This window comes from Mycolicibacterium hodleri (assembly GCF_025822245.1).
Classification (GTDB): Bacteria; Actinomycetota; Actinomycetes; order Mycobacteriales; family Mycobacteriaceae; genus Mycobacterium; species Mycobacterium hodleri.
On record NZ_JACKTL010000026.1, the window covers coordinates 114839 to 305042 of the forward strand.

Consider the following 190204-nt stretch of genomic DNA (forward strand, 5'->3'; position numbering starts at 1 on the left):
TGAGTTGCTGCTGTCCAAGGGCTACGAGGTCTACGGGTTGCTGCGGGGACAGAACAATCCCAAGGCGGCAATGCTGGAGGAAGTCCTGCCGAAGGTGCACGTCATCGCCGGGGACCTCTTGGACATGTCGAGCCTGATGCGGGCGATGACCATCGCGCAGCCCGACGAGGTCTACAACCTCGGCGCGGTCTCGTTCGTCGCCTACTCTTGGCAAAACGCGCGCCTGACCACCGACGTCACGGCTGGCGGCGTGCTGAGCATGCTGGAATCGGTGCGGCTATATCAGGAAGTGTCAGGCAAGCGCGTCCGGTTCTATCAGGCGTCGAGTTCAGAGATGTTCGGCAAGGTCCAACACGTTCCGCAGACCGAGTCGACGCTGTTGTGGCCGCGGTCGCCGTACGGCGTCGCCAAGGTGTACGGGCACTACCTGACGATCAACTATCGCGAGTCCTACGACATGCACGCCAGTTCCGGGATTCTCTTCAACCACGAATCACCGCGCCGCGGTGTCGAATTCGTCACTCGCAAGGTGTCCCGCGCGGTGGCGCGGATATCACTGGGGTTGCAGGACACCCTTACCCTGGGCAATCTCGACGCGGAGCGCGACTGGGGTTTCGCCGGCGACTACGTGGAAGCCATGTACCTGATGCTGCAGCAGGACGTCGCCGACGACTACGTGATCGCCACCGGTGAGACGCATTCCATCTCCGAGCTTCTCGACGTCGCGTTCGCGACGGTCGGGATCGACGATTGGAAGCCGTACGTGCTGACCGACGCGGCGCTGTTGCGCCCAGCCGAAGTCGATCGGTTGATTGGCGATGCGACGAAGGCGCGCAACGCCTTTGGGTGGGAACCCAAGGTGACGTTCCAGAACCTCGTCGAGATGATGGTGCACAACGACCTCGCCCTGCAGTCCCGCGACGCAGGCCTCGCCGCGCCGTGATGCGTTGATGCACCCGGACCAGCCCATGAAGGTCGCACTCGTCACCGGCGTCACCGGCCAGGATGGCTACTACCTGTCGCGGCTGTTGGGCGACTCCGGGGTGGCCGTTCACGGAGTCGTCGGACCCAACGAGGGGCCACAGTCGGTCGCGATACCGGAGGTCACGGCGCACGCCGCCAACCTGACCGACGGCGACGCCGTGCTCGACCTGGTCACGAAGGTCTCGCCCGACTACGTCTTCCACTTGGCTGGAGTCTCGTCGGTGGCGCTGTCGTGGGACCGGCCGGTCTACACGGCCGACGTGAACGCCGTCTCCACGACCGCATTGCTGGACGCCTGCCTCAAGGTGCAGGACGCGACGGGCCGCAGCATCGCCGTGGTGAACGCCTCGAGCGCGGAGATCTTCGCCGGGTCGGCGGGCTCGCGTCAGACCGAGGACACGCCCGTGCGACCGACGTCCCCGTACGGGGTGTCCAAGGCGATGGGCCACATGATGTGCCACGTCTACCGCGACAGGGGATTGCAAGCGTCCAACGCCATCCTCTTCAATCACGAATCTCCGCGGCGGCCAACGTCTTTCGTGACACGAAAGATAACCGCCGCCGTGGCAGCGATTTCCCGGGGCGAGCAGAGCTCGGTCAGGTTGGGCAACATCGCGGTGCGGCGAGACTGGGGCTGGGCGCCGGACTACGTCGATGCGATGTTCCGCATGGCCACGCACGAAACGGGCGACGACTTCGTCGTCGCGACCGGTGTCGACCATTCCATCGCCGACTTCGCCGCCGCCGCGTTTGCCTCCGTGGGCATCACGGATTGGCAGACGAAGGTGGACGTGGACGCCGACCTGATCCGGCCCGCGGACGTCGACGTCATGGTCGGAGATGCGACCAAGGCCGCAACCGTGCTGGGCTGGCGCACGACGAAGTCATTCGACCAAATCGTGGCAGCCATGGTCGAGTCCGACTTGGGACGGGAGCAGCCATCGTGAGTACGGACCTTTCTCAGACTCGGCTGGTCTACATCGCGCCGAGGGTTGGCATCGGCGGCGTCGGAGATTTCGCGGAGGCGTTCGTCGACGCCGTTCGGCCGCACTTCGCCGACGTCGTCGAGTACCGCCACGGCGGCCCCGGCGACGACAGCGTGTCGGACCTGCGTCGGCATGGCGCCGCGATCCGCAAGCTGGTGGCTGAGGCGCCGGGTGGGCGAGTGCTGGTGCACGCCGAACTGAGTGGAGGGGCCGTCGTCCCGTTCTGGGCGACGGCGAAACTGCCCGATCACGTCCCGGTGACGGCCACGATTCACGACCCGCCGCATCCGATCTGGTGGCCTGCCCGGACGCGGTTCATGGCCCAGCACTGGCTGGTCAACCATGCCGTTCACTTCCCCTTCCGCAGGGTGTCCTACGCCGTCCAGCGAAAGTGGCTTCGAGCGACCACGCTGTTCGTCCTCACCGAGAGCGGCGCACAGTCCATCAGACCCGCCTATCCGCACGTTCGAGTGGTTCGGGTCCCACACCAGGTTGCCGATCGGCCCGACATCCGGCCGCCGGAGCAGCGACCACTCGCGATCGGTCTCTTCGGGCTGGTCTACCGCGGCAAGGGATTCGAGCAGATTGGCGCCCTCAGAAAACTGCTACCACCGGAGATCGCCATTCGCGTCGCCGGGCGCGGTACCGAGGACCTCCCTCGAGTCGAGGGGATCGACGTCGTCGGAGGCATCGAAGGTGACGCCGAGGACGCGTTCTTCGAGTCGGTTCGCGCCATCGTCATGCCGTACGGCAAGCGCTCGCCCTATGGCATGGGCTACCCCTCCTCGGCGGTGATGGCCCATGCCGTCGCCTACGGGACGCCGGTGATCTGCACCGACCACGGCGCGCTCGGTGATCTGGGGGAGGATGAAGGCGTCGTGGTGTTGCGCGGGCTGTCTCACGCACCGGACGACGTCGCTGCGGCGTTCGCGGACGCAGTGACGGCCCTCGTCGATGACGAAGCCAAGCTGGCGACCTTGGGTGAACAGGTGCTCGTCCAGCGAAAGGCGCGTTCGGCCGTGGAGATCGCCAAGGCGTTCACCACCGTGTGGTCGGAGTTGCTCGAGAGCTCGGGATGATCGGTCGACCGACACCTCTGGAGGGACACGACAGTCCTTGGTCTGGGTGATCCGGGCGGCAGGTGTGACGACGCGAACCAAGGGAGCGTCGCCGGACGCTACGGTGTCAGCAAACAGAGACGGGAGCAATCAGTGTTCGTCGAACCCCAGCAATCCGATCCCGAGGTCATCGCCAAGAAGCACGCCGTCAATCCGAAGGTTCGATCGCCAGGTCGGATGGAGTGGATCACCGACGACGACGGGCGCATCGTCAACTTCCGGATCGCCGGCGAAACGGTGTGGTCAAGGGCTCGCGACCTCTATGCGGCCTGGTTCTTCAACAACGTCGTGACCTACATCCCGCTCCACTTCGTCCGGCAGGCCTATCTGCGCCTGTTCGGTGCGACGATCGGGAAGGACACCGCCATCAACCGGGGGACCCACGTCTGGTCCATCCCCTACATCGTCATCGGGGACCGGGTGTCCATCGGCTTCAGATGCTTGCTGGACGCCAGGGCGGGGATTGCCATCGGCGACGACGTGATCATCGCCAGCGACACCCACATCATCGCGGGCGGCCATGATTTCAACCATCCCGACTTTCCGCCCGCGCCAAATCCGCCCGATCCGATAGTCATCGACGACCACGTGTGGATCGCGAGTCGCGCGATGATCCTGCCGTGCCTCATCGGCCGTGGTGCGGTGATCGCAGCGCATGCGGTCGTGTCCAAGGAAGTGCCCCCGCTCGGCATCGCCGGCGGTGTCCCCGCCAAGGTCATCGGCAAACGAAATCCGGACGCTCTGCAGTACAGCGGAAAGTTCAAAGTGCCGCTGTTCTGATACCTAAAGTGACAGCAGAAGACATGTTTCGAACATTTTGCTGACGATCAGGTCTCGAGTTGCGGACGTTTTTCTGGCAACCGGTGAAAACGCGACAGCCGGTGTACAGTTGTCGGCGGCGTACCCCACCTGCGGAGGTGCGCATACCTCCTGTCCCGCCCAGCACGCATGTTCAAGTGCCAAACATCGTGAGGATTACTGACGGTGCCCCGAGAACTCTTAGCGCACGCGTCGACTCGCCCTCGAGTGGCCATCGCGCATGACTACCTCACCCAGCTCGGGGGGGCTGAGAAGACCGTGTTGGCCATGAGCAGGGCGTTTCCGGACGCTCCGATCTACACCATGCTCTACGACCCCGACGCGACGTTTCCCGAGTTCAGGGATCTCGACGTTCGGGTTGCGCCCGTCAACCGGGTGGCGGCGATCCGCAAGCATCACCGCGCCGCGCTTCCGCTCTTCCCATTCGTCGCCAGTGGTGTCCACATCGACGCCGACGTCGTCCTTGCCAGCAGCAGCGGCTGGGCGCACGGATTCCACACCACCGGCCGCAAACTCGTCTACTGCCATTCGCCCGCTCGCTGGCTGTACCAAGGCGACAGCTACCTGGGGGACCACGGCAACTTGGTGGCGAAGCTGGGCCTTCGCGCCATGTCTAGCTACCTCACCAAATGGGATCGGCGCGCCGCCGAGTCCAGCGACCGGTACCTCGCCAACTCTGCGGTGATCCGCGAGCGCATCCACGCTGCCTACGGAGTCGAGGCCGAGGTCGTCTTCCCGCCGGTCACGATGGCCCAGGCGGACACCGTGCAAGCGATCCCCGGAGTCGTCGACTGGCTGGGCGTCGACGCGGCCAACGTCGGTTCCGTCGACGGCGCCTTTTACCTGGTCGTCTCGCGGCTACTGCCCTACAAGAACGTCGACGCGATCGTCAGCGCGTTCGCCGGCTCGACCCGACGACTGGTCGTCGTGGGCCGCGGCCCACAGGCCGATCGTCTGCGCGCCATGAAGACGCCCAACGTCACGATGGTCTCCGACATCTCCGACGGCGAGTTGGCGTGGCTCTACCGGAACTGCCGCGCCATCCTGGCGGCCAGTTACGAGGACTACGGCCTCACTCCGCTCGAAGCGGGGATCTGGGGCCGGCCGGCGATTGCGCTGCGATACGGCGGATTCCTCGACACCATCAACGAGGGTGTCAGCGGCATGTACTTCGACGAACCGACCCCCGGCGACATCGCCGAGGCCGTCGACCGGTTCGAGATGACCAAGTTCGACTCGGACAAGATTCGCGACCACGTCAAGCAGTTCAGTGAGACGTCGTTCTCGGAGAAGCTTCACGGCGCCGTCAACGGCCTCGTCGCGCTGTCCCGGTGACCGCTGTCACCGCTGTACCCTGACACCCCAAGTTGCCGAGGCGGCGTCACAGCGCCGCCGTCCAAACCCATGGCAGGAGCCACACCGGTGAGCACCGAACCCGCAAAGGCGGACCCGGAAGACGTAGCCAGGAAGGTCGGCGCCGCACCCGGATTGAAGTTGCCACCCCCACCGTCGTACGAACTACAACCCGACGGAAGGGTCGCGAACTACCGGATGCAGAGCATGGGCTTGCAGCGCAAGCTCCGCAACCGCGTCGGCCAGGTGCTCTACAACCTGGTGATCACCCACATCCCCTTCCACTTCATCCGCCAGGGATTCCTGCGACTCTTCGGCGCCACCATCGGTGGAAACTCGTGCATCATGCTCGGCACGACGATCCTCGACATCGAGTTCCTCACCGTGGGCGACAACACGTCGATTGGCTCGCGCTGCCTGCTCGACGCCCGTGCCGGTCTCTCCATCGGCGACAACGTCACCATTGCCAGCGACGTTCAGATCATCGGCGGCGGGCATGACGTCAACCATCCAGACTTCCTCCCGGTGCCGATCCCCACCGTGGTGGACGACTACGCGTGGATCGCCAGTCGCGCCATGGTGCTGCCGTCGTTGATCGGACGCGGTGGGGTCGTCGCCGCCCAGGCGGTGGTGACCAAGGACGTCGCCGAATGCGAAATCGTCGGCGGAGTCCCGGCCAAGGTAATCGGCAAGCGCGATCCGGAGGCGCTGAAGTACACGGGTGGCTACCGGCCCCTGTTCTGCTGATGACGACGCTCGAGACGAAGGGCTCGTGACCTGACGCTCCCCGAATCAGCGCCTGAATCAGCCCCGGACGGCGCGTCGCGCAACCTCTTCAAGACGCTCGTTGGCGTCTTCTTCATGTACGGCAGCCGAGGACTCGGCCTGCTTCTGACCCTCGCGATCATCGCCCGCCTCGGAATCTCCGACTACGGTCTGTATGCCCTGGCGTTCTCATTCGCAACGATTCTCGGTCCGCCACTGGACAATCCGTGGGCCGTCCGCGCCATCCGGGAGTCCGACGACGACTTCAACCGGGATCGCTCCAGTCGTTACCTGGTGGGCGTCGCGCTCGTGGTCGCCGGACTCGTTCTTCTGCCGTTCGACAGGCTGTACCTCCTGTGGTTCGGCCTCGTGATGGCCGGCGGCGAACTCGTCTTCAACAGCCTGAAGAGTCGCTCCGTGCGGGACGGACATCCCGACCTCGTCTGGCGCTACGACGCCATTAGGCAAACCACCAGTGTCGTGCTGGTGTGTGCCTATCTCTTCGCGGTGGACGATCCCACACTGAAGGTGACCAGCCTCCTCTACTGTGCGCCCTACGCCGTCATCCTCATCGTGGCCGGCGCGATCGTGCGGGGCCACCGACCGGGGCTGCCGGGATCGCCACGACAAATGGCCTACCTCAGTGCCGAGATGGGTTTGGGCACAGCCGCTTACCTGCAGGGCGACGTCCTGCTGCTGGGCTTCCTGACCAACAGCACGGTCGTCGGTTACTACAACATCACGCTGATGCTGGCCACCGCGCTGGCCGGCATCGGGCAGTCGTTCGCGATGACCTATCACGAACCGCTACGCAAGAGCGGTGGCGACCTGAGGACCGGTCCGAAGCTGCGGCTGACGCTGACCATCGCGTCCGCCGTCGGCGCCATCGTTCTCGTCACCGGCGTGGTCATGCTGTTCACGCCTGCCCCCGCGCCCATGGCCGAGGCCATGGTGATCATGGCTGGATTCTGTTTTCTGCGGACCGTCATCTGTGTCTTCCAGGTCATCCTGTACGCCCAACGGCGGGACCGGTTTCGGCTTGCGTCGTCGATCGCCCTGCTGCCGGTGAAGTTCGCGCTGCTGACCGTGCTGGTGAAGCTGGGCCTCGGCGCGGTGGCTGCGGCGCTCGCCACGACCGCGTCGGACGCGATCCTGTTGGCGATCTTCGCGACGGCGCTGTACCGAAAGGGGCGACGATGACCTCCGTCGTCTTCCTGCTCTCCAAGGACCCCGTCGTCGAACACGGTGGCGACGTGGCCTTGTCGCGCCTGTTCGTCGAGCTGGCCGCGGAGAACTTCCAGGTCTCCGTCATCTGCCTGGCGGCCGAGAGTGGTTCTGTCACGGCCGACTTCGTGCCCGGCGGCGTGCAGGTGACGCGGGTGCGCAAACCTGCCGTCCGGCCGCTGAACCTGCTTGCCGCGGCGGCCAAGTCGCGCCGCAGCCTCGTCCACGTTCGGTTCGACGGCGACGAACTGGTCGCGGCGATCGAACGTGCCGACGCCGACGTCTACGTCGCCGAGCACAGCTACATGGCCGAGTCGTTCCTGCGCAGCTCGTTGTTCGGCACACGCAGCCTGGTGGTCGACACCCATGTCAGCGAGGCCCTCGTCTGGGGCGCCAGCCGTGGGCTGCTGGGACGGGTGCAGGCCAAGCAGCTGGTCCGGGACGAGCTTCGGGTCGCCATGGCCGCCGACGCCGTGGGCACCTTCGACGCCGAAGAGGCAGAGCAATACCGCCGCAACGGCGTGCGCGCAGCCCGCTGGTTCGAGCTGACGTTGCCCCCGGCCGAACCGGTCGACGTCTCGGCGACGCCTCCTCGGCTGGTGCTGATGGGGACCAGGGATTGGCCACCGAACCAGGAGGCCTTCCTGCATGCCCTGAAACTGTGGCCACGCATCTCGGCGGGCGTGCCGGACGCCGAGCTGTGCGTCATCGGCGCAAAGAAGCCGAATGCGCCGGAGCCGGCCCACCCTCCCGGAGTGCGAGACCTCGGCTTCGTCGACGACCTGCATGCGTTCCTCGCCACGTGCCGGGCGATGGTGGCGCCGATCAAGACTGGGGGAGGGGTCCGGGTCAAGATCCTCGACGCGGCTCGCATCGGACTGCCGGTGGTGGGGACGAAAGCCGCGGTGGGGTCGCTGGGGGAGGTCTTCGGCCTGGACGTCTACGACGACGACGACGCCTTCGTCGGTGAGTGTCGGCGCATGCTCACCGATCCAGCGGCCGCCGTCTCTGCCGGCCGGGCCGTCTACCGGGCGAACGAGGAGCATTGGCGAAGCGGGAGGGTGCGTGACGCCGTCGACGCATTGATCCTCGGCGGCCAGCGATCGTCCTGACGGTCGCGGTGAATTCGTTCGGGAGGGTTCAGGCCGGTCGCCGTCGGCGTCGTGGCGCCGACCGGCCCTCGCCGCGGCGGCCCGAATGCGGGTGGGCTCGTCTCGGTTCCGAAACGGCTGCGGCACGTGCCATCCGGCCAGTCGAGATGGTTGGCTAGGATGAGTCGTCGTGCGCCGACACGTCACCGTCGACCGGCGCGGTTCGGGATTTGCGGAATGCGGATGAGCTGTACCAGGGCGCGTTGCCAGCAATCCGCCGGCAACGTTGATCGACGGGGGTGGATTGGAGAACGCCACGGTGGACGTCGACCGACAGACGAAGACCGGCGTGGACGGATGAGTCGGCGCCGCGCCGCCATCGCCGCGATGATCGCGGTGGCCATCACGTCGACCGCGTGCGACAGACCGTCCACCCAGTCGGCCGCGCCGCCGCCAGACGCCGGAATCTCGCTGCCCGCCGATCTCAGCGGTTCGGGACCGGGCACCGTCGTCGCCGCCAACAGCATGCCAACGCTAGACCGACGGCTGACCGGCACCACGTCGGTTGCCGCGAAGGTCACGTACGTGTCCACCTCCGGGGTGACAAACCAGCCCACCCGGGTAACCGGAACGGTCTTCGCGCCGAAGGGCAAGCCGCCAGAAGGCGGGTGGCCGATCATCGCGTACGGCCACCCCACTACCGGTGTCGTCTCGGGATGCGCCCCGTCGTCGTCGACGACGCTGTCGAATCTGTCCTCCACGGTTCTTCAGCTGGTCGAGGCCGGCTACGTCGTCGCGATGTCGGATTACCAAGGCCTGGGCGACGACTCGACCTATCATCCGTACCTCGACGCCACCACGGCTGGCTACAACCTCGTCGACTCGGTGCGCGCTGCGCGCAAGGTGGTCGCCGACACGTCGAACCGGTGGGCGGCGTTTGGCCTGTCGCAAGGAGCGCAGGCGGCATGGGCGGCCAACGAACTCAATGCGGCGTACGGAGCCGGACTCGATCTGGTCGGCACCGCGAGTGTGTCTCCGCCGCTCAACGTTTCGAGTTTCGTAGACGACGCCGCGAATCGGGCGCTGTCGAAGGAGCAGGAGCCGGCGTACCAGGCACTGCTGGCCTCGCTGAAGAACGAGGATCCGACGCTGAACCTTGACGACTATCGCCGTGGCGTCGTCGCGGAGAAGTGGGACGTGTTGTTGCAGTGCGACTTCCGCGACATCGACGAGCGAACCAGGGCTGTCGGCGAGATTACCTCTGACGACCTCGTACCGTCGTCTCCCGCGGCCGCGGACGCGCTGCGGGACCTCCTGCGGGCGGACGACCTGCCCCGTCGACCCCTGACGGCTCCGGCGTTCGTCGTCTACGGAGGGCAGGACGTCCTCATCCCGCCCAGCTGGACCGACGCGGCGCTGCAAAACGCATGCGACATGGGTGACGTCGTCCGCGTCGACATGCAACCCGACCGCGGGCACTCCGACGTCGACGTCAGCCCGGTGCTGCCGTGGATCGCCGACCGGTTCGCGGGCGATCCCGCGCCGAACAGCTGCGGATCCTTCATCACGTCGCCTCCGCGAACCGGGCCGGACGAGACGTCCGCTCAGGTGCGGGACGGCGGCTGACATGAGGCACCGAGCGCGGACCGCGGCGGTCGCCGTGGTAGCGCTGATCGCCCTGGTGGTCGTCGCCCTCACCCTGCCCGTCGGCTTCCGTCTCGCGACCAAGGTGGTCGACGCGCTTCGCGGCGACGTGCCTGCGGCGCAACCGGTTCCGATCGAAACCGCCGACCTGGGCGGCACCGGCCCTGGCACCGTCGTCAGCGCGACGACCATGCCCGCCCTGCAAGGGGAGCTCACCGGACACCAGCTCCAGGCGGCGCGCGTGGTGTACCGCTCGACCAACGGGGACACCGGTGCTCAGACGGTCGTCTCCGGATCGGTGTTCACACCCGTCGGTGACCCGCCGCAGGGCGGATGGCCGATCCTCTCCTTCGGTCACGGCACCACTGGCATCGACGAGGACTGCGCTCCGTCGGTCTCCGGTTCGCTGCTGGGGCTCTCGGATCTGGTCGTCGGGTTGGTCGAGACGGGTCACGCGGTCGCGCTGGCCGACTATGAGGGGCTGGGCGAGAAGGGCGTCCACCCCTACACCGACGCCAAGACCGCCGGGCTCAACATGATCGACGCCGTCCGGGCGCTGCGGCACACCTTTGCCAACACCTCCACGCGCTGGCTCGCGTTGGGCGGATCGCAGGGCGGGGGAGCGGCGTGGGCCGCCGACGAACAGGCGTCGACCTATGCCCCCGAGCTGGATCTCGTTGGGGCCGTGGCAGAGTCGCCCGCCGCCGACGTGACCCGCGTGGTCGACGGCGCGGAGGCGCGAACCCTGACTGCCGACCAGCGGCCGGCCTTCCTGGCCATCGTGGAATCCCTGGCCCGCCTGCATCCTCAGGTGAACCGCGACGACTTCCGGCGCGGCGCGGCGGCGCGCTACTGGGACGTGACGGTGTCCTGCGCGGGCGCCACCGCCCAAGCCAGGAACGACGCGCTGGCGCAGGTGACCGCCGACGACATCCGGCCGGCCTCACCCGCCGCCGCGAACCAACTGCGGACGATGTTGTCGGCGTGGGCACTTCCGGAACGACGCCTGTCGGCCCCCCTCTCCGTGGTCTACGGGGGCGCGGACACGCTCGTCGACGCGCAGTGGACCACCGACGCCATCGCGCGGGCATGTGCTCTCGGCGGGAACGTGGAGTGGGACCTGCAGCCCTCCAAGGGGCACGGTGACGTCGACGTGTCCCGTCAAATCGCTTGGATCGCCGATCGATTCGCAGGAAGGCCCGCAGCCAATGAGTGCCACTAGGAACCCTGACGGCGACGTCGCCACGTGGCGTCGCCTCCTGTACGAGGCCAAGTCGGTGGTCAAGCGCAAGCTGGCGTCACCGGGGACGCCGGTAGACCCGCCGGCGTCGCCCTATCTGGTGGTACCGATTCTGGGCCAGTCGAACGCGTTCGGGATGGGTATCGGGCTCGACCCCGGCGGGCTGGACCGCGCCCACCCCCGGGTTCACCAATACGCCATGAGCGGGCCGTCGAGGGGCACCGTCGTGCTCGCCGAAGAACCGCTGATGCACGAGATCCCTGGATACGGCGTCGGATTCGGCATGACCTTCGCCAAGTCGCTCGCCGAGGAGACCGGTCGGCACGTCCTCCTGGTCCCCGGCGCCCGCGGGGACACGTCGTTCGCGCCGAAGAACGGATACACGTGGGATCCGGCCGACACCCGCACCAGGGTCAACCTCTACGTCAACGGCGTGCGCGCGATCGACGCGGTGCTCCGGCTGCACCCGGGAAGTACGGTTGCCGCGGTGTTGTGGCACCAGGGTGAAAGTGACGTGCCCCTGATGTCCGGTCCGACGTATCGGGACAAACTCGATTCGGTGATAGACGATTTACGCGCGCGCCATGGAAACGATCTTCCGTTCATCCTCGGTCAAATGGTGCCCGAGGAGATGGAACTGAGTCGCAAGGACTATTCGGTGATCGACGCCGTACACGCCGACACACCGCAACGCAAGCACCGCACCGCCTTCGTGACGGGCACGCGGGGATGCGTCAACGGTGAACACGACAGGCACTACAACGCCGACGGACAGCGTGCGATGGGACGGGGCATGTGGGCCGCCTATCGCCAGATGTGCCCCGACGATCTGGCGGAGTATGCCCGCGAGTAGACGACTCCTGGCGGCGCTCGAGGCCTTCGTGCTCGTGGTGACGATCATCCTGGTCGACATGGGCATCAGCGGACACTTCGTGTTCGCCAACGCCAGGGTGGACCAACTCGAGCGGGCCGACGCGATCATCGTCCTTGGCGGCGAGCACGACGGTCGCGAGGACTATGGACTGCAGTTGGCCCGGGAGGGCTGGGCCCCGACCGTGGTGTTGTCCAATCCCTACTGGGACGGGGACCCCGTGATGCGTCGGGTGTGTCGGGAACCGGACGACGTCGAGGTGATTTGCTTCAAGCCCGATCCGGGGACCACTCGCGGTGAAGCCCAGGAGATGAGACGCCTGGCCGACCAGCGATCGTGGAGCAAGATCATCGTCGTCAGCTGGCGCTATCACCTGCCCCGAGCGCGGCTGGTGTTTCAGCAATGTTTCTCAGACCATGCCGACGCCGCCGTCATGGTCGACGTCCCCCGCCGCTATCGCTATTCGCTGCTCGGGTGGGAGTTCGTCTTCGCTTATCAGTGGGGTGGTCTCGCCAAAGCGGCAATACAAGGCGCATGTAGGTGAGCTGCGCATATGCTGTACGCGTGGCGTTGGCTGGCTAACGATGACATAGTAGGCGCGAGGCGGGGGCCTTGTTAACGCGCTTAACTGCCAGCAAACAGAAGGGGTGGGGAACGTTGTCTTTGACCGAAGAAACCGTGGCGCTCACTGGAGCACCCGTGACGGCTTCGCGCCGGAACGGTGGCCCCCGCTGGCAGCGGCGGTACGTCAAGGTCCTGGTCGTCTCAGACATCCTCGTCGTCGCTCTTGCGCTGGTAGGGGCCCAAACCGTCAGGCTCGGCCGACCCATCACGGCCACTGATCCGGCGTCGATCTACTTCTCCATTCTGTCGGTGCTCATCGCCGGTATCTGGCTGAGCTTGCTCGCCGCCTACCGCACCCGCTCGCCCCGCATCGTGGGGGCCGGCGTCGAGGAGTATCGGCGGGTCGTCTCGGCCACCCTGGCAACGATTGGCGTCGTAGCCGTCGCCCTCATGATCTTCCGGCCGGAGTTCGCCCGCGGGTACCTCGCGGTGGCCTTTCCGCTCGGCCTCGCCGGTCTCGTGGTCGGCCGGAACGTGTGCCGCCTGTTCCTGTCCCGGCAGCGCAAGCGTGGCCGCTGCGTCGTGACCGTGTTGGCCGTCGGCGACGCCAGGGCCGTTCGCAGCCTCGTGCAGTCCCTCAACCGCGGCTGGGGATACGGATACTCCGTCGTCGGCGTGTGCCTCACCGGGCGGAGCTCGGGCGGCACCATCGAGATCCCCGGGGTCGGCGCACTGCCCGTCTTCGGCGACGAGAACAACGTCCACGACGCGATCCTCAAGACCAACAGCGACACGGTCGCGCTCACCACCACCGACCACCTCGGCCCCGAAGGCGTTCGGGAGCTGTCCTGGGACCTTCACAAGTTGGGCGTCGACCTGGTGGTCACCCCCGGCGTCGTCGACGTCGCGGGCCCCCGGTTGACGATGCGACCCGTTGCAGGCCTGCCCCTGATCCACGTGGAGAAGCCGCAGTACAGCGGCACCAAGAAGATCCAGAAGCTCGCATTCGACTACTTCATGGCGATCTTCGCGCTCGTCGCGGCGCTACCGGTGATGATCGCCGCGGCCATCGCGATCAAGCTGACCAGCAAGGGTCCCGTCTTCTACAAGTCCGAACGCATCGGCTTGGACGGCGAGCCGTTCCAGATGATCAAGTTCCGTACGATGGTCGACGGAGCAGATCAGCAGGTCGTCAACCTGATGGACGTCAACGAGAGCGTCGGCGGCGTGCTCTTCAAGATGAAGGAAGACCCGCGGATCACCCAGGTCGGCAGCCTCCTGCGCAAGTACAGCATCGACGAGCTGCCCCAGTTCTTCAACGTGCTGCGCCGCGACATGAGCGTCGTCGGGCCCCGGCCGCCGCTGCGCCGCGAGGTCGACACCTACAACGACCAGGTCCGTCGCCGGTTGCTCGTCCTGCCGGGCATCACCGGCCTGTGGCAGGTCAGCGGCCGCTCCGACCTGTCGTGGGAGGACTCGGTTCGCCTGGACCTGTCCTACGTCGAGAACTGGTCGATCACCAACGACGTGCTGATCGCGGTCAAGACCGTCCGCACGATTGCCACCGGCTCCGGCGCGTACTGAGCTCTCAACCGCCGTCGGGATAGCCGCCAGCAAACCAAGGTCGACCACCTTCAGGGCCCGTTCGTCGTTGCGAACCGGTCCATCGACGCGTGCCACGAGCGAATCTCCGACGGCCGGCCGTGCCGCAACCGCCCCGTCGCTATCGGGGGAGTAACTCTGACGTGGAGGGAGCGGCAAGTCCGTCATGCTCGGTAACCGCCGCATTCTTTCGGGCGTCGTCGGCGTACAGGACGAATGCCAACAAAATGGACCACAAAAGCACGTTTTGCGGAACGTCGGAGACGTTGTGGTCCAAATTAAACTGTACGACGGTCAAGCCAATCGCGATGCCGCCGTACGTGGCCAGCGGCAGTGAATTGGAACGGAGCGCCCGGTAGGACATCGCAATACTGATCACCATCACGGCGACAAAGGCGATGAAGGGTAGAAACCCGCCGCGGTAAAGCGTGATCAACGGAGCGTTGGACGGGAGGTTGAAGACATATGAATACGCGGGGTCCAAGAATTCCGGGCGACCCCAGCCCCAGCCAAATTGCCAATGATGCGCCATTTGGCCGGGAAACACCTTCAGGGCGTCCGCGCGCGCGATCGAACCGACGTCGCGGCCGGCGAATGCCGACGTCAGGCGGTCACGCACGGCGGGCGTGAGCAGTGCGCCCGCGGCGACCACCAGTCCCAGGCCAATCGTCGCCCCACGATCACGCGCCCGCATCGCGCCGAACAGCAGGACGAGGATGACACCGGCGACGATGCTGAAGATGGAGGCGCGGCTCAGGGTCAGGAGCAGCGAGGTGGTCAAGATGAGGACCAGGACGGTGCGTCGCCAGCCCGCGAAGAGCAGCACGCTCAGGCCGACGGCCAGCGCCAGGTTGAGGGCGGCGCCGTTGGCGTTGACCCACGTGCCGCCGAGTCGGATGGTGCCGGTCACCCCGTCGCCCCCTTGAGCGAAGATCGGCCCGATCGCCTCCGGCAGATACCCGAACGGCTGAAAGATGCGCAGCGCGGTGTTGTTCTGGTCGAAGGCCACCATGTACATGCCGAAGACGCCGTTCGCCGCCGCGACGACGGCGAATATCTGACCGAAGCGCTTGAGGTTCTCCCGCGGCAGTTGAATGAGGGCGAACAACATCATCGAGGGAATCAGCCAACGAATGTACAGCGAATAGTCGGCGAACCCATGGGCGTTGACGACCATGGTCACGCCGCTGGTGATGATCAATGCGATCCATGCGAATTCGAGCGGATGCTTGGACCGGGCCAGTCGAGGGTGGAAATAGGATGCGACGACGGCGCCGAATGCCAACGGCAAGTAGATGGGGAGACTGACACCCGGAATGCGCCCGAATTGCAGACCGGCCATAATCGCCGCCAGCGCATAGTAGAGCCAGAGTGGATGACGAACACCGACATAGGCCGCGACCAATAATGCGAGTGCGCCGATGACGCCGATGAACGCGAGCTTTCCGAACGAAATTGCCACCCACACCGCCGCCAGGGTCACCGCAACGATCACGACGGACCCCAAGATGTTGCGAATCGTTTCCCTGTTGGGGTTCACGATGACCATGGTCGCAGGTCGACCAGCTAAGCTCAACACGCGGGTGCGGCCGCGTCCCACGGCTCTGCGGGGACCGCGGCGACTAACCTCTTGACACGTTGCACGGCAATCACCGAGGAGTCCGACGTTGGAGATCAAGGAATACCTGCGAATCTTGAGCAGGTACTGGTGGGTGATCGTGGTCCTCGCCGTGATCGGTGGCGCCATCGGCTGGGCCACGTGGCAGTTCGGCACCCGCGAATACCAGTCCACCTCGACCTTGTTCGTGGCGACCCAGAACGGCACCACGGTCACCGAGGCCTATCAGAACAACCTGTTCTCCACCGACCGGGCCAACTCCTACGCGAGCCTGGCAACCAGTGAGCAGGTGGCAGCCAGGGCGGCCGATCAACTGAAGGGGTCCATCACCCCGGACGAGCTCCGCGGCAAGATCACCGCGGTCGCCGCCCCCAAGACCGTACTGTTCACCGTCAGCGTGACCGATTCCGATCCCGCGATGGCGCAGACGTACGCCAACGCCGTCACCGATCAGCTGGTCGGCCTCATCGGCGAACTCGAGACCTCACGTCGAGGCGGCACACCCGCCGCTGGTGCCGTGGTCGTGGACGAGGCGAACTATCCGATCAAGCCGGTCGGCTTGGGCATGCCCATCCGGGTCGCCGTCGGCGCCGCGGGCGGGGTGCTTCTCGGCATCCTCGCGGCGATCCTGGTCGGGGTTCTCGACCGGCGCGTCCGCGGGCGCGAACCGGTGGCCGACAGCACCGACGCCGCGGTGATCGGCGGCCTGCCCGCCGACCCGTCACGGTCGAAGGTCGGGGTGGTCGACCTCGACAGGGACGGTCTCTACGCCGAGCGGCTGCGCGAATTGCGCACCAATCTGCGGTTCGCCAGGCTGTCCGACGACCCCGAGCCGCCCAAGGTGATAGCCGTCACCAGTCCGTCGTCGGGGGAGGGGCGCACCACCTTGGCGATCGACCTCGCCGCCGCGCTCGCCGAGGCCGGCCGCTCGGTCATCCTCGTCGACGGCGACTTCCGGGGTTCCGCGCTCGCCGAACGACTTCCGCTCGACGCCTCGATGAAGGAATCCGCCGCGGCACGCGGCCTCAGCACCACGATCGCCGGAGAGTCCAACATCGTCGAGGCCATCATCCCCGACGTACCGCTGGGTCACCACCGCGTGGCGTTGCTCCCCACCGGGCCGATCCCGGCCCGGCCCGGTGAGCTCTGGGCGAACGACCGGGCGACGGAGCTGCTCGACGAACTGGGCGACACCTACGACTACGTCGTCGTCGACACGCCCCCGCTGGGGCAGTACAACGACGGGGCGCTCGTCGCGGCCCTGTCCGACGGCGCCTTGCTGCTCGCCAGGATTCGCCGCACGACCAGTGCGAAGTTGCGACGCGGCGTCCAGACGTTGCATGCGGCGAACGCCATCCTGATCGGGACCGTCGCGACGTTCGAACCCGGGCATCGCCGGCAGCTGAACGCGCCGAAGTCCGCCACGTCGAACGCGGCGCCGCCGAAGTCGGCCGACGACGAGGACGACGCACCCACCGAGGGGCTCGTCGAATCGTCTCAGCAGTCAGCCTCCAGGCACGGGTCAGACTGACCGTGCGGTCGCGACTCCTGGCCGCGGTGGTCGTGTCGGCGGCCGTTCTCGCGGGCTGCGCGCCGTCGCCATCGGGACCGTCGGTCGCACGCGACCTTCCGCCGCGGGCCGACCTGTCGCCGGACTTCGCGGGCGCGCCGGTTCTGCCGCCGCCGGATCTGACCGACACCGGCCCCGGTTCGCTCGTCGACTCCAAGCCGGTGACCGGCATGGTGGCCTTCGAGGACGCCAGCGCCAGCGCCGTCAAGGTGACCTACCGCTCGACGGCGCACGATGGCACGCCGAGTCAGGCCACCGGCGTCGTCGTCGTGCCTGCGGGGAAGCCGCCCAAGGACGGGTGGCCGATCGTCGCGCTCGGCCATGCCATGACCGGCACCCAGCCGAAGTGCGGTCCCACCCTGGCCGACAACTACTACGGCTATACCTCACCCATCGTGACGCTTCTGAGTCGCGGGTTCGTCGTCGTCTTCCCCGACTACCAGGGCCTCGGGCTCGACGGCCAGGCTCCGCACTCCGTCGTCGACGCGACGACGTTGGGCAACACCATGATCGACGCCGCCCGAGCGGCTCATCGGGTGCTGCCGACGAGCAGTACCCAGTGGGCGGCCTACGGGCTTGGCGAGGGCGGACTAGCCGCCTGGGCGGCAGCCGAACGGGCCGGCGTCTACGGCGGCGGAATGACGTTGGTCGGCGCCGTCGCCATGTCGCCGTTCGCCGACATGTCACCGTTGGTGGACACCGCCGAGCGCGGCGACCTGACCGGGCTCGCCGACCTCCGGACCTACATCTGGACACTGCAGAGTCTGGCCAACCTGGATCCCAGCCTCGACCTGGATCTCTATCGGTCTGGGCTGGCCCGCGAACAATGGGACGTGCTGGCCGACTGCGTTCCGCCCGACCCGGACGCGGCCCGACGAATCTACGAGGAGCTCAAGCCGAACGACCTGCGACCACGCGACCAAGCAGCGGCAGACGATCTGCGCCAACGCCTTTCGGCCGCGGGTGTGCCCGTCCGGTATCCCACGCCGGGGGCGGCGCCGGTCCTGGTGGCCTTTGGCAGCTTGGACACCAACGCCCCGCCGGCGGGCATCCGGCTCGCCGTCGACGCCGCGTGCGCCAAGGGCGACCAGATCGAGGTGCTCGAGCGGGTGGGGGCCAGCGAGGCCTCCAACGACCAGGTGGTCGAGAGCGCCCTCGGGTGGCTGTACGCCCGATTCGCCGGCCAGCGGCTAGGCAACGTCTGCGTGGGCGTCTCGTGATTCCCCCCGCGGACGCGCCACGGCTCGGGGACTACGCCCGGATCGTCGGCCGTGGGTGGCTGGTGATCGTGTGCGCCACCGTGCTGTCCATTGGGATGGGCTGGCTCGCCTGGCAGACCACCACGCCGGTGTACGACTCGAGTTCGAGGGTCGTCGTCAAGGCGATCGGCGACGCCACTCCGCTCGACGCCTTCTATGGGCAGGCCACCGCGGAGTCCCGCGTGCTCACCTACCAGTACCTCGCGCGCAGTGCGCGGGTGACGGGGCCCACCGTCGACCAGTTGCGACTCCCTCAGACCATCGACGAGCTGGCCGGTCGCATCAGCATCACCCCGTCGTTGACACCAGTTCTCGACATCGTGGTCAAGGGCACCGACCCCGACGAGACGCGGGAGGTCGCCAACGCGGTCACCGCCAACCTGATCGCCGTGTCGAGCGAGCTGGCCAAGGTCGACGGCGGCGGCACGGAATTGGTGTTGGTCGACGAGGCGGGGACCCCGAAGCGGGAGGGCTCGCTCGTGCGCAACCTCGTCGAAGCCGGCGTCGTCGGCCTGTTGATCTCGGTGGTCCTCGTGCTGGCCTGGGGTCTGGTGCAGGACCAACTCCTGGGACGCCGCCAGCTGGGGCGCGTCGTGCACGGCGGCGGACGACCTGAATGACCGACGTCCGCGGCCGCACGACGTCGACGTGGCTGGTCGCCCTGCTGGTCCTGGTCGTCGCGATGTCGTCGGCCTGCGGTGCCACGGGCGACACCGGCGCGCTCGCCGACCAGCCGACTCCCATCCCGAACGCCGACGTCTCCGGATCTGGACCGGGGTCGCTGATCAGCGCGTCGTCGATGCCCGTGTTCAGTCGCTCGCCGGGGGGCCGCTCGGTCGACGCGGCCCGGGTCGTCTACCGCTCGACCAACGGTGACACCGGCCAGCAGACCGTGGTCTCGGGGTCGGTGTTCGTCCCGAAGGGCGACGCGCCCACTGGCGGCTGGCCCGTGATCTCCTTCGGCCACGGCACCACCGGTCTCGACGAGCCTTGTGGGCCTTCGCTTTCCGACAATCTCCTGGGGTTCTCCACGATCGTCGACGCCTACGTGAGCAAGGGATACGCGGTCGCCTTGGCCGATTACCAAGGCCTTGGTTCGCCTGGCGTGCACCCCTACACCGACTCGAAGACCGCCGGCCTCAACATGATCGACGCCGTCCGCGCGTTGCGGCACACGTTCGACCACGTGTCGACTCGTTGGGCCGCCGTCGGCGGGTCGCAAGGCGGGGGTGCGGCATGGGCCGCCGACGAGCAGGCCGCAACGTACGCCCCGGAATTGGACCTCGTCGGCGCCGTCGCCTACGTGCCCGCGGCCGACGTCACCGGACTGGTCGACAAGGCCGTCGCCGGCACGATGACCAACGATCAGTCCCTGGCGTTCGAGGCGATCGTCGAGTCGTTGGCACGTTTGCACCCCGACGTCGACCGAGACGACTACCGACGAGGCGCGGCCGTCACGTACTGGGACGTGCTGTCGGCATGTTCTGGGCCCAAGGCGGCGAGTCGGGCAACTGCCGCCGCCGCGGTCGGGTCCCGCGACTTCACTCCCGCCACGCCGGCGGCGGCGGAGCACCTGCGGGCGTTGCTGCGCGCGTGGGCGCTACCCCAGCAACGGCTCGCGGCGCCGCTGTCCGTCACCTACGGTGGCCGCGACGAATTCATCGACGCGCAGTGGACCACCGACGCGATCGCTCGGGCATGTGCGCTCGGCGGCAACGTCGTGTGGGAATTGCAACCGGACAAGGGGCACGGCGACGTCGACGTGGCGTCTCGATTCGATTGGATCGCAGACAGATTCGCGGGTAAGCCAGCGGTCAACCAGTGTCCTCCGAGCGGTGGCGGCTAGGGTGGCTCGACATGACTGCGACCACGCGGACGTCCGCGTCGAGCCCGAAGGGATAGCGTGACCGGCGTGCTGAAGCGAGTGGTCCTGCCGGTGGTGATCGTGGTGCTCGTCTTCGGAACGGCGTACGCGGCCTACCCCTTTGCCCCGGTCGTCGCGGCGTGGGCGTACGACCAGCTTGCGCCGTCGGCTGGGCCGCCCGAGAAGGTGCCGACGGCGCAACTGAACGGATCCGGGCCGGGCGCGGTGCTCCAGGCGTCGACCTTGCCGTTGGTGATGCGCAAGTGGGAGGGCCGCGGCGTGCAGGCCGCACGGGTCGTCTACCGGTCGACCTCGGGAGACGACATGTCACCGACGATCGTGTCGGGTTCGGTCTTCGTGCCGAAGGGGAACGCCCCCGACGGGGGGTGGCCGGTGGTGTCGCTCGGGCACGCAACCCTCGGCATCGACGTTCCCTGTGCACCGTCACTCGATTCCAGCCTGCTCGGATTCCTCGGCTACGTCGGCGTTTTCACCGGCATGGGATATGCGGTGGCGCTCGCCGACTTCCAGGGTCTCGGCGCCAAGGGCATTCATCCCTACTCCGATTCCCGCACGGCTGGGCTGAACATGATCGACGCCGTGCGCGCGCTGCGACACACCTTCCCCAACGTGTCCGACAGGTGGGTGGCCTTCGGGGACTCGCAAGGCGCCGGTGCGTCCTGGGCGGCCGACGAACAGGCCAAGGACTACGCGCCGGAACTGAAGCTGCTCGGAGCGCTGGCCGCGTCACCCCCGGCCGACATGACGGGAATCGTCCAGAAGGCTCAGGACGGCACCCTCACCAAGGAACAGCGCGGCGTCATTCAGGCAATCATCGAGTCGCTGGCACGCTTGCATCCCGACCTGGACCGTGACGACTTCCGCTCCGCCGGGGCAAAGACCTATTGGAAGGTGCTCACCGACTGCACCCCGGCCAACGCCTACGCTCGGGGCCAGGCCGCCGAAGGCATCGGGCCCCGCGACTTCACGCCGAAGACACCGGCGGCCGCCGATCGGCTGCGGGGGCTGCTGAAGGACTGGGCGCTGCCGCAGAAGCCCCTGTCGGAACCGCTGTACGTCTACTACGGCGGCAAGGATCCGTTCATCGACGCCGCGTGGACGACGGCGGCGATCAAGCGGGCCTGCGCCCTCGGTGGGACCGTCACCATCGCCTATGACCCCCAGGGTGGGCACAATCCGAGCGACGCCCTGGATGCGATCCAGTGGATGACCGAACGGTTCGAGGGAAAGCCCGCCAAGAATGACTGCTGACGTCCGCCGCCCCCCGCTCGACGCGGCCGCCCTGCGTGCCGCCGCCGTCGGTCCGACCGGCTGGCGCTCGCTCGACGTCGTCGCCGAAACCGGTTCGACCAACGCCGATCTGGTCGCGAGGGTCGCCGCCGGCCAGGACATCGCCTGGAACGTGCTCGTCGCGGAGGACCAGATCGCGGGACGCGGTCGCAACGGCCGCATCTGGTCGGCGGTGCCTCGGGCGCAGATCAGCATGTCGGTCGGCGTGCCCACGCAGGGACTGCCCGCCGCCGCGTGGGGCTGGGTGCCGCTGATCACCGGCCTGGCCGTCGTGGATGCCGTGGCCGAGGTCACCGGGATCGACGTGGGCCTGAAGTGGCCCAACGACGTGCTCGCGGTGCGCGACGGTCGCAAGCTCGCCGGCATCCTCGCCGAGGTGGCGTCCCCGGCTGCGGCCATCGTCGTCGGAGTGGGAGTCAACGTTTCCCTGGGCGCCGACGAGCTCCCCGAGCCCAGGGCCACCTCGTTGCGGGTGCTCGGTGCCGACGAACCCGATCGCGGCGCGCTGGTGCTCGCCCTGTTGCGGCAGCTGCGGCGCCGGTTCGACGCCCTGACCGCGGCAGGCGGGGCGGATGCCGGCCTCCTCGCCGACTACGTCGCCAACAGCCTGACCATCTCCTCGCGGGTGCGGGCGACGCTGCCCGGTGACCGGGAGGTGGTCGGGGACGCCGTGTCGATTGACGACCAGGGTCGGCTCCGCATCGACACCGGAGGCGACGTCACCGTGGTCTCCGCGGGCGACATCGTGCATCTTCGACCCGTCTAGCTGGGTAGAGTCGCGCCGTGGGATATCCCGACAACGTGCTGGCCGGTGACGAACGCATCGTCCTACACCGTCATCCGCACTGGAAGCGGCTGATCGGTCCGGTGTTCGTGCTCCTGCTGGCGACTGCGGTGGCGGGTTTCGGTCTGGGCGTGGTGAACCACATGACCTGGGATCAGACGGCGAAGAACATCGTGATGATCGTGATCGGCGTGATCTGGCTGATCCTGGTCGGGTGGCTGGTGGCGTGGCCGTTGTTCAACTGGCGCTCGACGCACTTCGTCATCACCGACCGCCGGGTGATGTTCCGGCACGGGGTCATGACGCGCTCGGGCATCGACATCCCGCTGGCGCGGATCAACAGCGTCGAATTCCGGCACGGCCTCGCCGACCGCGTGCTGCGCACCGGAACCCTGATCATCGAGTCGGCGTCGCAAGATCCCCTGGAATTCCACGACATTCCGCGCGTGGAACAGGTTCACTCACTGCTGTATCACGAAGTCTTCGACACCCTCGGTTCGGAGGAATCGCCGAGCTGATCGTCCCGGCGTGCGCGTCGGTCGCGAAGCGGGGTGACCGCACCCCCGTCGTGAGCCTTCTCGGCTTCGTCCTCGAGGGCTTCGGCGATGCCGCCCGCGGTGATGGCCGCCTCGACGGCCTTGTCCGGGTTGCGGCCGAACTCGTCGGGGAAGACCCAGCGGCGGAACGCCCAGAACCGGAACGCCATCTGCAGCAGGTTGCCGATGACGTAGGCGGAGACGAAGTCGGCGACGTTCTCCATGGTGAGGCTCACCATGGGCACGCGAAGCTCAAGGACGTAGCTCGACACCCACAGCGGCGCCATGCTCAGCAGCACGCCGACGGCGCTGACGCCGAAGAACAGCAGGGCCTCGTGGTGCCGTTCGCGGCCACCGCGGTCGCGAAAGCTCCACTCCCGGTTCAGGATGTACGACGCGATCACCGCCACGACGCCGGAGATGATCTTCGCGGTGACGGGCTTCGGCTCGAGGATCGTCAGCTTGAGCGTGAAGAAGATCGCGGAGTCGATGATGAACGTGGTGCCGCCCACGATCGCGAACTTGATGAGCTCGTGATGCTGCTCGGCAAAGGGCCGAATCGCGCGCGGTAGGCGCGCAATGGTGGCATCGGTGAAGGACACGATGGGCCATTCTACGGAAACCGGACATGCTACGTGTAGTCGCGCAGGTCGCGACGGGTGCGGCCGGCGGTTTGGGCCGTGACAACATAGGGGACGTGAGTGCACCTCCCGTCGTAGCCATGATCGGTGGCGGACAGCTGGCCAGGATGACCCACCAAGCCGCGATCGCCCTCGGCCAGACGCTGCGAGTGCTGGCCGCGTCACCCGGTGATCCCGCGGCCCTGGTGGCCCCCGACGTGGTCATCGGTTCGCACACCGACGCCGAGGCGCTGGCCCGTGTCGCCGAGGGCGTCTCGGCCCTGACGTTCGACCACGAACACGTCCCCACCGAGCTGCTGCAGGCCCTCGTCGACGCCGGCGTGAACGTCGCGCCGCCGCCGCAGGCGCTGATCCACGCGCAGGACAAGCTGGTGATGCGTCGCCGCCTCGAGGCGCTCGGGGCACCCATTCCTCGATACGCCGAAGCCACCGAACTCTCCGACGTCGACGCCTTCGCGGCGCGCGTCGGTGGGCCGATCGTCGTCAAGACCGCGCGGGGCGGGTACGACGGCCGCGGCGTGACCCTGGCCAAGGACCTCGCCGAGGCGCGCGCGGTGACCGAGCGCTACCTGGGCGACGGCGTCGAGGTTCTGCTCGAGGAGCGGGTCGACATGCGCCGCGAGCTGTCCGCGCTGGTCGCGCGGTCGCCCTTCGGTCAGGGTGCGGCGTGGCCCGTCGTGCAGTCGGTGCAGCGCGACGGCATCTGCGTCGAGGTGATCGCCCCGGCGCCCGACCTCGACCGCGAGGTGGGTGCCGCGGCCGAGCAGTTGGGTCTGCGGCTGGCGGGTGAGCTGGGAGTGGTCGGCGTGCTTGCGGTGGAGTTGTTCGAGACCGCCGACGGCACGCTTCTGGTCAACGAGCTGGCGATGCGACCGCACAACACCGGGCACTGGACCATGAACGGCGCCGTCACCAGCCAGTTCGAACAGCATCTGCGGGCCGTCCTGGACTATCCGCTCGGGGCCACCGGACCGATCGCCCCGGTCACGGTGATGGCCAACGTGCTCGGAGCGCCCGATGCGCCCGCGATGACCATGGACGAGCGCCTGCACCACCTGTTCGCGCGACTGCCCGAGGCCCGCGTGCACCTGTACGGAAAGTCGGAGCGCCCGGGACGCAAGCTAGGCCACGTGAACGTGCTCGGCGCCGCCGGCGGTTCGGTCGACGACGCGGCGTACGTCGCGGAGGTCAGGGAGCGCGCGGTGCGCGCCGCGCATTGGTTGTCACACGGCGAATGGACGGACGGATGGGATGAGCATGGCACCTGAGAGTGGACCGCGCGTCGGCGTCATCATGGGCAGCGACAGCGACTGGACCGTGATGGAGGACGCCGTCACCGCGCTGGTGGAGTTCGAGGTGCCCTTCGAGGTCGGCGTCGTGTCGGCGCATCGCACGCCCGGCCGGATGCTCGACTACGCCCGCGGCGCCGCCGGCCGGGGGATCGAGGTCGTCATCGCCGGCGCCGGCGGTGCCGCCCACCTCCCTGGCATGGTCGCCGCGGCCACTCCGCTTCCGGTGATCGGCGTCCCGGTGCCGCTGGCGCGGCTCGACGGCTTGGACTCGCTGTTGTCGATAGTGCAAATGCCCGCCGGAGTCCCCGTCGCGACCGTGTCGATCGGTGGCGCCCGCAACGCCGGTCTGTTGGCGGTGCGCATCCTCGGCGCCTCCGACCCAGGTTTGCGCGGGCGGATGGAAGCCTTCCAGGCGAGCCTGGAAGAGATGGTGCTGCAGAAGGATGCAGCGCTGCGGGATCGGCTCCTGGGAACGTAGGATCAGCGTCGATGAAGCGCACATTCGAGCGGTACAGCAACGTCGGCTATCGGTTCGTCAGCGGCTTTCTCGAGCCGGGCAACCTGCCGGTCCTGAAGGTTCTCGACGACGCGCAGCGGGCGCGCAACGTCGCCGGCGCCGTCGCCGAGATCGGGGTGCACCACGGCAGGCTCTTCATCCCGTTGCACCTGCTGCAGCGGGGGACGGGCAAGTCGGTGGCGATCGACCTGTTCGGCGACCAGGAGCTCAACGTCGACAAGTCCGGCAACGGCAACCTCGACAAGTTCACCGACAACGTGGCGCTCTGGTCGACGACCGACGGCGTGGTGCTGCACCAGGGTGACTCGACCAAGCTCGAGCCGACCGTGCTGACGGAGAAGGCCGGCGGCCCGATCCGCTTCTTCAGCGTCGACGGCGGACACACCGCCGAAATCGTCTACAGCGACATGCGTTTGGCCGAGGAGACCCTCGCCGAGGGTGGCATCGTGATCGCCGACGACATCTTCAACCAGCAGTGGCCGGGCGTCGCGGTCGGCACGCTGAGATACCTCGACGACGGCGCCAAGCTGGCCCCGTTCGCCATTGGCTTCAACAAGGTGTACTTCACCCAGCCCGAGTTCTGCGACGTCTACCGCGCCACGCTCGAGGCGGCCTTCGCCGGCAGCCTGCGCATTCAGTCGGACTCGACGGTGTTCGCCGCCCACCCCGTGCTGTACCTGGCGCCGGTGACTGCCGTCGATCTGCTGCGTCGCAGCGAGACGGCACGCTCGGTCTACCACGCCTCGTACAAGCAGTTGGTGCGTGGCATGCAGCTCGTCTCGGGCAAGAGCACACCGGGCCGATAGCGGCTTCCGCGGGCGCCGCGGGTAAAGTTACCGGCGAGTAGCGAGGAGTCGTACATGTCCATCGGTAACCCGTCCTTCGACGTCTTTCAGCTGTCCGACGAGCACGTCGAGATGCGCAAGGTCCTCCGTGACCTGTGCGACAAGGAGATCGCACCGTACGCGGCCGACGTCGACGAGAAGGCCCGTTACACCGACGAGGCGCTCAAGGCGCTGAACTCGTCGGGCTTCTCGGCGATCCACATCCCCGAGGAGTACGGCGGCCAGGGTGGTGACTCCGTCGCGGCGTGCATCGTCATCGAAGAGGTCGCCCGGGTGTGTGCCTCGTCCTCGCTGATCCCGATCTGCAACAAGCTCGGCACCATGGGCATGTTGCTCCGGGGTTCGGAGGAACTGAAGAAGCAGGTGCTGCCGTCGATCGGGTCGGGCGAGGCGACTGCGTCCTACGCACTGTCCGAGCGCGAGGCGGGCAGCGACGCGGCGGCGATGCGTACGCGCGCCAAGGCCGACGGCGACGACTGGGTGCTCAACGGGTCGAAGTGTTGGATCTCCAACGGCGGCAAGTCGACCTGGTACACGGTGATGGCCGTGACCGATCCCGACAAGGGCGCCAACGGGATTTCGGCGTTCGTCGTGCACGCCGACGACCCCGGCTTCACCGTCGGCGCCAAGGAACGCAAGATGGGCATCAAGGGGTCTCCGACCACGGACCTGTACTTCGAGGACTGCCGCATCCCCGGTGACCGCATCATCGGCGAGCCGGGAACCGGTTTCAAGACCGCACTGGCCACGTTGGACCACACCCGTCCGACGATCGGCGCGCAGGCGGTCGGCATCGCCCAGGGCGCGCTCGAGGCGTCCATCGCCTACACCAAGGAACGCAAGCAGTTCGGCAAGTCCATCAGCGACTTCCAGAACACCCAGTTCATGCTTGCCGACATGGCGATGAAGATCGAGGCCGCCCGGCTGATGGTGTACACCGCAGCAGCCCGCGCCGAGCGCGGAGAACCGAACCTCGGCTTCATCTCCTCGGCCGCCAAGTGCTACGCCTCCGACGTGGCGATGGAGGTCACCACCAACGCCGTCCAGCTGTTTGGTGGGTACGGCTACACCGTCGACTTCCCCGTCGAGCGGTACATGCGCGACGCCAAGATCACCCAGATCTACGAGGGCACCAACCAGATTCAGCGCGTGGTGATGTCACGCGCCCTGCTGCGCTGAGGAGTTCGGAGCCGGTAGCCCGGCGTCACGTTCTAGTAGTGTGATGCCGGTTACCCCGACTCCCGAACACTGGAGACCTCGATGCTCCGAGCGCCACTGCCGGGCCTTCGACGGTTGGGCGTGGTGATCGCGGCGGCCGCGGTGTTGGTGTCCGGCTGCGGTCACCCCACGGACGCGCCGCGTCCGGCGGCCGAACCCACGACGTCGGGCGCCTCCTCGGCGGTCGACCAGCGCTCCACCACGGTGGGCATCGCGGACTCGGACCTGCTTGGACTGCCGCAGCCCCAAGTGGTCGACGCCGTCGGGCGGATGAAGCAGTTGGGCGTCACGACCGTGAGGTTGTTGGTCCCGTGGGCGGCGATCCAGCCCAGTCCGGACGTGTACGACTGGAGCATGGTCGACAAGACGGTCAATGCCGTTTCCTCCCAACACATGTCGATTCTGGCTACGTTGAATTCCCCGCCGGGATGGGCCGTGGCGCCGGGCCAGCCCGCGATCGCGGGGCGGCCCGCGTCCCCGGCGGCGTTCGGTCTGTTCGCAGGCAAGGTGGCCGAGCACTTTCGCGGCAAGATCTCCGCCTACGAGATATGGAACGAGCCGAATTGGTCGGCGTTCTACGCACCCGCCCCGGATCCGGCGGGTTACGCCGACCTCCTCAAGGCTGCGTACCCGGCGATCAAGGCCGCCGCTCCCTCGGCACTGGTGGTCGCCGCCGGATTGGGCTCCGTCGTGGACCATGCGATGATCACCATGGATCCGGTGAAGTTCGTCTCGGGGATGTACACCGCTGGTGCGCGGAACTTCTTCGACGCGTTGGCCTTTCACCCCTACCAGTACTCGATGAAGTTCTCCGAGAGCTGGCATCCCGACGCCCCGCTGAATCAGCTGAGCGAAATTCGCCGGGTGATGCTCGCCAACGGTGACGGGGAGAAGAAGATCTGGGCCACGGAGTACGGCGAACCGTCCTCCGAGGTCGGCGAGAAGGCACAGGCGGAGTATCTCGACGACATGCTCGGCACGTGGCGCAGCCTGTCCTACGCCGGTCCGGTGTACGTCTACACCATGCGCGACCGCAATTCCGACAGTCGCGAGCCCGACGACACCCTCGGGATCTTCCGTTCCGACGGCACCCCGAAGGCTGCGCAGAGCGTGGTGACGTCCTACCTGGGCATGCCGGACGTCGGCGAGGGGCCTATCCCAGCTCCGCGGTGACCTTCTCGGCCTCGCGGCGGCGTACCTGCGCGGCGGGATCCGGATGGGCGACCTGGACCAGGGATCCGCCCGCCACCAAGACCGCGAGTACGCGGTCGACGACGGCGTCGGCCGTGTCCCAGGGCGCCGACGAGAGCACCCTGCTCCCCGAGTTCAGCCCACGCGCGGTGGCGGACGCGGTTGCGGCCGCGAGGACGTCGCCGGTGGAGACCCCGTCGAGCGCGGGGCCGGGCTGGCGCTCGGGGACGATCTGGTCTCCGTGCGCACGGACCGAGGTGGCGTAGTCGGTGATGCCGAACGGGAGGTCGGCGACCGGCTTGCCAAACGCGTCGAGGGAGAACGCCACGACGGCGCCCATCTGCCCGACGGCGGCGTCCGCCTCGTCCAGGCGGTCGACCGTACAACAGGCGACGTCGCAGTCACCTTGTCCGAGAACGACTTCCGCGCCGATGAACCAGACTCCGAGCAGTACGCCAAGGGTCTGCCAATGGGCGGGCAGTTGGACGGCCACCCGGCTGCCGGGCCCGGCGCCAAGCTCGTCGCGCAACAGGTTGCCCGTCTTGGCCGCCCAGTTGGCCAGGGTCACCGTCGACAGCTCGATGCGCTCGCCCGTGGCGTCGTCGTAATGGGTGATGCGGGGTGCGGAGGGGAGGGCCAGTAGCGGATCAAGTACCGCCGAGCCAAGATTCGTCAGGCCACACACTCCGGTCCGTCGGCGCCCGCGGTGATGATGGGCGGCGCGGGCAGGGGTGCGTCGGTCGACGAGGCGGCCGCCGGGTCGACGGTGGAACCGGTCGCGTCCCCGCTGGCGACCTCGTTGCCCAGTCCCGATCCGGGACCGGTGTAATCGCTGGCGAGCACGACCTTGACCGACCCTGGCGCCATCGACGGATCTTCGACGACGGGCAGGTTGCCCAGCTCCTTCGACACCGCCTGCGCACCCAGGTCGTCGGTCTTGGCGGCGCGGATCTGGCTACTCGCCACGCGTTCGGCCTCGTTGTTGCCGACGTTGCCCGCGACGAACCCCTTGCCGGTCAGCACCTCCGACACCGAGGCGGCCAGACCGTTGATGTCGGAGTCGTTGACCACGTCCGCGGTCGTCTTGCTCGGCGAGTACGCGAGCACCTCGGTCTTGCCCTCGTCCTGGTCGTGGAGCAGTCCCGTCACGAAGTCCTGCACCTGGGTGGGGTCGACCCGCACGACGCTCTGCATGCCGTCGTCGCTCCAGCCGTCCTCCTGCAGCACCGGGATGGTGGCGAAGGCGACCTTGCCGCCGGCCAGCTTCTGCATCTGGGTGACGAAGTCCATGATGTCCCAGCCGTCGGACAGCACGACCGAACGTTGCACGGCGTCCTGCAGCCGGTTGAGCGTGGCCGGGCTCGACAACGTCTTCCCTGAAATCACCTCGTGGGCAAGGGCTGCCATCACGGCCTGCTGGCGCGTCACCCGATCGAGGTCACCCCGTGGCAGGTCGTGGCGCTGGCGGACGAAGCTCAGCGCCTGCGGGCCGTTCAGCTTCTGCGGGCCTGCGGGAAAGTCGGCGCCGGAGAGCGGCTCGTAGACGGGATCCTTGAGGCAGACGTCGACGCCACCGAGGGCGTCGGTGATGAGGGCGAAACCGAGCAGTCCGATCTCGGCGTAGTGGTCGACCGTCACGCCGGTCAGGGTCGCCACCGTCTTGATCAGAGCCTCGCGACCCGCTTCGGTGGCCTTCGGCTCGGCGACGGCGGGGTCTTCGCCCTGCTGTTCGACGAGCTCCTTCATCTTCTCCAGTTTGACCTGGCCGAAGACGCCGTTGATCTTCGTCTTGCCGAGGTCGCCGGGCGCCTCCACGTAGGAGTCGCGGGGGATGGAGATCGCCGTGGCGGACTCTCCGTTGTTCGGGATGCGCACCAGGATGATGGTGTCGGTGTTCGTCGAGACGTCGTCGCCGGCGCGCAGTGTGGCCAGCTCCTCGGCGGACAACGGGTTGCCGTGCGCGTCGGTTCTGCTGTCCATGCCGACGAGCAGGATGTCGATCGCACCGTCCTCGCCGCCGCCCCCGAGCGACGCCGACGACACGTGGTTGATGCCGTTCTCGAAGGACCGAATCTTGCCCCAGGCGACACCGGTGCCGATGACGATCACCGCTGCTGCGACCACGGCAACGATGCGGGAGAGGCGACCTGGCATCAGCCCAGGCTACTGGCGAGTCGCCCGAAGACGGGGTAACGCACCGCGGCGTGCCAGACTCTCCAGACATGTCTGAGCGTTTGGTGATCACTGGGGCCGGCGGTCTCGTCGGGCGAACGCTGGCTGCCGAGGGGCGCCGGCGCGGGTTCGAGGTGCTGGCCTTGAGCTCCGCGGAGTGCGACATCACCGACCCTGCGGCACCGGAACGGCACTTCGGCCCGGGTGACGTGGTGGTCAACTGTGCCGCGTACACCAAGGTCGACGACGCCGAGGCGGACGAGGCGGGTGCCCGGGCAGTGAACGCCGCCGGTGCCGAGAACGTCGCACACGCCTGCGCGAGGGCGGGCGCCGAACTGGTCCACGTCTCCACCGACTACGTGTTCAGCGGTGACTTCGGGGGAGCGCCGCCGCGTCCCTACGAGATCGGTGACGAGACCGGCCCGAGGAGTGTCTACGGACGCACGAAGCTCGAGGGCGAGTTCGAGGTGCTCTCGGCGATGCCCAATGCGCACGTCGTGCGCACCGCGTGGATCTACGCGGGTACCGAGGGCGGCAGCGACTTCGTCTCCGGCATGCGGAAGTTGGCCGCCGGAGAGGGGACCGTCGACGTCGTGGCCGACCAGATCGGCTCGCCGACCTACGTCGGCGACCTCGTCGGTGCGCTGCTTCAGGTGGTGGGCGGGTCGATCGAGGAATCGGTGCTGCATGCCGCCAACCAGGGCGCGGTCAGCCGGTTCGACCAGGCGCGCGCGGTGTTCGAATTGGTTGGCGCCGACCCGGAGCGGGTCAGGCCCGTCGGGACGGATCGGCATCCCCGCCCCGCACCGCGGCCGACGTACTCGGCGTTGGGATCCGAGCAGTCCGCCGCCGCCGGGCTGAGCCCGCTCCGCCCCTGGCGCGACGCGCTCGCCGCCGCCTTGTCGGACGGCGCACTACCCTCTACGCCGTGACTCCGGGTCTGATCGTGGTGACGGTGACGTATTCGCCGGGTCCTCACCTCGACCGGTTCCTGGCCTCGCTGGGTCATGCCACGGAGCGCTCGGTCACGGTCGTGATGGCCGACAACGGGTCCACCGACGGGGTCCCCGAGGAGGCGCTCGAGAAGTACCCGAACGCCCGGCTGCTGCACACCGGCGCCAACTTGGGCTACGGGTCGGCGGTCAACCTGGCGGTGCGGAAGTACGTCGCGGACGGCGCGGAAGACGGCTCGGCGGACGGCGATCCCGAGTTCTTCATCGTCGCCAACCCCGACGTGGTGTGGGGCCCCGGCAGCATCGACGTCCTTCTCGAGGCGGCCCGGCGGTGGCCGCGGGCGGGTTCGCTGGGTCCGCTCATCCGCGATCCCGACGGGTCGGTCTACCCGTCGGCACGGCATCAGCCGAGTCTGGTCCGAGGTGGCATGCACGCCGTGGTCGGTCCGGTGTGGAAGTCGAACCCGTGGACGGCCGCCTACCGCCAGGAGCGATTGGAGCCCAGCGAACGTCCCGTCGGCTGGCTGTCCGGGTCGTGTCTGCTACTGCGCCGAGAGGCCTTCGACGCGATCGCGGGGTTCGACGAGCGGTACTTCATGTACATGGAGGACGTTGACCTGGGTGATCGTCTCGCCGCGGCGGGTTGGCAGAACGTCTACGTGCCGTCGGCGGAGGTGCTTCACGACAAGGGGCATTCGACGGGCCGCGACCCCGCCCGCAACTTGGCCGCCCACCACACCAGCACCTACACTTTCCTGGCCGACCGGCACCCTCGCTGGTGGCAGGCTCCGCTTCGGTGGGCCATCCGGTCGGCGCTCGCCGCTCGGGCCGCACTGGTGGTCGGCAGTTCTCGGCGCAAGACCAGAAGACGATGAAGAGATGGGGCTGGCGATGGGGAGTTCGGTCAATCCGGCACAGGTCGACGCCGTGGTGCTCGTCGGTGGGCAGGGCACGCGCCTTCGCCCGCTGACGCTGTCCGCGCCGAAGCCGATGCTGCCGACGGCAGGGCTTCCGTTCCTGACCCACCTGCTGTCGCGCATCGCGGCAGCGGGCATCCAGCACGTCGTGCTGGGGACGTCCTACAAGGCCGAGGTGTTCGAAGCCGAGTTCGGCGACGGGTCCAAGCTTGGGCTGCAGATCGACTACGTGGTGGAGGACGAACCCCGCGGCACCGGCGGCGGCATCGCCAACGTGGCGTCGAAGCTGCGGTATGACACCGCCCTAGTGTTCAACGGCGACGTGCTCTCCGGTGCCGACCTCAACGCCCTGCTGAACAGCCACCACGACCGCGACGCGGATTTGACGCTGCACCTGGTCCGGGTCGGCGATCCGCGCGCCTTCGGCTGTGTGCCCACCGATTCCAATGGTGTCGTCACCGCGTTCCTCGAGAAGACGCAGGACCCGCCGACCGATCAGATCAACGCGGGTTGCTACGTGTTCAAGCGGGAGGTCATCGACCGCATCCCCACGGGGCGGGCGGTGTCTGTGGAGCGAGAGGTGTTCCCGGCGCTGCTGTCCGACGGGCTCAAGGTGTGCGGTTACGTCGACGCCACCTACTGGCGCGACATGGGTACGCCCGACGACTTCGTGCGCGGCTCGGCCGACCTCGTCCGGGGCATCGCGCCGTCACCGGCCCTGAACGGTCACCGGGGTGAGGAATTGGTGCACCACGGCGCCGCCGTGGCCCCGGGCGCGCTGCTCATCGGCGGAACGGTCGTCGGTCGGGGCGCCGAGATCGGTCCCGGCGCGCGGCTCGACGGCGCGGTGATCTTCGACGGTGCCCGAATCGAGGCCGGGTCGGTCATCGAGCGGTCGATCATCGGCTTCGGCGCGCGGATCGGCCCGCGGGCGCTGATCCGCGACGGCGTGATCGGCGACGGTGCGGACATCGGTGCGCGGTGCGAGCTGCTTCGCGGTGCCCGGGTGTGGCCGGGGGTGCGCATCCCCGACGGCGGAATCCGCTACTCGACGGACGTCTGAGCCGCTCGCACCAATTGCCGCAGGCCGAAGTCGGACCCCTCGGGCAGGGCGTCGAGCGGCCACCAGCGAAGGTCCAGCGACTCGTCACTGATGGCGACGTGGGCGTCCGGCGACGCGCGGGCCACGAACTGTAGGTCTAGATGATGCGTCGGTGCGCCCAGCGAACAGGTGAGCGCGTGCACGTGCAGGGCGACCGGTAATTCGCCGACGGTCAGTCCGTCGATCCCGGATTCCTCGCGCGCCTCCCGTGCCGCCGCCGCCATGACGTCGACGTCGGACTCCTCGCAGTGGCCACCGAGCTGAACCCAGCGGCCGATCCGCGGGTGCAGGGTCAGCAGCGTACGGGTGCCGGTGTGGTCGAGCACCAGCGTCGAAGCCGTGACATGGCCTGGGGCGCATGATCTCCTGCAGGCGTCGTCCCTGGCGAGGACGAAGGCGAGTACCGCGTACCGCAACGAATCCTGTGCGGGATCGCTGGGTTGCCAACGGGTCAACGCGTCGACGACCGAGGCGTGCAGGGTCATCGGATGGTCAGCAGCCCGTCGGTCGGCACGGGGTCCCGTGGCGCCAGGGGTTCGGCGGGATGGCCGACGGCGATGGCGCCCAACGGCTGCCAGTCCGCGGGCAGCGCCAGCACGTCGCGCGCCACGTCGGCGGCGAAGATGGTCGACCCGATCCAGCAGCTGCCGACCTCGCGGACGGCGAGCGCGACCAGCAGCGCCTGCACCGCCGCGCCGGCGGCGACGGTGAACATCGTGGTCTCGGCGGCCGTCCTGGCGGCATCCGGGTATTCGTGGGCCCCGTCGGGCACCATGAACGGGATCACCAGCTCCGGTGCGTCGTAGAGGATCTGGCCGCGGCCGACGCGTCGGTCGACGGCGTCCGCTGGCCTGCCGTCGGCCAGCAGGTCGGTGCGCCACCGTTGCTTCATCGCGTCGAGCAAGCGTTGGCGAACGTCGCCGTCGCGGACCCACACGAACCGCACCGGCCGCGTGTGGTGTGGGGCCGGTGCGGTAAGCGCCTCGGCGACAGCGGCTTCCACCACGGCCGGGTCGACCGGTTCGGCGCTGAAGGCGCGGACGGAGCGGCGGAGCAGCTGGGCTTGTCCACGGCCCACGGCGATCGCCTCTTCGGTCCCCAGCCAGAAGAGGTCCTCCTCGCCGGCTCGGACGAGGCTGCGGCCGTTGGAGCCGTCGTCGCGCAGCGTCAGTCCGCGCACGACGGCCACCGGTATGCCGGTCAGCTTGCCCTTCACCAGATCCGCTGCCGCGGCGATCTCGTCGGCGACGGCGACCTCGGTCACCACCAGTTCGTTGCCGAACTCGTCGTGCGCTCCGCCGTATCCGTGCAGCACGGCCAGACCCGCGGCCCCGATGGCGGTGTCGGTCTGGCCGTTGCGCCAGGCCCGCCCCATCGTGTCGGTGACGACGACGCCGACGGTGACGCCGAGCATCGTGGCGAGTCGGTCGCGGAGCAGCGCGGCACTTCCGTCGGGATCGACTGGCAGCAGCGCCAGTTCGGCGGAGTCGACGTTGGAGCCGTCGACGCCCGCCGCGGCCTGGATCAGGCCGATCGCGTTCTCGGTGATCAGTGTCCTGCCCTTGCGGGCCAGCACCCGGACGGCTTCGGCGTCGACGAGCCTGCGCCGCAGGGCGTCTCGTTCCTCGGGGTCCGACGGTGCGGCGACGATGCGGCCCTCGCTCTTGGAGAGCACCTTGCTCGTCACGACGACGACGTCGTCGTCGCGCAGCCAGGGAGCGGCCGCGGCGATCGCGGCGGCGACGTCGTCACCGGGCCGGAATTGGGGCAACCCGGGTACGGGCAGGATCTCCAGGGCGGCCGCAGCCCCGTGGTCGGCCATGTGATCGGAGTCGGTCACGCGCCGCCCACTCCCGCGAGTTCGATTCCGTGGCGCACCATCTCGGCGGTCGCCTGCGGGTCGGTCATCAACAACGGCACGGAGCGCACGGCGATGCCGTCGACGGCGGCGGTGTCACCCTCGTCGACGAGCCACCCGTCGAGCAGGCCCGTGCCCGAACGCGGCCCGAAGTGGGCACCGACGGCCTGCGACGAGGTCTCGACTCCGATGACGGTGAGGCATTCGTCGGCCATCCCCCGCAGTGCTCGCCCGGCGACGATGGGGGAGTAGCCGATGACCGGGGCGGCGGTCGACCGAAGGGCGCCACGGATTCCCGGCACGGCGAGGATCGCACCGACGCTCACGACCGGATTGGACGGGGCGAGGAACACGACGTCGGCCTCGGCGATCGCGTCCAGGACACCCGGTGCCGCCGTTGCCTTGTCGGCGCCGACGAAGGCGAAGTCGTGGGTGGGGACTTGGGCGCGATAGCGAACCCACCACTCCTGAAAGTGGATGGCCCGTCGACTGCCGTCGTCTGCGTCGGGATCGGTGACGACCACGTGGGTTTCGCTGCGGTCGTCGGTGACCGGCACCAGTCGGGCACCCGGCTGCCACCGCGCGCACAGCGCCTCGGTGACTTGCGACAGCGGGTAGCCCGCTCTGAGCATCTGACTGCGGACCAGGTGCGTGGCGAGGTCCCGGTCGCCGAGTCCGAACCAGTCGGGTTGCACGCCGTAGGCGGCGAGTTCCTCCTTGGCATGCCAAGTTTCGTCGGCGTGGCCCCAGCCCCGGTCGGGATCTATACCTCCACCTAACGTGTACATGCAGGTGTCGAGATCCGGGCAAATGCGGACGCCGTGCATCCATGCGTCGTCGCCCACGTTGACGATTGCGGTGAGATCGTGCTCACCCGCAGGCCCCGTTGCGGTGCCTGCGAATTGACCTAGACCCAGGTACTGCTGGACGCCGAGCAGAAAGCGCGCGCCGCCGACGCCGCCCACCAGAACTGTGACCTTCACATCGATCGACACTAGGCGCTTCGGTGCGGACGTGGTCCACTGGACTTTCATTTGAGCGCCGACTTGGTCACTTTCGCGACACGCCAGGTATCCGACGCGCCGACGTTTGGTCACGGGATGGTATGAAATCGCGTCCCTGCGCTTGACCCCTGCAGCTAACGCGTGTCTAATCACATCAGTGTCATTTCCCGGTTGGCTTCCGGTTCCAGTGTCGCAGACCGAGATTCGATCACTTGTTCGAATTACTGGGGCCACTAGGGTGCGTGGTGGGGATGAAGCAGGGAATTTCCAAGACAGGTGAGGAGGCGGAAGATGTCTTATGAGCACGTAGATTTCGATCGTGTCATCCGATTCGACAGTCGGATGCTCGGCTCAGTAGGCAACGAACCGCATACCAATACCGGGCCGGCGCAGGGTGGGGTGATCGGCCGTCCGCAGTTGAGCGTGGTCCCCGATCAGGCTGGTGCCTTCGGCGATCCGGAACTCGACGACGAGCAATGGCAGGAGCGCGCGCTGTGCGCGCAGACTGACCCCGAGGCATTCTTCCCGGAGAAGGGTGGCTCGACCCGCGAGGCGAAGCGCATTTGCCTCGGGTGCGAGGTGAAGGACCGGTGCCTCGACTACGCCCTCGCCCACGACGAACGCTTCGGAATCTGGGGCGGTCTGTCGGAGCGGGAGCGGCGTCGCCTCAAGCGCGGCATCATCTGATCCTGCGCTGACCCCGCGCCGGGGTCAGTCGTCGTCGTCGACCGTCGGGTCGATGACGGAGGGTTCCACGCCGAGATACGTGGCCACCTGTGCCACCAGCACGTCATGAAGCAAGTCCGACAGGTCGACGGTGTCCTTGGCTCGTCGCTCGATGGGCTTGCGGAACAACACGATTCGCGCGCGAGTGCTGTTTCCTCGCACGTCGACGCCGGCCGGTATCAGCCTGGCGAGGGCGATGGGCCCGTCGGCGATCACCTCGGGTGGCCATTGGATGTTGTCTGGATCCTTCGGCGAGATCCGGGGGATCTCGTCGACCGCCACGTCGAGCCCGGCGAGTCTCTCCTGCCATTGGCGCTCGATCGGTTCGTAGGCCTCCAGCACGGCCATGTCGAAGCGTTCGGCCCGACTGCGCCACCCCGGCACGGTGGGAGGAAGAAGTGGGCCGCGCATCTCCCGGCGTCCGCGATGTGCACGTGACGGCTGCCGGTCGACCATGCGGCGATCGTAACGGTTGGAGATCGGCGCGTTGCGTGCTGCGCGTGTCGCGGACCCGAGGGGTTTCTGCGCGATAGCCTCGTGTCCGTGAACGTTCCCCGTCGCTGCTGCAGGCCCGGGTGCCCGCACTACGCCGTGGCGACGCTGACCTTCGTCTACAAGGACTCGACCGCCGTCGTAGGACCGCTGGCCACCGCATCCGAGCCCCACTCGTGGGACTTGTGCGTGATCCATGCCGGACGAATCACCGCGCCGCGCGGATGGGAACTCGTCAGGCACGCGGGTCCGCTGCCGTCACATTCCGACGACGACGACCTCGTGGCACTCGCCGACGCGGTGCGCGAAGGTCGTGACGCTGGCGTGGCAGCCGCGCCCGTCGGGTTCTCCGATCCGGTCACCGGTGTGCGCGGAGGCGCGCTGATGGCACCCCCGGTTCAACGCGCCGAGCAGAACGGCCGTCGACGTGGCCACCTGCGCGTGTTGCCGGACCCCCTGGACTAAATGGAAGCCGGCCCGATGCTCGTCGCCGGAGCTCGTGCGAGAGCGCGAGTGATCCTCGGGCATGACCCACCGGCGCGTCGGTTGCCGAGCCGATAGGCTTGCGCCAAGAGTCCCCTGTGCGAGGAGATCAATGTCGAGGCCTGCTGCGGCTGTCAACCGTGTCATCAAGGCGTATGACGTCCGTGGACTCGTCGGCGAACAGATCGACGAACAGTTCGTCGCCGAGGTCGGTGGCGCGTTCGCCAGGTTGGTTCGCGGCGAGGGAGCCGACCGGGTCGCGATCGGCTACGACATGCGCGACAGTTCCCCGTCGCTGGCCGCGGCGTTCGCCGAGGGCGTGGTCGCCCAGGGCCTGGACGTCACCAGGATCGGGTTGGCCTCGACCGACCAGCTGTACTTCGCCTCCGGGCTTCTCGACTGCCCGGGCGCGATGTTCACCGCGAGCCACAACCCGGCCGCGTACAACGGCATCAAACTGTGCCGCGCCGGTGCCAAGCCCGTCGGCAAGGACAGCGGACTGACCACCATCAGCGACGAGGTGATCACCGGCGTGCCCACCTACGACGGCGCGGCCGGAACCGTCGAGGACCGCGACGTGCTCGCCGACTACGGACACTTCCTGAGGTCACTGGTCGACATCTCCGCGCTGCGCCCGCTGCGCGTTGCCGTCGACGCGGGCAACGGCATGGGCGGCCACACCACGCCCGCGGTGCTGGGGCCGCTGACGCCGATCACGCTGCTGCCGTTGTTCTTCGAACTCGACGGCACGTTCCCCAACCACGAGGCCAACCCGCTGGACCCGGCCAACCTCGTCGACCTGCAGCGCCACGTCGTGGAGTCCGGAGCCGACATCGGACTCGCCTTCGACGGTGACGCGGACCGCTGCTTCGTCGTCGACGAGCGCGGTCGGCCGGTGTCGCCGTCGGCGGTGACCGCCCTGGTGGCCGGCCGGGAGCTCGGTCGTGAGATCGGCGCCACCGTCATCCACAACTTGATCACGTCGCGCGCCGTACCCGAACTCATCGTCGAGCGGGGCGGCACCGCCCTGCGCTCGCGCGTCGGGCACTCCTACATCAAGGCGCTGATGGCCGAATCGGGTGCCATCTTCGGAGGAGAGCACTCGGCGCACTACTACTTCCGCGACTTTTGGGGCGCCGACTCCGGGATGCTCGCCGCGCTTCACGTGCTCGCCGCCCTCGGTGAGCAGGACCGACCGCTCTCGGAGATGATGGCCGACTACCAGCGGTACGAGGAGTCAGGCGAAGTCAACTTCACCGTGGCCGACGCCCCGGCATGCGTAGACGCGGTGCTGAAGTCGTTCGGCGGTCGCATCCAGTCGATCGACCACCTCGACGGCGTCACCGTCGACCTCGGCGAAGGCACCTGGTTCAATCTGCGCACCTCCAACACCGAGCCGTTGCTGCGGCTCAACGTCGAGGCCAGAAGCGCCGACGACGTCGCGACGCTGGTCGACGACATCGGTGCCCAGATCGCCGCCAAGACGAGCGAAGGCGGGACCGCGACGTGAGCGCTCCGCACGCGACCGTCGACCTCGACGACGTCGAGGGTCTGCTCGCCGCCGACCGAGAAGGTTTGCTGCGTGCGGCGTCGATGGCGGGTGCGCAGATGCGGGCCACCGCCGCCGCCCTGGACGAGGGCGCCCTGGCCGCCCTTGCCGGGGACCACGCCCCGCGCACCGTCATCTGGGTGGCCACCCGGGGTGCTGCCGAGGCGGCGGGCGCGATGCTCACCGCCGCGTTCGGCGGCTCGACGGGCGCTCCGATCGTCGTCGCCTCGGAGGTGCCACCGTGGATCGGCGCCCTCGACGTGATGATCGTCGCCGGTGACGACGCCGCCGATCCCGTGCTGGTGGCGACCGCCGCGAGTGGGATCCGCCGCGGCGCAAGGGTTGTCGTGGCCGCCCCCGACGAAGGTCCCCTTCGCGAGGTCGCCGCTGGCAAGGCCGTGGTGCTGGCGCCACGGCTGCTGGTGTCCGACGAGTTCGCTCTCGTCCGGTACCTCGCCGTCGGCCTTGCCGTCCTGCACGTCGTCCTTCCGGGGATGAGCGTCGACCTCGCCGAGCTGGCCGACGCGCTGGACGCCGCGACCTTGCGCAACAGCGCCGGGCGCGATCTGTTCACCAACCCGGCCAAGTCGCTCGCCGAACGGATGTCGGACCGCGACGTCGTCCTGGCCGGTGGCACCGCGGCCAGTGTCGCGCTCGCCCGGCACGCGGGCTCGACCCTGCTGCGCGTCGCTCAACAGCCGGCGGCCGCGGTGGGCCTGTCCGATGCCATGACGGCCCTGCGTCGGGGGTTGACCAGTGCTGCAACGAGTTACGAGTCGTCCATCTTCCACGACGACGAGATCGACGGTCCGCTCGGCAAGAGGGTGCGGGCCATCGTGTTCGCCACCGACGAAGAGCGGCCTGCCATGGTGGCGGCGCTCAACGGCTACGACGACGTGGACGTGGTGAGCGCCGACGACGTCGGAGAGGACGTGGTCTCTCGTCCGGCTGGTCGCCGTGAGCAGCAACTCCTCGTCCTGGCCGTCCGCCTCGAGATGGCCGCGGTCTACCTTCGATTGGTCCGAGGTTAGCCAGTGGACGTGTTACGTGGTGCGCTGCGCACCTACGCGTGGGGATCCCACACCGCCATCGCCGAACTCACCGGAAGGCACAGTCCCACACCACATCCGGAAGCCGAACTGTGGTTGGGCGCCCACCCTGGAGACCCTGCGCGGCTCGAGGGCGACGGTGGCGAGCGATCGCTGCTGGACACCATCACCGAAGATCCCGACGGCCAACTGGGCGCGGCCACGCGTCAGCGATTCGGCGACGCACTACCGTTCCTGGCCAAGGTGCTCGCGGCCGAGGAACCGTTGTCACTACAGGCGCACCCGAGTGCCGAACAGGCCATTGAGGGGTTTGCCCGCGAGGACCGTCTGCACATCCCCGTCTCGGCGCCCACCCGAAACTATCGCGACCGAAGCCACAAGCCCGAGCTGCTGGTCGCGCTGGGCCCCTTCGAGGCCCTGGCGGGGTTCCGACCGGTCGCCCGCACCGTCGAGCTGCTGCGGGCATTGACGGTCGCGGACCTGGATCCGTACATAAACCTGTTGTCGGGTCAGGCGGACGCCGACGGGTTGCGTGCCCTGTTCACGACGTGGATCACCGCACCGCAGGCCAACCTCGACACGCTGGTGCCCCTGGTGCTCGACGGTGCCGTCAACTACTTGCGTTCCGGTGCAACGGAATTCGTGAGCGAGGCCAAGACCGCGTTGCAGCTCGGCGAGCTGTACCCCGGGGACGCCGGCGTGCTGGCCGCGCTGTTGCTCAACCGCATCAGCCTGAAGCCGGGGGAGGGCATCTACCTGCCCGCCGGCAATCTTCACGCATACCTGCACGGCATGGGGTTCGAGGTGATGGCCAACTCCGACAACGTGTTGCGCGGTGGTCTGACGCCCAAGCACGTCGACGTGCCAGAGCTGCTGCGGGTCCTCGACTTCACCCCCACCGACGAGTCCGAACTTCGGCCACGGTCCACGCGCGAGGGAGTCGAGATCGTGTACGACACGCCGGCGCCCGAGTTCGCGGTGTCGATGCTGCGCCTCGACGGCGACGACCTCGGCCACGAGATCGACGCACCCGCGCGCCACGACGGTCCCCAGGTGTTGTTCTGCACAGAGGGGTCGGTTCAGATCCACGCGAAGTCGACTGTCTTGACCCTCGATCGGGGGGCCGCTGCGTGGGTGGCCGCCGACGACGGGCCCATCCGCCTGGTGGCCGAGCAGCCCGCGGCGTTGTTTCGCGCCACCGTCGGAATCTGACGGGGCAGGCGATGTCGGCATCGGGAAGCAAGCGCGCGATCGTCGCCGCCCTGCTTGCAAACGCGGGCATCGCAGCGGCCAAGTTCATCGGCTTCTTCATCACGGGCAGTTCGTCGATGCTCGCGGAGGCCGTGCACTCCGTGGCCGACACGTCCAATCAGGGTCTTCTGCTGTTTGGTCAGCGGGAGGCGTCCAAGAAGCCCGACGCGCTGCATCAGTTCGGGTACGGCCGTAGCCGCTACTTCTATTCGTTCGTCGTGGCGCTGGTGCTGTTCTCCCTCGGCAGCGCCTTCGCCTTGTACGAGGGCTACGAGAAGATCGTCCATCCCCACGAGCTGACCTCACCGGTAATCGCCGTGGCCATCCTGGGTGTGGCAATCTGCTTGGAGTCGTACAGCTTTCGCACGGCGATGGTCGAATCGCGGCCGATCAAGGGCACCGGTAGTTGGTGGCGGTTCATCCGCAGCTCGCGCAACCCCGAGCTGCCGGTCGTCCTGCTGGAGGACACCGGCGCACTCATCGGTCTCGCGTTCGCCCTGGCCGGTGTCGGTCTGACGATCCTCACGGGCAACCCGGTCTGGGACGGCGTCGGCACGGTGTGCATTGGTGCATTGTTGGGGGTGATCGCCGTCATCCTCATGATCGAGATGCACAGCGCGCTCATCGGGGAGGGAGCGACCCCGCAGGAGGACCAGGCGATCCGGGCCGCGCTGGAGCAGACCGCCCACGTCGACCGCGTGATCCATCTCAGGACGCAGTACATGGGTCCCGACGACATGCTGGTCGGGGCGAAGATCGCCCTCGCTGCGGAGACCGACCTCGCCACGATGGCCGTCGCGATCGACGCCGCGGAGGCGGCGATTCGTGCCGCGGTGCCCGCGGCCACGGTCATCTACTTGGAGCCGGATCTCGACCGTGCAGTGACGTCCTGAACCGATTGGTCCGGATGAACGTCCTGGCCCGGCCGTACTTCTCGGACACCAGCAGACCCATGTTGTGCCGGACGGTCCGACCCAGCGTCTTGGCGTCCGGCACCATGTAGAGACTGTCCAGCAGGCTGAACCGGCGTAGGAACCACTCGGCGAGATCGGCGTCGGTCTCCGCCGCGCTGAGGAACTGTTCGAATAGGTTGCCGACGGTCAGGTACCACCACGGCGCGTCCTCGGCGGTGGCGTTGTGCAGCGCCACGTCGCCGATGGCGTTCATCGTCCACACCGGCCAGGTCGTCTTCTTCGTCGCGCGTGCCAGCGCACCGGCGATGTCGTGTTCCCCCGACCGCAACACGGAGTGGAGGTTGCCCGCCTGGATGGAGGTCATGGTCATGCCCTGGCCGTAGGTCGGGTTGAAGCTCACCACCGCGTCGCCGAACGGGATGACGCCGGCGGGGAATCGTTCCATCAGGTCGTAGCGGCGCCATCGGCTCGCGGGATACTTGTGAAATGCCATGTCGCCCACGGGTTCACCGGCCCGCAGTGCGCCGCTGAGGTGCGGCGGCAGCAGGTCGTCGGCCGCGTCGCAGATCTCGGCGAAGCTCTGCGGCGGCGCCACCTTTCCGGTGCCGTACGACGTGGCGCTCCACAGTCCGTCCTCGTACAGCAGCATGCCGAGCCCGACGGGATGCCCGTGCGAGGCGCCGGCGACCACGACCTTCTCCACCAGCGCCTCCTCCGGGATGCGCACCCGCTGCGTCGCGTAGTCGATGCCGACGTCGACGGTGTCCTCCGTCGGCCGGCCGAAGCCCCACTGCTCGAGCCACACCGGCAGCCGGGTGCCGCGTCCGGTGGCGTCGACCACCAGGTCGGCTGGCACGGCGGTCGACTGGTCGCCGGCGTCGAGGAGGACGCCCGTGACGCGTTCCTCCGTTGAGGCGTACAGCAATTCGGCGACCCTGCCGCGCACCAGCTCGACGTTGTCGATGGCGAGCGCGCGTTGGCGGATCTGCCATTCCAGATGCGGTCGGCTTGGCACGTAGGCGGTGAACTCCCGCTTGAGCGTCGTGTTGGTCCCCAGCACGTGTCCCGCGGCGCCGAAGTGGATGCAGTCGGGTCGGTTCTCCAGTTTCGGCACCCCGGCCGCCACCATGTCGTCGAGCAGACCGGGAAACAGCCGTTCGAACTCCGCCGCGCCGCGCGCCATCAGCAGGTGCACGTGCCGGCCCTGCGGCACCGCGGTTCGGTTGCCGGGTTCTTCGGGGAGCTCGTCGCGTTCGTAGAGCGTCACCCGGTCGTAGAAGTCCGACAACACCCTGGCGGCGCAGAGCCCGGCGAGGCTGCCGCCGACGACAATCGCATGTTCGCCCATGGCTTGGACGGTAGTGGGTAAGTTCCCGGGGATACGACCGGAAGGGGCGAAGAAACAATGACGGATCGGTGGCGTGTCAAGTCCGTCGAGCAGTCGATTGCCGACACCGACGAGCCCGACACCCGGCTCCGAAAGGACCTGACCTGGCGTGATCTCACCGTCTTCGGCGTCTCGGTCGTCATCGGCGCAGGCATCTTCACCATCACCGCGTCCACGGCGGGCGACCTGACCGGTCCGGCCATCTCGGTGTCGTTCGTCATCGCCGCGATCACCTGCGGTCTGGCGGCGCTGTGCTACGCCGAGTTCGCGTCGACGGTCCCCGTGGCGGGCAGCGCATACACCTTCTCCTACGCCACCTTTGGCGAGTTCACGGCGTGGATCATCGGCTGGGACTTGATCTTGGAGTTCGCGGTGGCGGGGGCGGTGGTGGCCAAGGGGTGGTCGTCCTACCTGGGCACCGTCTTCGGCTTCTCGGGCGGCACCGTCGACCTCGGTCCCGTCACGCTGGATTGGGGCGCACTGCTGGTCGTCACGGTGATCTGCCTGCTGCTGGCGCGGGGGACGAAGTTGTCGTCCAACGTCAGCGCCGTCATCACCGCGGTGAAGGTGGCCGTCGTGCTGTTGGTCGTCTGCGTCGGTGCCTTCTACGTCAAGGCGGCCAATTACACGCCGTACCTTCCGCCCGCCGAATCCGGTGGCGACACGGGTACCGGCATCGACCAGTCGGTGTTCTCGCTGCTCACCGGTGCCGAGGGCAGTACCTATGGCTGGTACGGGCTGCTCGCCGGCGCGTCGATCGTGTTCTTCGCGTTCATCGGCTTCGACATCGTCGCCACCACCGCCGAGGAGACCAAGAACCCGCAGCGTGACGTGCCGCGGGGCATCCTGTACTCCCTGGGGATCGTGACGTTGCTCTACGTCGCGGTGACGGTGGTGCTGTCGGGCATGGTGCCCTACACCGACCTCAAGACCGGCCCCGACGGACAGGCCAACCTCGCGTCGGCGTTCTCCGCCAACGGCGTCGACTGGGCCGCCACGGTGATCTCGATCGGCGCCTTGGCCGGGCTGACGACGGTGGTGATGGTGCTGCTGCTCGGGCAGATCAGGGTGTTGTTCGCCATGTCGCGCGACGGACTGCTGCCCCGTCAGCTGGCGAAGACGGGTGCCCGCGGCACGCCGGTGCGCATCACGGTCCTCGTCGGGGTCGTCGTCGCGCTGGCCGCGTCGGTGTTCCCGATCGACCGTCTCGAGGAGATGGTCAACGTCGGCACGCTGTTCGCCTTCGTGCTGGTGTCCGCGGGAGTGATCGTGCTGCGCAGGACGAGGCCCGACCTGCAGCGCGGGTTCCGGGCGCCGTGGGTTCCGGTGCTGCCGATCGTGTCGATCGTCGCCTGCGTGTGGCTGATGTTGAACCTGACCGGGTTGACGTGGATCCGCTTCGGCATCTGGATGGTCGTCGGCGTGGTGCTGTACCTGCTGTACGGCCGCCGCAAGTCGGTGCTTGGTCAACGCGAAGGCGCCGACGCAGCGGTCTGACCCGCCGTCGCCCACTTCTGCGGGATCGCCGTGCCTCCCGCCATGTCACGACCCATGGGTAGATTTCGGCGCTCGCCTACGTTCGGCTGCTTTACAAAACCCGCCCTTGTGTCTAGACATCGGACAAATGCCTGTCTATAGTCAAGCGCAGTTGGTGATGACACTCACATGGAGGTGAAGCGGTGACGATTCACGTGGAATCCGCGGACGGCACGACGCCCGTCGACCGGTGGCGGGACAAGAAGCGATACCTGTGGCTGATGGGACTGATCGTGCCCACGGCGGTGCTGGTGATGCTGCCGGTGGTGTGGGCGCTCAACCAGCTCGGCTGGCATGCCGCGGCGCAGGTGCCGTTCTGGATCGGCCCGATTCTGGTGTACCTCGTGCTGCCCCTGCTCGACCGGCGCTTCGGGCCCGACGGGGAGAACCCGCCCGACGCCGTGATGGAGCGGCTGGAGAACGACAAGTACTACCGCTACTGCACGTACAGCTTCATTCCCTTCCAGTACCTCACCGTCGTCCTCGGTGCCTACCTCTTCACGGCGTCGGACCTGGGCTGGCTCGGGTTCGACGGCTCGTTGGGCTGGCCCGCGAAGATCGGCCTGGCGCTGTCGGTCGGCATGATGGGCGGCGTCGGCATCAACACCGCGCACGAGCTGGGCCACAAGAAGGACACCCTCGAACGCTGGCTGAGCAAGATCACCCTGGCGCAGACGTGCTACGGCCACTTCTTCATCGAGCACAACCGAGGCCACCACGTGCGGGTCGCGACGCCGGAGGACCCCGCGTCGGCGCGCTTCGGTGAGACGTTCTGGGAGTTCCTGCCGCGCAGCGTCTGGGGCAGCCTGACGTCGTCGTGGAAGCTCGAAGCGCAACGCCTGCGACGGCTCGACAAGAGCCCATGGCATCCGACCAACGACGTCCTGAACTCCTGGGCGATGTCAGTGGTGCTCTACGGCGCGCTGATCGCGTTCTTCGGCGTCGCGCTCATTCCGTACGTGGTGATCTCGGCGGTGTTCGGCTTCGCGTTGTTGGAGACGGTCAACTACCTCGAGCACTACGGTCTGCTCCGGCAGAAGACCGCCAGCGGACGCTACGAGCGGTGCGCGCCCCAACACAGTTGGAACTCAGACCATTTGGTGACCAACCTGTTCCTGTACCACCTGCAGCGGCACAGCGATCACCACGCCAACCCGACGCGTCGCTACCAGACCCTGCGCAGCATGGACGGCGCACCGAACCTGCCGAGCGGTTACGCCTCGATGATCGGCCTGACCTACTTTCCGCCCTTGTGGCGCAAGGTCATGGACCACCGCGTGCTGGCGCACTACGACGGCGACATCTCCCGCGTGAACGTGCATCCGCGGATGCGCGACAAGGTGCTCGCCAAGTACGGGAAGCCCCAATGAGCGCCTACCGCTGCCCCGGTTGTGACTACGTCTACGACGAGGCCAAAGGTGCACCGCGCGAAGGCTTTCCGGCGGGGACGCCCTGGGATCGAGTGCCCGACGACTGGTGCTGCCCGGACTGTGCGGTCCGGGAGAAGGTTGACTTCGAGGAAACGGAGGTATCGGCATGAGTGACTACAAGTTGTTCGTCTGCGTGCAATGCGGATTCGAGTACGACGAGGAGAAGGGGTGGCCCGAGGACGGCATCGCCCCGGGCACCCGCTGGGACGACATCCCGGAGGACTGGAGTTGCCCGGATTGTGGTGCGGCGAAATCGGACTTCGAGATGGTCGAGGTTGCGCGAGGCTGACCGCCCTTGCACCCGATAGTCTCGCGCGTATGAACAGTCCGAGCGACCGGCGTACGGCCACGCGCGTGCCGTACGCCGAGGCGTCTCGAGTGCTGCTTCGCGGGTCGATCCTCGACGGCATGCGGGACATGCTGCTGGCGCGGGACTGGTCGTCCATCACGCTCTCGGACGTCGCGAAGGCGGCCGGCATCAGCCGCCAGACCATCTACAACGAGTTCGGGTCGCGACAGGGCCTGGCCGAGGGCTACGCGTTGCGGTTGGCCGACCGGCTGGTGGACGCGGTGGACGACGCGATCAAGGGCAACGTCGGAAACGTCTACGCTGCCTTCCTCGAGGGTTTCCGGGCCTTCTTCGCGGAGTCGGCGTCCGACCCCTTGGTCATCTCGCTCTTGACCGGCGCGGCGAAGCCCGACCTGCTGCAGATCATCACCACCGACAGCGCGCCGATCATCACGAGGTGTTCGCAGCGACTGACCTCGACCTTCATGGACAGCTGGGTCCGGGCCAGTGAGGAAGACGCCGGGGTGCTGGCCAGAGCCATCGTCCGGCTCGCGATGAGCTACGTGTCGATGCCGCCGGAAGCAGATCACGACGTTGCCCGTGACCTGGCCCGTTTGATGACACCGTTCGCCGAGCGATACGGTGTCATAGACACCTCCTAGCCGGCAGTGCGCCGTCGCGCCTGTCCCGCGAGTCCGCAGGCTTCGGGTGTCGCCGGCGCACCATGCGTGCGCACATGGCATTTGACGACCCGAGAACCAACGAAGTAAGGGCTCTACATGACTGCACCAACATTGACCGCCGACGTCCGCAACGGCATCGACTACAAGGTCGCCGACTTGGAACTGGCCGAATTCGGCCGCAAGGAGATCCGCCTCGCCGAGCACGAGATGCCCGGCCTGATGGCGCTGCGTCGCGAATACGCCGACGTGGCACCGCTGAAGGGTGCCCGGGTCTCCGGCTCGCTGCACATGACCATCCAGACTGCCGTGCTGATCGAGACCCTGGTGTCTCTCGGGGCCGAGGTCCGCTGGGCATCGTGCAACATCTTCTCCACGCAGGACCACGCCGCCGCGGCCGTCGTCGTCGGCCCGCACGGCACCGTCGAGGAGCCCAAGGGCGTTCCCGTCTTCGCCTGGAAGGGCGAGAGCCTCGAGGACTACTGGTGGTGCGCCGAGCAGATGCTGACGTGGCCGGGTGAGCCCGCGAACATGATCCTCGACGACGGCGGCGACGCCACGATGCTGGTGCTGCGCGGCGCGCAGTTCGAGAAGGCCGGCGTCGTGCCGCCCGAGGACGACGAGCACTCCGACGAGTACAAGGTGTTCCTGAACCTGCTGCGTCGTTCGATCGAGGCCGACAAGACCAAGTGGACCACGGTCGCGGAGTCCGTCAAGGGCGTCACCGAGGAGACCACGACCGGTGTGCTGCGGCTCTACCAGTTCGCCGCCTCCGGCGAGCTGACGTTCCCCGCCATCAACGTCAACGACTCGGTCACCAAGAGCAAGTTCGACAACAAGTACGGCACCCGTCACTCGCTGATCGACGGCATCAACCGCGGCACCGACGTCCTCATCGGCGGCAAGGCCGCGCTGGTGTGTGGCTACGGCGACGTCGGCAAGGGCTGCGCCGAGGCGCTCAAGGCGCAGGGCGCCCGCGTCGCGGTCACCGAGATCGACCCGATCAACGCCCTGCAGGCGCTGATGGACGGCTTCGAGGTCAAGACCGTCGAAGAGGCCATCGGCTGGGCCGACATCGTCATCACCGCCACGGGCAACCAAGGCATCATCACCCTCGACCACATGCGGTCGATGAAGCACCAGGCCATCCTGGGCAACATCGGTCACTTCGACGACGAGATCGAGATGGCTCGCCTGGAGCGGGACAAGGACATTCGTCGGATCAACATCAAGCCGCAGGTCGACGAGTTCATCTTCCCCGACGGTCATTCGATCATCGTGCTGTCCGAAGGTCGTCTGCTGAACCTGGGCAACGCGACCGGGCACCCCTCGTTCGTGATGAGCAACAGCTTCTCCAACCAGGTCATCGCGCAGATCGAGCTGTGGACCAAGAACGACGAGTACGACAACGAGGTCTACCGCCTCGCCAAGCACCTCGACGAGAAGGTCGCCAAGATCCACGTCGAGGCCCTCGGCGGTTCGCTGACCAAGCTCACCAAGGAGCAGGCCGAGTACATCGGCGTCGACGTCGACGGCCCGTACAAGCCGGAGCACTACCGCTACTAGCGGCACTCGCCGAGTGGCCAGTTACCGCGCGCCTCACCGTGTTTGGCGTGTGGTGGCTGGCCACTCGCGTGTGGGGATAGATTGACGGCCGTGCTCATCGCGATCGAGGGAGTCGACGGCGCCGGCAAACGCACGTTGACCAACGGCCTGCAGGCGTCCTTCGAGTCGACGGGCAGGACGGTCGCCCGCCTGGCCTTTCCGCGGTACCACGAATCGGTGCACGCCGACATCGCCGCCGAGGCGTTGCACGGCCAGCACGGCGACCTGTCGTCCTCGGTGTACGCGATGGCTACGTTGTTCGCCCTCGACCGGGCGGACGCCAAACCCGAGATCGAACGGCTCTGCACCGAGCACGACGTCGTCATCCTGGACCGCTACGTCGCCTCCAACGCCGCCTACAGCGCGGCCCGGTTGCACCAGGACGTCGAGGGCGGCGTCGTGGCCTGGGTCGGCAGACTCGAGTTCGGTCGCTTCGCCCTCCCACGCCCGGACTGGCAGGTGCTGCTCGACGTGCCCACCGAGTTGGCCGCCGAGCGGGCGTTGCGGAGGGAGGCGGCCGACGCCGACCGCACGCGCGACGCCTATGAGCGCGACGACGGTCTTCAGCGTCGCACCGGGGCGGCCTACGCCGCGCTGGCCGACGTGAATTGGCAGGGGCGCTGGGTCGTTGCCGGACCCGACGTGGTGCCGCAGAACCTGGCGCAGGCTCTGACGTCCTGATCTGCGGGCAAAACGCCCGGTGTGGTAACCCAGGTTTATCGCGTTTCGGTGACACGATGGGCACCATGAGGCAAAGGATTCTGGTCGTCGACGACGATCCGTCGCTCGCCGAGATGCTCACGATCGTCCTGAGGGGCGAGGGCTTCGACACCGCGGTCATCGGTGACGGTAGCCAGGCGCTCACCGCGGTCCGCGAACTGCGACCGGATCTGGTGCTGCTGGACCTCATGTTGCCCGGCATGAACGGCATCGACGTCTGCCGCGTGCTGCGCGCCGACTCGGGTGTCCCGATCGTCATGCTGACGGCCAAGACCGACACCGTCGACGTGGTGCTCGGCCTGGAGTCCGGCGCCGACGACTACGTCATGAAGCCGTTCAAGCAGAAGGAACTCGTCGCGCGCGTGCGGGCCCGGCTGCGCCGCAACGACGACGGCCCGGCCGAGATGCTGTCGATCGCCGACGTCGAGATCGACGTGCCCGCCCACAAGGTCACCCGCGGCGGAGAGCAGATCTCCCTGACGCCGTTGGAGTTCGACCTGTTGGTCGCGCTGGCACGTAAACCGCGGCAGGTGTTTACTCGGGATGTGCTGCTCGAACAGGTGTGGGGTTATCGGCATCCCGCCGACACCCGTCTGGTGAACGTGCACGTCCAGCGGTTGCGCGCCAAGGTCGAGACAGATCCGGAGAACCCGCAGGTGGTGCTCACCGTTCGAGGAGTGGGGTACAAGGCCGGACCCCCGTGATCTGGGGTTCCCGCCGACGCATTCGAAGCCGCTCGGCTCCGATGCTGCGGGGCCTCGGCACCTTGGGCCGAGCGCTCGGCTTCGCGTGGCGTCGTTCGCTGCAACTGCGGGTGGTGACGCTCACCATCGGGTTGTCCCTGGCCGTTATCATGGTGCTCGGCTTCGTGCTGACCAGCCAGATCACCGACCGCATCCTCGAGATCAAGGTGCGCGCGGCCACCGAGGAGATCGAGCGCGCCAGCACGACGGTCAGCGGGATCGTCGGCGGCGAGGAAACGCGCTCGCTGGACAGCAGTCTTCAGTTGGCGCGCAACACCCTCGTCGACCGCAAGGTCGACTCGGGGGCGGGACTTGCCGGTGCCTTCGACGCGGTGTTGGTGGTGCCGGGCGACGGACCGCGGGCGGCGACCGCAGCGGGTCCGGTGCAACAGATCCCCACCGCGCTGCGCGACTTCGTCAAGGCCGGACAGGTCAGCTACCAGTACGCCGTGGTGAACACCGACGGCTTCTCCGGCCCGGCGCTGATCGTCGGCAGTCCGACGTCGTCACCGGTCACCAATCTCGAGCTCTACCTGATCTTTCCGTTGAACAACGAGGAGAGCACCATCGCGCTGGTGCGGGGGACGATGGCCACCGGTGGCATCGTGCTGCTAGGCCTCCTGGCCGCCATCGCGCTGTTGGTGGCACGCCAGATCGTGCTGCCGGTTCGCTCGGCGTCGCGCATCGCCGAGCGGTTCGCCGAGGGCCACCTGACCGAGCGGATGCCGGTCCGTGGCGAGGACGACATGGCCCGCCTGGCAGTGTCCTTCAACGACATGGCCGAGAGCCTGTCACGGCAGATCACCCAGCTCGAGGAATTCGGAAACCTGCAGCGCCGCTTCACCTCCGACGTCAGCCACGAACTGCGGACGCCGTTGACCACCGTGCGCATGGCGGCGGACCTCATCTACGACCACAGCGACGACCTCGAACCCGCGCTGCGACGCGCGACGGAGTTGATGGTCAGCGAGCTGGACAGGTTCGAGACGTTGCTCAGCGACCTCCTGGAGATCTCGCGCCACGACGCGGGTGTCGCGGAGCTGTCGGTGGAGTCCGAGGATCTGCGCCTGACGGTGGGAAGTGCCCTGGAGAACGTCGGTCACCTCGCCAAGGACGCCTCGGTCGACCTGGTGGTGGACATGCCCTCGGAGGCCGTGATCGCCGAGGTCGACGCGCGGCGGGTGGAGCGCATCCTGCGCAATCTGATCGCCAACGCCATCGACCACGCCGAGCGCAAGCCGGTGCGAATTCGGATGGCCGCCGACGAGGACACCGTCGCGGTCACGGTGCGCGACTACGGCGTCGGGCTGCGCCCCGGCGAGGAGAAGCTGGTGTTCAGCCGGTTCTGGCGGTCCGACCCGTCGCGGGTGCGCCGCTCCGGTGGCACCGGACTGGGGTTGGCGATCTCCATCGAGGACGCGCGGCTGCATCAGGGCCGGCTCGAGGCGTGGGGCGAGCCGGGCAAGGGTGCCTGCTTCCGACTGACGTTGCCGTTGGTCCGTGGTCACAAGGTGACGGCGAGTCCGTTGCCGCTCAAGCCCATTGGTCCGGACAAGCCGTCGGCCACACCGGCCCGCGACCGCGAACCCGCGGGGGAGCGGGCGTGAGACGCGCGCTGGTCGCCGTCACCCTGCTGCTCACCATCGCCTTGACCCTGGCCGGGTGTGCGGGCGTACCGAGTTCGTCGGCGCCTCAAGCGCTCGGCACCATGGACCGGCCTGCGCCGCCGAGTCTGCCGACGCCGACCCCCGGCATGGATCCCGACGTCCTGCTGCGCGAGTTCCTCAAGGCGACGGCCGATCCCGCGAATCGGCATCTGGCCGCCCGTCAGTTCCTCACCGAGTCGGCGTCCAACTCCTGGGACGACGCCGGCAGCGCCCTGCTGATCGACCGGGTGGTGTTCGTCGAAACACGCCAGCCCGAACGTGTTTCGGTGACCATGAAGGCCGACATCCTCGGATCGCTGTCCGACATGGGGGTGTTCGAAACCGGTGACGGCGCCCTGCCGGACCCCGGCCCGATCGAACTGGTGAAGACCCCGGGTGGCTGGCGCATCGACAAGCTGCCCAACGGCGTCTTCCTGGACTGGCAGCAATTCCTGGCGACCTACAAGCGCAGCACGCTGTACTTCGTCGACCCGACCGGCAAGACCGTCGTCCCCGATCCGCGCTACGTCGCGGTGTCCGATCCCGATCAACTGCCCACCGAACTGGTCAGCAAGTTGGTGGCCGGCCCGCGGCCCGAGATGATCAACACCGTGCGCAACCTGCTCGGTGCGCCGCTGCGGTTGCGGGGTCCGGTCACCCGGGCCGACGGCGGCAAGACCGGTGTCGGACGGGGCTACGGCGGCGCGCGCGTCGACCTGGAGAGCCTGTCGACCACCGATCCCCATTCGCGGCAATTGCTTGCCGCGCAGATCATCTGGACTCTGAACCGGGCGGGGGTCAACGGGCCGTACGTGATCAACGCCGACGGTGCGGCCCTCGACGACCGATTTGCCGCGGGGTGGAACTCCTCCGACGTCGCCGCCACCGACCCTGGTGCCGATCCCGGAGCCGCGGCGGGATTGCACGCCCTGATCGGTGGGTCGCTGGTGTCGCTGGACGGGCAGAAGGCGCCGCGGGTGGCGGGTTCGTTCGGGAACTTGCCGGGGCAGACGGCGGCCACCCTGTCGCGCAGCGGGCAAGAGGTGGCGTCGGTGGTGACGCTGCGCCCGGGTGCGCCCGACATGGCGTCGTCCCTGTGGATCGGCCAACTCGGCGGGGACTCTTCGCAAGCCATCGACGGCCGCACGCTGTCGCGTCCGAGTTGGTCACTCGACGACGCGATTTGGGTGGTGGTCGACGGCAACAACGTCGTCCGCGTCATCCAGGAAGCGGCATCCGGTCAGCCCGCGCGCATCCCCGTCGACGCGACGGCGGTGTTCACCAAGTTCCCTGGACCGGTGACGGAGTTGCAGCTGTCGCGGGACGGCACCCGCGCCGCGATGGTCGTCAACGGGCAGGTCATCCTCGCCGGGGTCGAGCAGACGCAGGGCGGGCTCTACGCGCTCACCTATCCACGACGGCTCGGTTTTGGGCTGGGTGACACGGCGGTGTCGCTGTCCTGGCGCACCGGCGACGACATCGTCGTCAGCCGCACCGATCCGCAGCATCCGGTGTCCTACGTCAACCTCGACGGCGTCAACTCCGACGGTCCGAGTCGTAACCTGCTGGCCCCGGTCTCAACCGTCGCGGCGAACCCGTCGACGCTGTACGTCGCCGATCAGCGTGGGGTGCTGCAGCTTTCGGGGTCAGCCGCCGAGAACGATCTGATGTGGGCCGAGGTGCGCCCGCTCATGGTCGCCGGGGCCATTCCGGTGCTCCCCGGCTGACCGTTACCCATGAACATCCTGTGAGTTCGCTGTCAAAAGTGTTCTGAATCAGTGCATTTGGGCCTCCGCGCCCCGCGTTACGCTGAATTGGTCGGCGATCTAGCGGGGGGTGAAATTCGATGTCGGATTTGCGCGTGACCGCGTCCGTGCTTGCCACGGTGGCGGGTGAGTTGGAGTCGGTGGCCACGGGCTTGCGCACGGGTCTTGGCTCGCTGGACGGTGAGGTGTCCGGATTGCTGGGGCCGGGATGGTCCGGCGAGGCGGCGTCGGCCTACGACGCGGTGTGGCGGGAATGGCACGACGGCGCCCAGCAGGTCGTCGACGGGCTGGCAAGGATGTCGGCACTGCTGGACGACGCGGCCCAGCGATACGACGCCACCGACGCGTCGGGTGCGGCTCGCGTGTCGGAGGCCGGTCTGTGAGCGGCTTTCAGGTCGACCCCGCGGCCCTGCTCGCCGTCGTCGACCGGATGTCGGAGTTCGACTCCCAACTGGAGGCACACCTGGCCCACGCCAGGAGTTCGGTCGCCGCGCTGGGCACGTCCTGGTACGGCGACGGCGGGGAGGCCGAACGCTCGGCGCAACGCCGTTGGGAGCAGGGCGCCCAGGAGATGCGAGATGCCCTGGCGCGCTTGCGTCAGATCGCCGAGGGCGCACACGAGAACTACTCCGGGGCCGCGCAGACCAACGTGCGCAACTGGGGCTAGGGCGTGGCACCACCCATCTCGGTGGACCCGGCCGCGTTGGCGGCGATCGGTACCTCCGTTGCCGGCGAGGGAGACGCGATCGCCGCGGCCGTCGGCTCACTCGACTCGTCCCTGTCGGGTGCCGGCGCGCTGTTCGGACACGACGCGGCGGGTCTGATGTTCTCGCAGGGATACACCTCGTCGGGCAAGGCGCTGCTCGACGCCGCGGCATCGGCCGTCAACGCGGGACGTCGGGTGGGATTCGGCATTCAGACCTCCGCCGCGAACTACGGGCACGCGAACGCCTCCTCCACGGTCGGCGGAGGCACGTCGGCGGTCCCCGTGCCGGCGGCTCCGGCGGGGTTCAGCGCACCCGGCATGCCGCCGCCGCTGGGGTCCGGCGTTGCCGCACCGTTGGGCTGGTCGTTGGTGGAGGCCTTCGTCGGCGACGTATGGCCCGACGGCAACCCCGGTGAGATGCGCGCCGCGGCAGGCGCTTGGCGAAGCTTCGCCACGACCATCGGCGGCCTCGCCGGTCAGGTCGAGGCGGCCGGTCCCGGCCTGGGCGCCCAGCAGATCCCGGAGTCGGGCCAGATGACCGACGCCCTGGGAAAGATCAGTGGCGGCCTGACGCAGATCGCCGCCGAGGCGCAGAAGCTGGCCACGTCCGTCGACGGATTTGCCGGCACGGTGGAGGCCACCCAAAACGCCGTGCGCAACCTCCTGCATCAGCTCAGCCCGTCGGGGGTGCTGGAGACCATCGGCGGCATCTTCACCGGACACAACCCGATGGACGAGATCCGCAAGATCGCCGACGAGATCAAGACGGTCCTGAACAACATGAAGCGCGAAGCCGACGCGATGACCCAGCTCTTCAACCAGGGCATCAACGAGTTGGATTCCGCGACAAACTCCCTCGAGGCGTGGGCGACCAAGGAGTTCACCAGCGTCCTGGGTCAGGACGTCGGGGGCGCGCTGGCCTTCGAGTTCAACGCGCTCGTGGACGGGTCGGAGGGTGCGTTCAAGTTCGTCGCCGAGACGGCGCAGGGCATCGGTCAGCTGGATCCGACTCGGTTCCTCTACGACCCGTCCGGTGCGGCGAAGACGTGGGAGGGACTGGGCGAGACCGCCGCCGTCTTGACGAACCCGGCCCTGCTGGCGCAGAAGATCGCCAGCGATCCGCAGGGCGCCCTCGACACGGTCAAGGGCGTCGTCGACTGGAAGGACGTCGAAGCCGGGCATCCCTTCCGCGCCTTGGGGTACGACGTCGCCCAGGTGGGGTCCTTCTTGATCCCCGGGGCCGGCGAGGCCGACGCGGCAGCGGACGGTGCGGGGATCGCCGGACGGGCGGCCTCGGCCGAGGAGCGAGCGGCGGCCGGTGCGGTGCGCGAGGGCGTCGCGGGGGCGGCGTCGGAGAGTGTCGCCACCCAGGCTGGTCGCGTCGCCAAGGACCTCGACGGCATCAAGGTGCCCGAGAGTTCTGCGCCCGGGGCGGCGCCGGGGGAATCGGCGCCAGTCGGCCGGCCGCCGGTGGACCCCCCGGCCGCTCCACGTCCGGATGCGCCCGGCGGGCGGGCGCCGGTCGACACCGCGCCACCTCGGGCTCCCGAACCCGAACCGCGCGTGGCAGAGCCGGTTTCACCGTCGTCGGCGGACCCCGCGCCGCCGCATTCGGGGGATTCCGTCGCGCCGCACGCCTCGGAAGCGCCCGCGCCGCACGCAGATGCGCCGGCCGCGCCTCCGCATTCCGCGGATCCGCCGCCCCCGTCGCACGGATCTGAGCCGGCGCAGGTCGCCGAGAGCAATCCGCGCTCATCGGGCGGACCCTTCGAGACCGGTTCCGCTGCAAGCGAACCCGCGGCGGCGGCCGGCGACGGCGGTGGGCTGTCGTCTGCTGCGGGGGCCGACGACAAGGTCCCTGTCAGCGTCGGCGCGCACAGCGGGGAGGTCGGAGACGGTGCCGGGGGTTCGGGACACGCGTCTGGCGACCACGGGTCCGGTGGATCTGGCCATGATTCGAGCGGGTCCGGGCATGGATCGGATGGTGGGTCCGGGCATGGGAGCCATGACTCTTCGGGGTCGTCGGGAGGCGATCAAACCCACGAGGATCTGGGTCACCACGATCACCACGATCATGCGCATCCGCACGAGAACTACGAGTTGCCGCCGCTGGACGCGGACGGCATGTACCCGCAGGGAAGCTTGCCGTCACTCGAAGACCTCCGTCATCTCACGACTACCGATCCGAACTCGGCCTATTACTGGTCGGGGCGTGATGCCGACGGTATTGGTGTTGGACCAGACTGCTCAGGTATCGCTGAACGGATTGCGGAGGGCACCCACGGCACGACGTTGGAGATGACGCTCACCGAAAACGGAATGAACGAGCTGCCGATCTGGAATCGTCACGATCCGGAGTCGGTGAGATTCTGGGAGGATGCGTCGACCGCGTACGCGGACAATGCACGCGGCGACGTCACAGCGATCGTTGGAAGTGATCTGCGGCCGGGCAACATATGGCAAAATGTCGAAATACCGCGCCTCATGGAGAACCCTTATGTCACCCGTATCGTGCAGATTGACCCGGATACGGGCGAAATAACCATAATTTTCGAGCGAGGAGGCTAATGGGTGGCTGACAAACAATTTGATGTGAGTGAAGCAATTGTGCTTTATCTGAAGAAGTACCCGGGTAAGAACACCGACGAGTTCGAATCAAAGTACGGGTTTGAGGCCGGGGTTGCGAAAGAGTCGGTTCGGGCATTGCTCGACGAAGCAATGCGGGTGAACCCCGATTGGTCGACGATGGATTTGAACGGTGCTGGAGATTTCGTGGAGTCGGTCATGTCCGAGCGCCATTCGGATTTGACCGCTAAGGCCTTGACTGCAATAGGAAACTACTACACTTATCAAATGCGCTAATTGTGGATTGCGGGTTGGGCGGTCGACGATCGGATTCCGTCACCCGCTACGTGGTTCCGCTGACGCCATCGCGTCGGACGAACTACTGGTCGGCCTGAGCAGGCGCAAGACTGCGTGCAATAGCTTGTTGGGCGGTGTGCGTTAGGGCAATGGAATTCATTATCGGGCGCCCGACACCCTGAGGCGCCGGGCGAAATCAAGTGGCGTCCCGAGGTGGATAGTGTGCAGATCTTCAATGGGCTCACCGAATGGGCGGCACTGGCAGGTTACGGTTTCACACCTGTAGGATCGCCAGACTCCGCGATATCCTGGACCGATCCGGGCGGTGAAATCCGGTTTTATATCCGGGGCGACGGGGCGGAGTCGTTCACGCTCTCCGTGGCGGAACGATTGCTTCCAAAGCAATTCGAGCTGTGTGGCATGTCATTGCGGACCATTGAGCGGTATCTTTTCGGTGTCTTCGGAACGAGTCTGCGTGCGAAGCGCGGGCGTCTTCGTCTGAAGGTTCGCTTCACGCGAGGATCAGCTAGCGCCCGGGTATTCAATCGGCGAAATGGACACAGACGGTTATCTGTCCCTTCTGAACCCGAAAGGTTTGGTGGCCAGAGCGAGGGGACGGGTAGGCCTCGCGGTGCTGGTGAAGCTTTCGCATCTGTTGTCGGCATCGGTCGAGGATTTGGAGGCGACTTTCAAAGCTCCTGCGGGGCATCCACCTTTTGATGACTCGTTCCGCTGCTGATTCGCCTTCTCGCCTCAACGACAGCACACGTGCCGACTTCGCTGTCTCGTTCTACGACGCCGATGGTTGCCGGGTGTTCGGGATGCGTGTGAACTCAGTCCGGTGGTCGATGAAGTTTCGTTCGAAAACCTAGCGTTGTAAGGACCCGCCGCAGGACGTAACTTGAGCAAGAATCAAGGACGATGGCCGAGACTTTCTCGAAGGCAGTAGAACGCATCATAGGACCTTCACTGCGCAGTAAAGGCTTCGTCCTCGACGCAATTGACGACGCCGCCGACGAAGGGGGACGCATGGCGTCCCTCGTCTATTACCGCGCGGCAGACTGCCGGCTCCAGGAACTGACAGCGACTTCGAGGTCGCCCACTTGGCCGTGGTGACGAGGTACGGCTAGGCCCAACGAGCCCCCGCGAGCGTGGAGTTGTTGGCGCGAGATCGCCGAGAAGTAGTGGAAAACTCCACGTTCGGGGAGAAAGAAATGAGTGTCGGACCCCGTCGCGACACTTGACCCATGCTGCTCGACCTCGTCCTTCCGCTGGAGTGTGGTGGCTGCGGGGCGCCGGGGACGCGATGGTGCCCGACGTGCGCCCAATCCCTCGCGGTGCACACCGACGAGCCACTCGTCATCACGCCCCGCCTCGATCCGGGCGTGCCGGTGTTCTCGCTCGGCCGGTATGCGGGGTCGCGCCGCGCGGCGATCATCGCGATGAAGGAACACGGCCGCACCGACCTCGTCGAGCCGCTCGCGGTCGCGGTGGCCGCGGGGCTGACCCGGCTCCTGACGTGGGGCGTCGTCGAGGCCCCGCTGACGGTGGTTCCCGCGCCCACCCGGCGGTCGGCGGCGCGGCGACGGGGTGGCGACCCGGTCACGGCCGTCGCGGAGGCCGCCGCCGTGCCCGGCACCGTCGTCGTCGCCGCCCTTCGGATGCGGGCCTTCACACGGGACTCGGTCGGGCTGTCGCCCGGGCAGCGGCAGCGCAACGTCGCGGGGCGAGTACGGGTCCGCGAGCGGGTGGGCGGCGAGGTGATCGTCGTCGACGACGTCGTGACGACGGGTGCCACGGCATGTGAGTCGGTCCGCGTCCTGCAAACCGCCGGTGTGCACGTTGCCGCGATCCTTGCCGTCGCGCACGCCTGATCCGCAATCCGCGGCGCCGTCAGATTTCCACGAGATCAAACCGGAATGAAGAACTGAGAACACGTGTGCCGAATATGTGGCACAGGCGGGTGAACACGGACTACCGTCGGGGCCAACCACCCGTGAACGACTCACGGCGGCGTCTAGAACCAATGGCGCCACATCGCCCGAAAAGCGAGGAGGTGAGCACTCGACACCTTGCGCCGCGGGCGGACTTCTATCGGGCTTCCCCCGGCGCGCTCCCGTTTTATGCCGGCACGCCGTTGCGCGTGCGACGCCGAGAGGAAGCGAGTTGCCAAGTATGTCAATACAATCCATGGACACCAACCAGTCAGCGATGGTGGGCGCCGAGGAGGAGTCGCACGACGGCCCCCGCGCCGAGGTCGTCGTCAAGGGCCGCAACGTCGAGATTCCCGACCACTTCCGCACCTACGTCTCCGAGAAGCTGGCGCGCCTCGAGCGCTTCGACCGCACCATCTACCTGTTCGACGTCGAACTCGACCACGAACGCAACCGCCGCCAGCGCAAGAACTGCCAACACGTCGAGATCACGGCCAGGGGCCGAGGGCCAGTTGCGCGCGGCGAAGCCTGCGCCGACAGCTTCTACGCTGCGCTGGAGTCGGCGGTAAGCAAACTCGAGAACCGCCTCCGGCGCAGCAAGGACCGCCGCAAGATCCACTACGGGGACAAGACGCCCGTGTCTCTCGCCGAGGCAACCGCACTCAACCACCTCCTCGAGCCGCTGTCCGCACCCGCCGAGGAGGAGACCCCGGCCCTCGACGATCACGAACCCGGCCGGATCGTGCGCACCAAGGAACACACCGCCACGCCGATGACCTGTGACGACGCGCTCTACGAGATGGAGCTCGTCGGCCACGACTTCTTCCTCTTCCACGACAAGGAAAGCGACAAGCCGACCGTCGTCTACCGCCGTCACGCCTACGACTACGGACTCATCCGCCTGTCGTAGCCGCGAGGCGCCGCGCAGCCGGCGCGACCGCCCCGTGCGGCGCGTCGGCTGTTCGGCCCGGCCAGTCACCTACGATGGACCTCGTTTGAAGTATTACGAGTTCCATCGAGCCCACAGGGGAAATTAGCGTGCTGTCGAAGTTGCTCCGTCTCGGTGAAGGCCGCATGGTCAAGCGCCTCAAGAGGGTCGCTGACTATGTCAACTCCCTGTCCGACGACGTGGAGAAGCTCTCCGACGACGAACTGCGCGCCAAGACCGACGAGTTCAAGAAGCGCGTCGCCGGTGGTGAGACGCTCGACGACATCATGCCGGAGGCGTTCGCCGTCGCCCGCGAGGCCGCCTGGCGGGTGCTGAACCAGCGGCCGTTCGACGTTCAGATCATGGGTGGCGCCGCGTTGCACTTCGGCAACGTCGCGGAGATGAAGACCGGTGAGGGCAAGACCCTGACCTGCGTGCTGCCCGCCTACCTGAACGCCCTGTCCGGCAACGGCGTGCACGTGGTGACGGTCAACGACTACCTGGCCAAGCGCGACAGCGAGTGGATGGGCCGGGTGCACCGCTTCCTAGGCCTCGAGGTCGGCGTGATCCTCGGGCAGATGACGCCCGACGAGCGCCGCGTGGCGTACGCGGCCGACATCACCTACGGCACCAACAACGAGTTCGGGTTCGACTACCTGCGCGACAACATGGCGCACACGGTCGAGGACATGGTGCAGCGCGGCCACAACTTCGCCGTGGTCGACGAGGTCGACTCGATCCTCATCGACGAGGCCCGGACGCCGTTGATCATCTCCGGCCCCGCCGACGGCGCGTCCAACTGGTACGTCGAGTTCGCCAGGCTCGCTCCGCTCATGGAGAAGGACGTCCACTACGAGGTCGACATCCGCAAGCGCACGGTCGGCGTCCACGAGATCGGCGTCGAGTTCGTCGAGGATCAGCTCGGCATCGAGAACCTCTACGAAGCCGCCAACTCGCCACTGGTCAGCTACCTGAACAACTGCCTGAAGGCCAAGGAGCTGTTCTCCCGCGACAAGGACTACATCGTCCGCGACGGCGAGGTCATCATCGTCGACGAGTTCACCGGCCGCGTGCTGGTCGGGCGCCGCTACAACGAGGGCATGCACCAGGCGATCGAGGCCAAGGAGCACGTCGAGATCAAGGCCGAGAACCAGACACTGGCCACGATCACCCTGCAGAACTACTTCCGCCTCTACGACAAGCTCTCCGGCATGACCGGTACCGCCCAGACCGAGGCGGCCGAGCTGCACGAGATCTACGGCCTCGGCGTGGTGCCCATCCCCACCAACCGCGAGATGATTCGCACCGACCAGTCCGACCTGATCTACAAGACCGAAGAGGCCAAGTACATCGCCGTCGTCGACGACGTCGCCGAGCGCTTCGAGAAGGGTCAGCCGGTTCTCATCGGCACGACCAGCGTCGAGCGCTCCGAGTACCTGTCCAAGCAGTTCACCAAGCGCCGGATCCCGCACAACGTGTTGAACGCGAAGTTCCACGAGCAAGAGGCCAACATCATCGCCGAGGCGGGTCGGCGCAACGCCATCACCGTCGCCACCAACATGGCCGGCCGCGGCACCGACATCGTGCTCGGCGGCAACGTGGACTTCCTCGCTGACAAGCGACTCCGGGAACGCGGTCTGGACCCGGTGGAGACGCCCGAGGACTACGAAGCCGCCTGGGACGACGTGCTGGCTCAGGTGAAGGCCGAGGCCGAGGCGGAGGCCAAGGAGGTCCGCGACGTCGGCGGGCTGTACGTGCTTGGCACGGAGCGCCACGAGTCCCGCCGCATCGACAACCAGCTGCGCGGCCGGTCCGGCCGTCAGGGCGACCCCGGTGAGTCGCGCTTCTACCTCTCGCTCGGCGACGAGTTGATGCGCCGCTTCAACGGCGCGACGCTCGAATCGCTGCTGACCCGCCTCAACCTGCCCGAGGACGTGCCGATCGAGGCCAAGATGGTCTCGCGGGCCATCAAGAGCGCGCAGACGCAGGTCGAGCAGCAGAACTTCGAGGTCCGCAAGAACGTCCTGAAGTACGACGAGGTGATGAACCAGCAGCGCAAGGTCATCTACGCCGAGCGGCGGCTCATCCTCGAGGGCGAGGAAGTGCAGCAGCAGGCCAAGCAGATGGTCGAAGACGTGGTCAACGCCTACGTGGACGGTGCGACGTCGGAGGGCTACTCGGAGGATTGGGACCTCGGCGCACTGTGGGACGCGCTCAAGCTGCTGTACCCGGTGGGCATCGACTACCACGACCTGGTCGACTCGGATGCCGTCGGCGAGCCCGGTGAGCTGACCAGTGACGAGTTGCGCGAAGCCCTCATCGAGGACGCCCGGCGCGCCTACGCGGCGCGGGAGGCCGAATTGACCGCCATCGGTGGCGAAGGTGCCATGCGTCAGCTCGAGCGCAGCGTGTTGCTTACCACGATCGACCGCAAGTGGCGCGAACACCTCTACGAGATGGACTACCTCAAGGAGGGCATCGGCCTGCGTGCCATGGCCCAGCGCGATCCGCTCGTCGAGTACCAGCGCGAGGGTTACGACATGTTCATGGGCATGCTCGACGGGCTCAAGGAGGAGTCGGTCGGGCTGCTGTTCAACGCGCAGGTGCAGGCGGCCCAGCCGCCCGCCGCGCAGGTGGGTGCCACCTCGGCGCCCCCGAACCTGGCTCAATTCGCCGCCGATGCCGCCGCCGCCGCGAAGGCGCGCCAGGTCGACACGGTGACCGACGTCGACGCCGACGAGGACGAGGTGGCTCCCGAGCCGGTTCGACAGGCGCCAGCTGCGTTGCGCGTCAAGGGAATCGACGAAGAGCAGTCACGTCCGATGACGTACTCCGGTCCGGCCGAGGACGGCTCGGCCGAGGTACAGCGCGAGGGTGGTGGCGGCCGGCACGCGGCGCCCGCCGGTGGCTCTCGCCGCGAGCGGCGGGAAGCCGCGCGTCGCCAGACCCGTGGTGGGCCGCCCAAGGCGCGCCGCGGCTGAACCGGGTCGGCGGAATCAGCCGACCTGGAGGGCGACCATCACCCACCGGCCCTTGACCAATTCGACGCGGCCGGCGATGGCGCGGACGCGGCGTCCCCGCGAGTAGGTGGCGAAGACCTCTGCGGCCGCAGCTTCGCCGTCGAGCACGTGCACGGGCCGCAGCCGGACCCGTCGGAGCACGGCCGCGCCGTCGCGCGACCCCGCCGTGGTGAACGCCGCCACCGCGTCGAACAGTGCCGGTGCGACCAGTGGGCGGAGTTGGGCGACCGGGCGCCGCCGGTCCGACACCTCCAGGACGCGGCGCAGCGTGGTCTCGGCGAAGACGGCGGCGGCCCGTGGCGGCGGCTCCACGGCGTGGTCTGCGCCGGGCGGGGCCGTGGGCACCGATCGCAGTGGTCGCGACGTGTGGCGGTGCATGGCCGCGGACGAGGGCGGCGGGCAGGTGCCGAGCGGTGGCGGTTCGTAGTCCACGACCGGCGAGGTGAACGAGGTACGACGAGTCGGTATGCGTGATGCGGTCACGGCTGCTCTCCAGCGGTCGAGGCGAATGGACGACATCTGCTGGAGAGGCGCAGACGATTCATGATCCCACGGCGTGGGGACACCTCCGCGCACCCGTAATGCGGCGCTCGGGTTTCGCCGGTTACCGTGGCTGGGATCGGGCGTGGAACGAAGGGAGGTGGGCGGGTCATGGTGACGAGGTTGTCGGCCGCCGACGCGTCGTTCTATCGCCTGGAGAACACGGCCACGCCGATGTACGTGGGGTCGCTGTCGATCCTGCGAAAGCCGCGCACCGGGCTCAGCTACGAGACTCTGCTCGAGACGGTCGAACGGCGGCTGCCGCAGATTCCGCGGTACCGGCAGAAGGTGCGCGAGGTCGCCCGCGGACTGGCTCGCCCGGTGTGGATCGACGACCGTGACTTCGACATCACCTACCACATCCGCCGGTCCGCGCTGCCGTCTCCAGGCAGCGACGCCCAACTGCACGACCTCGTCGCACGGCTCGGCTCGCGGCCGCTCGACAAGTCCCGTCCGCTGTGGGAGATGTACCTCGTCGAGGGTCTGGCCAAGAATCGCATCGCGATCTACACGAAGTCTCATCAGGCGCTGATCAACGGCATGACGGCGTTGGAGATCGGCCACGTGATCGCCGACCGCACCCAGAAGCCGCCGGAGTTCGGCGAGGACATCTGGATTCCGGCCCGAGAACCAAGTGACGCCCGGTTGGCCCTCGGCGCCGTGGGCGAGTTCGTCGCCCGGCCCGGGACGCAGTTGGAGGCGGTGCGCTCTGCGGTCGTGGAGACCGTCACCAGCACCGGGCAGCTGGCCGAGGCGGGGCGCAGGTTCGCCGTCGTCGCCCGCACGCTGGCGCGCGGCACCGCCCCGAGCAGTCCGCTCAACACGACGGTCTCGCGCAACCGGCGCTTCACGGTCGCCGGGCATCAGCTCGACGACTACCGGAAGCTGCGGGCGCGCTACGACTGCGACGTCAACGACGTCATCCTCGCGGTTATCGCCGGCGCGTTGCGCAACTGGCTGCTGTCCCGCGGGGAGCCGGTCACCACGTCGTCGACGATTCGGGCGATGGTGCCCATGTCGGTCTACCCCGAGGCGGAGTTCGACGTGGCGGGGCCGGGTCAGGCGATCAGGGAGGTCTCGCCGTTCCTCGTCGACCTGCCGACGGGCGAGGGCAACGCCGTGGTCAGGTTGTCGCAGATCGCCCATGCGACCGAGTCGCACTCGACGGCGGCCAGCCTGGTCGACGCCAGGACCATCGTCACCTTGTCGGGGTTTGCCCCACCGACCTTGCACGCCATGGGAACTCGGGTTGCCACCAGCTTCTCGGCGCGGCAGTTCAACCTGTTGATCACCAACGTGCCCGGCGCGCAGAAGCAGATGTACCTCGCGGGGACCAAGCTGTTGGAGACCTACTCGGTGCCGCCGCTGCTCAACAAGCAGGTCCTCGCCATCGGGGTGACGTCCTACAACGGCATGCTCTACTTCGGCGTCAACGCCGACCGTGACGCGATGAGCGACGTCGACATGTTGCCCGCCCTGCTGCGGGAGTCGCTCGACGAATTGCTCGAATCGGCGCAGTAGGTGCCGATCGAACTACGATCTGGCGATGGGCAAGAGCAAGGCCGCGAAGAAGTCGAAGAACCCGAAGATTCCCACTGCCGTCTACGAGGCCGAACTGTTCCGCCTCCAAACGGAATTCGTGAAGCTGCAGGAGTGGACCCGCCACACCGGGGCGCGCATCGCCGTCGTCTTCGAGGGGCGCGACGCGGCGGGCAAGGGCGGCACCATCAAACGCATCACCGAGTACCTGAGTCCTCGGGTCGCGAGGATCGCCGCCCTGCCTGCGCCCAACGACACCGAACGTGGGCAGTGGTACTACCAGCGTTACGTTGCAGAGCTGCCCGCCAAGGGTGAGATCGTGCTGTTCGACCGCTCCTGGTACAACCGGGCCGGCGTCGAGAAGGTCATGGGTTTCTGTACGCCGGAACAGCATTCGCTGTTTCTGCGTCAGACGCCGGTCTTCGAGCAGATGCTTCTCGAGGACGGCATCCTCCTGCGCAAGTACTGGTTCTCCGTCTCCGACGACGAGCAACTGCGCCGGTTCACATCCCGGATGGACGATCCGCTCAGGCGGTGGAAGTTGAGCCCGATGGACTTGGAGTCGGTGTACCGCTGGGAGGACTACTCGCGGGCGAAGGACGAGATGATGGCGCACACCGACGTCCCGCAGAGCCCCTGGTACGTGGTGGAGTCCGACGTCAAGAAGCACGCTCGGCTGAACATGATGAGCCATCTGCTCTCCACCGTCGACTACCACGAGGTGGACCTTCCGAGGGTGACGTTGCCGAAGCGGCCCATTGTCAGCACGTCCTACGAGCGACCGCCGCGTTCGGCGGCGACCTACGTCGACGACCACGTCGCGACCTTGATCGGGGACCGGGAGTAGACCGCTAGTCTGCCCTGGTGCGTGTCTACATTCCCGCGACCCTGGCGATGCTCCAGCGGCTCGTCGCCGATCAGTCCATGCACGCCTTGAGCGGGACGGCCTTCGCGGTCACCCCGACACTGCGCGAGTCCTATGCCGAGGGCGACGACGACGAGCTCGCCGAAGTCGCGTTGCGTGAGGCGGCGTTGGCGTCGCTGCGGCTGTTGGCCGCCGAGGAGGCTGACGACGGGCAGGAGCGGAGCGACCGGGGAAGTGACGACGGGCTCCCGTTGCGGCGCGCCGTGTTGGTCGCCGACGTCGAGGGGGCGACGATTCGTCCGGATCTCGACGACGCCGTGGTGCGGTTGGCGGGGCCGATCGGCGTGGGCGACGTCGTCGCCGCGTACCTCGACAACGCTGCGGCGGAGCCGGCCGTGCGGGCCGCGATCGCGGTGGTCGACCTGGCCGACTTCGGGGACGAGGACGCGGAGTTGACCGTCGGTGACGCCCAGGACCACGACCTCGCCTGGTACGCCACGCAGGAGCTGCCGTTTCTGCTCGAACTGCTCTGACGCCTGGCTGCCAGAGCGCAGGTTACGGTACCGTAGGTTGCTGGCCGTGAGCCGTTTCGCGGACATTCGGGCATAGGTGAAGCAGGAGCCGTCATGGCCAAGAACGAGATCAAGGTCGCGGCCAACGTGGCCGACACGATTCGCCCAACTCTCAAGGGCGCCAGCAAGCATCCGGGTCTGCAGGCCCTGCGTTCGGTGGTCGGGCGCATCACCACGCCCCTTCTGCCCGACGACTACCTCAAGCTGGCCAACCCGCTGTGGTCGGCGCGCGAACTCCGCGGCCGCGTGGTCGAGGTGCGGCGCGAGACGGTCGACTCCGCGACGCTGGTGATCAAGCCGGGCTGGGGTTTTCACTTCGACTACCAGCCCGGTCAGTACGTCGGCATCGGGGTGCTGATGGACGGTCGGTGGCGTTGGCGGTCGTACTCCCTGACCTCGACCCCGGTCACCCGGGATCGGACCATCACCATCACGGTCAAGGCGATGCCCGAGGGCTTTCTGTCCAGTCATCTGGTCGCCGGGGTCACTCCGGGGACCATCGTGCGGCTGGCGGCACCGCAGGGCAACTTCGTCATGCCGGATCCGGCGCCGGCCTCGGTGTTGTTCTTGACCGCTGGGTCGGGCATCACGCCGGTGATGTCGATGCTGCGCACGCTCGCGCGGCGCGACCAGATCACCGACGTCGTCCACGTGCACTCCGCGCCGACGCGGTCCGACGTGATGTTCGCCGACGAACTGGATCGGCTGCACGACGCGCACGACGGGTACCGGCTGACGGTGCGACCGACGCGCACGGAGGGCCGACTCGACCTGTCCAAGCTGTCCGACGTGGTGCCCGACTGGCGCGAGCGCCAGACGTGGGCGTGCGGTCCCGAGGGCATGCTTGACGACGCCCATCAGATCTGGTCGGCGGAGCGCATCGGGGACAGGCTGCACCTGGAGCGGTTCGCCGCCACGCGCGCCGCGGCGCACGGCACCGGCGGCACCGTCACGTTCGAGCGCAGCGGCAAGACCGTCGACGTCGACGCCGCCACGTCGTTGATGGACGCCGGGGAGGACGCGGGCATCCGGATGCCGTTCGGATGCCGGATGGGCATCTGCCAGTCGTGCGTCGTCGGGCTGGTCCAGGGGCACGTGAGGGACCTGCGCACGGGTGTCGAACACGAACCCGGGAGCCGCGTGCAAACGTGTATTTCCGCAGCGTCCGGCGATTGCGTCCTGGACGTCTGAGCTTTACTGGCTAGTAACCTACGGGATCGTAGGTTACGCTAGCGTAGGCAGTAGACAGGAGGCTGACGATGGCAATAACCGACGTACCGGCGTTCACGCATCTCACCGAAGCGGACATCGAAAATCTGGGCAACGAGCTGGACGCGATCCGGCTGGACGTCGAAGACTCCCGCGGTGAACGCGACTCCCGCTACATCCGTCGCACCATCGCCGCGCAGCGCGCCCTCGAGGTCGCCGGCCGGCTGATGCTGGCCGCGGGTTCGAAGCGCTCGGCGTGGTGGGCAGGCACCGTGACCCTCGGCGTGGCGAAGATCGTCGAGAACATGGAGATCGGCCACAACGTCATGCACGGCCAGTGGGACTGGATGAACGATCCCGAGATTCACTCCTCGACGTGGGAGTGGGACATGAGCGGGGCGTCCAAGCACTGGCGGTTCACCCACAACTTCATGCACCACAAGTACACCAACATCCTCGGGATGGACGACGACGTCGGCTACGGCGTCATCCGCGTGACCCGCGACGCAAAGTGGACGCCGTTCAACCTGTACGGCAACCTGCTGTTCAACACGCTGCTGGCCATCGGGTTCGAGTGGGGCGTCGGGCTGCAGCACCTCGAGCTCGGAAAGATCTCCAAGGGGCGTGACGACCGCGCCGCCACGATGCAGCGCATTCGCGAGTTCGGCGTCAAGGCCGGTCACCAACTGCTCAAGGACTACGTCGCGTACCCGGCGCTGACCTCCGTGTCGCCCGGAGCCACGTACAAGTCGACGCTGACGGCCAATGCGGTGGCCAACGTCATCCGCAACGTCTGGGCCAACGCCGTGATCTTCTGCGGTCACTTTCCCGACGGCGCAGAGAAGTTCACCAAGACCGACATGGTGGGCGAGAGCAGGGGCCAGTGGTACCTGCGACAGATGTTGGGCAGCGCCAACTTCGAGGCGGGTCCCGCGCTGCGGTTCATGAGCGGCAACCTGTGCCACCAGATCGAGCACCACCTGTTCCCGGATCTGCCGAGCAACCGGTACGCCGAGATCGCCGTCCGCGTGAGGCAGATCTGCGACAAGTACGACCTGCCGTACACGACGGGCAATTTCGCGGTGCAATACGGAAAGACGTGGCGCACCATCGCCAAGCTGTCGCTGCCGGACAAGTTCCTCCGCGACACCGCTGACGACGCCCCGGAGACCCGAAGCGAGCGGATGTTCGCCGAACTCGAGCCCGGCGAGCGTCGCGGACTCAAGTCGGCGATCGCCGCCGTGCGTGCCCGGCGCCGCGCCAAGGTGACGGCCTAGGCTTCGAACGGACAACGGCGGGGAGATTGCGATGAGCAATCTCCCCGCCGTTTGGCGTTCTCGGTGATCAGTCCGGGATGTAGTCGAACGTGTCCGGGTTGGGCCCGGTCCGGCCGTCCTCACCCTTGTCGAGCGCGGTCAACGCCTCGACGTCGTGGTCGCTCAGCTCGAAGTCGAACAACGCGAAGTTCTCTTCGATCCTCTTGGGCGTCACCGACTTCGGGAACACGATGTCACCGCGCTGAATGTGCCAGCGCAGCACCACCTGCGCCGGCGACTTGCCCGACGCCTCGGCGATCTGCGTGACGACCGGGTCGTCGAGCACCTTGCCCTGGGCGATCGGGGACCAGGCCTCCACGGCGATGCCGTGTTCGATGCAGTACTGGCGCACCTCGTCGTTGACGAAGTAGGGATGCACTTCGATCTGGTTCACCGAGGGCACGGTGTCGGTCTCGTTGGCCAGTCGCTCGAGATGCGCGACCTGGAAGTTCGACACCCCGATGCTGCGGGCCCGGCCGTCACGCCGGAACTCCTCCAACGTCTGCCACGTCGAGACGAAGTCGTTGTTGTAGCGCGTCGGCAGTGGCCAGTGGATGAGGAACAGGTCCACGTAGTCGAAACCAAGCTTGCTCAGCGTCTCGTCGAACGCCTTGCGCGCCGCGTCGGGTTCGTGAAATCCGTTGTTGAGCTTGCTGGTAACGAACACGTCCGCGCGGTCCAGCCCGGAATCGCGAACACCCTGGCCGACACCGGCCTCGTTCTGGTACATCTCGGCGGTGTCGATGTGCCGGTAGCCGATGTCGAGTGCCGTCTTGACCGCACCCGCGGTCTCGTCGGGATCGATCTGGTAGACGCCGAAACCGAGCTGCGGAATGTGTGCGCCGGTACTGAGTTCGATCGTTGGAACGTTCGTCATGTATGTGCCTCCTTTGGCAATTTGCCCTTGGGTGCGTGCCCGTTTCGGCCGGGCCGCAAACCGCCTCCGACGCCGTGCGGGACCTCACCGCGAGATGACGTCGAACGTGTCGGGATTCGATCCAACCCGCCCGGCCGGGCCCCGGTCCAGGCCGTCGACCGCCGCCACGTCGGCGTCACTCAACTCGAAGTCGAACACCGAGAAGTTCTGGGCGATGCGGTCCGGCGACACCGACTTCGGGAAGACGATGTCACCGCGCTGAATGTGCCAGCGCAGCACCACCTGAGCGGGCGACCTGTTCACCGCCTCGGCAATCCGGGTGACGACCGGGTCGTCGAGCAGCGTGCCGCGCGCGAGTGGCGACCAGGCCTGGAACGCGATGCCGTGCCGAGTGCAGTAGTCCCGGACCGCGGCGTTGGTGAAGTAGGGGTGCGCCTCGACCTGGTTGACGGCGGGCACGGTGTCGGTCTCGGACGCGAGCCGCCGGAGGTGCGGAACGTGGAAGTTCGACACCCCGATGCTGCGCGCGCGACCGTCGGCCGCGAACTCCTCGAGGGTCCGCCAGGTGGAGACGAAGTCGCCGCCGTAGCGGGTAGGCAGGGGCCAATGGATCAAGTAGAGGTCGACGTAGTCCGAGCCGATCGCGGTCAGGGTGTCCTCGAATGCCCTTCGCGCCGCGTCGGGTTCGTGAAATCCGTTGTCGAGCTTGCTCGTGACGAAGACGTCGGCACGGTCGACGCCCGCCTCGCGAATGCCGCGGCCGACGCCTTCCTCGTTGTGGTACATCGCCGCGGTGTCCAGGTGTCGGTAGCCGACCGCCAGCGCCGTCCGGACCGCGGCGGCGGTCTCGTCGGGTGCGACCTTGTAGACGCCGAACCCGAGCTGGGGTATCTGCGCGCCGTCGTTGAGCGTGATCTCGGGTACCGGAGTCATGACCGTTCCAGGCTAACGAGCACGGCGCTTGCGCGCGACGAGGAAGGCCTGCGGGGTGGCGTGCACGCCGTGGTCGTCCGGTTCGCGCACGGTCGTCGAGTAGACCGGTAGCCCGGCTGATTCGAGCTCGGCGGCGACGACGTCGGGGGTGCGCCGGACGAACTCCAGGTCGAGCGCCACCCCGAACGCCTCGGTCAACCGGCGGGGCCGGTCGCCGACCTGGAAGGCCACCAGCGCCACTCCGTCGTCGACGAGCACGCGGTGGAACTCCGAAAATGCTTGCGGCAGATACGCATCGGGCAGGTGAATGACCGAGTACCACGCACAGACCCCGCCGACCGTCCCATCGGGGAGGTCGAGTGACGTCATCGAGCCTACCTCGAACCGGATTCCCGGAGCCCGCGCACGGGCCTCGTCGATCATGTTGGGGGACAGGTCGATTCCCGTCGGGGTCACACCGAGCTCGGCCAGGATCCTGGTGGTCACGCCGGTGCCGCAACCGACGTCGGCGATCGCCGGGTTTCCGGTGGCGCGGACCAGCTCGGCGAACGCCCCCAGGAGGGCCCTCTCGACCGGCTTGTCGTCGAGGTGGTGTTCGAACATCGCCGCGAACTCGGCGGCGGCCGCGTCGTATCCGGCGCGGGTGCGGTCGAGGAAGTCCATCCCGCTAGTCGGCGGCCATCGCTGCCAGCAGTCGCCGGGTGGCGGCGACGCGGTCGGCGGCGTGGCCGGTCAGTTCGTCGAGCGCGCAGTCCGGATCCGACGGCGGGCCGAGGTGACCGCAGCCGCGGGGGCACTTCTCGATGGCCTCGGCGAGGTCGGAGAACGCCATCATGACGTCGGACGGGGCGATGTGGGCCAGTCCGAACGACCGGATCCCCGGGGTGTCGACCACCCACCCGGAATCGTGCAGGGGGAGGGCCACCGACTGCGTCGAGGTGTGCCTGCCCTTGCCGACGCCGGACACCACCCCGACGGCCCGCTTGGCCTCGGGCACCAGGCGGTTGACCATCGTCGACTTGCCGACGCCGGAATGACCCACCAGGACGGTCAGCTTGCCGACGAGGAGGTCGTCGACCACCGCGAGGTCGTCGTCGCGGCCGGCGGTGACGACGGTCAGGTCCAGCCCGGCGAACTGCGCCGCGAAGGGTTCCGGTGCCGCCAGGTCGGTCTTGGTCAGGCACAGGATGGGCTCGAGTCCGCCGACGTAGGCGGCGATCAGGGACCGCTCGACGAAGCCGGTGCGCGGCGGAGGGTCGGCCAGGGCGACCACCATCAGCAGCTGGTCGGCGTTGGCGACCAGGACGCGTTCGGTCGGGTCGGTGTCGTCGGCGGTGCGCCGCAACACGGTTCGTCGTTCCCCGCGTCGGACGATCCTGGCCAACGTGTCGGGTTGGGCGGAGAGGTCGCCGACGACGTCGACCTCGTCGCCGACCACGATCGGGGTTCGGCCGAGCTCCCGGGCCCGCATGGCGGTGACGACGTGATTCGGATCGCCGCCGAGCGCGCACCCCCACCGCCCGCGGTCGACGGTGACGACCATCGCCGGCCGGGCGTCGAGGTGTTCGGGCCGGGTCTTGGTGCGCGGCCGTGATCCCCGGCCCGGGCGTACCCGGACGTCGGATTCGTCGTAATCGTCCGCCCTCAACGTATTTCGGGTGCCTGCCCGGCCAACATGTCCGACCACATGCCCGGGAAGTCGGGCAGGGTCTTGGCAGTGGTGCCGATGTCCTCGACCTCGACTCCGGGCACCCGTAGCCCGATGACGGCGCCCGCGGTCGCCATCCGGTGGTCGGCGTAGGAGTGCCACAGCCCGCCGTGCAGGGGCACGGCGGTGATGGTCAGCCCGTCCTCGGTCTCCTCGCAGTGGCCGCCGAGGCCGTTGATCTCGGCGGTCAACGCCGCTAGTCGGTCGGTCTCGTGACCACGCAGATGCGCGATGCCGGTGAGGTGTGACACCGAACCCGGCTCGGCCAGGGCCGCGAGCGCCGCGAACGCCGGTGCCAGCTCGCCGACGTCGTGCAGGTCGGCGTCGAAGCCCGGGTACCCGTCGACCGGGCCCTTCACCTCGAGGTGCGAATTGCCGTGCAGCACGGACGATCCCGTCTTGGAAAGCAGCTCGAGGATGCTCCCCGAGGGCTGCACGCTGACCTCCGGCCAGCCGACGATCCGCACCGTGCCCGCGGTGACGGCCGCGGCGGCCAGGAAGGGCACCGCGTTCGACAGGTCGGGTTCGACGTCCCAGTGGCGGGCGGCGACGGGTCCTGGTTCGACCACCCAGCGGTTGGGCGTCGCGTCGTCCACCGACACACCCGCCTCGCGCAGCATCGTCACCGACATCGCCACGTGCGGTGCCGACGGCACGGACTCGCCGGTGTGCACGACGGTCAGCCCGTCCCGGAACGTCGCACCCGAGAGCAGTAGACCCGAGACGAACTGGGACGACGACGAGGCGTCGATGTGCACGGTGCCCCCGGCCACGCCACCTTCGCCGCGGACCTGGAACGGCATGGCGTCGCCGTCGACGCGCACACCGAGGCCGCGCAGCCCGTCGAGGAGGGGAGCGATCGGCCGCGAGCGGGCCTGCTCGTCGCCGTCGAAGGTGACGACCTCGGTCCCCAGCGCCGCGGCCGGCGGCACGAACCGCAGGACGGTGCCCGCGAGGCCGCAGTCGATCCTGGCGTCGGGCGCCGGCGAGATCGATCCGCCGACCGTCAACTCGGTCCCCGCACCGTCGAGGGTGAGCCCCAGCGTCCGCAGCGCGCCGATCATCAGCTCGGTGTCCCGACTGCGCAGGGCCCCGCTGATCGTCGACGTCCCCTGCGGACTGGCCAGCGCGGCGAGGATCAGCGCGCGGTTGGTCTGGGACTTGGAACCCGGCACCTCGACGGTTGCGTGGATGGGCAACGTCACCGACGGCGCCTGCCATCCGCCTCCGTTCTCGGTCATGCCGTCCATCCTGCCTTGTCGCATGTTTCTGCCACCATGGGACGTATGTGTGGGCGATTCGCGGTGACGACCGATCCGGCACTCCTGGCCGAGAAGATCAAGGCGATCGACGAGACCATTGCGGCGACTGAGGCCGCGGGGCCGCCGCAGCCCAACTTCAACGTCGCGCCGACGACCACCGTCAGCTCGGTGGTCAAGCGGCACACCGACCCCGACGACGAGTCGACCCGACGGGTGCGTTCGATGCGGTGGGGACTGGTGCCGCCGTGGGTGAAGGCCAAGGCCGACGGCACCCCCGAGACCAAGGGGCCGCTGCTGATCAACGCCCGCGCCGAGACGGTCACCACGTCGGCGGCGTTCCGCGCCTCCGCCAAGACCAAGCGGTGCCTGGTTCCGATGGACGGCTGGTACGAGTGGCGTCCCGGCGCGGAGGGCGCCGGCGGCAAGAAGGGCGCCAAGACGCCGTTCTTCATGCACGGCGCCGACGGCGAGCCGCTGTTCATGGGCGGTCTGTGGTCGACGTGGCGGCCCGCGAAGGACGCCCCGCCGCTGCTGACGTGCACCATCATCACCACCGAGTCGGCGGGCCAGCTGGCCGAGATTCACGACCGCATGCCGCTGAGCATCAGTGAGGCCGACTGGGATCGGTGGCTGGATCCCGACGCGCCGATGGACGAGGGCCTGCTGCGCGGTCACGGGGATCTGGACCGCATTGCGGTCCGCGAGGTGTCGCGGCTGGTCAACAGCGTCCGCAACAACGGACCCGAGCTCGTCGAACCCGTCGAACCGCGGGCCGAGCAGGGCACGCTGTTGTGACCCATCCGCTTCACGCGACCAGCGTCGTCGACGCACTGGCCGCCGATCTGCGCAGCGCGGCCTACACCACCGACGGTGTCGCCGCCCTGCTCGGCGCCGACGCCAACGCGGCCTTCAGCCGCGGGCTGTGGTGGTCGGCGATGCGCGTCACCGACCGGCCTGGTCCCGGTGACGAACGCCTCGCGGTGCTGGTGCGGCTCTTCTTGCTGGGCGCCGGGGAGACGCCGGAACGGGTCGCGCTCGCCATGCCGACGGCCGGCGTCGACGCCCTGGTCGCCAACGGTGTCGTCGAATGCACCGACGACGGCTCACTGCGGGCGGTTCTGGACATCCGTCCGCACGGTGACGGCGTGCACGACTTCCTGGTGGTCTCCGATCAGGACGCCGCGATGCATCCCGCTCCCGTGCGCCACGACCACGTCCTGGGCATCGGCGGGGCCTCCGTGACGCTGGCCAACGCGGTGGTGCGCTCGCCGGTCGGGCGCGCCCTGGACGTTGGCACCGGCAGTGGCATCCAGGCTCTGCACCTGTCGGCGCACTGCGAGCAGATCGTCGCCACCGACACGAACGAACGGGCGCTGGCGCTGGCCGCCGCGTCCGCGCGGCTCAACGGCATGCGATGGGACCTGCGGCATGGAAGCCTCTTCGAGCCGGTCGCGGGGGAGCGCTTCGACCTCATCGTGTCCAACCCGCCGTTCGTCGTGGGCACCGGTGCGCTGGACTACCTCTACCGTGACTCCGGAATGGCCGGAGATGCGTTGTCGCAGAAGTTGATCGAAGAGGTCGGCGACCATCTTGAACCGGGTGGCACCGCGCAGATCATGGCCAATTGGATGGTGCGCGACGGCGAGGACTGGCGCGAGCGGGTCGAAGGCTGGCTGGCGGGCACGGGTCTGCACGCGTGGGTGGTACAGCGAGAGTTCGCCGATCCGATCAGCTATGTGTCGTTGTGGACGTCGGACGCCGGCGAACGGCCGGAGGACGCCGCCCGTCGGGGTGGGTCGTGGCTGGACTGGTTCGCCGACGAGGGGGTGGCCGGGGTCGGCATGGGAATGATCACGGTGCGGGCACCCCGCCGTGGGGAGCATCGCCCACCGGATCGAATACTGGAGGAGATCACCGAGGCCGACGAGGGCCTCACCGGACCCGAGGTCGAGGCCTTCTTCGCGCGACGGCAGTACCTGTACGACACCGATGACACCGCGCTGCTGGCTGCCAAGCTGTCCACCGCTCCGGTGGTGCTGGAGGAGCACTCGCTGCCGGGGGCAGACGGCTGGCAGGTGGTCGGCGCCGCCGTGCGTCGTTCCGGGGGTCCCGGCGCGACGCTGGGCGTCGACGAAGTGTCGCGGGCGTTGTTCGCCGGGTGTCGGGGAGAGGTGCCGTTGGGCAGTCTCGTCGAGCTGCTGGCCGCCCACCACGGGGTCGACGCCGGCGCGCTCGCCGAGGCTGCCATGCCCGTGGTGCGCGAGGCGATCGGCCGCGGAATCCTGTACCAGGCAACGTGATCACGGAGCCCCGGCGCGCAGTCGTGGACCGGCCGGCCGCGCCGAGCTAGCGGCGGTTGGCGGTGATCACCGCGTAGGGCGCGTCGAAGCGCACGCCGCCGTCGTCGCCGACGTGGGGTGTGAGCGCCTCGGTGAACGCGGCCAGGAGGCGATCGTGCTGGTCCCCGCCGAGGCGACCGAACAGGTCGACGTGCATCGGTGACTCGTGCCGCACGAAGTGCCGGGCGGCATCCAGCGAGTCGAACGCCCACACCAGCATTCCGTCGTCGACCTCGACATCTGTGAAGTCGGCGGCCAGCCGGTCGCGTGCGACCGCGGGATCGCCCCACTGGTCGGGGGTGAACCCCCGGTCGGGCGGGGGCCCGAGCACCTCGACGATCGGATCGAAGAACGGGTTGCCGTCGTTGCGCACCCAGGCTGAGAATGCAAGCACGCCAGCCGGTTTCAGCACGCGGGCAATCTCGGCGACCTGTCGCCGCGGCTCCACGAAGATGACGCCCATGTTTGACACCGCGGCGTCGAACGACTGCGCGGGCAGCGTCGTCTCCGTCGCGTCGGCGACCACCCAGGTGACGTCGTGCCCCGCGCTGCGCGCCTTGCGCTCGGCGATGGCGACCAGTTCCGGCGTCAGGTCGACGCCGGTGACCACCGCGCCGCGCCCGGCCGCGGCCAGGGCGGCGCTGCCGGTGCCGCAGGCCAGGTCGACGAGCGTCGCCCCGTGAAGCGACCGGCGGCGCTCCGCGGCCGCGACGGTCTCACCGGCGATGACGGCGATGCGGTCGGCCACCGCCTCGTAGCGGCCCCCGGCCCACATCAGGCGCCGTACCCGGGCGGGTTGGGCGTCTCGACCCACAGGTCGACGCCGAGCTCGGAGCCGGGCACGCAGTCGTAGACCGACAGGTCGGTGACGCCGGACTCGACCAGGACGTCCTCGCACAGCACGCTGTTGCCGGTGTACTCGCGGGCCGGCTTGTTGAAGATCACGTAGGCCGCGTCGGCGTACACGTCGGGCTTGCGGGCGCGACTCATCGCCTCCGCGCCGCCGAGGAGGTTCTGGACCGCCGCGGTGGCCACCAGGGTGCGCGGCCACAACGTGTTGGAGGCGATGCCGTCGGCTCGCGTCTCCTCGGCGATGCCGAGCGCGCACAGCGTCATGCCGTACTTGGCCATCATGTACGCGGTCGGCTTGAGCCACTTGGACTCCAGAAGGATCGGTGGCGACAGCGTGAGGATGTGCGGGTTGTCCCGACCCACCATGTGCGGAATGCAGGCCTGCGACACGGCGTAGGTACCACGGACGTTGATGCCGTTCATCAGGTCGAAGCGCTTGAGGGGCACCTCGGTGATCGAGCCCAGGTTGATCGCCGACGCGTTGTTCACGCAGAGGTCGATGCCGCCGAACTGCGAAACCGCCTGCGCCACGGCGGATTCCACCGATTCGCCGTCGCGGACGTCGCCCAGGATCGGCAGGGCGTGGCCGCCGGCGTCCTCGATCTCCTTGGCGGCGGTGTAGATCGTGCCCTCGAGCTTGGGATGGGGTTCTGCGGTCTTGGCGACCAAGGCGACGTTGGCACCGTCGGCGGCGGCCCGCTTGGCGATGGCCAGGCCGATACCGCGGCTGGCGCCGGAGATGAACATGGTCTTTCCCGAGAGCGACATGGGATCACCCTAGAACCGTCACGACGCGAGCACGTCGACGGTCACCGCGTTGGTGAGACGCACCAGATCCGCGGGAGCCAGGGCGACCTGCAGCCCGCGCCTGCCCGCACTGCACAGCACGCGGTCCCAGGCGTACACCGAGTCGTCGACGACCGTCGGCAGCGTTCTGCGTTGACCGAGGGGCGAGATGCCGCCGACGACGTAACCCGACGACCGTTCGGCGGCGGCGCGGTCGGCCATCTCGGCGCGCGGCGCGCCCAGAGCGGCGGCGGCGGCCTTCAACGACAGCTTGTAGGGCACGGGCAGTACCGCGACGGCCAGGCCCGACGGCAGTGCGATCACCAGCGTCTTGAACACCTGCTCGGCGGACACCTCGACGCCGGCGGCGCTCAGGGCGGCGACGGCCTCGTCGCCGAAGGCGTCGTTGCGGGGATCGTGGTGGTAACTCAGCACCTCGTGCGGGACGTCCGCCGCGACGAGGGCGGCGATCGCGGGAGTTGCAGCGCGGACCACGGGCCTCACGATAGTGGGGGATTCCCCGGGAACATTCGTGGCCGTCCACGCTGTTGTTCTGCATCGATGGGCCTCGTGGGGCGACTCCGTCGGTACGAGCCACTAGGATCGGAAGTTAGGAGACACCTCGGTGCCAACGCTTTGCCTGGAACGGCCGGTCGACGAGCCGGTTCTGTTCGCTGGTGCCGCGAGAGAAGGGACGGTGTCGATCCAGATGACCGACCTCGACGGAGCAGCGCCCGCGACGGCCGAAGAGCCGGCAATCGAGACTGACGCCGAGCTCACGGCTCGTTTCGAACGGGATGCCATACCGCTGCTGGACCAGCTGTACGGCGGCGCGTTGCGCATGACTCGCAATCCGGCGGATGCCGAGGATCTCCTGCAGGAGACCATGGTGAAGGCGTACGCGGGTTTTCGCTCGTTTCGCGCTGGAACGAACCTCAAGGCGTGGCTGTACCGCATCCTGACCAACACCTACATCAACAGTTACCGCAAGAAGCAGCGGCAGCCGGCGGAGTATCCGACCGACGAGATCACCGACTGGCAGCTCGCGGCCAACGCGCAGCACACGTCCACCGGACTGCGGTCTGCCGAGGTCGAGGCGATGGAAGCCCTGCCGGACACCGAGATCAAGGCGGCGCTGCAGGCGTTGCCCGAGGAGTTCCGGATGGCGGTGTACTACGCCGACGTCGAGGGATTCCCGTACAAGGAGATTGCCCAGATCATGGACACGCCCATCGGAACGGTGATGTCCCGGTTGCACCGTGGCCGCAAGCAACTCCGTGAATTGTTGGCCGACGTCGCGAGGGATCGCGGCTTCATCAGAGGTCAGATCGACGAGCCAGAGGAGGTGTCTTCGTGAGCGACTTCGACCGCCCCGAAGAGCACACGTTCCGTCCGCCGGTAGGTCCCGTAGACCCCGATCACCCAGAGTGCGCGTCGGTGATCGCGGAGGTGTGGACGCTGCTCGACGGCGAATGCACGACCGAGACGCGGGACAAGCTGCGTCATCACCTCGAGGAATGCCCCACGTGCCTTCGGCAGTACGGCATCGAGGAACGCGTGAAGCGCCTCATCGCCACCAGGTGCAGTGGCGACAAGGCGCCTGATTCACTTCGCGCGCGGCTGCGAGTGGAGATCAGCCGCACCACCATCATCCGTGGTTAGGTAACTGCCTTCGAACCGCAGTTGGGGCGCTTGCCGTGATTGGCCTTGGTGTGCTTACGGTCACGCTTCTTACGACCACGCTTGGCCATGGGTCCTCCAATGAGTCAATTGCTTGCCCGTCAGTGTCTCACGCTCGCGCCACTGCATTCCAATCCCGTGCGTGTGGTTCGATAGACAGCGCAGGGGCGGCTCTAGAGACGAGTGGGTGAAGATGGCCGAGGACGTTCGCGCTGAGATCGTGGCCAGTGTGCTCGAGGTCGTGGTCAGCGAAGGCGACGACATCAACGAGGGTGACACCGTCGTCCTCCTGGAATCCATGAAGATGGAGATCCCCGTGCTCGCCGAAGCGTCCGGCAAGGTGACCGCGGTCAACGTCGCCGTCGGCGACGTCATCCAGGCCGGCGATCTCATCGCCGTCATCAGCTAGGTCAACGACACCGAGAGGCAACGCCCGTGTCGACCCTCGGTGACCTCCTCGCCGAGCACACCATGCTGCCCGGCAACGCCGTCGACCACCTGCACGCCGTGGTCGGGGAATGGCAGATGCTGGCGGACCTCTCCTTCGCCGACTACCTGATGTGGGTGGGGCACGACGACGGCTCGCTGGTGTGCGTGGCGCAGGTCCGGCCCAACACCGCACCCACCGTCCTACTGGCCGACGCGGTGGGCACCGTCAACACCGCCGACGACATGCCCGTCGTGGTCGCCGCCTTTGCCTCCGGCGCGATCGGCCGCGAAACCGATGCGGCAAGCCGAGATTCGCCCGAAGGCCGGTGGCTCAACGTCGAGGCGGTGCCCGTCCGGCACGGCGACCGGGTGGTGGCCGTCCTCACCCACCAGACGGCACTGGCCGACCGGCGCAAGGTCAGCCCGCTGGAGCGGGCCTATCTGGACTGCGCCGCCGACATCCTGCACATGCTCTCCGAGGGCACCTTCCCCAACGTGGGCGACCTCGCGATGTCGCGGTCGAGCCCTCGCGTCGGCGACGGCTTCATCCGTCTGGACGAGGTCGGCCAGGTCCGCTTCGCCAGTCCCAACGCCATCTCGGCGTATCACCGCATGGGGCTCAACGCCGAGCTCGAGGGACACAACCTCGTCACCGTGACCCGACCGCTGATCTCCGACCCGTTCGAGGCCCAGGAACTGGCGAACCACGTCCGCGACTCGCTCTCGGGCGGATCCAGCATGCGCATGGAGGTCGACGCCGGGGGAGCGGCGGTGCTGCTGCGCACGATCCCGATGGTGGTCGACGGCAAGGCGGCGGGTGCGGCGGTGTTGATCCGCGACGTGACGGAGGTCAAGCGGCGCGATCGAGCTCTGCTGTCCAAGGACGCGACCATCCGCGAGATCCACCACCGCGTGAAGAACAACCTTCAGACAGTCGCCGCGCTGCTGCGCCTACAGGCCCGCCGAACCACCAACGCCGAGGGGCGAGATGCGCTCATCGAGTCGGTGCGGCGGGTCTCGTCGATCGCTCTGGTTCACGACGCGTTGTCGATGTCGGTGGACGAGGAAGTCAACCTCGACGAAGTGGTCGACCGCATCGTGCCGATCATGAACGACGTCGCCTCGGTGGGCAGGCCGGTCCGGATCAACCGGGTCGGCGATCTCGGCGTCCTCGACGCCGACCGGGCCACTGCCCTGGTCATGGTCATCACCGAACTCGTCCAGAACGCCATCGAGCATGCCTATGACTCGACGTCGGACAACGGCAGCGTGACCATCCGGGCGGAGCGCTCCGCGCGGTGGCTCGACGTCGTGGTCCACGACGACGGCCGCGGCCTGCCCGAGGGGTTCAGCCTGGAGAAGTCCGACAGCCTGGGCCTGCAGATCGTGCGGACGTTGGTGGCCGCGGAACTGGACGGATCGCTGGGCATGCACGCCGTTCCGACCGGCGGAACCGACGTCGTCTTGCGGGTCCCCGTGGGTCGACGCGGCCGGCTGGCGCAGTAACACGCTCGAAATATCCCGGAAATAATCCTGGAAAATCCCATCAGGACAAAAATTTACGGCCCCGGTAAAAGCCGGGGCCGTAAATCTGAAGAAAACGAGGGGGCTATACGCCCGTACGAGCCTTGGTCCGTGCGTTGCGGCGCTTGAGCGCGCGACGCTCGTCCTCGCTCATGCCGCCCCAGACGCCGGCGTCCTGTCCGGACTCCAAAGCCCAGCTCAGGCACTCGGTCGTCACCGGGCACCGGTTGCAGACGATCTTTGCATCGGCGATCTGGGCGAGTGCCGGGCCGCTGTTTCCCACCGGGAAGAACAGTTCCGGATCCTCGTCACGACAGACCGCCTTATGCCGCCAATCCATTTTAATTACTCCTATTCCGGTGCGCAGCAAGGCGCACGAGCTTTTCTTCGGCTGTTAACGCGTGCACACCAAATGTTTCTGCACTGTTGCAAACGATGCTTCCACAGGCTGAACAGATGTCAATAGAGGCGCGTTCACACGTGGGCAATCTCACTGGCATCGCTAGAGGGGACCGGGTGGCCGGACCCCCCTCACGTTTGTACTACACTCACATCACTTGCGCCCTGATTCGCGCGAGTTCACAAGGCTTTCGCAGGTCAGACGTTTTTCGGCGGTGGCGCAACCACGCCGAGCGCATCCCGAACCGACGTGAACGTCATCCTTTCGCGCTGGCCGACGTAATCTCCGTCAATCTGGCAGGCGACGGGCGTGTCGGCCGTCACCCGCACCCATGACACGTCGTCGTCGCGCACCAGATGCTTGGCGTCCAGGCGCGGCTTCTTCGACAGCATCTGGCGTACCAGCCCCAAGTTGGCGCGAATGTTCATGCTCGTCGTGGCGAAGACGCCCAGGCCCGTCTCGAAGCTGGTGTCGGGGTTGGTCCACACCGGTCGGGTGTTGGCGTAGGTCCACGGGCTCGAGTTCGACACGAACGCGAAGTGCACCCCGGTGACGGGGGCGCGTCCGGCGAGCTCCAGCGTCATCGACGGATCGCGGCGGGCGCTGGCCAGGACTTCGCGGGTGGCGACCTTGATGTAGCGCGACGCGGTGACCTTGCGGCCCTTCTCCCGCTGCGCCTCCACGGCGGCCACCACGTCGCCGTCGACGCCCATGCCCGCGGTGAAGACGCCCCATCGATCGCCGCAGTCCATCAGTCCGATGCGGCGCCACTTGACGCCGCGACGGTAGGCGCCGAGGAGGTCGACGAGTTGGTTGGTCGCCTCGACGGGATCGGGGCTGATGCCCAGGGCGCGGGCGAACACGTTGGCCGAACCGCCGGGCACCACGGAGATTGCGGGGCCCTTCTTGGCCGGGGTCTGGCCACAGTCTCCGAGGATGCCGTTGACCACCTCGTTGACGGTTCCGTCGCCACCGTGGACGATCACCACGTCGGTCCCGTCTCGCGCTGCGTCCCTTGCGATTTCAATCGCATGGCCGCGGTGGTCGGTGTGCGCGACGGTCAGTTTGACGCGGCTTTCGAGGGCATGCGCCAGAAGATCACGTCCCGCCGGAGTGGTCGACGTGGCGTTGGGGTTCACGATCAGGACGGCACGCACGGGGCTCAACCCTATCGGCATGCCGCATCGTCGCGCTCTACGCTCGTCGATGTGATCGTGCCCTCGCCCTCAGCCATTCGTCAGGCGGCCGCCATCGTGGCGTTGGAGGGCCTCGCACTCGTGGTCGTGGCGGTGGTGTTCGTCGTCCGCGCCCTCGAGGGCGCCCACGAGGTGTCGATCAGCGGCTACGGCACCGCGCTCTGGTACGTGGTGATGGGCGCCGCGGTGCTCACCGCGGCATGGGCGCTGTGGACGGGGCGGCGGTGGGGCCGCGGGATCGCGGTGTTCGTGCAACTCCTGCTGCTGCCCGTGGCGTGGTACGTCGCGGTGGGCTCGCAGCAGTGGTCCTACGGCGTTCCGGTCGCGCTGGTGGCGGTCGTGGCGCTGGCGTTGCTGTTCAGCCCGTCGGCGGTGCAGTGGCTGGCTCAGAGCCCCGACGACGAGGTCTGAGGGGCCGAATCGCCGGGTCCCGCGGCCAGCGCCGACAGCTCCTCACCGGAGACCCGGTAGGTGATCCACTCGGTTTGCGGGTGGCCTCCGACGGCGTCGTAGAGGGCGATGGCGTTGGAGTTCCAGTCGAGGACCGCCCACGTCAGCCGCGAGTAGCCCTTGTCGACGCATTCGCGGGCCAACGTCGACAGCAGGGCCCGGGCCAGGCCGTGGCGGCGAAACGCCGGCCTGACGAAGAGATCCTCCAGGTAGATGCCTGCCACGCCGTCCCAGGTGGAGAAGTTGTAGAACCACAACGCCATCGCGGCCGGCTGGCCGTCGACCTCGGCCACGTGGGCCTGCACCGTGGCCGGGTCGCCGAACAGCGCCACGTGCAGTTGTTCCTCGGTCACGGTGCACTCGTCGGCGGCGTGCTCGAACTCGGCCAACTCGCGCACCATGGCGACCAGTTCGGCCTCGTCCCCGGGTCGGGCCCGACGGATGTCCACGCTCATGTGCTCACTCCCAACGCGCTCAGAATGGTGCGGAACTTCGTATTCGTCTCGGCCACTTCGTCGTCCGGATCGGACTCGGCGACGATGCCACCGCCGGATCTGGCGTGGGCGACGCGGCGGTCGGCGGACAACTCGGCGCAACGGATGGACACCACCCAGGTGCCGTCGCCCCGTTCGTCGCACCATCCGACGGCCCCGGCATAGAACCCACGGTCACCTTCGAGTGCGGAGATCAGGCTGACGGCTTCGGCGGTGGGCACGCCGCCGACGGCGGCCGTGGGATGCAGGGCGATCGCGAGATCCAGTGCGGTCGTGGACGAGTCGCGCAGCCGCCCGGTGATCGGGGTGTTCAGGTGCCACACGGCCGAGGTGCGGCTCAGCTCCGGGGTGGCGGCGATGTCCAACTCGACGCACAACGGCTGCAACGCCGTCCGCATCTGGTCGACGACGAGTCGATGCTCGTGGAGGTCCTTCGCGGACTCGGCCAGCGCGGCACCGTTGGCCCGGTCCGTGGCGGGATCGGCCGAGCGTGGTGCCGACCCCGCGAACGGTTGGCAGGTCACCACGTCTCCGCGGCGGGCCACCAACAGCTCGGGGCTGGCGCCGATCAGTGCGGTGCCGACGTGGCTGCCGCCCGCCGCGCTCAGGTCGACGAAGTAGGTTGTCGCCGAGGCGTCTTCGGCAAGTCGGCGGAGGAGGGTGCCCACGTCGAGCGGGGCGTCGGCGACGAGGTGCAGCGCGCGTGCGAGCACCACCTTGTGCAGCGCGGAACCCGGATCCCTCAGATGTTCGAGCGCGGTGGCGATCCGGGCGCGGTGTTCGGCGGGGGCGGGCACCGTCTCGGTGGTGCGTACGGCGGGCATCGTCCGGGTCGGCCAGTCGGGCAACGCGCCCGTGCGACGAACGTGCGTCGGGCTCGTCAGGGCCACCGGCTGGGTGACGTCGAATGGCAACGCGCCCACGATCATTGGGCATTCTCGCGCGGCCAGGGCGGCGCGCGCGTCGTCGAGCGCGGGGTACGCGACCTCCACGCCCTCGGCGACGAGGGTGCCGTCGCGACCGGCGAGGACGAAGGTCGGTTCCGTCACGTGGGTAGGCAGGGGTTGGGGTGCCCGGTCAGGCCGAGTGCGCCGATCTGCCGGACACCGTGTTCGAAGCCGAGGACCGCGATCGACGCCGCGGCCATGGACACCCTGATGCCCTCGGAGATCGGCAGCTCGATCCACCGGGTCATCACCGAACGCGAGAAGTGGCCGTGCCCCACCAGGACCACGTCGCGCGACTCCATGTGCGACAGCGCGAGGGCGACGGCCCGGTCGGCGCGTTCGCTGACCGCGGCGGTGCTCTCCCCGCCCGGGCAGCCGTACTTCCACACCGTCCAGTCCGGTGTGGTCTCGCGGATCTGCGCGGTGGTCAGGCCCTCGTAGTCGCCGTAGTCCCACTCGGCCAGCAGGGGGGTGACCTCGTCGACCCCGAGTCCGGCCAACTCGGCGGTGACCAGTGCCCGGTGTCGAGGGCTGCTCACCACGATCGGGTCGTCCAATTGCAGGTCGGCCAGCGCCTCCCTGGCCAGCGTGGCCTGGTGGCGCCCCTCGTCGGTGAGTTCGAGATCGGTGCGCCCGGTGTGCCTGCCGCTCTTGGACCACTCGGTCTCACCATGTCGTAGCAACAGAAGGCGATGCCCTTGGACGCTCACACCCGCGATTGTGCCGCACGCGCCTTTCGGGGTTGCGCGTGCCAGGATGAAGCCCATGACGCGAGTACTGGCAGTCGCCAATCAAAAGGGCGGGGTTGCCAAGACGACGACGGTGGCGTCGTTGGGTGCGGCGATGGCCGAGCAGGGCCGACGCGTGCTGCTCGTCGACCTAGACCCGCAGGGGTCGCTGACGTTCTCGCTGGGCCACGACCCCGACAAGTTGACGGTGTCCATCCACGAGGTGCTGCTCGGGGACGTGGAGCCGGACACGGCGCTGCTCGAGACGCCCGAGGGCATGACGCTGATGCCCGCGAACATCGACCTGGCGGGTGCCGAGGCGATGCTGTTGATGCGGGCGGGCCGCGAGTACGCGCTGAAGAGGGCACTGGCCAAGATCGGCGACCGGTTCGACGTCGTCATCGTCGACTGCCCGCCGTCGCTCGGCGTTCTGACGCTCAACGGGCTGACCGCCGCCGACGACGTCATCGTGCCCCTGCAGTGCGAGACGCTCGCGCACCGCGGCGTCGGGCAGTTCCTGCGCACCGTCGACGACGTGCAACAGATCACCAACGCCGACCTGGTTCTGCTGGGCGCACTGCCCACCCTCTACGACTCACGGACCACGCACAGTCGCGACGTGATCCTCGACGTCGTCGACCGCTACCAGCTGCCGGTGCTGGCTCCGCCGATCCCCAGAACGGTGCGCTTCGCCGAGGCGAGCGCCTCGGGGGCGTCGGTGCTGGCAGGACGAAAGAACAAGGGCGCCATGGCATATCGTGAGCTGGCCGCCGCGCTGCTGAAGCACTGGAAGTCGGGGAAGGCGCTGCCGACGTACACCCCGGAGGTGTAGTCAGGCCAACGCGACGAGGGTGTCGCCGCGTTGCTCGAGCACGGTCGTGCCGGCCACGTTGGGTATCACGGCGTCACGGCTCGGCGGGCGCGGCACCGCGATGTGGAATTCGCCCGCGCCGGAGTCGGGGTTGAACACGTCGTAGCCCGTCGTGACGGGGACGAGCAGCCGTCCCGCCATGAGCGTCGTCGGACCCACCGGAGCCTGCCCGTTGACGGGTGACACCGTGTACTTGTACCGCAGCCCGTTGGCCTCGAAGACCATCACGGAGTCACCGGTCCACCAGGTGATGAGATCACCGGCGCGCGACGCCACCGCCTGGGGCGACACCGGTCCGGGCAGCGCGGTGCTGGCGATCGTCGTCCCGGTGTCGTCGATGACGTTGACGACCGGCGTCGGCTTCGACAGGTAGACGGCGGTCGTGGTGTCGGAGACCGCGATGACCCGCGCGTCGGCGTCGGCGGACACGCCGGGCAGCTGGACGATCTTGGTGGTGGGTTCGTCCTCCTGGTCGGCGGGCACCAGGAGGGTGAGGCGCAGATCGGCCTGGCCGGGGCACTTCTGGAGCACCGACACCGCGTTCGAGCTCGCCGCCGCGGACACCATGGCGCACAGCGGCTGGGCGGGAACGCCGGGCTTGATCCGGGCGTCCAGCGCGCCGTAGCCGATCATCCGGACCATGTCGGAGCGCCACAGTTCCAGCCGGGTGGCACCCGTCGACAACACGGTCGACCCGTCCGACGACAGGGACACCTCCGGGTCGGCATAGGCAGTGCGGGAGTAGTGGCGACGTCCGGTCTGCCCGTCGACGGTCGTCACCTGGCCGCAGCCGCGGTCGTCGGGGTAGACCGCGACGGCGTCGTTGTAGACGTAGGTGACGCCGCACAGCGGCACGCCCCGGGCATAGCTCCAGAGCACTCGTCCGCTGGCCGGGTCCCGGCCGTCGACCTGGTTTCCGTCGCCCGTGACGACGGCGCCGCCGGCGACGACGGGTCTGCGCGTCTTCGGGCTGGCGGCGGTCCACACCTCCCGCAGCGAGGTCGGAACGTCCCGCGCCGCCTTCAGCGCGGGAACCGGCTCGGCGGCCGGCTTGCTGATCGTCGCCCTGGCGTCACTGCTCCACCAGATCAGTCCCGCGGCGACGGCGAGGACCATGACGATCGCAGCAGCCGCCAGCAAGTCGCCCCTGGTACGGCGTTCCGGTTGAACCATCGGGAGGTGCGTGCTCCGGTCAGCCGGCGGTCGGCGCGGATGCGCTGCTGGGGCGACGACGCCGGCGACGGCGCTTGGCCGGGCCGGTGGAGTCGCCGGAGGGAGAGGTCTCACCGTCGTCGGACGTCGTCGTGACCTGTGCGTTCTCGGTGACGTGGACGGACTCGGTGGTCGACTTCGTGGCGCCACGGGTGCGCTGACGGGTCCGGTCCCGGTTGCGCGACGGCCGGTCGCTGCTCTCGCGCTTCTCGCCGTCGCGCGACTCCCGCTTGGGCCGCGACTCGGTGGAACGCGACGCGCGGCCCACCGAACCGCCCGCCTCGGCGGGGATGCTCAGTTCCTCGTAGAGGTGCGCCGAACTGGAGTACGTCTCCACCGGATCGGGCGTGTCGAGCCCGAGGGCCTTGTCGATCATCGTCCAGCGCGGCAGCTCGTCCCAGTCGACGAGGGTGACCGCGATGCCCGTCTTGCCCGCGCGGCCGGTGCGGCCGATGCGGTGCACGTAGGCCTGCTCGTCTTCGGGGATCTGGTAGTTGATGACGTGGGTGATGTCGTCGATGTCGATGCCGCGGGCCGCGACGTCGGTGGCGACCAGCACGTCGACGTCTCCTTTGCGGAAGCCCTTGAGTGCCTTCTCGCGGGCCGCCTGGCCCAGGTCGCCGTGCACGGCGCCGACCTTGAAGCCGCGCTCGGCAAGTTCGTCGGCGACCTTCTGTGCGGTGCGCTTGGTACGGGTGAAGATCATCGTCGCGCCGCGGCCCTCGGCCTGCAGGATGCGGGCCACCATCTCGACCTTGTCCAGCGCGTGCGCGCGGTAGGCGTGCTGCTTGGTGTTCTCGTGGGTGGCGGCCGAATGCGGGGCCTCGGCGCGGATGTGCGTCGGCTGGTTCATGAACGTGCGGGCCAGCGTGATGATCGGGTCGGGCATCGTCGCCGAGAACAGCATCGCCTGCCGGTCGGTCGGCGTCTGCTTGAGGATGCGCTCGATGTCGGGCAGGAAGCCCAGGTCGAGCATTTCGTCGGCCTCGTCGAGCACCAGCACCGACAGGCCGCCGAGCTGCAGGTGGCCCTGCTGGGCGAGGTCAAGCAGGCGTCCCGGGGTGCCGACGACGACGTCGACGCCCTTCTGCAGGGCTTCGATCTGGGGCTCGTAGGGGCGGCCGCCGTAGATGGAGGTGACCACCATCTTGCGGTCGCCGACCCTGAGGTACTTCGCGGCGTTGGCGAGGTCGTCGTAGACCTGCAGGCACAGCTCGCGGGTGGGCACGACGATCAGGGCGCGGGGGATGCCGGTGAGCGGCCGCGTCTCGTCGGTGACGATGCGGTGCAGCAGCGGCACGCCGAAGGCGAAGGTCTTGCCCATGCCGGTCCTGGCCTGACCGATCAGGTCGTCGCCGGAGAGTGCCAGCGGCAGCGTCAGTTCCTGGATCGCGAAGGTGTGCTCGATGCCGCCCTCGGCCAGTGCGCGCACGATCTCCTCGCGCACGCCGAGCTCGGCGAAGGTGGTGGTCTTCGGCGCGGCCTCGGGTGCGTCGACGACGACGTCGATGTCCGGGGTGAAGGATTCGGTGGTGGTGTTTGAAGTCGTGGTGATTTCAGTCATGCGTTTGCCGACGTAACCTTTCGTTTGTCAATCTCGCGGCGTCCACACGCGCACACGGGTTCGACGAAGGAACGTTGGGGGCCTCGGCTTCTGACGAAGCGGACCGACACGTGCACGCACATTTCTTGGTAGCGGCGGGTACGAGATGTGCCGCTTCCGCCCACCATGATAGCTGGCCGGGATTTCGGTGCCCTTGCCGCGCCGATCGGCGCGCCGGGCCCGTCTAGAGTCGAGCCATGACTCCGACGCAGCCCGGGGCCTCGCCCGAGCAGACGGTGGCCCCCACGCTGGCAAGGCATGCAGGCGTCGACCAGCTGTTCGCGCTCCTGGCCTACGGCGAGGTGGCCGCCTTCTACCGACTCACCGACGAGGCGCGGATGGCCCCGAATCTGGCGGGCCGGATCAACATGGCCAGCATGGCGGCGGCCGAGATGAACCATTACGAGCTTCTTCGTGAAGCGCTGGCCAAGCGTGGCGTCGACATCGTTCCCGCGATGACCAAATATGCCTCCGCACTGGAGAACTACCACCGCCTGACCACGCCGAGCACGTGGCTCGAGGCGTTGGTGAAGACCTACATCGGCGACGCCCTCGCGGCCGACTTCTACCTCGAGATCGCCGACGCGCTCCCCGAGGACGCGGCCGACGTCGTCCGGGCGGTGCTCTCGGAGACGGGGCACTCGCAGTTCGTCGTGGCCGAGGTCAAGGCGGCGGTCACCGCCAGCGACAAGCAGCGCCACCGGCTGGCGCTGTGGTCCCGCCGGCTGCTCGGCGAGGCCATCACACAAGCGCAATACGTGCTCGCCGAGCACGACGAGCTGGTCGACTTCGTCGTCTCCAGCGGCGAGGGCCTCGGCCGGCTGACCGAGTTCTTCGGCCGGCTACAGGACACCCACAACGCCCGGGTTCGCGAGCTCGGTCTCGGCTGAGCCGGGCGGGTCCCTACTTGGTGCAGGTCGCGATCATCGAGTTGGTGTTCTGGGAGACCAGGGTCACGCCGTTCGCGTCGGTCACCGAGCAGTTCAGATGACCGGTCAGGCTGGTGGCCGTGACCGACGTCAACGAGACTCCCGGATCCAGGGTCACCGAGCGCACCCACGGCAGCGCGACGTTGAACTGCGTCTGCAGGGCGCCCTGGCCGTCGGTGTAGACCACGGTGACCAGGTCAAGCAGTGGCCGGTCGCCCGTCACCTGGTAGGTGACGGTGCGCGGCGAGACGGCCGGAACCGGGGCGGCCGCGGCGGGTGCCGGAGCGACGGCGACGGTCGAACTCGGCGGGATGGTGGTCACCGTCTCCGGTGAGAGCGCGGCGGCCGGCGGCGGGGGAGGAGCCACCGACGTCACCGCCGGTGGTGCCGTCGTGGCCGGGGTGGTGACGGCGTCCTGGGCGGCCGTCGTCGGGGTGGTCGCGGCAATCGTCTTGGACACCGAGCCGCTGTCGCCGCCGCCGAGGATCACCACGGTGCAGATGATCGCGACGAGCAGGATAGCGGCGGCGACGCCGGCGACCCAGACCCATCGGCGGTCGATGGATTCTTCGTATTCGTAGACGTCGTCGTCCAGATAGTCGTCGGACTGCGCGTCGTAGGCGTCGTAGTCGTGGACTGCAGCTCCGGACCGGTCGTCGTACCCGTATCGGGATCCGGACCGGTACTCCGAGCCGTACGACGTGCCGCGGTCGGAGCCGTACGACGTGCCGTAGTCGGGGCCCGACGACGTGCCGTAGTCGGAGTCGTAGTCGGACCGACGCCGGTAGGTCGCGCCGCCGTCGACGACGTCGGTCTCGACGGCGGTGTAGCCGCTCGAGCGTGCGCCGCGCGTCCCGGCTGCGCCAGCGTTGCGCGCCGTCGTCGACGTCCTCGAATACGTTGCGTAAGGCCTGTCCATGCTCACTATCCCGTGCGTTGTCTTCTGGTGTGTCAGCGATGCTAACGAGGCTGAAGTGACGCACGAGGTTGACGCGCCTGGGGTCAGATCACGGTCCGGACTCGGTTGGCTCACGGGCCGTGACGTGCGAACCGAGCCGGTCAGCGCTGCGCTGTCCGCGAAGTGGCGCCACCGCGGGCGCGGGTGATGCGGCCCGTCCACTAGCCTTCTCAGGGGAAAGACCATCGAAGGAAAGGGTTCACGTGGAGGTCAAGATCGGCGTCACCGACAGTCCGCGCGAGCTGGTGCTCCAGAGCGCGTCCACCCCGGCCGAGGTGGAGGAGCTGGTGACCGCGGCGCTCGGCAAGGACTCGGGCGTGCTCGCACTGACCGACGAAAAGGGTCGTCGCTACCTGATCCAGAACACCAGGATCGCCTATGTCGAGATCGGCGCCGCCGACTCGAGGCGGGTCGGTTTCGGCATCGGAGCCACGGCCGCGGCCGTGGCCGACAAGCTCAGCTAGAAGCGGGTCAGCGGCACGTGTGACAGTCCGCCCCAGGCGAACTGCACCGTGCCGTCGACCGCGGCCTCCTTGGAGATCGGCCGGTCGGAATTCAGCCAGTACCGCGCGCAGTCGACGCTCGTCGACACCAGGCCGACCGCGATCATCCTGGCCCGATGCGCTTCGAGCCCGGAATCGCTGCTGATCAATTCGAACACTGCATCGGTGCACGCCTCGGTGGCGACCTTCACCTGAGCCGACACCTGAGGCTCGGTCACGTAGTCGTTCTCGAAGATCAGCCGGTAGCCCTGGCCGTCGTGCTCGATGAAGTCGAAGAAGGCCCCCACGGCGGCACGAAGTCGCTGGCGGTTGTCGGTGGTGGTGCGCAACGCCTGCTGCACGCCGGTCACCAGGTTGTCGACGTGGCGCTCCAGGACCGCGAGGTACAACTCGAGCTTCGACGAGAAGTGTTGGTACAACACTGGTTTGCTGACGCCGGCCCGGTCCGCGATCTCGTCCATGCCGGCGGCGTGGTAGCCGCGGTCGACGAAGACGTCGCTGGCGGCGACGAGCAGTTGCCCGCGCCGCTCGTCGCGGGGCAGGCGGTTGCCACGCCGATTCCCGCCGGTGGTTCCGGTCGAACCGTCACCACCGCCCGACTGGGCACCCTTCCGCTCGGCGATGTCGCTCATCACTCCTCTATCCGGATGTGGAACTGCGGCCCGGTGCAGGCCGCCCCGATGGGAGCCGTTGATCCGGCTGGTCATCGAACCGACACTACTACCGCCGATCGGGGCCGTGCGTCATGTCACGCCGTGTACGGGTGGCGCGCCACGGCCTCTCCGCGGCGGGCCTGTGCCATTCTGGTGCGGTGACCTACGACCCGGGGCGTCGCGGGGGCGGTCGTCAGCCCGTGCTGCGCAACGAGTTCAGGGAACCCTTGCGCGCACAGCGCGACCCGTTGGCCGAGGCCGGCGGCCGGACGCGCTCCAACCGAGACGACCGTCAGCGCTGGCGAAAGCAGTCGTGGCTCGGACGGTTCGTCTCCACCTACGGGTGGCGCGCCTACGCGCTGCCGATCTTGGCCGTCATCACCGTGCTGGTGGTCTACCAGGCCGTCACCGGAACCACCGCCCCGACGCCGGTCAACGCGGAAGGGCCCGTCCAGGGGCCGCCCACCATCGGTGCCACGGGTACGGGCATCATCGGCGCCCCACCAAAGGGCATGACCCAGTTCGACGCGAACCTGCCGACCGGGATCCTTCCGGACGGCGGACCGTTCACCGAGTCCGGTGCCAAGACCTGGCACCTCGTTCCCGGTACGACACCCAAGGTCGGCACCGGCACCACCAAGTCCTTCACCTACACCGTCGAGGTGGAGGACGGCGTCGACACCGCTTCCATCGGTGGCGACGAGGCCTTCGCCCGGATGGTCACCGAGACGCTGGACAACCCCAAGAGTTGGACGCACAACCCGCAGATCGCGTTCACCCGCATCGACGACCCGGCGCAGACACCGGACTTCCGGGTCTCGCTGACCTCGCCGATGACGGTGCGTGAAGGGTGCGGCTACGACATTCCGCTCGAGGCGTCCTGCTACAACCCCGCCTACCTCGGCGACCAGGCCAGGGTGTTCGTCAACGAGGCCCGCTGGGTGCGCGGCGCCGTGCCGTTTCAGGGCGACATCGGCTCGTATCGTCAGTACCTGGTCAACCACGAGGTGGGGCACGCGATCGGGTACCAGAAGCACGAGCCGTGCGCCGACAACGGCGCGTTGGCCCCGGTGATGATGCAGCAGACGTTCTCGACCAGCAACGACGACGACGCGCGATTCGATCCGGAGTCCGTGCAGGCCGACGGAAAGACCTGCCGCTTCAACCCGTGGCCCTATCCGATCGCCTGACCCGTCGGGGAACGGAGCCGGCGCGATCGCCGTTGAACGAGCCAGGTGTCACGTCGATTCGAGGGGCGGCAAGGTGTCCACTTCGCTACCACCGCTGGTCGAGCCGGCCGCGGAACTCACCCGTGACGAGGTCGCCCGCTACAGCCGCCACCTGATCATCCCCGACGTCGGCGTCGACGGGCAGAAGCGCCTCAAGAACGCCCGCGTGCTGGTGATCGGCGCCGGCGGCCTCGGCTCGCCGACCCTGTTGTATCTGGCCGCCGCGGGTGTGGGCACCATCGGCATCGTGGACTTCGACGTCGTCGACGAATCCAACCTGCAGCGCCAGATCATCCACGGCCAGTCCGACGTCGGCCGGCCGAAGGCCCAGAGCGCCCGTGACTCGATCATCGCGATCAACCCGCTGGTCGAAGTGCGGCTGCACGAGGTTCGACTGTCCGGCGACAACGCCGTCGACCTGTTCGAGCAGTACGACCTGATCGTGGACGGCACCGACAACTTCGCCACCCGCTATCTGGTCAACGACGCGGCGGTGCTGGCGGGCAAGCCGTACGTCTGGGGGTCGATCTACCGCTTCGAGGGGCAGGTGTCGGTGTTCTGGGAGGACGCGCCCAACGGACGTGGTCTCAACTACCGAGACCTGTACCCGGAACCGCCGCCCCCCGGGATGGTGCCGTCGTGCGCCGAGGGCGGCGTGCTCGGCATCCTGTGCGGCTCGATCGCGTCGGTGATGGGCACCGAGGCGATCAAGCTGCTCGTCGGCATCGGTGACCCCCTGCTGGGCCGGCTGCTGATGTACGACGCACTGGAGATGACCTACCGCACCATCACGATCCGCAAGGATCCCGAGACACCGAAGATCACCGAGCTGATCGACTACGACGCGTTCTGCGGCGTGGTGTCCGACGCCGCGGCCGAGGCGGCCGCCGACTCGACCGTCACGCCCCGGGAATTGCGCGCCATGCTGGACTCCGGCCGGAGGATCGCGTTGGTCGACGTCCGTGAGCCCGCGGAGTGGGCCATCAACCACATCGGCGGGGCCGAGCTGATCCCGAAGTCGGCGATCGACGCCGGCGACGGCCTGGCCAAGCTGCCGCACGACCGAACGCCGGTGCTGTATTGCAAGACGGGAATCCGGTCGGCGGAGGTGCTGGCCGCGGTGAAGGGGGCGGGTTTCGCCGACGCGGTGCACCTGCAGGGCGGAATCGTGGCGTGGGCGCGGGAACTCGAACCCGACATGGTCATGTACTGACGGCTCGTTGGCCAGCCCACGCCTTAGGCTAAGTCTGTGAGTGCCGACATGCCGCCCGATCACGTCCTGGCGGCGTTTGGTCTCTCGGGTGTCCGGCCCGTCCCGCTCGGCTCGAGCTGGGAGGGTGGTTGGCGCTGCGGCGAAGTGGTGTTGTCGATGGTCGCCGAGCACGCCAGGGCGGGCTGGTCTGCGAAGGTCCGAGAGACGTTGTTCGTCGACGGCGTGCGCCTCGCCCGCCCCGTGCGCTCGACCGACGGCCGCTACGTCGTGGCCGGGTGGCGCGCCGACACGTTCGTCACCGGAACGCCGGAGCCGCGCCACGACGAAGTGGTGTCCGCCGCAGTCCGACTGCACGAGGCCACCGCGAAGCTGGAACGCCCGCGGTTCCTGACCCAGCCGCCGTCGGCGCCGTGGTCCGACGTCGACGTGTTCATCGCCGCCGACCGCGCCGCGTGGGAGGACCGTCCGATGCACAGCCTGCCGCCCGGTGCGCGGGTCGCGCCTGGTGGCGCCGACGGGCAACGCTCGGTCGACCTCATCGCCCAGCTGGCCACGTTGCGCCGGCCGACGCGCAGCCCGAGCCAGCTCGTGCACGGCGACCTCTACGGCACCGTGCTCTTCGCCGGCACCGCGGCTCCCGGCATCACCGACATCACGCCGTATTGGCGGCCGGCGTCCTGGGCGGCCGGTGTCGTCGTCGTCGACGCCCTGGCCTGGGGTGAGGCCGACGACGGACTCGTCGAGCGGTGGGCCCCCCTGCCGGAGTGGCCGCAGATGCTGTTGCGCGCGTTGATGTTCCGGTTGGCGGTCCACGCGCTGCATCCGCGCTCGACCGCGGCGGCGTTCCCCGGGCTGGCCCGCACCGCGGCACTGGTGCGCCTGATCCTGTAGGCGTCCGTCGTCAGAACGCGTGCCGCGCCTCGCGCAACGCGATGCGGCCGTCCTTGGCGAGCACGCCCTCGGCCCGCAGCAGCTCGAGCTGGCGCGCCTGGAGGTGCGGCGCCGGCCGGCCCGACGCCCTGATCACCCGGTGCCACGGCAGATCCGACGAATCGGTCCGCATGATCCACGCGACGATCCGCGGGCTGGGAAGCCCTGCGGCGTCGGCGATGTCGCCGTACGTCGAGACCTTGCCCGTCGGGATGGACGCGACCAGCGCGCGGACGGTCTCCACCTGCTCGTCGGTGATGGCGGCGATCGCTCAGCCCACCAAGTCCCGGATCAGCTGCGCCGTCTCGGCCGGTCTGGAGAGCGGCACCATGTGGTCGCAGTCGAACTCGAGGAGCGTGAAGTGCGAACCCAGCGCGGCGCGCAACGTCGCGACCAGTTCCTCGGTGACGTACGGGGGTTCGGTTCTCCTCGCCCGCACCACCGTCGTCGGCGTGCCCTCGCTCGGCACGGCGACCGGTCGCGCCAGCTCGCTCCAGTACGACATCACCGCAGGAATGCCGATGCGCCAGCCCACCCGACCGTTCGGCAGGGTGATGAGGTGTTCGTCGAGTTCGCGCTCCAAGTCGGCCTCGTCGACCTCACCCCAGGACCCCGAGGACTTGTCGGCTCGCGCCTCGTCCCGGTCGGCGAAGTCCGGGGATTGCAGCATGGCGTCGGCGATCTCGCGCATCCAGCCGCCGTCGAGGCCCACGGCGGGGTCGAGGAGGATCAGTCCCTCGACCAGGTCGGGCCGGGACTCCGCGAGGCTCAGCGCGACGGCGCCGCCGAAGGAGTGGGCCACCACCCAGACCGGCCCGTCCGCCTCTGCGTCGAGGAGGTTGGCGAGCGCCTCGACGTTGGCGTCGACGGTCCAGGGTGCCGCCCACGACGATCGGCCGTGGCCCAGCAGGTCGGGTGCCAAGATCGGGTACTCCGCGAGGTGCCGTTCCGCCAGGGTCTCCCACCGCTGGCCGTGCCCGGTCAACCCGTGCAGGGCCAGGATCCGGGGCGGTGTGCGCGGGCCGAAGCGGCGCACGCTCAAGACGTCGGTCATGGTGTCGATGCTGCCAGCAGCGCGGCGGCCGGTCTTGTCGTACCCCCGTGGTGACATGTCTTCATGCCCGCCCCACGCACCGCACCGACGTCCACCGTGCTGACCGATCTCGGTCTCCGCGGCACCGTGCGCATGGTCGGCGGGCCCGGGACGGGGAAGACGTCGCTTCTCGTCGACGCCGCCGCGGCGCGCATCGCGGCGGGCGTCGCGCCGGAATCCGTTCTGTTGCTCACGAGTTCGGCACGGCTCAGCGCCACGGCCCGTGCCCTGGTCACGGCCGCGCTGCTCGAGAACGGCCCGGCGGCGGTGCGCGAGCCCATGGTGCGCACCATTCACTCCTACGCCTTCGCGGTCCTGCGGATGGGGGCCCAGCGTAACGGTGACCCGCCACCGCGGCTGGTCACCAGTGCCGAGCAGGACGGCATCATCCGTGAGCTGCTCGCAGGTGACCTCGAGGACGGTCCCGACGCCTCGGTGAGGTGGCCACGCCACCTCGTGCCCGCCCTGGGCACCGTGGGTTTCGCCAACGAGCTGCGGGACCTGCTGGCGCGATGCACCGAACGGGGCGTGGAACCGGCTGCGCTACAACGCATCGGTCGGCGCGCGGGCCGCCCGGAGTGGGTGGCGGCCGGCCAGTTCGCGCAGGTCTACGAGCAGGTGATGCTGTTGCGGTCCGCGGTCGGCATGGCGGCCCCGCAGGCCACGGTGCCGGCGTTGGGGGCAGCCGAGCTGGTCGGCGCCGCCCTCGACGCCTTCGCCGCCGACCCCGCGTTGTTGGCGGCCGAGCGCACCAGGATTCGGCTGCTCCTGGTCGACGACGCGCAGAACCTCGACCCGCAGGCCGCTTTGCTGGTGCGGGTATTGGCGGGCGGCGCCGAACTCGCCGTCATCGCAGGCGATCCGAACGAGTCGGTCTTCGGCTACCGCGGCGCCGACCCGGCCCTGCTCGGTGCCGCCGGGGACCATCCGACGATCGTGCTCGGCGAGTCGCACCGATGCGCCGCCGCCGTGGCCCGCGCCGTGACGGGCATCGCGAGTCGGTTGCCCGGGGTCGACGCCGCCCGGCAGCTGATCTCGGCCGACGACCGGGTGGGGTCGGTGGCGGTGCGGATCGCCGCCTCGGAGCGCGCCGAGGCCGCGGTGATCGCCGACGCGCTGCGCCGGGCCCATCTCGTCGACGGCGTGCCGTGGTCGCAGATGGCGGTCGTGGTCAGGTCAGTACCCCGCGCGGGTGCGGGGCTGGCGCGTGCCTTGACCGTGGCGGGCGTACCCGTCGCGCAGCAGGCGTCGACGGGCCCGCTGGCCGAGATGCCAGCCGTCGCAGCGCTGCTCGCGGTGCTCGACGTGGTCTCTGACGGCCTGGACGGCGAGCGCGCGCTGGCGCTGCTGACCGGCCCGATCGGCCGGGTGGACCCGGTGTCGCTGCGCCAACTCCGCCGCACGCTGCGTCGCCTGGACCCGGGTGACGTCTCGCGGGACTTCGCCGACCTGCTCGTCGACGCCCTCGACCCGCGCCGCCCCGTCCCGGGCGACGTGCCCGACCAGTTGGCCAGGGCGCTGAAGCTGGTGCGCAAGGTGTTGGCCGCCGCCAGCCGCAGCCAGGCCGACGGGCTCGACCCCCGGTTCACGCTGTGGCAGGCATGGCATCAGACCGGTCTGCAGCGACGGTGGCTGGCGGCCGCCGAGCGGTCCGGCACCGCGGGGATCCAGGCCGGCCGGGACCTCGACGCCGTGACCGCGCTGTTCGACGTGGCGGAACGGTACGTCACCCACACGACCGGGGCCTCGCTGACGGGATTCGTCGACCACGTGCGGTCGATGGTGCTGCCCGTCGGCGGTGGCGAATCGGTCGCCGGCGACGCGGTGGCGGTGCTGTCGGCACACGCCTCACTGGGCCGGGAGTGGGAGTTCGTGGTCATCGCGGGTCTGCAGGAAGGCTTGTGGCCCAACGTGGTTCCACGTGGGGGAGTGCTGGGTACCCAGCAGCTCGTCGACGTCCTCGACGGGATCGTCGACGGCACGTCCACCAGAGCGCCGCTGCTCGCCGAGGAGCGCAGGCTGCTGGTCGCCGCGCTCGGCCGGGCGCGTGCACGGGTCTTGGTCACCGCGGTCGACGGCGACGAGGGCGACGACGCCCTGATGCCGTCGCCGTTCTGTGACGAGCTCGCGGCGCTGGCGACCGAGCCGCCCGATCGAGACGCCGAGCCGGTTCGCGCCCCTCGCGTCCTGGCGCCCGCCGCGGTCGTCGGCAGGCTGCGCGCCGTGGTGTGCGCACCGCACGGGGTCGTGACCGACGACGTCCGTGACTGTGCGGCACGGCAATTGGCCCGATTGGCCGCGGCGGGCGTCCCGGGTGCGGACCCGGTCCACTGGTACGCCAGTACGGCCGTGTCGACCGATGGGCCCCTGTGGGACGGCGACGAGCACGTCGTGACGCTGTCCCCGTCGACGCTGCAGACGCTGTCGGACTGCCCGCTGCGGTGGTTGCTCGAGCGCCACGGCGGCAACGACGGACGCGACGTCCGCTCGGCTCTCGGCACGCTGGTGCACGCATTGGTGTCCGACGGTGAGAAGACGGAGGGCCAGATGCTGGCGCAGCTCGAATCGGTGTGGGAAGAGCTTCCCTTCGACGCCGCGTGGTTCGCGGCCAACGAGTTGGACCGCCACCGGACGATGCTGACGGCATTCCTCGAGTGGCGGGCCCAGACCCGGCACGAACTCACCGAGGTGGGCACCGAGGTGGAGGTTGAGGGAGTCGTCGCGTCGGCCGGGGGTGACCAGCCCGGCGTGCGGGTCCGCGGGCGGGTCGACAGGCTTGAGCGCGACGCCGAGGGCAGACTCGTCGTCGTCGACGTCAAGACCGGCAAGAGTCCGGTCAGCAAGGACGACGCGCAGCAGCATGCCCAGCTCGCCATGTATCAGCTGGCGATCGCGGAAGGTGTTCTGCCGCAGGGTGACCAGGCCGGCGGTGGGCGACTGGTCTACCTCGGCAAGATCGGCGTGGCCGGCGCCACCGAACGCGACCAGAATCCGATGACCGCCGACGGGCGTGACGAGTGGCGCGAGCGCGTCCAGCAGGCCGCCGGTGCGACGAAGGGACCGGAGTTCGTGGCGCGCGTCAACGACGGCTGTGCACACTGCCCGGTGCGGGCGACGTGTCCCGCGCAAGCGGCGCTGGGTGGGCGACAGTGACCGCTCGGTACAGCCCGGCCGAATTGGCCGACGCCCTCGGCATCTTCGCGCCCACCGAGGAACAGGCCGCCGTGATCGCGGCGCCCCCCGGCCCTCTGGTGGTGATTGCCGGTGCGGGGGCGGGCAAGACCGAGACGATGGCCGCCCGCGTCGTCTGGCTCGTCGCCAACGGGTACGCGCGTCCCGGCGAGGTCCTCGGGTTGACGTTCACCCGAAAGGCGGCCGGGCAGCTGCTGCGCCGGGTCCGCACCCGACTGGCGCGGCTCGCGGGCGCGGGTCTGGTACCCGGCGAACGGGCCGAGGTCGACGAGCATCCGGCCATCGGCACGTACCACGCCTTCGCGGGGACGTTGCTGCGCGAGCACGGGCTGCTGCTGCCGGTGGAGCCGTCGACCCGTCTGATCGGTGCAACCGAGCTGTGGCAGTTGGCCTTTCGCGTCGTCTGCGACCACCCCGCACTCGACACCGAGAAGTCCCCGGCCACCGTCACCGGGATGGTGCTGCGGCTGGCCGGCCAGCTGGCCGAACACCTCGTCGACACCGACCAGCTGCGTGACACCCACGTCGAGCTGGAGCGGTTGGTGCACACCCTGCCGGCCGGGCCACGCCAGCGCGACACGGGTCCCAACCAATCGCTGTTGAAGCTTCTGACCGTGCAGGCCGAACGCACCGAGCTGGTGCCCATGATCGACGCGCTGCACGAACGGATGCGCGCGGAGAACGTGATGGACTTTGGCATGCAGATGGCCGCGGCGGCCCGCCTGGCCGCGACGTTTCCCCGAGTCGGCGAGCAGCTGCGTCAGCGCTACCGAGTGGTGCTGCTCGACGAGTATCAAGACACCGGTCACGCTCAGCGGGTGGCCCTGTCGGCGTTGTTCGGGGGCGGCGTCGACGACGAGCTTGCCCTCACGGCGGTGGGGGACCCGATCCAGTCGATCTACGGCTGGCGTGGCGCGTCGGCGACCAACCTGCCACGGTTCACCACCGACTTCTGCCTCTCCGACGGCACGCCCGCGCCGACGCTGGAGCTGCGCACCAGCTGGCGCAATCCGCCGAGCGCGTTGCACCTGGCCAACGCTGTCTCGATGGAGGCGCGGCGCCGATCGGTGGCCGTCCGCGAGCTGCTGCCCCGCCCGGGCGCGCAGGCCGGCACCGTGCGGTGCGCGCTGCTGAGTGACGTGAGCGTCGAACGGGACTGGCTGGCAGACCAATTGGCCGAGGTCTACCACGGCGCCGTCGACTCCGGTGCCGACGTTCCGACCACGGCGGTGCTGGTGCGCCGCAACGCCGACGCCGCCCCCGTCGCCGACGCACTCACCGCGCGCGGCGTGCCGGTCGAGGTCGTCGGAGTGTCGGGTCTGCTGTCGGTGCCCGAGGTGGCGGACGTGGTCGCGATGCTGCGGCTGGCCGCGGATCCCACCGCCGGTTCGGCGGCGATCCGCGTGGTCACGGGTCCGCGCTGGCGGTTGGGCGCCGCCGACGTCACCGCGCTGTGGCGTCGGGCGGTGGAACTCGACTCCGCGAGCAAGGGCACCGTCGACCGGTCCTCGACGACGCACATCGTCGCCTCCGCGAGTCCGGACGCGGACACCGCGTGTCTGGCCGACGCGATCTGCGATCCAGGCCATCAGGACCGCTATTCGCCGGTGGGCTACGGCCGGATCGTCGCGCTGTGCCGTGAGCTGACCGCGTTGCGGGCGCAACTGCACCACCCGCTGCCCGATCTGATCGCCGAGATCCGGTGGATGCTGGGCGTCGACGCCGAAGTTCGTGCGGCGCAAACCGTCTCGGCGGGGTGGTCCGGCACCGAACACCTCGACGCGTTCTCCGACGTCGTCGCCGAGTTCGCCGCGCGCCCCTCGGCGTCGGTGGCCGGGCTGCTCGCGTTCCTCGACGCCGCGATGGAGGTGGAGAACGGGCTGGCCCCCGCGGAGCTCACGGTGTCGAAGGACCGGGTCCAGATCTTGACCGTGCACGCCGCCAAGGGCCTGGAGTGGCAGGTCGTCGCGGTGCCGCACCTGAGCGCCCGGGTGTTCCCGTCGTCGGGATCCGCCCGCACCTGGCTCAGCGACGCCGGCGACCTTCCGCCGCTGCTGCGCGGCGACCGCGCCGAGGTCTCCGAACACGGCGTACCCGTGCTCGACACCTCGGACGTCAACGATCGAAAGGCGTTGTCCGACAAGGTCACCGCTCACCGCAAGACGCTCGACCAGCGCCGGATCGACGAGGAGCGCCGACTGCTGTACGTGGCGCTGACCCGCGCCGAGGACACCCTGCTGCTGTCCGGTCATCACTGGGGGGCGACGGAGTCGAAGCCGCGCGGTCCGTCGGACTTCCTGCTCGAGATCAAGGACGTGATCGACCGGGCCTCAGCGGCAGGGGACCCCTGCGGAGTCGTCGAACAGTGGGCGCCGGCTCCCGCCGACGGTGAGTCGAACCCGTTGCGGGACAACGTTCTGGAACGCATCTGGCCCGTCGATCCGGCCGGCGCCGAGCGCGGCGTCGTAGACCGTGGCGTCGAACTCGTCCGGCGGGCCATGGCCGTGGCGCCGTCGGACGACCCCGAGCCGGCCGACCCCGACGGGTGGGTCGCCGACGTCGACGCCCTGATCGCCGAGCGCGAGTTGGCACTGGTACGGCCCGCACCGGTGCTGCCGGTGCAGCTCTCGGTGAGCGCACTGGTGGACCTCGGACGCGATCCCGACGGGGCGCTGAGCCGGCTGCAGCGTCGGGTGCCGGTACGCCCGGATCCGCACGCGTTGCTCGGCACGGCGTTCCACGACTGGGTGCAGCGGTTCTTCCACGCCGAGCGGCTGTTCGACCTCGAGGACCTGCCGGGTGCGGTCGACGGCGAGTTGGGTCTGTCGGAGGCGGAGCAACTTGCCGAACTTCAGGAGGCCTTCGCGGTGTCGCCGTGGGCGTCGAGGACGCCGGTCGACGTCGAGGTGCCGTTCGACATGGTCATCGGTGGCACGGTAATCCGCGGCCGGATCGACGCGGTGTTCGCCGACGACGACGGTGGGGTGACGGTGGTGGACTGGAAGACCGGCGATCCGCCGGCGAGCGAGGAGGCGTTGCAGCAGAACGCCGTTCAACTCGCCGTGTACCGGCTGGCGTGGGCGGCGACGGCCGGGGTGTCACCCGAGTCGGTGCGGACGGCATTCCACTACGTGCGGAGCGGGCGCACGGTGACGCCCGACGCCCTGCCCGACGCCGACGAGTTGGCCGGGCTGCTCGGGGCCGCTAGCGAGGCGCGGTGCGGTACACCTTGAGCGCCTGGGTGATCATGGGGATCTGCAGCGGCAGGCGGGCGATGGTGCCGATCCGGGCGGGCCAGCCCTTGTTCCACAGCACGCGCACGGAGTTGACGTTCGCGGGGAACACTCCGACGTAGAGCGCCACGGCGGCGACCGCGCCGAGGCGACGCGTGCGCGGGGCGATCAGCAGGGCGCCCGTGGTGGCCTCGGCGACACCGGAGGCCAACGTGTAGAACCGTGCGCTGCCCGGTAATTCCGCCGGCACGATCATGTCGAACGGCTTGGGCGCGACGAAGTGCAGCACGCCCATGCCGATCAGCATCGCCCCCATTCGCTGGGCCGTGACCTGGCTTGGTGCGTTCTCGGATGCTGCGGTGAGGGAGCTCATGGTTACATTGTGCTGTGCGGCGAGTTGGGCGGATGACGGGCCCTCGTGGCCAAGGGTAGGTTGCGGCGCCGGATGGAGGCGCTCGATCAGACGTTGACCACTCAGCCCGACCACGCGTTGGTCGGGACGCTGCGCATCCCCGAGCAGCCGGTGAGCCCGGCCCGCAAGATCGCGATGCGGGTGCTCTACGCGCTGCTGGCACTGTTCGCAGCGGTGCTGATCGTCTATCTGGACCGCGACGGCTACCGCGACGTGCAGGACAACCAGCTCTCGTTCCTGGATTGTCTGTACTACGCGACGGTGTCGCTGTCGACCACCGGCTACGGCGACATCACCCCGTTCACGCCGTCGGCCCGCCTCATCAACGTGCTGGTCATCACGCCGTTGCGCGTCGCCTTCCTGATCGTGTTGATCGGTACCACCGTGGAAACCCTGACGGAGGCTTCGCGTCAGACCCTCAAGATTCAGCAATGGAGGAGAAGAGTGCGCGACCACATCGTCGTCGTCGGCTACGGCACCAAGGGCAAGACGGCCGTCTCGGCCATGATCGGCGACGGCGCCAAGAGCGGTGAGATCGTGGTCGTCGACACCGACCGCGCCGCACTCGACCGTGCGGACAAGGCCGGGCTGGTGACCATGCACGGCGACGCCAACCGCGCCGACGTGCTCCGCCTCGCCGGAGCCCAGCACGCCAAGGCCATCGTCGTCGCCACCAACAGCGACCCCACCGCCGTACTCGTCACGCTGACCGCCCGCGAGCTCGCGCCCAAGGCCAAGATCATCGCCTCGATCCGGGAGTCGGAGAACCAGCATCTGCTCCTCCAGTCGGGGGCGGATTCGGTGGTGGTGTCCTCCGAGACTGCCGGTCGACTGCTCGGCATGGCGGCCAACACCCCGACGGTGGTGGAGCTCATCGAGGATCTGCTGACCCCCGACGCCGGGTTTGCCATCGCCGAACGCGACGTGACCGCCAAGGAGGTCGGCGGTTCCGCGCGGCACCTGTCCGACATCGTGCTCGGGGTGGTGCGCGAGGGCAATCTGGTGCGCGTCGACGCACCGGGAGCCGACGCGATGGAGCTCGGCGACCGCTTGCTCTACATCCGCAACGCGGACTCGGACCGATGACCGGTCCCGGCGCGTTCACCCTGCGCAACGTCCCCCTGCTGTCACGTGTCGGTGCCGACCGCGCCGACGAACTCCGGACCGACGTCGACGCCGCGCTGGCCGGGTGGAGCGACGCGCTGTTGTTGAAGGTCGACCGACGCAATCAGGTGCTGATCTCCGGCGGTCGGGTGGTTCTGGGCAGCGCTGCGAAGTACTCGCCGACGCCGGACGAGCACGCGGTGTTCCTGGGCCGGATGCCGGACGGCAGACACGTGTGGGCGGTGCGCGGCGCGCTCGACGGGCCGGAGGATCCACACGCCGAATCGGAGGTCCTCGACCTGCGCCGCGCGGGTGCCGTCTTCGACGACGTCAGCGCACAGCTGGTCGCCACCGCCACCGCGCTTCTCAACTGGCACGACAGTGCGCGCTTCAGCGCGGCCGACGGCTCGCCCACGAAGAGCCACAAGGCGGGGTGGGCGAGGGTCGACCCGGTCACGGGCCGCGAGGAGTTCCCGCGGATGGACCCCGCGGTCATCTGCCTGATCCACGACGGTCACGACCGTGCAGTGCTGGCGCGCCAGACCGTGTGGCCGGAGCGGCTCTTCTCGCTCATCGCCGGGTTCGTGGAAGCGGGCGAGTCGTTCGAACAGTGCGTGGTGCGCGAGGTGGCCGAGGAGATCGGCCTGACCGTCACCGACGTGACCTACCTGGGCAGTCAGCCGTGGCCGTTCCCGCGCTCGCTGATGGTCGGCTTCCACGCGATCGGCGATCCGGAGCAGGAGTTCGTGTTCAGCGACGGAGAAATCGCCGAGGCGGGGTGGTTCACCCGCTCGGAGGTCCAAGCCGCCCTGGCCGACGGCGACTGGAGCAGCGACTCACCGTCGCGGCTGCTGCTGCCGGGCTCGATCTCGATTGCCCGGGAGATCATCGAATCCTGGGCGTTCAGCCCTTAGACACAGGCGCTCGCGGCGCAACTCAGCTGGCGAGCTTGGCCTGGACCTGCTTGAGGCTGGGGTTGGTCAGCGTGGAGCCGTCGGCGAACTTCACCGTCGGGACGACGTGGTTGCCCCCGTTGACCGAGCCGACGAACTCGGCGGCGCTGGGATCGGCCTCGATGTCGACTTCCGCGTACCCGATGCCGGCCGACTTCAGGGCGGTCTTGAGCCGGGCGCAGTAGCCGCACCAGGTCGTCGAGTACATGGTCAGCTGCGCGTCTTTACCTGTCATAGCGGTCTCAACGTTACGGAAGCCCCGCCTATTGCACCAACCTGGGCGGTGGCGCCCGGGGATGTCGGAGCAGCGCGTGTCACCGGTGCCTGACAGGATGGAGGCCATGCCGTCCCAGGCTCCCGAGGCCTCCTCCACACTGCTCGATCGTCTGATCGAGGACCTCGACGACGAGCAGCGCGAGGCGGTCCAGGCGCCGCGCGGGCCGGTGTGCGTGCTGGCGGGCGCGGGCACCGGAAAGACGCGCACCATCACCCGGCGCATCGCCTACCTGGTGGCGGCCGGTCACGTGGCGCCTAGCCAGGTGCTGGCGGTGACGTTCACCTCGCGGGCGGCCGGCGAGATGCGGGGCCGGCTACGGTCGCTCGACGAGCAGGGCGCCGACGGCGTCGGCACGGGTGCCGTGCAGGCCATGACGTTTCACGCGGCGGCCCGGCGGCAGCTGCAGTACTTCTGGCCGCGGGTGGTCGGCGACACCGGGTGGGAGCTGCTCGACAGCAAGTTCGGCGTGGTCGCCCAGGCGGCCAATCGCGCGTCGATTCAGGCCAGCACCGACGACGTGCGCGATCTCGCCGGGGAGATCGAGTGGGCCAAGTCGTCGTTGATCAGCCCCGAGGCCTATCCGGCGGCGGTGGCCAAGGTCAGCCGGGACATTCCCCTCGACGCGGCAAAGGTCGCGAAGGTCTACGCCGGGTACGAGGCCATGAAGGCCCGCCGCGACGGCACCGCGCTGCTGGACTTCGACGACCTGTTGTTGCACACCGCGGCCGCCATCGAGAGCGATGCCGCCGTGGCGCAGGAGTTTCGCGACCGGTATCGCTGCTTCGTCGTCGACGAGTATCAGGACGTGACGCCGCTGCAGCAGCGGGTGCTCAACGCCTGGCTCGGCGACCGGGACGACCTCACCGTCGTCGGTGACGCCAACCAGACCATCTACTCGTTCACCGGTGCCACCCCCGGCTATCTGCTCGACTTCTCCCGCCGCTTTCCCGAGGCCGCGGTGGTCCGCCTCGAGCGTGACTACCGGTCGACGCCGCAGGTGGTGTCGCTGGCCAACCGAGTGATCTCGATGGCGCGCGGCCGCATGGCGGGTAGCAAGCTGCACCTCATCGGTCAGCGCGATCCGGGGCCGACGCCGACGTTCAACGAGCATCCCGACGAGGTCGCCGAGGCCACCGCCGTCGCGAAGGCCGTCAAGAAGCTGGTCCGCGAGGGCACCGCCCCCGCCGAGATCGCGGTGTTGTACCGCATCAACGCGCAGTCGGAGGTGTACGAGGAGGCGCTGACCGCGGCCGGGGTGGCGTTCCAGGTGCGCGGCGGTGAGGGCTTCTTCAGCCGCCAGGAGATCCGGCAGGCGCTGGCCGCACTGCAGCGCGCGGCGGAACGCATCGACGCGGTCGGGGCGGATCTCCCGCCGGTGATCCGCGAACTGCTGGAACCGCTGGGCCTCACCGCCGAGGAGCCGCAGGGTGTCCGGGCCCGTGAGCGGTGGGAAGCCTTGGCCGCCTTGGTCGAACTGGTCGAGGAGGAGGTGGCCCTGCGGCCGTCGCTCGACACGCGGTCGCTGCTGGCCGAGCTGCGTCAGCGGGCCGACGCTCGGCACCCGCCGGTGGTGCAGGGCGTCACGCTGGCGTCGCTGCACGCGGCGAAGGGCTTGGAGTGGGACGCGGTGTTCCTGGTCGGGTTGGCCGACGGCACGCTGCCCATCTCGCATGCCTTGGCGCGTGGCGCCGACAGTGAGCAGGTCGAAGAGGAGCGTCGCCTCCTCTATGTCGGAATCACCAGGGCGCGTGTGCATTTGGCGCTGAGCTGGGCATTGGCGCGGACACCGGGCGGTAGGCAGGGCCGTCGCCCGTCGCGCTTCCTCAACGGCGTGGCCCCCCAGGCCACCTCCGAGGACGGGCCCAGCAAGCCTCGGCGACAACGCGGCGTCAGCCCTCGCTGCCGGGTCTGCAACACCGCGTTGACCAGTTCTGCGTCGATCATGTTGCGCCGCTGCGAGACGTGTCCGTCCGATCTCGACGAGGAGCTGCTGGCCCAGCTCAAGGAGTGGCGGCTCGAGACGTCCAAGGAGATGAAGGTGCCCGCGTACGTGGTGTTCACCGACAACACCCTGATCGCGATCGCCGAGACGCTGCCGGTCGACGAGGCCGCGCTGGTCGCGATTCCCGGCATCGGCGCCCGCAAGCTCGAGCAGTTCGGGCCCGACGTGCTCGCGTTGGTGAAGGGACGCCGGTGACGGGCAAAGTCGCAGGTCAGAAAATTGCTTGTCCAATTACGCTGTGAGCGTTTAGTCTCATAACCGTCTAATCCGGTCGAATCGAAGGGAGGGGAGTCACGTGATCATTACTCAGAACTCCGGCGTAGCCGTCGCCAACGCCGTCGTCACGTCGTCGCCCCTCAATGTCGCCGGGCCCGCCGCGCCGGCAGGGCATCCGATGGCCGCGATGCGTGGCGCCATTCCGGCGTACAAGCGACGCGCCGCCGCCGCGACTGTCGCGTCCGTGAATCGGGGCACCACCTAGGTACCCACAAAAGCCACATGGCCACGGACCCGACATTCACCGGATCCGTGGCCAGATTGCTTTCGGGGGACACCCGAACTTCTGGTCTCAGATCCATCAGACGTCACTCTGATCGACTTTGGACTAGGAAGAAGGTGATTCGGACATGTCCCCGCAGACATGCCGCGAGAGAACGTTGGCAGTACCTTGCCATCTGAACGACCCGGACCTGTGGTTCGCCGAGAACCCGATGGAGCTCGAACGGGCCAAGGTGCTGTGCGCCGAGTGCCCGATCCGCCGTCAGTGCCTCGCCGAGGCACTGGAACGTCAAGAGCCCTGGGGAGTTTGGGGTGGCGAGATCATCGACCGCGGCACGGTGGTGGCGCGCAAGCGGCCGAGGGGCCGCCCGCGCAAGGACGCGAAGGACCCCGTTGCGAACCCCGCCGCCGCGTAGTCGGCGCGAGGTGTCCTAGCCCCACGTATTGCTGAGGCTAGGACACCTCGTCGGCGAAGCCCGGAATGAGTTTCAGCGCAAGCGCTTTGGTCGGAACGTGGGCGTCGAGCTGACACGAGATCGCCACCACCGACGCGATGACCCGCATCGGGATGGCCAAGTTGGCCGGCAGGTCCATCGCTCGGGCGGTCCTGATCGCGTCAGCAGAGATGTCCATGTTGGCCGCCGCCATCTTCTGGAGCCACTTACGGGTGTAGTGGAATTCGTCGACCTCGACGGGTTCGACGTACTGGCGCAGCATTTCGTCGATCTCGCGGGGTGAGACCTGCTCGCCCTTCTGGCCCTTTTGGATGAAGCCGATCTTCTCCATGGTGGGCAGCAGGTTGTCGTAGTCCTTGGCCAATGCGTAGCGGACCATGAGGCCGAGTTCGACCGGCAGGCCGTCGGGCATCGGTGCGACGGCGCCGAAGTCGAGGATTCCCATCTTGTCCCCTGGCAGCAGCATGAAGTTGCCGGGGTGCGCGTCGCCGTGCATCAACTTGATGCGACTCGGTGCGTCGTAGGTCAGCTCGAACAGCCGTGTGCCCATGACGTCGCGCTGATCGGGGGTGCCGTTGCGGATGATCTGGGCCATCGGGATGCCCTCGATCCACTCCGCGACGACGACCTTCGGGGCGCTCGCGACCACCTGTGGCACCACGAAGTGCGGGTGGTCGCGGTATCCCTTGGCGAAGGCGCGTTGGTTGGCCGCCTCCAGCCGGTAGTCGAGTTCCATCTCGGTGCGTTCGATCAGCTCGTCGACGACGCCTTGGACGTCGGCTCCCGGGGACAGTTGCCGGAAGACCGACACCATCCGACGCATGGTCTTCAGGTCGGCCCGCAAGGCCTCGTCGGCGCCCGGGTACTGAATCTTGACGGCGACCTCGCGGCCGTCCGACCACACCGCCTTGTGCACCTGGCCGATGCTCGCCGACGCGATGGGGGAGTCGTCGAAGGAGGTGAACCGCTCCCGCCACTTGGTGCCGAGCTGGGCGTCGAGCACGCGGTGCACCTTGGCCGCGGGCAGCGGCGGGGCGTCCTTCTGCAGTTTGGTCAGCGCCTCGCGGTAGGGCTCGCCGAACTGCTCGGGGACGGCGGCCTCCATGACGGACAGGGCCTGGCCGACCTTCATCGCGCCGCCCTTGAGTTCGCCGAGGACGGTGAAGAGCTGGTTGGCGGCCTTCTCCATCATCTCGGCGTTAACCTCGTCCTTGGACGAGCCCGTCAGTCGCTTGCCGATTCCCAGTGCCGCTCGGCCTGCGATGCCGACCGGCAAGCTGGCGAGCTTGGCGTTGCGAGCTGCTCGTCCGCGCTTGATGTCTGCCACCCCACCATCATCCATCACGACGCTGCGGCCGGCCCATCGCGCCTGGCTACGGAACTATGACTCGGTCGTCCGGCGGTTGCCAAGAGCGTCGTCGGTTGCGGACTCGGTCAGGTCGTCGCACGGGTCCCGATGCCATTCGCCGAACGGATCGGGGTAGCCGCTCCACTCCTGCGGGGCGGCCATCTCGGCGTCGGACAGCAGCGCCCCGTGCAGTGCGCCGCGGATCTCGTCGGCCCTGGCTCCGCACACCAGGACCGTCATGGAGGTGTGCCGGTCGCCGTGGTCGCCGGACCAGATGAGGTTGGCCAGGGCGCGGCGTTCCGGCTCGACGTAGGCCAGCTCGGACGGAGTCATCGCGGCGAGCCACGTGCCGGCGGCGTCGACGCGCAACCCGCCGCCTGCGGATTGCAGCCACATCGCCTGCCGTGGCTGGGTGGCCAGCCAGAGCCTGCCTCTGGTGCGGATCACCCCGTCGAGCAGCACGTCGACGGCGGCGTGCAGCCGCTGCGGGTGGAAGGGCCGCCGGGCAGAGAACTCGACGAGCTGCACGGCTCCGTCGACTGCGAGCGGTGGCTGGCCGGCGAGCAGGGGGCCGTGCGGTCCGTCGCTGCGACCGCGACGGGCGTCGGGTTCCAGGTGGGCGAGGGCCATCTCGAGGCGGTCGGTGCCGACGGTGATGCGGGCGCGGGGGGTCAAGCGCCGCAGCACGGCCAGCGTCGTCGCCTCGGGGTGGGACGGGACGAGGACGTCGGCGAACTCGGCTTGCCCGACGACGACCTGGGCGACGGTGCGGCCGTCGTCGAGTTCGTCGTCCCCGAGGGCGTCGGTGAGCCAGCGGTCGGCGTCCAGGCAGGTGATCACGGCGTGGACCTCGACGTCGCGGGCGGCGGGTCCGTCCACGTAGCCGGGGCCGACCCTGACCCTGACGTGGTTGACCGCCCAGCAGATGGGCTCGGGTTCCAGCCAGGGCGCCAGGTGCACCACGATGCGGTCGACGTCGTCGCGTCGGTGCAGCCTGCGCAGCAGCACCAGCAGGTCGTTGCGGACGGTGCAGGCGACACAGCCGTGGGCGAGTTCGAGGACGGTCTCCGACGTGTCGAGGACGCCGTTCCTGAGCATCGTCAGGTGGCGTCGCACCACTGGGCCGTCGACGCGGTGTGCGACGACGAGGGTTCCCGGCTGGCGCATCAGCGTGCCGGTCACCGCCTCGGTGTCGCCCTGACCGGCCGTCAGCAGCACCGGGGTCCGAAGCATGCTCCTCCTTATTGGTAATCATTGTCATTAATGTCGTTTGGACAGTACAGTCCACGGCGGGGGTTGTCGAAAATGATTGTCGATAAGGAGTAGAACGTGTCCGCACATTGTCAGGTCACCGGCCGCACACCTCACTTTGGCAACGCGGTGTCCCACTCGGGGCGTCGCACTCGCAGGCGCTGGTCGCCCAACGTGCAACGCAAGACCTATTACCTGCCGTCGGAGGGCCGCCGCATCACGATTCGGGTCAGTGCCAAGGGCATCAAGGTGATCGACCGCGACGGCATCGAAGCGGTGGTCGCCCGACTGCGGGCGAAACGATGAAGCCCTACACGGTCGTCGTATGCGGGGCCTGCGCGTCGGACGGAGGCTCGGCCGCCCTCGACGCCCTGCGGGCCGCGGTCCGCCGCAGCCGGCACGGAATGCTGATCACCACCGGCTGCCCGTGGGAGCGCCACGCCTGCGCCGGGTCGGCCCCGGGCCGTGTCACCGTCGTGGTGCAACCCTGCGACGTCGACCGCAGGCCCGACGGGCCGGCTCGACGGCTCGGGCCGGTCGGCTCCGGTGACGTTCTCGCGGTGTGCCGATGGCTCGAACGCGGCGACTGGGACGCCCCGCTGCACGTGTGGTGGGACGCGAGACGCCATGTCGGCAGCCACAACTGAGGCGTTCCGTTCCGAACGACTCGACGAGATGGCCTGTGGGACAGTTGAACTCAGTGTGCCGCTACGCGACGGCGTCATCCAGATCGGTGCCGGCGGCCAGGCCGACGTGGGGCGGATCCGGGTGTCGAAGAAGCGACGGGCGATCACGGTGTTTCGCGTCGACGGCCGGCCGATGCAGGTCGACATCGTCGCCGACGCGCAGTCGAGCACCCGCGTGTTCGCCGTGCCGGTGCGCGTACTGAGGCTGGCGCGGTCGGAATCGCGGTGGTCGGTCGTGGGCAAACTCGTTGGCGCCCATCGGCTCTCGGACGTCAAGAGGTTTGCCGACGTGGTGGGCACCTTCGCCGTCGCCAAACAGGCCAGGGCTCAGCAGGCGCACCGCGGGTGACGCGTCCACCGTCGGCTGGTCGTCGACCCGGTGCGCACGTCGAACTCCAGGGTGGTGTCGAGGGTGGGCGGTGGATCGCCTGCCCGGCTCGGGTCCCCGGATTCGCGCACGGCCGCCATCACGCGGTCCACCTGGCTCAGGGCCAACGCCGCGGTGCCCAGCATCGTGGCGCGGTCGGCGCTGCCGACGGCGTCGCGCAACTGCGCGGCCACCGCCGGCCACGCCGCGTCGCGGTCACTGCGATAGAGGTCGGCGCATCCGAGACAACTGGTCACCCCGGGGATCACCAGGGGACCGACAAGCCCGGTGCCGTCCCGCACGTAGACGGGCAGGTGCGGTATCCGGTCCCGATGCAGCTCACGTAGCAGATGCGGGTCGGCGGCCAGGAAGTCCGACAGCACCACCAGGTCGGTGGTCCCCGGCGTGCCACCCGCGTGGTTGAGCCTGCTCTGCGTCACGCGGGCCCCCGAACAGCGCAGCGCGCCCGCCAGCAGGTCCGACAGGGGACCGCGGCCGTGGATGCGAATGAACGCCGATCGGGTGCGCGGCGGCGTCGCCGTCGCGAGTCCCTGCTCGACGAGCGAGCTGACCAGGTCGGTCACCGCGGTGACGTCGGCGATGCCCCGGTCGACCGCCAGCGCGCACAATTCCCGGGCGCTCACCCCGCATTGCATGGCGCGCAGAAGATCGGCCAGGGCGGTGGCGGACAAGCCGTCGGGTGGCTCTACGAGCATGGCGCGCCGCGGATCCCAGCCCACCTGCACCGCACCGTCTGGTCTGACGAGCACCGGCATGGCCGGATTGAGCGTGTGGCTCGACATGCGCCGACTCTGCCACGGGACCGCCCAGCGGCGCTTTAGTTATCCACAGGCCCGGTGTCGGGGCCCAGCTCGCCGTCGAAGTCCTTCTCGAGGTCGGCGATCGCCTGGTCGATGCCGCTGGTGTCGCCACCCACCACGCGGTCGATGAAACCGGCGGGTTCGTCGAGGTCGTCGGAGCCCGGCAGCAGGTCGGGGTGCTGCCACACCGCGTCACGGGCGTCCGCGCCGACGGCTTGGGTCAGCCGCTCCCACAACACCGCGGCCTCCCGCAGTTTGCGGGGTCGCAGTTCCAGACCGACCAGCGTCGCGAACGTCTGCTCGGCGGGTCCGCCGGTCGCGCGGCGGCGGCGGAGCGTCTCGCTCAGCGCGACGGTCCCGGGGATGCGGTCGCCGAGGGCGTCGGTCACCACCGTCTGCACCCACCCCTCGATGAGGGCCAGGAGCGTCTCGAGGCGTTCGAGGGCGACGACCTGTTCGGGGGTGGACTTCGGCTCGAAGATGCCCTGGTTGAGCAGCTGCTCCATCGCCGTCGGGTCGGACAGCGACGCGGGGTTGAAGCCCTGCGCGAAGTCCTCGATGCCGCTCATGTCGACCTTCATCCCGCGGGCGAAGGCCTCGACGGCGCTGAGGAGCTGTGTCGCCAGCCACGGCACGTGACTGAACAGTCGATGGTGTGCCGCCTCCCGGGCCGCGAGGAACATCATGATCTCGCTGCGCGGCTGCTCGAGCCCCTCGGCGAGCGACTCGATGGCCTCCGGCATCAGGGCGGCCACGCCCTTGGGGCCCAGCGGCAAGCCAATGTCGGTGGAGGTCAACACCTCTCGCGACAACGTGCCGAGTGCCTGGCCGAGCTGCGACCCGAAGGCCATGCCGCCCATCTGCGTCATCATCGCCATCAGCGGGCCGGCCATCGCCCGGGCCTCCTCGGGCAGGGCCTGCGCCCACACCGTCGACATCTGCTCGGCGACCGGGTCGCACAACCTCTTCCAGGTGGCGAGGGTGTTGTCGACCCAGTCGCTGGGCGTCCACGCGACCGAGCTGGTGGTGCCCGCGGGCAGGGGAGTGACGCCGTCGAGCCACGTGTCGGCCAGCCGTACCGCGTCGGCGATCGCCGCGCTGGTCTGCTCGGGCACGGGCTTGACGAACCCGATCGAACTGGACGCGAGCTGACGCGCCAGGTCGTAGTTGACGGGGCCGGACTGCGCGCCGCCGGCCATCGAGGTGCCTGCGCCGCTGAACATCTCGCCGAGCTTGGAGAAGATCTGTCCGAGGTTGTTCATGTCGAAGTCGCCGCCGCCGAATCCGAACGGATCCGGTGACGACCCCGCGTTGGGATCCTTCTTGCGGTCGTCTCGGTCGGGGTCGTCTCCCTTACCGTCTGAGGAAGAGAAGCCGAAAGGCTGGTCAGGCATGGCGTCCACGGTACTCACCGGACGCGCTCGGCGTGGGCTCGCGGTCACGCCGAGAGTGAACGGGTCCGAACGGACCCCTACTGTGGGCACCGTGATGGGTGGATTGAACCGGCGCATGATGACGCTGGTGGTGGCGTTGGTCCCGATCGTCGCCTTCGGTCTGCTGCTCTCGGCGGTGCGGGTGCCGTTCGTGGGGCTCGGTCCGGGTCCGACGTTCAACACCCTCGGCGAGGTCGAGGGGAAAGAGGTCGTCGATGTCAAGGGCACGGACGTGAGACCGACGTCGGGCAACCTGAACATGACGACGGTCAGCCAGAGCGACGGCCTCACGCTCGGGCAGGCGCTGCGACTCTGGATGTCGGGCACCGAGCAGCTGGTGCCCCGCGATCTGGTCTACCCGCCGGACAAGAGCAAGGACGACATCGACAAGGAGAACACCAGCGACTTCAAGCGGTCCGAGGACAGCGCGGAGTACGCGGCGCTCGGCTACCTGAAGTACCCCAGGGCGGTCACCGTCCAGACCGTTTCCGACCCGGGCCCCTCTGCGGGCAAGTTGGAGGAGGGCGACGCCATCGACCTGGTCGACGACAAGCCGGTGGCCAACCTCGAGGAGTTCACCGCCGTCCTCAAGGCCACCAAGCCCGGTGACCAGCTGGTGGTCGACTACCGCCGCAAGGGCGGTTCCATCGGCACCGCGACCATCACGTTGGGCAAGAACCAGGATCGCGACTACGGGTTTCTCGGCGTCGGTGTGGTCGACGCGCCATGGGCGCCGTTCACCGTCGACTTCAACCTGGCCAACATCGGCGGCCCGTCGGCCGGGCTGATGTTCAGCCTCGCGGTCGTGGACAAGCTGACCACCGGTGACCTCAACGGCGGCAAGTTCGTCGCGGGTACCGGCACCATCAGCGTCGACGGGAAGGTCGGGCCGATCGGCGGCATCACCCACAAGATCTACGCCGCGAAGGAAGCCGGGGCGACGGTGTTCCTGGTGCCCGCCGAGAATTGCGACGAGGCCAACACCGCCCACGAGGACGATCTGAAGTTGATCAAAGTGGAGAACCTGACCGGCGCCGTCGACGCATTGAAGACCTATTCGGCTGGTGGCGAACCACCCCATTGCTGAGAAACCGCTTTGGTGCGGATGCGTAGAGTTATGGCACGCCGAACCGCGGCGTGACGACCGACTGGAGTTGACGAGTGGGGATGCGGCCTGCGGCGCGAATGCCGAAGCTGACTCGACGTAGCCGGATTCTGATCGGGTTCGCCCTTGCGGTGGTGCTCCTGCTGCTGATCGGCCCGCGCCTGATCGACACCTACGTGGACTGGCTGTGGTTCGGCGAACTCGGATACCGGTCGGTGTTCACCACGACCCTGATGACCCGGGTGATCGTGTTCCTGGTGACGGCGCTCCTCATCGGCGGCGTGGTGTTCGCCGGGATGGCGCTCGCCTATCGCAATCGCCCGGTGTTCGTCCCCACCGTGGGACCCAACGACCCGGTCGCCCGGTACCGCACCTCGGTGATGGCCCGGCTGCGGCTGTTCGGCGTCGGCGTGCCCATCTTCATCGGTCTGCTCGCCGGACTGGTGGGGCAGACCTATTGGGTGCAGGTGCAGTTGTTCCTGCACGGCGGCGACTTCGGGGTGGCCGATCCGCAGTTCGGCATGGACCTCGGCTTCTACGCCTTCGACCTGCCGTTCTACCGGCTGGTGCTGAACTTCCTGTTCGTCGCGACGTTCCTCGCCCTGGTGGCGAATCTGCTGGGGCACTACCTCTTCGGTGGCATCCGGCTGGCCGGTCGCACCGGCGCGCTGAGCCGCTCGGCGCGCATTCAGCTCGTCACCCTGGTCGGCACGCTGGTGCTGCTCAAGGCGTTCGCGTACTGGCTGGACCGCTACGAACTGCTCAGCCACACGCGCGGCGGCAAGCCGTTCACCGGCGCCGGCTACACCGACATCAACGCCGTGCTGCCCGCCAAGTTGATCCTGTTGGCCATCGCTCTGATCTGTGCGGTGGCGGTGTTCTCCGCCGTCGTACTCCGCGACTTGCGAATTCCCGCCATCGGGGTGGTGCTCTTGCTGCTGAGCTCGTTGATCGTCGGTGCGGGCTGGCCGTTGATCGTCGAGCAGTTCAGCGTCAAACCCAATGCCGCGCAGAAGGAAAGCGAATACATCAGTCGCAGCATCACCGCGACTCGGCAGGCCTACGGGCTCACCGACCAGAACGTCACCTACCGCGACTACACCGGCGACGCGGCCACCACCGCGCAACAGGTGGCCTCGGACCGGGCGACGACGTCGAACATCCGACTGCTCGACCCCACCATCGTCGGCCCTGCGTTCACGCAGTTCCAGCAGGGCAAGAACTTCTACTCGTTCCCCGATCAGCTGTCGATCGACCGCTACGACTCCAACGGGAACCTGCGTGACTACGTGGTCGCGGCGCGGGAACTCAACCCCGACCGGTTGATCGAGAACCAGCGCGACTGGATCAACCGCCACACCGTCTACACCCACGGCAACGGCTTCATCGCCTCCCCAGCCAACACGGTCCGCGGCGTCGCGAACGATCCCAACCAGAACGGCGGCTATCCCGAGTTCCTGGCGAGCGTCGTCGGCGCCAACGGCAGTGTCGTGTCGCCGGGGCCGGCACCGCTGGACCAGCCGCGCATCTACTACGGCCCCGTCATCGCCGACACGGCCGAGGACTACGCGATCGTCGGCAAGAACGGCGCCGACCGCGAGTACGACTACGAGACCAACACCGACACGAAGAACTACACCTACAGCGGCAGCGGTGGCGTGCCGGTCGGCAACTGGCTTGCGCGCAGCGTGTTCGCGGCCAAGTACGCCGAGCGGAACTTCCTGTTCTCCAACGTGATCGGCGAGAACAGCAAGATCCTCTTCAACCGCGACCCGGCGAAGCGCGTCGAGGCGGTCGCCCCGTGGCTGACCACCGACACCAGCGTGTACCCGGCCATCGTCAACAAGAGGATGGTCTGGATCGTCGACGGGTACACCACCCTGGACAACATCCCGTACTCGGAGTTGACGTCGCTGTCCTCGGCGACGGCCGACTCCAACGAGGTGGCGCTAAACCGCCTGGCGCTGGACAAGCAGGTGTCCTACATCCGCAACTCGGTCAAGGCCACCGTCGACGCCTACGACGGCACCGTCACGCTGTACGCCCAGGACGAGACCGACCCCGTGCTCAAGGCGTGGGAGGCGGTCTTCCCCGGCACGGTGAAGCCGAAGTCGGACATCTCGCCGGAGCTGCAGCAGCACCTGCGCTATCCCGAGGACCTGTTCAAGGTGCAACGGGCGCTGTTGGCGAAGTATCACGTCAACGACCCGGTGACGTTCTTCTCGACGTCGGACTTCTGGGACGTGCCGCTGGACCCCAACCCGACGGCCAGCAGTTTCCAGCCGCCGTACTACATCGTCGCCAAGGACATTGCGTCCAACGACAATTCGGCCTCGTTCCAGCTGACGAGCGCGATGAACAGATTCCGCCGAGACTTCCTGGCGGCCTACATCAGCGCGAGTTCGGATCCGGCCACCTACGGCAAGATCACGGTGCTGACCATCCCGGGTCAGGTGAACGGTCCGAAGCTGGCCTTCAACGCGATCAGCACCGACACCGCGGTCAGCCAGGACCTCGGCGTCATCGGCCGCGACAACCAGAACCGCATCCGCTGGGGCAATCTGCTGACGTTGCCGGTGGCGCAGGGCGGTCTGCTCTACGTCGCGCCGGTCTACGCCTCGCCGGGTGCCAGTGACGCGGCGTCGTCGTACCCACGCCTGATTCGCGTGGCGATGATGTACAACGACAAGGTCGGCTACGGCCCGACGGTCAGCGACGCGCTGGACGAATTGTTCGGTGCGGGTGCGGGAGCCACGGCGACCGGTCCCGCCCCGACGCTGCTGCCGAACGGTCAACCGCCGGCCGCCGCGGCGGCGAACCCGCAGCCCGGCCAGCCGCCGGCCCCACCGCCTGCCAACCAGCAGGGTCAGGCCCCCGAGGTGCCCACTCCGGTGGCCGTCCCGGGCGGACCGACCCAGCTGTCGGCGGCGAAGGCTGCGGCGCTGCAGGGCGTTCAGACGGCACTGGACGCCATGCAGACGGCTCAGCAGAGTGGCAACTTCGCCGAGTACGGTCAGGCGTTGCAGAACTTGGACGACGCCATGGCCAAGTACCGCGAGGCGAAGTAGTCCCCTAGGGTCGTTCGGTGCGTTATCGGGTGCTCGGGCCACTGAGGGTGGTGCGCGGGGACTCCGAGGCGCCGGTCGACGTCGGCCCGCTCAAGCAGCGCGCCGTGCTCGCGGTGCTGCTGCTGGCCCAGGGGCGGGTCGTCTCCGTCGACCGGCTGGTCGACGCGGTGTGGGGCGACGAGGTCCCGGGGAGCGCGACGGCCAGTCTGCAGGCCTACGTGTCGAATCTGCGTCGGGCGCTTCGCGGCGGCTCGGGAACCGCGGAGGCGGCGTCCGCCTCGCCGATCGTTCGGCAGTCGCCGGGGTACTACTTGGCCGCCGACCCGGACGACGTCGACCTGAGCGTCTTCGCTTCGGCGGTCGGACGCGCGGCGTCGGCGGTGGAAGCGCACGACTGGCACGTGGCGCTCGAGCGGACCGACGCCGCAATGTCGTTGTGGCGCGGGAACTTTCTGGAGGATCTCCGGGACCAGCCGTGGGTCGGCCCGGAGGCGTCGGCGGCCGAGGCGATGCGGCAGGACTGCCTCGACTACCGCATCACCGCGCTGTTGGCTACGGGTCGGGTGCCCCTTGCGCTGGCGGCGGCCACTCGGCTGAACGCGGCGGATCCGTTGTCCGACCGCGCCTGCTGGTTGCACGTCTTGGCGCTCTACCGGGCCGGCCGGACCTCCGACGCGCTGGAGGCCTACACCCGCCACGCCCGCACGCTGGACGACGAGCTGGGGCTGCAGCCGGGTTCGGAGCTGCGAGAGCTGCAGACCGCCATCCTGCGGCAGGCGCCGGAACTCGCCGCGTGGCCGCGACCTCCGGAATGGACGGGGGCCGCCGAGGTGGCCACCCCGACGGTCACGACGCCGGTGGCGGCCGAACCGGTCGAGTCGCCGCGGCACGGCACTCTGGTCGGACGGCAACGCGAGTTGGCCACGGTCGCCGGACTTCTCGCCGACGTGTCCGGCGGTGCGACGCGGTGGCTGGTGCTGTCGGGTCCGCCGGGGATCGGTAAGACCCGGCTGGCCGAGGAGGTGGCCGGGCGGGTCGCCGAGGTCGACGGCCGGGTGGTGTGGATCAGCTGTCCCGACGAGTCGGCGACCCCGCCGTGGTGGCCGATGCGCCAGCTGGTGCGGGCGCTGGGCGCCGACGCCGACGAGTTTCTGCAGGTGCCGGATGACGCGGACCCCGACACGGCGAGATTCCGTGTCTACGAACGGGTTCAGAGCCTGCTCGAGTCGGTGCGCGACGTCCGGGCCGTCGTCGTCGACGACGTGCAGTGGGCGGATTCGGCGTCGACGAGCTGCCTGGCCTACGTAGCAGGCGCCCTGCGGGACCATCCCGTCGCGATCGTGGTGACCGTCCGCGACGGCGAACACACCCCCGAACTGAGGCGGCTGCTCGGCACGGTCGCCCGCGGCGCGCGCAACCGGCACGTCGAGGTGCCCGCACTGTCGACGCTCGACGTGGCCGCGCTGGCGACTCAGGTCGCCGACGAGACCGTCACCCCGGCCGAGGCGGCCACCCTCGCCGAGCGAACCGGGGGCAACCCGTTCTTCGTGTGCGAATACGCGCGGCTGCCGCGAGACGAGCGGCAGGGCAACGAGATTCCCGTTGCGGTGAAGTCGGTGCTGGACCGGCGCTTCGCCGGGCTGGACCCGGCCGTCCTGCAGATGCTGCGCACCGCGGCGGTCGTCGGCGACGACGTCGACGTGGCGGTGCTCGCGAAGGCCACCCGCCTCGAGGTGGACACCCTGGCCGACTACCTCGACGAGGCCGCCGACGAACGCATCGTGGTGCCGTCACACACCGGTGACGGGTACGCCTTCGCCCACGGACTGCTGCGCGAACAGCTGATCGCCAGCATGCCGGCACTTCGCCGACAACGCCTGCACGCCAGGGTCGCCGAGGTGTTGGCCGACGGCGTGGGGGCCGACGCGCTGACGCGGCGGGCGGTGCACCTGGTGGCGGCGCAGCCGTTGGTGGAACCCGACGTCGTGGTCGAGGCGTGTCGTCGCGCGGCCGAGGAGGCCACCGAGCGGTGGAGTTCCGACATCGCGGCGACGTGGTGGCAGGCCGCGCTGGACGCCTACGACCGACTGCCCGCCTCGGCGCGCGACGAGGGCGAACGGGACGCGCTGACGGTGGCAATGCTCGAGGCCCATTCCCGTGCTGGCAGAGGACGATTGGTCCTCACGACCGTAGAGCGGTACCTGATCGAGGCGCTTCGGGCGGGGCGGACGACGACCGCGGGCTTGGTGGCCAGTGCGCTGCTGCGGGCCAGCGGTGCGTGGCCGTGGCTCGCACCGGGGGAGGACCCCGGCGACCTGCTGAGGGTGCTGGAGGATGCGGCGGAGGTGGCCGACCGGGATGTCGGTGCGGGCGCTCGCGTACTGGCCGCGCTGGCGGTGGGACACTGCTACAACCCGGACCCCGAGGTGCCGGCGGCGTATCTGGACCGGGCCGAGCAGCTTGCCGAGTCGACCGGCGATCCCGACGTCCTCGCCGACGTGCTGACGGGACGCCTGATCACCTACTCCGGGGTGGCGACCGCCAGTGAGCGCACCCTCGTCTGGGCTGAGCGCCTGAACGCGCTGCGGCACAGTCGCTCCCGCGAGGATCGGGTGATCTCGAATTCCGTGTGCACGATGTCCGAGATGAACCTGGGCGACGTCGACGCGGCGGCGCGCCGCTTGGCGGTCGGCATCGAGGGCAGCGAGGCGCTGGTGTTGCCGGTGATGCGGGCCCAGTTGCGCTGGATGGAGGCGGTGCTCGCGGTGTGGCGCGGTGACTTCGCCGAAGCCGAGCGGCACCACCGCATCGCGGCCCACGTTCACGAGCAGACCGAATTGTACGGCGCCGGTAGCGGTTTGATGGCAGAGGTGTCGTTGCTGCGGGAGACCGGCGGTCCCATCGACCCGCAGTGGCTGACGATGGCGGCCACGCCGGAGACCGGGGGGCAGAGCATGGCGGACCTGGTCAGGACCTCCCTGCTGACCGTCGCCGACGGGCCGGAGGTGGCGTCGGTCGCCGAGGCGTTGCTGTCGGACTGGCTGGCCACGCGGGTGCGGCCCCACGTGTGGACGACGCTGGGGCACCTCGTGTTGCTCGCCCACCTCGCCGCGGACAGCGGGCTGACGCGCTACGCCGACGCGCTCCTGGAGGAGCTGCAACCGTTCGGCGACCGGATCGCCGTGGTCGGCCAGATTGGCGTCGTGGGGCCGGTGGCGCTGGCGACGGCCCGGCTGCACCTGCTCGCCGGTGACCGCGACCAGGCGCGGGCCGACGCGGCGCGGGCCAGGGACGTCGCCGAGCGGACCGGTGCGACACCGACGTTGGTGCGGTGCGCGCTGCTGGCCGCGGAGTTGAGCGAGTCGGCTGTCGAGCGGCGCGCCCTGGCGGCGGAGGTCGCGGTCGACGCCCGGCGCCTCGGAATGCTCGGGGTGGAAGCCGCCGCGCTCGCGCTCGCCTGACCGCCGTTGGTCGATTCTTGGAGCCGCGGGTCCAAGAAACGTCCAAGCGCCGCGCGTGATCCTTTCGGTCGACGACAGAGTCCCGTTGAAAGGATCCCCGATGAATTCCGTGACCATGATCGACGCCGACGGCCTGGAGCTGTTGCGCAGCTACGTCAGCGCACCCGTCGCGCTGCCTGGAGAGCGTGTCTACGACCGGGCGGCGCCGTGGAACGTGGCGGTGCCCGTGCGCCCCGCTGCGGTGGTCCTGGCGGCCACGGCGACCCACGTCGCCGAGGTCATGCGGTTCGCCGGTGAGCGAGGCTTGCGGGTGGCGGTGCAGGCGACCGGTCACGGCGCCGTCCCGATCGGTGCCGACACGGTGTTGGTGTTGACCGCCGGGCTGAGCGAATGCGTGGTCGACCCCGACGCGCGGACCGCTCGCGTGGGAGCCGGCGTCCGGTGGCAGACGGTGTTGGACGCGGCCACGCCGCACGGTCTGGCGCCGCTGTGTGGTTCGGCTCCCGCGGTGGGCGTCGTCGGCTTCCTCACCGGCGGGGGAATCGGTCCGCTGGTGCGCACCGTGGGGCTGTCCGCCGACCACGTCCGGGCCTTCGAGCTGGTCACCGGTGCCGGCGAGGTGCTGCGCGTGACGCCCGAGGAGCATGCCGACCTGTTCTGGGGCGTGCGGGGCGGCAAGTCGACGCTGGGCGTGGTCACCACGGTGGAGATCGACCTGCTGCCGATCAGCGAATTCTTTGGTGGCGCACTCTTCTTCGACGGGGGGCACGCCGGCGACGTCATGGGGGAGTGGCAGCGGTGGACGGCCGACCTGCCCGACACCGTCAACACCTCGATCTGCATCCAGCAGCTGCCGCCGCTGCCGGGCATCCCCGAGCCGCTGGCGGGTCGGATGACGGTCGCGGTGCGGTACACGGCGGTGGGTGACGTCGCGGAGGCTCAGCTGCTGCTGCAGCCGATGCGCGAGGCCGCACCGGTGCTGATCGACGCCGTCGGGGTGCTGCCGTACGCGGCGATCGGTGCGGTCCACGCCGACCCCGTGGACCCGATGCCCACCCACGAAGACCACGCGCTGCTGCGCGAGCTGACCGCCGAGACGGTCGACGCGATCCTCGCCGCGTGTGGGCCGGGGTCGGGGTCGCCGCAGACGATCGTCGAACTGCGGCTTCTCGGTGGGGAGTTGGCGCGCGAGCCGCGGCACCGTAGCGCGTTCTGCCATCGCAACGCCGCCTACGCGCTGTCGGTCATCGGCGTGCTCGCCCCGCCGGCCGGTGAGGCCGTCGCCGCCCACGCCGCCGACCTGGTCGCCGCGGTGGCGCCGTGGGCGACGGGTGGGCAGATGCCCAACTTCGCGGCGTCCAACGATCCGGGCCGTCCCGCGCGCTGCTACAACGAGGACGCGCTGCACTGGTTGAGGGCACTCGCCCGACGCTACGATCCGGCCTCCGTGATGCGCTGAGCAGCCGATTTGGAGGTATGGGGGCTGCTCGGTAACCTTGTGTTCACCCGTCGCGGGGTGGAGCAGCTCGGTAGCTCGCTGGGCTCATAACCCAGAGGTCGCAGGTTCGAATCCTGTCCCCGCTACTAGGCAAAACGGCCCTCGGAGATCCCTCCGGGGGCCGTTTTCATGCCACTTGTGAACGGATTTGTGAACGTCACGTCTCGTGAACGCCGTCCGCGGCGGGATACAGGTCTGGACCTAGCAGGAACGAGGCTGCCTGCTCTGCTGCCTCGCGATCGTCCTTCTTGAGGACATGGGCGTAGGTCTCCAGGAAGAAACCCACGTTGGCGTGACCGATGCGGTCACTGACCACCTTGGGGTTCACGCCAGCCTTGAGAGCCGCCGTCGCGTACGAATGGCGGAGATCGTGGAACGTGATGCGGGCGAGGCCGTTGGCGGCCGCCAGGCGGTCGAATCGCTGTCTGATGGTGTCCGGGTGAGGTGGGCGGCCGTCCTCGAAGGTGAACACGTAATCGCCGGCGTGGTAGTCGGTGCCGAAGAACGCCCGCTCGCGATCCTGGATCTCCTTCCAACCGCGAAGAGCCGCGACCGTCGCACGGTCGATGGAGATCGTCTGGTCGGCGTTCTTGGTCTTGCCGCCGGATTCGTTGCGCACGCGTCCTCCGACGACGACTCGATTGTCGTGCACGGTGATCTCACCGGCTCCTAGGTCCACGGAGGACCATTTCAGCCCGCACATCTGGCCGCGGCGAATACCGGTGGTCAGCTCGAGGAGGAACAGGGCGGCGAACCGATCACTCTGAATCGAGGCGAGGAACGTCTGGATGTCCTCAGTCGTCCATACCTTTCGACGGGTTCGGGCAACCTTGGGCGGCTTGACGTTGCTCGCCGGATTGTCGGTGATGTACTTCCATGCGACGGCGTCCACCAGCGCGCGATGGAGCATCGCATGGACGTTGCGAACCGTCTTGGGCGCCAGGCCTGGCGGAGTCTTCTTGGGGATCACGCCGGACTGGTAGCGCCGTACCGCTGCGCGTGCCGCGTGGATCGTGACGTCACAGGCCACCGCGACCGCTCGCGGCGTCGGAGCCTTCCCCTTGGCGGCCTCGCTCGTCCAGTAGGCGTACATGTCGGAGTCGCGGTCGCGCTTCACCCGTCCCTCGGCAAGGAGCTTTCCGTAGAGCTTGAGCAGTTCCGGTTCGTTGAGACCCTGGAGGCGGCTGCCGCCGATGCGAGGAATGACGTATGCCCGCGCGTAGTCACGCCAGCTTTGCCAGGTGCTCGCGTCCACCGTCGGTTCAACGGCGACCAGCCACTCGTTCAAGAATTCGGCGAGAGTTCGGTTCGAGGGTTTCATGATTCGGCCACGGTCGGCCTCACGCATTGCCTCGCGGCAGGCTTTCCAAGCTTCCTTTTCGGTCGGAAACCCACCCTTGGTCACCCAGGGGAACTCACCGGTCGCAGAATCGCGTTCTGGAGCACGAAACCTGTAAGTCCATGTCCTACCACGCGAGTAGACGGCGCCCTTCATGACGCCATCAGATCGCGCAGTCCCGAGGTCACGACGTAGACCCGGCCGCCGAGACGGCGAGTCGGAATTTCGCCCGTGGAAACCAGCCGATAGGCCGCGGCGCGACTGATACCGAGGAGCTGCGCCGCACGCGGCACGGCAAGGAGCAACGGGAGTTCGTTGAATACGTTGTCTTCCATTGGGTCTCATCACTCTCAGGTGTGTCGAATTGTCGCGATGCGTCTCTGCGATCTCCCCAGTGTGCGTCTCGTCGCCCCTATGCGGATCCTCGTCGCGAGCCCGCTTCAATCTCAAGAGTGGGCTGACACAACTGTAAATCTCACGGCTGACACTCAATGCAGAATTGTGCGTGCTGAGGCCATTCGTGATACCGGCGTACCAGAAACCGCTTTGCCGGCCAGTCCTTCGCCATGCTTCACCACACATCCACTGGAAGCCATCCACAGGCCTCCGCTTATCCACAGCCTCTCAGCCCACTTCCACGGTCAAATTCCCCTCACCTCAGACTCTTCCGGACATTCGACCCCTCACCCCCAGTCGCCAAGAAACTGCAGTGGCACATTTGCACATGGTGCGATACTGGTGGTGGTTGCGTGTGGGGCGTGGCTGAAAGTGACGGCGGGGCAGTCGTTCTGACTTGGGGTTTGATACCTGGGTTGGTGGCTGCGGTGTTGACGATCTCGAAGTTGAAGCGGTGGTCGATCAGCTATTACCTGGACACCGCCCAATCGGCGCAGCGCGCCACTGCTGACTTTCAGCGGGCCGGTGGTGGGTTGGGGGAGTACTACTCCGAGCACGACACCCGCACCCCGGTGTGGTTGTGCGCGGGTGACACCCGCACGTCGGCCGGGTTGGTGGGGCTTTCGGACACCCAGCGCGCGGGGGGTGAGGCCGATGCCGGGGTGGTGGCGCGCTGGCTCGACGACGGGGTCGCCCCGAACGGGGCTCGGGGCCGATCGCTGGGTGCGCAAGGGGTGCATGGCTATGACTTGACGTTCGGCGCGCCGAAGAGTGTGTCGGTGATCCGTGCGGTCAGAGCTGACGACGTGGTGTCGAAGGGGATCGCCGACGCGCACACCACCGCGATGGCCGAGGCGATGGAGTACCTCGCCGCCCACGCCGGGTACACCCGGGTGCACAACCCGGTCACCGAGCAGAAGGACCTTGTGCACCTCCCGGGTCTGGTGGCGGTGGCGTATCAGCACGAGACGTCGCGCTGCGGGGATCCGCACTTACACACCCACGTCATCGTCCCCAACCGGCAAGCCCGCGCCGACGGCGCCTTGGTGTCCATCGACGGCACCTCGCTCTATCACGAAGCCAAAGCCGCCGGAGTGATCTATCAGGCCACTCTGCGGCGAGAACTGCACCAGTCGTTGGGGTTCGAGTGGGAACCGGTGGACCCACACACCGGGATGGCCGAACTCGCCGGGATCGACCGCACGTCGATCACCGCGTGGTCGCGGCGGTCGTCTCAGTTGCGGGAGTGGGCCGCACGGAACCTGCGCGTGCAAGACGGACCGTTGAGCGCGGCGCAGCTCGCGGCCGCGCAGAAGGCCACCCGACCCACCAAACCCGAAGAGCTGTCGTGGCCCGAGCTGTTGCAACAGTGGCGGGCCGATGCGCGGGGGGTGCGTCTGGACCGCGCGTCCTTCGACTGGGCGCGCGCGGCCCGCCGCGCGGCCGCACGCACCCCGTTGGACCGCACGCGCCTGGCCGATGCGGCTGAGAAGATTGACAAGGCCGCGTTCACCCGGGCGGATCTGGTGGAGATCATCGGCGCGCAGCTCCCCGTCGACGGGGACCGCTCACCGCGGGAGGCGGTGGAAGCGGCGGTCGACGAGCTCGGCATGCGGCTGACCGCTCCCCGACAGAAACACCAGATGGAAGGCCACGAGCGGTTCACCCTGAGTCGGATCTTGGCCGAGGAAGTCGCGGTGCTGGATCTGGCCGACGCCCGGGATGACCGGGCACAGCTGTGGGTGAAGGAGGAGGACACTCGCGGTCTCTCGCCGGACCAGAGGGTCGCGGTGGAGAACATTGGTCGGTCGCCGTGGTTGGTGCAGCCGCTGTCGGCGCCGGCGGGTGCGGGCAAGACCACTTCACTGCGAGCGTTGCGTGCCGCCGCGCACCGGCGTCCCGGAGCCCGCGTGCTGGTGCTTGCCCCGACCGGGCGGGCCGTTGACGTCGCGGTACGTGAGGGCGCCGGCGATAAGGGGTTCACCATCGCCAAGGCCCTGCAGGATCTCCGGAGCGGCACCCTGACACTCGATCGCGGGACGCTGGTGGTGGTCGACGAGGCCGGGATGGTCGGCACCGACGACCTCCGCCAACTCCTCACCGCCACTACCACCGCCGGAGTCAAGACCGTCCTCGTCGGCGATCCCCACCAACTCGCCCCGGTCAAAGCCCGCGGCGGGATGTTCGCCCAGCTGTGTGCCGATCTGCCGTGGACGCAGCACCTCTCGGAAGTCTGGCGGATGCGCAACCCAGAGGAACGTGCCGCGTCGCTGGCGTTGCGCAATGGCGAGCCGGAGGCGGTCGGCAGGGCCGTCGACTGGTACCGCGACCATGACCGGCTGCGGTGCGGGGATCAGATCGCCATGGCCACCGATGCCCTCGACGGTTACCGGAAGGACGTCGCGGTCGGCAAGGACGCACTGCTGCTGTGCGACACCACCGAGATGGCCGACGCGCTGAACCGCCGCATTCACGACGACACGATCCCGGCGGGCGCGCCGTCCGTGATCGCGACGCGTGGGCAGCGCATCGCCGCAGGGGATCTGATCCTGTCCCGCCGCAACGACCCCGCCGTCGACGTCCGGCGGGCCGACGACCACGACGCGGCAGCAGATCCGGTGCGCAACGGCGACCGGTGGCGCGTCGCCGCCGTCGACCCCAGCTCGAATCGGATTGCCGCCGAACGATTGTCCGACCATGCTGGTGCGGTGTTCGACGCCGACTACGTCCGTGAGCACGTCACCCACGGCTACGCCTCCACGGTGCACTCGGCGCAGGGGGTCACCGCCGACGCCACACACGCTGTGCTCGGGGAGAACACCAGTCGTTCCTTGCTGTACGTCGCCATGACCCGCGCCCGCGACGCCAACACCGCCTACCTCTACGAACGCGCCACCGAACAGGAATACCGCCCCACGACCGACGATGGCCCGCACGTCCTGCAGCGCGGCACCAACTTTCAAGCGGGCCAACTTGCGCGCGCCATCATCACGATTCGCGACGACGTCCCCGTCACCGCCCATCAGGTCGCCGCTCACACGCCGCGAAAACTCCTACCTGACCGCATTGCGGGGCTACTGGCCGAACGGGAATCGGCGGTTCAGCAGCGGGTCACCGCGTACGCCGAATGGCAGAAGGCGGTCGACGGAGTGGCTCGCAGCATGGGCGCCGCGAATGGGCGGGATCGCGCGCGAGCGTCGAGCCAGGATTGGAACTCCAGCCGCGACGATGGGATCGGGATGTAGTAGGTGCAAGGCGTGGCGTCAATGACGCCCACTCACAAGACGATGGGCTGCGCGGTAGCCACCCAGTCGCCGTTGCGAACCATCTTGACGCATTCGTCGCCGTCGAGAACGTGGCGACCGTGTCACATCCATGGTCCCGCGTACACTCTCCCGCGCTGCCGGGTTCCACCGTCGTCATCCCGGAGCATCGGTGCAGCAACCGAATCGCCATTCCACGACGCTAACGTCTCCCAGCCAGCCTCCCGGCAGAATCTTGGACGGCTGCACAGTTCCGGTGGGTCGGTTTGGAAGAAGGTCCACCGACTCGATGTCGCTTCGACCTCGGGCCATGTACCCCTCCTGCGTCCTGGACACGCTGAGGTGGCCGAGGTGTCGGCGCGAAGCTGTGCGGACAGGCCGCCGCCGTTGGTGAGGAAGCGACGGTCTTGCGGAAGCTGTCGGTGGCCACGCCAGCGTCCCCGACCCCGTCCTGCACCCGGCGCCGATGCCTGTTGAGATCACTTGGGTCGCAGTGGTTTCTTACGACCGCCGGCGTGTCGGCGGCCGGCAGCAGGCTCGGAACTTCTGGAATTCCACAGTCCGGTTCGATCCCTCATTACAGAGCGTTATTAGAACGGTTGTTCATCGCTACCTCGAAATGCCGCCCGACATAACGCATGTGGCGGCCGCGGTGCCTCACCATCGACTCTTACTTACAAGCAGCAGGGCCACGGCGCACGATCGCCCCACACCAGGCTCGACCGCAGCGGGAGGCTCACATGCGCCAACTCATGGTCACAGTCTCAGTGGCGGTCGCCTGCGTTCTTGTCGTCGCCGGCTGCGACGACGCCACGGTCAACGCCGAGACGGCGACCACCGAGACGATGATTCCCCGTCCTCTCGTCGCGCGTGAGTTGGCTGCAGTACTGCTCGGCGCCAAGCAGGTGAACGCCGCCATGGGTGCAACGGCGATGGCGTGATACGCGACCAGACCTCGATGTCGGACAACAGCGCCACGATGGCGCCAGCCGAGTGCCTGGCCCTCGACGGCGCGGCCGAGGCCGCCGTGTATGCCGATAGCGGATCATGGGCGGAGCACGATCAAAGCCTCAACGACGGCGATGAGTTCACGCACTACCTCAAGCAGGCAGTGGTGCTCTTTCCCACTCCCGAGAAGGCCGGTGCCTTCCTCGACGCCTCCGCCCAGCAGTGGTCGGCGTGTCGTCAGTACACCCATTTGGAGAGCGGGACGACGTGGTCCGTCGGGCAGATGTCCAACGCCAACCGCGCACTGAGTACCACGACTACCGAACACGATGCTGCCGCCCCCGGTTGGGGCTGCGGACGCGCATTGGCGCAGCGCAACAACGTGGTCATCGACGTAAACACCTGCAGCGCCGCCCCCATGAATTCGGCGTTGACGATCGCCGACCAGATCGCCGCCAACATTGCCGCGCGATGGTGACAAGCGGTCACGGCCAGACCGCCCACAGCTGCAGCAGGCGCAACGTCGCAGCAGTAGTCGAACTGATCGGATGGCGCGGTCGTCCGCTGCTGGATCGACGACACTTGGCTCCCCGGCCATGGTGTCCGCCTGCCTCATAGGCTGCGCACACCTACTCGTGTTCCGAGCGATTGCAGGGAGTGGGTGTCGCGCCTACGGTCCGTTCCGTTGCAGTCCCGCATGGTCGGTTAGGGCGACACCAAAAGGTGCTGCAGCAGCGCCTGCGCCGAGCCTTTGGCCGATGCGGGGTTCTGACCGGTGATCAGCAGACCGTCCGTCACGGTGTACGGCTCGAAATCGCCGATCTTCGAGTACTTGGAGCCGAGCTTGATCAACTCCGTCTCGACGAGGAACGGCACGACGTCAGTCGAACCCATCGCGTGGTCGAGGGGAGAGCGACCACTGCCCAATGCCAGAAGCCCGACGCGGTCGGCGCGTCCGGGTCGAAGACAGTCACCGCGAAGCTGCGCGTTCAAAGGCAACTCAGTGTCCGTATGGGGGTTGACCCGGGAAGTCCTCGACGCGTGGGGTTGGCTACGCAGAGGTTAGGCTACCCTAGATGCTACGTCCGAAGGGTGGTCATGGCCGCCTTGGATCCCGAGGAGAGCCGCCGCCGTGTCACCCGCCCAGATCGCCGTTCTAGGCCTGATCGCCGGGGCCACCATTTTCCTCGGGCTGCCGATCGGTCGACTGCGGGCACCGAAGCCGCAAGTCAACACGGCCCTCAACGCCGTCGCGACCGGCATCCTGATTTTCCTGGTCTGGGATGTCCTCACCCACGGATGGCAACCCGTTGACGAGGCCCTTGGGCGCCAAGACTTCGGCGCAGCACTGGTTGGCGGTCTGGTTCTGGCGGGCAGTATCGGCGTGGGCTTGCTCGGGCTGGTGTGGGTGGACCGACTCGTCAACCGTGACCGCGCAGCGACGGTGCGCGGCCCGGGCGCTGCGACGCTGGCGGACGTGACGGGCACAACCTGGGCCGACGCCTCGGGTCGGCTGGCACTGATGATTGCGGTCGGCATCGGGTTGCACAACTTCGCCGAAGGGCTGGCCATCGGCAACTCCGCCGCAGCAGGCGATCTCAGCCTGGCCGTGATGTTGGTAATCGGGTTCGGCTTGCACAACGCGACCGAGGGCTTCGGCATCGTTGCACCGCTGACCGGCCAGCGGCCCAGCTGGGGCTTCTTGGCGTTGCTCGGGCTCATTGGCGGGGGCCCCACCCTGATTGGCACGTTGATCGGGCAACGATTCGTCAGCGACACAGTCTCCATCGGGTTCTTGGGACTGGCCGCTGGCAGCATCCTGTACGTCGTCATCGAACTCCTGGCCGTATCGCGTAAGGCCAACCTCAAGACCATCACCACATGGGGCATCTTCGCCGGACTATTTCTCGGCTTCGCCACCGACGCCATCATCACCGCCGCCGGCGCCTGACGTCAGCCACCTTTCTGTCGTGGGGGGTGGGGGTATTCGTCCGGGTGCGGGCCGGGACACCCAGGATCAGCCCCAGCTAACGAGTCGATTGCGGCGCGACGGACGGTGGTTTCGATGCTCGTCAGGGTGCGACTGGACAGCCATCAGGCAAGGGTACGGGCGCTTCATCGGAAGGGCCGCCCTCCTCGGCGCGTTTGAACAGCGCGGTCAGCTGGTCGTCGAAGGGCGGTGAGTAAGACACATCGTCCGCACAACCGCCCCCGTGAGGGCCTCCGGTGAGGCCAACGACTGTGGATCTTCCCGAAACCCATGGCGCGCCACTGGTTCCGGCGACCAGGCCCTCGCAGGGCAGCGACAGGAAGCCGCCCGGAGCTGGTCGCGTGCCAGCTTGGCAGTGTATCGGCGAATCGTCTCCCAGACCGTAACCCGTGACAGCGACGACGCTGGCTTCGGCCGGCCGCGGCGACAACAACAGTCCATCACCCACCTGCGACTCAATCGATGCGCTCGCCTTCGATCCGACCCGTGCGACCGCGTAGTCGGCATGCGGATCCTGAACATTCACCCAGCGGGGATCGAGATAGACCGCTTGAACGCCCCACGCGTCGTCCAGCCCGGCGTCGCCACTGAAACCGGGCACGAACGTGGTGTCCACACCGTCCTGGAGGCAGTGAGCGGCGGTGAGAATCAGATCACCCGAGTCTGAGTGGAGCACCGATCCGGTGCACGTGGGCGTCGGGCTGTCACCGACAAAGATTGCACCCACCCTAGGATCGGGATCGGAAGGGTGCGCGATCGCCTGTGGTTCTGCGCTCGCCGTCGCGGGCGCGACGACAGTGGGCACCGCGGCCACACTTGCCGTCGAAGGCAGCGCCGCAGGTGCAAGCCGCCCGCAGGCAGACACATCGACTGCTGCAACGACGAGCATGGTGGTACCGATCACCACCAAAACCGCTTTTCGAGTCAACCGGGGCATCATCCCACCGTCACTCCCTGGCCTAAGTCCGGGCGCCCCGAGTTCGTCGTCATCGAACACCATGATTGCGTAGATAGGGCGCAAGTGCTTTCGGAGTGGACGGGCCCCGCCGCACCACCTTCAATCGCCGCACCTGTCAGGAAGGCAGTACGACACCCGTTCGGCGCGCCAACTCTTGGACGCGCGTTGATCACAGGATCGGCAAAACACAAATGTGGATGCACGCACGCGCGTACGGCTCGACTGCTGGGCTCATCACCGACCAGCCTGCGGCGAAGTAAGTGGATTTACCCCGCGGCGAGGGGAATCGGAGGGTCGCTCAGCCAACCTTCAACCGCTGGGTCGCACAATGGTCGTCGGTTGAGCGTCGACGTGATGAAGGGCTGAGCACAGTGGTGCGTCCTAGGGCAAAGTTGCCCCTCACGTTCGGTGCGCCCGGCGGCGCGCTTTGCCGAGCGTCTGGTGTCGGTTCGACGTGAGCTGGCTGGGGGATGCGGCCGCCTATGTGAGCCACCGGATCGCGGACGTGTCATTGATGCACGGCTGGTTCCCGTGGACGGTTCAGGTGACGGCGGCGGTGCTGCTCGTGTTTGCGATCGGTCTCAGTTTCCGCCGGTGGTGGACGCCACGTCTGGCAGCCGCAGTCCTGGTGGGCGTGCTCACCGCCGCCGGAGCGCACCACTACGTCTACTCAACCGGTCTGGCCAACGACGCGTCGCCGGGTCCGCTGTGGTTCTGGCTTGGCCTGGCAGCGTCCGCCGGTGTGGTCACGGCGACGTCATGGCGCGGTGCGCGATGGTGGCGGCGCGGCTCGGCTAGTTCGGCCGTAGCGCTGTGCCTGCTCAGCGCAGCGCTGCTGCTCAACAGCTGGGTTGGTTACGTGCCGACGGTGTACTCCGCCTGGAACCAGTTGACCGCTGGACGTTTGCCTCATGAAGCCGACCCGGCGTCCATCGCCGCGATGCAACGTGCTGCGGTGCTGCCGGCCAACGGCGCGGTCGTAGCGGTGTCGGTCACTGACGAGGTGTCCAAGTTCCGGCACCGCGGCGAACTTGTGTATCTTCCGCCGGCGTGGTTTGCCACCATGCCACCGCCGTCGCTGCCCGTCGTGATGATGATCGGCGCTGAAATCAACACCCCGGCCGATTGGCTGCGGATCGGCGGGGCGGCTACCTCCGCCGACGAGTTCGCGGCGGCGCACGGGGGAAACGCACCGGTTCTAGTGTTCGTCGATACCGGAGGCGCGTTCGGCATCGACACCGAATGTGTGAACGGGGTGCAGGGCAACGCCGCCGATCATCTGACCAAGGAGGTCATCCCGTTCATGATCGCGCACTACGGGGTCAGTGCGGATCCGACGCACTGGGGAGTCGCCGGTTTTTCCACCGGCGGCACCTGCGCGCTGGACCTCACCGTGATGCATCCTGATTTATTCAGTTCCTTCGTGGACATCGCAGGTGACGCCGGTCCGAATGCGGGTTCCAAGGAGCAGACCATCATCAGGCTGTTCGGCGGCGACGCCGCTGCATGGGCGTCGTTCGATCCGGCCACCGTCATCATCAGGCACGGCCCCTACCGGGGGGTCTCGGGCCGGTTCGTGATCGCACCAGCCGCCGACCGTGACGCCAACGTCGGCGGCCAGGACGTCGCCGCGCACACACTGTGCGATCTGGGCCGCAGCCGCGGCATCGACTGCGCGGTGGTCACACAATCGGGCAACCACGATTGGTTGTATGCGGCTGCCGCCTTTCGGGATGCCCTGCCCTGGCTGGCTGAGCAACTCGGCACCCCGGCAACCCAGCACGTTGGCCGACCGGGGCAAAGTCTTCCCCTTCCACCGCCGTCCGTCAGTCCGCCGCCCGATGTCGATCATCACGCCGTCCATGGCGGACACAGCACATGAGTCGAGTGAACCCGAGACGGGTCTGATCGACCCCAGATGATGTCAGACGCATCGTCGTCGGATTGTTTGGACCAACGACGCGAAGACCAAGCGGGACGACGCGTGTCGCCGTGGTTCGACTTCGAGACGACGCACCGCTCGACGATGGCGATTTTGGGTGTGGACTTCCACCCGCCTTCCTGCTCGCCAGATCTGGCAGAGAATGCGGTCACGACTTTGGATCGCCACACCCGCCGCTGCCAACCTTCTGAAGTGGATCGTCCCCTGCGGCCGCGGTGCGGGTTACGCAATCGCCGCTGCCGACGTGGCCAGAACGACGCGTCCCTCGAGGCGGAACCCCGGTGTGTTAGGAGAACACGTCATTGAGGGTGACGGTCTGTAGGCCGCGCTCCGCGATGATGCTGGCCAGTTGCGGCAGCACGTGGCTGATTGGCGGCAAGTTCGCGTGCGCAAGCACGATCTGTTGTGCCAGAAGCGATCTGTGGGCGTTGGAGATCATCGCGCCCTCGCCGATGGGCCGGGAGTCGCCGATTTCGGCGCTCCACAGGGTAATCGTGGTGTAGCCGTGCTCGGCGGCAACGCGGTCGGTGTCGGCGTCGTGTTGGCCGTAGGGCGGCCGGAAGTACGGGGTGCCGTCGACGCCGTAGGTCTGTCGCAGGAAGTCTGCATTTCGACTGATCTGGTCTGTCAGCGCGGCCGGGCTGATCGTTGTTATGTGGGGATGAGACCAGGTGTGGTTGCCCAGCTGGATCTGACTCGAGGCGACCATCGGTTGCAGCAGGGCTGCGTTCTCGGTCCACGACGGGTTGATCCCGTTGACGAAGAACGTCAACCGCATGCCGGTATCGGCACAGAAGCGCCCCAGTGCGGCGACATCGGCGGTGCTGCACCCATCATCGACGGTGAGGGCCAATTGGTTGCCGTCGCCGGGCAGTCGGGTGAGGGTTCCGGGTGCCGGAACCCGAGCGGTCGAGATCGGCGCTTGCGGGGATGCACCCGCCGCCACGGTGGGGACGCTCGTTGCGACCGCGCCGAGCGCACACGCGCCCAGGAACGTCCGCCGAGTCAAGTACGCCATGCCGAATGGTAGTCAATCCCGCCGGGAGTTGGGACGTAATCGAGTGAATCCCATGCCACAGTGTGGCGGTGTCGGTCCGCACGACGATGAGTGCGCGGTCAACCGCTCGCAGAGCGCCCGTTCATGCACGGCAGTGGCTTCAGACAGGTCAGCGACACGGTACAGGTCTACCTCGACTGCAACGCAACTGTCGCCACCGAGGAAACCCAGGGATTCCGCTGCCGGTCCAGAAGGCCGTGCGGCGATCGCCGCCACGACGGCGAAGCACGGCTCAATTCAGTGCTGGCCAAGCCGATTCCGTCGACGAGCAGGGCGATGTGGGCAAACTTGTTGGTTCGGCCAGCCACGGTAGTGCGGTGGCGAGAGTCGCAGCGGCGAACTACCTGTCGTGCTTGCCCGGGTCGAAGCTGCACGGCGCAGGTGATGCCGCGCACCCGCCCCAGCGCCGCCGGAACGGCTGCAGGCCCATACCGGAAAGCCACGAGTCCTCCCGAGCTTGGGTGTCGCGCAGCACTTCGTAGCCGTTCATTCCTGGCGTCCTGGACGATCACGTCGAACGTGTTGTCCGTCCCACAAGCCATCGACGCCATTGCCGGCATGCACCATCACGAAGCCCTCGGCTCGCAGGCTCCGGGCCAAATTTGCGGCGAAACGGCGTTCGTCTCGGGTCAGTGCGGCGCCGACTAGAAGCCGCAGTGGCAGCATGCGCCGGAGAGGACGCCGAGGCGATGCGACAGGCCCCGCAGTAGCTAGGGAGGTCACTGCTTCCACGCCCATTGTTGCCTTCGCTGCTTCGAAGCAGTTCGGCCTCAACAAGTCTGCGCCACTATCCACGGTTCGGCAGGAGGCAGCTTCTCATCGTTTTCTCAGCGAGGTGCGCTTACGTTGACGACGCGCTCGTCCGACGAGATGCCACGTCGAGGCATCGACTGGACGACGCGCGATCGCGAAAGGGCACGCCATTTCGATCCGTCCGGTCGATGGTGTCGAGGAGCGGCTTTGGCTAGGGAGGGCGTGGTGATGGCTCTCGCAGCATCAGTGTGGGCGTCCGGGACGATCGGCGTCGATGTCTACGGCGCCACCGGAGCGAACTGCGTTGAATCCTTCAGTAGAGGTTCGGCAGGCTATTCGCTCGTATCCGAACCATGGTTGCCGGTGCTCACCACGTCGGGAATGCGCAGCTGCGGGCTGAGCGGCGTGTTCGACCCCGACGTCATAGCGATCGCCACCGGCGACGACCTAGAAGACGCTGCGCTGACGCGGCTTCTGCTGGCCATTCACATTGCCGCCACGGAATGTGGGCTGGTTCCCCAGGAGTGGGTCGACGTGCATCGTTCAGGCTTCGACCTCTTCGACGTGCACCGGCCATTCTGGCAGAACCCCGGCATGGCACAGTTTGCGAAATTCCCCGGGGCGGTGCGGCCGCTGGTATCTGCGTCGTATCGACATGCGGGGCGCGGCTCCACGGCGGTTAACGTGTGGCACAACGCCTCTGAGCTCGTGTTCGACTCGGGGGCGGCAGCACGACTACTCGTCGTCCGGCAGCAATTCTCGGTGGGCGGCAAGCAGCCCTTCACGACCGCCGCCTACGGGAGCTCGCCGATGTCGGCGAAGACCTCGGTGGCCACCATCCGGCCGTTTCTGTGGCTGGACGACGGTCGGCTTGCCTCATCGCTCGCGGCCACCGCCGCACTGAGCGGCACGCATCCAGTCGGCCAATTCTGGTTCACCTGGCCACGTCACGCGCGCCCGGCCGACACTGGGTGCCCCTCCGGCGTGCTCGACGGACTCACGTGGCAGTCCCGTTCCATGCTGCTGTTCCGGGGGGGCGGTGACATCGGGCCGGGCATCATGGTGTGCGATGGGCTGCGCTGGCCTGAGTTCGGTGACGTCGACGCGCCCCTGGAACCTGTACTGGTACCGCACACGATCTACTGTCGCCCAGACGGTTCCGACCGATACGTCCCGCAGCGGGTACACCCGGAGCGTCCGGCGTGGCATCAATTAGCGGTCATGTGTGCCGACCCGCACTATCCAGGCGGGCAGTCAGTGTCACGTCCCACGTCGCCCTCGGGATACCCACGATGGCGCCTGGGTGGACTCGGTGCATACCAAGCGGCGATCTCCGGGCCGATTACCGCGTCCTTCCCCGTTCCCGCTGATCCATCCGGGCTGCGCGACGTCCTCACCGAGATGAGTCTTGCCTACCGAAGGATCGGATCGGTCACCGCCGCACTCGCCAAGGCCGTCAGCGGCTTCGCCGGCTACCGGGCGGCCATTCCTTCCCACACCGGCTGTCAGGCCGAGTTAGAAGTCATCGCCGCCGATGTTGCGACAGGCCGTCTTTCGCCGTCTCACGCGGTGACCCTCATCGAAGCCATCGCGGATTCAACGATCTCGCAGGCGTACCAAAGTGTCGCCCAGGTCCGACCAGTGGCGGCTGCCCGAGTGGCGGTCCAGAAGCCTCGGCACCACGCCTCGAAGAAGCACACGACGTGATGGACGAGGACATTGATCACCTCGCCAATCGCGATTTCGTAAAGCGCCTCACGATGGCGCACTCAAGCGAGTCGCCACGGCTGGCCTCGGCGGCTCGGTGGCGCCCCGGTGACGTCGCGGGGGACGTCTTCGCATTGGTAGGCATCACGCCACCCGGGAAATATCGGAGCTTCCTGATGATGGCGAAACTCTTCGCCATCTGGCATCGTGGCCGGTCGGTGGCGCCGCCGATGCCGCAACCACCCACCGTTCACGGTATCGGGCGGTGGGCCCGTCAGCTGGGTCCCAAGAACCCGAAGGCCAGGCGGTTGATCGACCGGATCATCGCGGCCGACACCGACGACGACCTCACCTCTGCCCTTGCTGCGTTGGCCGCCACGCGTACCCGGCACCCCCCACATTGGGAAGTGGTGCTCGCCGAACTTCAGCGGTGGGCTGATCCTGCAGCGCGGACCGACATGCGGTTCGTCTGGGCGCGTGACTTCCACCGCCACCGTCCGCCTCGAGCCCGTGAAGGGGCCCCGACCACCGTGTCACGAACGTTGGAGATGACATGACCGTTGTCGACGTCACGCACATGCCGTTCATCACATTGCATGCGCTGCAGGCCTTTCCGCCGTCGTTGTTGAATCGCGACGACAACCACGCGGCGAAGCAAATCGTGTACGGCGGCACCGTCCGCGTGCGCGTGTCATCCGGAGCGGGCAAGCGCGCCATCCGCGTGGCGATGCGCGACGCCGCGATCACGGGCGGTCAGTACGGACTTCGCACCACCCGATTTCCAACGCTCACGACCGAGCTCCTGGTGACCCAATACGGCCGACCGTTGCCCGAGGCCGCCGCCAAGACGGCGATGGTATTCGCCGAATTGAAGCTCAAGGCGAACAAGTCTGGGAATACGGCGGCACCAATATTCGCTTCACCACGATTTCCTGCCGCGACGGCCGCCGCGATCGACTCCGACTGGGACCGCATCGGAGCCGCCGTGCCCCCTGCAATTACGTCGGCTGCGCGGGCGGCATTGGACGTGCACGACACCGTCGATCTCGCGCTGTTCGGACGTATGCTCGCCGAGATACCCGGCAAGCGCGTCGACGGTGCTGCCGGTGTTTCCCATAGCTTTTCGGTCGACCCAGCGAGCATCGAGCCCGACTTCTGGTCGACAGTCGATGATGCCGCGCTGGACGGTGATGCCGCGTCGAGCAATCTCGGCGAGTCCTTCGTCACTGCCCCTGTTCTGTATCGCAGCGCGTTTCTCGATCGCCGACAACTGCGCACCAATCTCAGTGCCGCTGCCGACCCAGAGCAACTGGCGGTGGCGGCCGAACGCTCATTCATCGAGTGGTTCGTTCGCGCGGTACCGGTGGCCAAGCAGCGCAGTAGCGTTGCCGCGACGCTACCGTCGTTGGTAATCGCCACCTGCGGTAGCCAGGTGTTGTCGGGCGCCGCGGCCTTCACCTCGCCGATCAACGGCTCTGAGATCTTGAAGTCGGCGGCCGCGAGCTTACTGGCCACCCTGGGTCGTTCCGACGAAGTGATCGAGAACCAAACTCACGTCATGCTGTCCACCGATCCCGGACTCGACGCCGTCATCAACGGAGCGCACCATACCAATCTCCGCGACTTCATCGACAGCGTCGGTGTGCGATGACGCCGTTCCGGTGCTGTGTGTACCTGCGTCTGGAAGGTCCGATGCAGTCATGGGGGAATCACGCTCGCGGCCCCAATAGGGCACATCGAACAACACACACGCGTCCGACCAAGAGCGGTGTCGTTGGCATGGTCGCAAATGCGCTTGGTCGGGATTTCACCGACCGCATCGACGACCTGGCTGCCATGAGCTTCGGTGTCCGCGCTGACATGCCTGGCCGGCTCGAGGTCGACTATCACACTGCGGGAGCGGGAGGTTTCCCCCTGTTGCCTGGAAACGCTTACCGCAACCCAAAATGGTTCTCGCGCTTGCGTCGAGATGACATGACCCTGCACGACGACCAGTACGCCGCTCCCGCGGACGTGACGTGGGACGTTGCGACGTCGACTTTGGTCAGCGGCTCCGGAAAAGTCGTAGTAACCCACGATTGGTACCTGTCGGACGCGAGCTTCCTTGCCTCACTTGCCGGCCCACGGGCATTGGTCGAAGAGATCGCTGAGTCCCTGACACACCCTCGCCGCCCCATCTATCTCGGGCGGCGCGCGTACCTGCCCAGCCGCTCCGTGCTTGTCGGCACCGGCGATGTACTCGAACCGGTTGAAGCCCTTGCTATTCCACCCCGTACCCCACGCGGTCGTCGAGGGCCGCTTCAGGCTTGGATCGAGCCGTCGCCGCCGGTTCAGGGGAGTGTGGGCGAGGCGCTTGTCGTAAGCGACCAGCCCTTGAGCTACGGAGGTCCCACCGCCCGTGCCGCGCGCTTAGAACTCGCGGTCACCGTGAACCCGCCTGAAGCATCCGGGCATCCCGTGACCGGCGTCGACCACGACGATCTGACTTCTAGATGACGGAGGGAACCATCACTGCAACGGAAACGCACGCCGACTCGACGATGCAGGTTCTGACCACAGTGCTCACTCTCGACCACGAGCATCCCGCAACTCGCGCGATGATGGCTGACGCCCACGTCGCCCACCGGCTGACGATGAGCGGGTTCGCACACCTGCTCCAACAGCACGACTTCTTCACCGGTGTTGCCCACGGTCATGCCGACCACCGTCGTTCGCTCAACATCTTGTTCGCCGTGTCCGTTCGCCCAAACGACGCCATCATGGTGCGCATCCAGTCGGACAAACCGCCTGACTTCACCCAGCGGGCCTGCGATTCCTGGCGCGCCGCCATCATTGGGGCACAGCCGCCGGTGACGCGCTCGTGGTCCGTCCCGGTCTCCGGTCACATCCGGTACCAGATTCGCGCCAACCCGACCATCAACACCAATGGGCGCCGACGGGCGATCAACGGCTTCAGTCGCCAGTTCGACTGGTGGACAACCAAGGCCGAATCCGCGGGCTTGGTCCTGCGACCCGCAACGCTGACAATCGACGAGCCGCTCACATTGGAATTTCCCAGCAAGTACCAGGCGTCCTCCGTCGGCGGAGGTCGGTGGGTGATGCCGACGCAACGCTATAGCGGAGCGGCTACCATCGTCGACCAGGTCGCCTATCGCCAGGCAGTCGGGCGGGGTATCGGGCGCGGCCTGGCCTACGGTGCAGGACTTCTTCTGACGATGCGCGCCAGCTGACCTCTAGCAGACACGGCGGCAAGGTCTTTGACAAGTGAACAACAGCCATCCCAACCACCCGCAACCTCGGCGAGTTGGGTAAGTCCCCGCTAAAGGTGCGATAGAAGTGCAGGGGCGCAGAAGAACTGTCCAGACCGCCCGAGAGGGTAGCGTGCAGGTAACCCCGATATGGGGATCGCTCGCTAGGCAGATCGTGATGATTGACCAGTGAGTATGTCAATCCCCGGGTCACCGGGGACGCAGGACTGCAGCGTGTCCGGGTATGACCCCGGGATTGCACTGCGTTGCGGAATGACAACGGCCCCCTGATGGACTCAGGGGGCCGTCTGACTGATCTGATTCGCTTACTTCATGTCCCAGGGTTCGCCGTAGGTAGTGACGCTGTCCCCCGTGGAGGCGATGAGTCGCGCGAACGGACGCAGCAGTACACCGCCGGCTGCGCCGGTAACGGTTCCGTGAGCGTTCGAGACCGCGACGCCGCCGGCGGCACCGGAAACGTCGACCGAGAAGGTCGCGACTTCCTGAATGCCGGGGCCGTTGCCCAAATCAGCGCTGAAGGACACACCGGGGAACAGGTTTGGGGTAATCACCTGGGCGTATCCATTGGTGGGGTTACCGTCGTCGATCAGGATGTTTGGCGTCGTGTAGCTGAAGTTGATGCCTACGCCCAGCGACCACGGGAACCCGATCTGGTAACCCAGTTCCAGTGTGCCTTTGAAGTCTCCGGCGCCGGGACCGGCGACGGTGTACTTGGCCCGGCCGGAGTGGAACCACTCCCTAGTGAGGCGGTTGCGGTCCAGGGGATATACACCGTTGAGGAAAGTGTCCCACTGTTGGACGGTGAGGGTCCGATCCTGGCCGTCGACCAAACTCAGTTCGTTGTCCAAACCGGCGTGTGACGTGCCCGTGCTCATAAACAGAGCGGCGACGGCCGCGATCAAAGCGACCAGCACCCGACTGAATGCCTTCATGTTCTCCCTAGCGCCTCGTTGTGAAGTGCGAATCCGGGGCCCGGTCGCGCGCCCTCGACGAACCAACAGAAATGAGACTTTCCCAATGCTGCTCTTAGAGGTCGTTCATCTTGACGCTAGGAAACATAACGGGGCCATGTCACTTCCGCAACACGAATGCGAAGAATTGCCTGAAACATTTTGGGTTCAATTCGTCTCCAGCGCTTGTGGATTCATATTTGATAGCTAGGAAGATCGTGTGCACCGAGCAACCTGTATCCCCATCGCAGATCGCGGGGGACCAAGGCATGCGGCGGACTCTCGCGATGGAGGGGCCCCGAGTTGGCACGACCGGAGGGGGCACTGGCAGGAGCCAGAACTGCTGACTCAGCACTTCATCTCGCCCGTTCCGGTGCACTTGCGTCACGCTCACTTCCACTATTCGGCGCCGGTTCATGAAGCGCTCGGCCCGGTAACTTGCAGGTCGACTCGGATGAGCATGTCGCTTTTACTGGCGCGAACGGTGCAGACAAGACGACGTCGATGGTGGTGCTCGCCTGCACGCCAATCCGAGGCCGAGGCCAGGAATGGCCACGACACCGGAAGGCGGTGGGGCGCAACCGCGCTGCGGGGTGTGACTCCGAGATCCACGAGCGCGACATTTGAGGCTGCACGGCGACGCCTTCGTCGTTAGCTCCGAGACCAGGTGGTGACGTCGAAACGCCCGATCAAGGTGTGCCAGCTGAACGGAAGCACTAACGCTGTCGAGCTGCACCAACGCCAATGACTACGAAGGGCCGGGCCTTCGCCACATCTGGCTAAACGCACCGAGGAGTTGATCCCATCGTGGTTCCGGGGACGTCAGGCGGTCTCGCTGGGCGGCTGCTTGCCGCGACGGTGTGCGGGCGCGTCTGGCCCGGGTTCTGGAAGTTTAGGCGTTGCCATGGTGAGGGGCGGTCGAGCCACCACTTCAACGCGAGCGGTGCGAGCAGGACCATCGCGAACAGCCGCAGCGTCTGCTTGGCGTAGACCAGCGCGACGTTGGCGTCGACGCTGGAGGCGAGGGCCAGCACGGCGTTGATGCCGCCCGGCATGGTTTGGCAGGTAGGCGTTCGCAGGTGAGATGCCCGTGGCAAGCGTCACCGCATACGCCGAGTCCGCGCAGCTGCCGGTGATCAGTAGGGCGATGTCACTGGCGGCGATCGGTGCGAACTGGCTGCCGGCCGCGATTGGAGACTTTGACAAGGGATGGACCTTCGTCGTTCTGCAACACACCGACTAGGGGATTCTGCGCATGCAGGGCGAACGGGCCAGGCTCGCGGGCTTCTTCGGCGTCGACGATGGGGCGCTCGACGCGAGGAGTGTCGCAGACCCCGATGCCGCGGCAGGGGTCGACATCGTTGCCATCCTAGGTGCCGACGGCCTCCCCAAACGGAATGCTCTGCGTAGGAATGGTTTACGAGGTCGATACGGGGCTCGTCGAACTTACGGTGGGCTGGGAATGATTGTCTCAACGTTCCCGCGTCGTCTGCCGCAGGTGGGCCCAAGGCAGCATCAGCACGAACACGCGCTGTTGCAGGTGACTGGTCGGCAGTAGGTCGGTCGGTCCACCCCCTGAAGCCCGCATCTGCGTTGCGATCCCGCCGAGAATTCTGCCGATGATTGCGCAGCGGTCGTGGATCGATCCCCTCCGCGCCGACCCGAATCCATCCAGGAAGGGCCCCTGAGTGGGTCCGTCGAGGTGCCTCGTGCAACCTCCCGTTTGTGCCGAACGGTTTCGCACGAGCGCACAGTGGGCGAGGGATCGGATGGTTACGAAGTTGGCTTCGCTGCGGCAGCGTCGGCAGCTGCCTTCGCCGCTCGACCTTCCGGGCTCGCCGCGGAGAATCCCGCTTTCGTGGCCGAGGCTCGTGAGTTCTCGCAGTTCAGTGACAGCGCAACGGTCTTGCCACTCGTGGAGTGGCTTCCCTTCTGAGCGACGCTCTCGTCGCGCTGGTTGACGACGAGACACTTGTCCTTGCGCAGTTGGTCGCCGAAGGTGGCGGAAACGATGGGCTTGAACCCCGCGTTGCTCAATGTCGACGAGGCGTCCCCGAACACTTGGCCCGTCACGGAGGGTGATGCGCCGGCTTCGCCACCGGACATTGCGAACATCGACAGCGTCAACGCCACCGGGCATGCGATCCGGACGATCGTGGTATGCAACATGTCGGCCTACTTCCCGCGCTGATTTGGTACGGCATTCACCGGTTTTCTCGGCGCATCTGGAGTGTGCGCGCCGTCGGCTTAAGAAACGCTGAAACGGCGCTGGACTCCAGATACGGTCATGCACAGCGACATCGCAGAAGACGCTCGTGCTTCAGCAAGCCCCGGCGAGCTTCAGCGGTTTCTCAGGACTCCCTGACTAGCTTGGGTGGTGAACGTTGGTCGGGTTCAGCGCACACGAGGTTGGGATGGAGAAATGCGGTCGATTTTCGCAGAGGCACGTTGGCCGTCTACGCGGATTCGCTACGCGGCCGCCGGGGTCGGCGGTTTGGCAGTGGTGGCCATGGGAGCCCTTGCCTTGCAAGCGAACGGAGCAGATGTCGGCAATTCGAACCCCCGCAGCGCTGGTTCGATGCAAACCGGCGTGACGATGAGCGAAACGGCCGCGACGGCGTCGGTCGCGGCGACTTCTCTCGCGACGTCAGTTGCCTCGCCGACGGTGAAGGCCATCCCTCAATGGGGCCAGCCAGCAGAGCCGTGACATACCGAAGACGTTGGTGCGCCGCGAAGTTCGCCGCAAACCGACGCCAAGATCCCGTCGGCCGGGCCCAAAGGATTGCGTCACGGGCAGACTTCGCCACCGTTGGTGACCCCGGCGAACGGCCCGAAGACTAGCCGATCCCGTTCATCCCGACGGAGGGTCCATGTCGACGATCGTGCAAGAGGTCGCCCGATGACGGTCACACTGAAGCGATGAGGACATCACTGTCGGGTTTTGCATCACCCTCGAAGTGGACGGTGCGCACAAGGACCACGGTGGCGGCGACCGTCGTCGTCACGCTGTGCCTGTTGCTTGCCGGTGGCGCGCTGTTGGTGGTGTTGTTCCAGTCCCTGGAGTCTTCCGCGCGGCTGACCGCAGACGCCCGCGCGGCTCAAGTGGCAGAACAGCTGACCACGGAGCCACCCAGCCAACTGGACGAATCCCTGCTTGCGACCGACAGCCAAGTCGGCGTGGTGCAGGTCGTCGACCCGGCGGGGAAGATAGTGATCGCGTCCGCGGGTAGCCCCGCGACGCCGCTGTCGTCGGCGAAGGTGCCCGCGGGCTTCCGGAGGTACCTCGGTCGGGTCGAACTCGACCACGCCGACGACTTCTGGGTCATCGGCGCCACGGTCCAGACGCCCGACGGGCCCGCGCTCGTATTGGTCGGCGCGGACCGGGAGCCGGTCGAGACGGTCGTCACCACCATCGCCGGTCTGCTCGCCATCGGGGGGCCCATCGTCGTCGCCCTCGCCGCCTGCGGCACGCACTGGCTCGTCGGAGCAGCCCTGAACCCCGTCGAGCGCATCAGGGCGCGCGTGTCCTCGATGACCAGCGGCAAGCTCGCCGAACGGATTCCGGTCCCCGCCGCCGACGACGAGGTTGCCCGCTTGGCCGTGACGATGAACGAGATGCTGGACCGCCTCGAAGCCGGTCAAACCGCTCAGCAGCAATTCATCAGCGACGCATCGCATGAACTGCGAAGCCCGCTGGCCACGATAACCGCGGCGCTCGAGCTCGCACAAGGCCGGCCCGAATTGCTGGATGACGCACTCATCGACGAATCCCTCCTGCCGGAGGCGCGCCGCCTGCACCGCCTGGTCGAAGACCTTCTACTGCTGGCCCGTTCGGACGAGCAGTTCGAGGCGCACAGAGACGTCGACGTCGACCTCGACGACATCATGGATGCCGAAGCGGACCGGGTTCGGGCGATCACCGGATTGACGGTGTCGACCCAGATCAGCCACGTCCGCGTCGCCGGCGACCCGAGGGCGCTCTCACGACTCGTGCGCAACCTGGTCGACAACGCGATCCGCTACGCCGAGAACACTATTCGCCTAGAGTGCCACGGGTCCCGGACCCACGCGACGATCGTCGTCGCGGACGACGGGCCTGGCATCCCGCCGGACGAGCGACGTCGGGTCTTGGATCGCTTCGTGCGGTTGGACGCACCACGTGCCCGCGACGCCGGCGGTGCCGGACTGGGTCTGGCGATTGTCGCGCAGATCGCCGAGGCCCACCACGGCTCGATCGACGTCGGTGAATCGGCCAGTGGTGGAGCACGTTTCGCCTTGCGTCTACCGTTAATCGATGGCGAGTCGGTATCCGACGCCACGCACCGTCTCGATTCCGTGATCAGAGAGCGGTGAGCTGAGCTTGCGCCGCAGGTATCCGATGCACACCTCGAGAATGATGTCGTCGCCGTCGTACTGGCTGTCCCAGACCGATCGGACGATGTCGCCCTTGGTGACGACGGACCCACGTTGGCGCATCAGGCATTCCAACACGCCGTATTCGCTTGGCGTCAGCGACAGTCGTTTCCGGCCTGAATGACGCGGTGGGGTGCGGGGTCCAGCTCCAGGTCAACGACGGTCAAGACGGCGGGGCGCACTGGTACGCCACGGCGCACCAGTGCCCGAAGACGCGCAACCATCACTACGAAGGAGAACGGTTTGACGAGGTAATCGTCGGCTCCGAGATCGAACGCATCGGCCAAGTCGTACTCCGCGTCCTTGGCCGACAACATCAGCACCGGCGTCCACACTCCCCGTGCCCGCCTGCCCCGGACGATCTCGCAACCATTCATTCCGGGCAGCATGATGTCGAGGACGATCGCGTCGAAGCCTTCGGCGACCGCGGTGTCGAAGCCGTCGTCTCCACGGTGTTCAACGTCGACCACGAACGCCTCCGAACCAGCCCGCGGCGAATGGTCTCGGCGAGGTGGACCTCGTCCTCGATCACCAACACACGCATCGCGGGGACCTCCCATGGCTCGAAGCTCAGTACGACAGAGTCGGTGGCGCCGACGCCACGCGTTTTCAGCGCCCCCACAGCGCGGCACCGTCACACTGACCTCGTGAAGGACTCCCAACACGCGCTGTACGAGGTGGTGACGAACTATGTCGCCGCACACGGTCATGCCGAGATCGCCTCCAGTGCGGCATTCGCCGCGACGGCGTTGGTGGGCGTGGGGTGGTTCTTCCGCGAGCGGATTCCGGCATGGCTCTCCGTTTGCGCTCGAGCCGTCGGCCTGCTGTGGGGGGTGGGCATCCTGGCTGGGCCCCCAGGCCACGGCGGGCAACCCTGGGCCGTCGACCGCGCGGTCTCGGCGTCGCTCATTGCCCACCGCAGCCCGACGACCGACCACGTGGCGCTCGCCGTCAGCAACAGTCTCGGGCCTGCCGAGATCGCCGGGCTCGCCGCCGTGGCCGCGCTGGCCGTGGGGCTCACGTTTCGGTCGTGGTTGTGTGGTCTCACGGTGCTCGCCACCGTCGGCGGGGCCGTTTCGGCGTGCTGGTGCATCGAGCTGCTCGTCGGGCGTGCTGGTCCGCCCATCGCCGTTCAGGAGGCGCTGGACTGGGGTTATTCGTTTCCGTCTGGGTACGTCACCGCAACGGCGGCGCTGCTGGGAATTCTCGTGGTGGGCGCCGGTATCGGTGGTGTCCGCGGGGTGACGACGTTGGTCACGGTGATCACTACGCTCGCCGTGCTGGCGGTGGCGTGCAGTCGGGTTTACCTCGGGATGCAATGGCTTACCGACGTCATCTCCGGCGTATTACTCGCCGCCGCGGCGGTGACCGTCGCAGCGAGCGCACTGCACGTGCTCGCGGACCGGGCTTCCTTCGCCGCGCCGGCCATCGCACCGTCACCATGGGCGGCACCGCGGACTGGCGCATTGCGAATGGAGAGGACGCCGTGAGGAAACCGGAGCCCGCCACCTTCGCGACGGCCCTGGCCGTCATCGCTGGGGCCGCGCTTACCGGGTGTGGCGGTGGCGCTACGACCGCGCCCGCCGGCACGCCGGCGACTGCGGCCAGCTCCACGACAGTGGCACCCGAGACCAATCCCGCTGGTGACATTCCCGATTCGCAGGTGTTCGTGCCCTATAGTCCGCCTTCAAGACTGTTCGTCGTCTCCGTCCCCGAGGGGTGGGCGCAGAGCACCGACGGTTCGGCGACCGTCTTCACCGACAAGCTCAACTCCGTTCGAATCGAGACGCCGCCGGAGCTCATCGCCCCCACGGTTGACACCGTCCGACGGGACTTGCCCGCACTGGATGCCGCCACTCCCGGCTATCGCCCGGGCTCCATCTCCACCGTCGACCGCAAAGCCGGACCCGTCATCCTCGTCACCTATGAGGCTGCGTCGCCACCCAACGCGGTGACGGGCAAGGCCGGGGTCGACGCCGTCGAACGCTACTACTTCTGGCGCGACCAACACGAAGTGATCCTGACTCTTTCCGGGCCCGTCGGGGCCGACAACGTCGATCCGTGGCGGACGATCACCGATTCGCTGCAGTGGCAGTAGTCGAGGCCGGGCGTGTGGTGACGAGCCCCGCCGTCCAGGCACGTTCGTTGTATCGGTTCTATCGCGCCGGAGAAGAGGAAACCCCTGCTCTGCAGGGTGTTTCGCTGTCCGTGCCGCCCGGTCAACTCGTCGCCGTGATCGGGCGTCGGGATCGGGCAAGTCGACCCCTGCTCGCGTGCCTGGCCGGGATGGACGACCCGGATGGAGGCGTCGTCCGCGTCGCCGGTCAGCGGATCAGTCACCGTAGGGACCGCATGCGCGTCCTCATCCGGGCACGCCAGGTCGGCATGATGTTCCCAGGAGCCAACCTGATGGAGCACCTCACCGGCAGGCAGAACGTGGCGCTGGTCCGTTCGCGGACGTCGCGGTCCGCCCATGGTCCCGCCCTGCTGAGTTCCCTTGGCCTATAGAGTCGTGCCGGGGCATATCCAGGTGAACTGTCCGGCGGGGAACTCGCTCGGGCGGCCCTGGCCGTCGCGTTGGCCAACGCGCCCACGGTCCTCCTCGCCGACGAACCCACCGGCGAACTCGACAGCACCACCGAAACCCTGGTGCTCGATCTCCTACTCGCCGCTGCACACCAGGGCACTGCCGTCGTCGTCGCGAGCCACAGCGCGGCAGTCGCCGCCGCCGCGACGCAGATCCTGCGACTCGCGGACGGGAAGGTGTGTTGACGACCAACGCCGAATCACACCTAGGCCCCGACGTTGCGACGTACATCGTTGCCGAGTGCATCGACGTGGGTCGGTCCTTCGGCGACGGCGCGACGGCCGTTCGGACTCTGCGCTGCGTCAGCTGCCGGATTCGAACGGCACGTCCTACACCGCGTCTAACTCCGTGCAATTGAACGACGACTTTGCGACGCTGCAGGATCAGATCGGTTTCGAAGTCATCAGGGGTGACGCGAGCAGCGGTTGGCTACGCCTCGGTGCCTTCGCGCTTGCGCTGACGGCGGTAGCGGCTTTGCTGATCAACCGCCGGCTCCCCGGATAGCGCGGCGGTACGATCGGACCTGCTGACATGGTCTAGCAGCCAAAGCCGTTGAGAGTCAGAGCTACTCAACGATGGCGGCCGCAGCGGTTCTCACCCTCCGGGGATGTGACATCAGACGATTTACCGTCATCGGCGGGCGCGAAAGCGATGCAGCGACCCATCACACATGACCTGAAGAACCGCTGAGAGATCACGGCCGCAATTCGTTCCACGTTCACAACCCGTTCATCGCCAGCAGTGAGGATTCGGCGGACTCGCAGCCCAAACCGACCGGAGAAAAGAATGCCCAGACTCCGTTACGGACGGGCCGCTACACATGCCTTGGCCGCGATGATCTTCGTGGTCGCCGGCTGCGCCAGCGACAAACCCGCTCAGGGCGCAGCGCCGGGTGACGGCCCGCACGTTCTCCTCCGCATCTGGCACTGACCGAATCTATGCGGGCGCCGACGCGGCGGCATTGTTCGGCGCGTCGCCCGGTGATCCGCGGGTACCGGACGTCTACGCGACGGCTCAGCCGGGGCACGGTGTTCACCGTCGGTACCGCGAAGATCGCCGAACACGGGGGCGACAGCCCTGCGACCGGAACGTTCCGCTGATCGTGGTCGGCCCAGGCATCAGCCATCGCGCCGACGGGTCCGCTGTCGCGACCGCTCAGATCGCGCCAACCATCCTTGCCCGTTTGCATCTCGACCCGCAGAGCTCGAGGCCGTCGTGGCTGAGCGAACCGCAAACCTCCCCGGCTTGTAGCTCGAGTCTGACGCAATCGCAGATCGCGCTGATCCGAAGGGCTTTTGGAGATCGCGGCCGAGGCGCTGATCGCTCAGCCGGGTCCTCTGGGCCCCTCGCCGCCATCTTGGTGGTCGGACCCGTCGGGGCTTTCCTCGCCGGACGAGTCGCCGCCGGACTCCTCTTGGCGCGAGTCGCGCGACTCCCCATCGCCGTGATGGTCCCCTTCGCCCTGGCTGTATGAGCCTTCGCCGTGACCGTGGTGCTCGCCGCCGACTTCGGAACCCAATGCGAAACCTGCGACGAAGATCGATCCCACGATGAAGGTCGCGGCGGCAATCGCGACGAGTATTCCCGCCAATTGGCCGATCCGGCCGTGGGGACGTGTCCGGTCCCACCGCGAAGTTGACTGTGCAGGAACGGACTGACCGGCTGCTGGCGCCGGCTCGCCGACTGGGGTGGTTGTGGTGGGTTCCACGGGCGTGGTTTCGTCGTGCGGAGGTTGCTCGGTCATGAGTTTTCCTTAGTTGAAGAATTTCATCGAATGCCGTCAGCAGGTCGCTGATTATTTGCAGTCAGTCGTCGGCCGGGGCGTGATGTGCGACGAGTTTCATGGATTCCGAACGACGGCGTCTACGGACGACCACCACGACGGTGGCGATGATCGCGAGGACCGCGGCACCGCCGATCGCGTAGCTCGGACCGCGCATCGCCTCCTCCGCCGTTTGCCAGTTGGCCCCGATCGCGTACCCGACGATGGCGAGGGCAGCAGTCCACGGTAAGCAACCAGCGATGGTGTAGAGGCCGAAACGAATCGGTGGCATGCCCGCGATTCCAGCGGGCAAAGAGATGAATGTGCGGATGCCGGGCAGCAAGCGGGCCCAGAACACTGAATACGCCCCGCGACGCACGAACCAGGCCTGAGCGCGGTCGATCTCGCTGGGGCGCAGCAGGATGAAGCGTCCCCAGCGGTGGAGCGCTGGCCGGCCGGCGTAGCGACCGGCCAGCCATGCCAGATAGCTCCCCGCCACGTTGCCCAACGTGCCCGCCGCGATGACCGACACCAGGCCGGGGTGCGGCCCGCTCACGGCGCCTGCGGCAAGAGCGCCACCAAGCAACATCGTCACCTCGGAAGGGACCGGGATGCACGCGGACTCCGCGGCCATGAGGACGAAGATCGCGATTAGTCCGTAGGTGACGATCAGATGCTGCATGGTCTCCACCGTGGATGATGCCCGCTGAGACGTCGCTGAGAAAGCCCGAGCCACCACACCATCGGCTCCATCTCAGAGAATTCGAGAATCCGTGCGCTGCCGGACCGCTTTGGGCTACAACGGCATTGCCGAAGTCAGCTTTATGTACAATCTACGTCGAGGTACTTCGCCTCGTCGGCGCGCTGCCGGCCTGCGCTCAGTCCCAGGTCTGTTCTGTTAGTTATCGGCGCCGGCCGGGTCGGTTTTGCTGCCCACGACGTGGAACGTCGGATCGAGGTTGACGTCGGTCTGCCGGCCGTCGGGCAGTGTTACCTTCACCTAATAGAAGCTTTCCTGGTCACCCACCTCGGTCTGGGTGACGGTTCCTCCGCCGGTCGCCGCCAGCGCAGCCTGCGTTGCCTGTGCTAGCGCGTCACCGGTGATCGGTGTGCCCTCGCCATCGTCGGGCTGGCCCGACGCAATACCGGTGCCCAGTGCGATCGCCGCGATCGCGGCCGCGGCGACGATTGCAATTCGTGTCGGTTGGTTCATGCGGTCCAGCGTGCGCCGTGGCACCTGAGAGCAGGCTGAACGGCGGTCAGTGCTACCGCTCCTCCACCGTGTATCAAACGTCGTCGAGCCGAGGATAGAGGACTTCGACGGTGATGAGCTGGAGGGCCGCGGCGATTGGAATGGCTACCAGTGCGCCGACAATCCCCAGTAGCGCACCGCCGACGAGGACTGCGAGCACGGTGGTGAGTGCGGGCACCTTCACTGCGCGTCCGATGATCCGTGGAACCAAGAGGTAGTCCTCGAGCAGGCGGAACACGATGAAAAACGTGACGGTGGCTATGCACACGGGCAGCGAAACGGTCAGTGCGACTGCGGCAACCACCACACCGGCGATGGTCGACCCGACGACCGGGATCAGGTCGAATAGCCCGACGAAGATGCCCAACAACAGGGGATAGGGAACACCGAAGGCCATCAACCACACGAACGTTCCCGCCGCGGCGATGACCGAGACCACCACGTTCCCCAGAACGTACGCGCCCACCTTTGCGAAGACCTCGTCGCCGATGAGGATTGCCCGCGGCCGGCGGCTGTGTGGAATGAGCCGGTAAAGGGTGATGCGGATGCGTGGCAAGTCGATGAGGAAGTAGACCGTCAACACAATGACGATCAATACGTCGGCGATCGCTCCGAACACGGCGGTTCCGGCGGTGACGACGTCTTGTAGAAACGATCCGCCGGAGCCGTTGACCGCGTCGGTGATGCGCTGCTGCACGTGGAATCGATCGTTGACTCGACCGATGAGCGAGGAATGATCCTGCGCCTGTTGGACGTATTGGGGTGCCTGGGTGATGAGTTGGGAGGCCTGCTCCGATAGCGGGGGGATCGCCGCTGCCACGAACGCGCCCAACAGGAGCATGAAGATCAGGAACACCAGCGTGGTGGCGGCCCGCCGCGGCAGCTTGCGCTTCACGAACCAGGACGCCGCGGGTTCCAGTCCCAAAGCAAGGAAGAATGCGACGCCGATCAGCACCAGAATCGATGACAAAGACGCGAGGACTTGGACCAACCCGTAGGTGACGGCCACACCGGCAGAGGCGGTCAGACCGATGAAGAACGGAGATCGTCGGTCGAACCGGCGCCCGGGTGAGCCCATCGGCTGTGCCTCGGTGCTGAGTTCCGCCGCGCGATGCTCGGCCTCGGCGACGGGACTGTCCTCTTCGCCATGGGGTTGGGCTACCAGGTTGTGGTGGCCCTCGCCCGCGAGGCCGGTGTCGACTACCTGTTCTCGTTCGCCGTCAGACACTGGAGGACCCTCCCACATTGTTCGTTCGCGCTGGTACGCGACCGTCGTCTCATGATGCAGGTGATCGCAAGTCGTGCGACGGTGTTGCGCGACGCCCGCGAAATGGTGCCTCTGCGACCGTACCGGGCTCGGCAGGCTCCGATCAGAATCGCTAGTCACCACGCGTTGCTTCTGGAGAACTGGCCCTGTCGATCGATCCGCGGCGCTACGCCCAGACGTTCATGATCGCAGGCGCGTTGGCAGCGAGCCCGGTCTTGGGAAGCCCGTAGAGGTCCTCGATGGTGGACAGCAAGTTGTAGTGATTGAGCGGAGCGGCGTCGGTGGCCACAGGCACGTGCGCGCCGTAGAAGATCGTCGGTATCCGGTTGCCGGCGCTGTCGTCGTCTTCGTCCCAGGTCACGATCAGCAGGCTGTTGTTCGACTTCGCCCATGTTGCATACGTCGCCAGGTTTTCCTGGAGCCAACCGTCGGCCTGGGTGATGCTGCCATCGTGCATGTCGTTGCCCAGGTTTGGGATCACGAAGGATACGGTCGGCAAGCTGGCGTAGTCGGAGCGGGCGCCGAACGCCGACAACGGCATGGACGCGTCTGCTGGCACATTGCTGAAGTCGACCCAGGGCACGTGCTTCCGCGCGTACTTCCCAGCGGAGCAGACCGTCGAGCCGACGGTGGGCAGGTCCTCGGAGAAGCCGCCGAACGTATGGCCGCCCGCCAGGAGTTCCGACGCAAGGTTCGGCGCGGCGCCCAAGTCGAGGGGGCACACGTCCGAGGTGACGCCGAACGTGTTGCCCGCGAACATCGCCAGATAGTTGGGCTCACTGGGGTGGCTGACCGCGTATGACTGCGTGAGGAGCGTGCCGTTGAGGGCGAGTGCATTCATGTACGGCGCGGATTCCTTGCCCACGATGCCGGTGCTGGCGTGGTTTTCTTCTACGACGATCACGACATGCGCCGGCGGCGGGATGGGCGGCGCCGCCGCGGCCGGTACCGCGGGACACGCCGCGCACGCTGCGAGCGACACGACGAAGCGAACCCATGGCGTCAAGTGCCCGATTGTAGAAGCCGCGGCACGCGACTTGGTGGCCGTCGCGACCAGCATGGTGGGGAGACTGCGGTGTTCCAATTCAGACACCGTCATCTCCCGGGTGACGTGGGGCTGCGACGCGCGGCCGCGGCAGCCGCCTGTTGACGCATCGGCAAGGGACGGGTCCCGACCGGTGTGCCGATGTGGCCCATCAGCCACGGCAGTGTGGTGGCAAACGCCGTTGCGGCGCTTGGCCAGTCGTGCTTGCCCACGACGGCCGTGATGCCGCAGTCGATGTCGTGGCTCGCGCCAAGACCACACAGCTCGACAGCCGCGTCGTACTCGCCGTTGTGCTTGGCGACGGCGGCCTGGCGGCCACTGTCCACACCGGCCCCGGACACGACGAACAGTCCTGACAGTCCGACGTAGGGTCCGTGTCGGGTGATCGCGGTGCTGGGGTCGAAGTCCTCCCAGGCCGCGTGGCTGCCGCCGAACAGTCGATCGATGGTCTCGGAAGTCGTCCCGGCGTTGGGGCGAGCATCCCCGGCGATGTCGATGAAGGAGCCGAAGAGGTCGGGGTGCATCACCGCGAGATCGACCGCGCAGGTGCCGCCGGCGGAGAACCCCACAACCGCCCACTGGGCAGCGGCCGCGCTGACACCGAACGCGCCGATGAGGTAGGGCACCACGTCCTTGGTCAGGTGATCGGCGGCGTTCCCGCGGGGTCCGTTGACGCATTCGGTGTCGACTTTGAAGTTGCCGGTTGAGTCGACGAACACGACCACCGGGCCCTGGCCGTCGTGGGCGGCGGCAAAGGCGTCCAGCGTCTCGATGGCGCGGCCGGCGCGCAGCCAGTCCGCGGGGGTGTTGAACTCCCCGCCGATCATCATCACTGCCGGCAGGGGCGGCGGCGGGACACTCGCGAACCAGGCCGGTGGCAGGTAGACCAGCTCATCGCGGTGTCGAAAACCCGAGGCGGTCGAGTCGATGTTCACCGACACGACGCGTCCCCTGGCGGGAACGATCCCGCTGCGCTGCAAAGCGCTAAGAGCGCGGTGGTCGGTCTGATCGGGCAGTGGCGCCGAGGTCAGTTGAGCCCACGCCGCGTCCACGGTCGGCACGTAGCCGACCCAGCCGTTGAGGGTCACGCCCGCACACGCCAGCGACAGGGGCACCGACAGCAGGGACAGGCCCCGGCGCCACCACTGAGCGTCCCGCCAGCCCGTGACCAGTGCTGCCACCGCCAGGCCGGTCACTGCGATCCATGCCCACAAGGCCACCGGTGCCGATTCGCTCACGATCCCGGCCGAGCGGACGTACCAGTACGCCGCACCCCCCAACGCCGCACCGCATGCCGCGGACAGCGGCATCCACAGAAGTCGCCAGCGCCGCGTCCGCCACCCGACCGCAGCGACCAAGGTGATCGCCGCGAGCACTTCAAGACTCAGCGGGATCCAGCCGTGCATCAACGACAGCCGGGGTTCCATCACGGCACGACCGTCGGAAAGCGCCGCGTAACCGAGTCGTAGGCGTAAGGGGACACGACAGTATCGTTGCACCGTGGTGCTGATAGTTTGCTGAACGGCAGGTGGCGGGTCAGTAGCGGACGTCTCCGCGACCGTGTCGTCGTCGGCGCCCCGGTTGTGCGCCAAGGGTGTGCCGAGACGTGCGCGCACTGCAAGAGGCCCGTGGACGGTCTAGACGAACGCACGCCGATGGGCTGGACCAATGGGTAGAGACTAGGCACGCTGAGACGACATAAAAGCAGCTCAATGGCATTCCGATTTAACGGCCGTCGTCTCGGCCGCTGCACGCGAGGGCTGTCAAAGATCGAGACCGCTTGCGCGAGGCCGCGTCGTCGTGACCACAGTCTTGACGACAACACTGACGACAGTAGCGCTTGCAACCACGCTCACTACACGGTGTTCCACAAGCTAAACAGCCTGTTCACGGCGCCTGCCCGCTCCTGGCCGGCTGAGGGTCGACCGACAACGTCCTATCGCGACGCTACCGGTGTATGGCACTGAGCTGCAAAGAGATTCGCTACTGGTCGCAGCCCTGTCTGACAGGCACTGGGTTGACGGAATCCGGTGCAATCGGCGACCGAGAGGTGTCTGTAACACCGCAGCCGCTGCTTCCCACGTCCTCATGTCTCCTCGCGCTGGCTGAGACGCTGCTGATACGGAGCGAAGACGGCGCCGAGGAGTCTGGCGATGACGCGCCTCAGCGTTCTTTCAGCGACGCGGACTTACCTTGGCGCCGTGCGCCGCCGGCGCGCGTCATGACTAGGAGAGGCGGCCCCTCATGCCACGTGCGGCGCCTTCCCTGCGCGGGCCGTTGCGGCCAGCCGAGATCGCCCACGCGGCGGTGATGGCAGCGTTGTGTGCGGCGACGTCGATCATGACGGCGCTGATCCCCCCGGTAGCCGCATTGTCGGTGGTGGGCACCGTCCCAATGGGCTTGCTTGCCTACCGCCATCGCTTCCGTGCCTTCGTGGCGGCTGCGGTGGCGGGCAGTGTGATGGCGTTCGTGGTTGCGGGCAACGGCGGTGCCAGCACGGTACTCAGTTGCGCCTACATCGGAGGCATCACGGGCTTCGTCAAACGGCGGGGTCGGGGTTTCGCGACGGTCATGATTCTGGCGCTGGCGGCTGGCGTGGTCGCCGGGATCGCCTCGGTCGGCGCCTTGATGGTGTTGTCCCGGCTGCGGGAGCTGGCATTCGCCTCGATGCAAGCCAACGTCGACGGGGTCGCGGCGGTCATGGCCCGCGTCCCGGTTCTGCATGGCCTCGGTGATTGGATTCACCGCAATTTCGCCCTGGCGCTGCACTTGTGGCCGTTGTTCGTCGGCGGTAGTGCGATCGCGGGAGTGCTCGGCATGACCGTGGTCGGATGGTGGGCACTGTCGCGGGTACTCCGCCGACTGGGCGAGATCCCGGACGTACACAAACTGGACTCCGGCATGGACTCGGGACCGGTCGAGCCAGTTCCCGTGCACTTGCGCGACGTCGCCTATCGCTACCCGGGAATGGGCCGGAACGCCGTCGGTCCACTGACCATGAGTATTTAACCCGGCGAGCACGTCGCCGTGACCGGGGCGAACGGGGCGGGCAAGACCACGCTGATGCTCGTGCTGGCGGGATGTGCGCCCTCTGCTGGCACGGTCGAACGGCCGGGTGCGGTCGGGCTCGGCCAGATCGGCGGAACCGCGGTGATACTGCAGCATCCGGAGAGTCAGATTCTCGGCAGCCGAGTGGCCGACGACGTGGTGTGGGGGTTGCCCCCGGGCTGCAGCGTCGACGTCGCCCGCTTGCTCACAGACGTCGGTCTCGACGGACTCGCCGATCGTGACACCGGCGGCCTGTCCGGCGGCGAGTTGCAGCGCTTGGCCGTCGCTGCCGCATTGGCGCGCAAACCGGCCCTTTTGATCGCCGACGAAGTGACCTCGATGGTCGATCAGCGCGGTCGCGACGCCCTTGTCGGACTCCTCTCCGATTTGTCCCGGCGACGGGGCTTGGCTCTAGTGCATATCACCCACTACAGCGAGGAGGCGCGATCTGCCGACCGCTCCATCGCACTCGCTGGTACTCAGCCGACTATGAACGCCGACATGATCGAGACGGTGAGGCCGCCGCTCCCGCCCGCCATCGGTGACACCGTTGCGGGGACGGTGCTCGAACTCCGTGGCGTCGGCCACGAGTACGGCAGCGGAACCCCGTGGGCGAAGCGCGCCCTGCACGGCGTAGACCTCGAGGTACGCGAGGGCGATGGGGTATTGATCCACGGTAGCAACGGATCGGGCAAGTCCACGCTGGCGTGGATCATGGCCGGATTGATACGGCCCACCGCGGGCAGGTGTCTCCTCGACGGCACGCCTTCCTTCAATCAGGTCGGGGCGGTGGCGGTCTCGTTCCAGGCCGCGCGTCTGCAGCTCATGCGCGGCACGGTGAACCGCGAGGTGGCATCCGCCGCCGGTATCTCACTCGACGACGCCGACGAGATACGGTCGATATTGGCCGCGGTGGGCCTACCTCCCGAGTTGGCCAGCCGCCGCGTGGACCAACTCAGCGGAGGTCAGATGCGCCGAGTCGTGCTCTCCGCGCTGCTCGCTCGCTCGCCGCGTGCACTGATCCTGGACGAACCCCTCGCCGGATTGGACGCTGACGGGCAGCGCGATCTGGTTCGGCTGTTGCGAACCCTGCGCAGGGGAGGGCTCACGGTGGTCGTCGTCTCCCACGACTTCTCTGGCCTGGACGAGCTGTGCCCAAGGTCCGTGCATTTGCATGGCGGCGCGAGGGAACGCGCCACCGAGACGTGCGGACGACGCCCATGACGATCCGAACTGACCCACCTGCGCGGCGACCGCTGGTACTCATGCGCCCGGTACCGAATGCGTCGGTGATACACGACCTGTGGGCCGGTACGAAAATCGTTACTGCACTTGCAGTTTCGATTCTGTTGGCGAACCTTCCCGGCTGGGGCCCGATCGGACTGACGGGTGGACTGCTGGCGGTCGGCGCTCGGTTGGCGCACATTCCGAGGGGGGTACTGCCGACTGTACCGAGGTGGGCGTGGGTGGTCACCGTCCTTGGCGGACTTCTGTCGGCGGCGGCGGGCGGCGCCCCCTACCTCGACGTTGGTCCGACGACGGTGGGGCTCGGTGGGCTGCTCGAGGTGCTCAGGTTCGCGGCGCTTACGGCTGTTTTGCTCGGCCTCGGCGGAATGGTGTCATGGACGACCGAGGTCGCCGACGTAGCGCCGGCCGTCGCCGTTCTTGGCCGTCCATTGCGGGCGTTGAGAATTCCCGTCGACGAGTGGGCCGTAGCGATTGCGTTGGCGATGCGGGCCTGTCCCATGCTCCTCGACGAGTTCCGGATCCTGTATGCGGCCCGTCGCCTGCGACCGAAGGAATTCCCGCCCCGCTCCCGGCGTGGAAGGCTCCGTTACTACGCGGTCGACCTGATCGATCTCCTGGCGGCCGCCATCACGGTGGCCCTTCGGCGCGCCGACGAGATGGGCGACGCGATCACCGCGCGGGGTGGAACCGGTCAGCTCTCCGCTGGTGTGTCGCGACCGAGGGCCAACGACTGGGTGGCCTTGTCGATCGTTTCGGCGGTCTGCGGCGCCGGTGTGGTCTGCGAATTGTTCGTCTTGCCGACGACCATGCGTTAGCCGATGCCGTCCACGCTTTCGACGCTGCCCGATCCGAACAGGGTGCCGTCCAGGGGCGCGGTGCTAATCGTCGACGATGACCCGCACGTCCTTGAACTGTTGGCGGACGTGCTGCGAAGTCGCGGATTCACGGTGCATGGAGCCGCCGACGGGCTCGAGGGCCTCCGCCGTGCTCGGGAGATCCGCCCCGACGCCGTGATCATCGAGGTCGAGCTGCCCGGAGTCGATGACTTCGAACTGCTGCCTCAGTTGCGTGCCCACGGGATTCGAGCTCCGTGCATCTTCCTTAGTGGCCGAACAACGCTCCATGACAGGCTTTCTGGTCTGTCGGTCGGCAGTGAAGACTACGTCACCAAACCATTCAGCCCCGACGAGGTCGCCGCGCGGCTCACTGCCATCCTGCGCCGCACAGAGCACCTGAGCTCTGCACCACCCCGGTCGATGCTGCGGTATGCCGACCTCGAACTGTACGAGGACTCCCTCGAAGCCTGCCGGGCGGGAAGGTTCGTCGCGTTGTCGGCTACGGAGTTCGAACTGCTTCGCTATCTCATGGTGAATGCACATATCATACTGTCCAAGAATATGATTCATGAACACGTCTGGCCTTCCAACGTCCGCCGCAAGGCCACCATTGTCGAGTCCTACGTCTGCCATCTACGACGCAAGGTCGACTGCGTTGACAGTCCCTTGATCCACACCGTCCGTGGGTGGGGATACGTGCTCAGGGAAGGTCAATGACGCGTCCCCGCCCCTGCCGGCCGCCGCCGGTGCGGCCACGACGACCGCCAGGGCGAGCCTTCGGCCCGATCGTCGTCGCGATCATCGTTCAATTGTTCAGCCAGGAGACGCATTCGCGGCACATCAATGAAGGGATCACACAGGTGACCGACCAGCCAAATCAACCACCAGACGACGCCACCGCATTACCTGGCCCCACCGAGCCGATCGCCTCCGACCGCGTCCCGACCGCACCGGCCCCGGGGGTGCACGCCGACAGAGCGTCCCGTTGGGAGGGGCTTCGACCCCGAGGCCGCCTCAATCGGGTCGCGGCGATCCTTGTGTCCATGGCCGCCGCTGTGTTCATCGTCGGAGCCATCTTCGTCGCCGGGTTCGCGGCGGGATCCGAAGGTGCCACCGACGGCGGCGACGGTTACGGCTACGGTCACAGTGAGGGTGAACGGCACCGCGTCGGCGATGAGTCTGGTGACCGCGGCTCGAGCCGCGACGGGTTCGATCAGGAGGATCCGGTGCGGGGGTCTCCCACTCCGGCGATGGGTGCGGCCCCGGCTGACCGACCGCACTGGCGGACGGTCGGCCCGACGGGCAGCGGCGTGTCGCTCAGAGTGGACTCGGTGTGCGGAACCGCCACTGGGGACCGAACGAATGAATCGGACCCGGCTTGGCAATTGCGTCCGTGCGGCTCGGTCTCAGCGGTTCTACAGCATTCTCGATGAAGTATTGCGGTCATGGCACCGAGGCGCTGGTCACGAAGCGAAGGTCACCGGGCCGCAGCAGGGAGGGGGGCCCACGTGGGCGTCCTAGCCGCCACCGTCGCGGCGGCCGTGACCGCGGTCGGCGTGGTCTCCTGCGGCCCGCGAACCCCCGGGCCGGTCACCCCACCGGCTTCGTCGCAGCAGGCGGGACCGCAACCAACCGCCGATGTCAGTCCCGCGGGTGACATCCCAGACAACCAGGCCTTCATCACCTACACCGCGTCCGATTACTCGTTCACGCTCAAAGTGCCTGAGGGCTGGGCCAAGACGGACGTCGCAGATGGGGTGACCTTCACCGACAAGTTCAACGCCATCACGGTCACCAGCCGGCCGACCGTGATGGCTCCGACGGTGGACTCCGTCCGCCGCGACCTTCCCGGCATCTTGAAGGCAACTCCCGGGTATCAACCCGGTGCTGTCACAGAGGTCAATCGCGTTGGTGGACAAGCGATCTTGATCACCTACGGCGCGGATTCGCCACCGAACCCCGTCACGGGCAAGGTCATCAAGCAGTCGGTGGAACGCTACGAGTTCTACCGCAGCGGACACCAGGCGACGGTCACGCTGGCGGCTCCGGTCGGCGCCGACAACGTCGATCCGTGGCACATCGTCACGGATTCGTTCACGTGGATGAAGTGACCGCTGCCGTCGAGGCCACCACGCTCTACCGATTCTTTCGAGCAGGCGACGAGGAGACTCTCGCACTTCGGGGCGTTTCGATGACGCTTCATCCTGGTGAGTTCGTCACCGTCGTCGGGCCGTCGGGCTCGGGGAAGTCGACGCTGCTCGCGTGTCTGGCAGGCATTGACGAACCCGATGGCGGCTCGGTCCGCGTCGGGGGCAAGCGGATGAGCCATCAACCCGAGACAGTACGGGCTCGGCTGCGCGCCGACGAGCTCGGCCTGCTGTTGCAGAATCGTAATCTTCTGCCGCACCTGACGGTTCGGCAAAACATCGGACTGGTTCAGCGGATAATCAAGCACCCCCAGCCGAAATCGATCATGCCGCTGCTCGATTCGCTCGGCATCGGCAACCGGGCAGATGCCCTTCCGCACGATCTCTCCGGCGGCGAGTTGGCGCGAGCAGGCTTGGCGGTGGCGCTGGCCAATGATCCGATCGCGGTGCTCGCCGATGAGCCGACCGGCGAGCTGGATGGTACCTCCGAGCGAGAGGTCCTGCAGGCGTTGAAGGATCGGGCCGCGCACGGCACGGCGATCCTGGTCGCGAGCCACAGTTCCGCCGTCGCCGACACCTCCGATCGCGTGATCCGGCTCTCCGACGGCCGGGTGACCACATGACCCGTGCCATGGTGACGTGCCGCGGCGTCACACGGACCTATGGCGCGGGAGACACCGCCTTCACAGCGGTCCGCGGCGTGACGTTCGAGGTGGAACTCAACAGCCGCATCGCGCTAACCGGTCCTTCGGGGTCTGGGAAGTCCACGCTGCTGCATCTGATGGCGGGACTGGACACCGCCACCTCGGGGTCGATCGATTGGCCCGAGTTCGGCGGGCACCCGTCGGCGCGCGCGGACCTCGTCGGTGTGGTCTTTCAGGGGCCCAGCCTGATCCCCGCATTGAGTGTGGTCGAAAACGTCGGACTCCCAATGATTCTGAGCGGACTGGACACGACGGACGCCGACATGCGCGCCACAGCGGCACTGCAGCTTCTCGAACTCGACCAATTGGTGGACAAACTCCCCGACGAGCTGTCGTCCGGTCAAGCCCAGCGCGTGGCCATCGCGCGGGTGCTCGCGGCGGGACCCCGACTGATACTGGCCGACGAACCCACCGGACAGCTCGACCGCGGCACTGCCGCCACGGTGATCGACGTGCTTCTCAAGGTGTGCGATGAACTCGGAGCGGCGCTGGTCGTCTCGACGCACGATCCGCTGGTGTCAGATCACCTATCGATTCAGTGGGCCATGCACGAGGGTGTTCTCTGGCCATGCGACCGCACCGACCCCGCAAATCAGCGATGACCTGGCAGTGGCTGGCGGCGCTGTTGCGCAGGCGACGGGCGCGACTGTTCGGGGCCGCTGCGGGCGTGGCGATCGCCGTCGCGATGCTGGCCAGTCTCGGTGCATTCCTGGCGCATTCGCAGGCGACGATGACCGACAGGGCGGTTCGGGGAGTGGCCGTCGACTGGCAGGTCCAGCTGACGCAGGGAGCGAACTTGGCTGAGGTCGCCAAGGTCGTCGATGGGACCACGGGTGTCGTTGCGTCGGCTCCGGTGGACATCGCGCAGAGCACGGGTCTGTCGGCGGTGACCGGCGCCAGTACACAAACGACCGGGCCGGCAGTAGTCCTCGGCCTTCCCGACGATTACGCGGCGACGTTCCCCGGCGAGATCCGGTCACTCGTCGGTCCGCAGACGGGTGTGTTGCTCGCTCAGCAGACGGCGTCGAACTTACACGCCGTACCCGGTGACAGCGTGACGATCGGGCGGCCCGGACTGCCGCCAGCCACTGTGACGGTGGCGGGAGTCGTTGAACTACCACAGGCGAATTCGCTCTTCCAGACGGTTGGAGCACAGCCTACCGCTCAGCCCGTGGCGCCCCCCGACAACGTCGTGCTACTGCCAGCGTCACAGTGGCACGGCCTGTTCGATCAAGTGGCCGCCGCGCGACCCGATCTGGTGACGATGCAGATCCACGTACGCCTGGACCACGCGCTGCCCCGCGCTCCCGCGGATGCCTACACCGCGGTTACCACCTCGGCCCGCAATCTCGAGGCGCGAAGCGTGGGCGGGGCGCTGCTCGGGGATAACCTCGGCGCCACGCTGGACGCCGCGCGGCACGACGCCGCCTACGCCCAGATCCTGTTCGTCTTCCTCGGACTGCCTGGCGCGCTGTTGGCGGGAGCGCTTACCGCAACGATCGCATCGGCCGGAGGTGACCGCCGACGCGGTGAGCAGGCGCTGCTACGAACTCGCGGCGCCTCGGCTCGTCAGCTGTTGGCCATGGCGGGCGCCGAAGCATTCTTCGTCGGGGTCGTCGGGGCTGGGGTCGGCATCGCGGTCGCGGCGGTGATCGGGCGGTACGTCTTCGGGTCCGTGGGGTTCGGAAACTCGGCGACCGCGGCGACCGGGTGGCCACTGGCGGCGGCGGGGGTAGGAATGCTGATCGCCGTGGCGGCCGTGGTCCTCCCGGCCCGTCGCGACCTTCGGACGCATACGGTTGCCGACGATCGACAGGAAATCGGGCCACCCGGTGGTCCGCGCTGGGCGCGCTTCGGACTCGACGCCCTCCTGCTCATCGCCGCGTTCATCGTCTACCGCGCGACCAGCGGTGCGGGTTACCAACTGGTCCTGGCGCCAGAAGGTGTCCCGAACATCTCGGTGTCCTACTGGGCGTTCGCCGGTCCCGCGCTCTTGTGGACCGGGAGTGCGTTGGCGACGTGGCGCATCGCCGACCTGGCGCTCGGCGCGGGGAGGCCTCTACTCGCGCGGCTGCTCCGACCCGTCACCGGTCGACTCGCCGAGACGGTGGCTGCCATCCTGTCGCGGCAGCGCAGACCCCTGGTGCGGGCGATCGTACTGTTGAGCCTCGCGATTGCCTTCGCGACGTCGACCGCAACGTTCAATGCGACCTATCGGCAGCAGGCGGAGGTCGACGCCCAACTGACCAACGGTGCCGACGTCACCGTCATTCCGTCGCCGGGAGCTCCGCCGCTGCGTGGAGCGCCGGCGTCGTTGGCCGCGGTGCCCGGTGTTGCAACGGTGGAGTCGATCCAACACCGCTTCGCCTACATCGGAGCCGATCTACAGGACCTGTATGGTGTGAATCCCGCGACCGTGACCCGCGCAACCCCGTTGCAGGACGACTACTTTCGCGGCGGGAAGGCAGCCGACCTGATGCGCGCCCTGCTCGAGCATCCCGACGCCATCCTGGTATCCGCCGAGACGGTCCACGACTTTCAGTTGCAACTCGGAGATCCACTGACCTTGAGACTGGTCGACGCGAAGACGCATCAACCGAAGGCGGTGGTGTTCCGATACGTCGGCGTCGTCACCGAGTTCCCGACCGCACCAAAGGACAGCTTCCTCGTCGCCAACGCCGAGTACGTTGCGAAGCAGACGGGTTCAGGAGCGGTGGGCGCCTACCTCGTGAGCACCGCCGGACAAGACTCCGGTGCGGTGGCCGCACGCATCCGCGACGTCGTAGGAACCTCGGCCGCCGTCACCGACATCGCCGCCGTTCGCGACTCCGTGGGTTCGAGCCTGACTTCCGTCGACTTGGCGGGGCTCACGAGCATCGAGCTGTCCTTTGCGGTGGTGCTAGCGGTCGGGGCGGGAGGCCTGGTCTTCGCGCTCGGATTCGCCGAGCGGCGTCGCACGTACGCCATCTTGGTGGCCATCGGTGCTCGGCCGCGTCACCTGCGCGCGTTGATCTTCAGCGAGACGGCGGTGCTGGGAGTGCTTGGAATCGGCGCCGGTGCAGTGACCGGATCGGTGCTGTCACTCATGCTGATCCGTGTTCTGAGCGGTGTGTTCGATCCGCCGCCCGACGTCATGGCGGTGCCCTGGCCGTACTTGGTCACGGTCGTTGGGCTGGCGGGGGCGGCGCTGCTCGCCGTCGGCGCCGTCGAGGGCAGGCTCGCCCGGCGCCCCGCGATCCCGATCCTGCGCGACTCTTGAACGGAGACATCAGGTTCCCGGCAGTGGCTGGGTGTGTTCCGCGACGACCGCCTGAAGCTTCTGTGGGTCGAGGTCGAGTCGGCCGAGGATCGTCGGCGCAATCTGTGCCGTGCCGACCGCCGACGCGTCGTCACGATGTGAGATGCCGGGCCCTGCGACGACGAGCGGTACGTTCCGGTCAGCAGGTGTGACCCCGCCATGCTCGGCGATCTTCGTTCCGGTGGTGTAGACGGTTCCGGGTTTCGTGCTGGCGTAGACGTCGGGGACCCGGAGGTCGGACGCGGTGGTGCCGAAGAAGCCCGCAGCATCGGCACCTGCGTAGATCTTCTCGGTGCCCGATGCGGTGAACGGCTTCGGCTTACCGCCGATGTCGGTTCCCATCCCGGCGCGGGCCGACAACCGGTCCTTGACGAAGGCGACCGCTTCGGGGGAGCGGTCGGCGAGCCACATGATCATCGCGTCATCGTTCACCGAGTGGACGATCAATTCCTTGGTGTCCGGATGTCCCTTCGCCCATTCGGCGTTGATGTCGTCGATGATCGCGCCGTCGTCGATTCGGGTAAGCGTCTCCGGTTGCATCGGTGACTGGCCGTGTTTCGCCGACAGGATGACCGTCGTGGTGCCCGTCGCCCCGGCCCGATCGACGGCGTCGATGATGCGTCCGACCTGTGCGTCGACGAAGTCCAACGCCGACGCCAGCACGGGACCGGGTGTCCGACCGTCGGGCCCGTATCCGCCGGCGTGCCCACCGGAGGTCGCCAGCTTCTCGGCAGTGGAAACCGACTGGAAGTTCATCCCGAAGAGAGCCGGCACGCCGACCTCCTTGCTGCCCGAATGATCCCTTCCCGCAACCTCGTTGACCACCGCATCGACCTTGTACCTGTCATACCGCTGGGTCAACGCGTTGTCGTCGACCCAACTGTCACCCTCCTTAGCTCCAGCGGGACTGCTGTCGACCTCCGGGGTGAACAGATCGTCAATGGTGGTCCCGTTGGCGCCGTTGAGGATTGCGTACGCGGGGTGCTTGTCACTCCACGCGGTACGGCGACCAGCGTCGTGGATCACCGAGAACACGGTGTTGACCTTGAGGTAGCCGCCCGGTGTCAACGGTGCGCAGGTGGCCGGGCTCACCGGAAGCTTGGCTGGGTCGATGACCTGAGTGGGGTCGGCGGTCATCTTGAGGACACCGTCGGGAAGGCCGGGCAGCCCCTGTCCGCCGTCGATCTTGGTGACGTCCTTGTCGAGTTCCTCGGTGAAGCTCACCGAGGCGCCGGGCTTTACACCGGTGCAATTCGTCGTACCTGGCTCGAGGAGGTCGTGTGCGTAACTGTCGTCGTAGTACACGCCGGTGGTCTTCGGGGTTCCCCCGGTTACCTGCGCCAGCAGACCCGGAAAGGAGTCGGAGGGAACGGGTGTCTGGGCTGCGGTGTAGCTGATGCCTCGGCCGACGAGTGTCGCCAGTGCCGACTGCGGGTGAGTGGTGACGAACCCGGCGAGGTCCGACTCGTGCATGCCGTCGACCGACAACAGGACGACGTGCTTGTCGGAGCCTGCGGTCGGGCCCGTGTCTGCGGTTCCCGGGCTTCCGTTGCTGCAGCCGGCAATCGCCGCGCATAGGCATAAGGTCGCCGTCGTGACGCCCACTCGACGCATGACCACCAGAACTCCGTTCGTCGTACGACAGTTTGTCCTGAGGGATCTAACGGCACCGGTCGGCCGTCACGGTGAACACGAAACCAACACTGGGCCAACTATGTTCTGCCGAGAGCGGGTCGAAGGTGCGCGATGCAGCGCCGCCGACCATTCACGTGTCGCTGGCGAACTCTCCCGATTCGAGTCGGTACCCGGCGCCTCGAATGGTCTGAATGGTATTGGTGCCGAAAGGGGTGTCGATCTTGCGGCGTAGGTAGCCGACGTACACCTCGACGACGTTGTCCGGCCCGGCGTGGTGGGCGTCCCAGACGTGTTGAAGCATGTCGTGCTTGGTGACGACGGTGTCCTTATGGCGCATCAGGTATTCCAGCACGCCGTACTCGCGGGGGGTCAACTCGATCGGGATGGAGTGGCGACTCACGACGCGGCGAGCGGGGTCGAGCGACAGGGTGCCGGCGGTTAGCACGACGGGACGCTGAGGTGCTCCGCGTCGGACGAGCGCGCGAAGCCGGGCCAAGAGGACGATGAACGCCACCGGCTTGGACAAATAGTCGTCGGCACCCAGGTCGAAGGCGTCGGTCTGATCGTAGTCACCGTCCTTGGCGGTGAGCATGAGCACCGGCGTCCACACTTCCCTGGCGCGTAGCTTGCGCAGTACCTGATAGCCGTTCAGGCCGGGAAGCATGATGTCGAGGACGATGACGTCGAAGTCGTTCTCAGTGGCCTCCCACAGTCCGTCGGGACCGTTGTCAGCGTGCACGACCACGAAGCCCTCGGCGCGCAGGCCCATGGTCAGGGTGGCGGCGAATCGGGGCTCGTCCTCGACCAACAGGACCTTCACTGTTCATCCTTCGCCGATCATGGGGTGTGGATGGAGACGATGCTAGTGGCCACGGCATGGTCGACACGCCGCGATGGGCACGATGCGTCGACCAGGACCGGACCTCCTCTGCCCTATGGGGTTGGCGGTGCGGCCGGCGGCGCTGCGTCCGGTGTGTCGCCTGGCTCGAGAAGATTGGGCTGCCCCCACGTCCGGGGTGTCGCCAGGCTCCGGAGCATCGGGCACGGGCGGTACCGCGGGGTTGCTTGCGTTGGGACCCTGTGGAAGTGGTGCGTGGCATTTCGCCCGACACGCATGCCTCCGAGAAGACCCGGGACGCTAGGCCTTGCGGATGGCCCGGTCGACGCTCGCCGGCAGCGCGAGGACTACCGCCGCGACCATTATCCACCATGGCGCGGTTCCGGTGAGCCGGTCCACCACGACGGTGACGGCCAGAGTCGCCGCGACGGTCACGGCCACCCGCCAGTCATCACCAACGATGAAGTCGTACCAGAACGCCAAGAACGCCCGTAGCTTCGCCACGCTCAATCTCCCTCCACCGCAATGACACTGCCGGCAATAGCTGATCGTCGCTTGAACAGCCCGACCAGCACGAGCGCGTACAACGCCACGGCTGGGATCAGCACGAGGAGCGCGATGTCCTCGCCGGGCCACCGCGCCCCGGCCCCCTCGACGCCCCAGAAGATGCCGAAGGCGGTGAGCATCACCCCAACCGCGAATTTCATGGCGTTCTCGGGTACTCGCGCCAACGGTGCTCGGATTGCGAAACCCGCGACCGTCACCAGCAGAACGGCGGCCAGCGCGGCGACGGCGGCGAGGGTGATGTCGCCTTGGTTGGCGCCGAACGTCAGGGCGATGAACGCTACCTCGAGGCCTTCCAAGAAGACGCCCTTGAACGACAGTGTGAAGGCGTACCAGTCAGGCACTGCGGCCCGGCCGGTGGCTGGCGCGTTCTGCACCTCGGCAAGGGTGGCCTGGTACGCGAGGGTCTCGTCGTGAAGCGCCTTAAGGCCGCTGGCTCGAAGGATCGCCTTGCGCAACCATTGCAGCCCAAAGATCAGCAGAAGCCCACCAACGAACAGCCGTAGACCGTTTAGCGGGATCACCGATATCGCGGGCCCGAGTACGGCTATCACGGCGCCGAGCACAAGCAGTCCGGCGACGGCCCCGGTGACGGCCGAGCGCCAGTCCCTCGCGGTGCCCGCTGCCAAGATGATGGTGAGCGCCTCGACGGCCTCCACCAGGCAGGCGAGGAAGACCGTGATGAACAGTGCCGCTGAGCCGCTCACCAACGTCCTCGGTGAAGGGTCCGGGCGCAGACGCCGACGGACGTCACCGCACGGTGAGCCACAGCAGGCTTCCCACCCCGGCCAGTACGCAGTACACCGCGAACGGCGTCAGCGTCTTGGTATGGAAGTACTTGGTCAGGAATCGCACGGCGAGGTAGGCGCTGATGAACGACGCGACGCTGCCCGCCAGTACCTGTCCACCAATGCCCGCGCCCAAGGGGCCAAAGAGGTCTGGAATCTTCAAGATTCCCGCCGCGAGGATCACCGGAGTCGCCAGCAGGAACGAAAACCTGGCAGCCTCGTCGTGGGATAGGCCTCGCAGCAGACCGGCTGTCATTGTGACACCTGACCGGCTGATTCCCGGCAGTAGCGCCAAGGTCTGCGCCGCCCCGATCAGGATCCCCTGCGGGAGAGAAGTGGCGGCGAGCCGGTCGTCGACCTCGTCCGCAACGGCGGTCGCGGCATGCCGCTGCTCGGCGGACCCGCCGGCGGGAGAGGCCAACATCGGGTTGGCAGTCGTGGCCAACGTTGCGCCGTGGCGTCGGCGTAGACGTTCACCGGCGTACAGCAAGACGCCGTTGACGGTCAGGAAGACCGCCGCGGGGATCGGCCGGCCCAAGGTGGTGCGGAAGGTGTGTTCGAGCGCCAGGCCGCATACCGCCACCGGAATCGTGCCGAGGACGATGAGCCAGGCCAGACGTTCGCCGGTGGTCTGAATCCTGCGGTGACGAATCGACGTGTAGAACCCGATGATGATCTGTACCCAGTCGCGCCAGAAGAACAGCAGCAGCGCCGCAGCGGTCGCCACGTGCAGGCCGACGATGAATGCCAGATACGGCGACTCTGGCGACGAAACGTTCAGATCTCGCGCCCACCGGCCGCCGATCAAGGCGGGAATCAGCACCGAATGTCCGAGGCTGGAGACGGGAAAGAGTTCCGTCACACCCTGAAACAGTCCCACGACTGTCGCCTCGAGATAGCTCAAGCTGCTCAACTGGGGTTCCTCTGCGTTCGTCGAATGAAGGCACGCGGTCGCGCGACCGCGCCGCGAACAGGTTCAGGCAACCGCACTGTTGCGTCCGATCTGAGAAATGCTCGCAGGGCGTCGCTGAGAGGTTGCTGAGGGTAGTGGTCAGATCGGCAGAACGGCACGGCCCTGCGCGCGCCCTTCGCCGGCACTGCCTGACACGGGAGGGACACCGCATCAAGCGGAGTCCGGGTGTGCCGGACTCGAATCGTCACCGGGGGTCGGCGTGAGCAGCCGCAGGCACGGATAGAAGTACAGGTATCCCAACGCCCAGCCGGCCAGCACGTCGGACGGGTGATGCACGTTCAGTACCACCCGTCCCACGCCGATGGCGGTCACCACGACCGCTCCGAGGGCGAACGAGACCACCCGTCTCCATCCATCGACGGATGGCGGGAGCAGCGCCAGCAAGGCGAGCACGCCGACCATCACGCCGACGGCGTGTCCAGACGGAAACGAACTCGACGGTGCAGCCACCAAGTAGGTGGAGGGTCGCGGACGATCGGCGAGGCTCTTGGCGAGTACGGACAGCGGACCGCTGAGACCGATGGTGACCGCAACGAAGATCGCCACCCGCCATCGGCGCCGCACCAGCGCCATGACCGCCACCACCAACCCGACGAGCCGGAAGGCGCTCGGCCCGAGGACGGTACAGAAGACGTTCCAGCTCGTCACCCAAGATGGGTGCTGCACACCGTAATCGTGCAAGGCGTTCAACATCGGCGAGTCCAACCGATCCAGCCAGGCCCACTGTTGCACCCACGCAATCCAGAGCAGGGCGTACGACACGACGGCGAGGACAGCCAGTGTTGCCATCGACGAGTTGGCCTTCGTCACGCCGATCACCTTCCGCATCGCCGACTCATCGGCCCGACCTGACGAATGCGGAGAGCCGCAGCCCCGGATGCCATGGGATGCCTTCCGTGCGCGGACTTCCTCGGGCGGCCGATGTTGCTCGTGCGCTCCAAGCGACGAGACCCATGCGAGGTAGGCGTCGGCGCCTCAGCCGAGCGCCGTCTGCAGGTCCACCAGGGCCTTCTTCTCGGTGCCGAGGTCGGGATTGCTGGCACGCATGGACTTTAGGACGGTGTCGATGCGACCGTCGATCGCGGTCCAGGTGGTGCCGTCCATTGCTTGAAGGGTGGGCTGATCGTCGTCCCAGGCCGTTTCGAGGTCTTTGATCCGGTCGGTCGCTCCTGCTTGATCGCCCGCTTCGAGCTTCGCGAGCGTGTCGGCGGTGATGGTACGGAAGTTGGTGACGTCGGCTGCCGGAAAATGCGCCGTTACCTGACCAGGGGCGATGGCGGCGGTACTCGCCGGGGGCGCACCGGTCTCCTCCTCGTTGGCCGCGGTCGCATGTGGCTGCCCGGCGGCCCACACGAGCAGGGCGCCAGTGGCCACGGCGACGACGACGAAGTACCCCAGCATGATCGGCTCCCTCACCGGGCCGGAAGTTGCGGTCGGCGGATCACTCGGCGCGTCGGCGGGGCCCTGCACGTCGATGACGTCGACGTGGGTGACGCTGAGGTACACCACCGTTGCGAGGATCGCGGCGAGAAAGATGACGCTGGTGAGGGCGGTACCCAAGCCGAGACCGTGCTCGCTGGTCGGGGTAGCGAACCAGTCGCCGAGATTTGCGCCCAGCGGCCGGGTGAGAATGTACGCCAGCCAGAACGAGAGGACTGCGTTCGCGCCCAGTCGCCAGCCGATCACGACCGCGACGATCAACCCGGCGGGCAGCAACACCGAAACTCCGGGTGCCCATCCGGTCAATTCGAGGGTCCAGTCACCGGCCGCGGTGCCCAGAGCAAACGTCACGAGCACGGCGAGCCAGTAGAACGCCTCTCGCGGCAACGTCACGATGCTATGAATCGACAGCGTCCGCTCGCGCGCCCACCAGATTCCGAAAACGACGATCAATATGACCGTGAAGACGCTGGTGCTCGCCGCGAGCGGAACGCCCTGCGTGTCGGTGAGGATGTCGGTGTAGAGCGTGCCGGTCACGCTGACGACGACGACCGCCAGCCAGTAGACGAATGGTACGTAGCGGTTCAGCCGCAGCTGCCACGCCAATACCGCGACGAGGACCACGGTGAAGATCAGCGCCGTGGCATTCAATCCGACATTCAACGTCATGTTGATCCAGTCGGCGAAGCTCTCACCGACGGTGGTGCAGAGGATCTTGATGACCCAGAACCACACCGTGATCTCGGGGACCTTGCTCAGCATCTGCCTGGGGGTTGCAGCACCGGGAGGATTCGTAGTCTGGCTCACGGCGACTGACGGTAGACACCTCTAACTGAAAGCACGCTGAGAAGGCACTCGGCGGTGGCAGTCGGCCGCGGACCGCTACGTCCTCACCACCCTCCACCCTCCGGGGCTTCACTGCGAACGCAACGTAGGTCCGTGACCTCCACAGGTGAAACGCTGGATCGTCTCAGCATGGTCACAGCTGGACTGCCTCACCATCACACGCGTGACTCACGATTTCACCAATCGCTGCGAAGCGTACGCACGCCGCCCCATCGCGGCACCCCCCTCATGACTCCGACGGTCGAGCCGCGACGTGTGCGGCGTCAGAAGTGGTGGCCGCCGCGGTACTGGGGAATCGCGGCGCGTTCGGCGTTCGTGTCCGCGACGGTGGTGCTGGTTGCAGTGATGGTGGTCGGAGGGTTTCTCGCAGCCATCCTCTACCGCTCGCTGCTGTCCGGCGTGGACGACGCGGCTGCGGCTCGCGTTCGTGATGTGGTTGCGGCCTTGAAGTATGACACTGCCGGGGAACTGGACCCGGCTCTGTTGGCCACCGATCAGCGCATCGTCGCGGTTCAAGTCATCGACCGCAACGGAACGGTGGTTCAGAATTCACAGACCGCAACCGACCCGCCTAACGCACCACTGATCGAGAAGGACTCGATTGCAAGGAAATTGACCGTCGGCTTGCCCGATCACTCGTCCCCGGACGGCGACACGAGGATCAGCGGCCAAGTCGTGGACAGCCCCGGCGGCCCATATACCGTTCTCGTCGGGGCAGGAAGCGAATCAGTCGAGACGACCGTCAAGACAGTCCTAGTTCTCCTAGCCGGGGCCGCACCCATCGTGATTGCGGTCTCGGCCGCAGCCAGCTATCGATTGGTGGCGCGATCACTTCGATCAGTCGACGCGATCCGAGCGCGGGTGGCCGACATCAGTAGCTCGGACTTGGGTGAACGCGTTCCCGTGCCGATCGCCTTCGACGAGATCTCGGCGCTCGCGATCACCATGAACGAGATGCTGGCGCGCATCGAGGCCGGCCACGAGGCTCAGCGGCGATTCGTCGGGGACGCGTCGCACGAGCTTCGCAGCCCGTTGGCGGCGATCATCTCTGCTCTCGACGTCGCCGCGGCGCATCCGGAGTTGTTCGACGAAGAGCTCGCGTCATCGACCCTGCGGCCCGAGGCGCGTCGAATGGAGTCCCTCGTCGAGGACTTACTGTTGCTGGCCCGCGCCGACGAACGTGGCCTTGCCATGCAGCACAAGGACGTCGACCTCGACGACGTCACGTCGAGCGAGATCGGCCGAGTGTTGCGGGAGCGGGGCGTGTTCATCGACGCCGACCTGGCTCCGACGCGCGTCGTCGGCGACGCCGGCAGCTTGTCGCGGGTCCTTCGCAATCTCTTGGAGAACGCGGCCCGGCACGCATCGTCGAGGATCGAGGTCTCCCTGTCTTCGCACGGGTCCGAAGCGGTGCTGACGGTCGGTGATGACGGACCGGGCATTCCAGAGGCAGACCGGGCCCGTGTGTTCGGCCGGTTCGTGCGGCTGGACTCAGATCGTGCGCGTAGTGGTGGGGGATCTGGTCTCGGGTTGGCGATCGTGTCGGAAGTCGTTGCCGCCCATGGTGGAATCATCGCGATCGGAGAGCGCGCGGCAGGGGGAACGGTGGTGACGGTTCATCTACCGTTGGCGTACTCGTCCGAGTCGAGCCGGTAGCCGACGCCGCGGACCGTGTGGATCGTGTGGGTGCCGAATGGTGCGTCGATCTTGCGGCGCAGGTAGCCGACGTACACTTCGACCACGTTGTCGGGCCCGGCGTAGTGGGCGTCCCAGACATGTTCCAAGATGTCGTCCTTCGTGACCGCGGTGTCCTTGCGCTGCATGAGGTATTCGAGCACTCCGTACTCCCGTCGAGTCAACTCGATCGTGGTCTGACCGCGTCGCACGACGCGGCGGGCGGGGTCGAGTGACAACGTGCCTGCCAACAGCACTGGAGGGCGTTGGGGTCCGCCGCGACGAACGAGCGCACGTAGGCGCGCCACCAGGACGACGAAGGACACCGGCTTGCTGAGGTAGTCGTCGGCGCCGAGGTCGAACGCGTCGGCCTGGTCGTAGTCGCCGTCTTTGGCGGTCAGCATCAGCACCGGGGTCCACACCTTTCGCGCTCGGATCTCGCGAAGTACCTCGTAGCCGTTGATGCCGGGCAGCATGATGTCCAGCACGATCACGTCGAAGCTGTTCTCCGTCGCCTCCCATAGGCCGTCGACGCCGTTGGCCGCGTGAACCACCACGAAGCCTTCCGCACGCAGGCCCATGCCCAGCATGGCGGCGAAACGCGGCTCGTCCTCCACGATCAACACCTTCACGTGCGTTGCCCTCCATCGCTCGAGTGGGCCGCGCCAACGAGACTCGCCCCGGCGCCGAGACTGGCGTCGACGAGCCGGCAGGTCGGTGCCATTTGATCAACAGTCATGCTTCGGCACATTCACCGATGGTGACCCGCGCCGCCCGATGACTGGGAGCGTGGCATTCAGACCCTGAGAGGACGCTGAGGCGAGCGGCACGCGGACCGCACGTCGAGCCGAACCGTGCACCACGCCAGGTGGTTTGGCCCGTGAGGCCGCCACAAAGCTCGTTCAGTGAGCCCGCACGACGGCAAACCGCCTCCCGACGGCTGGAGAGACACCTCCGCCGTCCGGCTATTAGCTGAGGCTGTCGTGTGCGTCGTCTGACTGTGCTGGGTGCCGCCCGCGTGATGGTGATGCCCGCTCCTGGCGCCGCCGGCAAAGCCGGTCCAGAACGCCACCGCGGCGATGGCCACGACGCCGACGATGACCAGGACCACAGCCGCAACGCGAAACGTGCGGCCGCGCCCTAAGAGCCACTGCCGCCGCAACTGTTTGACTGATTTTGCCGCTATCGGTGTGGACTCGTCAGGCGCATCGCTCACGTCGCCGATGATGCCCGACGGCTCCTGAGAATCCGTGGAGAGACGAAGACCATTGTTGTGCCGGAATGGGCCTCAGAACCCCTTGGGACGCGGCGCCTTGAGGACCGGAGCGGCAGCCGGAACGACGACGACCGTCGACGGGGTCAGGCTCACGTGTTGGGCCGTTTCTGTCGTCGTCTGTCCCATCGTCATCGTCGATGCGGTGACCGCTGCTGGGCTTGTCTCATCCTGCGCCACCGCCGCCAGCCCGAGAACGACTAGTGCGGCGCCTCCCATGACGGCCGCAAGCGACTTCAGGCCTGTTCGCGTTCTCGTCGTCATCTCCACCCCTGCCTTCCTGTTTGCCGCGCCTCCCCGGGTGCGCGGAATCGCCCGCCGTGATTCGGCATGTCCCACAGGTACACCCGCGGCGCTGAAGGTTTGTTGAGGAAGGAAGGGAGACCTGCGTCCCCTTGGTCGTCCATAACCAAATCGCGATCGCGCCGTTGGTCGTCTCAGCTGCGGACCTCGAACGTGCGCTCGTGGGGGTTGAGCGACCGGATTCAGACCGGTAATCGAAGGTTCGGGTGAGCGTTACGGCGTATCCCGCTGGGAAAGTTCTCGCGACTCGAGGGGTCCGCGGTTGCCGGGCAAGGACACCTATCCCAGGCCGCCGGAACCGAGTTGGGCGTGACCGTTTAGCCGGCGATCTCAATGGTCTCCATATGCCGTGTGTGGCCGGCGAGCCGACGGCAGTACCCGCGCGTGCTGTAGTACCGGTGCCGGGCCCACGGGTTGCGAGTCGTGCCGCGGCTGCAGGCGGGTGTGTGAACGGATTTGTGAACGAAACGCTGCAAAATAGTCGGGACGGATCGACACCGGCCGCGACATCGGTGACGTCCGGTGCGGCTTGAACTGCACATATGCAACCACCCGCATCTCGTGAAATGTCCACCGGCTGTCTCATAACCCAGAGGTCGCAGGTTCGAATCCTGTCCCCGCTACTAGTAGGAACGGCCCCCGGAGATCACTCCGGGGGCCGTTTTCATTCCGTTTGGGTACAGGTTTGGGAACTTTAGCAAGCCTAACGGCCTGGACACCGCGAATGGCGAAGGTTCTCCTGTAGCGGGGCGCCCGACATCGAGAACCTGAGACAAGCGGCGCGGGACAACTAGATCCCGTAGTGCTGCCCGGTGGCGACCGCGGGAATCATTCGGGGGTGGAGTCGCGGGTGTTCCGGTTCCGCCATTCGCCGGGTGTGAGGCCAAATTCGGCGCGGAAGGTGCGGCTGAAGCTGGACATGTCGGAGAAGCCGTACTGGCGGGCCACCGCAGCGATCGTCGTGGTTGGGGTGGCGTGGGTCAAGGCTTGGCGGACGGCTTCCAGGCGGCATGCGCGTATCCAGTCGGCGAGGCTGATACCGCTGTCGGCGAGGACCTTGTAGAGGTAGCGCACCGAGATGTAGTGCGCGGCAGCGATTTGTTCGCCGCACAGGTTCGGGTCGTGCAGATTGGCGCGGGCGTATTCCAGAATGCGCATCTGTAGGGTTGCGGCCAGAGGGGCGGCGGCGACCTCGTCGGCGCGCAGGTGGGTGGCGATGACGGCACGAACCAGTTCGATGCTGGGGTGCCCGATCAGGTCAGTGTTTGGCGCGGTGACCAGGGCGGGATCGTCGGCCAGGCGGCGCAGGTAGTCGTAGGTGAGCGACGCCACCGGGTGACCTGGACTCAGCGTGGCCGCGCAAGCTCGACGAATCATGTTGTGCGGCAGGGCCAGGGCTGAATGCGGTATGCGAAAGAACTCCCCGGTCATGCCGGCCTCGTTGAGCAGGGTGTAGGGGGCAGTGGAGTCGTAGATGACCAGATCTCCGGGGTGCTGCACGGCCTGGCGTCCCTCCTGGACGACCATGCAGGAACCGCTCACTTGTACGTTGACGAAGATGCACGGTTCCATAGCGTCGCGGGCCAGCGCAGGGGTGCGTTCCACGCGGTGCGAGGTGGTACGTCCCCGGCAGACCGTGAGGTCCCCAAGGTCGGTGATGATGCCGTGCGCGGCGACCCCGCGGAGCTGATCCGACCAATGTAGTTCGATGGGCACCATGGTCATACCCAGTGCCTCGTGCACGAATTCAGCGCGGTCACCCTCGTCGACCACGTCCGTGTCCAAGATGAACGACATGTCCCTGCTCCTCGTCGCTCCTACCGGTGTCCGTCTGCGCGTTCTTCGTGCAAGGACCGATCGGTCCCATTGTGGGGGAGTCGGCCCGCGTCGGGCGAGTACTCCCAGGTGACCCACAGGTGCTGGATGAAAGCTGACTGAGGTGGCCAAGCCGCGTGGATTCGACTACGGCGAGGTGGTGCGCGCCGCGCGTGACTTGTTCTGGGAGCGTGGCTACGTAGCGACGTCGTTGTCGCAGCTGCTGGCCGTGACGGGTTTGAGCAAGTCGACGCTGTATCAAACCTTCGGCAGCAAGCGTGGGCTGTTCGCGGTGGCGGTGGAGAGCTATCTAGCCGAGGTGATGAGCCCGCTGATCACGCCGATGGAGGCCGACGGTGCGGGCAGGGCTGAATTGGTTGGCTATTTCACCGGATTGGCAGAGATGATCCGAACGTCGCCGCATGACAAGGCGCGCCGGGGCTGTTTCATGCTCAACACGTTCATGGAACTGGAGGACCTTGACGACGCGGCGCGGGTGGTGTCGGCCGCCTACCGCAACCGGGTTCGCGACGCGATCCACCGCGTCCTGGTCACGATGGCCGACACCGTTCGCGACCCGGTGAGCGCCGCGGAGGTGCTCACCGCGGCCAAGATGGGGTTGATGGTGACCTCGCGGGTCGATCCCGGCCCGGGCCATCATGCTGGCCGAGACGATCGCCGCCGACATTGCGCAGTGGGCGCCGCGTGCCCGCTGACCGACCAACCGGGGCGGTGCAGCCGGTGCACATCGCCGTGCAGCTGGTGCACATCCTTGCGTTCGTCCGATCACGGTGCGGGCGCAGCGCGGTCGGAGGCACGGTCACCCTTCGGGTGCCGCTGTCAACGTCGTAGACCAGTCTGGCAGTGCGGTGCAGGGGCAGCGCTGCGCGGCGGCGACTTTCGACGTCCACCCGCACCGAACCGTGCGGATCGGTGATCGACTTGGTGTCCAAGGCGACGCCGGGGACCTCTAAGGAGGCGACGAGGAGGTCGGGATTGACGGCCGGTCGTTCGGCCCGCAATCGGTGTGGCGCAGCACCACCAAGGCACGGGGGCGGGCGCCCTGGTGGGGCTGGTGTGGGCATGGCGAATCTTGGGCCAACCTCGCCACGGTGTGCCGGGCCGCGGGTGTGACGCGTCCGCCGACGTTGCGAATGACCCGCGGCTTCACCGTTGTCCAGGCCGAGCACGCGGGCTGGGTCGATACGGGAGTCCGCGCAGCCGACCTATTGAGATGATCGGGCGTCCGTGGTCAGTTCGATGCGGAAGTCCTTGACCGCCGAGGCGGCGTCGTGATGGGCGAGGTCTTCGATGCCGTGCATGGTGGATCGTGTTCGGGCTGAGCGGGTTTGACCCGTCTCGGGGTACGCGTGACGCGTCAGTGTTGGGTTGGGACGCCGAAGAAGTCGAGCAGGAGTTCGCTAGTACGTGCCGGGGCGTGAATGGGGATGTAGTGCCCGACGCGGGGGATGCGCTCGTAGCGCCATCGGCCGGTGACGTAGCGGGCCGAGTCGGTCATCTGTCGTTCTGTCATGGTGACGTCGCGATCACTCCAGATGCCCATCACCGGGCACTGCACAGCGGGTAGTCCGGCGCCGCGGGAGGCGAGAGCGTAGAGCTCGGGGGGCATGTTGGCGCGGTACCAGTTCATGGCGCTGGTCAACGCGTCGGGACGCTGCAGGTCGTTGAGTTGGCGGTTCAGGTCGGGGTCGCTGTCGCGCGACGCGCCATCGAAGGCCCAGTCGCGGTACCACTGCCAGTCCTGGGCGGGCATCTGAGTCTCGGCGACGCCGGGGAAGTTGAACCACAGCATGTACCAGGTGCGCTGTTTCTGCTCGAAGCCCGCGGCGCCAATGGCGGAGGGATGGCCCACTGAGAGCGCTGCGTACTGCAGTACCCGGTCTGGGTGCGTGCTAGCCAGCACCCATCCCACGGTGGCGCCCCAGTCGTGGGCTGCCAGCCGGAACTGCTCGACTCCCAGGGTGTCGAGCAACCCGAGAACGTCTGCGACGCTGTGGGACACCGCATAATCGGCGACGTGGGCCGGGCGGTCGGTGTCACCAAAGCCACGCAGGTCTGGTGCGATGACGCGGTAACCGGCCTCGCGCAGGGCCACGATCTGGTGGCGCCACAGCAGAGCGCGGTCCGGGAATCCGTGCAACAGCAAGACGGGGGGTCCATCACCGGTGTCGATGACGTTCAGCGTGATGTCACCGACAGGGATGCTACGTGCGGCAAGTACGTCTTCGGACACTTTGGTGCCTCTCTCTTGGGAACAGATCTGTTTCGTAGGGGTGTGATGACCTGTCGCGCGAGGGGATTCGCGAACATCCTGCCGCGGCGGCGGGTTGGTACCCGTAGTCGGCAGGGGTTCACCCCACGTCATCCTCTATGCACGTGGTGCACAGCGGCGACGGCCGGGCTTCGCTGAGATCAGAGGATGACCCCGCCGACGGCCCGATCCTCGAAGCGGCTGGGGCCGGCGTCAGGGGCGTTCGTCGAGGACGATGGCGGCAACGGCCGCGGGTTGGTCCCACTGCGGCCAATGGCTGGCGTCGTCGATCAAATGCAAGGTGGCGTGGGGGAATTGGGCGGCCAGATGAGCGGCGACTGTGGCGTTGAAGTAGGCGTCGTTGCGGCCGAAGGCGACGGTGACCGGCACGTCGAGGGCGCGCAGGTCGCCGTCGGCGATGTGGCGGTCCTGGCGACGCAGCTCCGGGTAGAGGGTCTTTAGCCAGGCGCGGATGGCGACCAAGGCGTCGGGGTAGTCGTCGTCGCCGAAGAACTGCGGGACGATGGACGTGGCGGCCACCCCGTGGGGATCATCGACCGGATACCCGAATTGGCGCCGGGTGTGCGCGAGCAGCCAGCCGCGCATCTTCGGATCACCGACCAGGGCGTCGGCCAGCGGGGTGAAGTTCGGATCGCCCAACAGGCGGATCATCTCCGGCAGCCGCAGCACTGGGTCGTTGCCGTAGTAGCAGTTCAAGAGCACCAGGTGGTCGACCCGCTCCGGGTGGGCCAAGGTGTAGGCGATGGCCACCGCGCCGGAGGCGTCATGGGCGATCAGCGTCACCGTCGGCAGGTCCAGCGCGTCCAGGGCGGCGCCCACCTCCTCTTCGCGGCGCTGATCGGGCAGATGGGTGTAATCGACGCGGTCCGAATGCCCGAAACCGCCGAAGTCCAACGCCAGGACCCGGCGCGGTGACAGGCGCGGTGCCAGCCGGTCATAGATGCGTGAATCGTCGGGAAAGCCGTGCAGGGCGAGGATCGGGGCACCGTCGCCGAGGGTTTCGCGTAGATGCAGCCGACCGAAACGGGTGTCGATGAACCGTGACGCCGCGGCGGTCGTGGGCTGGGTCGATTCGGTCATTGCTCGAAGTCCCTTGGTCGTGGCGCGCGCCGTGTTCGGCGAGCTCGCCGTGTGCCCTACACAGTGGCCGCGCCGCGGTCGGGGTGGAATCGCCCAGCGGGTGCCGTGCACACCTGACACAACGCAGATCACTTGGTGCACATCATCGCAACGCTACGACGCACTAGACATGAATCCACCGTTGCAGACCAAGCCCGCGTTGCCGCCAGCGCGACAACCCGACCCGTCGAGGAGCCAGCCGTGTCCGAGTCCCCGGAAGTCACCCACACCGAATTCACTGGAAAGCTCATCACCATCCGCACCAAGAAGAGCTTCGAAGACGTCACCGGCGCCCTGGAGAGCCTGTTCGCGCAGGTCGACCTGAAGAAGCTGGCCGACATGACCACCGCCGGCGACCAGGCCGGTATCCAGAAGTACTTCGAGGACATCTCCGGTGACCACGAGTTCTCGATCTTCTTCCACCTCGACCAGGGATCCACCCAGCGGCTCGCCGGCTACCCGATCAACTGCCGTTTCTATCTTCTTGGCAATGCGGTGATCGTTAACGGTCTGTTCGAATTCGGCGCCATGGCCGGCCTGGGTGCCCCTGTGCGGGTGTGCATCTCCCAGACCGACGGCGAAGACGTGCGCATCGACGTCGACGAACCCACCGCGTTCTTCAGTCAATTCCCCGAGCTCAGGGACTCCAAGGTGCCGGGCATCCTGGACAAAGACCTCATCAACCACCTGGTCGCCTTCGCGTCCTGAGCTCCGTGCTCACCATCGGAGGCAGGCATCGACGCATGGCGTGGAACGCATCGTGGCTCACCCCGCCCACGCACTGATCGGTGACCTGGCGGCGCTGCCCGACACTGCGCTCAAGACCACCGCGCTGTTCCTCACCGCGCCATTGTTGTTGCGGTTCACCCAACGCCGCACCCTGGCGGAGTTCGTGCCGTTCGACTGGCTCGCCGCGGTCGCCGCCGGCTCGATCGTCCGGCGGGCGGCCACCGCCAGTGACACCAGTTGGCTGGCCGCGACCACCGCCCTGGTATGCCTGCTGATCACGCACGCAGTGCTGACGCGACTGCGATTCGCGCCCCGGTTGCGACGTGTCATCGACCCGCCCACCACTGTCCTCATCCGCGACGGCGTCGTGCACCACCACAACCTGCGGCGCAGCGGGCTGACCCACGCCGACCTGCAAGCCGTCCTGCGCCAACACGGCCTGGAACGCCCCGAAGGGGTGCACTTGGCCATCTTGGAGGCCAAGGGAGCGATCTCGGTATTGCGCACCCACCAGCCTCGCACCCCCTCGTCGACGACGTGACGACGTCACGCGAATCCAAAGACGGCGAAAGGACCAACATGCCTGAGGCGTTCATCCTCGGCGGGGTGCGCACCCCGTTCACCCGCTACGGCGGGTCACTGTCGCACCTGCGTCTGGATGATCTACTCGGGATGGTGATGAGCAGCGCCTGCGAGCGCCTCGACGTCGATCCCGGCCAGGTCGAGGACATCGCCGCCGGATGCGTCAACCCCGCCCACGAAGGGTTGGGGGACCTCGCCCGTTGGGCCGCGCTGGCCGCCGGGTTCCCCGACAGTGCGGCGGGAATCACCCTCAACCGGTTTTGCGCGTCTTCCCTGAGTGCCACCGTCATGCTCGCCCACGCCATCAAGGCCGGCGACCTCGGCGTGGGCATCGCGTGCGGGGCCGAGTCGATGTCACGCTCGGGGTGGGCCTACATGAAGGGCGATGCCGCCTTCGCCCCCCGCGGGCCGCAGGTACTGCTGGACACCATGTGGGCCGGCGCCGGCGGGCCCCCGAACCCGAAGTTGTTGTCCCGCAACGCCTACATCAGCATGATCGAGACCGCGCAGAACGTCGCCGACCGCTACGGGCTATCGCGCGAGGAGATCGACGCCTTCGCCTTGCGGTCCCAACGGCACGCCCGCCGGGCCCGCGACAGCGGCCGGTTGGCCAAGGAAATCATGCCCGTGCAGATCCCGGCCACCAAGAAGACCCCCGCCCGGGTCATCGAGCACGACGAGTTCATCCGCGACGACACCACCGCAGAGACGCTGGCCGCCCTCTCACCCCAGCCGGGCACCACCCAGATGACCGCCGCCAACTCCACCCCCTTGTCCGACGGCGCCAGCGCAGTCATCCTGGCCTCCGGGGAGAAGGCCGACGAACTCGGCGTCGAACCACTAGCCCGGATCGTGTCCTCAGCCGTCTACGCCCTGGACCCACTCATGATGGGAATCGCCCCCGCCTGGGCCCTACCCTTGGCGATCGAACGTGCCGGGCTCACCCCCGAGCAGATCGACGTCTGGGAAGTGCACGAAGCATTCAGCGCCCAGGCGCTCGGCGTGCTGCGCGAACTACCCAACCAGCTCAACGGTTTCCGCGTGCCCGAGGAAAAACTCACCCCCAACGGCGGTGCGGTCGCCATCGGACACCCGTTCGGCGCCACCGGAACCCGCTACATGCTCACACTGGCCATCGAACTACGCGAACGCAACGCCCGCTACGGCGTAGTCGGCGTGTGCATCGGCTCCGGCCAAGGCTTGGGCGTCGTCCTAGAAAACCCCCACCACGATCCGAACTGGTAATCCGTGACCGGTCCACCGATCTACCTCATCACCGGCACCGGTAGCGTCAGCCCCCGCGTCATTGCCGCCCTGCGCGGCGAAGATGCCACGGTGCGGGCCTTCGTGCGCCGCGACAACGTCCGCGCCAACGCACTACGTGACCGGGTGCCGACGTCCTCGTCGGTGACCTCACCAAACCCCCGACGTCCAGGATGCGCTGGACCGGGTGACGCGAATGGTGTTCTCCACGAGCGTCTCCCCACACTCTGTCGAAGCCTCCGCCGAGAATTGCGCCGCCGCTCTGCATCACGGGGTTGCCTAACGCTGCATCTGCGGCCGACGAGCATAAGATCGCGGCCACGGTGAAGTCACTGCCCGTGCACCATACGGTGTTTAAAATTTGAAATACGGCTGAGACTTGCAGATCGTGATACCGCCGGGCTCGAGTGGCGGGTGCGACCGATTACAGGCTCCCTCGGTCACGTCACCTGAAAAACTTGCGTTACCGGAGGGCTGGACGGTCCTGGCGATCTGGCCGTGCGTGACTTGCTCGCAAAGGGACTCATGAAGGAATGACACCAAAATGAGAAAATTATCGATGACAAACACATGAGAAACTCGGCAGCGTTGCAGCTCAAACGATGACTGAATGTCACGGGGATCGAGAACCTACACGCAGGCTGCCACCCAGCGCTGCGACACAAGATTGCAGTGTCCCGAGCTCGGTGTGCGAGAGGTCGCCACTCTCCAACTGGGACACCCGCGCCTGAGACACACCCATCAGTTCCGCAACGTCAGCTTGGCGGGCATGACCACGCGACTTGCCGCCGAGATGTCCTGCAACGCCGCGGGAACCAGCGCGTCGTACACCCACGACGCCCGCCGCTCGGGGTCGGCCAGCGCCCTTAGCTCGACCGCGGCCAACTCAGTCGACGGGACACCGAGCAGTGGTGGCGTGACGCAACGGGCGTCATCCGACACGGGTTCTCGATTCGGCACGCATCGACGTCGACGGTGATCCAACGTGCCGCACGCAGACGTCCGGTGAGCCGGTCTCGCACCGATGCTCTCGCACTGCCCCGCATTGACGGAAGGCCCGTCGAGGGCGGTTGCAGTAGTCGGTGGTGGCACGGCTCGAGAAATGCAGTAGTTGGCTACTGCAGGTGGCATCGCTGCAGTGCCTCATGCTCGTGGATGTTGCGTCGGGAACCGTCCCTCCGCGTTCCGTGAAGGGGTCTCTTCGGTGAGTGGTGTCAGTTACGTGGGGCGTGTGGGGGCGTTGGCTGTCGCATTGGGGATAGGAACTGCGATCGGATGGCCGGCGATGGCGTGCGCGGACGACGGCGCGACCGGCGGTAGCCAGTCGGCGTCGACGCACTCGACCGACAGTAGTGACGCCGGTCCGTCACGGGAGTCGACGGACTCCGGTGGCGTGAACCCGTCACGGCAGTCACCGGATTCCGTTTCTTCACATTCGACCGCGTCGTCAGATGCCAAGTCGTCGGTGACGGTGTCGGCAACCACCGTCACCGTCAAGGGAGCCTCGTCCGGTGACGACCAGCCGAGCGCGAGCATCAAGGACGAGAGCGCACCCTCGGCTGAGAGTGGGTCGACCTCCGTCACCACTGCCGCGCCCGCGGCGCCTCAGGCGCAGTCGGACGCACCGTCGGTCGTGGCGGAGCCAGCCGCTGCAGAGCCCGTCGGCGCGCAGCCAGACACCGTCCAACCCGTCGCGGTCCCTGCCCCTCCGTCGGAAGCTCCAAAGAGCAAGCCCAACAACGGTGATCGTGTGAATTCGACTCCGGCTGTCGTGTCGACGAATACGACCGCCGTCACCGCGGACAGTCATTCCACGGCCATCGCACGCTCTGCCCAAGTGGACCCCGAGCGTGTTGCCCCACTGGGCGCGTTGAGCTTGACGGCGCTCGCCGCGGTACCCCAGGGCACCCTGGACACTCGGACACCGACCGCGACGGTAGTGGCCACTGATCTGGCGCCACCACAGCCGCACCTGTTGGAAGGCGTCCGCACCCTCGTCCTGCAAGCGTTGGCGTTGTTCGGCTACACCCCTGGGACACCGACTCCCAATCCCTTCCTCGCGGCGATCTGGGGTCTGTACCGGCGAGTGGAGTCCACTCTCGACAACCAACGCCCGACCGTGGGTGCGGCGTCGGTCAGCGACACCGGCGTCGACTCCGACGCCCACGTCGTCGTCACCGGCACGGTGTCGTTCGCCGACGAAGACGGAGATCCGTTGTCGTACACGGCAACCAACGGCGCACACGGAAGCGTGGCGGTCAACCCGGACGGGTCGTTCACCTACACCTCGACCGACGCCGGCTACACCGGTCCGGACACGTTCACGATCACCGCCGACGACGCCGGTCTGCACCTTCATGGTCTCGTCACGCCACTCGGTGCCGGGCACACCACCACCGCGACGGTGGCGCTGAGCGTGACCGCCCCGCCAAACGTCGCCCCGGTGGCCACTGACGACGTGGTGCGTACCAACGAGGACACCCCGCTCACGATCGTGCCCACGACGCTGCTGGGCAACGACTCCGACCTCGACGGCGACGCCCTGGTGATCACCGCGGCCGGCACCCCCACACACGGCACGACTGCCCTCGGCGGCGACGGCACGATCACCTACACCCCCGCCGCGAACTACCACGGCAACGATGCATTCAGCTATACCGTCAGCGACGGCGCCCTGAACGCCACCGCGACAGTGACGGTCACCGTCGCCGCGGTGAACGACGCCCCGGTGATCGGCACGGTGACGTCAACCCCGGGCATCGGCAATACCTGGGAGGTGACGCCGACGGTCAGCGATCCCGACGGGGACACGGTGACCGTGACGGTGGGGAGCGTCGACGCAGCCCACGTCACCGTCACGCCCGGGACAGGAGGCCGGTACACCGTCACCGTCACCGACCCGGCGTGGGCGAAGTCGAACCCGGGCGCGCAGATCAGCGTGCTCGTCACGGCCACCGACGGCGCCAGCGAGCCGGTGACCAAGACCCTGGCGATCGGCACCGTCAACAACACCACCGCCGTCGGAAACAACGCGGCCGGCCAGCTCAACATCCCGGCATTACCGGCCGGGGTGACATATACGCAGGTTGACGCCGCGGAGTCGTTCACAGTGTTGTTGCGGTCCGATGGCACGGCCGTGGCCGTCGGAAGCAATTTCAGCGGTCAGCTCAACATCCCTACGCTACCTGCGGGGGTGACGTACACGCAGATCAGTGCTGGGTCGACGCACACGGTGCTGTTGCGGTCCGATGGCACGGCCGTGGCCGTCGGAAGCAATTCGTTCGGTCAGCTCAACATCCCTACGCTACCTGCGGGGGTGACGTACACGCAGGTCAGCGCCGGGTCGGTAAACACGGTGCTGTTGCGGTCCGATGGCACCGCGGTGGCCGTCGGGAACAACTCCTTCGGCCAGAACGTGATCCCGGCGTTGCCGCCCGGGATGACATACACCAAGGTCAGCTCCGGGTCTTACTACACGGTGTTGTTGCGGTCCGATGGCACCGCGGTGGGCGTCGGGACGAACCGAAGCGGCGAGAGCAGTGTTCCGGTGTTGCCGGCTGGGGTGACCTACACCCGGGTCAGCACCGCGACCGAGCTGACGCAATACGTGCGCTCCGATGGCACCGCCATTGCCAGCGGAAGCAGTGCACAGGGCGAGGTCGACGTCCCAACGTTGCCCCCCGGTGTGACATACACCCAGGTTTCCAGTGGTTCCTACCACACGGTGTGGCTGCGGTCCGACGGTACCGTGGCCGTGCGCGGCTCGAATGATCAAGGGCAGACGACCATTCCGGCACTGCCGGCCGGGGTGAGCTACGCCCAAGCCGCCGCCGGCGGCAACGACACGGTGCTGCTGACCGTCGTCGACGCTCCGCCCGTCGCGGGTGACGACGTGGTGGGCACTGCGGCGAACGCAGTGCTACTGATGAATCCAAACACCTTGCTGCACAATGACTCCGATCCAGACGGCGATCCGCTGACGGTCACCGCGGTCTGGGGTGCCGGGCATGGACTCACCGCCCTGGGTGCCGACGGCACTATCACCTACACCCCGTCGGCGGGGTACTACGGCGTCGACCATTTCAACTACCTCGCCAGCGACGGCGTGCTGGGCGACGCCGCCACGGTGACCGTCACCGTCACACCGGTCAACGGTGCCCCGGTGGCCAACGGCGACGTCGCCACCGTGGCCGAGGGCGGGACCACGACGATCGTGCTCACCGGCAACGACACCGATGCCGACGGCACCGTCGACGA

The 190204-nt window shown here is 67.7% G+C and carries 172 protein-coding genes, 1 tRNA gene and 9 pseudogenes (1 of these 182 only partly in view); 117 read left to right on the forward strand and 65 right to left on the reverse strand.

The window, feature by feature from the left end; all coding sequences use genetic code 11:
- From H7J06_RS08770 to H7J06_RS08830, 13 genes are all read left to right on the forward strand, one after another.
- Window positions 1-943, forward strand: partial view of a GDP-mannose 4,6-dehydratase gene (locus tag H7J06_RS08770; protein WP_264038360.1) — the 3' portion only. Its footprint begins 83 nt before the window's first position; only the last 943 of its 1026 coding nucleotides appear in the window; its start codon lies off the left edge, out of view; its stop codon occupies window positions 941-943.
- Between the two features lie 25 nt (window positions 944-968).
- Window positions 969-1931 (forward strand): GDP-mannose 4,6-dehydratase, encoded by a 963-nt coding sequence (locus H7J06_RS08775; RefSeq protein WP_264038361.1) that lies wholly within the window; start codon window positions 969-971, stop codon window positions 1929-1931.
- The gene (locus tag H7J06_RS08780; RefSeq protein WP_264038362.1) at window positions 1928-3049 is read left to right on the forward strand and encodes a glycosyltransferase; all 1122 of its coding nucleotides are present in this window, start codon (window positions 1928-1930) and stop codon (window positions 3047-3049) included. The genes H7J06_RS08775 and H7J06_RS08780 overlap by 4 nt, the downstream gene beginning before the upstream one ends.
- Before the next feature lie 132 nt (window positions 3050-3181).
- Window positions 3182-3868 (forward strand): acyltransferase, encoded by a 687-nt coding sequence (locus H7J06_RS08785; RefSeq protein WP_264038363.1) that lies wholly within the window; start codon window positions 3182-3184, stop codon window positions 3866-3868.
- Window positions 3869-4114: 246 nt separating this feature from the next.
- On the forward strand, window positions 4115-5242 hold the full coding sequence (locus H7J06_RS08790; RefSeq protein ID WP_308205736.1) for a glycosyltransferase: 1128 nt from the start codon (window positions 4115-4117) through the stop codon (window positions 5240-5242).
- An 87-nt stretch (window positions 5243-5329) separates the two neighbouring features.
- Complete coding sequence (locus tag H7J06_RS08795; protein ID WP_264038365.1) at window positions 5330-6007, forward strand: acyltransferase; 678 nt, start codon at window positions 5330-5332, stop codon at window positions 6005-6007.
- Window positions 6008-6121: 114 nt separating this feature from the next.
- Window positions 6122-7225 carry a lipopolysaccharide biosynthesis protein gene (locus tag H7J06_RS08800; protein ID WP_264038366.1) on the forward strand — a complete coding sequence of 368 codons (1104 nt, stop codon included), beginning with the start codon at window positions 6122-6124 and terminating at the stop codon, window positions 7223-7225.
- Window positions 7222-8361, forward strand: a complete 1140-nt coding sequence (locus H7J06_RS08805) for a glycosyltransferase (RefSeq protein ID WP_264038368.1) — start codon at window positions 7222-7224, stop codon at window positions 8359-8361. Before H7J06_RS08800 ends, H7J06_RS08805 begins: the two co-directional genes overlap by 4 nt.
- Window positions 8362-8697: 336 nt before the next feature.
- On the forward strand, window positions 8698-9966 hold the full coding sequence (locus H7J06_RS08810) for a lipase family protein (RefSeq protein ID WP_264038369.1): 1269 nt from the start codon (window positions 8698-8700) through the stop codon (window positions 9964-9966).
- Window position 9967: 1 nt separating this feature from the next.
- Window positions 9968-11206: a lipase family protein gene (locus H7J06_RS08815; RefSeq protein WP_264038370.1), complete on the forward strand. Its 1239-nt coding sequence runs from the start codon at window positions 9968-9970 to the stop codon at window positions 11204-11206.
- Window positions 11193-12077, forward strand: coding sequence for a sialate O-acetylesterase (locus H7J06_RS08820; protein ID WP_264038371.1), 885 nt, complete (start codon window positions 11193-11195; stop codon window positions 12075-12077). Before H7J06_RS08815 ends, H7J06_RS08820 begins: the two co-directional genes overlap by 14 nt.
- Entirely contained in the window at window positions 12064-12639 is a 576-nt protein-coding gene (locus H7J06_RS08825; RefSeq protein WP_264038372.1) for a YdcF family protein, read from the forward strand. Before H7J06_RS08820 ends, H7J06_RS08825 begins: the two co-directional genes overlap by 14 nt.
- A gap of 155 nt (window positions 12640-12794) precedes the next feature.
- Complete coding sequence (locus H7J06_RS08830) at window positions 12795-14243, forward strand: sugar transferase (protein ID WP_264038373.1); 1449 nt, start codon at window positions 12795-12797, stop codon at window positions 14241-14243.
- Between the two features lie 139 nt (window positions 14244-14382).
- Here the strand turns inward: H7J06_RS08830 and H7J06_RS08835 are convergent, their stop codons facing one another.
- Entirely contained in the window at window positions 14383-15810 is a 1428-nt protein-coding gene (locus tag H7J06_RS08835) for an O-antigen ligase family protein (protein ID WP_264038374.1), read from the reverse strand.
- 118 nt (window positions 15811-15928) lie between these two features.
- Here H7J06_RS08835 and H7J06_RS08840 point away from each other — a divergent pair, with 118 nt between their 5' ends.
- The 7 genes from H7J06_RS08840 to H7J06_RS08870 all read left to right on the forward strand — a co-directional run bounded on the left by H7J06_RS08840 (window position 15929) and on the right by H7J06_RS08870 (window position 23185).
- A complete protein-coding gene (locus tag H7J06_RS08840) occupies window positions 15929-17410 on the forward strand; it encodes a tyrosine-protein kinase domain-containing protein (protein ID WP_264038375.1) in 1482 nt (493 codons plus the stop codon).
- 2 nt (window positions 17411-17412) lie between these two features.
- A complete protein-coding gene (locus H7J06_RS08845; RefSeq protein ID WP_264038376.1) occupies window positions 17413-18669 on the forward strand; it encodes a lipase family protein in 1257 nt (418 codons plus the stop codon).
- Window positions 18666-19328 (forward strand): YveK family protein, encoded by a 663-nt coding sequence (locus tag H7J06_RS08850; RefSeq protein WP_264038377.1) that lies wholly within the window; start codon window positions 18666-18668, stop codon window positions 19326-19328. Before H7J06_RS08845 ends, H7J06_RS08850 begins: the two co-directional genes overlap by 4 nt.
- 62 nt (window positions 19329-19390) lie before the next feature.
- Window positions 19391-20554 (forward strand): lipase family protein, encoded by a 1164-nt coding sequence (locus tag H7J06_RS08855; RefSeq protein ID WP_443678419.1) that lies wholly within the window; start codon window positions 19391-19393, stop codon window positions 20552-20554.
- Between the two features lie 66 nt (window positions 20555-20620).
- Window positions 20621-21844 carry a lipase family protein gene (locus H7J06_RS08860; protein WP_264038380.1) on the forward strand — a complete coding sequence of 408 codons (1224 nt, stop codon included), beginning with the start codon at window positions 20621-20623 and terminating at the stop codon, window positions 21842-21844.
- A complete protein-coding gene (locus tag H7J06_RS08865) occupies window positions 21834-22649 on the forward strand; it encodes a biotin--[acetyl-CoA-carboxylase] ligase (protein WP_264038381.1) in 816 nt (271 codons plus the stop codon). The genes H7J06_RS08860 and H7J06_RS08865 overlap by 11 nt, the downstream gene beginning before the upstream one ends.
- Before the next feature lie 17 nt (window positions 22650-22666).
- Complete coding sequence (locus H7J06_RS08870) at window positions 22667-23185, forward strand: PH domain-containing protein (protein ID WP_264038382.1); 519 nt, start codon at window positions 22667-22669, stop codon at window positions 23183-23185.
- Here H7J06_RS08870 and H7J06_RS08875 read toward each other — a convergent pair.
- A complete protein-coding gene (locus H7J06_RS08875) occupies window positions 23140-23805 on the reverse strand; it encodes a GtrA family protein (RefSeq protein ID WP_264038383.1) in 666 nt (221 codons plus the stop codon). The two genes, H7J06_RS08870 and H7J06_RS08875, sit on opposite strands and share 46 nt — an antisense overlap.
- Window positions 23806-23900: 95 nt before the next feature.
- On the opposite strand from H7J06_RS08875, the gene H7J06_RS08880 reads away from it, so the two are divergent.
- The 5 genes from H7J06_RS08880 (at window position 23901) to H7J06_RS08900 (ending at window position 28889) form a co-directional block, all read left to right on the forward strand.
- The gene (locus H7J06_RS08880; RefSeq protein WP_308205738.1) at window positions 23901-25112 is read left to right on the forward strand and encodes a 5-(carboxyamino)imidazole ribonucleotide synthase; all 1212 of its coding nucleotides are present in this window, start codon (window positions 23901-23903) and stop codon (window positions 25110-25112) included.
- Window positions 25102-25614 (forward strand): 5-(carboxyamino)imidazole ribonucleotide mutase, encoded by a 513-nt coding sequence (gene purE / locus H7J06_RS08885; protein WP_275079156.1) that lies wholly within the window; start codon window positions 25102-25104, stop codon window positions 25612-25614. Before H7J06_RS08880 ends, purE begins: the two co-directional genes overlap by 11 nt.
- A gap of 11 nt (window positions 25615-25625) precedes the next feature.
- Window positions 25626-26459 carry a class I SAM-dependent methyltransferase gene (locus H7J06_RS08890; protein WP_264038385.1) on the forward strand — a complete coding sequence of 278 codons (834 nt, stop codon included), beginning with the start codon at window positions 25626-25628 and terminating at the stop codon, window positions 26457-26459.
- A gap of 54 nt (window positions 26460-26513) precedes the next feature.
- On the forward strand, window positions 26514-27677 hold the full coding sequence (locus H7J06_RS08895; RefSeq protein WP_149480924.1) for an acyl-CoA dehydrogenase: 1164 nt from the start codon (window positions 26514-26516) through the stop codon (window positions 27675-27677).
- Window positions 27678-27758: 81 nt separating this feature from the next.
- Window positions 27759-28889, forward strand: a complete 1131-nt coding sequence (locus H7J06_RS08900; RefSeq protein WP_264038387.1) for a cellulase family glycosylhydrolase — start codon at window positions 27759-27761, stop codon at window positions 28887-28889.
- On the opposite strand, the gene H7J06_RS08905 is transcribed toward H7J06_RS08900, so the two are convergent.
- Window positions 28870-29583: a TIGR03089 family protein gene (locus H7J06_RS08905; protein ID WP_264038768.1), complete on the reverse strand. Its 714-nt coding sequence runs from the start codon at window positions 29581-29583 to the stop codon at window positions 28870-28872. The two genes, H7J06_RS08900 and H7J06_RS08905, sit on opposite strands and share 20 nt — an antisense overlap.
- Window positions 29580-31061, reverse strand: a complete 1482-nt coding sequence (locus H7J06_RS08910) for an LCP family protein (protein ID WP_264038388.1) — start codon at window positions 31059-31061, stop codon at window positions 29580-29582. Before H7J06_RS08910 ends, H7J06_RS08905 begins: the two co-directional genes overlap by 4 nt.
- 68 nt (window positions 31062-31129) lie before the next feature.
- Here H7J06_RS08910 and rfbD point away from each other — a divergent pair, with 68 nt between their 5' ends.
- The 3 genes from rfbD to manB are packed head-to-tail and all read left to right on the forward strand — an operon-like array spanning window position 31130 to window position 34012.
- Window positions 31130-32011, forward strand: coding sequence for a dTDP-4-dehydrorhamnose reductase (gene rfbD, locus H7J06_RS08915; RefSeq protein WP_264038389.1), 882 nt, complete (start codon window positions 31130-31132; stop codon window positions 32009-32011).
- Window positions 32008-32907: a glycosyltransferase family 2 protein gene (locus H7J06_RS08920; protein ID WP_264038390.1), complete on the forward strand. Its 900-nt coding sequence runs from the start codon at window positions 32008-32010 to the stop codon at window positions 32905-32907. The genes rfbD and H7J06_RS08920 overlap by 4 nt, the downstream gene beginning before the upstream one ends.
- Window positions 32908-32923: 16 nt before the next feature.
- Window positions 32924-34012, forward strand: a complete 1089-nt coding sequence (gene manB / locus H7J06_RS08925) for a mannose-1-phosphate guanylyltransferase ManB (protein ID WP_264038391.1) — start codon at window positions 32924-32926, stop codon at window positions 34010-34012.
- On the opposite strand, the gene H7J06_RS08930 is transcribed toward manB, so the two are convergent.
- Genes H7J06_RS08930 through cofD form a run of 3 tightly spaced genes read right to left on the reverse strand, consistent with a single transcriptional unit; the run spans window position 33994 to window position 36892 of the window.
- A complete protein-coding gene (locus H7J06_RS08930) occupies window positions 33994-34536 on the reverse strand; it encodes an NUDIX domain-containing protein (RefSeq protein ID WP_264038392.1) in 543 nt (180 codons plus the stop codon). The two genes, manB and H7J06_RS08930, sit on opposite strands and share 19 nt — an antisense overlap.
- Window positions 34533-35873: a coenzyme F420-0:L-glutamate ligase gene (locus tag H7J06_RS08935; protein ID WP_264038769.1), complete on the reverse strand. Its 1341-nt coding sequence runs from the start codon at window positions 35871-35873 to the stop codon at window positions 34533-34535. Before H7J06_RS08935 ends, H7J06_RS08930 begins: the two co-directional genes overlap by 4 nt.
- A gap of 14 nt (window positions 35874-35887) precedes the next feature.
- On the reverse strand, window positions 35888-36892 hold the full coding sequence (cofD, locus tag H7J06_RS08940) for a 2-phospho-L-lactate transferase (protein ID WP_264038394.1): 1005 nt from the start codon (window positions 36890-36892) through the stop codon (window positions 35888-35890).
- Between the two features lie 363 nt (window positions 36893-37255).
- Between cofD and H7J06_RS08945 the strand changes: the two genes are divergently transcribed.
- Window positions 37256-37600: a WhiB family transcriptional regulator gene (locus tag H7J06_RS08945; RefSeq protein ID WP_264038395.1), complete on the forward strand. Its 345-nt coding sequence runs from the start codon at window positions 37256-37258 to the stop codon at window positions 37598-37600.
- Window positions 37601-37624: 24 nt separating this feature from the next.
- Here the strand turns inward: H7J06_RS08945 and H7J06_RS08950 are convergent, their stop codons facing one another.
- Complete coding sequence (locus H7J06_RS08950) at window positions 37625-38050, reverse strand: metallopeptidase family protein (protein WP_264038771.1); 426 nt, start codon at window positions 38048-38050, stop codon at window positions 37625-37627.
- Window positions 38051-38182: 132 nt separating this feature from the next.
- On the opposite strand from H7J06_RS08950, the gene H7J06_RS08955 reads away from it, so the two are divergent.
- From H7J06_RS08955 to H7J06_RS08975, 5 genes are all read left to right on the forward strand, one after another.
- Entirely contained in the window at window positions 38183-38596 is a 414-nt protein-coding gene (locus H7J06_RS08955; protein WP_264038396.1) for a DUF3499 domain-containing protein, read from the forward strand.
- Between the two features lie 130 nt (window positions 38597-38726).
- The gene (locus tag H7J06_RS08960; protein ID WP_264038397.1) at window positions 38727-40124 is read left to right on the forward strand and encodes a phosphomannomutase/phosphoglucomutase; all 1398 of its coding nucleotides are present in this window, start codon (window positions 38727-38729) and stop codon (window positions 40122-40124) included.
- On the forward strand, window positions 40121-41194 hold the full coding sequence (locus H7J06_RS08965) for a TobH protein (protein WP_264038398.1): 1074 nt from the start codon (window positions 40121-40123) through the stop codon (window positions 41192-41194). Before H7J06_RS08960 ends, H7J06_RS08965 begins: the two co-directional genes overlap by 4 nt.
- Window positions 41195-41197: 3 nt before the next feature.
- Window positions 41198-42424, forward strand: coding sequence for a mannose-6-phosphate isomerase, class I (gene manA / locus H7J06_RS08970; RefSeq protein ID WP_264038399.1), 1227 nt, complete (start codon window positions 41198-41200; stop codon window positions 42422-42424).
- An 11-nt stretch (window positions 42425-42435) separates the two neighbouring features.
- The gene (locus H7J06_RS08975; protein ID WP_264038400.1) at window positions 42436-43356 is read left to right on the forward strand and encodes a cation diffusion facilitator family transporter; all 921 of its coding nucleotides are present in this window, start codon (window positions 42436-42438) and stop codon (window positions 43354-43356) included.
- Here the strand turns inward: H7J06_RS08975 and H7J06_RS08980 are convergent.
- A complete protein-coding gene (locus tag H7J06_RS08980) occupies window positions 43313-44725 on the reverse strand; it encodes an FAD-dependent oxidoreductase (RefSeq protein WP_264038402.1) in 1413 nt (470 codons plus the stop codon). The two genes, H7J06_RS08975 and H7J06_RS08980, sit on opposite strands and share 44 nt — an antisense overlap.
- 57 nt (window positions 44726-44782) lie before the next feature.
- On the opposite strand from H7J06_RS08980, the gene H7J06_RS08985 reads away from it, so the two are divergent.
- The 19 genes and pseudogenes from H7J06_RS08985 to secA all read left to right on the forward strand — a co-directional run bounded on the left by H7J06_RS08985 (window position 44783) and on the right by secA (window position 64590).
- A complete protein-coding gene (locus tag H7J06_RS08985; protein ID WP_264038403.1) occupies window positions 44783-46261 on the forward strand; it encodes an amino acid permease in 1479 nt (492 codons plus the stop codon).
- Between the two features lie 188 nt (window positions 46262-46449).
- Window positions 46450-47670, forward strand: coding sequence for an alkane 1-monooxygenase (locus tag H7J06_RS08990; protein WP_308205755.1), 1221 nt, complete (start codon window positions 46450-46452; stop codon window positions 47668-47670).
- Complete coding sequence (locus tag H7J06_RS08995; protein ID WP_264038405.1) at window positions 47667-47840, forward strand: rubredoxin; 174 nt, start codon at window positions 47667-47669, stop codon at window positions 47838-47840. Before H7J06_RS08990 ends, H7J06_RS08995 begins: the two co-directional genes overlap by 4 nt.
- Entirely contained in the window at window positions 47837-48019 is a 183-nt protein-coding gene (locus H7J06_RS09000; RefSeq protein ID WP_264038406.1) for a rubredoxin, read from the forward strand. The genes H7J06_RS08995 and H7J06_RS09000 overlap by 4 nt, the downstream gene beginning before the upstream one ends.
- A gap of 29 nt (window positions 48020-48048) precedes the next feature.
- The gene (gene alkX / locus H7J06_RS09005; RefSeq protein WP_264038407.1) at window positions 48049-48681 is read left to right on the forward strand and encodes a TetR family transcriptional regulator AlkX; all 633 of its coding nucleotides are present in this window, start codon (window positions 48049-48051) and stop codon (window positions 48679-48681) included.
- Window positions 48682-48798: 117 nt separating this feature from the next.
- Complete coding sequence (gene ahcY, locus H7J06_RS09010) at window positions 48799-50265, forward strand: adenosylhomocysteinase (RefSeq protein ID WP_264038408.1); 1467 nt, start codon at window positions 48799-48801, stop codon at window positions 50263-50265.
- A 90-nt stretch (window positions 50266-50355) separates the two neighbouring features.
- Complete coding sequence (locus H7J06_RS09015; protein ID WP_264038409.1) at window positions 50356-50985, forward strand: dTMP kinase; 630 nt, start codon at window positions 50356-50358, stop codon at window positions 50983-50985.
- Window positions 50986-51041: 56 nt separating this feature from the next.
- Window positions 51042-51728 (forward strand): two-component system response regulator MtrA, encoded by a 687-nt coding sequence (mtrA, locus tag H7J06_RS09020; protein WP_149480903.1) that lies wholly within the window; start codon window positions 51042-51044, stop codon window positions 51726-51728.
- Window positions 51725-53374: an MtrAB system histidine kinase MtrB gene (gene mtrB / locus H7J06_RS09025; protein ID WP_264038410.1), complete on the forward strand. Its 1650-nt coding sequence runs from the start codon at window positions 51725-51727 to the stop codon at window positions 53372-53374. Before mtrA ends, mtrB begins: the two co-directional genes overlap by 4 nt.
- Window positions 53371-55140, forward strand: coding sequence for an MtrAB system accessory lipoprotein LpqB (gene lpqB, locus H7J06_RS09030; protein ID WP_308205741.1), 1770 nt, complete (start codon window positions 53371-53373; stop codon window positions 55138-55140). The genes mtrB and lpqB overlap by 4 nt, the downstream gene beginning before the upstream one ends.
- 119 nt (window positions 55141-55259) lie before the next feature.
- On the forward strand, window positions 55260-55562 hold the full coding sequence (locus H7J06_RS09035; protein ID WP_264038411.1) for a WXG100 family type VII secretion target: 303 nt from the start codon (window positions 55260-55262) through the stop codon (window positions 55560-55562).
- On the forward strand, window positions 55559-55846 hold the full coding sequence (locus tag H7J06_RS09040; protein ID WP_264038412.1) for a WXG100 family type VII secretion target: 288 nt from the start codon (window positions 55559-55561) through the stop codon (window positions 55844-55846). Before H7J06_RS09035 ends, H7J06_RS09040 begins: the two co-directional genes overlap by 4 nt.
- A gap of 3 nt (window positions 55847-55849) precedes the next feature.
- Window positions 55850-58453, forward strand: a complete 2604-nt coding sequence (locus H7J06_RS09045) for a WXG100-like domain-containing protein (protein ID WP_264038413.1) — start codon at window positions 55850-55852, stop codon at window positions 58451-58453.
- Window positions 58454-58456: 3 nt separating this feature from the next.
- Window positions 58457-58747, forward strand: coding sequence for a hypothetical protein (locus H7J06_RS09050; RefSeq protein WP_264038414.1), 291 nt, complete (start codon window positions 58457-58459; stop codon window positions 58745-58747).
- A 222-nt stretch (window positions 58748-58969) separates the two neighbouring features.
- A pseudogene (locus H7J06_RS32595) lies at window positions 58970-59242 on the forward strand (Imm61 family immunity protein); the annotation flags it as partial.
- Window positions 59243-59267: 25 nt separating this feature from the next.
- Window positions 59268-59486, forward strand: a pseudogene (locus H7J06_RS32600) (Imm61 family immunity protein); the annotation flags it as partial.
- Window positions 59487-59997: 511 nt separating this feature from the next.
- Window positions 59998-60621 (forward strand): ComF family protein, encoded by a 624-nt coding sequence (locus H7J06_RS09055; protein WP_264038773.1) that lies wholly within the window; start codon window positions 59998-60000, stop codon window positions 60619-60621.
- Between the two features lie 316 nt (window positions 60622-60937).
- Window positions 60938-61591: a ribosome hibernation-promoting factor, HPF/YfiA family gene (gene hpf, locus H7J06_RS09060; protein WP_264038415.1), complete on the forward strand. Its 654-nt coding sequence runs from the start codon at window positions 60938-60940 to the stop codon at window positions 61589-61591.
- Window positions 61592-61719: 128 nt separating this feature from the next.
- Window positions 61720-64590: a preprotein translocase subunit SecA gene (gene secA, locus H7J06_RS09065; protein WP_264038416.1), complete on the forward strand. Its 2871-nt coding sequence runs from the start codon at window positions 61720-61722 to the stop codon at window positions 64588-64590.
- A gap of 15 nt (window positions 64591-64605) precedes the next feature.
- Here the strand turns inward: secA and H7J06_RS09070 are convergent, their stop codons facing one another.
- Entirely contained in the window at window positions 64606-65148 is a 543-nt protein-coding gene (locus H7J06_RS09070; RefSeq protein WP_275079161.1) for an Rv3235 family protein, read from the reverse strand.
- Window positions 65149-65280: 132 nt separating this feature from the next.
- Here H7J06_RS09070 and H7J06_RS09075 point away from each other — a divergent pair, with 132 nt between their 5' ends.
- The 5 genes from H7J06_RS09075 to H7J06_RS09095 all read left to right on the forward strand — a co-directional run bounded on the left by H7J06_RS09075 (window position 65281) and on the right by H7J06_RS09095 (window position 70631).
- On the forward strand, window positions 65281-66690 hold the full coding sequence (locus H7J06_RS09075) for a WS/DGAT/MGAT family O-acyltransferase (protein ID WP_264038418.1): 1410 nt from the start codon (window positions 65281-65283) through the stop codon (window positions 66688-66690).
- Between the two features lie 25 nt (window positions 66691-66715).
- The gene (gene ppk2, locus H7J06_RS09080) at window positions 66716-67555 is read left to right on the forward strand and encodes a polyphosphate kinase 2 (protein WP_264038419.1); all 840 of its coding nucleotides are present in this window, start codon (window positions 66716-66718) and stop codon (window positions 67553-67555) included.
- A gap of 14 nt (window positions 67556-67569) precedes the next feature.
- Entirely contained in the window at window positions 67570-68106 is a 537-nt protein-coding gene (locus tag H7J06_RS09085; protein ID WP_264038774.1) for a DUF6912 family protein, read from the forward strand.
- A gap of 93 nt (window positions 68107-68199) precedes the next feature.
- On the forward strand, window positions 68200-69336 hold the full coding sequence (locus tag H7J06_RS09090; RefSeq protein ID WP_264038420.1) for a ferredoxin reductase: 1137 nt from the start codon (window positions 68200-68202) through the stop codon (window positions 69334-69336).
- Window positions 69337-69404: 68 nt separating this feature from the next.
- Window positions 69405-70631 (forward strand): fatty acid desaturase family protein, encoded by a 1227-nt coding sequence (locus tag H7J06_RS09095; protein ID WP_264038421.1) that lies wholly within the window; start codon window positions 69405-69407, stop codon window positions 70629-70631.
- Window positions 70632-70698: 67 nt separating this feature from the next.
- Here H7J06_RS09095 and H7J06_RS09100 read toward each other — a convergent pair whose 3' ends face one another.
- From H7J06_RS09100 to aroA, 5 genes are all read right to left on the reverse strand, one after another.
- Window positions 70699-71547, reverse strand: a complete 849-nt coding sequence (locus H7J06_RS09100) for an aldo/keto reductase (RefSeq protein WP_264038422.1) — start codon at window positions 71545-71547, stop codon at window positions 70699-70701.
- An 84-nt stretch (window positions 71548-71631) separates the two neighbouring features.
- Window positions 71632-72480: an aldo/keto reductase gene (locus H7J06_RS09105; RefSeq protein ID WP_264038423.1), complete on the reverse strand. Its 849-nt coding sequence runs from the start codon at window positions 72478-72480 to the stop codon at window positions 71632-71634.
- Window positions 72481-72492: 12 nt separating this feature from the next.
- Window positions 72493-73143: a class I SAM-dependent methyltransferase gene (locus H7J06_RS09110; RefSeq protein ID WP_264038424.1), complete on the reverse strand. Its 651-nt coding sequence runs from the start codon at window positions 73141-73143 to the stop codon at window positions 72493-72495.
- Window positions 73144-73147: 4 nt separating this feature from the next.
- A complete protein-coding gene (gene rsgA, locus H7J06_RS09115) occupies window positions 73148-74128 on the reverse strand; it encodes a ribosome small subunit-dependent GTPase A (protein ID WP_264038425.1) in 981 nt (326 codons plus the stop codon).
- Window positions 74125-75438 (reverse strand): 3-phosphoshikimate 1-carboxyvinyltransferase, encoded by a 1314-nt coding sequence (gene aroA, locus H7J06_RS09120; protein ID WP_264038775.1) that lies wholly within the window; start codon window positions 75436-75438, stop codon window positions 74125-74127. The genes rsgA and aroA overlap by 4 nt, the downstream gene beginning before the upstream one ends.
- 36 nt (window positions 75439-75474) lie before the next feature.
- Between aroA and H7J06_RS09125 the strand changes: the two genes are divergently transcribed.
- Both H7J06_RS09125 and H7J06_RS09130 read left to right on the forward strand, forming a co-directional pair.
- Complete coding sequence (locus H7J06_RS09125; protein ID WP_264038427.1) at window positions 75475-76245, forward strand: SOS response-associated peptidase; 771 nt, start codon at window positions 75475-75477, stop codon at window positions 76243-76245.
- On the forward strand, window positions 76242-77750 hold the full coding sequence (locus H7J06_RS09130) for a DUF7782 domain-containing protein (RefSeq protein WP_264038428.1): 1509 nt from the start codon (window positions 76242-76244) through the stop codon (window positions 77748-77750). Before H7J06_RS09125 ends, H7J06_RS09130 begins: the two co-directional genes overlap by 4 nt.
- Window positions 77751-77796: 46 nt before the next feature.
- Here H7J06_RS09130 and H7J06_RS09135 read toward each other — a convergent pair whose 3' ends face one another.
- From H7J06_RS09135 to H7J06_RS09145, 3 genes are read right to left on the reverse strand one after another with little or no spacing between them, the layout of a single operon-like run.
- A complete protein-coding gene (locus H7J06_RS09135) occupies window positions 77797-78564 on the reverse strand; it encodes a class I SAM-dependent methyltransferase (RefSeq protein WP_264038429.1) in 768 nt (255 codons plus the stop codon).
- Window positions 78564-79409 carry an SDR family oxidoreductase gene (locus tag H7J06_RS09140; protein ID WP_264038430.1) on the reverse strand — a complete coding sequence of 282 codons (846 nt, stop codon included), beginning with the start codon at window positions 79407-79409 and terminating at the stop codon, window positions 78564-78566. Before H7J06_RS09140 ends, H7J06_RS09135 begins: the two co-directional genes overlap by 1 nt.
- A gap of 18 nt (window positions 79410-79427) precedes the next feature.
- Window positions 79428-79922 carry an aminoacyl-tRNA deacylase gene (locus H7J06_RS09145; RefSeq protein ID WP_264038431.1) on the reverse strand — a complete coding sequence of 165 codons (495 nt, stop codon included), beginning with the start codon at window positions 79920-79922 and terminating at the stop codon, window positions 79428-79430.
- Window positions 79923-80136: 214 nt separating this feature from the next.
- Between H7J06_RS09145 and H7J06_RS09150 the strand changes: the two genes are divergently transcribed.
- Window positions 80137-80784 (forward strand): sigma-70 family RNA polymerase sigma factor, encoded by a 648-nt coding sequence (locus H7J06_RS09150; protein WP_264038777.1) that lies wholly within the window; start codon window positions 80137-80139, stop codon window positions 80782-80784.
- Complete coding sequence (rsrA, locus tag H7J06_RS09155) at window positions 80781-81089, forward strand: mycothiol system anti-sigma-R factor (protein ID WP_264038432.1); 309 nt, start codon at window positions 80781-80783, stop codon at window positions 81087-81089. Before H7J06_RS09150 ends, rsrA begins: the two co-directional genes overlap by 4 nt.
- Here the strand turns inward: rsrA and H7J06_RS32605 are convergent.
- Entirely contained in the window at window positions 81086-81178 is a 93-nt protein-coding gene (locus tag H7J06_RS32605) for a 50S ribosomal protein bL37 (RefSeq protein ID WP_142271271.1), read from the reverse strand. The two genes, rsrA and H7J06_RS32605, sit on opposite strands and share 4 nt — an antisense overlap.
- Window positions 81179-81300: 122 nt before the next feature.
- Between H7J06_RS32605 and H7J06_RS09160 the strand changes: the two genes are divergently transcribed.
- Window positions 81301-81516 (forward strand): biotin/lipoyl-binding carrier protein, encoded by a 216-nt coding sequence (locus tag H7J06_RS09160; RefSeq protein WP_264038778.1) that lies wholly within the window; start codon window positions 81301-81303, stop codon window positions 81514-81516.
- 26 nt (window positions 81517-81542) lie between these two features.
- Window positions 81543-83042, forward strand: coding sequence for a two-component system sensor histidine kinase PdtaS (locus H7J06_RS09165; RefSeq protein ID WP_264038433.1), 1500 nt, complete (start codon window positions 81543-81545; stop codon window positions 83040-83042).
- Window positions 83043-83145: 103 nt separating this feature from the next.
- Here the strand turns inward: H7J06_RS09165 and whiB1 are convergent, their stop codons facing one another.
- Together whiB1 and H7J06_RS09175 are read right to left on the reverse strand one after the other, a co-directional pair.
- A complete protein-coding gene (whiB1, locus tag H7J06_RS09170) occupies window positions 83146-83400 on the reverse strand; it encodes a transcriptional regulator WhiB1 (RefSeq protein ID WP_079923542.1) in 255 nt (84 codons plus the stop codon).
- A 257-nt stretch (window positions 83401-83657) separates the two neighbouring features.
- Window positions 83658-84617, reverse strand: a complete 960-nt coding sequence (locus H7J06_RS09175; protein ID WP_264038435.1) for a diacylglycerol/lipid kinase family protein — start codon at window positions 84615-84617, stop codon at window positions 83658-83660.
- A gap of 51 nt (window positions 84618-84668) precedes the next feature.
- Between H7J06_RS09175 and H7J06_RS09180 the strand changes: the two genes are divergently transcribed.
- Window positions 84669-85067 (forward strand): hypothetical protein, encoded by a 399-nt coding sequence (locus tag H7J06_RS09180; protein ID WP_264038436.1) that lies wholly within the window; start codon window positions 84669-84671, stop codon window positions 85065-85067.
- Here H7J06_RS09180 and H7J06_RS09185 read toward each other — a convergent pair.
- Genes H7J06_RS09185 through H7J06_RS09195 form a run of 3 tightly spaced genes read right to left on the reverse strand, consistent with a single transcriptional unit; the run spans window position 85043 to window position 87257 of the window.
- Window positions 85043-85561, reverse strand: coding sequence for a GNAT family N-acetyltransferase (locus H7J06_RS09185; RefSeq protein ID WP_264038437.1), 519 nt, complete (start codon window positions 85559-85561; stop codon window positions 85043-85045). The two genes, H7J06_RS09180 and H7J06_RS09185, sit on opposite strands and share 25 nt — an antisense overlap.
- Window positions 85558-86649 carry an isochorismate synthase gene (locus H7J06_RS09190; RefSeq protein ID WP_264038438.1) on the reverse strand — a complete coding sequence of 364 codons (1092 nt, stop codon included), beginning with the start codon at window positions 86647-86649 and terminating at the stop codon, window positions 85558-85560. The genes H7J06_RS09185 and H7J06_RS09190 overlap by 4 nt, the downstream gene beginning before the upstream one ends.
- The gene (locus H7J06_RS09195; protein ID WP_264038439.1) at window positions 86646-87257 is read right to left on the reverse strand and encodes an acid phosphatase; all 612 of its coding nucleotides are present in this window, start codon (window positions 87255-87257) and stop codon (window positions 86646-86648) included. The genes H7J06_RS09190 and H7J06_RS09195 overlap by 4 nt, the downstream gene beginning before the upstream one ends.
- A 55-nt stretch (window positions 87258-87312) precedes the next feature.
- Between H7J06_RS09195 and H7J06_RS09200 the strand changes: the two genes are divergently transcribed.
- Window positions 87313-88107 (forward strand): ParA family protein, encoded by a 795-nt coding sequence (locus tag H7J06_RS09200; protein WP_264038440.1) that lies wholly within the window; start codon window positions 87313-87315, stop codon window positions 88105-88107.
- Here H7J06_RS09200 and H7J06_RS09205 read toward each other — a convergent pair whose 3' ends face one another.
- Both H7J06_RS09205 and H7J06_RS09210 read right to left on the reverse strand, forming a co-directional pair.
- A complete protein-coding gene (locus H7J06_RS09205) occupies window positions 88108-89319 on the reverse strand; it encodes an Rv3212 family protein (RefSeq protein ID WP_264038441.1) in 1212 nt (403 codons plus the stop codon).
- A 19-nt stretch (window positions 89320-89338) separates the two neighbouring features.
- The gene (locus H7J06_RS09210; protein ID WP_264038443.1) at window positions 89339-90922 is read right to left on the reverse strand and encodes a DEAD/DEAH box helicase; all 1584 of its coding nucleotides are present in this window, start codon (window positions 90920-90922) and stop codon (window positions 89339-89341) included.
- A 236-nt stretch (window positions 90923-91158) separates the two neighbouring features.
- On the opposite strand from H7J06_RS09210, the gene H7J06_RS09215 reads away from it, so the two are divergent.
- Window positions 91159-91851, forward strand: coding sequence for a ferritin-like fold-containing protein (locus H7J06_RS09215; RefSeq protein WP_264038444.1), 693 nt, complete (start codon window positions 91159-91161; stop codon window positions 91849-91851).
- A gap of 13 nt (window positions 91852-91864) precedes the next feature.
- Here H7J06_RS09215 and H7J06_RS09220 read toward each other — a convergent pair whose 3' ends face one another.
- On the reverse strand, window positions 91865-92809 hold the full coding sequence (locus tag H7J06_RS09220; protein ID WP_264038445.1) for a hypothetical protein: 945 nt from the start codon (window positions 92807-92809) through the stop codon (window positions 91865-91867).
- A 242-nt stretch (window positions 92810-93051) separates the two neighbouring features.
- Here H7J06_RS09220 and H7J06_RS09225 point away from each other — a divergent pair, with 242 nt between their 5' ends.
- A complete protein-coding gene (locus tag H7J06_RS09225) occupies window positions 93052-93312 on the forward strand; it encodes a DUF3107 domain-containing protein (RefSeq protein WP_264038446.1) in 261 nt (86 codons plus the stop codon).
- Here H7J06_RS09225 and fasR read toward each other — a convergent pair.
- Complete coding sequence (fasR, locus tag H7J06_RS09230) at window positions 93309-93983, reverse strand: HTH-type transcriptional activator FasR (protein ID WP_264038447.1); 675 nt, start codon at window positions 93981-93983, stop codon at window positions 93309-93311. The genes H7J06_RS09225 and fasR overlap by 4 nt on opposite strands.
- 179 nt (window positions 93984-94162) lie before the next feature.
- On the opposite strand from fasR, the gene H7J06_RS09235 reads away from it, so the two are divergent.
- The 3 genes from H7J06_RS09235 (at window position 94163) to H7J06_RS09245 (ending at window position 97337) form a co-directional block, all read left to right on the forward strand.
- A complete protein-coding gene (locus H7J06_RS09235) occupies window positions 94163-95194 on the forward strand; it encodes a DUF3152 domain-containing protein (RefSeq protein ID WP_264038448.1) in 1032 nt (343 codons plus the stop codon).
- 73 nt (window positions 95195-95267) lie between these two features.
- Window positions 95268-96446 carry an adenylyltransferase/sulfurtransferase MoeZ gene (gene moeZ, locus H7J06_RS09240; RefSeq protein ID WP_264038449.1) on the forward strand — a complete coding sequence of 393 codons (1179 nt, stop codon included), beginning with the start codon at window positions 95268-95270 and terminating at the stop codon, window positions 96444-96446.
- A 36-nt stretch (window positions 96447-96482) separates the two neighbouring features.
- Complete coding sequence (locus H7J06_RS09245; protein ID WP_264038450.1) at window positions 96483-97337, forward strand: TIGR02569 family protein; 855 nt, start codon at window positions 96483-96485, stop codon at window positions 97335-97337.
- Between the two features lie 10 nt (window positions 97338-97347).
- On the opposite strand, the gene H7J06_RS09250 is transcribed toward H7J06_RS09245, so the two are convergent.
- A complete protein-coding gene (locus H7J06_RS09250; RefSeq protein ID WP_264038779.1) occupies window positions 97348-97644 on the reverse strand; it encodes an MGMT family protein in 297 nt (98 codons plus the stop codon).
- 3 nt (window positions 97645-97647) lie between these two features.
- A complete protein-coding gene (locus H7J06_RS09255) occupies window positions 97648-98430 on the reverse strand; it encodes an alpha/beta fold hydrolase (protein ID WP_264038452.1) in 783 nt (260 codons plus the stop codon).
- A gap of 63 nt (window positions 98431-98493) precedes the next feature.
- Here H7J06_RS09255 and H7J06_RS09260 point away from each other — a divergent pair, with 63 nt between their 5' ends.
- Complete coding sequence (locus tag H7J06_RS09260) at window positions 98494-101622, forward strand: ATP-dependent helicase (protein ID WP_264038453.1); 3129 nt, start codon at window positions 98494-98496, stop codon at window positions 101620-101622.
- On the forward strand, window positions 101619-104894 hold the full coding sequence (locus H7J06_RS09265; protein WP_264038454.1) for an ATP-dependent helicase: 3276 nt from the start codon (window positions 101619-101621) through the stop codon (window positions 104892-104894). The genes H7J06_RS09260 and H7J06_RS09265 overlap by 4 nt, the downstream gene beginning before the upstream one ends.
- Here H7J06_RS09265 and H7J06_RS09270 read toward each other — a convergent pair.
- Window positions 104866-105267: a DoxX family protein gene (locus tag H7J06_RS09270; protein WP_264038455.1), complete on the reverse strand. Its 402-nt coding sequence runs from the start codon at window positions 105265-105267 to the stop codon at window positions 104866-104868. The two genes, H7J06_RS09265 and H7J06_RS09270, sit on opposite strands and share 29 nt — an antisense overlap.
- A 45-nt stretch (window positions 105268-105312) precedes the next feature.
- On the opposite strand from H7J06_RS09270, the gene H7J06_RS09275 reads away from it, so the two are divergent.
- Window positions 105313-106392, forward strand: coding sequence for a potassium channel family protein (locus tag H7J06_RS09275; protein WP_264038456.1), 1080 nt, complete (start codon window positions 105313-105315; stop codon window positions 106390-106392).
- Complete coding sequence (nudC, locus tag H7J06_RS09280; RefSeq protein WP_264038457.1) at window positions 106389-107324, forward strand: NAD(+) diphosphatase; 936 nt, start codon at window positions 106389-106391, stop codon at window positions 107322-107324. Before H7J06_RS09275 ends, nudC begins: the two co-directional genes overlap by 4 nt.
- Before the next feature lie 22 nt (window positions 107325-107346).
- Here the strand turns inward: nudC and mrx1 are convergent, their stop codons facing one another.
- Window positions 107347-107598 (reverse strand): mycoredoxin Mrx1, encoded by a 252-nt coding sequence (mrx1, locus tag H7J06_RS09285; RefSeq protein WP_264038459.1) that lies wholly within the window; start codon window positions 107596-107598, stop codon window positions 107347-107349.
- 97 nt (window positions 107599-107695) lie between these two features.
- On the opposite strand from mrx1, the gene H7J06_RS09290 reads away from it, so the two are divergent.
- The 3 genes from H7J06_RS09290 (at window position 107696) to H7J06_RS09300 (ending at window position 110556) form a co-directional block, all read left to right on the forward strand.
- Window positions 107696-109837 carry an ATP-dependent DNA helicase UvrD2 gene (locus tag H7J06_RS09290; RefSeq protein ID WP_372515283.1) on the forward strand — a complete coding sequence of 714 codons (2142 nt, stop codon included), beginning with the start codon at window positions 107696-107698 and terminating at the stop codon, window positions 109835-109837.
- Between the two features lie 100 nt (window positions 109838-109937).
- Window positions 109938-110123, forward strand: coding sequence for a hypothetical protein (locus H7J06_RS09295; RefSeq protein ID WP_264038462.1), 186 nt, complete (start codon window positions 109938-109940; stop codon window positions 110121-110123).
- A 145-nt stretch (window positions 110124-110268) separates the two neighbouring features.
- Window positions 110269-110556: a WhiB family transcriptional regulator gene (locus tag H7J06_RS09300; protein WP_264038463.1), complete on the forward strand. Its 288-nt coding sequence runs from the start codon at window positions 110269-110271 to the stop codon at window positions 110554-110556.
- 37 nt (window positions 110557-110593) lie between these two features.
- Here the strand turns inward: H7J06_RS09300 and H7J06_RS09305 are convergent, their stop codons facing one another.
- Complete coding sequence (locus H7J06_RS09305) at window positions 110594-111937, reverse strand: macrolide-binding ATPase MABP-1 (protein WP_264038464.1); 1344 nt, start codon at window positions 111935-111937, stop codon at window positions 110594-110596.
- 39 nt (window positions 111938-111976) lie between these two features.
- Window positions 111977-113176: a ribosome hibernation factor-recruiting GTPase MRF gene (mrf, locus tag H7J06_RS09310; protein WP_264038466.1), complete on the reverse strand. Its 1200-nt coding sequence runs from the start codon at window positions 113174-113176 to the stop codon at window positions 111977-111979.
- Window positions 113177-113272: 96 nt separating this feature from the next.
- Here mrf and rpmB point away from each other — a divergent pair, with 96 nt between their 5' ends.
- From rpmB to H7J06_RS09325, 3 genes are read left to right on the forward strand one after another with little or no spacing between them, the layout of a single operon-like run.
- A complete protein-coding gene (rpmB, locus tag H7J06_RS09315) occupies window positions 113273-113500 on the forward strand; it encodes a 50S ribosomal protein L28 (protein WP_264038467.1) in 228 nt (75 codons plus the stop codon).
- Complete coding sequence (locus H7J06_RS09320) at window positions 113497-113841, forward strand: hypothetical protein (RefSeq protein WP_264038469.1); 345 nt, start codon at window positions 113497-113499, stop codon at window positions 113839-113841. The genes rpmB and H7J06_RS09320 overlap by 4 nt, the downstream gene beginning before the upstream one ends.
- Window positions 113822-114229 carry a hypothetical protein gene (locus H7J06_RS09325; protein ID WP_264038470.1) on the forward strand — a complete coding sequence of 136 codons (408 nt, stop codon included), beginning with the start codon at window positions 113822-113824 and terminating at the stop codon, window positions 114227-114229. Before H7J06_RS09320 ends, H7J06_RS09325 begins: the two co-directional genes overlap by 20 nt.
- On the opposite strand, the gene H7J06_RS09330 is transcribed toward H7J06_RS09325, so the two are convergent.
- Entirely contained in the window at window positions 114208-115050 is an 843-nt protein-coding gene (locus H7J06_RS09330) for a TOMM precursor leader peptide-binding protein (protein ID WP_264038471.1), read from the reverse strand. The two genes, H7J06_RS09325 and H7J06_RS09330, sit on opposite strands and share 22 nt — an antisense overlap.
- 35 nt (window positions 115051-115085) lie before the next feature.
- Window positions 115086-116462: a zinc-dependent metalloprotease gene (locus tag H7J06_RS09335; RefSeq protein WP_275079162.1), complete on the reverse strand. Its 1377-nt coding sequence runs from the start codon at window positions 116460-116462 to the stop codon at window positions 115086-115088.
- Between the two features lie 103 nt (window positions 116463-116565).
- Here H7J06_RS09335 and H7J06_RS09340 point away from each other — a divergent pair, with 103 nt between their 5' ends.
- The 5 genes from H7J06_RS09340 (at window position 116566) to H7J06_RS09360 (ending at window position 125719) form a co-directional block, all read left to right on the forward strand.
- Window positions 116566-117588: a YlbL family protein gene (locus H7J06_RS09340; RefSeq protein WP_264038780.1), complete on the forward strand. Its 1023-nt coding sequence runs from the start codon at window positions 116566-116568 to the stop codon at window positions 117586-117588.
- Window positions 117589-117662: 74 nt separating this feature from the next.
- Window positions 117663-120674: a UPF0182 family protein gene (locus tag H7J06_RS09345; protein ID WP_264038474.1), complete on the forward strand. Its 3012-nt coding sequence runs from the start codon at window positions 117663-117665 to the stop codon at window positions 120672-120674.
- 17 nt (window positions 120675-120691) lie between these two features.
- Complete coding sequence (locus H7J06_RS09350; RefSeq protein WP_264038475.1) at window positions 120692-124135, forward strand: ATP-binding protein; 3444 nt, start codon at window positions 120692-120694, stop codon at window positions 124133-124135.
- Window positions 124136-124235: 100 nt separating this feature from the next.
- Window positions 124236-125594, forward strand: coding sequence for an FAD-binding oxidoreductase (locus H7J06_RS09355; protein ID WP_264038477.1), 1359 nt, complete (start codon window positions 124236-124238; stop codon window positions 125592-125594).
- 51 nt (window positions 125595-125645) lie between these two features.
- Window positions 125646-125719, forward strand: a tRNA-Met gene (locus tag H7J06_RS09360).
- Between the two features lie 71 nt (window positions 125720-125790).
- Here H7J06_RS09360 and H7J06_RS09365 read toward each other — a convergent pair.
- Both H7J06_RS09365 and H7J06_RS09370 read right to left on the reverse strand, forming a co-directional pair.
- Window positions 125791-126954 carry a site-specific integrase gene (locus tag H7J06_RS09365; RefSeq protein ID WP_264038478.1) on the reverse strand — a complete coding sequence of 388 codons (1164 nt, stop codon included), beginning with the start codon at window positions 126952-126954 and terminating at the stop codon, window positions 125791-125793.
- Between the two features lie 170 nt (window positions 126955-127124).
- Window positions 127125-127307: a helix-turn-helix domain-containing protein gene (locus H7J06_RS09370; protein WP_264038479.1), complete on the reverse strand. Its 183-nt coding sequence runs from the start codon at window positions 127305-127307 to the stop codon at window positions 127125-127127.
- A 489-nt stretch (window positions 127308-127796) separates the two neighbouring features.
- Between H7J06_RS09370 and mobF the strand changes: the two genes are divergently transcribed.
- From mobF to H7J06_RS09380, 3 genes are all read left to right on the forward strand, one after another.
- Complete coding sequence (gene mobF / locus H7J06_RS09375; protein WP_264038480.1) at window positions 127797-130613, forward strand: MobF family relaxase; 2817 nt, start codon at window positions 127797-127799, stop codon at window positions 130611-130613.
- Between the two features lie 770 nt (window positions 130614-131383).
- On the forward strand, window positions 131384-131572 hold the full coding sequence (locus H7J06_RS32340; protein ID WP_308205742.1) for a hypothetical protein: 189 nt from the start codon (window positions 131384-131386) through the stop codon (window positions 131570-131572).
- A 17-nt stretch (window positions 131573-131589) separates the two neighbouring features.
- A complete protein-coding gene (locus tag H7J06_RS09380) occupies window positions 131590-132057 on the forward strand; it encodes a sensor domain-containing protein (RefSeq protein ID WP_308205743.1) in 468 nt (155 codons plus the stop codon).
- A gap of 227 nt (window positions 132058-132284) precedes the next feature.
- Here H7J06_RS09380 and H7J06_RS09385 read toward each other — a convergent pair whose 3' ends face one another.
- Window positions 132285-132473: a type 1 glutamine amidotransferase family protein gene (locus H7J06_RS09385; RefSeq protein WP_264038481.1), complete on the reverse strand. Its 189-nt coding sequence runs from the start codon at window positions 132471-132473 to the stop codon at window positions 132285-132287.
- A 5-nt stretch (window positions 132474-132478) separates the two neighbouring features.
- Window positions 132479-132568, reverse strand: a pseudogene (locus H7J06_RS09390) (YbhB/YbcL family Raf kinase inhibitor-like protein); the annotation flags it as partial.
- A gap of 143 nt (window positions 132569-132711) precedes the next feature.
- Here H7J06_RS09390 and H7J06_RS09395 point away from each other — a divergent pair.
- The gene (locus H7J06_RS09395; protein ID WP_264038482.1) at window positions 132712-133530 is read left to right on the forward strand and encodes a ZIP family metal transporter; all 819 of its coding nucleotides are present in this window, start codon (window positions 132712-132714) and stop codon (window positions 133528-133530) included.
- Between the two features lie 121 nt (window positions 133531-133651).
- Here the strand turns inward: H7J06_RS09395 and H7J06_RS09400 are convergent, their stop codons facing one another.
- Entirely contained in the window at window positions 133652-134506 is an 855-nt protein-coding gene (locus tag H7J06_RS09400; protein ID WP_264038782.1) for a trypsin-like serine peptidase, read from the reverse strand.
- Window positions 134507-135041: 535 nt separating this feature from the next.
- Between H7J06_RS09400 and H7J06_RS09405 the strand changes: the two genes are divergently transcribed.
- Window positions 135042-136409, forward strand: a complete 1368-nt coding sequence (locus H7J06_RS09405; RefSeq protein WP_264038783.1) for an alpha/beta hydrolase — start codon at window positions 135042-135044, stop codon at window positions 136407-136409.
- A gap of 346 nt (window positions 136410-136755) precedes the next feature.
- Here the strand turns inward: H7J06_RS09405 and H7J06_RS09410 are convergent, their stop codons facing one another.
- Window positions 136756-137487, reverse strand: coding sequence for a polysaccharide deacetylase family protein (locus tag H7J06_RS09410; RefSeq protein ID WP_264038483.1), 732 nt, complete (start codon window positions 137485-137487; stop codon window positions 136756-136758).
- An 885-nt stretch (window positions 137488-138372) separates the two neighbouring features.
- Between H7J06_RS09410 and H7J06_RS09415 the strand changes: the two genes are divergently transcribed.
- From H7J06_RS09415 to H7J06_RS09435, 5 genes are read left to right on the forward strand one after another with little or no spacing between them, the layout of a single operon-like run.
- The gene (locus H7J06_RS09415) at window positions 138373-139986 is read left to right on the forward strand and encodes a type I-E CRISPR-associated protein Cse1/CasA (protein ID WP_264038484.1); all 1614 of its coding nucleotides are present in this window, start codon (window positions 138373-138375) and stop codon (window positions 139984-139986) included.
- A gap of 53 nt (window positions 139987-140039) precedes the next feature.
- Window positions 140040-140543 carry a type I-E CRISPR-associated protein Cse2/CasB gene (locus H7J06_RS09420; RefSeq protein ID WP_264038485.1) on the forward strand — a complete coding sequence of 168 codons (504 nt, stop codon included), beginning with the start codon at window positions 140040-140042 and terminating at the stop codon, window positions 140541-140543.
- Window positions 140540-141637, forward strand: a complete 1098-nt coding sequence (cas7e, locus tag H7J06_RS09425; protein ID WP_264038487.1) for a type I-E CRISPR-associated protein Cas7/Cse4/CasC — start codon at window positions 140540-140542, stop codon at window positions 141635-141637. Before H7J06_RS09420 ends, cas7e begins: the two co-directional genes overlap by 4 nt.
- A complete protein-coding gene (locus tag H7J06_RS09430; protein WP_264038488.1) occupies window positions 141634-142482 on the forward strand; it encodes a type I-E CRISPR-associated protein Cas5/CasD in 849 nt (282 codons plus the stop codon). The genes cas7e and H7J06_RS09430 overlap by 4 nt, the downstream gene beginning before the upstream one ends.
- A 44-nt stretch (window positions 142483-142526) precedes the next feature.
- Window positions 142527-143216: a type I-E CRISPR-associated protein Cas6/Cse3/CasE gene (locus H7J06_RS09435; RefSeq protein ID WP_264038489.1), complete on the forward strand. Its 690-nt coding sequence runs from the start codon at window positions 142527-142529 to the stop codon at window positions 143214-143216.
- A 344-nt stretch (window positions 143217-143560) separates the two neighbouring features.
- Here the strand turns inward: H7J06_RS09435 and mspA are convergent, their stop codons facing one another.
- Window positions 143561-144187: a porin MspA gene (mspA, locus tag H7J06_RS09440; protein ID WP_264038490.1), complete on the reverse strand. Its 627-nt coding sequence runs from the start codon at window positions 144185-144187 to the stop codon at window positions 143561-143563.
- A 797-nt stretch (window positions 144188-144984) separates the two neighbouring features.
- Window positions 144985-145260, reverse strand: a complete 276-nt coding sequence (locus tag H7J06_RS09445; RefSeq protein ID WP_264038491.1) for an AbrB family transcriptional regulator — start codon at window positions 145258-145260, stop codon at window positions 144985-144987.
- 35 nt (window positions 145261-145295) lie between these two features.
- Here H7J06_RS09445 and H7J06_RS09450 point away from each other — a divergent pair, with 35 nt between their 5' ends.
- The gene (locus H7J06_RS09450) at window positions 145296-145448 is read left to right on the forward strand and encodes a hypothetical protein (protein ID WP_264038492.1); all 153 of its coding nucleotides are present in this window, start codon (window positions 145296-145298) and stop codon (window positions 145446-145448) included.
- A gap of 530 nt (window positions 145449-145978) precedes the next feature.
- Here the strand turns inward: H7J06_RS09450 and H7J06_RS09455 are convergent.
- Window positions 145979-146338 carry a hypothetical protein gene (locus H7J06_RS09455; RefSeq protein WP_264038493.1) on the reverse strand — a complete coding sequence of 120 codons (360 nt, stop codon included), beginning with the start codon at window positions 146336-146338 and terminating at the stop codon, window positions 145979-145981.
- A 786-nt stretch (window positions 146339-147124) separates the two neighbouring features.
- Here H7J06_RS09455 and H7J06_RS09460 point away from each other — a divergent pair.
- Window positions 147125-148558, forward strand: coding sequence for a sensor histidine kinase (locus H7J06_RS09460; RefSeq protein WP_264038494.1), 1434 nt, complete (start codon window positions 147125-147127; stop codon window positions 148556-148558).
- Here H7J06_RS09460 and H7J06_RS09465 read toward each other — a convergent pair.
- Window positions 148493-149162 (reverse strand): annotated as a pseudogene (locus H7J06_RS09465) (response regulator transcription factor). The gene H7J06_RS09460 and the pseudogene H7J06_RS09465 sit on opposite strands and share 66 nt — an antisense overlap.
- Window positions 149163-149265: 103 nt before the next feature.
- Here H7J06_RS09465 and H7J06_RS09470 point away from each other — a divergent pair.
- The 6 genes and pseudogenes from H7J06_RS09470 to H7J06_RS09495 all read left to right on the forward strand — a co-directional run bounded on the left by H7J06_RS09470 (window position 149266) and on the right by H7J06_RS09495 (window position 152135).
- Complete coding sequence (locus H7J06_RS09470; protein WP_264038495.1) at window positions 149266-150108, forward strand: phosphatase PAP2 family protein; 843 nt, start codon at window positions 149266-149268, stop codon at window positions 150106-150108.
- Window positions 150105-150716 carry a hypothetical protein gene (locus H7J06_RS09475; RefSeq protein WP_264038497.1) on the forward strand — a complete coding sequence of 204 codons (612 nt, stop codon included), beginning with the start codon at window positions 150105-150107 and terminating at the stop codon, window positions 150714-150716. Before H7J06_RS09470 ends, H7J06_RS09475 begins: the two co-directional genes overlap by 4 nt.
- A complete protein-coding gene (locus H7J06_RS09480) occupies window positions 150707-151126 on the forward strand; it encodes a P-loop NTPase family protein (RefSeq protein ID WP_264038498.1) in 420 nt (139 codons plus the stop codon). Before H7J06_RS09475 ends, H7J06_RS09480 begins: the two co-directional genes overlap by 10 nt.
- 21 nt (window positions 151127-151147) lie before the next feature.
- Window positions 151148-151390 (forward strand): annotated as a pseudogene (locus H7J06_RS09485) (ATP-binding cassette domain-containing protein); the annotation flags it as partial.
- Window positions 151391-151520: 130 nt separating this feature from the next.
- Window positions 151521-151709 (forward strand): annotated as a pseudogene (locus tag H7J06_RS09490) (VWA domain-containing protein); the annotation flags it as partial.
- Window positions 151710-151991: 282 nt separating this feature from the next.
- The gene (locus tag H7J06_RS09495; protein ID WP_264038499.1) at window positions 151992-152135 is read left to right on the forward strand and encodes a hypothetical protein; all 144 of its coding nucleotides are present in this window, start codon (window positions 151992-151994) and stop codon (window positions 152133-152135) included.
- Window positions 152136-153010: 875 nt separating this feature from the next.
- Here H7J06_RS09495 and H7J06_RS09500 read toward each other — a convergent pair.
- The 5 genes from H7J06_RS09500 to H7J06_RS09520 form a co-directional block, all read right to left on the reverse strand.
- Window positions 153011-153649, reverse strand: a complete 639-nt coding sequence (locus H7J06_RS09500) for a DedA family protein (protein ID WP_264038500.1) — start codon at window positions 153647-153649, stop codon at window positions 153011-153013.
- A gap of 318 nt (window positions 153650-153967) precedes the next feature.
- Window positions 153968-154180, reverse strand: coding sequence for a PepSY domain-containing protein (locus H7J06_RS09505; protein ID WP_264038501.1), 213 nt, complete (start codon window positions 154178-154180; stop codon window positions 153968-153970).
- A 73-nt stretch (window positions 154181-154253) separates the two neighbouring features.
- The gene (locus H7J06_RS09510; protein ID WP_372515284.1) at window positions 154254-155384 is read right to left on the reverse strand and encodes an AI-2E family transporter; all 1131 of its coding nucleotides are present in this window, start codon (window positions 155382-155384) and stop codon (window positions 154254-154256) included.
- 268 nt (window positions 155385-155652) lie between these two features.
- Window positions 155653-156546, reverse strand: coding sequence for an alkaline phosphatase family protein (locus H7J06_RS09515; protein ID WP_264038503.1), 894 nt, complete (start codon window positions 156544-156546; stop codon window positions 155653-155655).
- Window positions 156547-156581: 35 nt separating this feature from the next.
- A complete protein-coding gene (locus tag H7J06_RS09520; RefSeq protein WP_264038784.1) occupies window positions 156582-157958 on the reverse strand; it encodes an alpha/beta hydrolase in 1377 nt (458 codons plus the stop codon).
- 817 nt (window positions 157959-158775) lie between these two features.
- Between H7J06_RS09520 and H7J06_RS09525 the strand changes: the two are divergent.
- From H7J06_RS09525 to H7J06_RS09555, 7 genes and pseudogenes are all read left to right on the forward strand, one after another.
- A pseudogene (locus H7J06_RS09525) lies at window positions 158776-160803 on the forward strand (ATP-binding cassette domain-containing protein).
- Window positions 160800-161642, forward strand: a complete 843-nt coding sequence (locus H7J06_RS09530; protein WP_264038504.1) for an energy-coupling factor transporter transmembrane component T — start codon at window positions 160800-160802, stop codon at window positions 161640-161642. The pseudogene H7J06_RS09525 and the gene H7J06_RS09530 overlap by 4 nt, the downstream one beginning before the upstream one ends.
- A gap of 3 nt (window positions 161643-161645) precedes the next feature.
- Window positions 161646-162380, forward strand: coding sequence for a response regulator transcription factor (locus tag H7J06_RS09535; protein WP_264038505.1), 735 nt, complete (start codon window positions 161646-161648; stop codon window positions 162378-162380).
- A 791-nt stretch (window positions 162381-163171) separates the two neighbouring features.
- Window positions 163172-163774, forward strand: coding sequence for a hypothetical protein (locus H7J06_RS09540; RefSeq protein ID WP_264038506.1), 603 nt, complete (start codon window positions 163172-163174; stop codon window positions 163772-163774).
- Window positions 163775-163851: 77 nt separating this feature from the next.
- Window positions 163852-164433 (forward strand): annotated as a pseudogene (locus H7J06_RS09545) (ABC transporter ATP-binding protein); the annotation flags it as partial.
- Entirely contained in the window at window positions 164430-165116 is a 687-nt protein-coding gene (locus tag H7J06_RS09550; protein WP_264038508.1) for an ABC transporter ATP-binding protein, read from the forward strand. The pseudogene H7J06_RS09545 and the gene H7J06_RS09550, both read left to right, overlap by 4 nt.
- Window positions 165113-167773 (forward strand): ABC transporter permease, encoded by a 2661-nt coding sequence (locus H7J06_RS09555; RefSeq protein WP_264038509.1) that lies wholly within the window; start codon window positions 165113-165115, stop codon window positions 167771-167773. The genes H7J06_RS09550 and H7J06_RS09555 overlap by 4 nt, the downstream gene beginning before the upstream one ends.
- 9 nt (window positions 167774-167782) lie before the next feature.
- Here H7J06_RS09555 and H7J06_RS09560 read toward each other — a convergent pair whose 3' ends face one another.
- The 7 genes from H7J06_RS09560 to H7J06_RS09590 all read right to left on the reverse strand — a co-directional run bounded on the left by H7J06_RS09560 (window position 167783) and on the right by H7J06_RS09590 (window position 174857).
- Entirely contained in the window at window positions 167783-169426 is a 1644-nt protein-coding gene (locus tag H7J06_RS09560) for an alkaline phosphatase family protein (RefSeq protein WP_264038785.1), read from the reverse strand.
- A 151-nt stretch (window positions 169427-169577) separates the two neighbouring features.
- Window positions 169578-170267 carry a response regulator transcription factor gene (locus tag H7J06_RS09565; protein WP_264038511.1) on the reverse strand — a complete coding sequence of 230 codons (690 nt, stop codon included), beginning with the start codon at window positions 170265-170267 and terminating at the stop codon, window positions 169578-169580.
- Window positions 170268-170585: 318 nt separating this feature from the next.
- Window positions 170586-170789, reverse strand: coding sequence for a hypothetical protein (locus H7J06_RS09570; protein WP_264038512.1), 204 nt, complete (start codon window positions 170787-170789; stop codon window positions 170586-170588).
- A gap of 2 nt (window positions 170790-170791) precedes the next feature.
- On the reverse strand, window positions 170792-171556 hold the full coding sequence (locus tag H7J06_RS09575; protein ID WP_264038513.1) for a COG4280 domain-containing protein: 765 nt from the start codon (window positions 171554-171556) through the stop codon (window positions 170792-170794).
- Window positions 171557-171599: 43 nt separating this feature from the next.
- A complete protein-coding gene (locus tag H7J06_RS09580; protein WP_264038514.1) occupies window positions 171600-172550 on the reverse strand; it encodes an undecaprenyl-diphosphate phosphatase in 951 nt (316 codons plus the stop codon).
- A gap of 210 nt (window positions 172551-172760) precedes the next feature.
- Window positions 172761-173420, reverse strand: a complete 660-nt coding sequence (locus H7J06_RS09585) for a phosphatase PAP2 family protein (RefSeq protein ID WP_264038515.1) — start codon at window positions 173418-173420, stop codon at window positions 172761-172763.
- A gap of 165 nt (window positions 173421-173585) precedes the next feature.
- Window positions 173586-174857, reverse strand: coding sequence for a COG4705 family protein (locus H7J06_RS09590; RefSeq protein ID WP_372515274.1), 1272 nt, complete (start codon window positions 174855-174857; stop codon window positions 173586-173588).
- Between the two features lie 267 nt (window positions 174858-175124).
- On the opposite strand from H7J06_RS09590, the gene H7J06_RS09595 reads away from it, so the two are divergent.
- A complete protein-coding gene (locus tag H7J06_RS09595; protein ID WP_264038516.1) occupies window positions 175125-176552 on the forward strand; it encodes a sensor histidine kinase in 1428 nt (475 codons plus the stop codon).
- Here the strand turns inward: H7J06_RS09595 and H7J06_RS09600 are convergent.
- Together H7J06_RS09600 and H7J06_RS09605 are read right to left on the reverse strand one after the other, a co-directional pair.
- Entirely contained in the window at window positions 176513-177202 is a 690-nt protein-coding gene (locus tag H7J06_RS09600; RefSeq protein WP_264038517.1) for a response regulator transcription factor, read from the reverse strand. The two genes, H7J06_RS09595 and H7J06_RS09600, sit on opposite strands and share 40 nt — an antisense overlap.
- A gap of 1772 nt (window positions 177203-178974) precedes the next feature.
- Window positions 178975-179943 carry a helix-turn-helix domain-containing protein gene (locus tag H7J06_RS09605; protein WP_264038519.1) on the reverse strand — a complete coding sequence of 323 codons (969 nt, stop codon included), beginning with the start codon at window positions 179941-179943 and terminating at the stop codon, window positions 178975-178977.
- 142 nt (window positions 179944-180085) lie between these two features.
- Here H7J06_RS09605 and H7J06_RS09610 point away from each other — a divergent pair, with 142 nt between their 5' ends.
- Window positions 180086-180898 carry a TetR/AcrR family transcriptional regulator gene (locus tag H7J06_RS09610; protein WP_264038520.1) on the forward strand — a complete coding sequence of 271 codons (813 nt, stop codon included), beginning with the start codon at window positions 180086-180088 and terminating at the stop codon, window positions 180896-180898.
- A gap of 441 nt (window positions 180899-181339) precedes the next feature.
- Here H7J06_RS09610 and H7J06_RS09615 read toward each other — a convergent pair whose 3' ends face one another.
- Both H7J06_RS09615 and H7J06_RS09620 read right to left on the reverse strand, forming a co-directional pair.
- On the reverse strand, window positions 181340-182215 hold the full coding sequence (locus H7J06_RS09615; protein ID WP_264038521.1) for an alpha/beta fold hydrolase: 876 nt from the start codon (window positions 182213-182215) through the stop codon (window positions 181340-181342).
- A 231-nt stretch (window positions 182216-182446) separates the two neighbouring features.
- Window positions 182447-183334, reverse strand: a complete 888-nt coding sequence (locus tag H7J06_RS09620; protein WP_264038522.1) for an alpha/beta fold hydrolase — start codon at window positions 183332-183334, stop codon at window positions 182447-182449.
- Window positions 183335-183574: 240 nt separating this feature from the next.
- Here H7J06_RS09620 and H7J06_RS09625 point away from each other — a divergent pair, with 240 nt between their 5' ends.
- From H7J06_RS09625 to H7J06_RS09635, 3 genes are read left to right on the forward strand one after another with little or no spacing between them, the layout of a single operon-like run.
- Window positions 183575-184081 (forward strand): DUF302 domain-containing protein, encoded by a 507-nt coding sequence (locus tag H7J06_RS09625; protein ID WP_264038523.1) that lies wholly within the window; start codon window positions 183575-183577, stop codon window positions 184079-184081.
- 40 nt (window positions 184082-184121) lie between these two features.
- Window positions 184122-184643 carry a DUF421 domain-containing protein gene (locus H7J06_RS09630; protein WP_372515275.1) on the forward strand — a complete coding sequence of 174 codons (522 nt, stop codon included), beginning with the start codon at window positions 184122-184124 and terminating at the stop codon, window positions 184641-184643.
- A 38-nt stretch (window positions 184644-184681) separates the two neighbouring features.
- The gene (locus tag H7J06_RS09635; RefSeq protein ID WP_264038524.1) at window positions 184682-185929 is read left to right on the forward strand and encodes a thiolase family protein; all 1248 of its coding nucleotides are present in this window, start codon (window positions 184682-184684) and stop codon (window positions 185927-185929) included.
- Window positions 185930-186560: 631 nt separating this feature from the next.
- On the opposite strand, the pseudogene H7J06_RS09640 reads toward H7J06_RS09635, so the two are convergent.
- The 3 genes and pseudogenes from H7J06_RS09640 to H7J06_RS32345 all read right to left on the reverse strand — a co-directional run.
- Window positions 186561-186731: pseudogene (locus tag H7J06_RS09640) on the reverse strand (helix-turn-helix domain-containing protein); the annotation flags it as partial.
- A complete protein-coding gene (locus H7J06_RS09645) occupies window positions 186689-186889 on the reverse strand; it encodes a hypothetical protein (protein ID WP_264038526.1) in 201 nt (66 codons plus the stop codon). The gene H7J06_RS09645 and the pseudogene H7J06_RS09640, both read right to left, overlap by 43 nt.
- A 276-nt stretch (window positions 186890-187165) precedes the next feature.
- Entirely contained in the window at window positions 187166-187531 is a 366-nt protein-coding gene (locus tag H7J06_RS32345; RefSeq protein ID WP_264038527.1) for a hypothetical protein, read from the reverse strand.
- 253 nt (window positions 187532-187784) lie between these two features.
- On the opposite strand from H7J06_RS32345, the gene H7J06_RS09655 reads away from it, so the two are divergent.
- A partial coding sequence (locus H7J06_RS09655) for an Ig-like domain-containing protein (RefSeq protein ID WP_264038528.1) occupies window positions 187785-190204 on the forward strand: 2420 nt, incomplete at its 3' end.

What these genes read in the sequence shown, in the direction of transcription:
- H7J06_RS08775 (WP_264038361.1), top strand. Translation starts at nt 969, where the DNA reads ATGAAGGTCGCACTCGTCACCGGCGTCACCGGCCAGGATGGCTACTAC.
- H7J06_RS08800 (WP_264038366.1), top strand. Translation starts at nt 6,122, where the DNA reads ATGTACGGCAGCCGAGGACTCGGCCTGCTTCTGACCCTCGCGATCATC.
- H7J06_RS08805 (WP_264038368.1), top strand. Translation starts at nt 7,222, where the DNA reads ATGACCTCCGTCGTCTTCCTGCTCTCCAAGGACCCCGTCGTCGAACAC.
- H7J06_RS08810 (WP_264038369.1), top strand. Translation starts at nt 8,698, where the DNA reads ATGAGTCGGCGCCGCGCCGCCATCGCCGCGATGATCGCGGTGGCCATC.
- H7J06_RS08815 (WP_264038370.1), top strand. Translation starts at nt 9,968, where the DNA reads ATGAGGCACCGAGCGCGGACCGCGGCGGTCGCCGTGGTAGCGCTGATC.
- H7J06_RS08820 (WP_264038371.1), top strand. Translation starts at nt 11,193, where the DNA reads ATGAGTGCCACTAGGAACCCTGACGGCGACGTCGCCACGTGGCGTCGC.
- H7J06_RS08825 (WP_264038372.1), top strand. Translation starts at nt 12,064, where the DNA reads ATGCCCGCGAGTAGACGACTCCTGGCGGCGCTCGAGGCCTTCGTGCTC.
- H7J06_RS08835 (WP_264038374.1), bottom strand. Translation starts at nt 15,810, where the DNA reads ATGGTCATCGTGAACCCCAACAGGGAAACGATTCGCAACATCTTGGGG.
- H7J06_RS08855 (WP_443678419.1), top strand. Translation starts at nt 19,391, where the DNA reads ATGTCGTCGGCCTGCGGTGCCACGGGCGACACCGGCGCGCTCGCCGAC.
- H7J06_RS08865 (WP_264038381.1), top strand. Translation starts at nt 21,834, where the DNA reads ATGACTGCTGACGTCCGCCGCCCCCCGCTCGACGCGGCCGCCCTGCGT.
- purE (WP_275079156.1), top strand. Translation starts at nt 25,102, where the DNA reads ATGGCACCTGAGAGTGGACCGCGCGTCGGCGTCATCATGGGCAGCGAC.
- H7J06_RS08890 (WP_264038385.1), top strand. Translation starts at nt 25,626, where the DNA reads ATGAAGCGCACATTCGAGCGGTACAGCAACGTCGGCTATCGGTTCGTC.
- H7J06_RS08895 (WP_149480924.1), top strand. Translation starts at nt 26,514, where the DNA reads ATGTCCATCGGTAACCCGTCCTTCGACGTCTTTCAGCTGTCCGACGAG.
- H7J06_RS08900 (WP_264038387.1), top strand. Translation starts at nt 27,759, where the DNA reads ATGCTCCGAGCGCCACTGCCGGGCCTTCGACGGTTGGGCGTGGTGATC.
- H7J06_RS08910 (WP_264038388.1), bottom strand. Translation starts at nt 31,061, where the DNA reads ATGCCAGGTCGCCTCTCCCGCATCGTTGCCGTGGTCGCAGCAGCGGTG.
- rfbD (WP_264038389.1), top strand. Translation starts at nt 31,130, where the DNA reads ATGTCTGAGCGTTTGGTGATCACTGGGGCCGGCGGTCTCGTCGGGCGA.
- manB (WP_264038391.1), top strand. Translation starts at nt 32,924, where the DNA reads ATGGGGAGTTCGGTCAATCCGGCACAGGTCGACGCCGTGGTGCTCGTC.
- H7J06_RS08930 (WP_264038392.1), bottom strand. Translation starts at nt 34,536, where the DNA reads ATGACCCTGCACGCCTCGGTCGTCGACGCGTTGACCCGTTGGCAACCC.
- H7J06_RS08935 (WP_264038769.1), bottom strand. Translation starts at nt 35,873, where the DNA reads ATGGCCGACCACGGGGCTGCGGCCGCCCTGGAGATCCTGCCCGTACCC.
- H7J06_RS08945 (WP_264038395.1), top strand. Translation starts at nt 37,256, where the DNA reads ATGCTCGGCTCAGTAGGCAACGAACCGCATACCAATACCGGGCCGGCG.
- H7J06_RS08950 (WP_264038771.1), bottom strand. Translation starts at nt 38,050, where the DNA reads ATGCGCGGCCCACTTCTTCCTCCCACCGTGCCGGGGTGGCGCAGTCGG.
- H7J06_RS08960 (WP_264038397.1), top strand. Translation starts at nt 38,727, where the DNA reads ATGTCGAGGCCTGCTGCGGCTGTCAACCGTGTCATCAAGGCGTATGAC.
- H7J06_RS08975 (WP_264038400.1), top strand. Translation starts at nt 42,436, where the DNA reads ATGTCGGCATCGGGAAGCAAGCGCGCGATCGTCGCCGCCCTGCTTGCA.
- H7J06_RS08980 (WP_264038402.1), bottom strand. Translation starts at nt 44,725, where the DNA reads ATGGGCGAACATGCGATTGTCGTCGGCGGCAGCCTCGCCGGGCTCTGC.
- H7J06_RS08985 (WP_264038403.1), top strand. Translation starts at nt 44,783, where the DNA reads ATGACGGATCGGTGGCGTGTCAAGTCCGTCGAGCAGTCGATTGCCGAC.
- H7J06_RS08995 (WP_264038405.1), top strand. Translation starts at nt 47,667, where the DNA reads ATGAGCGCCTACCGCTGCCCCGGTTGTGACTACGTCTACGACGAGGCC.
- H7J06_RS09000 (WP_264038406.1), top strand. Translation starts at nt 47,837, where the DNA reads ATGAGTGACTACAAGTTGTTCGTCTGCGTGCAATGCGGATTCGAGTAC.
- alkX (WP_264038407.1), top strand. Translation starts at nt 48,049, where the DNA reads ATGAACAGTCCGAGCGACCGGCGTACGGCCACGCGCGTGCCGTACGCC.
- ahcY (WP_264038408.1), top strand. Translation starts at nt 48,799, where the DNA reads ATGACTGCACCAACATTGACCGCCGACGTCCGCAACGGCATCGACTAC.
- mtrA (WP_149480903.1), top strand. Translation starts at nt 51,042, where the DNA reads ATGGGCACCATGAGGCAAAGGATTCTGGTCGTCGACGACGATCCGTCG.
- H7J06_RS09035 (WP_264038411.1), top strand. Translation starts at nt 55,260, where the DNA reads ATGTCGGATTTGCGCGTGACCGCGTCCGTGCTTGCCACGGTGGCGGGT.
- hpf (WP_264038415.1), top strand. Translation starts at nt 60,938, where the DNA reads ATGGACACCAACCAGTCAGCGATGGTGGGCGCCGAGGAGGAGTCGCAC.
- H7J06_RS09070 (WP_275079161.1), bottom strand. Translation starts at nt 65,148, where the DNA reads ATGTCGTCCATTCGCCTCGACCGCTGGAGAGCAGCCGTGACCGCATCA.
- H7J06_RS09075 (WP_264038418.1), top strand. Translation starts at nt 65,281, where the DNA reads ATGGTGACGAGGTTGTCGGCCGCCGACGCGTCGTTCTATCGCCTGGAG.
- ppk2 (WP_264038419.1), top strand. Translation starts at nt 66,716, where the DNA reads ATGGGCAAGAGCAAGGCCGCGAAGAAGTCGAAGAACCCGAAGATTCCC.
- H7J06_RS09090 (WP_264038420.1), top strand. Translation starts at nt 68,200, where the DNA reads ATGGCCAAGAACGAGATCAAGGTCGCGGCCAACGTGGCCGACACGATT.
- H7J06_RS09095 (WP_264038421.1), top strand. Translation starts at nt 69,405, where the DNA reads ATGGCAATAACCGACGTACCGGCGTTCACGCATCTCACCGAAGCGGAC.
- H7J06_RS09100 (WP_264038422.1), bottom strand. Translation starts at nt 71,547, where the DNA reads ATGACGAACGTTCCAACGATCGAACTCAGTACCGGCGCACACATTCCG.
- H7J06_RS09105 (WP_264038423.1), bottom strand. Translation starts at nt 72,480, where the DNA reads ATGACTCCGGTACCCGAGATCACGCTCAACGACGGCGCGCAGATACCC.
- H7J06_RS09110 (WP_264038424.1), bottom strand. Translation starts at nt 73,143, where the DNA reads ATGGACTTCCTCGACCGCACCCGCGCCGGATACGACGCGGCCGCCGCC.
- aroA (WP_264038775.1), bottom strand. Translation starts at nt 75,438, where the DNA reads ATGGACGGCATGACCGAGAACGGAGGCGGATGGCAGGCGCCGTCGGTG.
- H7J06_RS09125 (WP_264038427.1), top strand. Translation starts at nt 75,475, where the DNA reads ATGTGTGGGCGATTCGCGGTGACGACCGATCCGGCACTCCTGGCCGAG.
- H7J06_RS09135 (WP_264038429.1), bottom strand. Translation starts at nt 78,564, where the DNA reads ATGTGGGCCGGGGGCCGCTACGAGGCGGTGGCCGACCGCATCGCCGTC.
- H7J06_RS09140 (WP_264038430.1), bottom strand. Translation starts at nt 79,409, where the DNA reads ATGTCGCTCTCGGGAAAGACCATGTTCATCTCCGGCGCCAGCCGCGGT.
- H7J06_RS09150 (WP_264038777.1), top strand. Translation starts at nt 80,137, where the DNA reads ATGACCGACCTCGACGGAGCAGCGCCCGCGACGGCCGAAGAGCCGGCA.
- H7J06_RS32605 (WP_142271271.1), bottom strand. Translation starts at nt 81,178, where the DNA reads ATGGCCAAGCGTGGTCGTAAGAAGCGTGACCGTAAGCACACCAAGGCC.
- H7J06_RS09160 (WP_264038778.1), top strand. Translation starts at nt 81,301, where the DNA reads ATGGCCGAGGACGTTCGCGCTGAGATCGTGGCCAGTGTGCTCGAGGTC.
- whiB1 (WP_079923542.1), bottom strand. Translation starts at nt 83,400, where the DNA reads ATGGATTGGCGGCATAAGGCGGTCTGTCGTGACGAGGATCCGGAACTG.
- H7J06_RS09185 (WP_264038437.1), bottom strand. Translation starts at nt 85,561, where the DNA reads ATGAGCGTGGACATCCGTCGGGCCCGACCCGGGGACGAGGCCGAACTG.
- H7J06_RS09200 (WP_264038440.1), top strand. Translation starts at nt 87,313, where the DNA reads ATGACGCGAGTACTGGCAGTCGCCAATCAAAAGGGCGGGGTTGCCAAG.
- H7J06_RS09205 (WP_264038441.1), bottom strand. Translation starts at nt 89,319, where the DNA reads ATGGTTCAACCGGAACGCCGTACCAGGGGCGACTTGCTGGCGGCTGCT.
- H7J06_RS09210 (WP_264038443.1), bottom strand. Translation starts at nt 90,922, where the DNA reads ATGACTGAAATCACCACGACTTCAAACACCACCACCGAATCCTTCACC.
- H7J06_RS09215 (WP_264038444.1), top strand. Translation starts at nt 91,159, where the DNA reads ATGACTCCGACGCAGCCCGGGGCCTCGCCCGAGCAGACGGTGGCCCCC.
- H7J06_RS09220 (WP_264038445.1), bottom strand. Translation starts at nt 92,809, where the DNA reads ATGGACAGGCCTTACGCAACGTATTCGAGGACGTCGACGACGGCGCGC.
- fasR (WP_264038447.1), bottom strand. Translation starts at nt 93,983, where the DNA reads ATGAGCGACATCGCCGAGCGGAAGGGTGCCCAGTCGGGCGGTGGTGAC.
- H7J06_RS09255 (WP_264038452.1), bottom strand. Translation starts at nt 98,430, where the DNA reads ATGACCGACGTCTTGAGCGTGCGCCGCTTCGGCCCGCGCACACCGCCC.
- H7J06_RS09260 (WP_264038453.1), top strand. Translation starts at nt 98,494, where the DNA reads ATGCCCGCCCCACGCACCGCACCGACGTCCACCGTGCTGACCGATCTC.
- H7J06_RS09270 (WP_264038455.1), bottom strand. Translation starts at nt 105,267, where the DNA reads ATGAGCTCCCTCACCGCAGCATCCGAGAACGCACCAAGCCAGGTCACG.
- nudC (WP_264038457.1), top strand. Translation starts at nt 106,389, where the DNA reads ATGACCGGTCCCGGCGCGTTCACCCTGCGCAACGTCCCCCTGCTGTCA.
- mrx1 (WP_264038459.1), bottom strand. Translation starts at nt 107,598, where the DNA reads ATGACAGGTAAAGACGCGCAGCTGACCATGTACTCGACGACCTGGTGC.
- H7J06_RS09290 (WP_372515283.1), top strand. Translation starts at nt 107,696, where the DNA reads ATGGAGGCCATGCCGTCCCAGGCTCCCGAGGCCTCCTCCACACTGCTC.
- H7J06_RS09300 (WP_264038463.1), top strand. Translation starts at nt 110,269, where the DNA reads ATGTCCCCGCAGACATGCCGCGAGAGAACGTTGGCAGTACCTTGCCAT.
- H7J06_RS09305 (WP_264038464.1), bottom strand. Translation starts at nt 111,937, where the DNA reads ATGGATGATGGTGGGGTGGCAGACATCAAGCGCGGACGAGCAGCTCGC.
- mrf (WP_264038466.1), bottom strand. Translation starts at nt 113,176, where the DNA reads ATGCTTCGGACCCCGGTGCTGCTGACGGCCGGTCAGGGCGACACCGAG.
- H7J06_RS09320 (WP_264038469.1), top strand. Translation starts at nt 113,497, where the DNA reads ATGAAGCCCTACACGGTCGTCGTATGCGGGGCCTGCGCGTCGGACGGA.
- H7J06_RS09325 (WP_264038470.1), top strand. Translation starts at nt 113,822, where the DNA reads ATGTCGGCAGCCACAACTGAGGCGTTCCGTTCCGAACGACTCGACGAG.
- H7J06_RS09330 (WP_264038471.1), bottom strand. Translation starts at nt 115,050, where the DNA reads ATGTCGAGCCACACGCTCAATCCGGCCATGCCGGTGCTCGTCAGACCA.
- H7J06_RS09335 (WP_275079162.1), bottom strand. Translation starts at nt 116,462, where the DNA reads ATGCCTGACCAGCCTTTCGGCTTCTCTTCCTCAGACGGTAAGGGAGAC.
- H7J06_RS09355 (WP_264038477.1), top strand. Translation starts at nt 124,236, where the DNA reads ATGAATTCCGTGACCATGATCGACGCCGACGGCCTGGAGCTGTTGCGC.
- H7J06_RS09365 (WP_264038478.1), bottom strand. Translation starts at nt 126,954, where the DNA reads ATGAAACCCTCGAACCGAACTCTCGCCGAATTCTTGAACGAGTGGCTG.
- H7J06_RS09370 (WP_264038479.1), bottom strand. Translation starts at nt 127,307, where the DNA reads ATGGAAGACAACGTATTCAACGAACTCCCGTTGCTCCTTGCCGTGCCG.
- H7J06_RS32340 (WP_308205742.1), top strand. Translation starts at nt 131,384, where the DNA reads ATGGTCACAGTCTCAGTGGCGGTCGCCTGCGTTCTTGTCGTCGCCGGC.
- H7J06_RS09380 (WP_308205743.1), top strand. Translation starts at nt 131,590, where the DNA reads ATGTCGGACAACAGCGCCACGATGGCGCCAGCCGAGTGCCTGGCCCTC.
- H7J06_RS09385 (WP_264038481.1), bottom strand. Translation starts at nt 132,473, where the DNA reads ATGGGTTCGACTGACGTCGTGCCGTTCCTCGTCGAGACGGAGTTGATC.
- H7J06_RS09400 (WP_264038782.1), bottom strand. Translation starts at nt 134,506, where the DNA reads ATGCCCCGGTTGACTCGAAAAGCGGTTTTGGTGGTGATCGGTACCACC.
- H7J06_RS09405 (WP_264038783.1), top strand. Translation starts at nt 135,042, where the DNA reads ATGCACGGCTGGTTCCCGTGGACGGTTCAGGTGACGGCGGCGGTGCTG.
- H7J06_RS09410 (WP_264038483.1), bottom strand. Translation starts at nt 137,487, where the DNA reads ATGGCGTACTTGACTCGGCGGACGTTCCTGGGCGCGTGTGCGCTCGGC.
- H7J06_RS09420 (WP_264038485.1), top strand. Translation starts at nt 140,040, where the DNA reads ATGGCGCACTCAAGCGAGTCGCCACGGCTGGCCTCGGCGGCTCGGTGG.
- cas7e (WP_264038487.1), top strand. Translation starts at nt 140,540, where the DNA reads ATGACCGTTGTCGACGTCACGCACATGCCGTTCATCACATTGCATGCG.
- H7J06_RS09430 (WP_264038488.1), top strand. Translation starts at nt 141,634, where the DNA reads ATGACGCCGTTCCGGTGCTGTGTGTACCTGCGTCTGGAAGGTCCGATG.
- H7J06_RS09435 (WP_264038489.1), top strand. Translation starts at nt 142,527, where the DNA reads ATGCAGGTTCTGACCACAGTGCTCACTCTCGACCACGAGCATCCCGCA.
- mspA (WP_264038490.1), bottom strand. Translation starts at nt 144,187, where the DNA reads ATGAAGGCATTCAGTCGGGTGCTGGTCGCTTTGATCGCGGCCGTCGCC.
- H7J06_RS09445 (WP_264038491.1), bottom strand. Translation starts at nt 145,260, where the DNA reads ATGCCGGGCGGCATCAACGCCGTGCTGGCCCTCGCCTCCAGCGTCGAC.
- H7J06_RS09460 (WP_264038494.1), top strand. Translation starts at nt 147,125, where the DNA reads ATGAGGACATCACTGTCGGGTTTTGCATCACCCTCGAAGTGGACGGTG.
- H7J06_RS09495 (WP_264038499.1), top strand. Translation starts at nt 151,992, where the DNA reads ATGCCCAGACTCCGTTACGGACGGGCCGCTACACATGCCTTGGCCGCG.
- H7J06_RS09500 (WP_264038500.1), bottom strand. Translation starts at nt 153,649, where the DNA reads ATGCAGCATCTGATCGTCACCTACGGACTAATCGCGATCTTCGTCCTC.
- H7J06_RS09505 (WP_264038501.1), bottom strand. Translation starts at nt 154,180, where the DNA reads ATGAACCAACCGACACGAATTGCAATCGTCGCCGCGGCCGCGATCGCG.
- H7J06_RS09515 (WP_264038503.1), bottom strand. Translation starts at nt 156,546, where the DNA reads ATGCTGGTCGCGACGGCCACCAAGTCGCGTGCCGCGGCTTCTACAATC.
- H7J06_RS09520 (WP_264038784.1), bottom strand. Translation starts at nt 157,958, where the DNA reads ATGGAACCCCGGCTGTCGTTGATGCACGGCTGGATCCCGCTGAGTCTT.
- H7J06_RS09530 (WP_264038504.1), top strand. Translation starts at nt 160,800, where the DNA reads ATGACGATCCGAACTGACCCACCTGCGCGGCGACCGCTGGTACTCATG.
- H7J06_RS09535 (WP_264038505.1), top strand. Translation starts at nt 161,646, where the DNA reads ATGCCGTCCACGCTTTCGACGCTGCCCGATCCGAACAGGGTGCCGTCC.
- H7J06_RS09550 (WP_264038508.1), top strand. Translation starts at nt 164,430, where the DNA reads ATGACCCGTGCCATGGTGACGTGCCGCGGCGTCACACGGACCTATGGC.
- H7J06_RS09555 (WP_264038509.1), top strand. Translation starts at nt 165,113, where the DNA reads ATGACCTGGCAGTGGCTGGCGGCGCTGTTGCGCAGGCGACGGGCGCGA.
- H7J06_RS09560 (WP_264038785.1), bottom strand. Translation starts at nt 169,426, where the DNA reads ATGCGTCGAGTGGGCGTCACGACGGCGACCTTATGCCTATGCGCGGCG.
- H7J06_RS09595 (WP_264038516.1), top strand. Translation starts at nt 175,125, where the DNA reads ATGACTCCGACGGTCGAGCCGCGACGTGTGCGGCGTCAGAAGTGGTGG.
- H7J06_RS09605 (WP_264038519.1), bottom strand. Translation starts at nt 179,943, where the DNA reads ATGTCGTTCATCTTGGACACGGACGTGGTCGACGAGGGTGACCGCGCT.
- H7J06_RS09620 (WP_264038522.1), bottom strand. Translation starts at nt 183,334, where the DNA reads ATGACCGAATCGACCCAGCCCACGACCGCCGCGGCGTCACGGTTCATC.
- H7J06_RS09635 (WP_264038524.1), top strand. Translation starts at nt 184,682, where the DNA reads ATGCCTGAGGCGTTCATCCTCGGCGGGGTGCGCACCCCGTTCACCCGC.